Genomic DNA, 218,402 nt, shown 5'->3' with positions numbered 1-218,402 from the left:
CGAACCCGGAAGTTAAGCTCTTCAGCGCCGATGGTACTGCACTCGGGAGGGTGTGGGAGAGTAGGTCGCCGCCGCGCAATCTTTGTTGGAAGGCCCTGCCGGGTTTCGCCTGGCGGGGCCTTTCGGCATTTCCGGAGACTTCTGCAGTATTCGAGCGCCCGGCCCGTGTTGAGCGTCGAGAAACACTCGCCTGCCCACGGGTCGCGGTAGGTTTCGTCCATCTTGGTCTCGGTGGCCGACAGCGGCGTCTCGCACCGCCAGCAGTAGGCCAGCACCCGGTGACCCTCGTAGACCAGGCCCTTGTCGTGCAGCGTCTTGAACGCCCACAGGACGCTCTCCATGTAGTCGACGTCGAGCGTCTTGTAGTCGCCAGCGAAGTCCACCCAGCGGGCCTGCCGGGTGACGTACCGCTCCCACTCGCGGGTGTAGCGCAGTACCGATTCCCTGGTCGCCGCGTTGAACGCGCCGATGCCCAGCCGCAGGATGTCGGCCTTGCCGGTGATGCCGAGCTGCTTCTCGGCGGCGACCTCGGCGGGCAGCCCGTGGCAGTCCCACCCGAACCGCCGCTCGACCCGCTTGCCACGCATCGTCTGGTAGCGGGGGACGGCGTCCTTGATGTACCCGGTCAGCAGGTGGCCGTAGTGGGGCAGGCCGTTGGCGAACGGCGGGCCGTCGTAGAAGACGAACGCCTCGTCCCCGCTGACGGACGCCTCGAACGTACGGTCCTGCGCCCAGAAGACGAGAATGCGCTGCTCGACCTGGGGGAACACTGGTTCGGACACTGCGCACTCCTCACATCCATCGGTCGGATGCGAGGACGGAGACTCCTCCGCGGTACCACCCCGCTTGGCGTCGAGACGCCCACTCGTTCTTCGGCTGTGACGGGCCGGCCCCGTCCGGTTCTACTGAGCCCTCGCGGGCCGTTCTTCCGGAGGCTTCCCGGTGATGGCCGGATCAACGCCTGTGCCCGGAAGCATAGCGGGACAACCCCGATCTTTCGCCAGTCGTTATCGCCCGTGCGGTGGTGGCATTCGGCTGGGACGAAGCCCGTGCCTGGTCGCCACGCTGGGCCCGCCGATCGCCGCTATTCGTTGGCCAGTGTGATCTCGGAGAAGTGTCGAACACGGTCGTGGCCTGCCCCTTGAGGTGCAGGTTGAAGAACGCCGAGACGTAGGCACGCCACCGCCAAACCGGCTTGGCCGAGCGCGACGCCACTCGGCAAGGCAGACGAGGACGAAGGACCCGAGGAGAACGCGATGCTCGACGGTGGCGCGTAGAACCGCCACAGGGAGTAACGGATCTACTGACAACTCATGTCGTCTCGACTGTCATCCGGTGTCGTCTCCCACTGACCTCTCGTGGCGCTCAACAGCCCGTCCACGGGCCGTGGCGCCTTCACACCAGGCCTCCGCATCAGGCCTCCGCACCAGGCCTGCCGCAGGACCACACACCCCCGAGGTGAGGAGTCACGGGCGGCTGGTCCGGGGAGGTGCTGGGGCGGTGGGACTGTCGGAGGGGGCGACTACGGTGCCGGGCATGGATCTTCTCCTTCACCTCCGACGCGAACTGGACGCCTTCCGCGTGTGCCTCGATGGCGATCTGTCGGCGCCGATCGAGCATTGCGGCGACTGGACGTTGCGCGAGCTTGCCGAGCACCTCGGCGGCTCGAACCTGTGGGCGGCCAAGGCCGTAACCGAGAAGCGAGGCGACTACGTGCCTCCCGCGGCCCCGAAGGACCGTGCGGGGTTGGCGCAGTGGTTCGATGCGGCGTCGAAGATGTTGCTCGAAGCGTTGGACACCGATCCGTCGGCGGAGGCCTGGACGTTCCATCCGCCGGAGACGGTCGGATTCTGGCAGCGGCGTCGGTGCGTGGAGGCTTTGCTGCATCGGTGGGATGCCGAGCGGGCGACTGGTACGGCTCGCCCCCTCGACCCGGTGCTGGCGGGGGAGGGCGTGGCGGAGGTGTTCGAGGTGATGGCGCCGCGACAGGTTGTGCGGGGCCGGGCGCCGGTGCCCGATCAGGCGCTCCGACTCGATGCCATTGATATTGGTCGATCGTGGACCTATGGGCCGGGTGCTCCCGTCGCCAAGGTGTCGGGCACGGCGGAGGGGCTGTTGCTGATGTTGTGGGGACGGCTGTCGAGTGATGATGAGGTGTTCGTCTGGCAGGGTGATCGGGAGGCGGGGGAGCATCTGCTGTCCGGGCCCTTGACGGCCTAACAGGCGCTTGCCCCCCGATGCCTCTCTGCCTTGGGAGGCCGGCCCGTCGAGGCGTCGCTCCTCCGCGCGGGAAGGCGTTGTCCCTCTGCCTGGAAGGCGCTGCCCGGGGAAGCGTTGGCCCTTCGAGGGCGTTGCCCCTCCGCTCTGGAAAGTGCTGACTCTCCGAGATGGTGGGCCTCCGTCCGAGGCGCTGACTCTCGAGGCACCCCCTCCGCGGCACCAACCCTTGCGATGGCGCTTTCCCGTGATGGTCGCCGTCCGGCGCCTCCCCCCGACACACTGGCCGACGCCGGGAAAGCCCTACACGCAGGCGCTGCGCCCGGCGCAGGTGGCGGCCAGAGTGCAGGGGCTCAGCTCTCAGGCTGACCTCGGAAGTGCCGAGCTAGCGTGTCGGTCCGCGGGTGTCGGTCCTGAGGCGGCGGGCCACAGAGGTGGTCGGTCGCCTTTCGTGGTGGCGATTCTGAAGGGGCTGAGAGGGTGGGAGCCGGGGTCCGGGGTGGGCGGTGGTTATCGGCTTGTCTGCGGGTGGGTCGAGCGGCTACGGGTTGATGTGGAAGGTGCCGGAGAGGATGGTGACGGCTCGGCCGGCCAGGTCCACGCGGTCGCCACGGGCGGTGGTGCGGATGAGGCCGCCGCGTGCCGACAGTTGGGCGCCGACGAGCGAAGCCCGGCCGAGGCGTGCCGACCAGAACGGGGCGAGGGCGCAGTGGGCCGAGCCGGTGACCGGGTCCTCGGGCACGCCGACGCGTGGGGCGAAGAATCGGGACACGTAGTCATACGCGATGGCGGACGTGGATCCAGCGTGAGGGGCGGCGGAGGCTGGGTCCGCGACGGGGGAAGCGGTTGAGCGTGGGGCGGAAGCAGCCGTGGTTCCCGTCGCGAGAGGAGTGGTGGAACCCGGGGTGGTGGAAAAGGTGATGTTCGGCGTGCGCGGGGCAGTGGTTCCCGGCATGGGACGAGCGGTGGTTCCCGAGGCGGAGGGAGCGGTGGTGTCCGGCGCGTGTGGAGCGGTGGTTTCTGGAGGAGTGGGATGGGCCCCGGTTCCCGGGACAGGAGGGGTGGTTGCCCGCGGGGAGGCGGCGAGGGCGGTGACGATGATGCCGCGGGCGTCGACCTTTTCCAGGGCGGTGATGTCGGGGTCGAGGGAGCGGACCGCCTCCTCGGATTCGAGCTCCACCACCAGATCAAGTTGGCTGCGTCCGACGCCTACCACCGCAGCTCCGAGGGCCTTTTCCAGTCCGTCGGGAACTGTGGCGGGCGTCACTTCTTTGGCGGGGAAATCCATCGAGATGAGTCCGTCGTCGGAGCGATTGATGGGGAGGATTCCACCCTTCGTCGCGAATTGGATCTCACCCGTGGCCGCTCCTGTGGAATAGAGCACATGGGCGGTGGCCAGCGTCGCGTGTCCGCACAGTGATACTTCGACCGCCGGAGTGAACCAGCGCAACGAATTACCGAGCAGGAACGCCGTCTCCGAGAGCCGCATCTCGGCGGCTACAGACTGCATCCATCTATCGGAAGCGCCTGACTCCAGGAGGCAGACAGCGGCAGGATTACCCTGGAATGCTGTGTCAGTGAAGGCATCGACGATGAACAGACGCATGACGTCGATGCTATAGGCGGCGGATATCCAGTCGAAACCGGGACGCTTGCCGTACAAAATGGAATAAGTGTTGGGCGTGTCGCATGGCGAACGTCGAATCGTCGGTTACCGTCCAATGTGTAGGGACGTGCCGATTACGGTGAGTTCCTGAGGAAAGGACAAGCCGATGGGGGCAGTGCGCAAGGTGGTGAGCTACCTTGGCCTGGGCGGGATCGATCAATACGACGACGGATACGATGACGAGCAGTACGAAGACGAGTACATGCCGGCGTCGGAGCGTGCCGCGAAGCGGTGGCGGGCCACCGTCGAGTCGTCACGGATCGTGATGGTCCAGCCGCTGAAGTACAACGATGCACCGATGATCGGGCAGCATTTCCGCGAGGGCCAGACGGTCATCATGGATGTCACCGGCATGCCCATGCCGGAGGCCACCAGGATGGTCGACTTCGCGGCCGGCCTGGCTTACGGGTGTGAGGGTCGGATCGAGCGCATCGCGGACCGGGTGTTCCTCCTGGCGCCCGCGCATGTGGAGATCGAGAACACCTGACGTGTGACTGCGCGCCGGGCCGGCCTGGGGGAGGCTGGTCTGGCGCTTATGTCGGGTTCGGGCCAGGCGTGCGACGTGGTGTGCCGAGAGACGCGGCGGCTATGCGGCGCGGGGTCCGCGGCGGAGGAGCCGGGTGAGTTCGGTTGTGTCCTCGGTGGCCTGTTTGGCGCGAGCTTCCGCCTCGCGCGCGTAGGCGTGCAGCGCCCAGACCGCGCCCTCGGCGAGGTCCTTGAGTTCGGTCAGTCGCCGTTCGACATAGGCGGCGTCGGAGAGCCTGGCCTGACGCAGCTGCCAGAGCCGCCATCCGCCCAGCCCCGCGAGGGCGACGCCGAGCAGCGCGAGCGGCCACCAGTAGACGACGGCGGCGACGAAGAGCGCGACGGCCAGTCCCAGCGACAGGTAGGCGAGCCAGGGGAGCCCCCGGTCCTGCACGCCGTCGGCGATGATCTCGCGTTCGGCGGCGGCCATGGACGCCTCGTCGGGTCCTTCGGGGTGGAGCACCAGCGGGTGGCCGAGCACCGGCACGGTGACCGCGTCGGGTGGCGTCAGCTTGGTGTCGGCGGCCAGTTCCTCGGCGACGCCGCGCAGGATGGGCGCGGCCACGTGCAGGGCGATGGCGGCCAGGTAGGGGTCGGAGCCGGGGCGCAGGTCGTCGAGCAGGTGGCTGACGAGCGAGCCCATCGGGCCGGGAGGGCCGCTGAGCTCCGCCATCGTGCGGAGTACGGCCAGCGGCTCCTCTTCCTGCCACGCCGTGGCGGGGGCGGCGGCCGCGTTGGTGAGCGGGGTGCGCGACTCGGAGTCGGCCTGCCTGGTCGAGGTGATCTCGGTGCAGCGGGCGCGCAGCCTGGCGAGCCTGGCCGCGGCCTGGACGGGCTTGGCCAGCTCGGGGATCTCGGCCAGTTCGGGGAAGTCGACGAGCGCGGCGGGAACGACGACGGCGGGCTCGCCAGGAGCGAGCGCCTGCAGCCATTCATCGACCTCGGCGTGCTCGGGAATGGCGAGCGCGTCGAGTTTGCGCAGCACGAAGATCTTGCCGGCCGGGCCGTACGCGCCCCTGGCGGCGGCGAGCCACAGCGCACGCTGGCCGTGGGTGACGGGCCGTTCGAGGGACATCGCGCCGAAGGCGGTGCCGAGCCATGAGGCGTGGATGCGGTCGCCGTGGCCGGCGACGGCGAGGGCGAGGCAGAGGAAGAGCGCGGTGTTCTGCTGGTCGCGTCCTGCGGCCTTGGTCAGCGGTTCGAGCGGGTCGCCGCCGGCAAGGATCGTGACGAGCGCCTGTACGGCGGGCGGCAGCCAGGACGACGGGTCGTCAGGGAAGCTGGGGGCGGGCAGCGGCGTGGAGCTGTCGGCGGCGAGGTTGGCCAGCAGCGCCTCGACGTATCGGTGGAGCTCCGTGGCCGGGGGGCTCGCGGTCAGATCCGTTGCCAAGGCAGAGAACTCCCCCAATATCGGCCTCACTTCGTGACCGCGCAAAGCCTAGCCGGGGGGCGCGCCAACCTTGCGGAGGCGCGCCCATGGCTCACATGCGGTCGGGAACAGGGACTCCCAGGAGGTCGAGGCCGGTTTCGAGCACCCGCAGGGTCAGCGCGCACAGGGCGAGCCTGGAGGCGCGGGTGTCGGCGTCGACCTCGTCCTTGAGGACGGGGCACTCCTCGTAGAAGGTGCTGAGGAGGCTGGCCGTCTCGAACAGGAAGGCGCTGAGCCGGTGCGGCTCGACCAGGTCGGCGACCTGGTCGACGGCCGCGCCGAAGCCGAGCAGGTGCAGGGCGAGCGCGCGCTCGGCGGGCACGCCGAGGACGAGCGGGCCGTGCGCGTCCTCGGGCTCGACGGAGGCCTTACGGAAGATGGAGCGGATCCTGGCCGTGGCGTACTGCATGTAGGGGCCGGTGTTGCCGGAGAAGCCGAGCATGCGGTCGAAGTCGAAGACGTACTCGCTGTCGTGGCTGATCGACAGGTCGGCGTACTTGACGGCGCCCATGCCCACCGCGTGGGCGATCTCGGCCTTGGTCGCCTCGTCGTAGCCGCGGTCGGCGATGGCCGCGGACGCGCGGTCGACGGCCTCCTGGAGCAGGTCCATGAGCTTGACCGACTCGCCGGAGCGGGTCTTGAAGCGGCGGCCGTCCTTGCCGAGCATCATGCCGATCTGGACGTGCTCGGCGGAGACCGTGTCGGGCAGCCAGCCGGCCTGCCTGGCGGCGGCGAAGACCATGCGGAAGTGGAGCGCCTGGTCGGCGCCGACGACATAGAGGATGCGGTCGGCCTTGAGGTCCTCGACCCGGTAGCGGATCGCGGCCATGTCGGTGGAGGCGTAGCCGTAGCCGCCGTCGCTCTTGCGGATGATCAGCGGGAGCGGCTTGTCGTCGGAGCCGGTGAACCCGGGCGGGAACAGGCAGAGCGCGCCCTCGCTCACGGTCGCGACGCCCATGGCCTGGAGGTCATCGCAGGTCTTCTCGAGCATCGGGTTGTACATGCTCTCGCCCGCGATGTCGGCGTCGGTGAGCGTGACGCCGAGCATCTCGTAGATCTTGTCGAAGTAGCGGATGGTGGCGTCCATGAACAGGTGCCACAGCCGCATGGTCTCGGGGTCGCCCGACTGCAGCGTGGTGACCCGCTGCCGGGAGCGGGTCTTGAACGACTCGTCGCTGTCGAACTTGACGCGCGCCGCCTGGTAGTACTCGGTGCCCTGGCCGGCTTCGAGCTGGGCGACGGCGGTGTCCTCGCCGATGTCGAGCAGGTGCTCGATGAGCATGCCGAACGGCGTGCCCCAGTCGCCGAGGTGGTTCTGGCGCACGACGGTGCTGCCGAGGTGCTCGTAGACGCGGGCCATGGCGTCGCCCACGATCGTGGTGCGCAGGTGGCCGACGTGCATCTCCTTGGCCGCGTTGGGCGCGGAGTAGTCGATCACGACGCGCTGCGGCGGCGTGGCGGTGCCGACGCCGGTGCGCGGGTCCGCGAGCATCTCGACGGCCTGCTCGGTGACCCACGCGTCGGAGAGGGTGATGTTGAGGAAGCCGGGGCCGCTGACCTCGACCGTGCCGGGGAAGTCGGAGAGCTGGTCGGCGATCTCCTGGGCGACCTCCCGCGGGGCTCGTCGCAGGCGCTTGGCCAGGCTCATCGCGACGTTCGCCTGGAAGTCGGCGAACTGGGAGGGCCGGATCAGCGGGTCTGCGTCGGCGTACTCGGGACCGAACGCGTGGGCCAGCGCCTGCTGGACGCGCTCGGTGAGCACTATCTGCGGGTCGGTCATGTTCTAAGGGTACCGGTGAGCTTGACCGCCGCGCTGATGCCTGCGGAGGCCGCCACGGCGATGGCGACGGCCGCCCATCCGCCTGTCCCGAGTTCGAAGAACGCGCGGGTGGAGGGGATGGCGAGGGCGAGGGCGAAGAGCGCGGCCATCGCGCCGATCAGCGCGATCTTCCACGTGTTGAGCGGCCTGGCGATGAGCACGAGCACCCACCAGGTGACGAGGAAGAGCGTGACGACCGCGGCGGTGCGCTCGCCGCCCGCGGCGGAGAAGGAGAGGATCACCCCTGCCCCGGCGATCAGCCCCGCCGGTACGGCGAAGCGGAGCACGCACGGCACGAACCCGGGCAGCGACCGTTCGGCCGTGGGCGCGAGTGCGAGGAAGAAGGCGGGGACGCCGATGGTCAGCGCGTTGACGCGAACGGGAACACCATGCCGAGCAGGCCGACCACGAGCGACAGCGGCGAGCGCGTAGAAGAATCTGCTGGCCTGCTTGGTGAGCCTGGCGGCGTAGGCGTCCTCGCCCACCTTCGTCGCGGTGAACGCGCCCGAGCCGGCGACGACGAAACTGCCCGACAGCACCTGGTCGCCCGGCTGCTTGTGGACGGGGTCGGCCTCGCCGGTGAGCAGCGACTCGTCGATCTCCAGCCATTCGGCGGCGACGACCTCGCCGTCGACCAGCAGCCTGTCGCCGGGGCCGAGCAGGATCAGGTCGCCCAGCACGATCTGGCCGGGCCGGATTCGCTGGTCTCTGCCGTCCCTGCGGACGGTGACGGGCACCTCGTTCACCACGGCGAGCTGGTCGAGCGTGCGTTTGGCGCGCAGCTCCTGGACGATGCCGATCATCGCGTTGGCCACGATCACCAGGCCGAACAGGCTGTCCTGCCACTCGCCGAAGATGAGGATGAGCGCCCACAGGACACCGATGACCAGGTTGAAGAGGGTGAGGACGTTGGCTCTGATGATCGCCGGCAGCGATCGGCTCGTCCTGCGCGGAACGGTGTTCCTCTTGGCGACCGCCACCTGGGCAGATGTCAGGCCTTCCACGCGATCCCCCGAATATCGTGGTAACGATCACCATAGCCGGTGGGGGCGGTAGCCCGTGGCCAGGCGTTCGCCGATGCGGGCGGCGATGCCCCTGCGGGAGAGCGTCGCGGCGAGCTGGCATGCGGCGCTGATGGCGGGGGCCTTGGCGGCGCCGTGGGCGATGACGACCGTGCCGTTCAGGCCGAGGAGGGCGGCGCCGCCGTACGCCTCGGAGTCGAGCCTGTTCGACAGGTCCCGGAGGCGGGCGCGCTGCATGAGCGCTCCCATCTTGGCGATCGTGCTGCCGCTGATGGACTCGCGCAGCTCGGTGAAGGCGTAGCGGACCGCGCCCTCCATGGTCTTGAGCGCGATGTTGCCGGTGAAGCCGTCGGTCACGATGACGTCGGCCGCGCCGGTCAGCAGGTCGTGGCCCTCGACATTGCCGAGGAACGTGATGCCGGGGACGGCGCGCAGCAGCTCGTGCGCGCGCTTGACGAGCTTGGTGCCCTTCTCGGGTTCGGAGCCGATCGTGAGCAGGCCGACGCGGGGGTCGCGGAGGTCGAAGGCGGTTTCGGCATAGGCCGAGCCCAGATGCGCGAACTGCACCAGCATTTCCGGCTTGACCTCGGCGTTGGCGCCGGCGTCGAGCAGGATCGTGGGCCTCGGCCTGGTCGGGAGGGCGACGGCGAGGGCGGGCCTGAGCACCGACTGCTGGGCCTTCAGCCGCAGCTTGCCGGTGGCGACGACGCCGCCCGTCGAGCCGGCGGACACCACGGCGGAGGCGTCGCCACGCCTGAGCAGGTGGCAGGCGACGGCGATGCTGGAGCGGGGACGGCGCAGGCTGGCGAGCGCGCCCTCGTCCATGGCGAGTGCCTCCTCGGCCCGCACGATCGGGATCTCGGAGGTGGCGTCGTGGTCGGCCAGCGACTCGTAGAGCACGCGCGGCGAGCCGACCAGGACGATCGGCAGGCCGCGCTCCCTGACCGCGTGCACGGCGCCGGCCACGATCTCGTGCGGCGCGTGGTCGCCGCCCATGGCGTCGAGCGCTATCGGCGGTTCGGACTCTGGCACAGTTCGAATCGTATGGTTGTCATGCCAGGTTCCAGTCAGTGACCCCTCTGGCCACGATGACCTTGGCGAACATGGATCGTCCCGTGACGCGGATCAGCGGCCCGTCGCCGCCGGATCCGCCCGAGACGTTGCGCTTGCCGAACATCGACGCGCCCTCGTCGATGACGTGTGCGTTCTCGGGGACACGGATGATCATCTTGCTGAAGCGGGCGTCGGCTTCGATCGTGATCTCCCTGCCGGGCAGGACGGCGTCGGACAGGTCCATGATGAGGGCGCCGAAGGTGGCGTTCAGCTTGGTGTGCCGGGAGGCCACCCAGCGACCCTTGCGGATGACCTTGCTGAAGACGGCGTTCACGGTCTGCTGGTCGACCAGCGCGGGCCTGGCATCGGCCGCGATGTCGGGCAGGTCGTGGGTGATGGGGACGAGTTCGCCGACGGTCTTGGCCGTGTAGGCGGCCTCGAGCCGGTCGGCGTGCTCGACGCTGGTGAGTCTGCCGGTCGCGAGGGCCTCTCCGAGGACGGCCGCGACGCGGTCGCGGTCGGAGTCGGAGGCTCGCATTACTGCGTCGTCGGTCACAGTCCGCCAGTGTATGTCCATTCGCGATATGTCGCGAGTGGCCGAAACTCGACAGAAACTTGGGTTTCAGTGGAACCAGAAGGTGTCCCGGCCGCGTCCGGGTATAAGAGCCCCTAGACGCGCGACAGGGTTCACAGGTTTACATCCGATCGAACAAAAAAGATGGGAAAGGCCTAGTGATCTTGAACCAAGCGGGAACGCGACGCTTCAAGGCCTACACCTCCAAGCATCTGGACGAGCTCCTTCTCCGGGCGGGGCTCGACGAGACCCAACGGCTGAAGGTGAGGGCGGTGGCGACAGTCCTGCCCTTTCGGACCAACGCCTACGTCGTGGATGAACTCATCGACTGGTCGGCCGCGCCCGACGACCCTGTCTACCGCCTGGTCTTCCCACAGGCGGACATGCTGCCGAGTCCCGATGTGGACAGGCTCGCCGATCTGCTGAAGGCCGAGGCGCCGAACGCGGAGATCCAGGCGGAGGCCAACAGGGTGCGGATGAAGCTGAACCCGCATCCGGCAGGACAGCTCTCACTCAACGTGCCGCGCATCGGCAAGGAGCCCGTGCCTGGCATGCAGCACAAATATCCAGAAACCGTGCTCTTCTTCCCTAAACAGGGACAGACGTGTCATGCCTACTGCACCTACTGCTTCAGATGGGCGCAGTTCGTGGGTGACGCGGACCTCAAGTTCGCCTCCGACGACGTCGAACAGCTCGTGGCCTACCTGGGCGAGCACCCCGAGGTCACCAGCGTGCTGCTGACCGGCGGCGACCCCATGATCATGGGCGAGCCGGTGCTCAGGCGCTACGTCGAGCCGCTGCTGGAGGTCGAGCAGCTGGAGTCGATCCGCATCGGCACCAAGTCCCTGGCGTACTGGCCGCAGCGCTTCACCACCGACCCCGACGCCGACGACACGCTGCGCCTGTTCGAGCGGGTCGTCGCGGCGGGCAAGAACCTCGCGTTCATGTCCCACTTCTCGCACCCGCGGGAGCTGGAGTCGCCGCTGGTGTCGCAGGCGGTCTCGCGCATCCTCGCCTCGGGGGCGACGATCCGCACGCAGGCGCCGTTGATCAGGTCCATCAACGACGACCCCGAGGTGTGGTCGTCGATGTGGCGGCAGCAGCTCGGGATGGGCATGATCCCCTACTACATGTTCGTCGAGCGGGACACGGGTCCTCAGGACTACTTCGCCGTGCCGCTCGCGCGGGCGTACGAGGTCTTCAGGGACGCGTACGCGTCGGTGTCGGGGCTCTGCCGTACGGTGCGGGGGCCCTCGATGTCCGCGACGCCGGGCAAGGTCTGTGTCGACGGCGTCACAGAGATCGCGGGGCAGAAGGTCTTCGTGCTCCACCTCATCCAGTCGCGGGACCCCTCGTTGGTCGGCAGGCCGTTCTTCGCCCGCTATGACCCGCAGGCCGCATGGTTGTCCGATCTGCGCCCGGCCTTCGCTGACCGCTTCCCGTGGGAGGCCGCCGCGCAGGAGGCTCTGCTCTCGGCCTGAGCGGTCAAGCGGTTATCCCGCAACGGAAAAATCTGAACCCCCGGCCCGGGACATTTGTTTTCCGAGCCGTTGTACCGGGCCGGTGGGACTCCATGGATCGACTGGTTGGGCGTCGGGGGAATATCCGAAATCCACCCTCCCTATGTCCGGACTTGTCGGCCGCCCGCTTGATCTCATGCTGGAGCTCCAGTCACGGTGGCCTCCGGGTTTTACGGCGATCCCGGCCGCTCGCGGTGGTGATAGAACTGCGTCGGTAGCTCAGCCGGACGGTGCGCGCTCCACGGGGCGCCCCTAGCGCGCACGCCGGCTTTCGGGGGACTTCGATTCGCTATTCGGATAACGAACAAGGCGAATCGGAATAAGAGCCGGGAAGGCAATCATGAACCGTATTATCAAGGCGGCGGTAGCCGTCGCCATGTGCGGGCTCGCCGCGGCCGTGGCCGTGCCAGTGCAGGCCCAGAACTCCTTCGTCGACCGGGGGGAGGCTGCACTCCTCCCCAACATCCCGCAGGTCAACGAACTGGGTTCGGTGATCGGGAAGGGCCAGCTCGACGCCAAGCGGCTGGGCGCGGTGGGCGGCACCCTGCTCAACGGTCAGGACGCCGCGTCGGCGTCGCGCGCCGGCCTGACCGACGGCCCGTTCGAGCAGGTTCAGAGCCTGGTCCAGCCGGTGCTGGGCGCCTCCCCGTCCAAGGTGGCGGACGGCTCGTCGCAGAAGGAGGGCCTCGCGGCCGAAACGCTCAACGGCGCCTGGCGCCTGGCGGGCAGCGCCACCGAGGGCCTCAATGGCCTGAAGGACAAGGAGGCGGCCGCGGGCGGCGTCACCGAGAAGGTCGACCACGCGGTTCCAAGGAAGGGCCGGCCCGAGCTGGCGCCCCTGGTCCGCGACCTGACGCCGGTCGAGGCCTCGCCGGTCGTCAACGCGCTGCCCGGCGCCGCGGGCGCCGCCACCATCGACGAGATCGCCCCGCTCGTCGATGACGCCGCCCGCGCCGTCGACGGCAACGTCAACAGGGGAATCGGCTCGACCAGCGAGATGCACGGCGCGGTCGTCGAGTCGGTCGCCCAGGCGACCGACCTCGCCGCTCAGAACTGACAGCGGAGGACGCCTCGCGACGGGCGGGTCATACGGTGCCCATGGCTCGCCGCGCGACGGCTCCCCTGCGAGGGGTCGCATCCAGCACACCTGGCCGCGGGCACGGTCCTCCACGATGCCGGTGGGATCGCAACCGCGCGTCACAGCCGGTGCCGGTGGGTGTGACCCCGTACGGCAAGCCCGGCCGAGCGCCTCCCCAGGCGCGTGGCCAGTGCCCGCCGAAGGGACGCTCCCCGGGAGCGCCCCTGACGCGCCGCGACGGCGCCCGTGACCCACGAACCGTTCGATGACGATGGGGACGTCTCGTCGAACGGGCGGTGATCGGGGTGAGAGAGAAGCAGCGGCCTCAGGTCGATTCGGCCGGCGGGCGTGGGCCACGGGCTCACGGACGGACCGCCTGCCGATCGGCTCGCTGGGTGGGCCTCGCCTTCCTCCTTTGGCGACGTGCCTGTTGTGGTGACGTGGTCGTCGCGGCCGGATCCACGAAACCGGTGGCCTGGAATCAGGCCACCGGTTTCGCCATGTGCGGGCCTTCACCGGCCTTCGGCGGTGATGGAGCGGGTGTCTGTCAGGTGATGCGGACGCCCGTGCGACGGGCGATCTGGGCCTGGAGCCTGGCCATCTGCCAGTGCAGCTCGATCAGTTGCTCGGCGAGCTCGGCCCTGGGGATCTCGGACGGATCCTCGATGGCCAGGTGGTCAATCGCGGTCGACAGCTCTCGCATCGCGCGCCCCCACTCCATCATGTTCCTCAGCTCGAAACAGCGTTCGAATCATATCGGAACGTCGAGGGTGGTGTCAGGCCTTTGTCCCCTGAGTCGCTCAGGTTTCGTACACAGGTGCGATAAAGCCTCTGGCCAGCGTGTTCGCGGTGATGTTGAAGCCGACCACCGCGGCGGGACCGCCGGGATCGACGTCCAGCGACTCGACGCTCAGCGCGTGCACGGCGAACAGGTACCTGTGGGGATGACCGGGAGGCGGTGCGGCGCCGCCGTACGCCTTGATGTCGAAGTCGTTGCGCGCCTGGGTGCCGATCTTGGCGTCGGCGGCGCCGGCGCCCGTGGGCAGTTCGGTGACGCCGGCGGGGATGTCGAACATCAGCCAGTGCCAGAAGCCGCTGCCCGTGGGGGCGTCGGGGTCGAAGCAGGTGACCGCGAAGCTCCTGGTGCCCTCAGGAGCGCCCGACCAGCGCAGGTGGGGGGAGAGGTTCTGGCCTGTCATGCCCCAGCCGTCGAACACGTGGGCCTCGGGGAGGCGCTCTCCATCGCGGACGTCGTCGCTCTCGACGGTCAGGGAGGGGACTTCCGGCAGGAAGTCATACGGGACGGGTGGCTGTGCGGGCAAGATGCACCTCCGGTGAGTTCGGGCTTACCGTCTCCATCTTCCACCCGGCGGTGGTGGAAGACGGAGATCGGCGTCCCGGCCTTCGGCGGATCAGCCCTTGTTGTACGCGGCGATGACCTCTTTGGGGTCGCCGTCCATCCGGATCTTGCCCTTGTGCAGCCAGATGACCCTGTTGCAGGTCTCCTCGATCACCTTGAGATCGTGGGCGACCAGGAACACGGTGCCGGCGGACTCGCGGATCTGCTTGATCCGCTTCTCGCTCTTCTTGCGGAAGTCCCTGTCGCCGGTGGCCAGCGCCTCGTCGATCAGGAGCACGTCGTGCGTCTTGGCCGAGGAGATGGCGAAGCGCAGGCGGGCGCCCATGCCGGAGGAGTAGGTGGACATGGGCAGCTGCACGAACTCCCCGATGCCGGAGAAGTCGACGATCTCGTCGTACGCCTCCTTGACTTGCGCGGGGGTCATGCCCATGGCGTAGCAGCCGAGCACGATGTTGCGCTCGCCGGTCAGCTCGCGCATGAGGGCGGCGTTGACGCCGAGCAGCGACGGCTGGCCGTCGGTGTAGACGGCGCCTTCGTGGGGTGGCAGCAGGCCCGCGATGGCTCGCAGGAGCGTCGACTTGCCCGAGCCGTTACGGCCCACGATGCCGATGGCGTCGCCGTGGTAGGCCACGAAGGTCACACCCTTGACGGCGTGGACCTCCTTCATCTGCGGCCGCCCCTGGCGCTTCACCATGCGCATGAGGGCGTTGACCGCGTTGCCCTTCTCGTGGTCCGAGGCGGCACCGAAGACGCGGTAGACGATATGGAGGTCGTCGACGATGACGGTCGGCGTACCCGTCGTGGGAGCGGGAGGCTCCGGGTTGGGGTGGACCCTGACGTCCTGGTTGGGGACGCCGGGCTCCTCAGCCTTCACTTGGGACAGCTCCTCCGTCAGCTCAGCCACGGCCGTACCTCTCCTCGGCGCGCCAGAAGTACCAGAAGCCGAAGGCGAGTGCGAACACCGCCCAGAATACGCAGCTCATCCAAGCCCACGTCGGGACAGGGTGCTTGGGAAGCAGGATGTCTCGCATGAACTCGATGTAGGACGCCGCCGGGTTCGCGTACATGACGTTCGCGACCCACTGGGGCATGTGAGCCGTGCCGACCACCTTCTCCTGGATGGAGAAGAAGACGCCGGAGGCGTAGAGCCAGGTGCGCATGATGAAGGGCAGCAGCTGGTTCATGTCGCGCATCGAGGAGCCGACGCGGGCCATGACGAGGCTGGCCCCGATGTTGAACATCGTCTGCAGCAGGAGCACGACGGGGATCATCAGCCAGAACAACGTGGGCAGTGTCCCTGTGGAGACCACGACGAGCACCATGAGGATGCCCATGGAGATGGCCAGCTGCTGCAGTTCCTGGATCGCGTACGCCAGCGGCAGCGCCGCGCGGGGGAAGTGGAGCGCCCTGATCAGCGAGAGGTTGCCCGAGATCGATTTGGCGCCCGCCGTCACCGACCGCTGCGTGTAGGTGAAGACGAACATGCCCGTCAGCAGGAACGCGGGGTAGTGCTCGATCTTGCCCTGCCCGCCCAGGATGAGGCCGAACATGACGTAGTAGATGGCGGCGTTCAGCAGCGGCGTCAGCACCTGCCACAGCTGACCGAGCGCCGAGCTGCTGTACTTCGAGACGTTGCGCGAGGTCGCGTACGTCATGATGAAGTGCCGCCGCTCCCACAACTGGCGCAGGTAGGCGTGGAACCTCGGCCGTGCGATGGCACGACGAAGTCCGTATCGCTTGGCGAGCTTGCTCAGCGGCTCCCCGCTGCGGCCGCCCGCCTGGGCGTCCGCGACAGCGGATTCCGGCTGGCTCATGGCATGGACTCTATTGGATCCAGGTAGGTGAGGTGCTTCGGGCGGCGGTTTGCCACAGAGACTTGGACGTCGCCTTGGGCGGGTCGGGTTCCAGGTGCCCACCAAGACTTGGTCAACGGTAGCCCAGGCGGGCTCGCGGTGTGGGCGCGGCCGAAGCACTGTCCGATGAGGTGTAATTTGACTCGGCGGCGCAGGCGCCCTACTCATCCCCGAATGACCGATTAGTCCTAATAAAGGATTCTTCGCGGCCGGCAGGCGGATGGGTGTGACGCCGTGCTCGCAGACGTGTGACCGAACTGCAATGCGCCAGAGACTCGCGGGTGGCAAGTAGTGAGGGATAGTCGCGATCGACTGGCAGGGCGTCAGCTGGTTTGACCATGTCAGCCAAACCCGGGGGATTGACAAGGACCCTCCGTCAGGCTGCCTAGGACTTCGCAGCTCAGCGCTTACGCCCACCTGTAGAGGGAGGAAAATCTACTAATGCGTGTTACTAAGGGCGCACAGATCGTCGCCGGTACCGCGCTGCTGGCCGTCGCGGTCGCCGCTTGTGGTAGCGGCGGTGGTGGGACGGCCGGCAACGACAAGGGCAGCGGATCCTCAGCCAAGCCGGTCACGGTTGACATCGCCAAGCCCCAGCACGAGCTGAGCCCCATCAACACCAATGACACCAGTGGTGCCGAGGTGCTGAACGCGCTGTTCGTCGGCCTTGTCAACTATGACAAGGACAAGAACGTGATCCTTCGCGGCGCGGAGTCCATCGAGCCTGACGCCGAGTCCAAGGTCTGGACGATCAAGCTGAAGGACGGCTACAAGTTCCACAACGGCGAGGCCGTCTCCGCCAAGAGCTACGTCGACGCGTGGAACGCCGCCGCCTACGGCCCCAACGTCCAGGAAGGCGGCCACTTCTTCTCCGCCGTCCAGGGCTACGAGGACGTCGCCCCCGCCGACCCCGACGGCGAGGAGGGCCCGCAGAAGGCCCCCGAGCCCAAGGCCAAGACCCTCACGGGCCTCAAGGTCGTCGACGACAAGACCTTCACCGTCACGCTGGCGCACTCCTACTCCGGCTTCAAGACGATGCTCGGCTACACCACCTTCATGCCGATGCCCTCCGTCGCCTTCGACGGCAACGGTGGCATCAAGAAGGAGTTCGGCGAGAGCCCCGTTGGCAACGGCCCCTTCAAGATGGCCAAGCCGTTCAAGCCCGCGACGGACACCACCATCTCCGTCGTGCGCTACGACGACTTCGTCGAGGGCAAGGCGAAGATCGACGCGGTCGACTTCAAGATCTCCAGCGACAAGGGCACCTCGTGGAACGAGCTGCGCGCCGGCAACCTGGACATCATGGACCAGCTGCCGCCCGAGGCCATCGCCACCGCCAAGCAGGAGCTGGGTGACCGCTACATCGAGCAGCCGTCCTCCGGTGTGGGCTACTTCGGCTTCAACACCAAGAACGGCGAGGCGTGGGCCAAGAACGTCGAGCTGCGCAAGGCCGTCTCGATGGCCATCGACAGGAAGACCATCACGGAGCAGGTCTTCTCCGGCACCCGCGTGCCGGCCGACGACTTCGTGAGCCCCGTGGTGGCCGGCTACCGCAAGGGCGCCTGCGTCGAGTGCGTCTACGACCCCTCCAAGGCCAAGGAGCTGTGGGAGAAGAACTCCGGCGGCAAGGGCCCCATCACCCTCTCCTACAACGGTGACGGCGGACACAAGGAGTGGATCGAGGCCGCCGCCAACAACCTGCGCCAGAACCTGGGCGTCGAGGTGAAGGCGGAGCCCTACGAGTCCTTCGCCTCCATCCTGGACGAGCTGGACAAGGGCAAGGTCACCGGCGCCTTCCGCATGGCCTGGATCATGGACTACCCGTCCATCGAGAACTACCTCCGCCCGATCTTCGGCACCGGTGGTAGCTCCAACCACGGTCGCTACTCGAACAAGGACTTCGACGACCTGCTCGTCCAGGGCGACTCCGCCAAGAGCGACGACGAAGGCGTCAAGCTCTACCAGCAGGCCGCTGACATGCTGGTGAAGGACATGCCGTACGTGCCGGTGTACTTCTACCAGACCAACGGTGGTTACTCGCAGAACGTCAAGAACGTGACCATCGACCCGTTCGAGCGGATCGACCTCGCCAAGGTCGAGCGGGCTTCCTGACCATGACCCGCGCTCTCCGGCAGGCGTCCACCAGATGCCTGCTGGAGGGGCCCTGACAACTGAGGGCAGCCCGGGAGGTTGCCGGGCTGCCCTTCGCGATGATCGGGAGACATCATGGGCCGCTATGCGATCAGGCGCCTGCTCCAGGCGATCCCTGTTCTGCTGGGTTCCACATTTCTCATCTTCTGCACCGTCTATGCCCTGCCCGGCGATCCCGTGGCCATCCTGGGCGGTGAACGACGCATCGACCCCGTGCTCGCGGCGCAGCTGCGTGAGCAGTACGGGCTCAACGATCCGCTGATCGTGCAGTACTGGCACTACATCACCGGCGTCTTCGTCGGCGACTTCGGCGAAACCTTCCAGGGCGTCCAGGTCAATGAGCTGTTCGCGGGCAAGTTCGGGGTCACCATCCAGCTCGCGGTGACGGCTCTCATCATCGAGGCGATCGTCGGCCTCGGTCTTGGTCTGCTCGCGGCTCTGCGCCGGGGCCGCTGGGAGGACTACGGCATCCTCGCCCTGACGCTGCTGCTGGTGTCGGTGCCCACCCTGGTGAGCGGCTTCGTCCTGCAGCTCGTTCTCGGCGTCAAGCTCAAGACGTCCCTTGGCATCGACTTCTTCCCCATCTCGGGCACCGACGCGGGGTGGCGAAGCTTCCTCGTGCCTGGCTTCGTGCTCGCGGGCACGTCGATCGCCTACCTGGTCCGGCTCACCAGGACCAGCCTCATGGAGACCCTGAGGGCCGACTACATCCGCACGGCGGTCGCCAAGGGCATGCCGCGCAGGAGGGTCCTCGGCAGGCACGCGTTGCGCAACTCGCTGATCCCCCTGATCACCTATCTGGGCGCCGACCTCGGCTCACTGATGGGCGGCGCGGTGATCACCGAGGCGATCTTCAACCTGAACGGGATCGGCCAGCAGCTCTTCCAGTCGGTCGCACGGCGTGAGAACGCCGTCGTCGTCGGCATCGTCACGGTTCTCGTCCTGGTCTACCTGCTCGCGAACCTTATCGTCGACCTGCTGTACGCCGTCCTAGACCCCAGGATCCGCTATGAGTGACCTGAACACCGTCACGGCGCCCAAGGCGCCCTCGCGCAGGAAGCCGAAGGAGAAGAAGCCGGCCAGCCTCTGGTCGGACGCCTGGTACGACCTGCGCAGGAACAAGGTCTTCGTGGTCGGCTCGCTCATCGCGATCGTGCTGGTCCTCATGGCGCTCATGCCCGGGGTGTTCGCACCGCAGAACCCCACGGCCTGCAACCTGGCCGACGCCCGCCAGGGCATCAGCTCGGCGCACTGGTTCGGCCTGGACAACCAGGGCTGCGACACCTACGCGCGCGTCATCCACGGCGCCAGGGTCTCGATCCTCGTGGGCGTGCTGACCTCGCTGGTGACCGGCCTGGTCGGCGGAACGCTCGGGCTGATCGCCGGGTTCTACGGACGCTGGGTCGACGTGATCCTCTCCCGCGTGGCCGAGATCTTCTTCGCCATCCCCTCGATCCTCGGCGCGCTGCTGCTGCTGTCGGTCGTCGGCAGGGACAACGCGGGCGTCTGGATCGTCGTGCTCGCGCTGGCGATCCTGGCCTGGCCGATGGTGCTGCGCATCATGCGCGCGGCCGTCATCAGCGCCAAGAACCAGGACTACGTCACCGCGGCGCGGGCGCTGGGCGCGAGCTCGTGGCGCATCTCGGTGCGGCACATCCTGCCCAACGCGATGGCGCCCGTCATCGTGGTCTGCACCATGAACCTGGGCGTGTTCATCGCGGGCGAGGCGGCGCTGTCGTTCCTCGGCGTCGGCATCCAGTCGCCCAGCATCTCCTGGGGTCTCATGATCGCTGATGCGCGCAACAGGTTCCTCATGGCTCCGGAGCCGCTGATCTTCCCCGCGGTCTTCCTGAGCATCACGGTCCTGAGCTTCGTCATGATCGGCGACGCCGTACGAGACGCACTCGACCCGAAGCTGCGATAGAGAGGGGGGAATCGCGATGATGAAGAAGAAGTCGGCACTCGACGTGTTGCCAGCCGAGGGAGGGCTGGGCAACGAGCCGCTGCTGGCTGTGGACAACCTGCACGTGGAGTTCCACACCAGGGCGGGCGTCGTCAGAGCGGTCAACGGCGTCAGCTACTCGCTGAACGCCGGCGAGACGCTCGCCGTCCTCGGAGAGTCGGGTTCGGGCAAGTCCGTGACCGCACAGGCGATCATGGGCATCCTCGACATGCCGCCCGCGAAGATCCCCGCGGGGCAGATCCGGTTCCACGGAACCGACCTGCTGAAGCTGTCGGAGGAGGCCAGGACCCAGGTCCGCGGCGAGCGGATCGCGATGATCTTCCAGGACGCGCTCTCCTCGCTCAACCCGGTCTTCACCGTGGGCTGGCAGATCAGCGAGATGTTCCGCGTGCACCGCGGGATGAGCAAGCGCGACGGCATGAAGAAGGCCGTCGAGCTGATGGACAAGGTGCGCATCCCCGCCGCCAGGCAGCGGGTGAACGACTACCCGCACCAGTTCTCCGGCGGCATGCGCCAGCGCATCATGATCGCGATGTCCATCGCGCTCGACCCCGAGGTGCTGATCGCCGACGAGCCGACCACCGCGCTCGACGTGACCGTACAGGCCCAGATCATGGAGCTCCTCGCGGAGCTCCAGCGCGAGAGCAACATGGGCCTGATCCTGATCACCCACGACCTCGGCGTGGTCGCCGACGTCGCGGACAAGATCTCGGTCATGTACGGCGGGCGGATCGTCGAGAACGCCCCGGTGTACGACATCTACAAGGCCCCCGCGCACCCCTACTCCAAGGGCCTGCTCGACTCGATCCCCAGGGTCGACATGAAGGGCCAGGAGCTGTACGCGATCAAGGGCCTGCCGCCCAACCTGCTGGAGATGCCGTCAGGTTGCGCGTTCCACCCCCGGTGCCCCTACCGGCAGGACAACTGCGTGACCGACGTCCCCCCGCTCTACGAGATCAGCGGCGTGCGCGGCAGCGCCTGCTACTACTGGAGGGAGGTCCTCGATGGCAGCCGTGGGTGAGCCGATCCTCGAGGTCCGCGACCTGGTCAAGCACTTCCCCCTGACCCAGGGCATCGTCCTCAAGCGGCAGATCGGCGCGATCAAGGCCGTCGACGGCGTCTCGTTCGACCTGAACAAGGGTGAGACCCTCGGCATCGTCGGCGAGTCGGGCTGCGGCAAGTCGACGCTGGCCAAGCTGCTGATGGCGCTGGAGCGGCCGACCTCCGGCTCGGTCAAGGTGAACGGCCGCGAGATCGCCAACGCCAGGGGCGCCGAGCTCAAGCGGATGCGCCGCAACATCCAGATGGTGATGCAGGACCCTTACACCTCGCTGAACCCCCGGATGACCGTCGGCGACATCATCGGTGAGCCGTTCGACATCCACACCGAGGTCGCGCCGAAGGGCGACCGTCGCAAGAAGGTGCAGGAGCTGCTGGAGGTGGTCGGCCTCAACCCCGACCACGTCAACCGCTACCCGCACCAGTTCTCCGGCGGTCAGCGTCAGCGCATCGGCATCGCGCGAGGCCTGGCGCTCCAGCCGGAGGTCATCGTCTGCGACGAGCCGGTGTCGGCGCTGGACGTGTCGATCCAGGCGCAGGTCATCAACCTGCTGGAGCGGCTGCAGAACGAGTTCGACCTGGCCTACATCTTCATCGCCCATGACCTGTCGGTGGTGCGCCACATCTCCGACCGGGTCGGGGTGATGTACCTGGGCAAGTTCGTCGAGCTCGGCAAGGACACCGAGATCTACGACAAGCCCGCGCATCCCTACACGCAGGCGCTGCTGTCGGCGGTGCCGGTACCCGACCCTGAGGGGAGGGAGCAGCGCGAGCGGATCATCCTGCAGGGCGACCCGCCCTCGCCCGCCAACCCCCCGTCGGGCTGCCGCTTCCGCACCCGCTGCTGGAAGGCGCAGGAGATCTGCGCCGAACAGGAGCCGTTGCTGCAGATCAGGCCGGGCACGAGCCACGAGAGCGCGTGCCACTTCGCCGAGACGCACGACGTGGTGCACGCGGGCTGAGCCGCGCGAAGAAGCCCCCCACACGCCTTTGGGTGGGGGGCTTCTCCCTTTCCGGCCCTACCTCCCGATGGGACGCCCGCGGAAGGGGCCGTCGGTTGCCACCGCGTTGGTGACGGGTGTGTCGGCTTCGTCGGTTGCCACCGCGTTGGTGACCGGTGTGTCGGCTTCATCCGTTGCCACTGCGTTGGTGACGGGGGTGTCGGCTCCGGTGGCGGGCGCCGCGGCCTTGGTGCCGGGAGCAGCCGCCCCCGTGACAGGTGCGGACGCGCCGGTGACGCCGCCGGGCCGGCCCGTGACAGGAGGTGCCGCTTCTGTCACCGGGGCCGCGGCGGCCGTGACCGGAGCGACAGCGTCTGTCGCGGGAGCCACCGCGGCGGTAGCAGGGGCCTCGGCACCCTTGGGAGCCGCCGCCTTGGAAACGGGAGCGGCGGCTCCGGCGGCGGGAGCGACTGCGCCTGTGGCGGGAGCGACTGTGCCTGTGGCGGGGGCTGCTGCGCCTGTGGCGGGAGCGACTGTGCCTGTGGCGGGGGCTGCTGCGCCTGTGGCCGGAGCGGCGGCGCCTGTGGTGGGAGCTGTGGCGGCAGCGGCGGTGCCAGTGGCGGGAGCTGTCGCGCCGGCGAGGTCGCCGGCGGGGTCGGGGCCATGGAGCGCCTCGGCTGAAGCGGCGTAGACAGGGCCGGCCACCGAGAGTCCGAGTACGGCGGCGCCGACGAGAATATAACGGATCATTTGAATTTCCCCCTGAAAGTAACGTGCCAGAACGCGAGATCCAACGCGCTCCGTATCTGAACAGTTACTGTCCGTGTTCATCAGTAGAACATGTCAGGGGCTAAGGGTTCAATCCGGGTCACCTCATCGCGATAACCGCCGAACCATGCCCAAACAGGCCTTGGTTGACGGCAATGCCCACCTGGGCGTGCTCGACCTGCCGCCCGCCCGCCGTACGGCGCAGCTGCCAGGTCAGCTCGCAGACCTGTGCGATGGCCTGGGCTGGGATGGCCTCGCCGAAGGAGGCCAGGCCGCCTGAGGGGTTCACGGGGACTCGGCCGCCGAGCACGGTGTCGCCCGCGCGCAGCAGCTTGTCGGCCTCGCCCCTCGCGCACAGGCCCAGGTCCTCCATCCAGTCCAGTTCGAGCGCGGTGGACAGGTCGTAGACCTCGGCGAAGGACAGGTCGCGCGGCCCGAGGCCGGCCTCCTCGTAGGCCGCGTGGGCGAGGGCGGCGCGGAAGGGGACGCTCTCGCGCACGGGCGGGTCGGTGGCGAAGTCCGGCAGATCGAGAACGGTCTTGGGGAAGGTGGGCGTGACGGTCGCGACCGCGGCCAGTTTCACGGGGGTGGCCGCGCCGATCCTGCGCGCGTAGGCGGCGGAGGCGAGGACGAGCGCCGCGCCGCCGTCGGAGGTCGCGCAGATGTCCATCAGCCGCAGCGGGTCGGCGACCATGGGGGAGGCGAGGACCTCCTCCGCTGTGACGGGCTTGCGGTAGCGGGCGTTGGGGTTCAGCGATCCGGCGAGGGCGTTCTTGACCTTCACGGCGGCGAAGTCCTCGGGCGTGGAGCCGTACAGGGCCATCCGCCTGCGGGCGTAGAGCGCGAAGTAGGCGGGGTTGGTGGCGCCGAGCAGCCGGAAGCGCAGCCAGTCGGGATCGTCGGGCCGGTCGCCGCCGACGGGGGTGAAGAAGCCCTTGGGGGTGGCGTCGGCGCCGATGACCATGGCGACGTCGCAGAGGCCTGCCATGATCCTGGTGCGGGCGAGGTCGACGGCCTGGGCGCCGGAGGCGCAGGCGGCGTAGCAGGAGGCGATGCGCGCGCCAGACCAGCCGAGCGCGCGGGCGTAGGTGGCGCCGGCGACGAAGCCCGGGTAGCCGTTCCTGATCGTGTCGGCGCCCACCACGAACTGCACGTCGTTCCAGGCGATCCCGGCGTCGGCCAGGGCGGCTCTGGCGGCGGCCACGCCGTACTCGTGGAAGGGCCTGCCCTGCTTGCCCCACGGGTGCATGCCCGCGCCGATCACGACCACGCTCATCGCGGCAGCCCCCACATCCAGACGGACGGGCCGTCGGCGAGCGTGCCGGCGGTCAGCTCCAGTTCCATGCCGACGCTGAGGTCGTCGATCGTCAGGTCCTTCACCTGGCCGAGCACGACGATGCGCTCCTGGTCGAGTTCCACCGCCGCGAGCGTCACCGGCTCGTACGGCTCGGCCGCCACGAACGGCGCGGGCGGCGGGTAGCAGGCGTTGGTGTAGGACCACACGGTGCCGCGCCTGGACAGCCGGTGCTCCACGAGCTCCTCGCCCTCGCACAGCGGGTCGCGGCAGAAGCCGTGATGCGGGGGGAAGAAGACGGCCTGGCAGGTCGTGCAGCGGGTGCCGAGCAGGTCGATACCGTCGAACCACGTCATGAGGAGCAGTATCACACAAGCGCTTGCTCGGTACTAGCGCCGCTCCCGCCTGCTGAGCGCCACCAGCCTGGCCGCCATCGCGACCGCGAGCACCAGCAGCGCGGCGATCACCAGCAGCCTGGTGCCCGTGCCCGTGCCCGTGCCGGAGGGGCCGCCGCCGAAGTACGGCAGGCCCTCGGGCGCGGTGACAGGGGCCCGCTCGGCCAGGCGGCGCGCCTCGGCCAGCGCGTGCGCCGCGTTCACCACGCCGTGGCCGTAGGCCTTGCTGTGCCCCTCCCTGTCGGCGCCGCTCTCGATCGCCCGCCGTACCTGCAAGGGGGTGAGGCGGGGGTAGGCGGACCTGACCAGCGCCGCGATGCCCGCCACCATCGCGGCGGCCGAGCTGGTGCCGTCGCCGATCACGTAGGAGCGGGGGCCGTCGGCGCTGACGATCTGCTTGCCCGGCGCGACCACGGACAGGTAGGTCTGGCGGTTGGAGAAGGCCGCGACCTTCAGCTTCCTGTCGACCGCGCCGACGGCGATCACCCCGGGGTAGGCGGCGGGGAAGTTCTTCCTGTTCGGTCCTTCGCCGTCGTTGCCCGCGGAGGCGACGAGCACCGCGCCGCGCGCCAGGGCGTACTGCACGGCCTCCTCCTCGGCCGCCGAACCCTCCCACGTGCCGCTGCCGCCGCCGAGCGACATGCTGATCACCTGCGCGCCGTGGTCGACCGCGTAGCGGATGCCCCTGGCCAGCGAGTCGTGGCCGCGGGACCTGGTGCGCTGCAGCTCGCGGCGCGGATCGTCGTTCTCCAGCGTGACCCGCACCGACAGCACGGTCGACTCGGGCGCGATGCCGATGACCCCGCCGGCCCTGTTCTTGCCGTGGCCGCGGCCTGCGATCAGGCTGGCCATCGCGGTGCCGTGGTGACCCCAGCGGTCGCCACCGGGATTCTGCCCCGTGAGGTCGGGGCCCTTGACGACCGCGCCCCGCAGGTCGGGGTGGCGGGCGTCGACGCCGGTGTCCAGCACCGCCACCGTGACGCCCGCGCCCCTGGTGAGGCGCCAGGCCTCCGCCATGCGCAGCGTCCCGAGCTGCCACTGCCGTTCGCGCGCCGTGGTCGCCACCTCGTCGGCGACCGTGGGCGTGCTGACGGTCAGCAGAGCGGCCGCCAGGAGGGCGGCGAACATCCGCCTCATCCGGTGAGCCGCCGGTGGATCGCCGCCGCCAGCTCGCGCGCCATCCGACGCAGGCGCGGGGTCGCGCTCTCGCCCCTGCTGTACGGCCTGCCGTCGGTGTAGCCGGCGGCTGTCATGACGACGTAGCGGGCGTCGGAACTCGCCCGCGCGCCGGTGATGTACTGGCGAGGGCCGAACAGCTCGGCGGGCCCGCCGGGGACGGTGTAGGGCCTGACGGTGGCGGGCCTGGTGCTTCGCGGCTCGTCCTGGCGCGCGTGAGGGCCGGTGAGTACGGCGATGCCGGCGGTGGCGGCGAAGGTCTGAGTGGTGTCGACGTAGGTGGCGCGCAGGGCGGTGCGGCAGCCGCGCAGGCCGGTGTCGCGCTGGAAGGCGCGGACGCACGGGGTCTCGGGCGCGATGCCCGCCAGGACGTAGGCGGTGCGGGCGCCCGAGGGGGTGGTGCCGGGGAGCCTCGCGGGGAAGACCTCGGAGGCCGGCCATGCCCGCCATCGCTCGGCCACCGGAGGCTCCGCGCTCGGCCAGATCATGGTCATGATGGGGATCAGGGCAAGGGAAAGTCGGATCACGTCGGCCTCGGAAGGGGGAGAGGGACGCTTCGATGCGGTGCATTCTGGCACGCGCGTGATGGGTCAATCCGACGGTTCGGTAAACAGACCGATACGCGGTGTAACTACCACTTCTTGCGCTTCACCCACATCCACCCCGTTTTGTCACACCCATCCCCTCACCCCCGAAGAACGGGTCAGGGCAGCGCGGAGAGGCGGACGTGGGCGCCGGGTGGGAGGCCGAGGCGCTGGGCCGCGTCCCCCGAGTTGACGGCCAGCGCGATCAACCCGGCCGAGTCCGTGAAAGCCACCAGTTCCCCTGGCGGCACCGCGGAGAACGACTCGCGGAAGGGCAACGAGACCTGTCGCCGTCCCAGCCACACCCCTAGCGTGTCCCCGACGCGCACCCCGACCGAGGCCAGGTCGCCCGCCGCGATCGACAGCTGGGTGTTGCCGAACCTGTCCACAGAGACCACCTCGCCCTCCACCGCCCCCTCCCGGACGTGCGAGATGGGCGAAGGTAGCGAGACGAGCCTGTCCAGCGGGATCTCGGACCCGACGTCCGACAGCTTGTTCCCCGTGCACAGGTGCGCCGCCACGGGCGAATAGACGTCCCGGCCGTGGAAGGTGGGCGAGACGGGGCTGAGGAGCAGGTCCGTGTTGGTGATCTCGTGGGCGGCCGTGGCGCCCCCGCTGGTGGCGATCGCCCAGGACAGCAGGCCGTTGTCGGGGCCGATGAAGATCCGCTCGCCCGCCTCGACGGCGACCGCGCGGCGCGCGCCGCCGGCGCACGGATCGACGATCCCGATGTGGATGCCCGCGGGGAGGTAGGGGATGGTCTGGGCGAGGATCGCCGCACCCCTGCGGACGTCACCCGAAGGCACGAGGTGGCACACGTCGATCACGCGGACCTGCGGAGCGATCCCCGCGATCACTCCGTGACAGGCGGCCACATACCCGTCTTCGAGTCCGTAGTCGGTGAGAAGCGTGATGACTGGGCTCACACTTCGTGACTGTACGTCTCCGCAACCGCCGTGAACAGCCGCACTCCGCACATTACGATGGGCCACGGGCCGCGCCGACCAAGGAGGAGAGACCATGGACACTGCACCGGTCAGCGGTGACAGTGCTGCCCAGGAACCACCACGACCCCTGTCCGAGCGCGACCTGAAGATCCTCGCCTTCGAGCGCCAATGGTGGCGTCACGCGGGCGCCAAGGAGCACGCGATCCGCGACGCCTTCGGGTTCTCCGCCACCCGCTACTACCAATTGCTGGGCGATCTCATCGACAGGCCGGAGGCGATGGAGCACGACCCGATGCTGGTCAAGCGCTTGCGAAGGCTGAGGGCGGCCCGCCAGAGGGAGCGCGCGGCCCGCAGGCTGGGAATGCGCCCCTGACTGCCTGGGTACGGCCAGCCGCGTGATGAGCATTCCAGGAATCCAAGCCATTGTGCGCGATCCGGGCGGCGCGGTGATCGGGCTCGACTTCGACGGCACGCTCGCGCCGATCGTGCCCGACCCCCATGACGCCAGGATCCATCCCGCCGCCTCTGCCGTCCTGGCCGAACTGGGCAGCAGGGTCAAGGCGGTGGTCATCGTGACGGGCAGGCCTGCCGCCACCGCCATCGAGTACGGCCAAGGGCTGGAGAAGGTCCCTGGATTGGTCGTGCTCGGTCACTACGGGTTCGAGCGCTGGGAGGGCGGCAGGGTGAGCGCCCCGCCGCCGCCTCCCGGCGTCATGCGGGCGAAGGCCGAACTGCCCAGGCTCGTCGAGGGCATCGAGGGCGTGACGATCGAGGACAAGCAACGGGCGGTGGCCGTCCACACCAGGCGCGCCCCCGACCCGGCGAAGGCACTGGAGCTGCTGCGCGATCCGCTCGAGAAGCTGGCGGCGGCGCACTCCCTCGTCGTCGAGCCTGGCCGGATGGTGCTGGAGTTGCGACCTCCCGGCATGGACAAGGGGCACGCGCTCGACCTGTTCCTGGCCGAGCGGGCGGCGCGTTCGGTGCTGTTCGCGGGCGACGACCTGGGAGATCTGGCCGCCTTCGACGCGGTGCGGGCCTCGGGCCTGCCTGGGGTGACCGTGTGCAGCGGCTCGGCCGAGGTCACCGAGCTCGCCGAGCGCGCCGACCTGGTCGTCGACGGGCCCGAGGGCATCATCGCGCTGCTCGCCGATCTGGCGGCAGCCATCCGCGATTCATCTGCAACCGGGGCAGACTAGCTTCGCGCTCATGTTGATGACATTGGCCGTGACGGCCTCGCTCGTCCTGACCGGAGCCCACGCCGACACGCAGGCGCTGTCCTTCAGAGGAACAACGATCAAGGTGCCCGCCGCGTGGAAGGTCAAGAAGTCCGAGTTCGGCGCCGTCCACGTGATCACCGGACCGTGCGGCAAGCGGGCCACCGAGTGCCAGGGGTTCTGGCTGCTGGGCCCGCAGAGCATCAGGTACGCCTCGGAGGGCAACCCGTTCAGGGTCGACCAGCCCTACCACCCGAGCAGCGGCGTGATGGAGTGCGTCCACGACAAGCGCTACTACTCCTCGCCGCTGCCGGAGAAGCCGAGCGTCTCGGGACTCAGGCCGGTCGGCAGCGGGCACAAGGCGTACCACAGGGAGTGGAAGATCACCTGCCACACCCAAGGCTTCAAGCCGACCAAGGTGACCTACCCGCAGCGGATCTGGTACCTGCCGACGTCGAAGATCCTCATCGTGGACCAGTGGTCGACGCCGGGACTCGGGGCCGCGCTCAAGCGGGCTGTCTGGCGCTGAGCACACCGCCCGCGGCCAGGCCCGCCAGCACGGGCACCATGAGGAACGCGGTGTGCGTGCCGTAGCCGTCGGCGAGGGCGCCGAGGGCGAACGGGCCCACGCCCATGGCGAGCCCGGCCCAGACCGGGGAGGCGGCCGAGGCCAGGTCGGGGCGGTCGCCTGAGGCGGCGATCACCCCGGCCATTGCCAGCGGGAAGTGCATGGAGGCGCCGAGGCCGCTGATCACCAGACCCGTGTAGGCCACGAGCGGCTCGGTGCCGAGCCAGAACAGCAGCCAGCCGGCCCCTGTCACCGCCAGTGCGCTCACCAGAAGCGCCGCGGGCGGCAGCAGCAGCGCCAGCCGGGCGCCGACGAACCTGCCGACGGCGAGGCCGCCGATGAAGGCCGTCAGCCCCGTGGCCGCGGTCGCCGTGCTCAGTCCTGTACGGCCTGCCAGCAGCTCCGCGCCGAACAGGTTGAAGCTGAACTCGATCGCCACGCAGCAGAACAGCACCGCGCAGGCGGCGTGGAAGCGCCAGCCGGGCCGCCCCGTGACCCTGGCGGAGCGCTCCTGCGCCCCTGCGAGCCTGATTCCGCCCATGGTGAGCGCCAGCAGCGCGGACAGCACAGGGGTGAGGAGCAGCGCGGCCCGCCAGCCGAACGCCGACTGGGCGGCCAGGCTGACCAGGAAGGTGGCAGCCATGCCCACGACGACGGCGATCGCGTTCGCCTCGCTGATGGCGGCCGGGCCGGCGGATCCGTGGTGGTCGCTCAGCGCGGCCATCGCGGTGTAGAGCATGACCGAGCCGAAGCCGCCCGCGATCGCGAAACCGGTGAGGGTGGCGGGTAGGACGGGGAGCAGCATGACGATGACGATGCCGACGTTGATGCCCGCCAGGCCGATCCAGACGGCGGCGCGCCTGCCGTACCTGCGGGTGAGGAACGGGATCGCGAGGCCCGCCGCGATGGTGGCTGCGGCCATGGCGGTTCCGTGCAGGGCGCCGACCGCGGCCGAGACGCCGAGGTCTGCGCGGAGCAGGGGGAGCGCGGCGCTGAGGCCGTAGATGAAGGTCGCGAAGACAGCGAGTTGGAGGTAGACGAGCCAGGTGATTCTGTCTCTGGTCAGCCGGTCAGAGGCTGGCAAGTTGCTCGCCGAGCCATCGTCGCGGAGGCAGGGCGGTGGCGGCGGCCTTGAGCCTCGCGCATCGCCGTACCCGCTCCTCCTCCGCCATCTCCAGCCCCGCGCGCAGGGCCTCGGCCGTCTCGCCGACGTCGAAGGGGTTGATCACGAGAGCGTCGGCGCCCAGCTCGGCCGCCGCGCCCGCCTCGCGCGAGAGCACGAGTGCGCAGCGCGGGGACAGGATCGGGCCCTCCTTGGCGACCAGGTTCATGCCGTCGCGGATGGGGTTGACCAGCAGCACGTCGGCCAGGCGGTAGGCGGCGAGAGAGCGCGGGTAGTCGTCGTTGACGTTGAGGATCAGCGGATCCCAGTCCTCGGTGGCGTACTCGTCTTCGATCTCTTTGGCACAGCGTTGCACGGCGGCAGTGTATTCGCGGTATTCGGGCAGGTCGTGGCGGGATGGGTAGGCGAAGGCGAGATGCACCACCCGGCCGTGCCACTCGGGATGGGCGGCGAGGAACTCCCTGTAGGCCAGCAGGCCGCGGACGATGTTCTTCGACAGCTCGGTGCGGTCGATGCGCACGATCAGCCTGCGGTCGCCGACCTGCTCGCGCAGCGCGGCCATGTTCGACTCGACGTCGGGCTCGCAGGCGCGCTTCCACAGCGAATCGCCGTCGACGCCGAGGCCGTGCACGCCGATGCGGGTGGTGCGGCCCTCGTGGCTGACCGACCTGTCGACGACCTTGGCGCCCAGCAGGCTCTGGCAGCAGTCCATGAACGCGTTGGCCCACCGCTCGGTCAGGAACCCCGCGTGGTCGGCGCCCAGGATGCCTTCGAGCACCTCGCGCGCGACCTCGTCGGGCAGCAGCGAGAAGTACTCGGGCGGTGCCCAGGGCGTGTGGCTGAAGTGGCTGATCCGCAGGTCGGGGCGCTCGGCCCGGAGCATCGCAGGGGTGAGCGTCAGGTGGTAGTCCTGCACCATCACCTTGGCGCCGTGGCTGGCCTCCTCGGCCAGCGCCAGCGCGAAGGCGCCGTTGTAGTCGCGGTAGGACTCCCACTCCTTGGTGAACCTTGTGCCGAAATAGGGGGCGTTAGGCGTGTCGTACAGCAGGTGGTTGACGAACCAGAGGGTCGAGTTGGCCACCGCGTTGTACGCGCGGTGGAAGGTCGCAGGCGGGATGTCCAGCATGCGCAACTTGCCGGTGTCATAGCCCGCCTGGTCGAGCCGACCACCGGGGGCCAGCCGTACGGCGCTGCGGTCGCCGTCGGACAGCGCGGCGCACACCCAGAGCACGCCCTCGTCCCTGACCACTCCCGAGAGCCCGGAAACCAGGCCCCCGCCGCCGCGTTTCATGGTCAGGTCGCCGTCGTCGGACACGGTGAAGGAGACAGGGCCACGGTTCGAAGCCACAAGAACGCTGTTCACAACATCCACCATGACCCCGAACATAGGATCTCGCTATGGCCCTAGATGAGCTAACCGAGGAACTGGCCCGCTCCGCCGCGGGCGGCGATCACCGCGCGCTTGGCGAGCTCCTGAAGCGGATCGAGCCCGACGTACTGCGCCACTGCGCCCGTATCCTGCCATATCACCAGGACGCCGAGGAGGCGTGCCAGGACACTTTGCTCGCGGTCGCCCGCAACATCGCCCGTTTCGAGGGCAGGGCGAGGTTCAGCACGTGGCTGCACATCGTGACGGCCAACTGCGCGCGCACCACCTACAGGTCGTTGAAGCGCAGGGCCGCCGAGCAGACCTCGGAGGAGTTGCCCGTGCAGAAGCCCGACGTGCGCAGGGTGAGCGTCATCGCGGGGTCACGGCTCGACCTGCTCGAGGCCATGGAGGCGCTGGAGGCCGACAAGCCCGACCTGGCCCAGGCGCTGGTGCTGCGCGACATCGTCCAGCTCGACTACAACGAGGTGGCCGAGCAACTGGGCATCCCGCTCGGCACCGCCAAGTCGCGGATCCACCAGGCGCGCAAGTACGTTCAGGCCGCGCTCGGTGATACTTATCGTCTCAGCTAGTGAGACGACAGGTCGTGTCACGAGCACGGCCGGGTATGGTGATGCCCATAACTTCATATTGCTCATCCAGAGGGGTGGAGGGACCGGCCCTGCGAAGCCCCGGCAACCCTCCCGGACTGAACTCGTGAAGTGACGAGGCCGGCCGGGACAGGTGCCAATTCCGGTCTGTGGCCAGGGTGGTCGCAGACGAAGATGAGGGAAGGCCTCGCTTCATGTCGCTTGACTTCGGTCCTGCTGTCGCTCTGTCCTGCCGCGAGTGCGGCGCGCGCTACGACCTCGGCCCCAGCTTCGCGTGTCTGGAGTGTTTCGGGCCGCTCGAGGTGGCCTACTCCTTCGGGTCCGTGTCCCGCGCCGACATCGAGGCAGGACCCGCCAACATCTGGCGTTACCGCTCGCTGCTGCCGGTGCCCGTCGACGTGGCGAGCAAGCAGAACATGAACCCTGGCTGGACGAAGCTCGTCAAGGCCGACAATCTGGGCAAGGCGCTCGGCATTCGCGACCTCCACGTGAAGGACGACTCGGGCAACCCCACCCACTCCTTCAAGGACCGCGTGGTCGCCATCGCCGTCGAGGCGGCGCGCAACTTCGGCTTCCACACGCTGTCGTGCTCGTCCACCGGCAACCTGGCCGGCGCGGTGACCGCGGCCGCGGCCCGCGCGGGACTCGACGCCTGCGTGTTCATCCCGGCCGACCTGGAGCAGGCCAAGATCGCCATGGCGCGGGTCTTCGGCGGCAAGCTGGTCGGCATCCAGGGCACCTACGACGAGGTCAACCGCTTCTGCTCCGAGCTCATCGGCGACCCGCTGGGCGACAAGTGGGGCTTCGTCAACGTCAACCTGCGGCCCTACTACGCCGAGGGCTCCAAGACGCTGGCCTACGAGATCGCCGAGCAGCTCGGCTGGAAGCTGCCGGACCAGATCGTCATTCCGGTGGCCTCGGGGTCACAGCTCACGAAGATCGACAAGGGCTTCAAGGAGCTGATCGCGCTCGGGCTGGTCGAGGACGCCCCCTACAAGATCTTCGGCGCGCAGGCGCTCGGCTGCTCGCCGGTCTCCACGGCCTTCAAGGCAGGGCACGACGTGGTGCAGCCGGTCAAGCCCGACACCATCGCCAAGTCGCTGGCCATCGGCAACCCCGCCGACGGGCCCTACGTGCTCGACATCGCCCGCCGTACGGGTGGGGCGGTCGAGGACGTGACGGACGCCGAGGTGGTGTCCGCGATCAAGCTGCTGGCGTCCACGGAGGGCGTCTTCGCCGAGACCGCGGGCGGGGTGACCGTCGGCGTGCTGAAGAAGCTCGTCGACACGGGTCAGCTCGACCCCTCGCTGACCACCGTGGTGCTCAACACCGGTGACGGGCTCAAGACGCTCGACGCGATCGCGGACGACGCCACACCCACGGCCGTGATCAGGCCGTCCCTTGACGCGTTCCGCGCGGCTGTCTGAAAGGAAAGGTAGAAGTCATGAGCGTTTCGGTGCGGATTCCCACCATCCTGCGCACGTACACGGGCGGCAGCGCGGAGGTGAGTGGCGAGGGTGCCACGCTTCGCGAGGTGCTGCAGAAGCTCGACGCCGACTACCCGGGTATCGGCGCGCGAATTTTGGATGAATCGGGCAAGCTTCGCCGTTTTGTCAACGTTTATGTCGGGGAAGAGGACGTCCGTTTCGTGGGCGGACTCGACAGCGCCACTCCTGAGGGCGCGCAGATCTCCATCATCCCCGCCGTGGCCGGCGGCTGACCCTTTTCGGTCTTCACGGACGCCCGCGAGGTTTTCTCGCGGGCGTTTTTGTATCTTATGCCCGTTTTTAACGGCGCACCTTCCTGGTCCTGCCTGGCTGGGCGGCATGGGCGTGTGGGCAGGGACTCCTGGGGCGTCCGCGGCTAAAGGCCGCAGCTCGCGTACGGCCGGCCTTTTCGCAAGAAAGTGGAATATTTAACTAACCTTTCCGCGACTACAAGAATGCCTCCGCGAACGCCAAGAAGTAGTTTGGCGATTGACTCTGTTGTTCTACGGCATGCCACAGGTATGGTCGAGGGCGATCGTGCGGCTGATTTCCCCATAAGTCGCGCCGATCGCGGATCTCGCGAGTGAATGGGCGGGGTCCAGAGCCAAGTAAGAGGAGTCGGAAGTGGCGCAGGGCACCGTCAAGTGGTTCAACGCGGACAAGGGCTACGGCTTCATCGCGGTAGACGGTGGTAAGGATGTTTTTGTCCATTACTCAGCGATCATGATGGATGGCTATCGGTCACTCGAACAGGGCCAGCGGGTCGAGTTCGAGATCACCCAGGGCCAGAAGGGTCCCCAGGCGGAATCCGTCAGGACGGTCTGAACCATCAAGAACCGGCAGCTCACACGGAGCGCAGTCCGTGAGGATCTGTCATGTCCTTTTTCGTCGACTCGGCAGGCCTGATCCGCGTGAGCCGATCGGGCCTGCCCGCCGTACTCTGGGGCCGTGGGACGTCGGTCGGACCCGCCCGCGCGGGTGCTGCCTGAGGGCGAGACCGAATCTCCGCGTGATGACGTGGTAGGCGCGGGGCCAACCAGGGAACAGGTCTTGATGATGACCAACATGCTGGGCTGACCTGCGCGGAAAGCCGTCTGGCTTGCACTCGGCAGGGTAGAGTGCTAAACAGTTCGTTGGCACTCTCGTTATGAGAGTGCCAGACACTGGGATCGAGACGATGGGGTCCGCCGAATGGAGTCGGGCCCATGCCGTCGCGGGCGTCGGCTCGGTCCGCTGAAAGCCACCCTGCATCTGGGAGGTCTAGCCTTATGGCAGCCAAGATGATCGCGTTTGACGAGGACGCCCGGCGCGGTCTCGAGCGCGGTATGAACCAGCTCGCCGACGCCGTCAAGGTGACCCTCGGCCCCAAGGGCCGAAACGTCGTGCTGGAGAAGAAGTGGGGCGCTCCCACGATCACCAACGATGGTGTATCCATCGCCAAGGAGATCGAGCTCGAGGACCCGTGGGAGAAGATCGGCGCTGAGCTGGTCAAGGAAGTCGCCAAGAAGACGGACGACGTCGCGGGTGACGGCACCACCACCGCCACCGTGCTCGCCCAGGCGCTGGTTCGTGAGGGCCTTCGCAACGTCGCCGCCGGCGCCAACCCGATGTCCCTGAAGAAGGGCATCGAGGCCGCCGTCGAGCGCGTCAGCGAGGAGCTCTCCAAGCTCGCCAAGGACGTGGAGACCAAGGAGCAGATCGCTTCGACCGCCTCCATCTCCGCCGGTGACGTCGAGATCGGCAACCTCATCGCCGAGGCGATGGACAAGGTTGGCAAGGAAGGCGTCATCACCGTCGAGGAGAGCAACACCTTCGGCCTCGAGCTCGAGCTCACCGAGGGCATGCGCTTCGACAAGGGCTACGTCTCCGGTTACTTCGTGACCGACCCCGAGCGCATGGAGGCGGTCCTCGAGGACCCCTACATCCTCATCGTCAACTCGAAGGTCTCGGCGAACAAGGACCTGCTGCCCCTGCTCGACAAGGTCGTGCAGTCCGGCAAGCCGCTGCTGATCATCGCCGAGGACATCGAGGGCGAGGCCCTGGCCACCCTGGTCGTCAACAAGATCCGCGGCCTGTTCCGCTCCGTGGCCGTCAAGGCCCCGGGCTTCGGTGACCGTCGCAAGGCCATGCTGGGCGACATCGCGACCCTGACCGGCGGTCAGGTCGTCTCCGAGGAGGTCGGCCTCAAGCTCGAGTCCGCCACCCTCGACCTGCTGGGCCGCGCCCGCAAGATCGTCGTCACCAAGGACGAGACCACCATCGTCGACGGTGCCGGTGACGCCGAGCAGATCGCCGGCCGGGTCAACGAGATCCGCGCCGAGATCGAGCGCACCGACTCCGACTACGACCGCGAGAAGCTCCAGGAGCGCCTGGCCAAGCTCGCCGGTGGCGTCGCCGTCATCAAGGCGGGTGCCGCGACCGAGGTCGAGCTCAAGGAGCGCAAGCACCGCATCGAGGACGCCGTTCGCAACGCGAAGGCGGCCGTCGAGGAGGGCATCGTCCCCGGCGGTGGCGTGGCGCTGCTGCAGGCCGGCACCAAGGCGTTCGACAAGCTCGAGCTGTCGGGCGACGAGGCCACCGGTGCGGCGATCGTGCGCAAGGCTCTTGAGGAGCCGCTGAAGCAGATCGCGATCAACGCCGGCCTCGAGGGCGGCGTCGTGGTGGAGAAGGTCCGCAACCTGACCCCAGGTGAGGGCCTCAACGCCGCGACCGGCGAGTACGTCAACATGTTCGAGGCGGGCATTCTCGACCCGGCCAAGGTGACGCGCTCCGCGCTGCAGAACGCCGCCTCCATCGCGGCGCTGTTCCTCACCACCGAGGCTGTCATCGCCGAGAAGCCGGAGAAGAACCCGGCTGCTCCGGCGGGCATGCCCGGCGGCGGGGACATGGACTTCTAAGTCCTGCCCAAGCCAGAAGGGGCGGCACCCGTTCGCGGGCGGCCGTCCCTTTTTGCATGGGAGTAGCTGCATACTGCAGTATGCTGAACGGGTGGCCGACACGACGCGTATCACCGTCACCCTGCCCTCCGAACAAGTGGCGGAATTGAAGAAGCTCACCGACAATGTCTCCGGCTATGTGGCCGAAGCGGTGGCCCGCCAGATCAGGCACCAACTCCTCGGCGCCGACCTGCGGCGCTATCAGGACGAGCATGGCGAGTTCAGCGAGGAGGAGCTGGCTGCGGCCTACGCGAGGATCTTCGGCGGCTCCGGGGAATCGTCGGCGTGATCGGGCACATCGAGACCGTCGTCTTCGACTCCGAAGGGTTGTCCGCCTGGATCGCTCAGGATCGGAAACACCTCGCCGTCCTGCAGGCCTTCCATGGGATGGGAAGTGATTTCGTGATCAGCGCCAACACCATCGTGGAGGTCGCTCATTCCCAGGTGAACCTGTCACGGCTGCAATGGGTGCTGTCCAGAGTTCGGGTGGAGCCGGTCACCGAGCGGACGGCCAAGAAGTCGGCGAGCCTCCTCAAGGCGGCGGGTCTGCACGGGCACAAATACGCCATCGACGCGACCGTCGCGGAGATGGCTCTTCGCCAGCGTGGTCCCGTGGCGATGCTGACCTCGGATCTTGAGGACATGGCCCGTCTGTGCGGTGACAGGGTGCGGCTCATAGCCTGCTGACTCTGTACGGCAAGCCGGCTCGGTGCCTGACGAGGTGCGACTTCTCGGGGGCAGCGGACCGGTGCCCCTACCCCCGAGAAGGTCACGCGAGCTGGGCGGGAAGCGGCTTGGCGTGCAGGACGGTCAGTGAGGTGACCGCACGGGTGAGCACCACGTAGAGCCTGGCCAGGCCGCGCGGCTCGGCCTCGACGATGTCCGCGGGCTCCACGACGATGACGTGGTCGTACTCCAGACCCTTGGCCAGCGTGGCGGGGATCACCAGCAGCCGGTGCTCCTCGGTCGAGTCCGGCCCGAGGACGGCGTGCGGGATGCCGTCGAGTGACCGCGAGACCGAGTCGGCCATGGCGTCAGGGACGATGACGCCGATCGAGCCCTCCCTGGCGAGCGCGTCGCGGACCGCGTCGACGACCTCGCCGCCCGGCCGTACCGTCAGCGAGCCCTGCCCGGGGCGAAGGGAGCGCGGGGCGGCCAGGTCGGGGGCGATGGAGGGCAGCAGCTGGGCGGCGTAGTCGAGCACCTCGCGGGGCACGCGGAAGCCGAGCGTGAGCTCGGTGACCTCGCCGGAGTCCTGGCCCAGGTGTTCGAGCACGGTCGCCCACGAACGGGTCGACCACGGCGTGGTGCCCTGGGCGAGGTCGCCGAGTACGGTGGCCGACCCCGTGCGGCAACGCCGGCCGAGCGCCCGCAGCTGCATCTCCGACAGGTCCTGAGCCTCGTCGACGACCAGGTGGCCGAGAGAGGTCGTCCGCTCGATGAGGTCGCCGAGCTCGTCCAGCAGCGCGGCATCGGCGGCCGACCACTTGGCCGACTTCCACGACCGGTACGGCTTGCGCCACAGCAGGGTCTCCTGCTCGTCGGCCGACAGTTCGGACCTCGCGGCCGAGGCGAGGAACTCGGCGTCCGACAGCAGGCGGAAGAGCACCTGGGCGGGCGTCAGCTTCGGCCACACCGAGTCGACCAGTTGCTTGACCGGCTTCGATCTGGCCACCGCGTCCTGGACCCTGTCGTCTGGCGAGTCGCCGCGCTGCTCCATGCGGACCAGCACCTGGTGGGCCAGCCGCTGGGCGAGGGCGGCGCGGCCGGGGCCGTACCGCGTGGTGCCGCGCAGGGAGGCCACCATCTCGCGCACCTCGTAGTCGGCGACCCTGAAGCGGTGGACGCCCCTGGTGTAGACCAGGCCCTCGGCGGGTTTGACGATGTGCAGCCAGAGCGCGCGCTCCAGCACCTTTGCCATGCGGGCGTCGCCCTTGACGGCGGCCACGAGCGGGTCCTCGACGGCGTCGTGCTCGCCGAGCAGCTCGGCGACCGTGGTCTGGTCGACCTTGACCTCGCCGAGGGCGGGCAGCACGGAGGAGATGTAGGACAGGAACGCCTTGTTCGGGCCGACGATCATGACGCCCGCGCGGGCGAGCTTCTCGCGGTGGGTGAAGAGCAGGTAGGCGGCGCGGTGCAGGCCGACGGCGGTCTTCCCGGTGCCGGGAGCGCCCTGGACGCAGACAGTCTGGGTCAGCGCGGCGCGGACGATCTCGTCCTGGTCGGGCTGGATGGTGGCCACGATGTCGCGCATGGGGCCGGTGCGGGGGCGCTCGATCTCCTCGGTGAGGATCTTCGAGGGGCCGAAGTCGGCGCCCTCGTCGAGGGGCTCGTCCTCGAAGGCGGTCAGGTCGCCGCCGTGGTAGCCGAAGCGGCGCCGCCGTACGACGCCCATGGGGTCGGTGGGGCTGGCCTGGTAGAAGGCGCGCGAGACGGGCGCGCGCCAGTCGATGACCAGCGGGCGGCTGGCGCCGTCGTGGACGTGGCGGCGGCCGACGTAGATGACGCCGGGAAGGTCGTCATGATCTCCCCTGTCGAGCCTGCCGAAGAACAGGGGCGTGTCGGGATGGTCGGCGAGCGCCGCGACACGCTGATCGAGCAACGACTGCAGGATCTGCTGCGAGACCCAGTCACCGGCCGCGTCGGCCGACAGCGACTGGGCGTGCTCGCGCATCGCCTTCAGCGCCGAGCGGGATTCGGCCAGATGGGCTCGCTCGGCGGCGAGCACATCGGTGGGTATGTCAGGGGCCAACTGGTTTCCGGGCACGCGAAAGCGCCTCCCCATTCGTCAACGGAGGTGGTAGACAAGGCAGCGAACCGTTGAGCTTACCCCCGGGCTCGGGAGCTTCCAATCGATTAACCAGGAGGCAGCGTGAGGATCTCCCCAGTCATCCCGACGGTCGCCAGCCTCCTGCTGGCGGCCCTGTGGGGGCTGTCGGTCTTCGCCGGCTGGGGGCTCGAGGCGTTCTGCACCGACGGCGAGACCTCCGCGGCGTGCGCGGAGCGGCTCGACGGCGCCTCCACCCTGTCAGGATGGTTCGCGATGCTGGCGGCCCTGCTCACGGTTGGCGCGTGGGTGTTCCCCGCCAGGTTCGCCGTGCTGATCGGCGGCGCGGTGGTCGCGTGGCTGGTCGCCGAGGGCGTGCTCTTCGTCGGCGGGATGCTGTCCCGGTAATCGATCCCCAAAAACCGAAAAATCCGGGCATGTCCGGTGGATTCGACGGATCATGGGGGTATGTCGCATCGCGACAGCTTTCGCCGGTGAGGGGGTGGTCCGATTGTTCAAGGCCCGCGGGGTTTCGTGGACCTAACTGTACGGCTCGCGCGAGGGCTTTCGCGCGAGCCTTTTCACTGGTGGACGTCGTCGGCGTCGATGATCTGATAGGCGTAGCCCTGCTCGGCCAGGAACCGCTGCCGGTGCGCGGCGAACTCCTGGTCGACCGTGTCCCGGCTGACCACGGTGTAGAAGCGCGCGCCCCCGCCGTCGGCCTTGGGCCGCAGCACCCTGCCGAGCCGCTGCGCCTCCTCCTGCCGTGACCCGAACGTCCCCGACACCTGGATGGCGACGGCCGCCTCCGGCAGGTCGATGGAGAAGTTGGCCACCTTGGAGACGACGAGCACCTGCAGCTCCTTGTCGCGGAAGGCCTGGAACAGCCGCTCCCGCTCCTTGATCCGCGTCTCGCCCTTGATGACCGGCGCGTTGAGGTGCTCGGCCAGCTCGTCGAGCTGGTCGATGTACTGGCCGATGACCAGCACCTGTTCGCCGAGGTGCCTTCTGACCAGGGCCTCGGTCACCCGCGTCTTGGACGGCGTGGTCGCGGCGAACCTGTAGCGCTCCTCCGACTCGGCCATCGCGTAGGCCAGGCGCTCCTCGTCGGACAGCGTGACCCGCACCTCGACGCAGTCGGCGGGCGCGATCCAGCCCTGGTTCTCCATCTCCTTCCACGGCGCGTCGTAGCGCTTGGGACCGATGAGGGAGAACACGTCACCCTCGCGGCCGTCCTCGCGCACGAGCGTCGCGGTGAGCCCGACCCGGCGGCGAGCCTGCAGATCGGCGGTCATCCTGAAGATCGGCGCGGGGAGCAGGTGCACCTCGTCGTAGACGATGAGGCCCCAGTCGCGGGCGTCGAACAGCTCCAGGTGGGCGTAGACACCCTTCCGCTTGGTCGTCATCACCTGGTAGGTGGCGATGGTGACGGGGCGGATCTCCTTCTTACTGCCGGAGTACTCGCCGATCTCGTCCTCGGTGAGCGAGGTGCGCTTGAGCAGCTCCTGCTTCCACTGGTGGGCGGAGACCGTGTTGGTGACCAGGATCAGCGTCGTGGCCTCGGCGTGGGCCATCGCGGCCGCGCCGACGATCGTCTTGCCCGCGCCACATGGCAGCACGACCACGCCCGAGCCGCCGTGCCAGAAGGCGTCGGCAGCCTCCTGCTGATAGGGGCGCAGCGTCCAGCCGTCCTGCAGCAGCTTGATCGAGTGGCTCTCGCCGTCGACGTAGCCCGCCAGGTCCTCGGCCGGCCAGCCGAGCTTGAGCAGCGCCTGCTTGATGTTGCCGCGCTCGCTCGGGTGCACGGCGACCGAGTCGCCGCCGATGCGCTCGCCCAGCATCGGCTGGATCTTCTTCGAGCGCAGCACCTCCTCGAGCACCGCGCGGTCGGTGGAGGTCAGGACCAGGCCGTTGGCCGGGTCCTTCTCCAGCCGCAGCCTGCCGTAGCGGGCCATCGTCTCGGCCACGTCGACGAGCAGCGCGTGGGGGACCGGATAGCGGCTGAATCCGATCAACGCGTCGATGACCTGCTCGGCGTCATGACCGGCCGCTCGCGCGTTCCACAGGGCCAGCGGCGTGACGCGGTAGGTGTGGACGTGCTCGGGAGCGCGCTCCAGCTCGGCGAAGGGCGCGATCGCCTTGCGACACTCGTCGGCCCGTTCGTGGTCGACCTCGAGCAGCAAGGTCTTGTCGGATTGGACGATCAATGGGCCGTCGTTCACAGGCTTCTCTCCGGGGTCGGTACGGCTACCGCATATCCAACACCCGGAGACCGACGGTTAGTCCAGATTCCCGGATACTCCGAGGGCGATGACCACCGCGACACCCAGAATGATCAGCACCACGTTGATGCCGATGCTGATCCATGTCCATTTGAGCAGGTTGCGCGCCTTGTCGGGCATGGTGTCGACCTGTCCGAGCGCGATGCCCGCCAGGATCGCGCCGGCGATGCCGCCGGGGGTGACGTAGCAGCTGAGCGCGAGCACGATGCTGATGACGAGCGCCACGATGGCGTGCGTGCGCGGGCCCTGCTGGGGTGGAGGGTAACCGTAGCCGTAACCGGGCTGCTGCTGGCCGTACGGCGGGCCGTAGGGGGTCTGGCCACCGCTCTGGTTGTACGGCGAGCCGTACGGCTGCTGCTGGCCGTAGGGGCTCTGCTCGCCTGAACTGTCGTAACCGCTGCTCACTGTGTCACCTTTTCGCTCACTGACCGTGTCAACAGATATCATGAAATGAGGCGACTTTTAGGCCAGACGGGCACGCAGGGCCTTGCGATCGAGCTTGAGCACGCTGGTCACGGGGATGTGGTCGGTGAAATGAATCTCTCGCGGGTACTTCACCCTGCCGACGCGCTCCCTCGCCCACACGATGAGCTCGTCGGCGGTGGCCGTGCCTCCGGGGGCCAGCTGGACGAAGGCCACGACCTCCTCGCCGTGCACAGGGTCGGGACGGCCCACCACGCCCGACATCGCGACCGATGGATGGGCGTTCAGCGCGTCCTCGACGTCGCGGGGGAAGACGTTGAAGCCGCCCCTGATGATCAGGTCCTTCTTCCTGTCGACGACGTACAGGTAGCCGTCGTCGTCGAGACAGCCGATGTCGCCCGTGCGCAGCTCGCCGTCCACGATGGGGGAGCCGAGGCCGCCCCAGTAGCCGAGCATCAGCGACTCGCCGGCGACGCAGATCTCGCCGATGTCGCCCGCCTCCACGTCCTCGCCTCCGTCGTCCCTGATCGTGATCGTGTAGCCGGGGAGCGGGAGGCCGACGCTGCCCGGCTTGCGCCTGCCCGGCGGGTTGAAGGTGGTGACGGCGCTGGTCTCGGTCAGGCCGTAGCCCTCCAGGATCTGCACGCCCGGCATCCGCCGTTCGAACTCCTCCAGCACCGCGCGGCTCAGCGGGGCCGCGCCGCAGGTCAGATGGCGCAGGTCGGGCAGCGGGGTGTCCTCGAGCGGCTCGGCGAGCAGCATCTGCAGCATGGAGGGGACGACGGTGCCGTACTGCACGCGCTGCTCGGCGGCCAGCTGCAGGAACGCCTTGGGGTCGAACCAGCGCATGAGCACGGCCTGCTGCGGCTCCTCGGCGTGCAGTCCCGCGATCGACACGATCAGGCCGTAGGCGTGGGATAGAGGGACGGGGACGATCGCCCTGGTGACGCCCGGCTGGTAGGCCAGGTCGAAGGCGTCCTTCGCGACCTGCCACAGGCCGGCGTGGCTGAGCATGACACCCTTGGCCCTGCCGGTGGTGCCGCCCGTGTACATGACGGCGGCCAGGTCGCCGGGATCCCTGGGCACGGGTCCGTGCTCGGCGGCCTCGGCCAGCTCCCCCGTATCCACAAATATCGGGATCCGCGGTTCGGCGGCGTGGACGGTGTCGAGCAGCTCGGCGGAGGTCACGATCGCGGTGGCACCGCTGTCGGTGACGATGTGGCGCAGCTCTTCCACGCCGACCAGGAACACCACGGGGGTCACGACCGCGCCCGCCGCCCAGACGGCCTGGTAGACGATGGGGACGTCGGGGCCGGTCACCATCATCACGACCACACGGTCGCCTGGACGTACGCCTGCCCGGATCAGGCCGCCCGTGACGCGCCTGGCGCGTTCGGCGAGGGCGTGACTGCGGTGCCAGACGCCTTCGTAGAAGACCGCGTCATGGTCGTCGAAGCGGGCCCACGACTCCTCTGCCAGGCGTCCCAGCGTGTGGTTCGTCACGCCTTCACGTTGATCGGCACACGGGGGTGGAGTCAACCGGAGACGGGCGATTGGCGCTGACCCGAGACCGTCGGACCCTTCCACGGAAGCCTGCCCTCACGAGGGTTCAGCTGACGGTGGCGACTCCGGTGATGCGGTGGAGGGCGAAGCGGTGGACCGCCGCGCGTGTCTCGTCGTAGGCGGTCAGGTAGCCGCCCTCCATCCGCGCGGGCTCCAGGATGCGGCTGGTGGCGTTGCCCTGGGAGTCGAGGTACCCGATCCACACCCGCACCCCCTGACGGATCGCGTCCTGCAGGGCCGAGATCGTGGCGGTCGCGGGACCGCGGGGCACCGATCCGTCGGGCGCGTCCAGCGGGGTGCGGCGCGCGTCGCCGGCCCGCATGGCCCGTACGGCGGCCGCCACCACGTCCGGGTCGAGCCCGTTGAACGACGACAGCGTCCTGGCGACGGGCAGGCCCTCGGTGCGCCTGGCGTCGAGCTGGGTGACGATGACGTCCCCCTCGAGCGACTCGGCGACGGGCGCGAACCCCATCGCCCGCAGCGAGTCGACCAGCGCCGCCCTGGAGGTGCGGGAGGCGATGACCGTGGGGGCGAGCCGCCGCAGCCGCAGCGGCGTCGAACGCCGGTCGGCGATGAGCTGGTCGAGCATGGAAGGGTCGTCACTGCGGATGTAGGCGGAGGCCGTACCGACGCGCATCCTGCCGTGCCTGCGCGCCACGTCGGCCACCAGGTAGGACAGCGGCTGCGGCACGGGGGTGGCGGAGTGGCGGGTGAGCATGGACAGCAGCTCGTCGGCGCCCTGTCCCGCGTCGAGCGCCCGCCTGATGGAGGCTTCGCCGAACCGGTAGACGGTCGCCCCTCCCGTGGACTCCACGTCGGCGGCGAGCGTCAGCCAGCGTGCCAGCTCGCTGGTGAGCGGTCCCGGCGCGACGGCGGTGAGGTCGGCCTGGAGCAGCACGTGGTCGACGGGTTCGGGAAGCAGCGGGGCGAGGGTGGCCGCGGCCTCACCCGAGCCCGTCAGTACGGCACGGCCGTGCGCGGACAGCAGGCCGAGCCCGGTGAATCCGAGCTGCTCGGCTTCGCGCAGCGTGAAGTCGGTCAGTTGCTCGCGCAGCGGGCCGCGCCGCCTGGGCTGCTCCCACGCAAGGCGGCGCAGGACCGAATCGCGGGTGGGCGCGAGGCCGGGGGCGGCGGACAGCACGCGGAGTGTCGCCTGCCGTACCTCTGGTGCGGAGGCGCGGCGCAGGTCGGGGTGGAGCGCGTTGAGCAGGCGGTCGCGCTCGTCACGCTCGCCCACGATGCCGGGCACGCGGTCGGTGTGCAGCCAGGTGCCGGCCAGCGTGACCCAGCGGTCCTCGGTCGGCCTGACGCGCCAGGTGTCGTAGGCAGGGGTGGGCAGCCACTCGCCGTCGACGTTCCCGCCCGCGCCGATCAGTCCGGCGGCGGAGGCCACCTCGATGACCAGCGCGGCGGCCCACTCGGGCAGGTCGAGCTGCGTGGCGGTCCGCTTGAGGTCGCGTACGCCGAGGCCGCCGGTGCGCAGCACGCCAGGGGGGTCGAGGCTCCAGCGCTCGCACAGCTCCTCGACGGCCCGGACGAACGCGAACGCCTGGCCCGCGGCGGTCCTGTCGGCGAGCTGCCGGGAGCGTTCGGCGCCCTCCAGCGGCGGCGGCACGGGGGACAGGTCGCGGTGCACACGCCCTTCGCGCAGGTACAGGCCGACCTCGCGGGGCAGCGACACGCTCTCCTCGCCGGTGGCCGCGAGCAGTCCTCTGGCCAGCAGCTCCTCGATCGGCGAGCGGGCGGTGCCGACGCGGACGGCGCGGCGGGCGTTGGGCACCCTGCCGCTCGGCGGACCCCACGCCAGCTCCTCCAATGCCTGCCTGGCAGGGGGTGAGACCTCCTCGACCAGTTTGCCCGGCTCGGCCATGGCGGCGGCGAGGCGTTCCTTCCCCGTTCCCTGGGTGCCGGGGGCGATGTCGTCGGCGATCTCCTCCAGTTGCTCGGGCGGGTGGTGCCGGAACACCTCCGCGACGGGAGGGCCGAGCCCCGCGGGGTCGTCCAGCACCTTGCGGACGCCTGGGGCCAGCGCCGGCGCGTCGTCGGGCCCGTAGACCAAGGCGAGCGTGCGGAGGCGGTCGAGCGCGTCGTCGAGCGGGACCTCGCCGTCCACGGCCCTTTCGAGCAGGCGGCGGAGCGCGGGCTTGTCCACGGAGTCGGCCACGGCCAGCGTCTCCACCACGGCCAGCGCGAACCTGTCGAGCCTGTCGAGCGCGCGGCCGATGGCCGAAGGGCTGCCCGCGCGCGTGGCGAGCCCTTCCAGGTGAGCGGGGACCGGCGTGATCAGCTCGGGGCGCGCCGAAACGAGCGCACCCAGCTGCTCGTCGGTGCGCTCCCTGATCCACTGGGTGAACTCCATCAATGCAATGGTATGTTCCGGCGGATTCGGGCAGCATGGCTTGCGTGATCGAGCGAGCCGACCAGCTCGTCCTGGACTTCGTCAGCAAGGCGGCGGACGCCGCCCATGGCGTGTTGCGCCAGGACCACCGGCTCGACTTCGTCAAGCGGCTGAGGGCTCGCATCGAGTCCGAGCGCGCGGGCAGCGAGGACCCGAAGGCCGTGGCCAAGGTGCTGGCCAGGTTCGGCGACCCCGCCGAGCTCGTCGAGAGGGAGGCGCGCAGGCTCAGCGGCGCGCCCGAGGTGCCCAAGGTCAGGGCCGAGCCCGAGGTACGGCCGGCCGGCAGGGACACGGCGGTCTTCCCGCGCGTCGTGGACGACGTGCCGCCCGGCGTGGCGAGGAGCAGGCGGGCGGCACTGGCCAAGGCGGCCTCGAGGACGGAGCGCGGCCTGCCGTTCGCGGGGCTGCGCAGGGCGGCGATGGCCAGGGCCAACCCCATGGCGAGCGGCGGCAGGGACGCCAGGACCCTCGTCAAGGGCTATCCGCGCGAGGTCCTCGCGCTGGGGCTGCTCGTGCTCGCGGCGCTGCTCGTGCCGTTCGGCCTGCCCGCCGTCGCGATCTTCCAGCTGCCCGCGATCGTGTGGGCGGCCGGCGCGGTGACCGCCCTGACGAGCGACAGCTGGTCCTTCAGGGACCGGATGATCGGGTGCGGCGCTCCGCTCTTCGGCTATGCCGTGGGCGGGGTGGTGATCGGCGCCCTGCGGGCCGAGAGCGCAGGCGGGTTCAACGCCTTCGTCGAGCAGTTCTTCGCGGTCAGCGGGATCATGTTCATGATCTTCACAGGACTTGGCGTGGTCTGGCTCGCCTACCGGCTGTGGGATGTCAACTGACCGGTGCGGGTGCGGGCAGCAGGCCGACGGCCAGCCGTACCCAGGCGGCCACGAACTGGTCCTTCTCCGCATGGCCCGGTGACTCTCCCACCGTCTCCTGGAACAGCCGGTAGTGGACGACGGCGCCGCCGAGGACCGCGCCGATGCCGGTCCAGTCGACCTGGACCTCGGCGTACTCGGGCTGGGCGCGGAACCACGAGGTGATCGCGTCGAACATCGGCTGCAGCAGCCCCTCGCGCACGACCGCGACCAGCTCGGGGAACTGGCTCAGGTCGCGGAAGAACACCCTGGTCAGCTCGCTCTCCTCGCGCACCTTCGCCAGGCCCGCCCTGCACAGGTGCGACAGGCGTTCCTCCAGGTCGGCCGAGGACTCCATGCTGCTGAGCTGGGCGAGGCTGTCGGCCACTTGGGTGCTGGTGCGCGCGGCGTGCTCGTGCATCGCGGCGGCGAGCACCTCGTACTTCGACTTGAAGTGGCGGTATAGGCCCCCCGCGCCTGGGGACAGCCCGGCGGCGGCCTCGATCTCGGCCACCGAGGTGGCGGAGTAGCCCCGCTCGGCGAACAGCCGAAGGGCTTCGTCGACGATCCGCTCGCGCGTCGATCTGGTCATGTCGTTCTTAGTACCTCCGAATGGACCATAGTGGCTACGGCGTGGCGCGCCGGATCAGGCTCGCCACGGCCGACCCCATGATCAGCCACACCAGGGCGGCCAGGCCGTAGTTGACCAGGACCTGCCAGCGCGCGTCCGCCAGCCTGAACAGGTCGTACAGGCCGAGCGACAGCGAGGTGGCGAAGGACTCGACGAACTGGACCAGTGAGTTGGCGGGATTCGTGGGAAAGATCCTGAAAGCGATGTAGAGAACGAGAATGAGCGCGGCCACCCGCGAGACGACCTTGACGGCCCACACGGCGAAGTCGGCCACGCGCCGCCACCCGCTCACCGCTTTCTGGGCGGCCGGTCGTGCCGGGCGATGGGGTCTCGTCTCCTGACTTTCCGCCATGGCCGCTCCCTTGGATAAGTAATTCCTTTCTTCCCACTTCAACGGTCCCATACCAGTGACCGTTACTCTGCACGGGTGGGGAAATCAGTGGGATTCGACCTTGATATGACATTGGCGGACACCAGGTCGGGGATCGCGGCCGTGTACGACCAGCTCGCCGTACGGCTGGGCGTCGCCATCGACAGCGCGGCGGTGATCACTCGCCTCGGCCCTCCGCTGGAGCACGAGCTGGCGAACTGGCTGCCGCACGAGGAGGTGCCCGCGGCGGCCACGCTGTTCAGGCAGATCTACCCGGACGTCGCCGTTCCCGTCCACACCGCCATGTCCGGCGCCCACGACGCGGTACGGGCGGTCAGGGAAGCCGGAGGGCGGGTGATCGTGGTGACGGGAAAGAACGTGCGCGACGCCACGAGCACGGTCGAGCTGCTCGGCTTCGAGGTGGACGAGATCGTCGGATCGGTGTTCGGCGCCGACAAGGGATCGGCACTCGCGCGCTTCGGCGCCGCCGCCTATGTTGGAGATCACGTCGCGGACATCGAGGCGGCGCGAGCGGGAGGCGCCGTCAGCGTGACGGTCGCCACGGGCCCTTACACAGTGGGAGAGCTACGTGATCACGGAGCCGATGTGGCGCTGACGGATCTGACGGAGTTCGCCGACTGGTTCGGCGCCTGGAACTAATGAGAAACGTCCAACATGGACCGCCACCAGGAACCTCGGCGCCCGAAGGCGTGGGGTGGCGGGCCGAGGGGCACGTTTCTCATTAGAGATGCCGATTTACCCGGTCGCTCTCCGGGCCAGCTGGGCATAACCTACTTCCATTCATCTTTCCCGACAGCATGAACGAGGTCCCCCCTGTGCCGAGTGGCAAGGTCAAGTGGTACGACGCCGACAAGGGTTTCGGCTTCCTCACCCGCGACGACGGCGGTGAGGTCTTCGTGCATTCCTCCGCGCTTCCCACTGGGGCGGAGCCGCTCAAGCCCGGCCAGAAGGTCGAGTTCGGCGTGGCCGAGGGGCGCAGGGGACAGCAGGCGCTGTCGGTGCGGATCCTCGAGCAGCCGCCGACGCTGGCCAAGACCAAGCCGAAGGGCAAGCGGAAGAAGCCCGACGAGATGGTCGTGATCGTCGAAGACCTCATCAAGCTGCTCGACGTCATCTCCGAGTCCTACCAGCGGGGTAAGCAGCCCGATCCCGCCCACTCCAAGAAGGTCGCCTCGGTGCTGCGCGCGGTCGCCGACGACCTCGACTGATCACCCGTGCGGGTTGGTCAGCGGCTTGGTGGTGTCCGGGGCGGGCGGCGGGTCCTTGACCTCGACCGCCGCGGCGTCGTTCACCTTGGCGTCGTTGACCTTGGCGTCGCGCGCCCTGACCCTCGCCCTCCGGAGCACGAGTAGCGATCCGAGGGCGAGGGCGAGCAGCACGGCCATCGTCGTGAGGCCGCCAGGTCCCGCCGACCAGTCCGAGACCAGCAGCCCGATCAGCCCGCCGAACACCCAGGCGACCTGGAGCAGCGCCTCGACCACGCCGAAGGTGGACGAGCGCACCTCCTCGCCGATCTCGCGCTGCACGATCGCGTCGAGGGCCAGCTTGCCGAGCTCCTGTGCGAAGGCGGCGACCAGGGCCACCGCGACCGCGGCCCACAGGCCGAAGAGGAACGCGGTGACGCCCGCCGTCACCAGCGTCACGGCCAGCGTGAGCAGCACGATGAGCTGGGGCGAGTTGTTGCGCGCCCAGTTGGCGACGGCCGCGCCCGCCAGGCCGCCGAGGCCCGCCGCCGCGGCCAGCAGCGCGATCGTGGTGGTCGTGGGCAGGTCCTTCAGATGCCCGTCCTGCACCAGGAAGAGCAGGTAGAACAGCAGGAAGCCGGAGAAGAAGCGGATGGCGGCGTTGGCCCGCATGGCCTCGGTCACGGCGGGGCCGACGTTGAGCAGGGTCCTCCATCGCGTCCGCCGGCCGCGTTCGTCCTCCTCTTCCTCCAGGTCGGGGGAGTCGACGTGGCGCGGCAGCCGTACGGCGAAGACGCCGAGCAGCAGGAAGACCACCATCGCGAGGCGCAGTACCCACGCGGCGCCGAGCCACGCGGTGAGGCCCGCCGCGACCGGCACCGCGATGCCCGCGGCCACCAGCGAGAACAACGCGACCCTCGCGTTGGCGCTGACCAGCGTGATGTCCGCGGGCAGCACGCTCGGCATGATGGCCGCGCGGGAGACGTTGTACGCCTTGGACAGGACGAGCACCCCGAGCGCGCCCGCGAACAGCGTCAGCACGTCGCCGGGCCCGACCGCGGCTGCCATGGCGAAACAGAGCAGACCGCGGGCGAACAGCGTGCCCGCCATCACGTAGCGGCGGCCCGACCTGAACCTGTCGAGCACGGGCCCGACGAAGGGCGCGACCACCGCGAACGGGATCATCGTGATGACCAGGTAGAGCGCCACCTGGCCGCGCGCCTCGTTCACGGGCAGGCCGAAGAAGATGGTGCCGGCCAGCGCCAGCGTGATGAGCGAGTCGCCCGCGCTGTTGGCCGCCGTCAGCTCGATGAGGCGGCCGAGACCCGTGCGGTCGGCGCCCTGGGCGTGCGTCAGCCGTCGCGTCGCGTGGCCGACCCGCTGCGCGCCGCTCGCCGTGGCGAGCCCGACCCGCTTGGTGCCTCGCGCCGTGGCCAGCCCGGCCCGCTTGGTGCCGCTCGCGGTCGAACGGCTGGCCCGCCCAAGCGCGAGAGTCACCCGTTTCACCAACGACAGCACACGATCCACGCTTACCAGTCTTACCCGACGCGGGTGCTCGCACGTCCATCCATGGGTGAGAATGGAGTGTGAGCGAACAGCACCTTGCGGCGGGAGCGGGCCTTTGACCAGGACCAGGACCCGCGTCTCCCCGCCTGATCAGGCCTGTGTCGCCGCCGTCGAGCTCGCGCTGGAGGCCGCGCGAGGGCTCGCCAGACCAGGCGAGCCCGGTGAGCACCTCGGGTTCGAGGGCGAGGGCGACCGTATCGTTACACATTATTTCGCCTGCCTCGACCGGGCCTACAGGGGCTGGCGATGGGCGGTGACCGTGACGCGCGCCTCCCGCGCCAAGAACGTCACGGTCAGCGAGGCCGTCCTGCTGCCCGGAACCGGGGCGATGCTCGCGCCGCCGTGGCTGCCGTGGAGCGAGCGGCTGCTGCCGGGCGACCTGGGCGTCGGTGATCTGCTGCCCACCTCCGAGGACGACGACAGGCTCGTCCCTGGCTTCACCGGCGGGGCAGACGAAGAGATCGACCATCAGATGATCTTCGAGTACGGCCTCGGCAGGGCCAGGGTGCTGTCGGCCATCGGCAGGGACCGCGCCGCCAAGCGCTGGCACTCCGGCGACCACGGGCCGCACACGCCGATCGCCCACGCCGCGCCCGCGCAGTGCTCCACCTGCGGCTTCTTCTGGCCGCTCGCGGGCGGCCTGCGGGGCGAGTTCGGGGTGTGCGCCAACGAGTACGCGCCCGACGACGGCAAGGTCGTCGCCGCCGACCACGGCTGCGGCGCCCACTCCGAGGCCGCGGTCATGCCGCCGTCGGTCGAGCAGGCCTCGCCGATCCTCGACGACCTGGGTTACGACCTGATCGAGGACGAGTCGGGGTCGGTCGACGAATCGGCCTCCGAGGAGCTCGGCCACTCCTGATCAGGATTGTCGGCACGGACCGCTAGCCTTCGGTGGCCCCTCTCTCGTTTTAGGAGTTAGCCCCGTGGACACCTTTGGCACTGACCGGATGCGCGCCGCCGTACTCACGGCTTGGCAGGCCTCGCCCGCGCGCTTCCGGGAGGACGCCAACGCCGAAGAGGACTTCGCCCTCGGCGGCTACCGCGACCGTCTGATCGTCGAGCTGGCGCAGAACGCGGCCGACGCCGCCCTGCGCGCGGGCGTGCCGGGCGTGCTGCGCCTGGAGCTGCGCGACGGCGTGCTCACGGCCGCCAACACGGGCGCGCCGCTCGACGCGGCGGGGGTCGAGGGCCTGTCGACGCTGCGGGTGTCGGCCAAACGCGACCAGGTGGGCGCGGCCGGGCGCTTCGGCGTCGGGTTCGCGGCGATCGTGTCCGTCTGCGACGAGCCCTCGATCGGCTCGCGTTCGACGGGAGCGGTCCGCTGGTCGCGCGAGGAGACGACGGAGCTGGTGGCCGCCGAGCCCGTGCTCGCCGCCGAGCTGGTCTCCCGCGAGGGCCACGTGCCGCTGCTGCGGCTGCCGTTCCCCGCCTCGATCGAGGTGCCCGACGGTTTCGAGACGTCCGTACGGCTGCCGCTGCGCCCCTCGGCCGTGGCGGCGGTGCGGCGGATGCTCGAGGAGACGAGCCCCGCGCTGCTGCTCGGCATGCCCGCGCTGACCTCGATCGAGATCACGGTCGACGGGGTCACCCGCACGGTCGAGCCCTCGGGCTGGCACGTCGTCTCCGCCTCGGGCGAGTTCTCCGCCGAGGAGGTCGCGGCCTACTTCGCCGACCGGCCGACCGAGGAACGCGCCAGGCCCTACTGGTCGGTGCGCTGGGCCGTGCCGCTGGAGGCGGGTCCGCTGCCCGTGCCGCAGGTCGTCCACGCGCCGACGCCCTCCGACGAGCCGCTCGACCTGCCCGCGCTGCTCATCGCCTCCTTCCCGATGGCCACCGACAGGCGCCACGTCGCCAAGGGGAAGCTGACCGACTTCCTCATCGCGCGCGTCGCCGAGACCTACGTCAGGCTGCTCGAGGAGCTGCCGCGCACTCCCCGGCTGCTCGACCTGGTGCCCGCGCTCATGGGCAAGGGCGAGCTCGACGCCCGCATCCGCCGCGCGATCCTGCGCCTGCTGCCCGACGTGCCGCTGCTGCCCGCGCTGTCGGCGCCCGCCCCCGTGGTGAGCTCGCCCTCGTTCGACGACGCCGCGCTCTACGACCCCGACGCCGCGTGGCAGGTCGAGCACCCGGTGCGCGAGCCGTCCGCCGACGGGTGGGTGGTCTCGGGCAGGGAGGCGTCCGCCGTCCACGGCTCGGGCGAGCTGCTCGCGGTGCTGGCCGAGATCGTCCCCGGCCTGCTGCCCGCCGGATGGCCGTCGCGTCATCCCGCGCTGTCCGCGCTCGGCGTGCGCAGGGTGGAGCTGGCCGAGGTGGTCGACCAGCTGTCCGGCGAGGCGATCGAGGGGCGTGACGCCTCGTGGTGGCGCTCCCTCTACGAGGTGCTGCCGGGCGACGACCCCGAGGCGCTCGGCGCGCTGCCCGTGCCGCTGGCCGACGGGCGGCTCGTGCGGGGGCCGCGTGGCACGCTCGTCCTCAGCGCGCAGCTCGACCTCGCGCCGCTCGGCCTGCGCATCGTCCACCCCGACGCGGCGCATCCGCTGCTGCTGCGCCTCGGGGCCTTCGAGGCCACGCCGCGCACCGTCCTCGACGACCCGCTGACCAAGACGGCGGTGTCGCAGTCGTTCGAGAGCGACGACCCCGACGCCGTGGCGCGGGCCGTCCTGTCCCTGGTCGACGCGGCGGGGCTGACGGCGGGCGAGGAGCCGTGGCTGTCGGAGCTGGCGCTGCGCGGCGACGACGGCTCGCTCTACCCGGCGGGTGAGCTGCTGCTGCCCTCGGGCGCGCTGGCGGGGCTGCTCGTCGACGACGCGGGCTTCGGCACGGCAGCCGACACCTACGACGCGCGCGTGCTCACCGCGGTCGGCGTGCTCGACGGGTTCGCCGTCGTCAACGACTCCGACGTGCTGCTCGACGTCGACTCGTGCGACCACGACCTCGACGAGGAGGACGCCTGGCTCGACTTCGTGCTCGACCTGCTGCCCTCGCTGGACGTGCCGCCCGTGGTGCCCGAGTTCACCGCGATCCGCGACCTGGAGCTGGTCGCCGACTGGCCGGCCGCGCTCGCGCTGATCACCAGGCCGCCGCTGCGGGGCGCACTGCTCCCGCTGCGCGTCGAGGGCGTCGAGGTGCCCTCCTACACCGCCTGGTGGCTGTCCACCCACCGGGTCCTCGACGGGCGGCGGCCCGTGGAGCTGCGCCTTCCCGGAGCCGACCCGCTGCTGACCGGGCTGTACGAGGAGGCGCCCTCAGCGCTCGACGCCGGCGCGCTGGCGATGCTGGGGGTACGCACGACGCTGTCCGACCTCCTGTCCTCTCACGGTGGGCCTGAGGAGCTCCTGGAGCTCCTGGCGGACCCGTCGGTCACCGTCGACAGAGCCCAGCTGCGGGCGCTGTGGATGGCGCTGGCGGCCGTCGAGCCCTCGCGGGTGGCGCCGCCGTCCGCCGTGCGGGCCGTCCTCGGCGGTGACATCGTCATCGCCTCGGCCGACGACGCGGTGGTCGTCGAGGCCCCCGACCTGCTGCAGCTGGTGACCGACCGGCCGCTGGTGCTGGCGCCCTTCGACCTGGCCGAGGCGCTGTCGGAGCTGGTCGACCTGCCGCTGGCGGGCGAGCTGGTGACGGGGCAGGTCACTTCGTCGGGCGTGGAGCGGCCGGTGCCGGCTGAGGTGAAGTCGCTGCTGCCGTCGACTCCCGAGGTGTACGTGGAGCACGAGAAGCTGCTGGTCGACGGCATGCCGTGCGCCTGGCGCTACTTCGACGGGATGGTCCACTGCGACGGGGTCGACGGGCTGGCGCGCGGGCTGGCGTGGGCGACGGGGCAGTGGAACGACCGGCTCGCCGTGGCCGCCCTGCTGCGCGACCCCTCGGCGGTGCCGCTCCTGCTCGCGGAGTCCGACCTGTCCTGACGTACGGCCTGGGCCGCCTTCGCCACCTCGGGCGATCCCGGCTGGCCGCGATTCGAGCCGGAGCGCCGCCGGACCAGGATCTGGGACGTCACGCCCCACGACGCGGACTACCCGCTGGCCGACTCCCACCGCATCTGGGGGAGGAGAGGCTGAGGCGCGGCCGCCGTCAGGTCAGCACCGCGCCGACGATGACGATGAGCAGCAGCAAGCCCAGCACGGTCGGCAGAAGCCAGAAACGAGGACGGTCCACGCGGTGCAGCCTAACCCCGCTCATCGGGTGCGAGCGCCCAATGTCCGAGTGACTCGTACCTCACCGACGACCCCAGATGGCTGCGGACGAGATGGACCGAATCGGCCGACCAGCTCGACCCCTCGAACGACGACAGCGCCTCCACCAGCGGTCGCAGGTCTGTGGGGTGCTTGGCGCGGGCGATCGTGAGATGGGGGCGGAAGGGCTTGTCATCGACCTGTACGGCTCCCGCCCGCCTCCCCGCGGCGCTCGCGGAGGCGGCGAGCCGTACGAGAGGGTCGCCGGTGAGGCCCAGCCAGAGCACGCGTTTGGAGAACGCGCCGGCGCCGGTGAAGGCCAGGTGTTTGGCGGGGTGGCGGGCGGCGGCGCGGGCCAGCCGTACCTGGAGATCGGGAAGGACGCGCTCGGGCACCTCCCCGTAGAAGGCGAGCGTGAGGTGCCAGGTGGCGCGGTCGGGCCAGCGGACCCCCTCTACCAGCCCCGTGACGGGCCTCAGCGCGGCCGCCACCTCGTCGAGGATCTCGGGCGGAGGGATGATCGCGGCGAACAGTCTCACATGACCGATTGTCCCGCCCGCGGTCCTAGACCGGCGGGCGGGGCTGAGGTCATGCGTCGCCGGCGATCACGCGGTGGCGAGCACCGGACGGGTACGGCGGGCGCCGATCAGGCGGGTGAGCATGATGGCGAGGCCGGTGCCCGCGAGCGTGAGCACTCCGCCGATCATGACGCCGACGCGCGGTCCTCCGAGGTCGGCGATCCAGCCGATCAGCGGGGCGCCGACCGGGGCGCCGCCGGTGAAGACCAGCACGTAGATGCCCATGACCCGGCCGCGCATGTCGGGCGAGGTGGACATCTGGACCAGCGAGTTGGCCGCGGTGTTGACGGTGATCAGCGCGATGCCGGTGGGGGCCAGCAGCAGGAGGTAGACCGGGTAGAACGGGGCCAGGCCCACCACCACCTGGAACAGGCCGAACCCGACGGCGCCCGCGACGAGCAGCTTGCGGGTCGGGCGGGCGCGACGGGCCGCCAGCAGGGCGCCGGCGAGCGCGCCGATCGCGAAGGCGCTGGAGGCCACGCCGAACGACGAGGCTCCCTGGCCGAAGACCTGGCGGGCCATGAGCGCGATCGACATCGAGAACGACTGCGTGAACATCGCCATGAACGCGATCACCAGGATCGGCAGCAGCAGCTCCGAGCGCTCCACGACGTAGCGCAGGCCCTCGCGCAGCTGGCCCTTCGCCTTCGGGACGAGCTCGGCGGGGTTCAGCTCCGCCTTGCGCATGAGCAGCAGGCTCGAGATGACGCCGCCGAAGGTCAGCGCGTTCAGCAGGAAGATCGGGCCGGTGCCGATGGCGTACATGAGCACGCCCGCGAGCGCGGGGCCGACCACCCGGGCCAGGTTGAAGATCGAGGCGTTCAGCGCGATCGCGTTGGGCAGGTCCTCACGGCCGACCATCTCGACCACGAACGCCTGCCGGGTCGGCACCTCCACGCAGGAGATGATGCCGAGCAGGAAGGCCATCGTGTAGACATGCCAGACCTGGGCCGAGCCCGTGACGGTCAGGACGCCCATCGTCAGCGCCAGCATCGCCATCAGCGACTGGGCGACCAGCAGGACGGGGCGCTTGGGGTAGCGGTCGGCGAGCACGCCGCCGAACAGCCCGAACATCAGCTGCGGGAGGAACTGCAGCGCGGTCGTGGTGCCGAGGGCCGCCGCGCTGCCGTGAGTGAGGTCGAGCACCAGCCAGTCCTGGGCGGTGCGTTGCATCCAGGTGCCGACGTTGGAGACGACGCCACCGGCTGCGAACAGCCGGTAGTTGTGAACCTTGAGAGACCGGAACATCCCGGTCCTGGGTTCGTCAGGCTCTATATCTTGCTGAGCTTCTCCAGAATCGGCGCCGCCTGCCGGAGCACTGCCCGCTCCTCGGGTGTCAGCTCCTTCAAGCGCTGCGTCAGCCACGCTTCCTTCAGCCGGCGCTCCTCCTTCAGCAGCGCCTTGGCGGAGTCGGTCACCGCCACGGTCACCTGCCGCCGGTCGGTCGGGTGCGGTGATCGCGCGACCAATCCGCGATCCTCGAGCGCGGCGATCACCCGAGTCATCGAGGGCGGTTGCACCTTCTCGAGCTCGGCCAATTCGCCGGGGGTTATCCCTGAATGCCGTTCCACGGCGGCGAGCGTCGCGAACTGCGTGGGTGTCAGGCTGTGCGCCGCCGCCTGTCGTCGGAGTCGCCTGGTCAGCCGCGCCAGGGATACGCGCAGGGCTGAAGCCAGGCCTGCGTCGCTGCGCAGGTCGATCTTGTGAGGGGGATTCATTAGCACGTCTCATTACCCTTGCTAACTATATGCGGTCCCACGCTATTCCCTCCGGCCGTCTCGTCTCACCCATTGATACAGCTCGCCGTGCACTACCTATTCTGGGTCGCGGCGGGCCTGGTTCGGCCTGGGGGCGGCCGTCGACGCGCTCTCGGCGGAGAGGGAGCGCCGGGCCGGCTCGGCCTGTCCTCCGGGGTGGAGGTGGCCGAGCCGGCCAGGAACGTCACACGCCCAGCAGGCTCCTGATCGGGCCGAGCGCGAAGTACACCACGAACAGTCCCGCGACCACCCACAGCAGCGGGTGGACGTCGCGGCTCCTGCCCCTGACCGCCTGGATCAGCACGTAGCTGACGAAGCCCGCGCCGATGCCGTTCGAGATCGAGTAGGTGAACGGCATGAGCACGATCGTCAGGAACGCCGGGATCGCGATGTCGAAGTCGAGCCAGTCGATCTCCCTGACCGCCGTCATCATCATGAAGCCGACCACGACGAGCGCGGGCGCGGCGGCCTCGTAAGGAACGACGACGACCAGCGGTGCGACCAGCATCGACAGCAGGAACAGCGCGCCGGTGACCACGCTGGCCAGACCGGTCCTCGCGCCCTCGGCCACGCCGGAGGCCGACTCGATGTAGGTCGTGTTCGACGAGACCGAGCCCGCGCCGCCCGCCGCCGCGCCGATGGAGTCGACCAGCAGGATCTCGCGGGTGCGCGGCAGCTGGCCGTTCTCGTCGACCAGGTCCGCCTGGCGGCCGACGCCCACGATGGTGCCCATGGTGTCGAAGAAGTCGGTGACGAGCAGGGTGAAGACGAACAGGATCGCCAGGATCACCGAAACCTGGCTGAACGCGCCGAACGGGTCGAACTCGGTGAACAGGGTGAGCGGGTTGTGGAAGCCGAAGACGTCCTTGGGCAGGGCCGGCACGTTCAGCTGCCAGCCTGAGGGGTTCGTCTTGGACGCCTGGCCCGACTTGGTCAGCGCTTCGACGATCACCGCCAGCACGGTGGTGCCGACGATGCCGATGAGGATGGCGCCCTTCACCTTGCGCGCCACGAGCACGGCCGTGGCCAGCAGACCGAGGATGAAGACGAACAGCGGCCACGAGGACAGCGCGCCCGAGATGCCCATCTCCAGCGGAGGTCCCGCGGCGACGCGGCGGACGAAACCGGCGTCCACGAAGCCGATCAGCGCGATGAACAGGCCGATGCCGACGCTGATCGCGGTCTTCAACTGGACGGGGATGGCGTTGAACACCGCCACGCGGAACCCGGTCAGCACGAGGATGCCGATGATGACGCCCTCCAGGAAGACCAGGCCCATCGCCGCTTCCCACGACATCTGGGAGGCGATGCCGTACGTCACGAACGCGTTGAGGCCGAGGCCCGCCGCCATCGCGAACGGCACCCTGCCGACCACGCCCATGAGGATCGACAGCAGGCCCGCCACGAACGCGGTGCCCGAGGCGACCAGCGGGACGTTAGCGACCAGGCCGTCGCCGATGAACTGGCCGTCGGCGTCCTTGACGGTCGCGATGATGATCGGGTTGAGCACGACGATGTAGGCCATCGTGAAGAACGTGGCCAAGCCGCCGCGCACCTCGCGGGACACGGTCGAGCCCCGCGCGGTGATGGAGAAGAATCGGTCAAGCCCTGATGCGGGAGGGATAAGGGTGTCTTTCACGCGCGAAGAGTGGCAGGGCATGCCACCTGCGGAAAGACTTCGCGACCTTATCGAGACGGATTTGCCGCCATATCGCGCGAAACGGCACGTCGACTAGGCTGGCTGACGTGAAGCAGGCATGGCGTCCGGATCCGGAGCCGCTCGAGACCAACGACAGGGCGGCGGTGCTCGGCGGGACCGCGCTGTGGGCGGTCGGGCTGGTCGTGCTGCTGATCGTACGGCCAGGGCCTGACCACGCGTGGTGGATCTGGACCTGCGTGACGGGCATCGTGTTCGGCGGTTTCGGGTACTGGTTCGTCGGCCGGAGGAGCCGCAGGCGGATTCCGGCCGACGAGGCGCCACTCGAACCCCCGATCTAGCGCGTCACCAGGCGTAGTCCTCGGGCGCGGTCTTGTGGCCAGGGAAGATCTCGTCGAGACGGGCGAGGGCCTTGTCGTCGAGCGTGATCTCCAGCGTCCGCATGGTGCCTTCGAGCTGCTCCATCGTGCGCGGGCCGATGATCGGCGCGACCACTGCGGGCCTGGTCAGCAGCCAGGCGAGGCCGACGTGCGCGGGGTCCTCGCCGAGCTCGTCGCAGAACGCCTCGTACTGCTCGATCTTGTCGCGGTGCTTGTCCAGCTCCTTGACCATGTGCTCGGCGGCCGAGCGACCCTTGTCGATCTTACGGAGCACGCCGCCGAGCAGACCGCCCGCCAGCGGGCTCCACGGGATGACGCCGAGGCCGTAGTCCTCGCACGCGGGCAGCACCTCCAGCTCGACCGCGCGGGTGAGCAGGTTGTAGTGGCTCTGCTCACTGACGAGGCCGAACGTGTTGCGCCTCGCGGCCGTCTCCTGCGCCTTGGCGATGTGCCAGCCCGCGTAGTTCGACGAGCCGGCGTAGATGATCTTGCCTTGCTGGCGGAGGACCTCGATCGCCTCCCAGAACTCGTCGAACGGGGTCTCCCTGCCGATGTGGTGCGCCTGGAGGATGTCGATGTAGTCGGTCTGGAGCCGCTTGAGCGAGGCATCGCAGGCCCTGCGGATGTGCAGGGCGGACTGCATGCTCTCGTTCGGCCACTCGCCCATCTTGCCGTGGAACTTCGTGGCGATGACCGTCCGCTCCCTGCGGCCGCCGCCCTGGGCGAACCAGCGGCCGACGATGCTCTCGGTGACGCCTTCGCCGATCTTCCAGCCGTACACGTCGGCGGTGTCGAAGAAGTTGAGACCCAGCTCGTGGGCCCTGTCCATGATCGCGAAGGAGTCTTCCTCCGTGGTTTGCGGACCGAAGTTCATCGTGCCGAGACAGAGCGGGCTGACCTTGAGGCCACTGCGTCCAAGGTTCACGTATTCCATGAGACCCACCCTAAGAACCTGGAGCCCACTCCAGGCCAGCCCCGCACCCGTTTTCCTTGCCGGGGTCGGCAGGGAGACCCTACGGGTATGATGATCATCAGTCCCGAGGTGCTGATCGCCTCGGGATTGTGCGTTTCATGCATCGCACCATCGCGACCGCCGCGCTTCCGCTCCTCCTGTCCTCCGTCACCGGGCTGGCCGGCTCCCTCGTCGTCACCTCCGTGCTGGGCCGCCACGACACGTCCGCCCTGGCCGCGTTCGCCCTGACCATGGCCGTCCACCACCCCGCCTCCATGGCCGTCATCGGCGGTCTGCGCGGGCTCGCGCCCTTCGTCGCCCCGCACCGCGACGACCCCACCGCCGCGCTCCCCGTCCTGCGCGACGCCCGCTGGCTGGCCCTCCTCATCGGTACGGCAGGCGCGATCGTCGTTGCCTCCGCTCCCCTCATCGCCGTCGTGAGCGGGGCCAGGGTGGAGGGGTTCGGCGTCCTGCCGTACGCACTGGCCTGCTCCCTGCTCGTCACCGCCGCCAACGGCGGCGTGAACACCGTGCTCGTCGCGCTCGGCCACAGCGGGAAGGTGCTGTGGGCGAGCATCGCGGCCACGTCGGTGATCGTGGTCCTGGTGCCGCTGCTGGTGCCGTGGTGGGGGTTGACCGGTGCCGGGCTGGCCTTCCTGTGCTCCTCAGTCACCGGCGCGGCCGTGGCGAACCGCGCCCTGCGCCGGGCGCTCGGACGGGCGGTCGGCAGAGGACGTCCGCGCTTCAGGGAGATCAGGACGATCGCCAGGGTCAGTCTGCCGCTGTCGGGGACGATGCTGATCAAGTTCGGCGGGCTGGGCGTGATGGCCTACGCGGCGGCCAGAACCGGGGTCACGGGGTCGGCGGCGCACGCGATCCTCTACTCGCTGACCGGGTTCCTGATGGTGCCCGCACTCGCCGTGGCCCAGGCGGCGGTGCCGGAGATCGCCCGTGCAGGAGGAGGCCCCGGCAGACGGCACGCCGCCCGCGTGGCCCTCACCCTGGCCGTCTGCGGGGGGCTGGGCGGCGCGCTCCTGGTGCTGGCCTTCGACGGCCCGCTCATCCGCTCCTTCACGGGCGACGCGGCGGTACGCGCGCAGGTGTCGGCCGTGATGGTGATCACGCTCGCGTCGACGCTGGCGGAGGGGGCGTCGGCGGTGATGGGCTTCGCCCTGACCGCGATGAAGAGGTCGAGCCTGAGCCTGTGCTTCCTCGCCATCGGCTGGGGTCTGCTGGCCGTGGCGGCGGGGCCGGTCGTGGAGGCTTGGGGCCTGGCGGGACTGTGGACGGCCATGCTGGCCAACAACGTCCTCCTGGCGATCCTGCAGGGCGGCGGTTTCTTCCGGCACAGCGCTCGGGTAGGGATGGTCATCGCTGGGGCATGATGGGCGAATGGGGGAAGTCCTGGTTCGCACGTTTGCTGGGCTCGTGGTGGCGATCGTGCCGCCGGTGGCTCCTGTCTTCGCCGTCTCGACGCACGCTGATTCGACGCGCGTTGATTCGACATCCGCTGGTTCGGCGCCCGCTGCTCCCGCGTCCGTCGCCTCGGTTCGGGCGGGTGCCGCGCTCGCGGAGGTGGGCTCGTTGGCGCGTGCCGGTGTCGGGCCCGCGCGGGGTGGGCCCTCGTCGACGCCCGCTCGGGGTGAGCGGGAGAAGGTCGCGTTCAAGATCTCCGACCCGAGGATCACCGAGTCGAGCGGGCTGGCGCTCTCGCCGACCAAGGACGGTGTCGTCTACACCCACAACGACAGCAACGCCGGGCCGATCCTCTACGCGCTGGGCGACGACGGGAAGACCAAGGCGACCTTCACCCTGCGGGGCGCGGAGGCGCGGGACTGGGAGGCGATGGCCGCCGTCAAGGACCCCGTGACGGGGCGAGGGGTGTTGTGGCTCGCCGACATCGGCGACAACTTCGACGGCGCGTGGCCCGACATCTCGATCTACAAGGTGCCGGAGCCCTCCACCCTGCGCGACGCCACCCTGCCTGCGGTGCGTTACCGCTTCAAGTACGAGGACGGCGGGCACAACGCCGAAGGCATCATGGTCAACCCGAAGACCGGTCAGCTGTTCGTGGTGACCAAGCAGTTCGCCGGGGGGATCTACGAGGCGCCCAGGCGGTTGCGGACGAACAAGACGAACATCCTGCGTAGGGTGGGCTCCGCGCCGATCATGGCGACGGACGCGGCCTACGCGCCCGACGGGTCGAGCTTCGTCATCCGTACCTACTTCTCCGCGACGGTGTTCAGCGCACTCGACGAGCAGGTGGCGAAGGTGTCGATGCCCGCGCTGGACCAGGCGGAGTCGATCGCGTACACCAGGGACGGCAAGGCGTTGCTGACGGGGAGCGAGGGGGCCAACAGCCCGGTCTACCGCGTGCCGCTGCCCGCCAAGGCGCTGCCCTCCTCGTCGGCACGGCCCAAGGAGAGGGTCGCGTCAGGGAAGAAGGCGTCGTCGGAGGAGGAGGTCACGCCCGCAGCGGGTGCGGAGAAGGCGAACCCTCGTGGTGGGATCACTGGGCGGGACATCCTGGTGTGGCTGGCGGTGGCGCTGGGGGCCACGGGGGTGATCACGGTCATCGCGAAGAAGACGCGCTGAGTCGGGATGCTCAGCTCCATCTGAGTATCCGCACGCAAGCGATCATCAAGTGGTTGCGGCATTGTTCTCGGCATGCACGTGAACTGTCCCGATTGTGGGCTTCTCATCACCGGGCCCGTGGCCGCCTGTCCTCGGTGCGCGTTGCCGCTGGCGGGGCCTGTGGCGGTGGAGCTCTGGCAGGTCGACGGGGCGCTGGCGGGGCTCAGGGCGCGCGAGGTGGAGCTGAAGGGGCGTCGGGAGCATCTGCTCTCGCTCCTGCGCGCCGACCGCGCCCGCTTCCTGGGTCAGGCGGTACGGCAGGGCGTGCCATCGGCTCCCGACGAGGGGGCCGCCGCGCCTGGCGCTGTCGAAGGACCAGCAGGTGCACGGTCTGAGACGAGCGTCCCGCCCGGTGCGGGCCCAGCAGGGGGTCCCCCGGGGGCGGCGGACGGTGGATCCGTGCCCTCGGGTGTCCAGGCACCGCCCAGGTCCGATGTCGGGCCCGATGGGACGCCTGTGGGCGTCGGGACTGCTGGTGGGCCCGGCGAGGCCGGGCGGGGGGAGGTGTCGAAGAGGACGGCGCAGAACGTGCTGCTCATCCTCGGCGGCCTGATGCTGGCCGTGGCCGCGATCGTGTTCACGGTCGTGAGCTGGGGGCACCTCGGCATCGGTGGCAGGGCCGCGATCCTGGCGGGACTGACGGGGGTGACGCTGGCCGTACCGGCGCTGCTGCTCAAACGCGGGCTCAACGCGACCGCGGAGACCATCGGCGTGCTCGGGCTGGCGTTGATGCTGCTCGACGGGTACGCGGCGCGCAGGGTCGGGCTGGTCGACGGCCTGGACGGATGGGACTACGCGGCGGCCACGCTCGTGGTGGTGGCCGTGACCGCCGCCGTCTACGGCAGGGTGTTGCCGCTGAAGGTGCCGCTGCCGCTCGCGGTCGTGCTGATGCAGATGCCCCTGCCGTTGCTGTCCGTCGGCGAGGGCTACGGCTGGTCGAGTGCCGCGCTGGCCGCAACAGTGGTGCTGGACGCCGCCATCTGGACCTTCGCCTCGCGCGACCGGGGTCTTCGGGTGACGGCGACCGTCTGCCTCGCCTTCACGGGGACGATCGCGCTGCTGTGGGCGGGGCTCGCCTCGTTCGGCTTCCACGGGGCGTGGCACGCGGCGGCGCTGGTCGTCCTGGCCGCGGTCGGCGGGTATGTCGCGTTCAGGTCGACGGATGAGGCGGGCGCCGCGTCTCTCGGGTCCGGGGGGTTCGTGGACGGCGGCGGTGCGCGGTCTGTCGGGTCGGGCGTCGTGGGCGGGAGTGCGGGGTCTGTCGGGTCGGGGGGTGTGGTCGGCAGGGCTGCTGCGTCTCTTGGGTCGGCGACGGCGCTGGTCGTGGCGGCGGGCGGGTTCGTGTTCGGGTTGCTGCCCGACGAATGGCGGGTGGTGCCGTACATCGTGGCCGCGTTGGCGGTGACGGCGGTGGCCAGGCTGCTTCCCGTACGGCTCCGCACGTCGTACACCTACGCGGGGGCGGGTCTCGCGCTGGTCAGCGGGTTCCCAGTGCTGCCGCAAACGCTGATCGCCATGCTGGACGCGCCCGTGATGGCCGACGAGTTCTGGGACGGGACGCCCCTCATGCTGCGCGCGGCCCCCGTCGTTTCCGCCCTGCTGGCGACTCTGCCGTTGATCGTGGGCAGGGCGCGGTGGGCGGCATCGGTGTTCGCGGTAGCGGCGGTGTTGGTGGCGCCGGTGGCGTACGGCTTGCCGTACACCGTAGCGGTTGGCGTACAGCTGATCGTGGCGCTGGGATGCACGTTCGCCGTGGTGCGGTTCGGGTCCGCGCCTTGGGCGTGGCTGGCAGGGGTCTCGGGCGGGCTCGCGGTGCTGTGGTCGGTGGGTCAGCGGCCGATGGTGTACGCGGTGCTGGGGGCGTTGCTGGTGGCGTGGGGTGCGCTGTACCGGAGGCCTGCGGCGCTGGTGGGGGCGTCCTTCGCGGGGACGGGGCTGGTGTGGGCGGCGCTGGACGGGCTCGGCGCCCTTCCCCGGGACGCGGCGGCGACCGGGCTCGCGGTGGGCGCGGCGCTGGCACTGCTCGGCTGGTACGGCACGCGCGCCGTCTCGCCGACTCCCGCGCCGACGGGCCCGGCATCTTCTGTGGGATCCGGAAGCGTCCGGCCGGGTGACTCGTGGGCGGGGCTGGTCGGGCGGGTGACGGCGGTTGTGATGGCGGCGGTGGCGCTGCTGGTCGTCGGGGACGTGCTGGTGGGGACGCTGGGGGCGTACCTGCGGGTGTTCGAGGCGTGGAGCGGCGCGCCGGCGTTCACGGGGGGCAGGCCGTTGGCGCTGGTCGTGGTGGGTGTGGCGGGGGCGGTGCTCGCGTTGGCGACCCGGCCCGCGTTCGGGGTGCTGGTGGGTGCGGTCGTGGTCGCTGCGGTACCGGTGGCGGTGCGGGTGCCGTACCTGGCGCTGCTGGTCGTGCTGGTCGTGGCGGCGGCGCTCGCGGCGGGGCTGGCGGCCGGGGGGCGTGGGGGAGCGGCGACCCGGTGGGCGAGCACGGGGGCCGCGCTGTGGCTCGGGTCGTTGGCGCTCGGGTGGGCGCTGGCGGTGGAGACGGCGACGTTGGTCGTGCTGCCCGCGCTGGCCGCCATCGCGGCGCTCGCGGGACTTTTCTGGACCGCACGACCCGGGGCTGCGGGTGGTGCGACGCTCACGGGCCTCCCCTGGACGGTGCGACCCGGGGCTGCCGGTGGTCCGGCGGGCGGGTTGACCGGGAGTGCGGGGGCGGGGGAGGTGCGGTTCTGGTGGATGGTGTTGGCGGGAGTGCTCGTGGCGGGCGAAGCGGTCGCGGTGGCGGCGTCGTTCGGCGTGCGGGTCGTGGAGGCGTACACGCTGCCGTTCGCGCTGCTCCTGCTGGTCGTCGGGTGGTGGCGGGCGAGGGGGAGGGATCTGTCCTCGTGGCCGGTGTACGCGCCCGGTCTGGCGTTGGCGTTCGGGCCGAGCCTGGTGCAGGAGGCCACGCCGCTCCGGGCGCTGCTCCTGGGGGCGGCTGCGCTGGTCGTGACGCTGGCGGGGGCCAGGTGGCGGTTGCAGGCGCCGACCGTCATGGGCGGGATCACGGTGGCGGTGGTGGCGGTGCGGGAGCTGGCGCCGTGGATCGCCGACCTGTTCGGCGTCGTGCCGAGGTGGGTGCCGATGGCGCTCGGCGGCCTACTGCTCGTCGTGGTGGGCGCGACCTACGAGGCGCGCAAGCGTGACGTGCGCAGGCTCAGGGACGCCGTCGCAAGGTTGCGGTGAATCCTTCGCCGCGCAGGGCCCGCTCGACGACCTCGATCGAGCGGCCCAGCGCGACGAGCCTGGGGCCCTCTCGGCGGTAGGTGTCGAGCACGGCCTCGATCGCGTGCGGCGGGAGCTGACCCTTCAGCTCGACGGCCGCCGTCCGGTATCCGGCGCGGGCGGCCTCGACGGCCGAGCGGACGTGGTGGATCGCCATCCTGGCCAGCGCGAGCGGATGGCGGCGGAGCACCTCGTAGGCGCGGTAGTCGGGCGGGACGGCGTCGAGCAGCCACGCCACCGCGGACGTCTCCCAGTCGGGAACGTCGGGTGTGCGGACCTCGGACGGCCATTCCGGAGGCACGTACACGATCTCATCGTACACGTGTTCGATTGAGGTGGGAAACATCCAAGCGCTAGCTTCCTGGCCATGCGCGTGTTGGTGACGGGTGCGTCGGGCTTCATCGGTTCCCACGCGGTCGCCGCGTTGCGGGAGGCGGGCCATGAATGCCTCCTTCTGGTGAGAAACCCGGAAAAGGCGAGGAAGGTGTTCAAGGTCCCTGGCGTCCTCTACGAGGCGGACATCAGGGACGCGGAAGCCGTACGCAAGGCTCTGGAGCAGTGTGACGCCGTCCTGCACGCGGCCGCGGACATGGGTCTGACGGGACACGACGTCGACCTGCACGGCGCGAACGTCCGCGGCCTGAAGAACGTGCTCGCGCAGGCCGTGGACCTGGGTCTCGACCCGGTCGTGCACCTGTCCACCGTCGCGGTGTTCGTACCGCCGAGTGAGCCGGTCATCACCGTGGACAGCCCGCTGGCCAAGCCGCGCAACGCGTACGGCATGACCAAGCTGTACGGCGAGCGCTACGCCAGAGACCTCGAAGGCGTGACGATCGTCTACCCCGGCGGCGTCGCAGGCCCGGGTCAGCCCACGCTCGACGCGCTCAACGAGGGCTTCAGAGCGGGGCTGCGGCAGGGCTGGCCGATCGTGCCCGGCGGGGTGAGCGTGCTCGACGTGCGCGACCTGGCCCTCGCTCTCGCCCGGTGTTTCACCCCGGGCAAGGGCGCTCGCCGCTATCTTCTAGGCGGACACTTCCTGACTTGGGAGCAGGTGGCGGCGGTCTGCGAGGACGTCACGGGACGGCGGGCGCGGCGGTTCAGGGTGCCAGGCGCACTGCTGAGGACGCTGGGCTCCACGCTCGACGTGCTGAAACGCGTCGTCCCCATCGACTACCCGCTGACCCGCGACGCCGCCGACTTCATGCTGACGCTCGTCCCCACCGACGACGTCCCGACGCTGCGCGAGCTGGGGATCACACTGAGACCTGTGGAGAACACCATCGAGGACACCGTGAGGTGGCTCATCGCCGAAGGACACTTGACCTCATGACAGAGCGGATCGGCGTCATCGGGGCGGGCATCGTCGGCTTGGCCGTCGCCCGGGAGCTCGCGCGCACCAGGGGCGCCGAGGTGACCGTCCTGGAGGGGGAGAACAGGGTCGGAGCCCACCAGACGGGCCACAACAGCGGGGTCGTGCACGCGGGCATCTATTACCCGCCGGGCTCGCTCAAGGCGACCCTGTGCAGGGAGGGTGTGGCGCTGCTGCGGGAGTACTGCGCCGAGCACGGCCTGCCGTACGAGGAGGTGGGCAAGCTGGTGGTCGCCTCCACCGCGGCCGAGCGGCCCGCGCTGCGCGCCCTCGCCGAGCGGGCGAGGGCCAACGGGGTGCCGGGGATCGCCGAGCTCGACGCGCTCGGCCTGCGCGAGGTCGAGCCGCACGCGGTCGGCGTCGCCGCCGTCCACTCGCCGCACACCGCGATCGCCGACTTCCCCGCCGTCGCGCGCAGGCTCGCGCGTGACGTGGCCGAGCTGGGCGGTTCGGTACGGCTGGCCCACCCGGTGAGGGCGATCCGCGAGAGCGCGAGCAAGGTGGAGGTGCTGGCGGGCCGCAGGAGGTTCGCCTTCGACAGCGTCGTGGCCTGCGCCGGCCTCGGCACCGACGCCGTCGCCAGGATGGCGGGTGAGCGGGGCGAGGTGCGGATCGTGCCGTTCAAGGGCGAGTACTACGCGCTGGCCGGATCGGCGAAGGACCTCGTGCGCGGCCTGATCTACCCGGTGCCCGACCCGCGCTACCCCTTCCTCGGCGTTCACCTGACCAGGCGGATCGACGGCGAGGTGCTGGTCGGGCCCAACGCGGTGCTCGGCGACGTGCGCGCGCTGCTGACCTGGGAGGGCACCCGCAGGCTGGCGCGCAGGCACTGGCGCACCGGCCTCAGGGAGCTGTACGGTTCGGCCGTCAAGGGCGCGTTCGTCAGGGCCGCCAGGCGCTACGTCCCCTCGATCACCGCCGCCGACCTCGAACCGACCGAGGGAGGCGTGCGGGCCCAGGCGGTGGCCCGGGACGGCGGCATGGTCGACGACTTCGTGATCGACCTCCACGGGCGGATCGCTTTGGTGCGCAACGCGCCCTCTCCGGCCGCCACCTCCAGCCTCGCGATAGCAAGGCATATCGCGGGGATTGTCCCAGCACTCGCCCGTTAAGGGCATTCTTAGATGTGATGGCCACTATGGACGCCGTGGAAGCACGCCTGCTGATCGTCGAGGACGAGCCGAACATCCTCGAACTACTCGCCGCGAGCCTGAGGTTCGCGGGTTTCGACGTGTCCACCGCGAAGAACGGACTCGACGCGGTGACCGCCGTGCAGCGGCACCGCCCCGACCTCGTCGTGCTCGACGTGATGCTGCCTGACCTGGACGGGTTCGAGGTCGTGCGGCGGCTGCGCAGCAGCGGGCAGGGCACGCCGGTGGTGTTCCTCACGGCTCGTGACGAGACGGAGGACAAGATCCGCGGGCTCACGATCGGCGGCGACGACTACGTCACCAAGCCGTTCAGCCTGGAGGAGGTGGTGGCCAGGATCCGCGCGGTGCTCCGCCGTACCTCGGGAGATCCGCAGGCGCCGCCGCCTCGGCTGACGTTCGCCGACATCGAGCTGGACGAGGAGAGCCACGAGGTGTGGAGGGGCGGCAGAGCCGTGTCGCTGTCGCCGACGGAGTTCAAGCTCCTGCGCTACCTCATGGCAAACGCGGGCAGGGTGCTGTCCAAGCCGCAGATCCTCGACCACGTCTGGGACTACGACTTCAGGGGCGAGGTGGGCATCGTCGAGTCGTACGTGTCCGTGCTCCGCCGCAAGATCGACAACAAGGAGCCGCGGCTCATCCACACGCTGCGCGGCGTGGGTTACGTGCTGCGCAGCCCTCCCGAGCCATGACCCTCAGGATCAGGCTCATCGCCGCGACCCTCCTGTTGCTGGCGTTCGGGCTCACCTTCATCGGCGTGCTGAGCGTCTCGGTCCTGCACAACTACCTCATCGACAGGGTCGACACGCAGATCTCCGTGGTGGCGGCCAGGGCGCTCATCCGGGTCCAGCACAAGGGCGCTCCAGGGCTGAAGAACCTCGTCCTGGAGCCCGACGCGATCGTCAACGCGGGCGGTACGTGGGTCAGCGGCCTCGACGCCGACCACCGGCCGCCGCCGGTCGTGCCCATGCCGCCGCCTGTCGTGCCCACGACCGTCCCCGCCGTCTCGGGCGACGGGGAGTGGCGGTTGCAGCAGGCGCGCGGGCCGGAGAACGTCACCGTGCTGATCGCCATGGACCTGGACGAGGTCACGCAGATCACCCGCAGGCTCGCGCTCATCGAGCTGCTCGGCGGCGGCGGCATCATGCTGATCCTGACCGTCGTGGGCATCACGACCGTGCGCAAGAGCATGCGCCCGCTGGCCGAGATCGAGCGTACGGCGGAGGCCATCGCGGGCGGCGAGCTCGGCAGAAGGGTGCCGGACGGCGACCCGCGCACCGAGGTGGGACGGCTCGCCCGCGCGCTCAACGGCATGCTCGCCCAGATCGAGGCGGCGTTCGCGGCGCGGACCGCGTCGGAGAAGGCGGCCAGCAGGTCCGAGGAGCGGATGCGGCGCTTCGTCGCCGACGCCGCGCACGAGCTGCGCACGCCGCTGACCACGATCCGCGGCTTCGCCGAGTACGCCAGGCAGAACCCCGAGGCCGACCCCGCCGAGATGCTCGGCCGCGTCGAGCGCGCGGCGGGCAGGATGAGCCTGCTGGTCGACGACCTGCTGCTGCTGGCCAGAGTGGACCAGCAGCGCCCGCTGCAGACGCGGCCCGTCGACATGCTCGCGCTGGCCGCCGACGCCGTCCACGACGCCCGCTTCCTGGCCCCCGACCGCGGCATCTCGCTGGAGGTCGTCGGCGGCGCCGCCCTCATCGTCTCCGGCGACGAGGTACGGCTGCGCCAGGTCGTCGGCAACCTCATGTCCAACGCGCTCACCCACACACCCCAGGACACGCCCGTCACGATCAGGGTCGGCGCCACCGGCGCCACGGTGTTCCTCGAAGTGGTCGACAAGGGGCCAGGGCTCACCCCGGAGCAGGCCGAAAGGGTCTTCGAGCGCTTCTACCGCGCCGACTCGGCCCGCGCCCGCAGGTCGGAGGACGACAGGGGCAGCGGCCTCGGCCTGGCGATCGTCGAGGCGCTCATGGAGGCGCACGGCGGCAGCGTGGTCGTCCGCAGCGTGCCGGGCGAGGGCGCGACGTTCAGGGTAGAACTCCCACTCGCTCCTGAGTAACCCTTCAGCTTTTCCTCAGCCTGCTGCGGCACCCTGGCGGATGTGAACACACCTGAGGCGTTGATCCTGGTGGTGGACGACGAGCCGAGCATCCGCGACCTGCTCTCCGCCAGCCTGCGCTTCTCCGGCTTCGAGGTGCTGACCGCCGCCGACGGCCTGGAGGCCGTGGAGATCGCCGAGCGGGCCAGGCCCCATCTCGTGGTGCTCGACGTGATGTTGCCCGACCTGGACGGGTTCGAGGTGGCCAAGCGGCTGGACGCGCCCGTGCTCTTCCTGACCGCGCGGGACGCGGTCGACGACAAGCTGACCGGGCTCGGGCTCGGCTCCGACTACGTGACCAAGCCGTTCAGCCTGGAGGAGGTGCTGGCCAGGGTGCAGGCGGTGCTCCGCCGTACCAGGGGGGAAGTGGGCGGCGCCCGCCTGCAGGTGGCCGATCTGGTGCTGGACGAGACCGAGCGCGAGGTGTGGCGTGGCGGGCGGCAGGTGCACCTGTCGCCGACGGAGTACAAGCTGCTGCACTACTTCATGGCCAACGCGGGCAGGGTGCTGTCCAAGGCGCAGATCCTCGATCACGTGTGGAACTACGACTTCGGCGGCGACGCGGGAGTGGTCGAGTCGTACGTGTCGTACCTGCGGCGCAAGGTCGACGACGTGCAGCCACGGCTCATCCACACGCTGCGGAGCGTCGGGTATGTGCTCAGGGAGCCACCGCCGGACTCGTGAGGAAGATGTGCCACAAATATCCGCCGTGGCGGTCCGACACGGGCGATTCCAATGACTAGCGTGGTTGCATGGACCTCCTCGAGGCGTTGCGTTCTCTGCGGCGCCTGCTCTCCGCCGACCTGTTCCCCCTGGCCATCGGCGAGGTGGAGGCCGACAGGCGGGCGCTGCGCGAGCTGAGGGGACAGCTGGACGACTACCTGCTGCCCAGGCTGCTGGCGATCGACGCGCCGCTGCTGGCCGTGGTCGGGGGGTCCACGGGCGCCGGCAAGTCGACGCTGGTCAACTCGCTGGTGGGGGCCGACGTCTCCGAGCCTGGCGTGCTGCGGCCCACCACGCTGGCGCCGACGCTGGCCGTCAGCGCCGCCGACACGCCCTGGTTCATGTCCCTGGAGGTCCTGCCGGGGCTGCCGCGGGTGACGGGGTCCTCGGGTGATCCGGGAACGCTGCGGGTGGTGACGGTGCCCTCGCTGCCGCAGGGCCTGGCGCTGCTCGACGCGCCCGACATCGACTCGGTGGTGACCGCGAACAGGGAGCTGGCGTCGCAGCTGCTCGCGGCGGCCGACCTGTGGCTGTTCGTCACCACCGCGGCCCGCTACGCCGACGAGGTTCCGTGGAGCTTCCTGCGCTCGGCGCGCGAACGGAGCACCGCCCTCGCGATCATCCTCGACAGGGTGCCGCCCGACGCGGTCGAGCCCGTCTCCGCCGACCTGGCCCGCCTGCTGGAGGTCAACGGCCTCGCGGGCACGCCGCTGTTCACCGTGCAGGAGGCGGTGCTGCTGAGCGAGAAGGGGCGCCTGCACCCCGACGCCGTGCGGCCGATCACTGAATGGCTGTCCGGGCTCGCCGCCTCCTCGGCCGCACGGGCGCGGGTGGTGCGGCAGACGCTCGCGGGGGCGCTGGACAGCCTCACGAACAGGGTGCCCGCGCTGGCGTCCGCCGTCGCCCAGCAGCGCAAGGGCGCCGAACGGCTGGCCGAGATCGTCTCCGCCGCCTACTCGGGCGGGATGGCCGACTTCGACGAGGGCATGAGGGACGGCTCGCTGCTGCGCGGGGAGGTGATGGCGAGATGGCAGGACTTCATCGGGACCGGCGACCTCATGCGCTCGCTCGAATCCCGCATCGGCTGGCTGCGTGACCGGCTGTCGGCCTTCTTCACCGGCGGGCAGGCGCCGCAGGTCAGGCTGCGGGTGGCGCTGGAGAGCGGGGTCGCCTCGCTGATCAGGGGCGCGGCGGACGGCGCGGCCGAGCGGGCGCTCGACGGCTGGACGGCGGCGCCCGGCGGCATGGACCTCCTGAACAAGGCGGGGGCGGTCGCGGCGGCCAGGCTGGGGCGCGCCTCGTCGGGCATCGACTACGACGACGTGGTGCGCGGATGGCAGAACTACGTCCTCGACCTCGTCAGGGCGGAAGGTGAGGAGAAGCGCACCACCGCGAGGGTGGCCTCCTTCGGCATCAACGGGGCGGGGCTGCTGCTGATGCTCGCCGTCTTCGCCTCCACCGGCGGGCTGACGGGCGTGGAGATCGGCATCGCGGGCGGCACGTCGGTGCTGTCGCAGAAGGTTCTGGAGGCGATCTTCGGAGACCAGGCGGTGCGCACGCTGACGGCCAAGGCGAGGGAGGACCTGCGAGCCAGGGTGCAGAAGCTGCTGGACGCGGAGGCGGCCAGGTTCACGGCGCTGCTGGAGGAGGTCGCGGTGCCGGAGGACATGGCGGCCGAGCTGGTCAAGGCGGCGGAGGCGGTCCGCGACCACAAGGCCGAGCTGCCCTCGGGCGAGACAGGCGAGCGGAACCGGCCGGAACCCGGTGCGGGGGAGGAGGCGTGAAGCTGTTGCGGCGCAAGGAGGGCCCCTCGCTGGACGACCGGCTGGCCGGCCTGCTGGAGGCGGCCGAGCTGGCGGAGGGCAGGCTCCCTCCCGAGCCGGTCGCGGCGGCCCTGGAGGTGGCCGAGCGGGCAGGGGCACGGCGCAGCCTCTCGGTCGACCACACGGTGGCCGCGCTCGCGGGCGCGACGGGCAGCGGCAAGTCGTCGCTGTTCAACGCGCTGGCCGGAGGCGAGCTGGCCAGGGTCGGCGTCACCAGGCCGACCACCTCCACCGCCCAGGCAGCGCTGTGGGACGGCACGGGCGCCGGCCCGCTGCTCGACTGGCTGGAGGTGCCCCATCGCCACGAGGTCACCGGCGATCCCCAAGGGTTGGTCCTGCTCGACCTGCCCGACCACGACTCCATCGAGCTGAGCCACCGGCTGGAGGTGGACCGGCTCGTCGAGCTGGTCGACCTGCTGGTGTGGGTGGTCGACCCGCAGAAGTACGCCGACGCCGCCCTCCACGAGCGTTACCTGCGCCCGCTGTCCGAGCACGGCGAGGTGATGGTGGTCGTGCTCAACCAGATCGACAGGCTGCCGTCGGGCTCGGTCGAACGCTGCCTGGCCGACCTGCGCCGCCTGCTCGACGAGGACGGCCTGCACGGCGTGCCCGTGGTGGGCGCCTCGGCGCGGACCGGCGAGGGACTGGCCGCGCTGCGCGGGCTGCTGGAGGAGCGCGTCGCCGAACGGGCGTCGTGGGCTGCCCGTCTGTCGGCCGACGTGTCCACCGCCGCCGCGCGGCTGGCCGCCTGCGGCGGGGCGGGGGCGGTGGGCTGCGCCGTACCGGATGAGAGGCGGCTCACGACGGCGCTCGCCGAGGCGGCGGGTGTGCCGCTGGTGGTGGAGGCGGTCGCCAGGGCCCACACGCACCGGGCGGTGGCCGCGACCGGCTGGCCGATGACCAGGTGGATGCGCAGGTTCAGGCCCGACCCGCTGCGCAGGCTCGGCCTCGGGAGCGGCGCGAAGGGCGAGCTGGTCGGCAGGAGCTCGCTGCCCGAGGCGTCGGCCGTGCAGCGGGCGCGCATGGAGACGGCCATCAGGGACGTGGGCGAGGCGTCCGCGCGCGACCTGCCCGCCCCGTGGGCCGCCGCCGTACGGCGGGCGGCCAGGTCCCGCGAAGCGGACCTGGCGGCGGCGCTCGACAAGGTGGTGGCCACCGTCTCGCTCGGCGCGGCCCGCAGGCCGCGCTGGTGGGCGGCCGTCGGAGGGCTGCAGTGGCTGGTGTTCGCGGCGACGGTGCTGGGCGCGGTCTGGCTCGGCGTGCTGTTCGCGCTGACCTACCTGAGGCTGCCCGAGCCCAGGCTGCCGACGGTCGGCGAGCTGCCGTGGCCGACCGTCCTGCTGATCGGCGGGGCGATCGCGGGCCTGTTGATCGCGCTGCTCTCCAGACTGGCCGCGAAGCTGGGCGGCAGGCGCAGGGCCAGGCGCGTGGCCAAGGCGCTGCGGTCGGGCGTGGCGCACGTGGGGGAGGACCTGGTGCTGGAGCCGGTGAAGGAGGAGCTCGGCCGGTACAGCCGCTTCACCGAGGCGCTCGGGACCGCCAGGGCCTGAGCCCGGCGATCTCGCGCGCCACCCTTCGAGGACCGGCGGCGCGATGCCGCCGGTCCTTTCTGGGACTAGCCGGTCACCGTGGTGGCGTAGTGGGCGAGCGTGGCGTCACGGCTCAGCAGCCGCAGCCCCGCCTTCTCCAGCACGCGCGCCGAGCCGGGGTTCGACAGCTCCACGCCGGCGCGCACGGTGCGCACGCCTGGCGCGGTGAAGGCGAACTCCACCAGGGCGCGGGTGGCCTCGGTGGCGTAGCCGCGCCCCCGCCTGGAGGGCACGACGCCGTAGCCGATCTCGAGAGCGCCGTCGCTCGGCGGCCAGAACAGGCCGATCGCGCCGACCACGAGGCCGGTCTCCCGCTCGACGATCTGGCGCTGGCCGTACTCGCCGGAGGCGTCCGGGTGCTCGGCGACGAAGCCGGCGATGACGCGGTCGCCCTCGGCGGGGAAGTCCTCGGCCCAGTGCGCGGGCCGGGGGCCTTCCAGGACGGCGGTGATCTCGGCGGGCGACCACGGCCGCAGGACGAGGCGGTCGGTGATCAGGTCGAGGCCGGACGGGTGAAATGAGGACACGCGAAGACTCCTGGTCTTGGGAAGGACCCGGGCCGCTCGCTCATCGGATGGCGGCCCGGACAAGGGCATGACGAAGAGGCTCGTGGGCAGCCATATTCATCAACCTCCCTCGTCTCGCGCGTGCCGCAGCAGACTAGCAGGGCGCCGGCCCCCGACGATCACGAGGCCGACGTCGGCCGCGCGGGTGGGGCCTGTGGCCAGGCAGGCGAGGTCGGGGGCGGGGCGGCGGGTGTTGGGAGCATCGTTGAGCGCTCCTGCACGATCTTTCGCCTGTCTGCATTGATCATCCAGGCGGCGCGGGAGAGGGTGAGATGGTGATTATCGATGTCTGGGCGCAACCCACCATGGGTGGACGGCCCGGCAGGCTGCCCATGCCGGAGATCAGGCGGCTGTTCGAGAAGTCGGGGAGCGCCGACCTGATCGACAAGCCCGTCACCCCCGGCGAGCTCGTCGCACTCATGGACGCGGCCGGGGTCGACGTGCTCCTGCTGTCGGCGTGGCACCGGCCGGGCGGGTGGGTGATCAGCAACGACGACGTCGCCACCTTCACCGCGGCCTATCCCAGCCGGTTCGCCGGGCTCGCGGCGGTGAACCTGGCCCATCCCGTCGCGGCCGTGGCGGAGCTGCGCCGCGCGGTGGAGGAACTGGGGTTCGTCGGGCTGCGGATGGTGCCGTGGCTGTGGGAGCTCCCGCCTGACCACCGGCTCTACTACCCGCTCTACACCACCTGCGTCGAGCTCGGCGTCCCCTTCTGCACCCAGGTGGGGCACACGGGGCCGCTGAAGCCGTCGGAGACGGGCCGGCCGGTGCCGTACCTGGACAGGATCGCGCTGGACCTGCCCGAGCTGGTGATCGTCGGCGGTCACATCGGGCACCCGTGGACCGACGAGATGATCGGCGTCGCGTGGAAGCACGACAACGTCTTCATCGACACCTCGGCCTACCTGCCGCGCTACTACCCGCCGCAGCTGGTGCACTTCATGAACACCTACGGCAGGGGCAAGGTGATGTTCGGGACGAACTGGCCGCAGCTCTCCCACGACCGCGCCCTCGCCCAGGTCGATGAGCTCGGCCTGACCGCCGAGGCCCGCGACGACTTCCTCGGCGGTACGGCCCGCCGGGTCTTCAGGCTCGGGGGTGAGGGCTGAGTCCAGGGCCTGAGGCCTCCGGCTCAGATCAGGCGGCCGACGCCGCCGTCGACGCGCAGGTGCGGCGTGCCGTCCAGCAGGCTGATCTGTTCCTCGTCGCCGATCTGCCAGTCCTGCACGGGAACGAGACCTGGACCGATCAGCTCGAACCCGTCGAACAGCCTCATGAGCTGGGTGCGATCGCGGAAGACGGACTGCGCGGGAGAGTTCGCGGTCGCCATCTTCAGCTGCGCGATCGCCTCGGGCGTGCTTTCTGCCATCGTGTGGGAGATCACCAGGTGGCTGCCGGGCGCCATGCGCTCCTTGAAGGCCGCCACGATCCCGGCGGGATCCTCCTCGTCCATGACGAAGTGCAGCACGCCGACCATCAGCACCGCGACGGGCTGGTCGAAGTCGATGAGACCGGTGACGTGCGGGTCGCCGAGGATGTCCTTGGGGCGGCGCACGTCGGCCTGGATGCTCGCGACGCCCGGCATGTCGGCCAGCAGCACCTCGGCGTGCAGCCGCACCACCGGGTCGTAGTCCACGTAGATCACCCGGCACGCGGGGCTCACACCGCGGGCCACCTCGTGGACGCTGGGCGAGGTCGGGATGCCGGTGCCCAGGTCGATGAACTGCCGCACGCCCTGCTCGGCCAGGTAGCGCACCGCCCCGGCCAGGAACAGCCTGTTGGCGCGGGCCACCAGCCGCGTGTCCGGAGCGACCGAGAGGAGCGTCTCGGCCACGGCGCGGTCGATCGCGAGATGGTCCTTGCCGCCGAGCAGATAGTCGTAGACGCGCGCTGAACTCGGCACCGTCGGGTCGACACCCGGAGGAACGCGCTCTAACCCAGCCACAGCGTCTCCTTCACCTCAAAACTTCGGATCGCCATGCTACTCGGCCATCCGCGACAGATCATTGATATTTCTCTTGACAGTCAAGTAGTTCGAATGCCAAGATAAAAATGTCTCGGAAATCAAGAGAAATCGAAGGAGTCGATCATGGAGATCACCACCACCGAACGCGTCGAGGCCTTTCACACCGCCACCAAGAAGCTCGGCCGCTGGACCGAGGCCAACAGGTTCGAGGTCCGCGCCAGGCGCGGCTACGCCGTCCTCGACCTGCGGGCCGTGCCCGAGGGAGACGTCGAGGTCCGCATCGACGCCGAGCGGTCCTCGCTCAGGCTGCTGCTGCCGGACAACGCGGTGGTCGACCAGTGGGATCTGCGCGTCGTCGGTCGCGGAGGGGTCAAGGACAGGGAGCGGACCATCGCCACCGGCGGGTTCACCGTCAAGCTGGTCGGCGAGATCAGACACGGCGAGGTCAAGGTCACCAGGGGCGGCGTGGCCACGCTGGCCGCGATGTTCTCCAGCGAGTTCGTCGAGGACGTCCGCCGCGCGCACCGCGAGGGCGGGGTCCCGACCGTGCACGACCCCCGTCCGGCGCTCTGAGCCGGGCGGAGCCGGCGTCAGTCCAGCGGGCGGCCGGCGGTGAGAGTGGTGAGGAGCGGGCGCAGGAGCGGGTGGAGATCGGCGCCGCGGCGGACGGCCGCGAAGACGCGGCGCTCGGGGCCGGGGATCCGGCGGACGATCACGCTGGACAGGTCGAGGTCGCGCAACGCCGTGCGGGGCACGAGCGCGACCCCCGCACCCGCGCCCACCAGCGCGACGACGGCGCGGAAGTCGTCGGAGGAGTGCGCGAACCCCGGCGTGAAACCCTCCCGCTCGCAGGCGAACGTGATCACGTCGTGGACCGGATTGCCGGGATAGGGGCCGATCCACGGCTCGTCCGCCACCTCGGACAGCGAGGAGGCGGGGGCGTGGTCCACGGGAAGCAGCAGATCGAAGGGCTCGGCGTAGAGAGGCAGGCGGGTCAGGCGCTGGTCGTCGGGCGCGCCGCGATACTCCACCGCGATCGCCAGGTCCGCCTCGTCGTCGAGCAGCATGGTGAGGCCGCGATCGCCCTCGGCGTCCAGGACGCGGATCTTCAACGCGGGAGCCGTCGCGCGCAGGGCTCTGATGGCGGGGGCCAGCACGACGCTGATCGCGGTCGCGAACGAGGCGACCGTCACCTCGCCCGCCGACCCCGTCGTGTAGGCGGCGACCTCCGCCTCCGCGCGTTCGAGCTGGGCGAGGACCTCGTCGGCGTGAGCGAGCATGATGCGGCCCACGGCGGTGAGCCTGATGCCGCGGCCGTCGCGGGCGAACAGGCGGTGGCCCACCTCGTGTTCGAGCGCGCCGAGCTGCTGGGAGACGGCGGAGGGCGTCAGGTGCAGCGCGGCGGCCGCCGCGGTCACCGTGCCGTGATCCGCCACCGCGCGCAACGTCCGCAGCCGGCGAGTGTCAATCACCAACCCATTGTGCCGCCGTACGGCAGGCGGCCCCGCCACTCCAGCGGGCCCGGCGTGACGGTGGCCGGCCGCAGTCCTGCTGGAGTGGCGTGATGGACGGGCGGTCAGCGGTGACCACGGGGGCCTCGGCCGCGCTTGCCGTAGTGGAGGATCAGTTGTCGCGGGCCGCGATGAACGCCGCTACCGCGCGGTCGACGTCGTCGGAGGAGTGGGCCGCCGACAACTGCACCCGGATGCGGGCCTGCCCGTGCGGGACCACGGGGTAGGAGAAGCCGATCACGTAGATGCCCTGGTCGAGCAGGCGGTCGGCCATCGAGGCCGCCTCGGCGGCGTCGCCGATCATCACGGGCGCGATCGGGTGGTCGCCCGGCAGCACGTCGAAGCCCGCCTCGGTCATCTTCGTCCGGAACCGCCGCGTGTTGTCGCGCAGCCGCTCGCGCGCCTCGCTGGAGCTCTCCAGCAGGTCGAGGATGCGCAGCGACGCCGACGCGATGACCGGCGCGAGCGAGTTGGAGAACAGGTAGGGGCGCGAGCGCTGCCGCAGCAGCTCGCAGATCTCCTTGCGCGCCGACACGTAGCCGCCGCTGGCCCCGCCCAGGGCCTTGCCGAGCGTGCCGGTGATGATGTCGACCCTGTCGGTGACCTCGTGCAGCTCGGGCGTGCCGCGCCCGGTCGGGCCGACGAAGCCGACCGCGTGGGAGTCGTCGACCATGACCATCGCGCCGTACTGGTCGGCGAGGTCGCAGATCTCCCGCAGCGGGGCGAGGTAGCCGTCCATGGAGAACACGCCGTCGGTCACGATCAGCTTGCGCCGCGCGTCGGACGCCTCCTTGAGCCTGGCCTCGAGCTCGGCCATGTCGCGGTTGGCGTACCGATAGCGGCGGGCCTTGGACAGCCTGATGCCGTCGATGATGCTGGCGTGGTTGAGCGCGTCGGAGATCACCGCGTCCTGGGCGTCGAGCAGCGTCTCGAACACGCCGCCGTTGGCGTCGAAGCAGGAGCTGTAGAGGACGGTGTCCTCCATGCCGAGAAAGTCGGAAAGGCGTGACTCGAGCTCCTTGTGCACCTCCTGCGTGCCGCAGATGAAGCGCACGGAGGCCATGCCGAAGCCCCACCTGTCGAGCGCCTCCTTGGCGGCCTCGATCACCTCGGGGTTGTCGGCCAGGCCGAGATAGTTGTTGGCGCAGAAGTTCAGGACTTCGCGGCCCGCGACGCCGACCGTGGCGTTCTGCGGGGTGGTGATGACGCGTTCGGGCTTGAGCAGCCCTGCCGAGGTGATCTCGTCCAGCGTGGCACGCAGGTCATCCCGCGTCGTTCCGAACATCACACGCTCCAATCCTTCGTGGTCTGGTGAGGGGGACGCCTTCGGGGGTCATGCGCGGGGTGAGGCGTCACTCCAGTCGAGGATGACCTTCCCGGTCCTGCCGCTCGCCGCGGTGTCGAAGGCGGCGTCGAAGTCGCGGTAGGAGAACCTGTCGGTGATCACGGGGGAGAGGTCGAGCCCCTTCTCCAGCAGGACCGACATGTTGTACCAGGTCTCGTACATCTCGCGGCCGTAGATGCCCTTGATGGTGATCATCGAGGTGACGACCGTGGCCCAGTCGATCGCGAACTCCTCGGCGGGCAGGCCCAGCATGGCGATCCTGCCGCCGTGGGTCATGTTCGCGATCATGTCGCGCATCGCCTGCGGGTGTCCGGACATCTCCAGGCCGACGTCGAAGCCCTCGCGCATGCCGAGCCGCTTCACGCCGTCGGCGATGGAGCTCTGCCTGATGTCGAGCGCGAGGCTGACGCCCAGCTTGCCGGCCAGGTCGAGGCGCTCGGGGCTGACGTCGGTGATCATGACGTTGCGGGCGCCCACGTGGGTGGCGACGGCGGCGGCCATCAGCCCGATCGGGCCCGCGCCCGTCACCAGCACGTCCTCCCCGACCAGCGGGAAGGAGAGCGCGGTGTGGACGGCGTTGCCGAACGGGTCGAAGATCGCCGCGATGTCGGGGTCGACGGGGATGCGGTGGACCCAGACGTTCGACGCCGGCAGCGTCACGTACTCGGCGAACGCTCCGTCGCGGTTGACGCCGAGTCCGACGGTGTTGATGCACAGGTGGCGGCGGCCCGCCATGCAGTTGCGGCACTTGCCGCACACGATGTGGCCCTCGCCGCTGACCAGGTCGCCGACCTTGATGTCCTCGATGCCCTGCGCGACCTCGACGACCTCGCCTGAGAACTCGTGCCCGACGACGAGGGGGAGCTTCAGCGTGCTCTTCGCCCAGTCGTCATATTTGCGGATGTGGAGGTCGGTGCCGCAGATCCCGGTGCGCAACACCCTGATCTTGACCTCGCCCGGTCCCACGACGGGCTCGGGCACGTCCATCAGCCACAGGCCCGGCTCGGCCTTCTGCTTGACCAGCGCTTTCATGACGGTCGTTTCCCCCTCCTGACAACCTTACGCACTGTGCCGGTGATCACCTCTCGTGTCCATCGAGGTTTTCTTAACGCCTCTGTCAGCGTCGCTACATGTTTTATCGAAAGAACCTTGTCAAAGTAGAATGACCGCCATGAGACAGGTCAGCGGTGACGCGTCCCTTCTGCGGAAGCTGAACTCCGCCGCGATCCTGCGCGTCATGCGCGGGTCGGGAGACGCGACGCTGACGGAGCTGGCCAGGGCCGCCAGGGTGTCGCGGCCGACGGCCGAGGTCATCGTCGAGGACCTGCTGGCCGAGGGCTGGGCGGAGGAGTGCGAGGAGGAGCAGGGCGACAGGCAGCGCGGCCGCCCTGCCCGCCGCTACAGGTTCCGCGCGTCGGCCGGCCACGTGGTCGGCGTCGGCATCGGCTCGTCCAGCGTGCGCACGATGGCCGCCGACCTCGGCGGCACCATCCTGGCCTCCTGCAGGGAGCCGCTGCCGCGTGACGCCTCGGCGGCCGAGCGGCTGACCATGGTCGGCGACCTGGTCACCAGGGCCGCCACGGCGGCGGGACGCGAGGTGTCCGAGCTGGTGGCGGTGGGCGTCGGCACCACCGGCGTGGTCGACGGCGAGGGCAGGGTCGTCAAGAGCGTCGTGCTGCCCGGATGGACGGGGGTGGCGCTGCGGGCCGAGCTGGAGAAGCGCATCCCGTCGCCGATCCTCGTCGAGAACGACATGCGGCTGGCGGTGCTGGCCGAGCACTGGCGCGGCGTGGCCCAGGGCCGCAGCGACGTGGTCTACCTGTTCACCGGCGACAGGCTCGGGCTGGGCTTCCTCATCGGCGGCGTGCCGTACAGGGGGGCGAACGCGGCCTCGGGCGAGATCGGCGTGCAGGCGGGCGAGCACTGGTCCGCGTTCAGGCACGTGCTCGACTACGCGATGGCCGTGGAGCCGGGTGAGCTGAGGTCGACGAGGGAGAGCGCGGAGTTCGCCATCGCCAGGGCGCGCGCGGGCGACGCGCAGGCCGCGGAGGCGGTGTCGAGGTTCGCCCGCCATCTGGCGGGCGGGCTGATCAGCATCGTCAACCCGCTCGACCCCGAGATCGTGGTGATCGGCGGCAGCCTGTCCACCGCGGGTGACCTGCTGGTCGGGCCGATCCAGAGTTACCTGGACGAGGCCTGCCTCTACCCGCCCAGGGTCGTGGCGTCGGAGCTGAGCAGCGAGTCGATCACGCTCGGCGCGGTGCGGATGGCGCTCAACCACGCCGACACAGTGCTGTTTTCATAGGCACTCTGTATAAATCAGTCACGAACCGGTCACGAAGCGATAGATACCGCGCATCTTCTGCTGCTTTCTGCTCGATTAACCCTAGTTGTTTGCATAAATGCGAGCTAGCCTCCAGTCACTCGTTGAGACCCGACGGATGGGGACGACATGACACGCAGGATCTGGGCGCTCGCGTGCGCGGGAGCGCTGGTGGCGGGGCTGGCCGCCTGTTCCTCCTCTGGTGAGAGCGCCGATGGCACGGTCACGCTGACCTGGGGTTACTGGGACAATCAGAACCAGGCGCCCGCCGTCAACAAGATCATTGAGGTCTTCCAGCAGAAGCATCCCAAGATCAAGGTCAAGAGCCAGTTCACGCCCAACAAGGAGTACTGGACCAAGCTCCAGACCGCCGCGGCAGGCGGCGGCGCTCCCGACGTGTTCTGGATGAACGGCCCCCGCATCGGCATCTACGCCTCGCAGGGCGCGCTCATGCCGCTGTCGGACCTGATCGCCAAGGACAAGCTGGACCTGTCGAAGTTCCCCAAGTCGCTCAACGAGCTCTACACGCTCGAAGGCAAGCAGTACGGGATCCCGAAGGACTACGACACCATCGGGCTCTTCTACAACAAGGACCTTTTCGACAAGGCGGGAGTGAAGTACCCGACCGCCGACTGGACGTGGGACGACGTGCGCGCCGCCGCGGCCAAGCTGACCGACGCGAGCAAGGGCGTGTACGGCATCGGCGCCCCCGCGTGGAACCAGACGCACTACTACGACACGATGTACCAGGCCGGCGGCTACGTGATCTCGCCCGACAAGAAGAAGTCGGGCTTCGACGACCCCGCCTCCATCGAGGGCCTGAAGTTCTGGAAGGACTTCCTGGTCAAGAAGCAGTCGCCGACGGTCCAGCAGATGACCGACACCGACCCGACCGTCATGTTCCAGAACGGCAAACTGGCCATGTTCTACGACGGCTCCTACGACTCGATCTTCTACCACAAGTCGCAGGGCCTGAACTGGGACGTCGCACCGCTGCCCAAGGGGCCGAAGAACAACTCCAGCATCATCCACGGCCTGGCCAACGTCGTCTACGCCAAGACCAAGCACCCCGAGGAGGCATGGGAGTTCATGAAGTTCCTCGCCTCGGAGGAGGCCAACCGCATCCAGGCGGAGACCGGGGCCGTCATCCCTGCCTACGAGGGCATGGCCGATGAGTGGATCAAGTCGATGCCGGGCCACGACCTGCAGGTCTTCGTGGACCAGCTCGCCAACGCCGTGCCATACCCGATCTCGAAGAACACCGCCGCGTGGGCGCGGCCCGAGGTCGACGCGATGACCAAGGCCTTCACTGACGGACAGGACCTCGAGGCGGTCTCCAAGGAGTTCGCCGCCACCATGAACGCGGCCCTGTCCCAAGAGAAGTGAGCACGATCGAGAGGGCGGCCACCGTCAAGGCGGCCGCCCGGCCCGTCCACCGCCGCAGGATGCGCGACCGCGAGTGGGTGTGGGGCTACCTGATGATCGCGCCGCTGGTCCTCGGCCTCGGGACCTTCTACCTGTGGCCCATGGTCCAGTCGGTCTACTACAGCTTCACCGAGTGGACGCTGTTCGGCGACGCGAGCTGGGTGGGGCTGGACAACTACACCAAGCTGCTGTCGGACCCCAGCATCGGCAAGGCGCTGAGGAACACCTTCGTCTACTCGGCGCTGAGCCTGCTCGGCATCCCGATCGCGGTCGTGGTGGCGGCGCTGCTCAACGCCAGAGGACTGAAGCTGGTCGGCCTCTACCGGACGCTGTACTTCCTTCCCGTGGTCACGATGCCGACGGCAGTGGCGATGGTGTGGTCGTGGCTCTACAACGGCGACTACGGGCTGATCAACTATCTGCTGTCGCTGGTCGGCATCCAGGGCAAGGCCTGGCTGTCCGAGCCGTCGACCGCGCTCTACGCGGTGATCGTCGTGGGCGTCTGGTCGGCGATCGGCTACAACGCGGTCATCTTCATGGCGGGCCTGCAGGGCATCCCCCAGCACCTGTACGAAGCCGCCTCGATCGACGGGGCGGGCAGGATCAGGCAGTTCTTCAAGATCACGCTCCCGCTGCTGTCGCCCAGCATCTTCTTCGTCTCGGTGCTGACGGTGATCAACGGCCTGCAGGTGTTCGACATGTTCTTCCTGATCTTCCGTAAGGGGAGCCCGGCCCGCGAGGACAACCAGAGCGTGGTGTCGCTGTTCTTCTCCTACGCCTTCGAGGACGGAGCGAAGGGCTACGCGGCCGCGCTGGCGGTCGTCCTGCTCGCCATCACCCTTGTCCTCACCGTGATCCAGTTCAGGCTGCAGAAGAAGTGGGTCCACTATGCGAGCTAACCGTCTGTGGCCCGTCCACGTCGTGCTGGCCGTCGGCGCCGCGGCCATGGTGATGCCCTTCGTCTGGGAGGTGCTCACCTCGCTCAAGACCTTCACCGAGTCGACCAAGGTGCCGCCGGTCTGGGTGCCGTCGTGGCAGTGGTCGAACTTCGCGACGGTCTTCGAGAGCAGCCCGTTCCTCGCCCAGTTCTGGAACACGGTGCTGATGACGGTCATCAGGACCCTCGGGCAGCTGCTGTTCTGCTCGATGGCCGCCTACGCCTTCGCCAGGCTGCGCTTCCCCGGCAGGGACGTCATCTTCATCGTGCTGCTGTCGGTGCTGATGATCCCCGGGCAGCTGTTCCTCATCCCGCAGTACCAGATCATCGAGAGCCTCGGCTGGCTCAACAGCCTGCCAGGGCTGGTCGCGCCAGGGCTGTTCAGCGCGTTCGGCACCTTCATGCTCAGGCAGTTCTTCCTCGGCCTGCCGCTGGAGGTGGAGGAGGCGGCGCGGATCGACGGCGCCCATCCGCTGCGGATCTTCTGGAGCGTGATGCTGCCCCTGGCCAGACCGGGTTTGATGGCGCTGGGCGTGCTGACGGTCATGTGGTCGTGGAACGACCTGATGTGGCCGCTCATCGTCAACACCGATCCCGAGCAGATGCCGCTGTCGGCCGGGTTGTCCTCGCTCCAGCAGGATCACCTGAACGACTTCCCCGTGCTGATGGCGGGCTCGCTGATGGCCAGCCTGCCGATGATCGTCCTGTTCATCGTGATGCAGCGGCAGATCATCCAGGGCATCGCCTTCACCGGCTCCAAGTAGGCCCTTTTACGCTGCCGGGTTGCGTATGTAGCGCTGCATTCCGGGCCATAGGCAGGCCTCCAGGTGACTCTGTGCCCCTTTGCGTGCGATTTACCCTAGAAAGTTTCATAAATGGGCGCTAGCCTCACGGCGAACCCGTACTGACTTGGAGGTGAGACGTGGTCGCATCCACGGCAACCCCCGTAGTGGATGTCCAGCCGGACGTCCGCCCTCAACGGCGGACCATCCGCGACCGGCTGAGACGCGACTGGACCCTGCTCGCGCTGTGCGTGCCCGGCGTCCTGTACTTCGTCGTCTTCTTCTACGTCCCCCTGCTGGGCAACGTGATCGCGTTCAAGGACTACGCGCCGTTCCTCGGCATCTCGGGCAGCCCGTGGGTGGGCCTGGAGAACTTCACGATGCTCCTGGCGGAGCCGGAGTTCTGGTCCGCGGTCGGCAACACGCTGCAGATCACCGCGCTGCAGCTCCTGCTGTACTTCCCCGCCCCGATCGCGCTCGCCCTGCTGCTGAACTCCCTGGTCGGCCACCGGATCAAGCGCTTCGTCCAGTCGGTCGTCTACCTGCCCCACTTCCTGTCGTGGGTCGTCGTGGTCGCGATGTTCCAGCAGGTCATCGGCGGCGCCGGCACCGTGAGCGGCTTCCTGAACTCCCACGGCGTCACCATCGGCAACCTGATGTCCAACCCCGACACCTTCAAGCTGCTCGTCACGGCCCAGGTGATCTGGAAGGACTGCGGCTGGGGCACGATCATCTTCCTCGCGGCGATCACCGCCATCGACATGAACCAGTACGAGGCCGCCGCCATCGACGGCGCCGACTGGAAGCGCCGCCTGTGGCACGTGACGCTGCCGGGCATCCGCTCGGTCATCCTCATGATGCTGATCCTCCGCCTCGGCGACATCCTCTCCGTCGGCTTCGAGCAGATGGTCCTGCAGCGGGACGCGGTCGGCGCGGGCGCCTCCGAGGTCATCGACACCTACGTCTACTACCACGGCATCCGCGACGGCGACTGGGGCATGAGCACCGCGGCGGGCCTGATGAAGGGCCTCATCGGCGCGGCGCTGATCTACGCGGCCAACAAACTCGCACACCGCTTCGGAGAGCAGGGGATCTACCGATGAGGCCGCCATGGATGGAGCGCCCGACGATCGTGGGGCGCGCGCTGAAGTCCGTGATCCTCACGGCCATCGTGCTGGCCGTGCTGTATCCGTTCGGGCTCGCGCTCGGCACCAGCCTGACGGGGCGTGCGGAGAGCATCGCCAACGGCGGCAGCTACGTGCTCTTCCCCTCCAAGCCGACGTTCGAGGCCTACAGCCTCATCCTGTCGGGCGGGGCGGTCACCAGGTCGGTGCTGATCAGCATCGGCATCACGCTCACCGGCACCGCGCTCAGCCTGCTCTGCACGGTCTTCCTCGGGTACGCGCTCTCGCGCAGGGGCATGCTCGGCGGCAAGCCGATCCTGCTGATGGTGCTGGCCACGTTCCTGTTCACCCCCGGCATGATCCCGAGCTACCTGATGGTCAAGGAGCTCGGCATGATCGACACCTACCAGTCGCTGATCGTGCCGGTGCTGGTCAACGCGTTCAACGTGGTCGTGGTCAGGTCCTTCTTCCAGAACCTGCCCGAGGAGCTGTTCGAGGCGGCCCGCATGGACGGCTGCACCGAGTGGCGCATGCTGTGGCGGATCGCGATCCCGCTGTCCAAGGCGGTGATCGCCGTGGTCGGCCTCTTCTACGCGGTCTCCTACTGGAACACCTTCTTCAACGCGATCCTCTACATCAACGACCAGTCCATGCACCCGATCCAGGTCGTGCTGCGGCAGTTCATCTTCCGCGGCACCTCGGCCACGGGCTCCGACGTCGCGATCGTGCGGGACCTGCCCGCCTCCTCCGTGCAGATGGCCGTGCTGGTCATCGCGCTGGTGCCGATCCTGCTCGTCTACCCCTTCCTCCAGAAGTACTTCACCAAGGGCGTCCTCACGGGCGCCATCAAGGGCTGAACCGCACCCTTTCCAGGAGAAACCATGACCTCAACCATGTCCCGTCGCGGCTTCCTCGGGCTCGCGCTCGCCGGCGTCACCGTCGCAGGGCTCGCCGCCTGCGGGGGCGAGGGTGGCGGCGCGGCCGGCGTCAAGAAGGGCGGCGCCGAGCTGTCGAAGAAGCTCGCGCTCCCCACCTTCACCGCCGCGAAGATCCCCACCCCCGACCTGCCCATCGACGCCGGCCAGGACCCCGCCTACCTGAAGTACCCCACCGAGCTGGTCAAGTCGGTCGCCGCCCCGCCCGGCGACGGCAAGAAGATCACCTCGCTCACCCAGACCTGGGACGTGGCGCCGCCCGCCGCGGGCCAGAGCGCCTACCTGCAGGAGCTCAACAAGGCGCTGGGCTCCGAGTGGGCCATGAACATCGTGGTCGGCGACGGCTACCCCGACAAGTTCAACGCGATCATCGCCAGCGACGACCTGCCCGACCTCGTCTGGTTCCCGCCGAACCAGGGCCTGCAGCGGGTGCCCGAGCTGCTGGCGGCCAAGTTCCACGACCTGACGGCCTACCTGAGCGGCGACGCGATCAAGAAGTACCCGAACCTGGCCAACCTCGGCGACGTGGCGTGGAAGTCGGCCGTCACCGACGGCAAGCTGTACGGCGTGGCCGTGGCGTACAGCAAGTTCGGTCAGGTCTTCCTCGTCAACCAGGACTACTGGCAGCCGGTCGGCGGCGCCACCTTCACCAGCGCCGACGACTTCTTCGACAAGACCAAGCAGCTGCTCGACGTCAAGAAGAACAAGTACCCGCTCGAGCCGTCCTACGTGAACCACGTCCACATGTTCAGCCACTGGTACGGCGCGCCGAACACGTGGAAGCTCGAAGGCGGCAAGCTGACCCACCAGTACGAGACGCAGGAGTACCTCGCCGCGCTGGAGTTCGCGGTCAAGTGCTTCAAGGCCAACCTGTTCTGGCCCGACCCCGCCCTCGCCACCATCAAGGACAAGGTGGCCAACGGCCAGATCGGCGCCTACGTCGAGTCCTTCCCCGGCTTCCTCAACGACGCCAAGACCCAGAAGTACAACCTCGGCGCGATCGTGCCCTTCGCCGCGACCCCGACCTCCAAGCCCGTCTACAACGCGGGCCTCGGCTCGGTCGGCTTCACCGCGATCAGCAACAAGGTCGACAAGGCGCGCATCGAGACCCTGCTGGGCGTGCTGAACTACCTGTCCGCGCCGTTCGGCACCGAGGAGTACCAGCTCGTCAACTTCGGCGTCGAGGGCACGCACTTCACCAAGAAGGACGGCGACCTCGCCTTCACCGACAAGGGCACGGCGGAGGTGCCCACGACCGTGCAGCCGCTGCAGTTCGTGATCGGCTCGCCCTCCGCGCTGTTCCTGCCGGGGCAGCCCGAGCGCACCAAGCTGATCCACGACTTCGAGACCAAGGTCGCGCCCCTGCTCCAGCCCAGGGTCACCACCGGTCACTTCTCCGACACCTACACGCAGAAGAACGGCGAGCTGAGCACGATGGCGTCGGACACGATCGTGGACTTCGTCACCGGCCGCAAGCCGCTGTCGGACTGGCAGAGCTTCGTCAAGAAGTGGATGGACAAGGGCGGCGCCGCGATGAAGGCCGAGTACGAAGCCTCCATCGCCAAGGGCTGAGCCCCGCCGTACGTCAAGGAAAGGACAGAAGTGGAAGACCTGCGCATCGGAGTCATCGGCCTCGGGCTGCGAACCAGCCTGGCCCTGTCGGCGCACCGACCTGGCAAGGGGTCGGTCGTGGCAGCGCTGTGCGACTCCGACCCGGCAGTGCTCAAGCGCCAGGCGGGGCGCTTCGAGGCGGAGATCCTCACCGAGGACTACCGCGAGCTGCTGGACAGGAAAGACCTCGACGCCGTCATCGTGATGACGCCCGACGACACCCACGAGCGCATCGCGGTGGAGGCCCTGGAGGCGGGCAAGGCCGTCTACCTGGAGAAGCCGCTGCACATCACGGTCGAGGGCTGTGACAACATCCTGCGCACCGCGAAGCGGACGGGGACCAGGCTGTACGTGGGGCACAACATGCGCCACATGGGCGTGGTCCGCCTGATGCGCGACATCATCCAGAAGGGCGTCATCGGCGAGCCGAAGACCATCTGGGTGCGTCACTTCGTGTCCTACGGCGGCGACTACTACTTCAAGGACTGGCACGCCGACCGCACCCGCACGACCGGTCTGCTGCTGCAGAAGGCCGCGCACGACCTGGACGTCATCCACTGGCTCGCCGACGGCTACACCACCAGGGTCAACGCGTTCGGCGACCTGATGCTCTACGGCGACCTGCCGCGGCGCGAGCCAGGCACCCCTCGGCCCGACGCCTGGCTGAAGGAGTTCGAGTGGCCGCCCACCGAGCGGAGGGACCTCCACCACGTCGTCGACGTGGAGGACGTGTCGGTGATGAACATGCGGCTCGACAACGGGATCATCGCCGCCTACCAGCAGTGCCACTTCAGCCCCGACTACGTGCGCAACTACACGGTCATCGGGACCGAGGGCAGGCTGGAGAACTTCGGCGACGGCCCTGGCGACACCGTGAAGGTGTGGAACACGGGTCCCTCGGCCTACCGCGACGACTGCGACATCGCCTACCAGGTGCCTGACGCCAAGGGCTCGCACGGCGGCGCGGACACCGGGATCATCGGCGAGTTCAACAGGTTCGTGCGGGAGGGCGGCGTCACCGACACCTCGCCGGTGGCCGCCCGCATGAGCGTCGCCGCGGGCTACATGGCCACCATGTCGCTGCGCGATGGCGGCATGCCGTACGACGTGCCGCCGCTCGACCCCGAGCTGATCGCCTACTTCGACCGGGGGCAGGTCTGACCTTCACCCGCCGGCCACCTCCTCCTCGGAGGTGACCCGCGCCAGGTGTCCTCAAAGTGTTCGTCGGCATGAGCGGTCGGCTGACTCGCGTCCAGTGAAGTGGGCATGTAGGTGACGGGGAACAGCTAGGGGGCATGTCCATGAACGCGTGGACCTTCGAGGGGCAGCCGGGGGCGTTGGGGGACACCGTCACGCTGGTGGAGGGCAGTTCGTTCTGCGTCTGCCAGCATGGCGGTGACATCGTCGCCGGCGGGGCGCAGGGCGTCTACCATTCCGACACCCGGCTGCTGTCGCGCTGGACGGTGCGGGTGGACGACCATCCGGTGGAGCCTCTGCTGATGATTCCGGCCGAGCCGTATCACGCCACGTTCCTGGGCAAGGCGCGACCGCGGCCGGGGTGGGCGGAGAGCACCTTGCTGGTGGTCAGAGACCGCTACGTCGGTGGCGGGATGCGCGAGGACCTGGTGCTGCGCAACCTGTCGGAGGAGCCGGCGGGGTGCGTGGTCGTCGTCCAGGTGGGCACGGACGTGGCCGATCTGTTCGAGGTGAAGGCCGAGCGGGTCAGGCCGGTGGCCGACGTGGAGATGAAGGCGGGCGCCTCGGGGCTGGAGGTGTTCTCCGTCAGCCGGGCACGTGGCGCCCGGATCGTGGTCGAACCGCCCAGCACGCAGGTGGTCGCCACGCCGGGTCTGCTCACCTTCCATCTCGTGGTTCCCGCCCGCGGCGAATGGCGCACGACGCTCGTGGTGAATCCGATCATCGAGGGCCAGGAGTACTCCGCGTGGTTCCCTGCGGACCACTCCACCGAGCACGCCGAGCCTGCCCGCCGCCTCGCCGCGTGGACGCGTAACAGCCCCGTGCTGAAGAGCACGAACACCGGCCTCGTGCAGGTCATGCGCCGCTCGCGCGAGGATCTGGGCAGCCTGCGGCTGTTCGACCCCGGCCATCCGGAGGAGCCGCCGGCGATCGCCGCAGGGGCGCCGTGGTTCATGACGCTGTTCGGCCGCGACTCGCTGCTGACCTCCTGGATGACGCTGCCGCTGGACCAGTCGCTGGCCCTCGGCACGCTGCGCAGGCTCGCCCGGTTGCAGGGCGTCAAGGTCGATCCCCTCTCCGAGGAGGAGCCGGGAAAGATCATGCACGAGCTGCGCTTCGGCGTGCAGAGCGCCGTCTCGCCGTACGCCGGTCACGCCTACTACGGCTCGGTGGACGCCACCCCACTGTTCGTCATGCTGCTCGGCGAGCTGCGCCGATGGGGCCTGCACGCCGAAGCCCTCGAGGAGCTGCTGCCGCACGCCGACGCCGCGCTCGCCTGGATCGAGGACTACGGCGAGTCCGACGGGCTCCTCTGGTACCAGCGCAAGACCGACCGCGGACTGATCAACCAGGGGTGGAAGGACTCCTTCGACGGCGTCAACTTCGCCGACGGAACCATCGCCCGCCCGCCCATCGCCCTGGCCGAGGTGCAGGGCTACGTCTTCGCCGCCTACCTCGCGCGCGCCCACTTCGCACACGAGTGGGGCGACGAGGCGACCGAGCAGCGCTGCCTGCAGCGGGCGCAGGCGATCAGGCAGGCCTTCAACGAGCGCTTCTGGCTGCCAGGACCCGGCTACTACGCGATGGGCCTGGACGGCAGGGGCGAGCCCATCGACGGCCTCGGCTCGAACATGGGCCACTGCCTGTGGACCGGCATCGTGGACGAGGACAAGGCCGAGCAGGTGGCGGCACACCTGCTGTCGCCCGAGATGTTCACCGGCTACGGCGTGCGCACCTTGGCTTCGTCCATGGTGGCCTACAACCCGATGAGCTACCACAACGGCTCGGTGTGGCCGCACGACAACGCGATCGTCGCGGCCGGGCTGATGCGCTACGGATTCGTCGAGGAGGCCCAGCGCATCGCGGTCGGGTTGCTGGGGGCCGCGCAGGCGTTCGGCGGGCGGCTGCCTGAGCTGTTCTGCGGCTTCGACAGGGGCGAATATCCGCTGCCTGTGCCGTACCCGACCTCCTGCTCGCCGCAGGCGTGGGCCGCCGCGGCGCCCATCCACCTGCTGCGCACGCTGCTCCGGCTCGATCCATGGGTGCCGTACGGGAAGGTCTGGCTCGCCCCGGCGCTGCCGGAGGGGTTCGGCGAGCTGGAGATCAGAGACCTGCCCGTGGCGGGCGCCAGGATCACCGTCGGCGTCAAGGCCGACGGCAGGACGCCCGTGGTGTCGGGCCTGCCGGAGGGCATCGACGTGCTCACCGAGCCGCGCCCGCCGATCAGCGGCGCCTGCCGTCCAGGTCCCGCCATCCGCGCCCACGGCCTGCAGGCGCTATGACCTCCACCGACGGACGAGGGCAGGCGGCGATCATGGCGGAGCCGACGCGACGGTGGGACGGCGCGCTGCACATCGTGATAGTCGCCCCGCCATGGGAGGACGTGCCGCCCCAGGGCTACGGCGGCATCGAGCAGATGCTCGCCTACCTGATCACCGGGCTGGCCCTGCGCGGCCACGAGGTGACGCTCATCGGCGCCGGCCACTCCACGGCCCCGGCCAGGTTCCTCGCCACCTACCCGCAGGCGCCCTCGGAGCGCATCGGCGAGCCGATGCCGGAGGTGCTGCACGCCGCTCGCGCCCGGCGCATGCTCGCCGGGCTGGACGCCGACATCGTGCACGACCACACGCTGGCCGGGCCGCTGACCGCGACCAGCCGCGCCACGCCGACCGTCGTCACCTGCCACGGCCCCGCGGACGGCGAGCTGGGCGACTGCTATCGCGCCCTGGGCGCGGACATCTCCCTGGTGGCCATCTCCGAAGCGCAGCGGCTGCGCGCGCCCGACCTCAACTGGATCGCCACGGTCCACAACGCGCTCGACGTCACCGCCTTCCCCTTCAGGGAAAGCAAGGAGGACTGGGTGTTGTGGCTCGGCAGGCTCAGCGCCGACAAGGGAGCCCACCTGGCCATCGACGCCGCTCGCGCCGCGGGCCGCCGCATCGTGCTCGCCGGCAAGCTCACCGAACGCGCCGAACACGCCTACTTCGACGAGCACGTCCGGCCCCGGCTCGGCCCCGATGCCACCTACATCGGTGAGGCCGACGCCGACCACAAACGCCACCTGCTGGCGACCGCCCGCTGCCTGCTCTTCCCCATCCAATGGGAGGAGCCGTTCGGCATGGTCCTCATCGAGGCGATGGCGTGCGGCACGCCTGTCGTCGCACTCGGCAGGGGCGCCGTGCCAGAGGTCGTGGTCGACGGCCGCACGGGTTTCGTCCTCCAGGCGGTCGAGGAACTGCCCGCGGCGATCGAGGCCGTCGGGCGGCTCGACCCGCTCGCGTGCAGGCGGCACGTGGAGCGGCACTTCGGCCTCGGCGCCATGGCGGCGGCGTACGAGGACGCGTACCGCCGGGTGCTGACGGCGCCGCGCCCGGACATGGGCCAGCCGGCGGCGCTCCGCTGACGGATGTTTTCGGAACCCGGAGCTCGCTGCGGACAGTCTTCGGTGTCTCCAGCGGGCCCGTCGCCGAGTGCGCGCTGGTCGACGACCCGAACGGCCACATAGGCGACCCCGACGGGCCGGACTTCTTCCTGCTGCAGGGGAAAGAAGGCACGAGCTAGCGAAAGGGCCGCGGGAGTCCTTCCCTCGGCCCCTTCGCTTTCCGCGTCATGCCTCCTGGTGGTTCTTCTCCAGGTCGGGGAACGGGGCGGGTTCGGGGACTGCAGCGGACAGCTGGCGCGGCCCCGACGTCGTCTCCGCCTCGCGGGCGTCGGCGACGGCCTCCGCGGCCGCCTCGGCCGCGCGGGCGATCTCCTCCTGGGCCTCGGAGGTGTCGGAAGAGGTGGCGCGCGTGGCCGCGGAGGGCGGCAGGGCCTCGGTGAACGCCCTGGAGACGCCCTGCAGGGCCGAGGTCACCTCGCTGGGAATGACCCAGAACGTGTTGCCCTGACCCTGGGCGAGCTGCGGCAGCACCTGGAGGTACTGGTAGGCGAGCAGCTTGGGGTCGGGGTCGTTGCGGTGGACGGCCTGGAACACCTGGTCGATGGCGCGCGACTGGCCCTCGGCCTTGAGGATGGCGGCGGTGCGCTCGCCCTCGGCGCGCAGGATCGCGCCCTGCTTGTCGCCCTCGGCGGTCAGGATCTGCGACTGGCGCTGCCCCTCGGCGCTCAGGATGGCGGCGCGCTTGTCCCGCTCGGCGCGCATCTGCTTCTCCATCGCGTCCTTGATCGTCTTGGGCGGGTCGATGGCCTTGATCTCGACGCGGTTGACGCGCAGTCCCCACTTGCCCGTCGCCTCGTCGAGGACGCCGCGCAGCTGGCTGTTGATGGTGTCTCGGGAGGTGAGCGTCTTCTCCAGGTCCATGGAGCCGACGACGTTGCGCAGCGTGGTGACCGTGAGCTGCTCGACCGCCTGGATGTAGTTGGCGATCTCGTAGGCGGCCGCGCGCGGATCGGTGACCTGGAAGTAGAGGACGGTGTCGATCTCGACGACCAGGTTGTCCTCGGTGATGACGGGCTGCGGCCTGAAGGAGACGACCTGCTCACGCAGGTCGATCATCGGGTAGACGCGGTCGATGTAGGGGATCACGAAGTTCAGGCCCGGCTTCAGCGTGCGATGGTAGCGGCCGAGGCGCTCCACGTTGCGCGCGCGTGCCTGAGGCACGATCCGTACGGCACGCAGAACCGTGAACACCGCGAACAACGCGACGAGCAGTCCCACGATGAGTAGCGCCATATGATCACTCCCGAGGGTAGACGAGGGCGGTTGCCCCTTCGATCTCGATGACGTCGACGGTCGCTCCGGCCGGGATCACCACGGTGTCGTCGTACGCCCGTGCCGTCCACTCCTCGCCGCCGATGCGGACCAGGCCGGAGCGGCCCGTGACCTCGCTGACGACGTAGGCGGACTTGCCGACGAGCGCCTCGATGCCGAAGCGCTGGTGCGGGGGCAGGCGGATGCTTCGCATGGCGATCGGCCTGACGACCAGCAGGCCGGCGGCCGAGGCGATGGTGAACACCAGGAGTTGTAGGGGAACTGGCAGCCCGATTGCCGCCACCATCGCAGTGAGCAGGGCGGAGGCGGCAAGCAGGCCGAGCGCGGCGGTGAGGGAGAAGATCTCGGCAACGCCGAGCACGACGGCAAGGACTATCCAGATGACCCAATCATCCATACTCCGGCCCTCCTGAAAGGAAAACGGGCCCGCGTCCCAATGGGTTCCCTCTCTACGGTAATCCTCTGGTTACCGGCATGGCAGCCTCCGAAGGTACCGAGATGAGGACATGTCCAGAGAGAAGGGTCGAGGGGGCTCGGGTCAGGGGAGGGGGTCGCGCGGCGGCGCGGTGGCGACCCAGCCGCCGGACGGTCGAGGGTCGTAGAGGGCGCTGCCCATGACCCACCGCTCCCAGGGCAGTTGCCAGTAGCCCCACCCGTTGTGCCACTCCAGCTCGCGAGAGGTCCCGATGATCGTGACAGGGTCGCCGCGCAGCGACGTCTCGTAGAACCACGCGGCCTGGTCGGGCCGGGCGTTGACGCACCCGTGGCTGACGTTCAGCCGCCCCTGGGCCCAGACGTTGTTCTTGGCGTGGACGTACTCACCGCTGTTGGAGATCCGCACCGCGTGGTCGATCAGCAGGTCGTAGAAGCCTGGGTCGCCCTTCTTCCTGCCCGGCGAGACCATCCTGACCGGGTTGCCCTTGTCCATGGTCAGGTGAACGCCGCTGGTCGTGGTGTACTCGCGGGTGGTGGCCACGCCCGCGCTGATCGCCATCCGCTGCACGACCCTGCCGTCGCGCCGCACGACCATCTGGTGGCTGACGGTGTCGACGGTGCTCGACTGCTTGCGCCCGACGGTGAAGGCGAGCGCGTGGTCGGCGGTGCCGTACACGCCGGGGGCTGATCTGACTCCCGCGAGATGGGCGGTGACCGCGATCTCCTGCCTGGCCGGCCAGTAGTGCTTGGTGCGGTAGACGACCTCGGTGTCGCTCAGCCACCGCCACGCTCCCTGGACCGGTTTGGCGGCGCGCACCTCGAGGGCGCGCTCGACGGCGGCCTTGTTCCTGATGGGGGTGTCGAAGGTGACGACGATCGGCGTGCCGACGCCGACGGTCTCGCCGGGCAGCGGCGACACCGAGAGCACCTTGAACGTGCGCTCGGCCGGACGGGTGCGGAAGCGCCCCATGGCCAGCGTGGCGGGACCGGCGGGCCCCGCCGCGGTGGCCGTCACGACGTGCTCGACGCCGGGCGGGAGCGTCCAGGTCGAGCGCCACACCGTGCCCGTCGGGTCGAGCGTGCCGGGCACGGCCGTGGTGCCCGCGTAGACCGAGACGTTGCCGAGCCTGCCGCCGTGGGCCTTGACGACCAGGCCCTTGTCGGGCCTGGCGTCGAAGTCGTCGAACGCGGGTGAGGCGGCGATCACCGGCCTGGCCGGCTCGGGCGCCTCCGCCGTCACCGACGTGCAGCCGCTGACCAGCAGTGACAGGCCGCTGAGCAGCAGGAGGGCGTGCCGCATCTCACTCCTTCACTCCGGGGGAAGCCCCCAGAGCTTAGCGAGGAGTGAGTGGTCAAGCACGTTGAGTGACAATACCTGACACTTCGCCCAAACTGATGTCTCCCGCCGTGGCGCGAATCGTGACGGTGTCGCCGTCCTCCAGGAACGTCCTGATCTGTCCATCGCCCAGCTTGAGCGGTTCCGTCCCGTTCCATGTGAGCTCGATGAGCGAGCCACGCGTGTCAGGGCTCTCGCCGGAGATTGTGCCGCTGGCGAACAGGTCTCCCGTCCTGAGCGTCGCGCCGTTCACCGTCATGTGCGCCAGCATCTGGTCGGGCGTCCAGTACATGTCCCGGTACGGCGGCCGCGAGACGATCTCGCCGTTCAGCTCGACCTCCAGCACGATGTCGAGCCCCCAGTCGCCCTCACGCGACAGGTACGTCAGGGGCGCGGGCTCCTGCACCCGCCCCTCGATCCTGGGCAGCGCCTCCAGCGGGGTCACCCACGGCGAGATCGAGGTCGCGAACGACTTGCCCAGGAAGGGGCCGAGGGGCACGTACTCCCACGCCTGGATGTCGCGCGCGCTCCAGTCGTTGACCAGCGTCACCCCGAAGACCCGCTCCTCGAAGGAGCCACCGTCGGGCGAGCCCACGACGAAGCCCAGCTCGGCCTCGATGTCCAGCTTCGCGGTCGGCCCGAACCTGCCGGCCCCGAGCTGCCCCTTGGGGCGCGTGACAGGGGTGCCCGACACGACGACGGTGCCCGCGCGGCCGTGGTAGCCGACGGGCAGGTGCCGCCAGTTCGGCTTCAGCGGCTCCTCGTCGGGGCGGAACATCCTGCCCAGGTTCGACGCGTGCTCGATCGAGCAGTAGAAGTCGACGTAGTCGGCCACCTCGAAGGGCAGATGGAGCGTCACCTGGTCGAGCGGGACCAGGTGGGGCTGGACGAGCGATCTGTCGGTCGACAGCTTGTTGACGATCAGCGCGCGGGTGTCACGCCACGCCCGGTGGCCGCGGGCCATGAAGGCGTTCAGCGAGCCGGTGGCGAACACCTCGTCGTGCAGGGCGGCGGCCAGGTCGAGGACGGCGTCGCCGTATCGCACGCCGACGCGGGGGGCCTGGCCCGCCCGCGAGAAGACCCCGTAGGGCAGGTTGTCGAGTCCCCAGCTCATCAAGCATCCAATCCGAGGGTCTTCAGGTCGTCGATGGGCGCGGCCGTGCTGCACGAGCCGTAGCTGACCAGGAGCCTCCTGGCCCGCTCGGCGGTCTCATCGGGTACCTCCCGCGCCTGCCGTGCGAGCTCGCCCACGTCGGTGGAGGCGAGCACCCGCATGGGGTCGCGCTTCTCGACGGCCGCGCAGACGGCGAGGACGAGGTTGAGGAAGCCGTGCCTGTCGACGCCGAGCGAGGGGTCGAAGTGGCGCACGGCGTGGTGGAGACCCGCGGTGGCCTTGAACGGCTGGTCGTGCTCGGCGCAGTAGGTGATGAACTCGGCGAGCTCGGCGACCGAGGGGAAGGCGTCGGCGGTCATGCCGCCGCAGCGCACCTTGAGCCCCACCCCGTGCGGCACGTGGACGATCTTCCTGGGGTGGACCTCGACGAACAGCCTGACGTTCTCCGGTACCGGCCGTATCTCACGGCTCTCGACGAAGTCCACTGCCAGGTCGGAGAAGTCGGGAAGGGTCTCGGTGTCGACGATCAGCCCGATCAGCCGCGGCTGCTGCGCCTGCCTGCGCAGGCCGTCGAGGCGGCTGGTCGGGCACAGGAAGCGGTGTGTCAGCACGGGGTGGCCCGCGTCCAGGTCGCGCTGGTGGCGGGCCAGCGCCTCGTCCATGTGCATGGAGGTCGGAGGGAACAGTCCCGCGTCGTCGACCAGCGCGGAGAAGAGCGTCGTCTTCAGCGGCGGGGTGCCGCACTCGTAGGCGCTCATCGGGCCCAGGTCCATGCGTAGCCGGGGTCCTCGCAGGCCAGCGCGCCGTCGCCGAGGTCGAGCGGGCGGAAGGTGTCGACCATGACGGCCATCTCGCTGGTGTGGGTGGCGCCCGAGGCGATCACCGCCTCGACCGCGCCCGGCTGCGGGCCGTGGGTGAAGCCCGCGGGATGCAGGGAGATCGAGCCGACGTCGATGCCCGAGCCCGCCCTCGCGGAGTAGTCGCCGCCCACGTAGAACATGAACTCGTCGGAGTCGACGTTGTGGTGGTTGTAGGGGATCGGCACCGCCTCGGGGTGGAAGTCGAGCGGGCGCGGCATGAACGAGCAGACCACGAAGCCCGGCCCCTCGAAGGTCTGGTGAACCGGCGGCGGCGCGTGCGTCTTCTTCACCACGGGCTCGAAGTCCTCGATGTTGAAGGCGTAGGGATAGAGGTAGCCGTCCCATCCGACGACGTCGAAGGGGTGGTTGCGGTAGGTCAGCCTGGTGAGCCCGCCGCGCGTGCGCACCAGGACGGGGACCTCCTCGCCCTCCTCGATCAGCGGCTCCTGCGGCGTCCTGAGGTCACGCTCGCAGTAGGGGGCGTGCTCGAGGAACTGGCCGTACTGCGACAGGTAGCGCTTCGGCGGCCTGATGTGCCCGGAGGCCTCGATGACCAGCGCGTTGACCTGGCCCGACGGCACCCAGCGGTGGATCGTGCCGGTGGGGATCACCACGTAGTCGCCTTCGCCGGCCTCGATGGCGCCGTACGTCGACTCGAAGCGGACGTTGCCGCGCTGGATGTAGACGCACTCGTCGCCCTTGGAGTTGCGGTAGAGCTCGCTGGGCCGATCGGTCGTGGCGTACGACAATCGGACGTCGTTGTTGGCCGACAACAGGATCCGCCCGTTGACCAGGTCGCCCGCGCTCGTCAGGTCCTGGGTTCGGAAGTGGCGCGGGGAGAGCGGCAGGTTCGGCGAGGTGATCGAGGGAAGCGGCGACTCGGCCGCCTCGGCCTTGATGATCGCGGTCGGCAGGTAACGGTGATACAGCAGGGACGAGTCGGAGGAGAAACCCTCCTCGCCCATCAGTTCCTCCGCGTACAGCCCGCCGTCAGGGCGCTTGAACTGCACGTGGCGCTTGCGCGGGACCTCGCCCACCTGGCGGTAGTACGGCATCGCAACTCCGTCCGTTTATCGGACAATTGTGTCCTCTATCCGTATTTACGGTCCTTTATCAGGGGCGGGATGTCAACCGAGCGCGACGGCGAGCTCCTGGGCGGCCTCGACCACCCGGGGGCCGACCTCCTCGCTCAGCGGCCCGAACGTCACGACGCCCACCGACGCCTCCAGCCACGGCAGCCCCGTGACAGGCGCGGCGACGCCACGCGCCCCCTCCTGCAACTGCCCCTCCGTGACGAGATAACCGGAGTCGCCCGCACGCATCGCCAGGATCGCCTGCCCCGCCGCGCCCCTGCTGAGCGGATGCCGGGCGCCCTCCCTGTAGGCGACGTGCATGTTCGTCCACGAGGGCTCGACCACGGCCACGGCCAGTCCGTCGTCGCCCTCGGCCACGGTGAGGTGCGCGGTCGCGCCGACCTGCTCGGCCAGCCTGCGCAGCGTCGGCAGCGCCGCCGCCCTCAGCAGGGGCTGCACGGCCTGGGCCAGCACCAGCACGCCGTACCCGAGGTGCGCTCTTCCCTCGCCGTCGCGGCGGACGAATCCCTCGTTCTGCAGCGAGGTCAGCAACCGGTAGACCACGGGGCGGCTCAGCGAGAGCTGGGCCGCGAGCTCGGTCGGCGTGCGCCCACCGTGGCCGTCGGCGAGCAGCCTGAGCAGATGGAGCCCGCGTTCAAGCGTCTGGGCGGATTCAGCCATGCCCTGATTATGTCCGCGTGCGCCGAGTGTGACGCTGAGCTGCGAAAGGGTAGGTAAACCGTCATGCAGCTGAAGTGGCTAGCCCTCGCGGCCATCACGGCCGTGTGCGCGGTCATACCGCTGCTTCCCTCCATGGGCACGCAGCCCGTCTCCATGGTTCGCGACACCCCCGTGATCCAGGACCACACTCACCCGAACCTGCTCGTCGAGAACGTCTTCCACCTCACCGAGGGGGTCGAGGTCGACGAGCGGCTGCTGACGACCGACAACGTGTACTACTTCGAGCGCGGCGAGGTCGCCCCCGGCGTCGGGGTCTCCGAGCTCGGCTTCCTGTACGGCACGCCGAAGCGGTCAGGGGTCTACAACGCCACGGTCACGATGTGCAAGGGCGAGGCCTGCACGCGAGAGCCGATCACGGTCATCGTCCACAAGAGGGTCTCGTGGTCGCCCAACCAGCTCACCTTCCCCGGCAGGATCGGCGTGCTGCTCGACGGCGAGATCGGGATCGACGGCGCCCCCGGAGGAGTGCTGCCCACCTTCACCGTCATCGACCCGCGCCAGCTTCCGCCGGGCGTCACGATCGGCCCCGACGGGCACGTGGGCGGGGTGCCGACCAAACCGGGCATGTACGCCGTCCCCGTGCAGGTCTGCGTGGCGAGCGACTGCTCGGGCGTGGTCGTGCGCCTCATCATCGCCTGACGCGGCCGCTGGTTGTCACACCGGTAACAAGACCGGAAGCGGAATGTGCAGGCGTTTGGCAAGAATCGCACGCCTTTCTGCCGTAATTTGCTAGGTCCCTGTCAGCGGCGAGGGGACTTTCGGCATGGACGTTCTGATCGGCCGGGTCGCGCGATGGGCGCGGGAGATCCCCGACGCGCCCGCCTACACCTTCGTCGACTACCTGGGGGACGGGCGCGAGCACACGCTGACGTGGCGTCAGGCCGACCTCAAGGCGCGAGCGCTGGCCGTACGGCTGCGCGAGGTCTGCGCGCCAGGCGACAGGGCGGCCATCCTCGCGCCGCAGAGCCTGGAGTACGTGGTGGCGATGCTCGGCGCGATGTACGCCCGCGTGGTGGCGGTGCCGCTGTTCTCGCCAGAGCTGCCGGGCCACGCCGAACGGCTCGCCCTCGCCTACGCCGACGCCGATCCCGTGGTCGTGCTGACGACCAGCGCCGCCATGGCGAACCTCCCGCCCGCCAAGGCCGTCATCGCCGTGGACACCGTCTCCGACCTGCTCGCCGAGGAATGGGAGGACGAGCCGATCGGCCCCGGCGACCTCGCCTACCTGCAGTACACCTCGGGCTCGACCAGGACGCCCGCCGGGGTGGAGATCTCGCACGGCAACTTCGGCGCCAACGCGGCCCAGCTGTGGGAGGCCTTCGACGCCAGGCCGCGCACGTCGGTCGCCGCGCTGTGGCTGCCGCTCTTCCACGACATGGGGCTGATCGCGATCATCGCCTGCCCGATCGTCGGCGGGAACCGGGCGGTGTTCATGGACCCCGTGGCGTTCGTCATGAAGCCGACGCGGTGGCTGCGGCTGCTGTCCGGGCACGACGACGTCTACACCGGCGGGCCGAACTTCGCCTTCGAGTACACGGCCGCCAGAGCCGCCGACCCCGCCGACCTCGAAGGGCTCGACCTGTCGGGGGTGCGGGTCATGCTCAACGGGGCCGAGCCCGTACGGCCGTCGACCATCTCCCGCTTCGCCTCGGTCTTCGGCCCGTACGGCCTGCGCCCCGAGGCGCACACCCCCGGCTACGGCCTCGCCGAGGCGACGGTCTTCGTCGCGGCGGGCTCGATCGACGCGCCGCCCCTGGTCACCGACTTCGACAGGAGCGCTTTGGCGGAGGGGCGGGCCGTGCCGTACGGCGGCGAGGGGTTCGCCAGCACGCTCGTCTCCTGCGGGCGGCCCACCGGGCAGCGGGTGCGCGTCGACTCCCCAGGCGACGGGCACGTGGGGGAGATCCGGGTGAAAGGGCCGAACGTGGCCCGAGCCTACTGGCGCGACCCCTCGCGCACCGCGGAGGTCTTCGCCGACGGATGGCTGCGCACGGGCGACCTCGGCGTGATCCACGAGGGCGAGCTCTACATCACCGGGCGGATCAAGGACCTGGTGATCGTGGACGGGCGCAACCACTATCCGCAGGACATCGAGGCGACCGCGCAGGAGGCCTCCGACGGGGTGCGCAAGGGGCACGTGGCCGCGTTCGCCGTGGCGGGCGCGGAGACCGAGCGGCTCGTCGTCGTGGCGGAGCGGTCACGGCTGTCCCGCGACGAGGAGAGCGTGATCAGCGAGGTCCGTGCCGCGATCTCGCGCGACCACGAGGTGGCGGCGGAGGTCGTGCTGGTGGCGGCGGGGGCGGTGCCGCGCACGTCCAGCGGGAAGATCGCCCGGCGGGCCTGCCGGCAGGCCTATCTGGAGGGCGTGCTTGTTTGAGTCGCTGGGCCGGTTCGTCCACCGCGGCCGCTGGACGCTCCTCGTCCTGAGCGTGGCCGTCGCGGTGCTCGTCGCGCCCTTCGGCCTGGAGCTGTTCGGGCGGATGGCCGACGGCGGATTCGAGAACCCCGCGGCCGAGTCGACCACCTCGGCGACCTGGAACGACGACTGGTACAGCGGGAACTCGCCCGACGTGGTGGTGCTCTACACCCATCCCACGGTCTCGGCCCGCGACCAGAGGTACAAGAAGGCCGTCCACGACTCGCTGCGCCGCCTGTCGTCCACCCACGTGCGGCGGATGGCGACGTACTGGACCACCCACTCGGCCAAGATGATCTCGCGGGACTCGCGCTCCAGCTACGCGCTGATCACGCTCAAGGGCGACAAGCAGCGGGCCTACGCCGCCATCGAGCAGCGGCTGCGAACCGTCGAAGGGCTCTCCGTCAAGATCGGTGGCGCCGTGCCGCTGCTCGCCGACCTCAACACGCAGACGGGCGCGGACCTGGCCAGGGCCGAGGCGATCTCCATGCCGGTCCTGCTCGTGCTGCTCGTGCTGGTCTTCGGCAGCCTGGTCGCCGCAGGCCTGCCGCTGCTGGTCGGACTGCTGGCGGTGCTCGGGGCGCTGGTGCTGCTGCGGCTGCTGACCGAGGTCACCGACGTGTCGGTCTTCTCGCTGAACGTCGTCACCATGCTCGGGCTCGGCCTGGCGATCGACTACTCCCTGTTCGTGCTCAGCGCGTTCCGCGAGGAGATCAGGCGAGGGGTGTCCACCGAGGCGGCCGTGGTGGCGACCATGGCCACCGCGGGAAGGACCGTGGCCTTCTCGGGGCTGACGGTGGCGACCGCGCTGCTCGGGCTGCTGCTGTTCCCGCAGATGTTCCTGCGCTCGATCGGGCTCGGCGCCGCCGCCGTCGTGCTCGTCGCGATGGTGGCCGCGCTCGTCGTGCTGCCCGCCGTCCTCGGGATCCTCGGGCCGCGGGTGGACGCGCTGCGCCTCACCCCGTCCTTCGGCGGGCCGCGGAACGGCGGCGCGTGGCACGCCGTCGCCTCCAGCGTGATGCGCACACCGCTGCTGTACCTCGTCGGGGTCACCGCGGTGCTGATCTCGCTCGCGCTGCCGTTCGTCGACGTGAAGTTCGGCAACGTCGACCACAGGGTGCTGCCCACGCGGGTCGAGAGCCGCCAGGTCGCTGAGGCGATCGACACCTCCTTCGCCAAGAACTCCATGGCCGCCATCGACGTGCATGTGCTGGTCGAACGCGACTTCCAGGAGGCCGATCCGCTGCTGCCAGGACCGCTCGGCCAGGGCCACACGGTCGTCAGCCCCCTCACCCCTGTGCTGCCCACGGACGTCAAACCCTTCACCGACCGCCTGCGCCGCCTTCCGGGCGTCACGGGCGTCGACGTCACCGGCTTCTCGGAGACCAACGGCGCCGTACGGCTGGCCGTCCGCTACGAGGGCGACCCGATGTCGTCCTCCGCGCGGTCGCTGGTCACGCTCATCAGAGCGATGACGCCCGAGCCCAACGTCAGGTCGGTGGTCGTCGGCGGGCCCACGGCAGCGCAGATGGACCTGATCGCCAGCCTCACCGCGACCCTGCCGTGGATGGCGCTCGTGGTGTGCGGGGCCACCTTCGTCCTGCTGTTCGCGGCGTTCGGGTCGCTGCTGCTGCCGCTGAAGGCGCTGCTGATGAACGTCCTGTCGATCGGCGCCTCCTTCGGGGTGATCGTGTGGGCCTTCCAGTACGGGAACCTGGCCTCCCTCCTCGGGTTCACGCCCACGGGCACCATCGAGGCGACGGTCACGGTGCTGATCCTCGCGGTGGTGTTCGGGCTGTCGATGGACTACGAGCTGTTCCTGCTGTCCAGGGTGCGGGCCGAGTGGCTGCGGACGGGCGACAACACGGCCGCTGTCGCGGTCGGGCTGCAGAAGACCGGCGGGATCATCACCAGCGCCGCGCTGCTGCTGCTGGTGGTCATCGGGGCGTTCTCGACGGCCGGGATCACGATCGTGAAGCTGCTCGGCGTGGGGATGTTCGTGGCGATCGTGGTGGACGCCACGCTGGTGCGGGCGCTGCTGGTGCCCGCGACGATGCGGCTGATGGGAGCGGCGAACTGGTGGCTGCCCGGCCCGTTACGCGGCCTCCACCGCCGGATCGAGCTCCGCGAGCACGTCGCCGGCGATCCCGCCCCTGCTCCTCGTGCCCCCGTTCCAGCGCCTGCCGCCCGGCCCGCGCCCCTGTCCGCGCCCACGCCGCCCACGCCGCCCGCGATGTCGGGGCCGCGACCCGCCGTCGCCCTCCCGGCCTCCGCTCCCGCTCCCACTCCCGCTCCCACTCCCGCTCCCGCTCCCACTCCCGCTCCCACCCCCGTCCCCGCTGTCGCGCCTGAGGAGCGGGTGGCGGCGGTGGGCACCCGGCGGGTCGTCAGGCCGAACCTCGACGGGCCGGGCTGGCAGTGGGCCGATGAGGACGAGCGCCGGCCCGCGCCCGCCGTCCTGCCCCCGACCGGCCCCGCGCCGGTCACCGCCCGCCCCCTCGACACCGACCCGGGCCCCGTGCTCGACCGCGGCCTCCTCTTCGGGACGGACACCGACCCCATCCCGCCGCCCTTCCCCGTCGAGCCGGTCAACGGGAAGAGCGTGCGGCGCAAGCGGGGACTCAACCCGTACCCCGGCACCACCGCTCCGCGGAGGCCCCGTCCCGAGCCGGCGAAGGAACAGGACGAGACCGCCCACGAGCCGCCCGAACCCCGGCTGACCTGGGTGAAGGTCAAACCGCGTACCAGGGTCGTCAAGGCGAGTCCCGAAGGCCCCGGCTGGAGCTGGCAGGAGGTGGACGGATGACGCAGCTCGCCCTCCACGGCGGCAGGAGCGCCAGGGCATGGCCGCTCTTCCTGGTCGTGGCCCTCGCCGGGTTCGTGACGACGCTGGACAACACGGTCGTCACCGTCGCGCTCCCCACCATCAGGGCGGACCTCGGCGCCGGGCTCGCCTCGCTGGAGTGGGTGGCGACCGGCTACATCATGACCTTCGCGGGGCTCATGCTCGCGGGCGGCCGCCTCGCCGACGTGTACGGGCGCAGGAAGGCGCTCGTGGCGGGCCTGGTGACGTTCACGGGAGCATCGCTGGCCGCCGGCCTGGCGACCACGATCCAGTCGCTGGTCATCGCGAGGCTCGTCCAGGGAGCGGGCGCGGCGCTGATCCTGCCCGCGACGCTCGCCGTACTCGCGGGAAGGGACGAGCGGCAGCGGTCGACGGGCGTGGCGGTGTGGATGGCGTCGGGAGCCGGCGCGCTGGCGCTCGGGCCGGTGGTCGGCGGCTACCTGAGCCAGCACGCGCACTGGACGTGGGTGTTCCTGATCAACGTGCCCATCGGGGCGGCGGTGGTCGCGCTGGCGCTCGCGGTCGTGCCCGAGGGCAGGGAGCAGGGCGCGGCGCGGGTGGACCTGCCGGGCGTGGCGACCTCCGCGGTGGTGCTGTCGGCCGGCACGTTCGCGCTGATCCACGGCTCCGATTACGGCTGGACGTCGCCGGTGATCGTCGCGGCGGCGGTGGCGTGCGCGGTCGGGGCCGTGACGTTCGTCGTGGTCGAACGGCGGGCGGCCGAGCCGATGGTGGACCTGGTGCTGTTCACGGCGCGCTCCTTCACCGGCGGTGTGGTGGCGCAGGTGCTGTGGGGCCTCGGCGTGAACGGCGTCTTCTTCTACACCGCGATCTTCCTGCAGGGAGTGCTGGGCTTCTCGCCGACCGCCTCAGGGGTGGCGTTCGTGCCGCTCGCCGTCCTGGTGGTGGCGGTGACGCCGCTGGTTCCGCTGGTCGAGCGGCGGATGGGGGCGGGCAGGACCGTCGCGGCCGGACTGGTGCTCGTGGCCGCGGGGATGGGGTCGGTCGCGTTCCTCGGACCCGGCGACGGGTGGGGCGAGCTGCTGCCCGCCGTGAGCGCGATCGGGATCGGGTCCGCGCTGACGATGCCGCTCGGGTCGGCCGTCCTGGGTGCGGTCCCCGAGGCTCGGGCGGGGGTCGCGGGAGGCGTCTTCACCGTCGGCAGGGAGATCTCGGGACTGTTCGGGATCGCGGCGATCGGGGTGATCGTGCGGAGCGGGGGGACGTTCGCCTCGGGGTACTCGGCGGGGTTGCTGGTGGCGGCGGCGCTGGTCCTGGTGGGCGCCGCGGTGAGCGTGGTGGCGCTGCGGTGAGGGTCGCGATCCTGGCGTTCGGGTCGAGGGGCGACACCCAGCCGTGCGTCGCGCTCGGCCACGAGGTGCGGGCACGCGGCCACGACGTCACGGTCGTCGCGGCCGCGCGCTACGCGCCGCTGATGGACGGGCTCACGCTCGCGCCGCTCAGCGTGGATCCCGTCGCCGTTCTCGACTCGGACGAGGGCCAGGCGTGGCTGCGCAGCGGCCCTCTCGGCTTCGTCTCCGGCTTCAAACGGGTCGTCGAGCCGCTCGCGGAGAAGCTGGTCGTCGAGGTCGACGCCGCCGCTCGCGACGCCGACCTCGTCCTCGCGCCCGCGCTCGGCGGCATGGGCGCGCACCTCTCGGAGCGGTACGGCATGCCGTATCGGCTCATGCACTTCCAGCCGAGCCATCCCACGGCCGCCTTCCCCAACCCGCTCGTCCCTGTGCGCACCCTCGGCGGATGGGGCAACAGGGCCAGCTACGCGGTGATCGAGAAACTGAGCTCGCTCGTCCTGGGCAGGATGATCGACAGGTTGCGGCGCTCGGTGCTCGGGCTCGGGCCCGCACGCGGCGAGCGTGAGGTGCCCGTGCTCTGCGCGGTGAGCCCGCTGGTGGTGCCGAGGCCGAGGGACTGGCCCGCCAGGGTCCACCTCACCGGTTACTGGCGACTGCCGCCCGGACCGCTGCCGGAGGAGGTCGCGGCCTTCGTGCACGAGGGGTCGCGGCCGGTGTTCGTCGGGTTCGGCAGCATGAGCCCGCCCAAGGGCCTGGCCACCCGGGTGCTCCAGGCGCTCAGGCTGGCGGGCGTGCGGGCCGTGGTCCAGGGGCTGGACGTGGAGCGTTCGGCGACGGTCCTGCCGGTCGAGGAGGTCGACCATGCCGCGCTCTTCCCGCTCGTGTCCGCCGTCGTCCATCACGGAGGGGCGGGCACCACGGCCACCGGCCTCACGGCGGGCGTGCCGAACATCGTCTGCCCGTTCTTCGCCGACCAGCACTTCTGGGGCGCGCGCGTCGCCGCGCTCCGGGCGGGCCCCGCGCCGCTGCCGGTCAGGCGCCTCACGGCCAAGGCGCTGGCGGCCAGGTTGCTGCGTGCCGTACCGAACCCTCGACTGGCGGCCCGACTGCGAGTGGAAGATGGAGTACGGCAAGCGGTGGATCTCTTACAACTGTCCGGATAGTGTGCTACTTGCCCACCTTTGATCACCCCCCGAAGTAGGCGACATGCGTTTCCGGAAGATCTTCGTCATCGGCCTGGCGCTTTCGCTGCTGGGTATCGGCGTCCCTGCCTGGTCGGACAACGACCCCAGGAGCTGCAACGACCTGATGTCGAGCGACACCCCCGCGTACGTCGTCTGCAAGTGGATGGCGACGCCTGAGGAGGCCGCCGACATCGCCAGGTTCTGGCTGGACAACGACGGCGAGAACATGCGGAACACCGTGCCGGTCGACAGCCCGACCATCGACTGCACCGAGGCGGGCAACACCTGCCCCGAGGTGCCCGACGACAGCATCACCGGTGACGTGGGCGACCCCGACCCCGCGGGGGAGAACGACGGAGGCGGCACGCCCGAGTGCGAGGGCGGCACCAAGGACTGCTACGTCGACCCTTCCGAGCTGTCGACGGCCGAGGTGAAGACCGCGGCCGAGACCGCCGAGCTGTCGGCGGCCGAGGTGAAGACCGCGGCCGAGACCGCCGAAGGGCAGGCGGTCAAGGCGGCGACCGAGGCGGGGCTGCGGGTCTGGATCGACACCGACCTGGCCGACGACTGGAAGGCGGGCAAGCTCGCCGAGGCAGTGAAGCGGGTCGGCGCGCTGGCGATGCAGCAGGGCGTCACGGGCATCAGGTTCAGCTCCCAGCTCGGCTACAACCAGACGTTCACCTCCGCCGACGAGATCGACAAGTTCGTGACCGAGGCCGCGGCCGCGCTGCGTGACGCGGTTCCCGGCAGGAAGCTGGCCGTGCACACGGTCGTGCCGGTGCTGGGCTGCGGGGCGAACGAGGCGTGCAAGACCGAGCTCGGCAAGAAGTACCCGCTGCTCGACCCCGAGCGCGTCGGCGCGTGGCTGTCCAAGGGCCTGGTCGACCAGCTCTCCCTCGACAACGGCCACCTGGCCACCGAGTACGCCACCTGGAAGATCGACGCCGCCACCGCCCAGCGCAACCAGTGGATCCAGGTCAGGGCCCGCGCGTGGGACGCCTACGCCACGATCGGCGCCGAGGACGCGGTCTTCACCGCCCCCGGCTCCTCGAAGCTGACCGCCGAGCAGGCGCTGAAGACGATCACCGAGCGGGTGGCGACGCCGCTGCAGTCCGACGCGGCCGAGACCGTGACCCTGTGGACGCGCTGGCAGGACCCGAAGGGCGCGGTCAACAGGGTGCTCGGGGAGAAGCTGGCCGGCAACGCCACCTGGGAGCAGCTCACCAGGCTGAGCGAGGTCAAGCCGCGCCTGGCCACCCTCTACAACCCCGCGACGCCCGAGGTGGACGTGGCCACCGACCTGAAGAAGTACGCCGAGGCGTTCGGTCAGGTGTACCTGGCCGCCGCCTAGATTTTTGTAGTCGACTCCAAGTTTGGCGTAGACTCCATTTCGATATGGACACCTACCGAGTGATCATCAGGGCCAGGTTCGACGGGCTCACGGACGCGCAGCGCGAGACGCTGCGCTCGCAGGCCGACACCTGCGAGGTCGGCTTCAGCGAGCGCGGCTCGCTCGCCTACGACCAGTCCGTGAGCTGGTTCACCTTCCGCTTCCAGACCGTCGCCGACGACGACGCCGAGGCCCAGATCGCCGCCCTCGACGCGCTCTCCTACCCGTTCAAGAACGAGACCATCGGCGTCACGAACATGACGGAGATCAGTAGCCGCGCCCTGCGGCGCCGTGGCTGAGCAGGTCGAAGGCGTTGTCGGCGGCCTCAGCCGCCTCGGGGAAGACCTCGTCGGCCGTACGGCCGGCCGAGAGGGCCGAGGCGTTGTCGAGCGCGAGCACCTGGACGACCGCGATCACCTGGGCGGCCACCAGACGCGGGGCGGGCCCGCCCAGCGCGTCGGCCAGCAAGGCCGCGTCGGTCGTGCCGTACTCCACCACGCGGGCGGCAAGGCTCGGCGTGCCGAACACCAGCCGATGGAAGGCCAGCACCGCGGGCAGGTCACAGAGCCCGGTGACGGGGTCGCGCGCCTCCAGGCCCTCGCGGAAATGCCGGTGCAGGGCGCGTAGCGGCGTCTCCCGCGGGTCCCTGGCGGCGACCACCCTGGCGTGCTCGCCCTGATGGTCGGCGATGCGGTGCAGGACCAGGTCCTCCTTCGCCGGGAAGTACCTGAACAGCGTCGGCTTCGACACCTCCGCCGCCGCCGCGATGTCCGCGACCGCCACCTGGTCGAAACCCTCGGCGAGGAACATCGCGATCGCGGTGTCGGACAGCAACTGCCGCGTTCGTTCCTTCTTGCGGTCACGCAGGCTCATGGAACAAGTGTCACTGCTGCAGCGTCCAGTTCACGACGCCGAGCGGGAGCGGGCCCGGCTGCACGGCGTCAGGCGGCGTGATCGGCGGCAGCGGGGTGTCGTACTCCCACTCGCGCTCGTCTCTCATCGTCGCCACCTTCGGGTCGCCGCCGCCTCTCAGTCCCAGCGCCCGCAGGGCCATCGGGAAGGAGTTCTTGAACTCCCTGTTCCAGTAGGGCCAGGTGTGGGTGCCGTTGCCGTACAGGTTCATGGTGTGCTTGATGCCGAGCGCGTCCAGCCGCTTGCTCAGCGCCTTGGCCGTGTAGGCCGAGATGGGCTCGCCCAGGTGGGCGGGGTGCCACGGCGAGCCGGGCGGGTCCAGCGGGCCCGCGAAGCTGTTGGTGCCGCTCGACATGTAGATCGCCGTGCCCTTGAGGTTCGGGGCGAGCACGACGGGGTCGTTGGCGGCCCAGACGTCCTTGTTCCTTGACGGGTCGCCCCACAGCGCGTTCGGGTCCTGGCCCTCACTGAGCTGGGCGTTCTGGATGATCTGCGGGATGCCGGGCAGCTCCGTCGCCATGATGCCGCTGAACGCGCCGACGAACCCGAACATGCCGGGATTCTGCGCGGCGTACTTCACCGCTCCGTAGGCGCCCATCGACAGGCCCGCGATCGCCCTGCGCGTGCCCGCGCGGTAGCCGATCTCCAGGAGCTGCCGTACCTCCTGGGTATGGAACGTCGCCCAGGCAGGGCTGCCGCCGCGGCCGCCGTTGTACCAGTCGGAGTAGTTGCCGGCCCTGCCTGCTTCGGGCATGACGATGATCGCGTCGACGTTCTCCGTGAAGGAGACGACGTCGGTCATGCGGGTCCACGCGGTGTAGTTGTCGGCGCCGCCATGCAGGAGGTAGAGGACGGGCCAGGTGCGCTTGGCGGACTTGGACCAGTCGCGGGGAAGGAGCAGGCGAACGGGCGTCATCCGGCCGATGGACGGCGAGGAGATGAGGACGTCCATCATGCGCGGGCCGAGCCTGCGCTCCCTGACCACCCTCGCCGGGCCCTTCAACGCTCTCTGCCCGGGGGAGTAGCGGGGGTCGCCGGCGTTCTGGGGCTCGGCCTGCTGTTGCGGCGGCTGCTGGGGTTGCTGCTCGGGTTGTCGCTTCGGGATCGGGGGCGGCTGGCCGTTCGGGTCGTTGAGGAAGGGGTTGTCGCCGGTATCCCCCTGCGGCGGGACCTCTCCCGGCTGACCGGGCACGTCGGGCTCATTGGGTGCGGCCGGTCGCCTGGGATCCGACTTCTCCTGTCCCGACTTCTCCTGCACGGACTTCTCCGGCTCGGTCTTTCCCTCGGGCACCAGCGACCACTTCGGATCGGCCTGCGCGGGGCCGGTTGCCGAGCCCACGACCAGCACCGACGCCAGCGCCACCGCCAGCAAGTCCTTGGATCGCATGATGCCCATCACCGTCCTCAGCCGTCCTCAGCGTGCAGGTGAGGCTAGGTCCTGTGGGCGGGCTGCAGCTATCACCGGAGGCAACGAAAAGGCGCTGCGGCTTGCGCTCTCCGGACAATTATCACGGGCGTGACAAAACGAACCGGAGGAATGTTCCGCTACGGGCTGCTCCTGAACGGTTCGCATCGGTAAGTTGACCGATCACCCCCGGCAGCATGGGAGCGCCCATGGACGTACTCGGTGAAGGCGACATCCGACGCTTCCTCGTGGAGCGGATCTCCTCCCGGTGTGCCGCGGCCGACGTGGACCCTGACCGGCCGCTGGAGGAGTTCGGACTGTCCTCCAGGGACGCCATGGGGATCGCGGGGGAGCTGGCCGAGCTCGTCGGACGGGAGTTACCGCCGACCCTGGTCTGGGAACACCCGACGATCAACCGCCTCGCCGCCGCCCTCTTCCCGCCTCACCCGCTCCCGGACGACCGTTCACCCGACCCGCGCCTCCCGCTGAGCGAGGGGGACTCGCCAGACCCGGGCCCCCCGCTGAGCGAGGGATGTTCATCCGCCCCGCGCCTCCCCTCTGTCGAGGGGCGCTCGCCCGACCCGTGCCGCCCCTCGATCGAGGGGCGCTCGCCCGAGCCGATAGCGGTGGTCGGGGTCGGGTGCCGCCTGCCGGGCGCCGAAGGGCCCGAGGCGTTCTGGGACCTCCTCGTTCATGGCCGCGACGCCGTACGGACGGTGCCCGAAGGCAGATGGGAACGGTTCGACGACGGCACGGCCCGCACCGCCGAAGCCCTCCGCCGCACCACCAGGCACGGCGGCTTCCTCGATGACATCGAGGGATTCGACGCGGAGTTCTTCGGCATCCCGCCGGGTGAGGCCGCCACGATGGACCCCCAGCAACGCCTCCTGCTCGAAACGGCATGGGACGCGCTCGAGCACGGCGGCATCGCCCCGCGTTCGTTACGCGGCAGCCGTACCGCCGCGTTCGTCGGCATCTCGGGCAACGAGTACGCCCACCTCACCACCGCCGACCCCGCCTCCGTGGACGCCTGGACGGCCACCGGCGCCGCCTTCAGCATCGCCGCGAACCGGCTGTCCTACCTGCTCGACCTGCACGGGCCCTCCATGGCCGTCGACACGGCGTGCTCGTCCTCCCTCGTCGCCATCCACCTGGCGGTGAACACCCTCCGCGCGGGCGAGAGCGACCTCGCCCTCGCCGCCGGCGTGAACCTGCTGCTCTCCCCAGCCGTCACCATGGCCTTCGACCAGGCGGGCGGCACCGCGCCCGACGGCAGGTGCAAGGCGTTCGACGTGTCGGCCGACGGGATGGTGAGGGCCGAGGGGTGCGGCGTCGTCGTGCTCAAACGCCTGTCCGACGCCCTGCGCGACCACGACAGGGTCCTGGCGGTGGTCACCGTGTCCGCGGTCAACCAGGACGGCCGCTCGAACGGCCTCGTCGCCCCCAACCCCGACGCCCAGCAGAACCTGCTCCGCACCGTCTACGCGGGCCTCGACAGGGGCCCGGACTACATCGAGGCCCACGGCACCGGCACCTTCCTCGGCGACCCCATCGAGGCCCGCGCCATCGCGGCCGCCCTCCCCGGCCCCATCCTGCTCGGCTCGGTGAAGACCAACCTCGGCCACCTGGAGGCCGCGGCTGGGGTCACGGGCTTCATCAAGACGGTGCTGTCACTCCACCACGGCCTCATCCCGCCCAGCCTGCACTTCGACACGCCGAACCCCCACGTGCCCTGGGACTCCCTCACCCTGGTCACCGAACCGACCCCATGGCCCCGCCCCGGCGCCCGAGCGGGGGTGTCATCGTTCGGCTTCGGTGGCACCAACGCCCACATCGTCCTCGACGCCCTCCACCCATCCGCACCCACTCCACCCGCATCCCTTCCACCCGCATCCCTTCCACCCGCGTCCCTGCCAGATATGGCCTTTCCGCCCGCGGTTCTTTCACCCGCAACACCCGCGGCCCCTATGCCTGCAGCCCTTTCGCCTGCAGCCCTTCCACCGGCGATCTCTGAGACGCGGCCGCAAACGATCGGCACGCTTCCGGCGCGGGTGCTCGTGCTGAGCGACACCACGGCCGACCGGGTCAGGGCGCAGGCCGCCGACCTGGCCGCGTGGCTCACCACCCACCCGGGTCCGCGACCCGACAACGAAGGGAACGGCGCATCAGCGAGCGGCGCTCCTCCGGAGAGTGGCGCCTGGCTGGGGGATGTCGCGTACACCCTGGCGAGGCGGGCGGGCAGAGGCAGAGTGGGCGCGGCTGTCGTGGGGAGGACCGCCGACGAGCTGGCCCATGCGCTCAGAACCATCGAACCCGCGCCCACCGGAGGCAAGGGGCCGGTGTGGGTCTTCAGCGGGTACGGCGCGCAGTGGCCGGGCATGGGGCGTGATCTCTACGCCGCCGAGCCCGCCTTCAGGGAGGCCGTCGACGAACTGGCGCCCCTGCTGAAGGCGGAGGGCGGCATCGAGCTGCACGATTGGGAGGCGCGCGGCGTCGCACACCTTCAGCCGATGATCTTCGCTGTGCAGATCGCTCTCAGTAGGCTGTGGACTGCATACGGGATACGGCCTACTGCTGTCATCGGACACTCCATGGGAGAGGTCGCGGCGGCCGTCGTCGCCGGTGGGCTCGGGCTGCATGACGGAGTTCGGGTGATCTGCAGGCGGGCGCGGTTGCTCGGCTCGCTGGGCGGGGGCGGGGCGATGGCCGTGCTGGAGGTCGCCGCGGAGGAAGTGCCGGCCGGCCTTCACATCGCCGTGTACTCCTCGCCGACGCAGACCGTCGTCACGGGTGATGAGGAGGGCGTGGCGCGGTTCGCGGCGGAGGTGGAGGCGGGCGGGGGGTACGCGAGGGTGCTGACGGCGGAGGGCGCCGGGCATTCGCCGCAGGTCAAACCGCTGCAGCCCCGGCTGAGGGCTGAGCTGGAGGCGATCTCGCCGGGCAAGCCCTTGGTGCCGTTCTACTCGACGGTGCTCGACGACCCGCGGGAGACACCGACGTTCGAGCCTGCCTATTGGGCGGCGGGGATCAGGCGTCCTGTACGGCTCATGCAGGCGGTGCGGGCCGCGGCGGAGGATGGATACACGGTATTCACCGAGGTCGGGCCCCATCCCGTGCTCGCCGCCGCGCTTCGGGACAGCCTTCCTCGGGGTGTGCTGGTGACCCATTCGCTCACCAGACCGCGCTCCTCCGACACGGGACCCGCCCCCGAAGGGCGGAGGGTCGACTGGTCCGATGGTCAGGGTCGTGTGGTGCGGGGGTTTGAGGCGCAGGTGGCCAGGGTGGCGGCTGCCGTACCTCCGCGTCTGGACGGTCGGGTGGTGGACGTGCCGCGGCCGCGGTGGCGGCGGGAGCGGCACTGGGTGGTGGAGCGTCCGCGGGCGGCGGGTGGGCATCCGGTGCTGGGCGTGCATGTGGAGACGCCCACGGGTCAGAGCTGGTCCACCGTGCTCGACGACCTCTCGGAGGCGCCGTGGCACATGGAGTACGCGACATGGCACAGGAGCGGGCATGCCGTGCTGCCGGTGGAGGTGGTCGCGCGGCTGGCGTCGGCGGCGTTGGGAGGGGAGGACGTCGAGGACGTCGCCTTGTACGGGCTGTTGCCGCTGCCTGCGCGGGTCACCGTCACCCTGGTGGGCGGGCGCGTGGAGGTGCATGCGAAGGACGCGGCCGACGTGTGGAAGCTGTACGGCTCGGCGGGCGAGGGGTCCTCGGACAACGCGTGGGAAAGAATCCGGCGTTTCCGTGTAGATGGGACTTTCGAGGGAATCGAGACGCGAGAGATCCATGAGACCGGCGTCCCGGTACGGCTGGCCGACAAGCTCGTCGAACGGATCTGGGCCCCGGCCCCGCTGGCGGACGACCAGGCGGCGCCGGCCCGCGAGTGGCTCATCCTGGCCGATGAGGGGGATCCGCGGGCCGGCCGCCTGGCCGCGTCGCTGCCCGCGGGGCCAGACGGCGATCCGCTCCTACTCGTGCCGGTGAGCCCTGATCCGGTGCGTGTTCTGCTGGATCTGGCTCGGATGGCGGGCGACGGCAGGCGGCTGAGGATCGTCACCGAGCGGGCGCAGGCCGTCGTGGAGGGGGAGCCGGGCGAGCCGTCGGCCGCGTCGCTGCGTGGCGTGATCAGGGTGCTGGCACTGGAACGTCCCGAACTCAGAGCGACCCTGATCGACGTCGATGACCTTTCGGTGCTGGCGCGGGAGCTGGCCTGCGACTCCGATGACGACGAGGTGGCGTGGCGCCGTGGCGTCCGTTATGCCGCTCGCGTCCGTCGCGCCGGGCTCCCCGAGCCTCCCCGGTATCGCGGTGTCCTGCCTGTGGTGCGGGAGGGGGGCGGATACCTGATCAGCGGCGGGTACGGCACGCTCGGTCTCCTGGTCGCCCGCCGGCTGGTCGAGAGAGGCGCGGGACGGGTCGTGGTGAACGGCCGTTCGGGGCCGTCGGCCGAGGCCGCCGCCCAGCTCGCCGGGCTCAGGGCCGTCGAGGTGGTCACGGGAGATCTCGCCGCGGAGGGTACGGCGGAGCGGCTGGTCGCGGCGGTGACCGAGGGCGGGGTACGGCTGTGCGGGGTCGTCCACGCGGCGGGCGTGCTGGACGATCGACTGATCGCGGACCTGACGGAGGCCTCGGTCGAACGGGTGTGGTCGGCCAAGGCGACGGGCGGGTGGCGGCTGCACGAGGCGACCAGGGGCCAGGACCTCCGCCTCGACTGGTGGGTGGCGTTCTCGTCGGCCGCGTCGCTGCTGGGCTCGCCTGGACAGGCCGCCTATGCCCTGGCGAACGCCTACCTGGACGCGTTGTGCGATCTCCGTAGGGCGGAGGGGCTGCCGGCGGTGTCCATCAGCTGGGGGACGTGGGCGGGGGCGAACCCGTTGCCCGCCATCGCGCCCCTTACTCCGGGGGAGGGGATCGAGGCGCTGGAGGCGCTTCTGCAAAGGGAGCTGTCGGCGGGGGTGGTCAGGCTCGACCCGGCGATGGCGGTGGCGGTCTTCCCTGGGGTGGGGCGCATGCCGTACTTCTCCATGGTGGTGGAGGGGGTCGGGGAGCGGCGGCTCGACCTGGAGGAGCTGGCGCCCGAGGAGGCGCTGCGGGTGATCGGCACGCGGGTGCGGGAGCGGGTGGCGGGGGTGCTCGGGCTCGATGCCGGGTGGTCGGCGGAGGAGCCCGGGGGTTCCGGGTGGTTGGGCGAAGGCACGGTGCTGACGGATCTGGGGCTGGACTCGCTGGCGGCGACGCGGTTGCGGGGGACGTTCGAGCACGACTTCGGGGTGGCGTTGCCCGCCGGACCGCTGCTCAGGGGCGGCACTCTCGGAGAGGTCGTGCGGGCACTGGCGGCCGAGCTGGGGGTCGTGGGGGCTCGGGCGGTGGAGGTGGGGCCGAGGGACGCGGCCGAACGGCTGGTCGTCAGGGTGGCGGGGGAGGTGGTGGGGCGGGTTCTCGGGGTGAACGAGGCGATCCCTGCCGAGGTCCTGTCCGCCCTGGAACGCGAGGTGGGGCGTCGGATGGACGGCGTGACAGTGGCCGAGGTGGCCGAACGGGTGCGGGCGCTGGACGAGAGGGAGGCCGAGCGGGGGATCGTCAGGCTGCTGACACCCGGACTGAGCCCGCCCACCGCGAACGCCAGGCCGTTGTTCCTCGCACACCCGGCGGGCGGGACGACGGGCGTCTACCTCAGACTCGCGTCCCTTCTCGGCACCCCCGTGTTCGGGCTGGAACGGGTGGAGGGCGGGGGCGGCATCCCCGAGCGGGCCGCCGCCTACGCCGAAGCCATCACCGGCACCTGCCCCGCCCCCTATCGGCTCGGGGGCTGGTCGTTCGGCGGGATCATGGCCTTCGAGATCGCCAGGCGGCTCGGCGACGCCGTCGAGCTGGTCGCGATGATCGACTCAGGGCTTCCCGACCGGCTCGACCCCGCCACGCTCGGCGACGTCCACGCCCGGAGGTACGCCGACTTCTGCCGGTACCTCCGCGATACCTACGGCGCCGCCATCGCCCTCACCTACGACGACCTGAAGGACCTCGACGAGCGCGAGCAACTGGCGCTCACCGAGGCGCGCATCGAGGAGTCGGGCGTCCTGGCGAATCTGAGCCCCGCCATCCTGCGCCACCAGCGGACCTCCCACGAGGACACCCTGGCGATCGAGCGCTACGACTGCGGGCCGTACCAGGGAAAGGTCGTCCTCTATCGCTCGACCGAGCCGACCCCGTGGTCCGTGGAGGACGTTCGTTACGCGCACACGGACGACCCCGCCAGAGGCTTCGCGCCGTTTGCGAAGGACCTGGAGATCGTCCCCGTTCATGGATCACACCATCTGAACCTCCTCGACCCCCCACATGTAGAGATCGTCGCCGCACACTTGAGAGGTCTCCTATGACGCTGGCACAGGCAGTGATCGAGGGCGCGGATCCCGAAGAGCTCGAGCGCGCGCAGGTCCCCTCGACCTACACCGCCGCCTACATCCGCAAGGACGAGGTCGGCATGTTCGGCAGGACGCCGCACGGCGTGAACGGGGTGGACAAGGATGTGCGCAGGTCGCTGCACGTGGGCGAGGTGCCCATGCCCCGGCTGGGCCCGGACGAGGTGCTGGTCGCGGTCATGGCCAGCGCGATCAACTTCAACACCGTCTGGTCGGCGATGTTCGAGCCGATCCCGACGTTCGCCTTCCTCGAGCGGTTCGGCAGGACCGATCCGCGCCACGACCTCGACACGCACGTGCTCGGCTCGGACGCGTCCGGCGTGATCGTCAGGAAGGGCGCGGCCGTACGGCACTGGCGGATCGGCGACAAGGTGGTGACGAGCCCCGCGTACGTGGACAGCGAGGACCCCGTCACCCACCACGACTCCATGCTGGGCGGCGACCTGCGGGCGTGGGGGTTCGAGACGAACTTCGGCGGACTCGCGGAGTTCGCGGTGGTGAAGGCGACGCAGCTGCTGCCCAAGCCGGCCCACCTGAGCTGGGAGGAGGCCGCCTGCAACATGCTGTGCGCGTCCACCGCCTACCGCATGCTGGTCGGCGAGCACGGCTCGCGGATGAAGCAGGGCGACGTGGTGCTGCTGTGGGGCGCGACCGGTGGCCTCGGCGCTTACGGCGTGCAGCTTGTCAAGAACGGCGGCGGCATCCCCGTTGGCGTGGTCAGTTCGCAGGAGAAGGCCGAGCTGCTGCGCAGGATGGGCTGCGAGCACATCCTGGACCGCACCCAGTTCGAGCACCTGGACGACGAGAAGTCGTGGCGCAGGCTCGGGGCCGAGGTGCGCAGGCTGGTCGGCGAGGATCCCGCGATCGTGTTCGAGCACACGGGCAAGGAGACGTTCGGCGCGTCGGTCTACGTCGCGAGGAAGGGCGGCTCGGTGGTGACCTGCGGGTCGTCCAGCGGGTTCGAGCACGCCTACGACAACAGGCACCTGTGGATGAAGCTCAAGCGGATCATCGGCTCCCACGGTGCGAACTACCTGGAATGCGCTGAGATCAACCGCCTCATCTCGCTCGGGATGATCCATCCGACGCTGTCGCGGGTCTATCCGCTGGAGCGGGCGGGTGACGCGGCGCGTGCCGTACAGACGAACGAGCACGTCGGCAAGGTCGGGGTGCTCTGCCTGGCGCCGGAGGAGGACCTGGGCGTCGAGGACCGCGAGCTGCGCGAGCGCGTCGGCGAGCGGAGCCTCAGGCTGTTCCGCTCCTGGCCTGTCGCGCCCTGAGGACGATCTCCAGCTCGAAGCGGATGTCGGGGTCGCCGAGCTGCTCGCCGTACAGCTCCTCGAGCTGGCGCAGCCGGTAGCGGACGGTCTGCGGGTGGACGTGCAGCCTGGCGGCCACCTCGCCTGCGCCCCTGCCGTACCGCAGCCAGGCCAGCAACGTCTCGGCGAGCCGGTCCTGCTGCGACTTGCGCAGGTGCGCGAGCGGCGCGAGCCTGGCCTGCGCCAGCGCGCCGACCAGGTCCTCGTCCTTGAAGACGATCAGCGTCGCCATGTGGTCGGCGCAGCGCAGCGGCCCTCGGGCGCCGGGCAGCACCCCTCTGCGGGCCAGTTCCAGCGCCTCGCCCGCCCACCGCAGCGAGACGGCGGCTCTGTCCAGCGGTACGGCGGGGCCGACCGCGGCCCGCCATCCGCGCAGGCTCTTCTCCAGCATCTGGGGACGGCCAGGGCCGTTGGGGTCGGGGACGAGCAGGCACGGCTGCGGGCGTTCGAGGCCGAGGAGGACGTCAGGAGGAAGGGAGGGGGTGCCGTTCCTGTCGTCGAGCGCGACGCCCGCCACGGTCCTCGGCAGCCGCCAGCCCGCCGCCTTGGCCAGGTCGGCGATCGCCTCCGCGCCGGCGGAGGGCTGGGAGAGCAGCAGGTCGAGCAGGCGGTGGCGGCGGCGTTCCATCTCGCCCGCCGCGTGGGCCCTGGCCTCGTCGAAGCCCTCGGCGGCCGCGTCGGCGAGCTGGTCGAGGTAGACGAAGATCGCCTCGCCGAGGTCGTAGAGCGACTGGGGGGACAGGCCGAGCGGCTCGGCCAGCTCCGTCAGCCGCCGCCAGCCGACCCTGGCGCCCAGGCGCATGGCGGTCTGGAGCGGTTCGAGGTTGCGGCCCTCGGCGGCCTCGCCTCTGCCGATCACGCGGAACGGTTCGGGGTCCCACGGGGCGTCGGGGTCCTCGATGCGGTCGAGGAAGCGGCCGATGGCCTCCTCGACCGCCATCCGCACGACCTTGATGTAGATCTCGTCCGACGGCCTCGCGTACTCGGGGATCCGGGCCTGGATCTCCTCGATCACCTCGTCGGAGAGTCTGCCGATGCCCGGGCGCAGCCCGTGGACGATGCCGGGGGGAGCGGACTCCCAGAGGCGGCGCCCGTCGCCCCAGTCACCCTTGATGCCCATAACCCCTCCCGTCGCCTCTTGTTACTTAACTGACAGGGTTGGATTGAGCAAGTGCTTGTTTTTATAACTATTGGATGAAGGAGCCGAACTCCTCAAGCGAGATGAGGCCGTCGCCGTCACGGTCCAGCCTGGCGACGCCGGCCTGCGCGGCCTCGAGCGTGATGGGCTGGCCGAGCACCTCCATCAGGCGGACCAGCTCCTCGGCGGAGATCAAACCGTCGTTGTTGGCGTCGACGAGGTCAAATGTGATCGCGTAGTCACTCATGGGCGAGAGGTTAGTCTCATTTATCGCTTATTGCCGTTCACTCGGTCAAAGGAAGCGGTCAGTGTCGACCACACGGCGATCCGCCCGCTGTCCTGAAGGACCGACCCTGCGGATATCGTCGCGTTTCATGGAGTTCATCGCTTCCGCGCCGAACCTGCGTGACATCGGCGGTCATGTCGCCGCCGACGGCAGGAAGGTCCGAACAGGACTCGCCTTCCGCTCGGGCGCGCTCGACCGGCTCACCCCCGCCGACCAGGAGGCGCTGGCCGCACGCGGGGTGCGCCTGGTGTGCGATCTCCGTACGGCGAGCGAGCGCGCCGCCCAGCCCGACCGGATCCCGGACGGCGTCGAGTACCTGGTGCTCGACGTGCAGGGACAGGGCGGCCACGGCGCCGACATCGCCGCCCTGTTCGATGACCCCTCGCTCGTGGCGTCGCTGACCTCGCCCGAGATCGCCGAGGGCTTCCTCGTCGAGGTCTACCGAGGCATGGTGACCACGCCGGACGCGCACGCCGCCTTCGGCGACCTGCTGCGCGCGCTGTCCAGGCCTGGCACGCTCATGCACTGTACGGCGGGCAAGGACCGCACAGGCTGGGGCGTCGCGCTCCTGCTCACCGTGCTGGGCGTCGACCGGCGGACGGTCATGGCCGACTACCTGGCCAGCAACGATCACCTGGCGGAGGCGGCCGGCAGGATCTACGCGATGCTCGAAGGCACGGGGGTCGCCACCGAGGTCGTGCGGCCGCTGCTGGAGGTGCGCGAGCCGTACCTGGACACCGCCTTCGACACCATCGCGGACCTCTACGGTGACGTGGACGGGTACGTCCGCGAGGCCCTCGGCCTCACGGACGACGACCTAGCCGCCCTCAGAGACCTGTACCTGGACTGACCCGCCCGTCGGGGTACACGATCTCGTAGGGGACCGGCGAGTCCACCGTGATCGCGTCGCCGGTCACCTCGACCGAGGAACAGCAGGTGAGGCACCGCCTGACGTCGGCGTTGATGAGCGGCGAGCCCGCCGAGGGTTTGGCGCCCCGCTACCTGGTGATGAGCCTGGCGATGGAGGAGAGCACAGCCGTCGCCACGCGGCGCAGGGTGCACCGGTTGCTGCGCGAGCTGGACGCGTTCGGTGAGGGGCCCGCGCTGCCGCTGCTCGACGGGTCGGGCGGCAGCGTGCTCGTTCCCTGGTCCGGTCCGTGGGAGCGAGTGGAGGAGCTGGTCGTATGGCTCGCCCGGCTGCGCAAGGTGGCAGCCCTGACCGGCCTCGATTCCGCCGATGACGCGGACGTCCAGCGGGTCGGCGCCGCCCTGGCGGCCAGGCGCGTTCAGGGCTGAAGGAGAATGAGCCCCATGCCGTCAATCCGGGTGCTGCTGGTGGAGGACCATGACATGGTCGCCGAGGCGCTCGGCATGGCGCTCGACCTCGCGTCGGGCATCGAGGTGGTGGGCAGGGCGGTCTCGCTGGAGGAGGCGGCCGCCGAGACGGGACGGTGGCAGCCCGACGTGGTGCTCCTCGACCGCCGGCTGCCCGACGGCGACGGGATCGAGGCGATCGGCAGGCTCACGACCGCGGCCCATGGGGCGCGCGTGCTGATCCTCACGGGAGAGGCGAGCGCGTCGGTCGCCACCAAGGTCGCGGAGGCCGGCGGCGCGGGGCTGGTGACCAAGTCGTCGGGGCTGAAGGAGCTGGAGGCGGCGGTCCGCGAGGTCGCCGCGGGCGGGGTGGTGTTCGCGCCCGACCTGCTGGCCGAGGTGCTCGACCGGCTGACGGGAAGGACGGCGCAGCCCCGCGGCGAGCTGACCGCGAGGGAACGCGAGACGCTGACGCTGCTGGGCGAAGGGGCCAGCACCGCCGAGATCAGCCAGCAGCTCGGCGTGGCCCGCAACACCGCCCGCAATCACGTCCAGCGGGTGCTGGAGAAGCTGGGCGCGCGCTCCAAGCTGGAGGCCGTGGTCATCGCGCGCAGGGACGGCCTGCTCGACTGATGCGTTTGCACTAGACGGATTTGACGTAGCTGCGTCTCGTGAGCACACCCTGCCATGTGGAAAGTGGGTGCATGGGTCACCAGATCGAGGAGCGGCTGAAACAGGAACTGCCGAGCATCACGGCCGCCCGTGAGCTCGCCGAACGGTTCCTGACCGAGACCGCTTACCGCGGCGTGCGCGAGGACGTGCTGCTCGTCGTCTCCGAGCTGGTGACCAACGCGCTGCTGCACGGCGACGGCCCGCCGCTGCTGCGCCTGTCGGGAGGCGCGTCGAGGATCCGCGTCGAGGTCGGCGACTCCGCCGCCGAGCTGCCCACGCCGCGTGAGCCGGGGCCGCGTGACGGCTGGGGGCTCCAGGTGGTCGAGCGGCTGTCCGCCCGCTGGGGCACCTCGCCGCTGGACGACGGCAAGGTGGTGTGGTGCGAACTGGTGGCGGCCGTCGGTTCCGCCGTCTGAACGCCTGGCATACCGCGGACAGGGGTCCACGTGCGAAGCTGCGGTATGGCAGTTGACGACAAAGACCTCCAACTTTTGGTGCAGAGCGTCGTCGACTACGCGATCTTCATGCTCGATCCGAGCGGCCGGATCATCAGCTGGAACGCGGGCGCGCGGCGGATCAAGGGGTACACGGCCGAGGAGGTCATCGGTAGTCACTTCTCGATCTTCTATCCGCCGGAGGACGTCGCCTCCGGCAAGCCCGATCGCGAACTGGAGACCGCGATCGCGGAGGGGCGGCTGGAGGACGAGGGGTGGCGGGTCCGCAAGGACGGCAGCCGGTTCTGGGCGAACGTCGTCATCACCGCGCTGTTCGACGCGTCGGGGCGGCTGCGCGGGTTCGGCAAGGTCACCCGTGACATGACCGAGCGCCGAGTCGTCGACCAGGCGCTCAGGGAGAGCGAGGAACGCTTCCGCCTCCTGGTGCAGAGCGTCGTCGACTACGCGATCTTCATGCTCGATCCGAGCGGCCGGATCATCAGCTGGAACGCGGGCGCGCGGCGGATCAAGGGGTACACGGCCGAGGAGGTCATCGGTAGTCACTTCTCGATCTTCTATCCGCCGGAGGACGTCGCCTCCGGCAAGCCCGATCGCGAACTGGAGACCGCGATCGCGGAGGGGCGGCTGGAGGACGAGGGGTGGCGGGTCCGCAAGGACGGCAGCCGGTTCTGGGCGAACGTCGTCATCACCGCGCTGTTCGACGCGTCGGGGCGGCTGCGCGGGTTCGGCAAGGTCACCCGTGACATGACCGAGCGCCGTACGGCCGAGCGCACGCTCGACGAACGCGGACGCCTGCTCGCCCACCTGGTCCAGGCGCAGGAGCTCGAACGGCGGCGCATCTCGTGGGACGTTCATGACGACACCATCCAGTCGATGGTCGCCGTCGGGATGCGGCTGCAACTCCTGGCCAACCGGTTGCCGCCCGAGCACGCCGCCTCCGTCGCACGGCTCGACGAGGCCGTCGGCACCGCCATCCACCGCCTGCGCGGCCTCACCTTCCGGCTGACCCCGCCTGGACTGGACGGCGAGGGCCTGATCGACGCGATCGGCGGTTACCTCGACCAGGTGGCGTCGGGAGCCGGGCTCACCTTCACCGTCACCCACGACCTCGTCCGCGAGCCGCCGCCCGAAGCCGGCATCACGATCTTCCGCATCCTGCAGGAGGCGCTCACGAACGTCCGCAAGCACGCGAGGGCCAAGAGCGTGGCGCTGTCGCTGGTCTCCGTCGACCACGGCGTGCTCGTCAGGGTGGCCGACGACGGCGTCGGCCTGGCCAGGCCGGTGGACCTCCTGACCAGACGCGACCACTTCGGGCTGCTGGAGATGCGCGAACGCGCGGAGACCGCCGGGGGCTGGTGGAGCATCAGGGGGACGCAGGGCCAGGGCGTGACGGTGGAGTTCTGGGTGCCGGCGCTTCCGTACGGGGAGAGCGAGTGATGACCCCGCTGACCGTGCTCATCGGCGACGACGAGCCGATGATCAGGGAGGCGCTGTCGGAGGTGCTCCGCGCCGAGCCCGATCTGGACGTGGTCGCCGTGGCAGGGGACGCGGAGGAGGCGATCGTGCTGGCCGAACGGCACCTGCCCGCGGTGGCGATCCTCGACGTGCGGATGCCGGGAGGCGGCGCGCACGCGGCCCGCGGGATCAGGAGCAGGTCGCCGCGGACTGCGATCATGGCGTTCTCGGCCTACGGGGATGCCCGGTCGGTGGAGGAGATGTGGCGGGCGGGGGTGACGGAGTACCTCCTGAAGGGGGTCCCGAACGCCGACATCGTCGCCGCCGTCCGCCGTACCGCCTCCCGCCCCTAGCCTCCCCACGCCGCCGTCCTCCCGGGGTGTCCGTTCCCCCGGGAGACCCCGGCCCCGCGACCGCCTGAGCGGCCGCGCGGGTGGTCACGGGGCTGGGGTCCGGTGGCAGGGACGGGCCTGTCAGACCACCGCGCCCGAGCCCTCGCGAGGACGAGGGGTACGGCGGACGGGCGGCGAGGGCGGCGGCTGCTTGCTGTGCCGTTCGAACACGATCGCCAGCGGCCCCGCCACCAGCGACGACGACAGCGTCCCCACCACGATCCCGATCAGCAACGCGATCGCGAAGTCCCGTAGCGAGTCGCCCCCGAACACCGCCAGCGCCGCAAGGATGAACAGCGCGCCGAGCCCGGTGTTCACCGTCCGCGGCACGGTCTGCAGGATCGCCTGGTTGACCACCTCGGCGAACGGCGCCTTCCGCTGGGCCGCCCACAGCTCGCGCACCCTGTCGAAGACCACCACCTTGTCGTTCACCGAGTACCCCACGATCGTCAGCATCGCCGCGAGGAACACCCCGTCGATCGGCTTGCCGGACCACGCGAAGGCCCCCACGACGGCCGCCGTGTCCACGATCAGCGCCAGCACCGCCGCCGCGCCGAAAGTCCACCTGAACCGGACCGCCAGGTAGACCAGCTGCGCCGCCAACGCGACACCCAGCGCGATCAGCGCGTTGCGCCGCAGTTCCGCACCGATCGAGGGCCCGATGAGCTCGTCGCGCACCTTGGTGACCTGGCCGCCGAGCGCCCGCTGGATCCGGTCGACGTCGTCGGCCCCGATCTGGCCCGTCCGCACCGAGATCGCCTCGTTCGAACTCTGCACGACCGCCTGAGGGAACCCGGCCCCCGAGACCGCCGCCCTGGCCGCGTCCGTTTTCATCGGCGTGGCCGTCGCGAACTCGACGAGCCGTCCCCCTGTGAACTCGACACCGAAGTTCAGCCCGCGCGAGACGAGCCCCGCGACCGCGATCACCACCAGGACGGCCGCGCCGGCCAGCCAGCGCCTGGCGTGCCGCATGACGAAGGGGTTGCGGGCGGTCAGCCAGGTGCGCACCCTGCCGATCGAGTCGACACCCGAGGCGCGCGGCGGGACCCTGCCGATGATCCACTGGGTGAGCGCCCTGGTGATGAGCAGGGCCGACACCAGCGAGGCGAGCACCCCGATGGACAGCGTCACGCCGAACCCCTTCACCGGGCCCGACGCCAGCCAGAACAGCAGGCCCGCGGCGAGCAGCGTGGTGATGTTCGAGTCGGCGATCGCGCTCCACGCCTTCCTGAACCCCTGGTCGAGCGCGCTCTTCAGGCCCGCTCCGCCGTACTCCTCCCTGGCCCGCTCGAAGACGAGCACGTTGGCGTCGACGGCCATGCCGATCGCCAGCACGAAGCCGGCCAGGCCTGGAAGGGTGAGCGTCGCGCCGAGGGCGACCAGCGCGGCGTAGGAGATGAGCCCGTAGCTCACCAGCGCGATCGCGGCGAGCAGGCCGACCACCCGGTACACGAGGATGATGAACGCGCCCGTCAGGATCACGCCGACGACGGCGGCCTGGGCGCTGGCGGTGATGGCGTCGGCGCCGAGCGTCGGGCCGACCGTCCGCTGCTCGACGATCTGCAGCGGCACAGGGAGCGAGCCGCCCTTGATCAGCACCGCGAGGTTCTGCGCCTCCTCGGGGGTGAAGGAGCCGGTGATGTCGGTCGATCCGCCCGGCATGCCGGTACGGCAAGGCGTCCCCTCGTTCACCTGCGGCGAGGAGATGATCTTGTTGTCGAGCACGATGGCGACCCTGCGCTTGGGATCGCCGACGGGCTCGCAGGCTGCCGCCCCGGTCAGCTTCTGCCACGGCCCCGTCTCACGGAAGTCGACGGAGACGAACCAGGAGGCGCCGCGTTGCGGATCGGTGCGCGCCGCAGCGTCGGTGACGCCGTCGCCGCTGATCACGGCGGGCCCGAGGCGGAGCGGTCTGCCGTACTCGTCGCGGGACTGGCCGTCGTCGCCGAGGACGGCGTGGAAGGAGAGCTGCGCGGTCCTGCCGATCACCTCGGCGGCCCTGCGCGGATCGAGCACGCCGGGCAGCTCGACGATGATGCGCTTGTCACCCGAGCGGACGAGGGTCGGGTCGACGACGCCCAGCGCGTCCGCCCTGCGGTGCAGCACCTCCAGCGTTCGGTCGGTGGCCGAGGCGTCGGCCTTCACGGTGGGCGAGTCTCTGGTCTCGAAGACGAGCTGGGTGCCGCCGCGCAGGTCGAGGCCGAGGCGCGGCGGCATGGTCAAGGCTAGGAACAACGAAGTCGCGATGACGGCAAGCGCCGCCACCGCGCGCCACAACGGCGCACGGGACATGAGTCCTCCACAGGGCTCTCTGGTTGGGATCAGGTGAGCGAGGTGGAGGACGGAGGCGCGCGGGCGGGCGCTCTCCTGAGATGCTCGCCGCCGAGCGCCCGCGGACGGACGTCGACGGCAGTGGCGAGGTGGGCGTGCCTGCCGTAGGGAGGCCTGGCCGTGAGTACGGCGAGGCCGCCGCCCCCCACGGCGTGAACGCCCTTGCCGGCGTGGGCATGGGGCCTGGCGGGGTGGGGCAGGATCTGCTGGTGATCGGCCGCCCTGGCGATCTGCGCGTGGACGGCGGCCGTGACCGAGGCAGGCGGCGTCGTCCCGCCGGCCACGAAGAGCGCGGACAGCAGGAGCAGCAGCGCAGCAGGCAACCTGGTCCGCACGCGTTCACCTTACGCCTGAACGGGTAGCGGAGGCGGATGCGGCTGACCTATACCAGCGATCTCTGGTGGAAGAACGCGGTGATCTACTGTCTCGACGTCGAGACGTACAAGGACGGCGACGGCGACGGCATCGGCGACTTCCGCGGTCTCACCCAGCAGATCGACTACCTGAACAGCCTGGGTGTCACCTGCCTGTGGCTCATGCCTTTCTTCCCGACCCCCAACAAGGACGACGGGTACGACATCACCGACTTCTACAGCGTCGACCCCCGCCTCGGCACGCTCGGCGACTTCGTGGAGTTCATGCGCACCGCGAAGGACAGGGGGATGCGGGTGATCGCCGACCTGGTGGTCAACCACACCTCCGACCAGCACCCGTGGTTCAAGGCGTCGCGGTCGAGCAAGGACTCGCCGTACCGCGACTGGTACGTCTGGAGCGACACGCCGGAGCCCGACGACCCCAAGGCGATCGTCTTCCCCGACAAGGAGGACTCACTCTGGGAGCTCGACGAGAAGACGGGGCAGTACTACTTTCACAGCTTCTACCGGTTCCAGCCCGACCTCAACGTCGCCAATCCCGAGGTGCGCGACGAGATCGCCCGCATCCTCGGCTTCTGGATGGAGCTGGGCCTGTCGGGGTTCAGGGTGGACGCGGTGCCGTTCCTCATCGAGAACGTGGGCGACAAGCTGCCCGACCCGCACGCCTTCCTGGCCGACCTGCGCGCCTTCATGAGCAGGCGCGAGGGGGGATCGATCCTGCTGGGCGAGGTCAACCTGCCCTACAAGGATCTCGTCGCCTACTTCGGCGACGGCAACGGCGACCAGCTCACGATGTGCTTCGACTTCATCCTCATGCAGCGCACCTGGCTGGCGCTGGCCAGGAACGAGGCGGGGCCGATCGTCGAGGCGTTGAGCGCCCGCTCCAAGCCGCCCAAGGACAGCCAGTGGGGGACCTTCCTCCGCAACCATGACGAGCTGACCCTCGACAAGCTCAGCGACGAGGAGCGGCAGGAGGTCTTCGACGCCTTCGGTCCCGAGAAGGACATGCAGATCTACGGCAGGGGCCTGCGCCGAAGGCTGCCCTCGATGCTCGGCGGCGACCTGCGCCGTATCAAGATGGCCTACAGCTTGCTGCTCTCCATGCCCGGCACCCCGGTGATCTTCTACGGGGAGGAGATCGGCATGGGGGAGAACCTCGACGAAGAGGGCAGGATGGCGGTCAGGATCCCGATGCAGTGGTCGCGGAGCGGCGGTTTCAGCGACGCCACGCCCGTGCGTAAGACGCCCAAGGGCACCTTCGGGCCGGAACGGGTCAACGTCGCCGACCAGAAGCGCGATCCCGACTCGCTGCTGCGCTGGTTCCAGCTGCTCATCGAGCGCTACAGGGAGTGCCCCGAGCTGGCCTGGGGCGAGAACACGGTGCTGAAGACCGGCCACCCCGCGGTCGTCGCGCACCGCTGCGACGCCGACGGCTCGACCGTGGTGGCCGTCCACAACCTGTCCGACACCGCGGCCGAGGTCGAACTGGTGCTGAAGGACCTGGGCGACCGCATGCTCACCGACCTCCTGGCCGACGAGACGATGGAGATCATCGACGGCAAGGTGCGGCTGCCGATGTCGCCGCACGGCTGCCGCTGGCTGCGCGCGGCCCCGCGCGAGGACATGCCGCCTGAGGACGCCTCGATCACCGCGCAGTAGCGGGATAGGCCAGCATCGCCAGACGTGCCACCCGCTCCAGCTCCTCGCGGGTGGCACCGTCGCGGGCCTGGGTGGACATGCCCTGGATCACCGAGGCGTAGAAGACGGCGAGGGCGGGCGCGTCAGGGCCGCCGATCCTGGCCTCCAGCGCCTCCTTGGCCGCCTGCCTGAACCCGCGCAACCACTCCTCGACCTCGGCCGACTCGGGCCCGCAGTTCACCGCCGCCGAGATGATCAGGCAGCCGGGCGGGTGGGCGGGGTCGGTGTACTGCTCGGCCGCCTCCAGCAGCACCCGTTCGATCGCCTCGCGGCCCGTGGGCGCCTCGGCCAGTGCTCGCGTGGTGAACGCGCCGTGCGTCTCCTGATAGCGGGTGACCGCCTCCTCGAAGAGCCTGCGCTTGTCGCCGAAGGCGGCGTACAGGCTGGGCGGGCGGATGCCCATCGCCTGGGTGAGGCTCGCGACCGAGGTCGCCTCGTACCCGTGCCGCCAGAACTCCCGCAGCGCGCTCTCCAGCGCCTCGTCCCTGTCGAAGGATCGCTGTCTCGCCATGGATCCATTCTATAGCGATCGCTATGTTAGGGTTTCTGTATCGATCGCTAAAGAAAGGTGCGGGTGATGAGGACTGCCCTCGTGACAGGAGCGAGCAGGGGGATCGGCAGGGCCGCCGCCCTACGGCTGGCGCGCGACGGTTTCCACGTGGTGGTGAACTACGCCAGCGACACGTCGGCGGCCGGGGAGGTGGTGTCGTCGATCGAGAAGGAGGGCGGCAGCGCCGTCGCCGTCCGGGCGGCCCTGGGCTCGCCGGACGCGGTCTCAGTCCTGGCGGCCGAGGTGACCTCCCTCGACGTGCTGGTCAACAACGCCGGCGTGGGGTTGCCGAAGCCGCTGTCGGAGGTGACCAGGGAGGAGTACGAGCAGGTGTTCGCGGTGAACGTGCGCGACCTGTTCTTCCTCACCCAGCGGCTGCTCCCGCTGATCCCCTCGGGAGGCCGGATCATCAACGTGACTTCGGGGGCGGCCAGGATCGCCTACCCCGAGGGCATCGCCTACGCGATGACGAAGGGCGCGGTGCAGACCTTCACGCTCGCCCTCGCCAAGGAGCTGGGGCCGCGCGGGATCACCGTCAACAACGTGGCCCCCGGGATCATCGACACGGACGCGAACGCCGCGTGGCTGGACGAAGACGGCAGGGCCTACGCCGCCTCCCGCCACGCCGTCAACAGGGTCGGGGAGCCGGAGGAGATCGCCGACGCGATCGGGTTCCTGGCCTCGCCGCAGGCCTCGTTCATCACCGGCACCACGATCGAAGCGACCGGCGGAGCGAACCTGTGAACCTCGTCCTCGTCCACGGCACCGCCGGCGATCCCGCCACCAACTACGCCCACCTGGTGGACGGCTTCTCGGACGTGCGCCAGGTGATCACACCGGACTACTCCCGGCTGACCGGCGAGCTGAGCGTCGACCAGCTGGCCGCCCACGTGACCGCCGACCTGCCCGAGGAGCCGTACGACCTGGTCGGGTTCTCGCTCGGCGCGGTCGTGGCGGCGGCGGTCGCGGCCAAGAACCCATCGCTGGTGCGCAGGCTGGTGCTCGAACGCGCGGGCGCTGCACGAGGGGATCGCGGGCAGTTCCTACGCGGAGGTGGACAGCGGACACGTCGTCCTCCTCGAGCGCCCCGCGGAGATCACCACACTGATCCGCGACTTCCTCCTCACCTGAGCCCCCGGCCCCTTTCCCGGGCGGCTCGGGTCACAGGTACGACGGGCCCGTCACTCGCCCGCGGAAGGTCCACCAGACAAAGCCCTGCGCCACCACCAGCAGCGGCATCAGGACCAGCACCGCCGGAACCAGCAGCGCGAGCGTCGCCGCGTCCGCCGCCGATGCCGCAGGCTCCAGGTACGCCCCCGCCAGCAGCACGATCCCGGTCAGCGCCGCCGCCGTCAGCGCGTAGGTGCGTCCCTCGCCCGACCTCCCGGTCAGCCGTACGGCCCGCTCCCGCAGCTCTCCCGTCAGCCGCAGTCCCGCGAACGCCAGCCCGTGCGTCGCGAACAGCGGCGCCACCACGAGGGCGGCCACGATCGGCACCGGCAGGATCTGCGTGAAGATCACCCCCCAGGCCAGCGCGAGCCCCCACGAGCCGGCCACGATCGCCCCGTCCCAGCCGGCCTGCCACCGCGCCCCCTGCACCCTGCCGCGCAGCCACAGCCCCATGTCGCGGACGATCCAGCTGACCAGCAGCGCCACCAGAGCCAGGTAGTTGCCGGTCAGCAGCTCACCCTCCAGCTCGGGGAACAGCCCGGCGAGCACTCCCGCCAACGCGACCAGCCACACCTCGTTGCCCAGGAAGAAGGGAGCGATCGCGGCGATGACGGTCCTGCGCTCGGCGGCGGTCTTCCCGAGGTACGGCAGCAGCATGCCCACCCCGATGTCGGCGCCCGCGAGGAGGAAGTAGCCGAGGGCGAAGAAGGCCAGGATGAAGATCTCCATGGTGTTTCCTCAGAAGGTGAGAGCGGGGGCGGGGGTCTCGATCGGGCGGCCGCCCAGGGCGACGGCGTCGGGGCCTCGCTTGGCCGTCCTGGCCAGCAGCCAGTAGTTGACGAGGATCAGCACCCCGAACACCGCGCTGAAGGCGATCAGGGAGACGCGCACCTCCGTGGCGGTGAGCGGGGACATCGCGTCGGCCGTGGTCAGCAGGCCGTACACCGCCCATGGCTGGCGGCCCACCTCGCGGAAGACCCATCCGGCCAGCATGGTGACGAACGGGACCGGGATCATCGCGGTCAGCAGCCAGTGCCAGATCCGCAGGCCGCGGACGGCGGGCCGGAACAGCATGAGCAGGAAGCTGGCCGCCGAGAAGAAGAGCATGACCGCGAACAGCAGCATCATCGTGACACCCGCGGTCCGCACCAGGTCGACAGGGGGCAGGTAGTCGCCGGGGCCGAAGCGCGCCACCATGTCGGCCTGCACCTGGGCGAGGTCGGCCGCGCCGCCCGACCAGGCCGCGGCCTTGCCCGGCTGGAGGGTGTCGAAGCCCATGCCGCCGAAGGTCGCGGTGATCAGCGTGGCGGGCAGGGCCAGGCCGATGCCGATCCTGAGCGACTTGCGGAAGAACTCCTGCTCGTGGGTGCGCTTACGCAGGTGGTAGGCGCTCACGCCGGCCATGAAGAAGCCGCCGACGACCATCGCGCCGCCGAGGACGTGGCCGAAGGCGACCAGCGAGGCGGGGTTGGCGAGCAGCGCGCCGAAGTCGTCGAGCCGCAGGACGCCGTCCACGACCTTGTGGCCGACCGGGTTCTGCAGGAAGCCGTTGGCGATCAGGATCCAGAAGGCGCTGGCGTAGGCGGTCAGCGTCACGATCCAGATCAGCGCCAGGTGCGCCCACCTGTTGAGCCGGTCCCACCCGAAGATCCACAGGCCGAGGAACGTGGACTCGATGAAGAAGGCCACGAGCGTCTCCATGGCCAGGGCGGCGCCGAACACGTTGCCCGCGAAGTGCGTCAACCCGCTCCACGACATCCCGAACTGGAACTCCATCACCAGCCCTGTCACGATGCCCATGGCGTAGTTGATGATGTAGAGCTGGCCCCAGAACCGCACCATCCGCATGTGCAGAGGGCTGCGGGTCAGCGTCGCCCTGGTCTGCAGGACCGCCACCAGCGTGGCGAGGCCGAGCGTCAGCGCGACGAAGAGGAAGTGCGCTCCCGCGGTCAGCGCGAACTGCAGGCGGGCCAGGTCTACCGTTTCCATGCCACGACCGTCTCGGTACGGCATGCGTCACGGCGTCAGCCCGTGGTTGTGTGACGGGTACTCCCTAGGGTGTAAGCCATCCGGGGGTGACGAGACCGGCTTCGTAGGACATGACGACCAGCTGCGCCCTGTCGCGCACGTTCAGCTTGGTCATGATGCGGCTGACGTGCGTCTTGGCGGTCGCGGGGCTGAGCACGAGGCGGGCGGCGATCTCGTCGTTCGACAGGCCGTGCGCGACCAGTTCGAGCACCTCGCGTTCACGCTCGGTCAGCGAGTTGAGCTCGGGACCCGGCGCGGGCCGCTTGACCCGGCCGGCGAACTCGGCGATGAGCCTGCGCGTGATCGAGGGACTGATGAGCGCGTCCCCTCGTGCCACCACCCTGACCGCGTGGATGAGTTCGGCGGGCTCGGTGTCCTTCACCAGGAAGCCGCTGGCGCCGGCCTTGAGCGCGCCGTAGACGTAGTCGTCGAGGTCGAAGGTGGTCAGGATGATCACCTTGGTGCTCGCCAGTCGCGGGTCGGTGACGATCCGGCGGCCGGCCTCCAGGCCGTCGAGCTCGGGCATCCTGATGTCCATGAGCACCACGTCGGGGCGTAGCTCGCGGGTCTTGGCCACGGCCTCGACGCCGTTGGCGGCCTCGCCGACCACGTCCAAGTCGTCCTCGCCGGACAGGATCGAGCGGAACCCGGCCCGCACCAGCGTCTGGTCGTCGGCCAGCAGGACGCGGATCACAGCGGCAGCTCGGCGACGACGCGGTAGCCGCCCTCGGGGCGCGGTCCCGCCTCCAGCGTGCCGCCCAGGGCGGATGCCCGCTCCTTCATTCCCTGCACGCCGTACCCGCTTCCTCCCGTGAAGACGACGGAGGGACCGTCGTCTTCTACCGTGATGACCATTTTTCCGGATTTTTCGGTGATTGTGAGCCGTGCGCTTCCCGCGGACGAATGACGGGAGACGTTGGTCAGCGCCTCGGAGACGATCCGCGCGGCGGCGAGGTCCACCTCGACGGGCGGGTCACCGTACGACAGCTCAGTGGAGACGTCGAGGCCGGTGCGGCCCACCAGCTCGCCGAGCTGCCGCAGGCCGGCGGTGGGGGCGGTCGGCGCGTCCTCGTCGACCTGACGCAGCACGCCCAGCGTGGTGCGCAGCTCGCGCAGCGTCTCCTTGCTGGTCTCCTTGATCGCCCTGAGCGCCTCCTCGGCGCCCTCGGGCCGCTTCCTGATGCCGTGGAGCGCCGCCCCCGCCTGCACATTGATCAACGAGATGTTGTGGCCGAGCACGTCGTGCAGCTCGCGCGCGATGCGCAGCCGCTCCTCGGTCTCCCTGCGCTTGGCCTCCTCCTCCTTGCTGTGCTCGGCCTCGGCGGCCCGCTTCTCGGCCTCCTGGAGATAGGCGCGCCTGTTGCGGGTCACCCCACCCGCCGCCACCGCGGCGACCATCCAGCCCGTGATCATGAGGAACAGGCTGTCGTCGACGTGCCTGACGCCGCGGGTCTCGCCCACCCCCATCCCCAGCAGCGACACGGCGGCGACGGTGCAGGCGGCCACCAGATGGCCCAGGTCGGCGGCGGTGTAGAGGGCGAGCATGATGGCCAGCACCATGGGCCCGTCGAGGCGGGAGGACGGGTAGTAGACGGCGGTCGCGATCGTCACGACCAGCAGCACGGCGACGGGATGCCTCTGCCTGAGCAACAGCGCGCCGCACGCCACCAGCGGCAGGGCGATGTCGAGTGCGTCGGGGCTGACGCCCGACTTGAACAGCGCGGTCGCCACGGTGCCCAGCAGGATGACCGCGATCACGCCGATCGTCACTCTCATGCGCCCATTCTGTCGCGGCTTCCCCGGGCGACGGGCCGCCGCCGGCGCGCGCCGGCGGCTTGGGTCCACACATTGAAGGCATTCCGCTCGGGTAGGGGACCGGAATGAGCACACAGGATGAGCTTCGCCAGCTCGAAGAGGACCTGGCGAAGCTGAAAGCGGCGAACGTGGAACTGCGCAGCCAGATCAGTGACATGGGCGCGACCGACGCCATCGAAAGGGCGGCGATGCTGTCCATGGCCGATGAGCAGGACGCCCTGATCGCCGAGCTCGAGGCCAGGCGCGACGCGCTACGCTCCCGCCTTGGCTCTTCTTAGGGGCTCGCCGACCTCGTAGAGGTGGCGGAGTGCCTGGCCGTACGAGCTGACGAGGCCTGACTCCAGGTACTCCACCCCGAGCTGCGCGCAGTGCGCCCGCACGATCGGCTGCGCCTTGCGGAGGTTGGGGGTGGGCATGTTCGGGAACAGATGGTGCTCGATCTGGTAGTTGAGCCCGCCGAGAGCCACGTCCACCATCCAGCCGCCGCGCACGTTGCGCGAGGTCAGCACCTGCTTGCGCAGGAAGTCGAGCTCGTCCTCCGCGGTGATCATGGGCATGCCCTTGTGGTTGGGCGCGAACGTGCAGCCGAGGTAGACCCCGAAGACCGCCTGGTGCACCAGCGCGAACACGACGGCCTTGCCGACCGGCAGCACGCTGAAGAGCAGCCCGAAGTACCACACGAAGTGCAGCACCAACAGCGCCCCCTCCAGCCCGCGCCGCTTCATCGACCTGTTGCGCAGCGCCTTGAAACTGGCCACGTGCAGGTGCCAGCCCTCGAACGTGAGCAGTGGGAAGAACAGGAACGCCTGCCAGCGCGCCACGAACCTCGGCAGCCCGCGGGCGCGCTCCACCTGATCGGTCGACCAGACGATCACCGCGGGAGAGACGTCGGGATCGTGGTCCTCGTGGTTCGGGTTGGCGTGGTGGCGGGTGTGCTTGTCGGTCCACCAGCCGTAGCTCATACCGATGAGCAGGTTGCCGACGAGGCGGCCCGCGAACTCGCTCGGCTTGCGGTTGCGGAACACCTGCCGGTGAGCCAGGTCGTGCGCGGCCAGCGCGACCTGGGCGAAGGCGACGGCGATCACGAAGGCGACGAGCAGTTGCCACCAGGAGTCGCCCAGCAGGACGAAGGACACCCACCCGCCGGCGAAGGCGAGGCCTACCAGGCTGAGGCGAAGGGTGTAGTACACGGGCCGCCTGTCGAGCAGGCCGGCTTCATTGATCTTGCGTGCCAGTCGGGCGAAGTCACTGCCTCGGGCTTCGACGGTGACGGGTACCTCGGTCACGGGGCTCCTCATGAGCGTCGGACAATGGCCCCACCCTGACGTGCCATCCCATTCGGAGGCAATAGATCGTCAGTTCGGTGCCCTGCAATCTCTGTCCAAATTCCTTCCCGAGCCCGCCCCCGTGCCGTTCGCCGGGAGGACCGCCCTCAAGGACCCTAACTCCCCCCTCCCGATGCCCTGGCCGCGAAAGACGCCCGCCATCGGAAGGGCGGGTCGACCAGACTGGAAAGGTGATCTACGCCAGCACCCCGCTCACGGACACCATCCGCCGAGCCGTCAGCACCACCTGGGGCACACCCGACGACGAAGGACGGCGCCTGTACGGAGGCGAGGAGTCGGCCGCCTACCTCCTCGGCGACCACGTCGTCCGCGTGGGGCCAGAGTCGCGCGCCACCGCCGAATCCGAGTGGTGCCACGCCGTCGCCCGCCACGCCGCCGCCCGGCTGCCCGAGGCCGTCGCCCCCGTCCCCACTCCCACCGGCGACACCGTCATCAGGGTCGAAGGCCGCCCGATCTCGCTCTGGCCGTACATCGAGGGCGACTGGCCCGACTCCGACCTGCCCGAGCACCGTATCCAGGGCGCGCACCTGCTGGCCCACCTGCACACGGCGCTGGCCGGCGCCCGCCCCGGCCCGCGCCCGACGCCCGCCTTCCAGGAGTCAGGCCTGTACGGCGAGCCGCCCCACGACGCGGCCGGCCTCGACGACTCCGCGCTGGACCGATGGCTGGCCGGATTCCACCGGACCCACCAGGTCAGGCACCCTCTCCACGGCGACTACTACACCGGCAACACCCTCGCCAGGAACGGCGTGATCGTCGCCGTGCTCGACTGGGATGAGGTGTTCGTCGGCGCGCCCGAGGTCGAACTGGCCGCCGCCGCCCTGGAGTGGGGCGACGACGACCTGGGCCCGAGCAAGGAGTTCGTGGACGCGTACCTGGAGGCAGGCGGCACCGCGTCCCCTCTGACGGAGGAGGAACTGGCGCAGCTGATCAGGCACAAGCTGCGCCGCGAGTACGCCTACTTCCACAAGGCCGTCGCCGCCGGTGTCGTCCACGACGAGGACGACCTCGACTACCACCGCCGGCGTGTCGCCCTCTTCCACGACCTGACCCCCTGACGCGGCGGACGGCTCGCACCGCCGCCAGCGCGCGCAGGCGGTCACCCACCAGGTCTGCCGGCCGTCCCGCCAGGGTCGATGGTCATCTCTCCGGGCGGATGGCCGGCGTCATGCGGAAGAGGTAGGCCGCCGATCACCCGCCCGCGCTCCTGCCGCGCGGCGGCGCCAGACCACCACGACCCCGGCGATCGCGATGACCGCCACGGGCGCCGCCGCCCACCACCACCATGTCCACTCGTCAGGCGCATCGCGCGGCAGGCCGATGCCCACCAGCGCGTCCTTGAGGAAGGCCGGGGCCTGGCGCCAGCCCGTGCGGACGACGTGCTTCTGGGCAGGGGTGTGGACGACCGGTGCTCCAGCGGCGTAGGGATAGAGATCCTGAACGACTTCGGAGTCGTCCTCCGGCAGGTGCCAGGCCAGGCGGTAGCGCGGTCCGAGATCACCCGGCGGGGGATCGGGGCGGAAGTCGCCCGGCAGCTCGGCGATCAGCGCGACGTTGACACCGGAGCCCTCGCGGATCAGATCCAGGCTCGCCGACGTCCTCTCGTCGTCCGGGCCGATCCTGAGCGGGCCGGCGAGGCCTGGGCCGGTGACGATCCCCCTGTCGACCCCTTTCGCCCAGGCGGGCATTGCCGCCATGAGAAAGGCGAGAAGTAAGGCCAGAAAGAAGCTTGTACGGGTCATGATCCCATTACACGCCGAAGTCAGTGTGAATTTAATTGATACTTGCGCTATTTCCGGATTTCCCGAATTCCTTGACGATCGGCCGCCGAAGATCCAACACTATGAAGGATCTTGTGCTCTACTACCTAAGGGGATCCGTGGTCGCGACTCTCTCGCAAATTGTTCGGTTAGCTCCTGATGGGGCCCGCGTGGACATCACGCTCCCTCCCGAGGCTGACGCGCTGAGCTGGCACGGCCACACCCGCTTCGCGGGAGCCGCACTGGTCCAGAGCTTCGACCTGGCCCCGGCCGGCCAGCGGGACGTGATCCCGAGAAAGATCTTCCCTGGCGGCCGCATCGAGACCTTCCGCCGCTCGGGCTTCGACCTGGTGCTGTACGAAGCGGCCGACCGTACCAACAGCTGCCTGGTCTGGGCGGGCCCCCACAACGAGGCGACCACCTGGTTCGGCGGCCCCGCACCCCGCCGCGCCGTACTGAACCGCCTGGTGGCGAACCTGACCTTCGCCGACTCCCCCGAGGGCGCGCGGCTGGTCTCCGCCGACCCCGTGGCGAACCTCCAGCAGTCCACCACCGTGATCATCGGTTCCAGCGAGCGCCTGGTTGTGATGATCAAGGACGCTCGCGGCGCGAGAGAGGAACTCCCCACCTGGAAGGGCGCGACCCAGGGCGACGCCGAGGTGTGGAAGGAGCCGCTGGAGCTCGACCCCGAGCAGGCCGAGGCGGTGAAGGGCACCCCCTTCGAGTGGCGGTACATCATGGCCAACGCCACCTCCATCACCGAAGTCGTCTTCCACCGGCGGGCGGCGGAGTCCGCGCAGCTCAGGAACACCGAGGAGCACGACAAGGCCGCTGCCGTCCTGGCAGGCCTCAAGGCGGTGTGGGGCGGGTGAGCCTCGCCACCGCTCTGGCCCTGCTGGCCCTGCTCCTGTCGGTCTTCGCCATCCTCGCGGTGGGGGCGGTCTACGCCCGGCTCCGGATAATGGAGCAGACCGTGCTGAAGCCGGGCAACGCTCGCCTCGACGACGAGGTGCGCGAGGTGCCGCAGGCGCTCAGGCCCGCCAAGGGGCAGGACGGCACGCTCGTCCTGATGCTGGACGCCAACTGCTCCATCTGCCAGGGCGTCTGGAGCGCCGCCGCGGCCGCGCCGCCGGCCACGACCCGTGTCGTCGCCGTGTTCTCCCACGCGGACTCGGCCCAGAAGTTCGACGGACCCGTCGAGAAGCTGGCCGATCCCGAGCTGTGGACCGCGCTCTACGAGGGATACACCCCCTGCGTGTACGCGGTCGACGCCGCGGGACAGGTCACGGACCGGCGGTTCGTCTACGCCGACACCGACCTGCCCGCCCTGTTCGCCGAACTCTTCCCCTCCCTTTCGACCTCCGGGAGCAGCCATGCGTCTTGATCTCATTCCTTCGGCCGAGACCGCGCCCGAGGGCGCGTCCCCGAGCCTCGTCCGTAGTCTCATCCCCGACTCCCCGCTCTCCCGCCGGACCGTGATGCGGGGCCTCGTGGTCGGCGCGATCTCCGCCACGCTCGTGCCGTTCGAGTGGGTCCTGTCCAGGCGGGCCGCGCACGCCGCGGGACCCACCTCGGAGTGGACCGCCTCCAACTGCAGGGACGGCTACCCCAACGGGTACGGCGAGGGCGCCAACAACTGGTGGGTGGACAACAAGAGGGTCTGCTTCGGCGGCTGGCGGATGGGCAGCTACCCCTGCTCGTCCGGCACCAGGGGACGCCACTTCGAGGGGTGGCGCGGCTACCACGACGAGGGCTACACCTCCACCCGCGTCACCACCTGCGCCAGGCGCAACGCCTGGCGGTGGACCTCTTCCGGCACCACCTACCGTTGCTCCGACGCGAACACCTTCGTCCGCTGGAACGACGGCGACAGCTACACCGGCCTGACGATCGCCATGTGCCGCCTGTGATCGCACTGCGCCGGCTGGGTCTTCACCCCGCGGTGATCGCGGTGCCCATCGTGTTGGGCGCCGCCGTTCCATGGGTGTTGAAGGGCCCTGCCGTCCTCCTGTTCCTCTGGGCAGGACTCAACGCCGGGTACGCCAACTCCGGCAGCACTTGAAGCCACAACTCGGCTTTCCTGCTGAGCGCGTCGGTCTGGCGCGGTTCCGGTGCGTTGGCCTACTTCGGTGTGGGCCTGCTTCTCGGCGCTTCGAGCGTCGCCGTCGTCGCCGCGACGATCGGCGGCGTGTTCCAGGCGCTGCTGCCGCCGTCCCTCCGTCTGGGGCTGCTGGCCCTGCTGGCAGGGGTCGTGTTCCTGCGCGAGGCGGGCCTGATCACGCTGACGGTCCCGGAGAACAAGCGGCTCGTGCCCGAGCACGTGCTCGGCCGCGGGCGGGTGCTGGGCGGCGTCCAGTTCGGGTTCGAGATGGGGACGGGCATGCGCACGTACTCCCCCTCGGCTCTTCCCCACCTGGTGCTCGTGTCGCTGCTGCTCGCCGTGCCGTTCTCCGGCGCGCTGGCGGCCGCGGCGGGCTTCGCCATGGCTCGCTGGATCATGGCGGCGGCGAGCATCTTCCACAGCGAGGACGGGGAGTGGACCGAGCTCTGGTTCGACAACCAGCGACTGCTGGCCGTCGCGACCGCGGTCGGAACCATCCTCTCCCTGCTGCTCGGCCTGTGGACGGCCGGATGGTGAAAGCGCTCGTCGTCATCTATGACAGCGGGTGCGGCGGATGTTCGGCCATCGCGTCGGCTTTGTCCGGCGTGATGGCCCCGCCCGTACTCGTCCGCTCCTGCCGCGACCCGCACCTGACGCGGGAGTTCCCCTCGCTGCGGGGCGTGGTGCCGTGCGCCAGGCCGCTGGCGATCGCGCTCGGCCCGGACGGCGAGGCCGAGGTGCTGAGCGGACTCCGGCTGATGTGGCGGGGAGCGCTGCTGGTCGCTCCGGGGCGCCGTCTCGCCGCCGTACGGCTGGCCGGCCACATCGTGAAGACCTGGAGGTCCAAGCGCGGCTGACGGGTTCGCCGCCCCTTCTTTCCGTGCCCTTTCCGGCTTTCTTTCTTTTCCCTTTCGCCGTTCCATTCCCTTTCCACGGCCGCTTCTGTGTAAAACGACGGAGACGCCGCCCCCGCCTGACTGTTCTCATGACTCATGCACATGAACAGGGGGCCCGAACCCATCAGGGGAAGGGAAAGAAATGTCACGTGCACCATGGGTGAAGGCGCTGGTGGCAATCGCGGCGGTGGGCGGTTCCGCGCTGGCTTTCAGCGCTCCCGCGCAGGCCGCGTTCGCCCCCGTCAACGTCGAGAGGAGCGGCGCCACGATCTTCGTGCGGGCCGGCTCCGAGGCCAACGGCATCGACCTCAACGGGAGCGCCGGGTCGTCCATGACCGTCACCGACACGCTGGTGTCGGTGACGGCGGGGGCGGGATGTCAGCAGTTGGGCGCGCTCGTGCGCTGCTCGACGGCCGGCGTCACGCGCGTCGTCGTCACGGCCGGGCTCGGCAATGACGCGGTGCGCAACAACACCAACATCGCGAGCACGCTCGGCGGTGGTGGCGGCTTCGACCGGCTGTTCGGCGGCTCCGCGGCCGACGCGATCAACGGTGGCTCGGGGGACGACATCCTGAGCGGCGGGGCCGGCAGCGACACCCTCGACGGCGGCACCGGCATCGACCGGTGCACCGGCGAGTTCGAGAGCAACTGCGAGCTGTAGCTCTCAACACCACGAGCCCTGCCCGCCCGGTCCGGCGGGCAGGGCTCTTCACCGCGCTTTCGGGTTCGGTCCGCGCCCCGCTCACCACACGCCTGGATACTGCAGGACCAGCGGTCGGGCACTGGAGGGCGGCCGTGATGGTCGCGGCGGACGCCGACGGCGCGCCGTGACGGACGCGCACTGGGGCCGCCTCCACGGTGATCCCGCATGGGTGGTCCTGGCAACCGAGCACCTGGCCGACCTACTCACCTGACGCCAAGTCCGCTGCCTTCCCCGCGCGTGGCTCCAGCGGGACGACCAACGCGGAAGGCCCTTGCGGTCAGAAGGCGATCTCCTCGACCCGGGCGATCCGGGCGCCGGACGATGCCAGCTCCTTCTCCACCTCCGCCGAGATCTCGTGCGCGGGCCGTCCGTCGTCGTAGGTCGCGTGAGCCCCGCTGACGAGCGTCACCTGGTGGCCGAGGGCGAGCGCGGTGAGCGAGGTCTCGCGGACGCACCACTCGCTCTGCATGCCCGCCACGACCAGGTGGCTGGCAGGCAGCAGGAGGTCGCCCAGGTCGGTGTTGGCGAAGGAGTCGGGCAGCACCTTGTCGATGACGGGCTCGCCGTCGACCGGCTGGTGGACCAGCTCCCATCCGGGCGTGCCCGGCGCGTCAGGGTCGCGGGAGCCGCCGTTGTTGCGGACCCACGCCACGGGCTCGCCCGCCGTGCGGGCCCGGTCGAGCAGGGTGGCGATGGCCGCGGACACGCTTTCCCACGCGGGGACGGGGACGGGCGGCTCCAGCATGTTCCGCTGGACGTCGATGAGCAGAAGCATACGAACACCTTATCGAATCAGTTCATGACAGCGATATGGCAGCGGCGCGGTGCACCGTGATCGGCATGACACACGTTCTCATCGTCGGCTCGGGGCCGACAGGACTGACCCTCGCGATCGAGCTGGCCCGCCGCGGCGTCGACCTCCGCATCGTGGAGAAGTCGCCGGTCCACCCCGAGGGGGTGCGGGGCAAGGGCCTTCAGCCGCGCACGCTGGAGGTCTTCCACGACATGGGCGTCATCGACGAGATCATGGCGACGGGCGCGGCCTACCCGCCGCTGCGCTCCTACAAGGACGGGAGGTGATCTGGGAGGGCCGCATGCAGGAGCCGAAGGAGCCGAGCGAGCGCGTGCCGTACCCGGAGCTGGTCATGCAGCCGCAGTGGCGCACCGAGCGGATCCTCAGGGACCGGCTGGCGGAGCTCGGCCACGAGGTGGAGCTCGGGGTGGAGGTGACCGGGTTCGAGCAGGACGAGGAGGGGGTGACGGCCACGCCGGCCGGCGGCGAGCGTGTCAGGTGCGCCTACCTGGTCGGCGCGGACGGCGGGCGCAGCACCGTGCGCAAGGCGCTGGGCGTCGGGTTCGCGGGTGAGACGTTCGAGAGCGAGCGGATGCTGCTGGCCGACGTGAAGACGCCCGATCTCGACAGGGATCACTGGCACCTGTGGGGCGACATGGCCAGCCGCACGCTGCACGTGGCGTTGTGCCCGCTGCCCGGGACGGACGTCTTCCAGCTCACCGCGCACGTCCACTCACCCGCCGGTGGCCAGGGCCTGAACACCGGTGTGCAGGACGCCTACAACCTCGGCTGGAAGCTGTCGGTCGGCTCCGACGCGCTGCTCGACAGCTACGAGCAGGAGCGGATGCCGATCGCCGAGCAACGGCGGCGGCAGGTTCACGCTGCTCGCCGACACCTCCGAGCGGTACGGCGCGGCCGTGCGCGTGCTGCCCCCGCCGGAGGGCCAGGAGGGCGTGCTGCTCGTCAGGCCCGACGGCTACGTCGGCTACGACGGCGACGAGGCGGGCGTGCGTGACTACCTGTCACGGCTCGGTGTCGAGACCGCGTAGCCGCGTGGCCTCCGCCCTCATGGCCGCCGCCTCGGACGCGGACATCCACGCGGCCGCGCCTTCCAGCACGGTCGCCCTGACGGTCTTGTCGTCGCTCCCCGCCGTCAGCTCCAGCGCCGCGTCCGCGTGGTCGCGCGAGCCCGACGCCGTCGCCAGCTCCAGGTGGATGAGCGCGACCAGCTGCGGTGGCGCCCCTTCCACGAGCGTCAGCGCCTCGCGCAGCAGGTGGGCGGCGGCCTCGGGGTCGCCCTTGCGGCGCGCCAGCTCGCCCCTGACATGCAGGACGCGGGCGCGGGCCAGCGGGTCGGACTCGACTGCCTCCCGCGTCTGGTCGAGCGCCGCCTCGGCCTCGCCGAACCTGCCGAGCCTGGCGTGGAGCTGGGCCAGGCGCACCCTGAGCATCACGGGGCCGGGGATCGCCTCCATGCCGCCGGTCGCCGCGGCGTGCCGTACGGACTCGGTGGCGAAGGACAGCGCGCGGGCGGTGTCACCGCGGTTCTCCGCGGCGTGGGAGAGCCAGGTCAGGGTCATGGCCTTGCCCCAGCGGTCGCCGGTCCGCTCGAAGCCGTCGAGGGCGGCCGTCAGCAGGGAGTCGGCCGCGCCCGGCGTGCCGTACTCGAACTCGACGACGCCCGCCATCAGCCGCACGGTCGCCCTGGTCCACGGGTCGGGGTGGTCGCCGAGCCTGGCCAGGGACGCCCGCGCCCTCGCCATGACGTCGTCGGGCGCGGTGGCCGAGCCGGTCAGCCCCCACCACGCCAGCGCGGCGGGATGGTCCGACTCCAGCAGCGCGGGGCCCGGCTCGCCACCGGTGATCGCGACGCACAGCGCGTGGGCGAGACCGTCGGCCGCGGGCATCCTGGCCGCCCATGCCTGGGCCTCGCGCCGTCTGCCCCGCATGATCCACAGCCAGATCCTGGCGAGGAAGAGCCTGAGCGGATCGTCGGCGCGGTCGAGGGCGGCGTCGAGATTGGCCTGCTCGGCGTCGAGTACGGCGAGCCAGCCCAGTTGCTCGGCCGTCCTGAGGAAGGAGTCGGCCCGCTCGGCCAGCGCGGTGTAGTAGCGGGCGTGGGCCGCCACGACCGAAGGGTCGTCGAGCTTCTCCGCGGCGTAACGGCGTACGGTCTCCAGTACGGTGTAGCGCTCGCCCTCCACCGTGACCAGCGACTTGTCCACCAGCGACTCGACGCCGGGCCCGCACACCTCCTGCACCGCCTCGTACGTGGCCCCGCCGGAGAACACCGACATCCTGGCCAGCAGCCGCCGCTCGTCGGGGGACAGCAGCTCCCAGCTCCAGTCGATCACCGCGCGCAGCGTGCGGTGCCGTGGCTCCGCCGTACGGCTGCCGCGCAGCGACAACCGGTCGCCGAGCTGCGCGGCCAGCAGCGAGGGCGACAGGGTGCGCAGCCGCGCGGCGGCCAGCTCGATCGCCAGCGGGATGCCGTCGAGCTCGCGGCAGATGTCCGCCGCGGCCGACAGGTCGAGCCCCGCCCTGGCGGCCGATGCCCGGTCCCTGAACAACTCGACAGCGGCGGCCTCGTCCAGCGGCGGCACGGTGTGCAGGTGCTCGCCCGTGACGTCCAGCGGCTCCCTGCTGGTCGCGATGATCCGCAGCCCGGGAACCTCGGCCAGCAGCCGCGCCGCCACGTCGGCCGCCTGGTCGATCACGTGTTCGCAGTTGTCCAGCACGATCACCGGCGAGGTGCCGCGCAGCGCCAGCTCGGGATCGGCGGCCTTGATCGCGCTCGACAGCGCGGTCAGCACGTCGGACACGGGCGCGAGCGGGACCAGCCACACCCCGTCCGGCACCCTGAGCGTGGCCGCGGTCTCGATCGCCAGCCGCGTCTTCCCCGCGCCGCCGGGGCCCGTCAGCGTCACCAGCCTGGCGACGGCGAGCAGCTCCCGCACCCTGGCCACGTCCGCCGCCCGCCCGACGAAGGTGGTCAGCTGGGCGGGCAGCGACGAGCCAGGCGAATCGCGCAGCGCCGCCTCGTGGGCGTCGAGCAGCTCGCGTCCTGGGTCCATGCCGAGCTCGTCGGCCAGCCGCCGCCTGACCCGCTCGAACACCTCCAGCGCCTCCGCGCGCCTGCCCGCCGCCAGCAGCGCCCGCACCAGCAGCGCGTGGTACGGCTCCCGCAGCGGATGCGCGGCGACCAGCCCCTCCAGCTCGGCCGTCATGTCGAATCCCCGCGCCAGATCCCCCGCGATCCGCGTCGCGACCGTGGCCAGGCGCAGCTCCTCGAGGTGGGCGGCGGTCGCGACGGCGAAGGGCATGCCGGTGGCGTCCGCGAGCGCCGTACCGCGCCAGAGGGACAGCGCCTCCTCGGCCGCGCCCTCGCGGGCCAGCCGCTCGAACCGCCACGCGTCCACGTCGTCGGCACGCACGTCGAGCAGGTAGCCCGACGGATGGGTGACGATCAGGCCTGGCGCCTCCCTGCGGGCGCGCGAGACGAGCGACTGGAGCGCGCTCGTCGGGTGCGCGGGCGGATCGTCCTGCCACAGGTCGTCGACCAGGCGCTCGGCCGTCACCACCCGGCCCGGGTCGAGGGCCAGCCTGACCAGCAGCGCGCGCAGCATGGTGCCGGAGACGCCGGCCCCTGAGACCTGGAGCGGGCCGAGAATCCCGATGCGCATACGCACATCTAAACGTGCAGGCCGCCGTTCACCTCACTCGCCTCCCCATCCTGAACACCGCCACCGGACGCAGCAGCGCCGTCACGTCGGCCAGCGGATCGCCCTCGACGGCCAGGAGGTCCGCGTCGTACCCGGCCATGATCCTGCCCTTCCTGTCGGCCACCCGGCAGGCGCGAGCCGCCTGCGAGGTGATCGAGCGCAGCGTGTCGAGCGGCGCGTAGCCGAGGTCGACCAGCATCCCCGGCCCGTACGGCAGGACACCGTGCGGCTTGATCGGCCCGATCCCCGCGTCGCTCCCGATCACGAACGGCACTCCCGCCGCGTTCAGCGCCCTGAGCGACCTCATCACCCCGGGAATCCGTTTCGCGATGCCAGCCGGGGGCGGCGGGCCACCGGGCACCATGCCCGCGGTGAGCGAGACGATGACGTCGGAGGCGGCCAGTCGCGCGATGACCGCGAGGTCGGGCTCGGCGGAGTCCTCGGTGAGGAACGAGCAGTGCTCGATCGTGTCGAACCCGGCCGCGAGCGCGTCGGCGATGCCCTCGCCGGCGTGCGCGTGAGCGGCGATCGGCAGGCCGTGGGCGTGCGCCTCCTCCACGGCGGCGCGCAACTCGGCCAAGCCGTACTGGCGGACGTGGGAGTGGGTGCCGGGTGTCATCTCACCGCCGGTGACCATCATCTTCACCACGTGCGTGCCGCGTCGTGCCCGCTCTCTGACGGCCGCGCGCACTCCGTCGACGCCGTCGGCCTCGCCGCCGAGGAACCAGCAGTGGCCCTTCGTGGTCGTGATCGGCGGTCCCGCTGCGAGGATCTCGGGACCCTCGGTGACGCCCAGCTTCTGGGCGAGCCTGAGAGCCAGGAAGTTCCGGTCGCCCAGGTCCCTGACGGTCGTGACGCCCGCGGCGAGCGTGGCGGCCGCCGCGTCCCGCATCCTGTCGAGCAGCTCCTCGTCGCAGGCCCCGTCCAGGTGGGCGACGGGGTCGGCGCTGGCGTCGAACACCAGGTGGACGTGACAGTCGATGAGTCCTGGCAGGAGGGTGACATCGCCGAGGTCGAGCTCGGCCACGCCGTGGTCGGCGACGGCCGTGATCCTGCCGTCCTCGACGTGGACCACCCGCTCGCCCAGCAGTTCCCTGCCGTCGAAGAGACGGCGTGCGCGTATGGCTGGCATGGCGTCACTGTCGCAGCGCGTGGGGTCCTCGTCATGAGTAGCCCATACTCAACGCCCCGCGTGCGGGACGGCCCGCACCGGCCCCGGTGCGGCGTCACCGGGCTTCGAGGCGGACGTTCTCGCGGTGGAAGAGCCCCGAGAGCAGCCACCCCGCCAGCACCCGCGCCCGCTGCCCCATCGTCGGCACCACGAGCAGGTGGTAGCCGCGGTGCGCCAGCCACCCGAGCAGCCCCGTCAGCCGTACCCGGTGGATCTGCGCCACCCCCTGCCGGTGTCCGAGCCCTGCGACCGAGCCGAGGTACGCGTGCCGGTACGGCCTGAGCGGCTCCCCCCGCACGTCCGCCACCACGTTGCGCGCCAGCACCTTGGCCTGCCGCATCGCGTGCTGCGCGTTGGGCGCGGTGAACCGCCCCGGCCTGGTCAGGTCCGGCACCGCCGCGCCGTCACCGGCGGCGAAGGCGTGCCTGACGTCGCGCACGTTCAGGAACGCGGTCGCCTCGATCCTGCCGAGCCGGTCGACGGGCAGCCCGCTGGCCGCCGCGAGCGGGTTCGGCCTGCCGCCCGCCGCCCAGACCAGGGTGCCGGCGTCCAGCTCGGTGCCGTCGCTGAGCACGACGTGGCCGTCGACGGCCGAGTCGAGGGTGGTGCCGAGCCGTACCTCGACGCCGCGCCCCGCCAGCGTCTTCACCGTCCACTCGCCGAGGCGGCCGTCGAGCTCTGGCAGGATGCCGCCGGTCGCCTCCACCAGGATCCAGCGCAGCCCGGCAGGGTCGAGCCCGTGGTCCTTCGCCGCGTCCTCGGCCATGGCCTGCAGCTCGGCCAGCGCCTCCACCCCGGCGAACCCGCCGCCCACGACGACGAAGGCGAGGGCCGCCCGCCGTACGGCCTCGTCGTCGGTCGAGGCGGCGACGTCGAGCTGGGCGAGCACGTGGTCGCGCAGCTGGACGGCCTCGCCGAGCGTCTTGAATCCCATGCCGTGCTCGGCCAGCCCCGGCAGCGGCAGCGTCCGGGTGATCGAGCCGGTGGCCATGACCAGGATGTCGTAGCCGAGTGTGCGGGCCGGGCCCCTCGCGGGCTCGAAAACGGCCGTCTTCGCGTCGTGGTCGAGGCCGGTGACGCGGCCCGTCAGCACCCGCACGCCCTTCAACACCCTGTGCAGCGGGGCGACGACGTGTCGCGGCTCGATCGCGCCGCCCGCGGCCTCGGCGAGGAAAGGCTGGTAGGTCATGTAGTCCTTGGGGTCGACCACGGTGACCTCGGCCTCGCCCTTCCGCAGCGTCCTGCGCAGGTGCCGCGCGGTGTACATGCCGACGTAGCCGCCACCGATGATCAGGATCTTCTTCGCTCTCATACCAGTAGGACGGGACAGCCTTCGTGTTTGTGACAATTACGCGTGCGGTCCGACCGAGATCTTTCCGATCGTCAGGCGGGGAGTGGCCTCCAGGATCTCGCCGACCCTGCCGACCTGCTGGTCGAGCTCGGCCAGCTGCTTCGTGGTGAGCTCGTCGAGCGGTTCCACGGTGACGTCGAGCTTCTTGCCGGAGCGGCGCTGGTGCCACACGCCCGCCACGACGCCGTCGATCAGCAGCACCGGGTAGTTGCCCGCCTGTCCGCCCGCCAGCGCGCGGTCCCACGCCCTGCCGGGGAAGAGCTGCTCCCGCGGGTGCGAGCCGACCACGAACGCGTCGAAGTACGGCAGGAGCCGCACGCCCCTCGACGGCTCATCGGGCGCCTCGGTGTCGCCCTCGTTCACCCAGCCGCCCTCGACCTGGTCCAGGGCGGCTGCGTCGAACAGCTTGGCCGCCCAGGTGACGGGGGCGGACAGCCACCTGGCGAAGTGCTGGGGCGTGGACGGGCCGTAGGAGTGGAGGTAGGCCTTGAGCAGCTCGGCCTGCGCGGTCTCGGTGTCGGCGGGCCGTACGTCTGGGCTGGTGTAGGTGACCTTGCGGCCGCGGTTGGGCCCGAACGCGAGCACGCCCCTGTGCGCGGCCAGGTGCGTCGCCTGACGCCAGCGCGGCCACTTGGTCTGGAAGGCGTCCATGACACGGTCGCCCGCCCAAGGTCCGGCGATCGCGACGACGGCTTCGTCCAGTTCGTCGATCGTGAGCGCCTTGCCCTTGAGCGCGATGCCCACCGCCTCGACGACCTGCTCGATCTGGTCGGGGGTGAGCAGTGCGACGCGCCCCGCGGGGAGCGACGAGAGCGCGCCGGTCCACATGGCGAGGTCGGCGGTGGGGAGCAGGTGGACGGTGCCGCGCGGGCCGTACGTCTTGACCAGGCTGCGCTCGGTCCACAGCGCCTCGCGGACGTCCACCCTGGTGGTGCCGGGCAGGCGGAGGCTGACCGACAGCTCGGCCGCGGACAGGATCTGCGCGTGGGCGCCGCACATGGCGGCCACGACGTCGGCGGGGGTGCCCTGCTGGGGGAAGTGGCGTTCGAGGCGGCGGGCGTTCCAGTTCATGGCCTCAGCGTAGGAGCGATCGCGGCACATTTCGTTCCGCATTACATTGCGGAGCGAATCGCTCCGTATAGTGGCCGGTATGAGAGCGATCGTTATGGACGAGTTCGGCGGCCCCGAGGTGTTGCGGCCGCGCATGGTTGACGACCCGGTGCCCGGCGAGGGGCAGGTGTTGGTGGAGGTGGCGTTCGCGAGCATCACCTTCGTGGAGACGCAGGTGCGCGCGGGGACCGGGCCGTTCGCGCCGCCCGACCTGCCCCGCACGCCGGGCAACGGCGTCGGCGGCAGGATCGTGGCCGTGGGGGATGGCGTCGACGCGGGCCTGGTCGGGACGACGGTGGTGACGACGACCGGCGGCGTGGGCGGTTACGCCTCACTGGCCGTGGCCTCCGCCGCTGACGTCGTGCCCGTGCCGGAAGGGGTGGCGCTGAAGGACGCGGTGGCGTTGCTCGCCGACGGCCGCACCGCGGTGATGCTCCACGAGCAGGCGGAGATCGAACCGGGCGAGCGGGTGCTGGTCCTGGCGGCCGGCGGCGGTGTCGGCGGCCTGCTCCTGCAACTCGCCGCCGCCTCGGGCGCCGAGGTGATCGGGGCCGCGCGCGGCAAGCGCGCGCTCGTGGAGCGCCACGGCTCCTTCGTCGACTACTCGGCCGAGGGCTGGGCGCGCACGCTGGAGGTCGACGTGGTCTTCGACGGGGTCGGCGGTGGCGTGGGCACCGAGGCGCTGACCGCGCTCCGGCCCGGCGGCAGGGCCAGCGTGTACGGCATGGCGAGCGGGTCGTGGTCGCGGACGGACGGCCTTCCGATCACCGTCATCGAGCGCGGAGGACCGCCCAGCCCGCGGGAGCTGCGCAGGCTCGTGGCCAGGGCGCTTGAACTGGCCGCGGAGGGACGGCTGTCGCCGACGATCGGCCAGACCTACCCGCTGGAGGAGGCGGCCTCGGCGCACAGGGCGATCGAGGCCCGCCAGACCACGGGAAAGACCCTGCTGGTCATCTGACCGCGCCGAACGCGACCGCGGTGGTGGAGGCGATCACCGTGGTCAGCACGACCAGGAACAGCACCGAACGCATCGGGTCGCGCCGCTGCGGCTTCGGCTTCTCGGGCAGCGCGCGGACGCGCGGGACGGGCGTCCGCGCGGGCGTCGGCGTGACCTCGGGCGGCTTGACCGGTGGTCGCGCCCGCGCGGGCAGGATCGGCCGTGGCGCGGGCCTGGTCGGCTCGCTCCTCGGCCGGCTCGGCGTGGGCGTCGGCTCGGGGGTCGGCGTGGGCTTGGGTTCGGCGGGCGTGGGCGTGGGCGGCTCGGGGGCCGGCTCCGGCCGGGGCGGGTGGCACCGACCCTCGCCCACCTGGACCACCAGATCCACCAGATCCACCACGCGGACACAGACCGAGACCGACACGCTCACCTCGATCTCGCCGTCACCTGCGCCAGGCGCCTTCACGAGCACACGGTCGCTCGTGCTCACCTCCACCTCGGGGTCGGCGGGCCAAGCAACCGGCTCGGGGTCGGCCGACAGGGCAGCCACCTCGGGGTCGGCCGACAGGGCAGCCACCTCGGGGTCGGTGAGGAGAGCGGCCGCCTCGGGGTCGGCCGACAGGGCAGCCACCTCGGGGTCGGTGAGGAGAGCGGCCGCCTCGGGGTCGGCGGGCAGGGCAGCGCCGAGGCAGAGGAGCGCCCCCGCCAGCAGCGCCGCCGCCCTCACGCGCTCCCCGCGATCCGCTGGAACTCCTGCAGCACGGACTGCAACGCGTCGGGCCCCACCGCCAGCGCCCCCGCGAAGGCGTGCGAGATGTCCCAGGTCAGGTACACGCCGACGCCGAGCATCCCCGCCATCGCCATCAGCGGCACCAGTGTCAGGCCGCGCGGCCTGGCTCCCGCGAGGAACGGGAAGATGATGACGACGACGCCGGTCAGCACGGTCAGCTCGAGCAGGCCCTCCGGGGGAGTGGTGCCCGCGTCGGCGGCCCTGCGGCTGCGCGCCGCCGAAAGCTCCTCGACCTTGTCGAGCACCAGCGCCTTGGCGTCGGCGTCGAGCTTCGCCTCGTCGACCCTGGTCCGCAGCGCGTCGAGCCGCGCCCCGCCCTCGGGCGACATCCGGCCCTCCGCCATCAGCGGCCACTCGTCGCGCACGACGAACTGCACGTAGTCGCGCAGGCTCTGCCGTACCCACGCCTGGTCGGTCTCGGGCAGGTCACCTGCGGCCCAGTAGGTCTCCACCGCCGCCTGGCCCTCGGCGAAGGTGTTCTGGCGGGCGGCGTCGGCCGTGGTCCACGGCACGATGATGGCGATCGCGAAAACCAGGAGGAACAGCGCCGACAGCATCGCGCCCGCGTGGCCGGTCGACGGGCCACCCGGGTCACGGTCCTCGGTGCCGAGCTTCCTGAACAGAACTGCGGTGAGCGCGACCACGGCGACGGCGGCCGCCACGGCGGCAATCAGGGCGAGCATGAGGCCGACTCTAGTGACTACCGAGTGTCACGTCGCGAACACGCAAAGATTTGTCGGCGGCGTGTCGAGGATGTGGGCCCCCGCTCCGACCAAGGGGCATGAAATACCTACTGATGATCTACATGAATCCCGACACCTGGGACACGCTCACCGTGGAGCGGCGCGACGAACTCACCCAGCTGATCGACGAGACGGAGCGGGAGGCGCGGTCCGCGTGAACCCCGTCGAGAAGACCATAGACGCTCTGGTCGAGTCGGGCGTGGAGAGCGGCGTCCAGATCGCCGTCTACCGGCGCGGCGAGCTCGTCGTCGACGCCACGGCCGGCGGCCTCGCCCCCTCGGCCCCCGTCTACAGCGCCTCCACCGGCAAGGCCGTCACCTTGACCGTCGTCCACGTGCTCGTGCGCCTGCTGACGCCCGAGCAGCTGCGCGAGGTGACCTCGCCCGTAGCCGCCTTGACGACCCCCTCCTGACCGTCCAGGGGTCGCCGGCCGAGCGACCTGGGTTCGTGGACTCAGGCCAGGTGGCGCAGGGTGTAGGCGGGGCCGGCGTAGGCGCCGCCCTGGAGGTCGGGGCCGCGCTCGTGAGCGAGGCGGTCGGCGTGCGCCTCGGCGTCGTCCTGCGGCCGGTAGCCGTCGCTCAGCTCCCAGAACCTGCGGGTGTTGGCGGAGACCGCGTAGAGCGTGAGGAAGCCGACGTCCTTCCTGGTCAGCGCGTCGACGAAGAAGCCGGCGCAGTCTCGGGGGCTCAGCCAGGTCGACAGCTGGCGCGCGTCGGCGGGTTCGGGTTCGAGGCTGCCGATGCGCAGGCAGACGACCTCCAGGCCGAACTTGTCGGCGTAGAGCCTGCCGAGGGCCTCGACGGCGACCTTGCTCACGCCGTACAGGCCGTCGGGGCGGGGCGGCATTTCGGGGGAGACGGTCACGCTGGAGGGGTAGCACCCGGTCAGCCGGTTGCTGCTGGCCAGCACGACCCGTGGCACGCCGGCCCGTCTGGCGGCCTCGAGAACGTGGTGGGTGCCCAGCACGTTGCCCTCCAGCAGGTCGGGCAGCGGGGCCTCGTCGGGCACGCCCGCCAGGTGGACGATCGCGTCGGCGCCTTCGACGAGTCCGGTCACGGTCTCCACGCTGTCGAGGACGGCCTGCCGTACCTCCTCGCCTGGCGTCTCCTGGGTGAGCGGCCTGCGGTCGACCAGCACCAGCCTGGCCGCCACCTCCCGCAGCCCCTCGCGCACCGCCGTGCCCACCAGCCCTGCCGCCCCTGTCATTACCACGGTGTCCATGCGCGGAGTCTGCCATCAGGCCATTGACAAACATAGTTTTTACGTACAACACTGTTTTTGCGATGAGAGACGTCCTGTACCTTGAACAGATCGAGCAGGCCGAGGCTCTGCTCAAGCCGCAGCGCATCGAGGTGCTGCGGCGACTGGCCGAGCCGCGCACCTGCACCGAGGTCGCCGCCCAGCTCTCCCAGACCCCGCAACGCGTCTACTACCACGTCAAGAAGCTGGTGGAGGCGGGGCTGGTCGAGCAGGTGTCCGAGCGCAAGGTGCGCGGCATCAGCGAAGGCATCTATCAGGCCACTGCCCGCTCCTACTGGCTCTCACCCCGCCTGGTCGGACGCATCGGCCTGAGGAAGACGCAGGACGAGCTGTCGCTCGGCTACCTCCTCGACCTGATGGAGGAGGTGCAGGCCGACATCGCCGCGCTGGACCGCAACCGGCCCGAGCTGCCGTCCATCGGCGTCTCCGGCGAGATCAGGGTGCCGCAGGAGCGGCGCCAGGAGTTCATGAACGACCTGCGTGACACGCTGCAGGACCTCTTCACCCGATACGGCGGCGCCGAGGGCGACGCCTTCAAGCTGGCCGTGGCCTGCTATCCCAAGGGAGAGAACGATGACTGAGCCGATGATCCTCCGTGTCCGCGTCGCCGCCCCCGCCAAGCAGGTGTGGCACGCGCTGACCGACCCCGAGTCGCTGCGCACGTGGCTCGCCGAGCACGCCGAGGTCGACCTGCCGCATCGCTTCGAGTTCTGGGGCCGCCACACCCCCGAGGGCGACGCGCCGCACCAGCGCGTGCTCCACGCCGACGACCACAGCCTGCGACTGGAATGGACGCTCGACGGCGAGGCCACCACGACCGAGCTCTCCGTCGACGAGGAGAGCCCCGACTCGACGATCGTCACCCTGAAGCAGAGCCACTTCGACTTCCAGGACGTCATCACGGGGGCCAGCATCAGGGGCGCCCTGCAGACGTTCTGGTGCCTGTCCCTGGCCAACCTCGTCGACCACGTCGAGGGCCGCGAGCTCACGCCCAAGGTCGACTTCACCTCGGCCACCATGCGGGAGGAGATCCTCATCGACGCCCCCATGCCCGCCGTCTACCGTTCGCTGATCGACTCGGAGGAGGCCACCCGCTGGTTCGGCTACCGCATCGAGATCGAGCCCTTCGTCGGCGGTCGCTGGGCCATGGGCGGCTTCGACGCCAATCCGGAGCCTGCCAAGGTCATCGACCTGGTCGAGGGCCGCGCGATGACGGTCGACTGGGGCTCGGCCGGCATCTCCAGCTGGGAGCTGGCCGAGTCCGGGGGCAAGACGAGGCTCACGTTCGTCCAGTCGGGCTTCGACGAGGCTCGCCCGCCGCACGCGGCGTGGGGCGGCTGGCTGTCGGGTCTGGCGGAGCTGCGTCGCTTCCACGAACTGCCCGACTGGCGTCCGATCTGGGTCGAGGCCGCGTGATCGCAGCGTGCATGCGGCGCAACGGCCGGGGCGCCCACCAGTTGGCCGCCCCGGCCAGCCGCATGAACGCGGGCACCATGACGGCCCTGATGATCGTGGAGTCCACGAGGATCGCCACCGCCATCCCGACCCCGATCATCTGCACGAACACCACTCCCGCGGTCGCGTAGACGGCGAACGACAGCGCGAGGATGGCCCCCGCCGCGGTGATGAGGGGCGCGCCGCGCTGCAGTCCTGTCGCGACCGCGGCGATGGTGTCGCCGGTCCTGGCGTACTCCTCCCTGATCCTGGAGATCAGGAAGACCTCGTAGTCCATCGACAGCCCGTAGGCGATGCAGAACATCAGGATCGGGATGCTCGGGTCGATGCTTCCCGTCGGGGTGAACCCGAGCAGGCCCGACAGGTTGCCCTCCTGGTAGACCCAGACGATCGCGCCGAACATCACCGCCATGCTCAGCAGGTTCAGCACCGTCGCCTTCAGCGGGATCAGCACGCTGCCGGTCATCAGGAAGAGCACCACGAACGTGACCGCGAACATCAGCCCGATCAGCAGCGGCAGCCGGTCCACGATGGAGGCGCGGTAGTCGGCGAGCTCGGCCGGGTAGCCGCCCACCAGCACCTCGAACGGCGCGGGCGCGGCGCGCACCCGCGAGACCAGCTCGATCGGGTCGCCCTCCATCTGCTCGGCGGTGGGCACGACCGACAGCCAGGTCCCCTCGCCGCCGCGGAACCTGGCGGGGTCGCCGTCGCCCGCGCGCGACCCTCTGACGTAGGAGCCGGCCGCCGAGTCGACCTGCGCGACGCCTTCGAGGCGTGACAGCGCGGCCGCGTAGTCCGCGACGCCGGTGGCCGGGCCGGTGGACACCACCTGGAGGGCGTCGGTCTCCTCGGCGGGGAAGTCGGCTCTGATGATCTCCTGGGTCTGCCTGGCGGGAGCGCTCGGCGGCAGGATCCTGTCGTCGGCCACGCCGAAGTTCAGTCCGAGGAACGGCGAGCCGAGCAGGAGCAGCACGAGCGTGGCGGCGCTGCCGTACAGGACGGGCCTGCGCATCACCCTGCCCGCCACCGCGTGCCAGAAGCCGACGGCGCGCTCGCCCCTGTCGCGGCGCGGGATCACCCGCCCGCCCACAGCGGCCAGTACGGCGGGCAGCACCACCACCGCGCCGACCACCCCGCCGATGACCACCGCGATGCCCGCGTAGGCGAAGGAGCGCAGGAAGTCGAAGGGCAGCGCCAGCAGCACCGCCAGCGAGGCCGCCACCGTCATCCCGCTGAAGACCACCGTACGGCCCGCCCTGGCGACGCTCGCCACGACGGCGTCGTGGTGGGAGCGGCCCTGCCGTACCTCCTCGCGGAAGCGGGCCATCACGAACAGCGAGTAGTCGATGCCCAGCGCCAGCCCCATGGCCAGCGTGATGTTCAGCGCGAACGTCGAGACGTCGGCGAAGCGCAGCACGCCGCGCAGCAACGCGAGCGTCGTCACCATCGCGAAGAGGCCGACCATGATCGGCAGCAGCGCCCCGAGCACCCTGCGCGAGTAGGCCCACAGCAGCACGAAGACCAACGGAAAGATGATCAGCTCGGCTCGCACGAAGTCCTGCCTGGCCTGCGGGACCGTCTGCCTGAACACCTCCTCGCCACCGCCCGACCGCACCGAGATCACCTCGTCGCCCCTGGTGACCTCGGGCACCAGGGCGGGCAGGATCCGCGAGCGGACCACGTTCGCGTCGCCGGGGATGCGGGCCACGACCAGCGCCCGCCTGCCCTCCTCGTCGCGCAGTGTGGCGGGGTTGCCGCGGGTCCAGTAGGAGGCCGCCTCCGCCACCCCGTCGAACGCGGCCACCCGCCTGGTCAGCTCCCGTCCCGCGGCGGCCACGGCCGGGTCGTCGACCTTCCCGCTGACGGCCGTGACGAGCAGGATCAGGTCCACGCTTCCGGTGCCGAACCGCTCGGCCAGCTCCGCCCCCGCCCTGTCGGACTCCGAGCCCGGCGCCTCGAACCTGGCGAGCGACAGGGCGTTCACCGTCCCCGTCGCCAGCGCGCCCATGACCAGCGTGGTCAGCAGGGACAGCAGCATGACGAGGCGGCGGCGCCGTACGAGAAGAGCACCCACGACTCACTCCCAAAACACGATAGACTGCTCGTGTCTCGAGTAATACAAGTGTCTGCTCGTATTTGTCAACGCTCCGCGAGCGGTCTAACCGGCGCTGAAGCCGCTGAACAGCAGGACGGCGAGCCCCAGCGCGACCGCCACGTTCACCACGGTGGCCGCGGCGAACACGCCGACAGGACGCCAGCCCGCCTCCCGCAGCGAGGCCACGCGGAACTCCAGCCCGATGCTGACGAAGGCCAGGATGAGGAACCACACCCGCAGGTCGTTGGCGACGCCGATGACCGCCTTGCCCTCGGCGGCGGGGACGGAGGAGAGGTACCAGGTGGCGCCGGCGCGGGCCACACCCAGGTGGCGGTCGTGGGGGAGGTGCGGGTGGTGCTCATCACGGGATCAGTCCCGTCGGGATCACTCCTGCGATGACCAGCAGGAGGAGGGCGAGGCCTGCGATCGTGGCGGCCCAGTCCTCGTTGAGGGCGGCGCGGCTCTCGCCCTCGGTCGTCTCTCGCTCGCTCATGGGATGCGCCTTTCTGCGGGGGGTGAGCGGGCGGGGCGCGGGCCTGCGTCCCGCCCGTGCCGGGGGCGGGGCGCCTCCCAACGCCCCGCCCCGTGAGGAGTCGGCCCGTCAGGCGACGACGAGGGACTCGGCGGTGAACTCGCGGCCTGCGACGATCTCGGAGACGAACCCGTCGGGGCCGACGGGCCGGTCGCCGATCAGCGTGACGCGGTGCAGCGTGCGCTGGACGTCGAGGTGGTCCAGGTCGGAGGGCGCCAGGTGCGCGGTCGCCCTGTTGTCCCAGAAGGCCAGGCTGCCCGGCTGCCAGCGGAAGCGGACCGTGTACTCGGGCCTGGTGATCTGCTCGTACAACAGCTCCAGGATCCGGCGGCTCTCCTGGGCGGACAGGCCGACGATGTGGTCGGTGAAGCCGGGATTGACGAACAGCGCCCTCTCCCCGGTCTCGGGGTGCACCCTGACCACGGGGTGGATCGAGACGAGCAGGTTGTCGTTGATCCGCTTGACCAGTTTCCCGTCCTCGTCGGTGGGCCGGTAGCCTGCGAGGAAGCGGTGCTCGGCCCTGAGCCCGTCGACGAAGGCCCTGAGCGGCTCGGACAGCCCCTCGTAGGCGGCCACCAGGTTGGTCCACTGGGTGTCGCCGCCGAACGCGGGCACTGTCTCCGCGCGCAGGATCGAGGCGGCGGGCGGGTTGACGGCGGCGGTGACGTCGGTGTGCCAGCCCGAGTAGTACGAGTACTGGCGCCTGCGGTACAGCTCTCGGTAGTCGGGCCCGTAGCGCTCCTCGTAGCGGCGCGGGTCGATGGTGAGGATCTGGGGGAACTCCTCCGGTGGCGCGTCCTCGTGCGGGTGGGCGTGGGTGAGCGCGCCGAACTGGCGGGCGAAGTCGATCTGGGCGGCGTGGTCGAGGGTCTGTCCGCGGAAGAACACGACCTTGTGGGCGAGCAGGGCCTGCCTGATCTCCTCGACCGTGGACGGGTCGAGCTGATGGGACAGGTCGACTCCGGTGATCTCGGCGCCGATGTGTCCGGCGACGCGGCGGATGTCGAGGGTGGACGTGGTCGATGGCATGACGGGCCTCCATGGGCGTACGACGGTGTGTACCGGGGAGAAGGGGGGCGGGACCCGAGGTCACCGCCTGGCACAGAGGGCGCTCGCCTGCCGCATGAGATCGACGTGGAGGCGAGCGACCAGAAGCTCGCTGTGGATCACACCCTTGACACTCGGCTATATTCCCCATGAAGTCAATAGGAAATACATGAAACTCTGTGCCGCGAGCCAAGAGAAGGTGAAAGGCCATGCCGAGCCCCGTATCGAGGCCTAACGTCGAGCACATGTCGATCGACGAGGACGCACGCCGTATTGAGAAGCTGGTACCCGCTCCCGGCCGCGCTGCGGTCGCGGTGGCGCCCCCTGTCGCGGGAGAGGGGCACTGGGCGGGCGCGCCCAGCGCCGCCGCCTGCGACGGGGTGATCTATCTCGCCTACCGGCTCAGGCGCCCGGTGCGAGAGGGCCGCGGCTACGCGGTCGTCGTCGCCCGATCCGCGGACGGCGAGCGCTTCGAGACGCTCACCACGATCACCCGCGAGCAGATGGACGCCGAGTCGCTGGAACGGCCCGCCCTGGTGCGCCTGCCCGAGGGCGGTTGGCGGCTGTATCTGAGCTGCGCCACCCCCGGCACCAAGCACTGGAGGGTGGAGGTGCTCGAGGCCGCCGATCCGACGGGATTCGACCCGCGCTCCCGCACGACCGTCCTGCCCGGCGACCCCAAGACGGGGGTTAAGGACCCGGTGATCGTACGGCACGGCGGGACCTGGCACCTGTGGGCCTCGTGCCACCCGCTGGCCGATCCAGGCGAGGAGGACAGGATGGTCACCGACTACGCCACCAGCCACGACGGCCTGGAATGGACGTGGCACGGCACCGCGCTCAGCGGCCGTCCTGGCGCGTGGGACGGCCGCGGCGTCAGGATCAGCGCCGTCCGCTTCACCGGCGACGAGGTGCGGGCCTTCTACGACGGGCGCGCGAGCGCGGCGGAGAACTACGAGGAGCGGACGGGCATCGCCGAGGGAGGCGACCCTGCCGCGCTGACCCCCGTGGGCACCCTGCCGGTCGCCGCCTCACCGCACGCCGGCGGCGGCCTGCGCTACCTCGACCTGGTGGACCTGCCCGACGGACGCACCCGGATGTACTACGAGTTCACCAGGCCGGACGGCTCCCACGAGCTGCTCACCGAGCTGCGCTGATCACGTCGCCCTCCCGTTCCTGGCCTGACGCTGTCCGTCGGGCCGGGTGCCGACCAGGCCGCCCGAGCGTTCGCGCGGCCTGAGCCAGTCGCTGAAGTCGTCGCCCGTCACCCGCTGGAGCAGCGCGACGTCGTCGGCGAAGTAGGGGATGAGCTCGCGCCGCTGCTCCCACGTGAGCGGGCGGCGCGCCCTGCCACGCTGCTGGAGCCTGTGCTCCAGCGGCTCGGCCAGCGTCGCCGGCAGCAGCCGCCTGAACGCCGACAGCAGCGTGTGCCTGGAGCTCGCCTCAGGATGGGCGGTCACGTTCTCCCTGGGCACCTCCGTTAGCAGGCCGCGGCGGACCCCGAGGAAGCCGCAGATCAGGTCGAGTGTCTCGGCCGGTCTGTCGACGAGGTCCCGGTAACGGAAGGTCAGCACCTGGTCGCGGGGGAAGAGCGTGAACAGGTGCGAAAGCTGCTCGCCGTACCTGCCGAGGCCGATGTAATGCCAGAAGTGCGCCCAGCCCGCGGCGATCCGCCGCTCCTCCTCCACGCACGCGCGCACCACGTCGCCGACCGGTTCGAGGCCCGCCGACCACAGGTGCGTCCAGTTGGAGTGGGCCCGCTCGACGGGATCGCGCAGGATCACGATGAGCCTCGCGTGCGGGATGGCGGCGCGGATGCGCCGCTGGGCGTCCAGGTCGTACAGGTAGAAGGGCGTCGACTCGCCGCGCAGCGTGCCCGAGGGCGCCGCGGCGAACAGGGCCTCGTAGTCCTCGCGCCGCCAGACGTGCTCGCGGTAGGTCTCCGCGTCGCCGGGGCCGCCCCTGGCAGGCGGCGGCCCGTCCGTCAGGAAGTGCTTGGGCTCCTTCACCGTGGACAGGAAGAGGCCGGGATGGCCCTGCAGCGCGGTGTGCAGCGCGGTCGTCCCGGTCTTCGGGGCGCCGATGACGAGGAAGTCCGGCAGGCTCATGACGGATCCTCCCTATGCCTGCGCGAGAGTGAGCACGCCCGCGCCCACCAGCGCGACGGCCCAGATCTTGTCGGTGTCGAACCATGCCCTGCGCAGCACGGTCAGGCCCACGACCTCGAAGACGACCAGCGCGACCGCCCCCGCGACGAGGCTCCCGGAGACCGCGTGTCCCCCATGTCCCGCATGCCCCGTCTGGAGGCCGGTGAAAACGCGGCGGTCGAAGGTCGCGACGTAGGCCAGGCGCTCGGCCGGTGCGGAGGCGGCGTCTCGGGGCGAGGGGTGGAAGGTGGGATCGGGGGTCCAGAGTGCCATGGGTCCAGCATCCCCCAAATCCCTACAAGGTCAATGGGTAATTATTCATGTAAAACCAGTAGGAAATATTTACTTAGGGCGCTCGAGCGCGTAGGTTCACAGGTATGAGGCAGGGCCACTACCTGACCAGGCGCCCGCACGTGGACTACGGCCACGTCGCCAGCGCGCAGTGTCGCTGATCACAGAGCCGATCACTCGCCGTTCCCTCTCGCGTGGCCGAAGACGCCCGCGCGACCCACCGACGAACTCTCTTCCGGCGTGCCCGCCCTCCGGCGCGACGCCGTGCTCTCGTGAGGACACTCCCCATGACCACAATCAGACATGCCCTGCCGTACGCCCTGTTGGTGGCCGCCCTGGCCGCCTGCGCGTCGGCCCAAGGCGCGGCCACCAAGGACGGCGCCGAGACCACCGAGCTGCGCTACCAGGGCAACGCGGGCGCGGTCACCTTCCCCGAACTCGCGCAGGAGCTCGGCTACCTCGGTGACCTCAAGCTCAAGTGGGTCGGCAACACCACCAGCGGCCCCCAGGACATCCAGTCGGTCGCCACGGGCCAGACCGACATCGGCGGCGCCTTCAACGGCGCGATCATCAAGCTCAAGGCGGCCAAGGCGCCGATCAAGGCGGTCATCGGCTACTACGGCGCCGACGAGCAGAGCTTCAGCGGCTACTACGTGGCCGACAACAGCCCGATCAGGACCGCACGCGACCTGATCGGCAAGAAGATCGGCGTCAACACCCTCGGCGCGCACCACGAGGCGGTCATCAAGGAGTACCTCAAGCGCGAGGGGCTGACGCCCGAGGAGATCAAGCAGGTCGAGCTCGTCGTCATCCCGCCCGTCAACACCGAGCAGGCCATCCGCCAGGGCCAGCTCGACGTGGGCACGCTCGGCGGGATCCTCAAGGACAAGGCGCTGCAGCGCGGAGGACTGCGCCCGCTGTTCACCGACGTCGGCCTGTTCGGGCCGTTCACCGCCGGCTCCGTCGTCCTGCGCGACGACTTCATCGCCGCCAACCCCCACACCACCAAGACCTTCGTCGAGGCGTTCGCCAAGGCCGTGCACTGGACGCAGACCCACCCCAAGCAGGAGGTCGTCGCCACCTTCAAGGAGATCATCGCCAAGCGCAAGCGCAGCGAGGACGCCACGGCGGTGACGTTCTGGAAGAGCTCGGGGATCGCGGGCAAGGGCGGCGTGATCGCCGACAAGGAGTTCCAGACCTGGATCGACTGGCTGGAACGCGAGGGCGAACTCCAGTCGGGCCAGGTCAAGGTGTCCGACCTCTTCACCAACGCCTACAACCCCTACGCCGACGGGAGCGCCTCATGAAGATCGCCATCCAGAACGTGGGCAAGGTGTTCGAGATCAGGGACTCCGACCGGCCCTTCACCGCGCTGGAGGACATCGACCTCGACATCCGCGCGGGCGAGTTCCTCACGCTGGTGGGGCCGAGCGGCTGCGGCAAGTCCACGCTGCTCGACCTGATCGCGGGCCTGACCCGGCCGACCTCGGGACAGATCCTCATCGACGGCGTGCCCATCACGGGTCCCGGCCTCGACAGGGGGATCGTCTTCCAGCAGTACGCGCTCTTCCCCTGGCGGACGGCGACGGGCAACGTCGAGTTCGGCCTGGAGGCGAAGGCCGTACCCAAGAAGGAACGCGCCGAGCGGGCAAGGCACTACCTGGACCTGGTCGGGCTCGCCGGATTCGAGGACCGCTACCCGCACGAGCTGTCGGGCGGCATGCGCCAGCGCGTCGCCATCGCGCGCAGCCTGGCCTTCGACCCCGACGTGCTGCTGATGGACGAGCCGTTCGCCGCCCTTGACGCCCAGACCCGCGAGTCGCTCCAGGAAGAGCTGCTGCACATCTGGGAGAAGACCGGCAAGACGATCGTGTTCATCACGCACGGGATCGACGAGGCCGTCTATCTCGGCCAGCGGGTCGCGGTGATGACCTCGCGCCCCGGACGCATCAAGGAGACGCTCGCCATCGAGTTCGGCTCCCGCGAGGGCGATCTGCGGGCCGAGACGCGCTTCGGCGAGTACCGCCACCACATCTGGACCCTGCTGCGCGACGAGGTCGCCGCCGCCCGCCGCGAGGAGGCGAGCTCCGTTGGCTGAGCTGGAGACGAAGGCGCCGCCGATCGAGCGGGGGCACGAGCAGGGAACCGACGAGCCGTACTGGTACGACGTGCCCGACGAGGACGCCGAGGCCGAGGAGCCGCCGCCGCCACCGAAGCCCCTGCGCGCCCGCCGCCCTCGCCTGCCCAGACCGCTGACCACGGCCGTCGAACGTTCCGCCGCGATCATCCTGCTGCTCGCCCTCTGGGAGGCGCTGCCGCGAGCCGGCGTCGTCGACCGGGTGTTCGTGCCGCCGCTGTCGGAGAACCTGGCCGCCGGGTACGACCTGCTGGTCACGGGCCAGCTAGGCGAGCACCTCGGCGCCTCGCTGCTGCGCTCGTTCGCCGGATTCGCCCTGGCCATCGCGCTGGCCATCCCGCTCGGCCTGGCGATCGGCTGGTACCGGCCCGTGGCCGCCTTCCTCAACCCCGTGCTCGAACTGTTCCGCAACACCTCGGCGGTCGCGCTGCTGCCGGTGTTCACGCTGATCCTCGGCATCGGCGAGACCACCAAGATCACATTCGTCCTCTACGCCTGCTCGTGGCCCATCCTGCTCAACACCATCAGCGGCGTGAAGACCGTCGAACCCCTGCTGATCAAGTCGGCGCGATCGATGGGCCTCGGCCCGTTCCGGCTGTTCCAGAAGGTGATCCTGCCCGCCGCCGTTCCCACCATCTTCACCGGTGTACGGCTGGCGGGCGCTTACTCGATCCTCGTCCTGCTCTTCGCCGAGATGGTCGGCGCCAAGGCGGGCCTCGGCTACCTCATCCAGGCCTCGCAATCCAGCTTCCGCATCCACGACATGTACGCCGGCATCATCACGATCTCCGCCATCGGCCTGCTGTTCAACCAGCTCCTGGTCAGCGTGGAGCGCCGCTTCTCGACCTGGAGGACCACATGACGAGACAACTGCACCTCAACGCCTTCCTCATGGGCGTCGGCCACCACGAGGCCGCGTGGCGCCACCCGAGCGCGGAGCCGTCCAGGCTTACCGACGTCCGCCACTACCAGAACCTCGCCAGGATCGCCGAGCGCGGCACACTCGACTCGGTGTTCCTAGCCGACGGCCTCGCCCTGTGGGGCAACGTCAGGCACAACGCGCTCGGCGGACTCGAACCGCTGACGCTGCTGTCGGCGCTCGCCGTCGTCACCGAGCACATCGGCCTGATCGCCACCGTGTCCACGACGTACAACGAGCCCTTCCACGTGGCGCGCAAGTTCGCCTCGCTCGACCACATCAGCCGCGGCAGGGCGGGCTGGAACATCGTCACCTCCGCCGGTGAGGCCGAGGCGCACAACTTCGGCATCGAACGGCCGCCGCACGCCGAGCGCTACGCCAGGGCCACCGAGTTCCTCGACGTCGTCGGCAAACTGTGGGACAGCTGGGAGGACGACGCCGTCCTCTCCGACCGCGCCGGCGGCACCTACGCCGACCTCGGCAAGATCCATCCGATCGAGCACGCCGGAACGCACTTCAGCGTCCGCGGGCCGCTCAACACCTCCCGCACCCCGCAGGGCAGGCCGCTGCTGGTCCAGGCCGGCTCGTCCGAGGACGGCAAGGACTTCGCCGCCCGCTACGCCGAGGCCGTCTTCACCGCCCAGCAGACGCTGCGCGAGGCGCGCGACTTCTCCGCCGACCTCAGGAACCGCCTGCGCGGCTACGGCAGGCGCCAGGAGGAACTGCTCGTCCTGCCCGGCATCTCGCCGATCATCGGCTCCACCGAGGAAGAGGCCCGCCGCCTGGAGCAGGAGCTCGAAGACCTGATCATCCCCGCGTACGGGCTCAGCCAGCTGGCCACCCTCATCGGCATCGAGCTGAAGGAGGACGCCCTCGACAAGCCGCTTCCCGACGTCAGCGTCGAGACCGAGGGGGCGCAGAGCAGGCGCAGGCTCGTCGTCGAGCTGGCCAGGCGCGAACGGCTCACCGTGCGGCAGCTGCTGTCCCGCCTCGCGGGCGGACGCGGCCACAGGGTGGTGGCGGGCACGCCCGAGCAGATCGCCGACGAACTGCAGGAATGGTTCGAGTACGGCGCGGCGGACGGCTTCAACATCATGCCGCCGATCCTGCCCAGAGGGCTCGAGGACTTCGTCGACCACGTGGTGCCCGAACTGCGGGCCAGAGGCTTGTTCAGGACCGAGTACGAAGGCCGGACGCTGCGGGAGAACTACGGTCTGACCCGCCCCCCGTCGCGCTACGCGGCCGAACCCCTACGGGAACTCGACACGGTGGTGGCCTCATGACCGACACCATGTCGCGCTACGCGGCCGAACCCCAACGGGAACTCCACGCGGTGGTGGCCTCATGACCGACACGATGCCCGACCGCGCGGTGGGCGCCGACCGGTTCAGGCAGGCGCTGGCCGTCCACGCCGCCGGCGTCGTGGTGATCACCGCGCAGAACGGGGGAGTGCCCGTCGGGCTGACGGCCACCTCGTTCACGTCGGTGAGCCTGGACCCGCCCCTGGTGTCCTTCTACGTGGACAGGACCTCGACGACCTGGCCGTGGCTGGCGACGGCGGACCACTTCGCGGTCAACGTGCTGACCAGCGAGCAGTCGGAGCTGGCGGCGCGGTTCGCGCGCAAGGGCATCGACCGGTTCGCCGAGCCGACCAGATGGCGGGCGGGGGAGCTGGGGGCGCCGCTGCTCTCGGACGTGTCGGCGCACCTGATCTGCCTGCCGTACGAGAAGGTGGACGTGGGCGACCACATCCTGGTCGTGGGGCTGGTCGCCGAGGTGGACGTCCACCACCCCGGTCGCCCCTTGCTGTACCACCAGGGCGCCTTCGGCCGCTTCACCGCCCACCGCTGACGTCCCCGGGCCCGCCGCTCCGTGGCAGGAGCGCGGGCCCGCGTCAGCGCTGACCGGAGCGTCGACGGCCGCCGCCACCCGGGCGATCAGACTGAGGGCGAGGCCGGCTTCGAGCCGGTCGCCGTCGGCGGCCCCCAGGCTCCAGACCACCCCCGCGCACGGTCAGACTCTCCCGCCGCGCGTCGTCACCTTCGATCCGAGGGAGCACGGGCGCACGCTACGGGCCTGTCACACTCTCCCGCCGCGCGTCGTCATCCAGGTGACGATCCACAAGGAGAGGAACCCCATGAGCATCACCATCACCCCCCGAACCTCCATCCTGATCCGCACCGGCGTCTACTGGCTTGCCACGCTCCCCGTCGTCGTCGAGTCGGCGGTCGGGGCCGGGTGGGACCTCCTGCGGACGCCCTACGTCCTCGACACGTTCGATCATCTCGGCTACCCCGCCTACCTGCTCGCCATCCTGGGCGTCTGGAAGGTGCTCGGCGTGCTCACGCTGATCGTTCCCGGCTTTCCTGGGCTCAAGGAGTGGGCGTACGCAGGCATCTTCTTCGTCTACACCGGAGCGGCCGCCTCCCACCTCGCGGCCGGCGACCAATCCATGGCGGTGGCGACGCCGATCGCCTTCGCCGTGTTCACGTTGATCTCGCGGGGGCTGCGGTCGTCTGCGCGCTTCGAATTGACCTCGATCGTGGCCCTCGTGATCCCCGTACGTCGTCTTGCCGACAAGTGAGCCGGCGGCCCTACCTCCATCCAGGCGTCCGAGCTTCCCGGTGGACCGCAGGATCGGTGAAGATCCGAGGCGGCGTCGCGGGAACGGCGGGAAGCGAGTCGGTGCTGACGCACGCCAGCGTGACGATCGCGGGATCGCAGCCAGCGGCAACCGACCAGGGAGGGCATGATGTCACTGACAGAACACTGAGGATCGGGCTCAGCAAGCTGGATGGACGCGCACTTCCCATCTTTTGTACTTCTCCGCGGACGTGGAGGCCGACGGGCCGATCCCGGGCCCGTATTCGATGGTGAGCTTCGGACTGGCCGTTGCCGGCACCTTCGACGGCACCCTCTTCGAGGCGGCAGACCCGACCAAGGACACGTTCTACGCCGAGCTGAAGCCGATCAGCGACACCTTCGATCCCGAGGCCCACAGGGCTCTCCGTTGCGGCGCCTTCATTTCGCCCCCATGAGAGTCTCCGCGAAGAGGTACTCCGAACCGCTGGGCATGTGGATGTAAGGCATGGTCGTCCGTCAACGGCGATGACTCTGATGCTGGCCGAGCCCCTGGCCATCAGGCCGTTGCTCCGACGGGCGGCAGGCCGACGCCTGACCGGCTTTCGTCACATCCACGCGTCACCCGGCTGACGGGACCCGGACGGTGGTCATCACCGGCTGTCCCTTGGCGACCAGCGCATCAGCGGCGTGCGCGAGGTGCGGCTGCTGAAGGTCGTCTTCCAAGCCGCTTTGCTCGACGGCACGCAGGTCCACGGCAGTGAACGCGAACTCAGCTCTCCTAGCCGTTCTTGGTCACGGTGCCGGTCTTGGCGTCGACCTTGACCCCCTGCCAGGCGCCGTCCGGGGAGACGACATCGCCGTCCCAGACGAGCATGTCGTTGTTGTACCTGTCCAGGCTCAGGTGGGTGATCTTACCTTCCGGCATTGCGGAGGACACCTTCTCCACCGCGTCCTGGAAGGTGATCTTGGCGTCCTTGATGATGCCCATGACCCTGGCCTTCTCCCCCTCGCCAGTGTCCTTGACGCGGGGTTCCGAGACCACCTTTCCTGACGAGTCCACTTCCAGCACGCGCTCTGTGCCGGCGGGCTCGGCCAGCTGGACCTCCCAGAGTCGGCCGTCGTTCTCCGCCTGGACCGAGAGGATCGTGGAGCCCTCGACGGCGGCCATTGCCGCGGCGCCGGCCTTCTCGAGGTCCGCCATGCCGCCGGGTTCCTGGCTGGGGTCGGCCGGCATTCCGGATGGTGACATGAGCCCGGCGGGCGCTGCCTTGACGGCACTGGACTGGGTGTCGGCGCTCCCGCAGGCTGCGGCCGTGAGCAGGGCCGAGCAGGCGAAGACGGCACTGATGATGGTCTTTGTCCGCTTTCCACCATTCATACTGAGGACGCTGCCCGAAACTCCATAAAGGCACGCCCGGAAGTCGGACAAGTTGGTCCAGACCCCTGTCGGGTGGTCGGCCATCCCGCCTCACCCGCGGCCCGGCCGGGGCGGGTCGTGGCCTGGATCGAGCGTGGAGCTGCGGTCTTTCGTCCCGATCCGAGCCGCAGGCTCCAGGGAAGCTAATCTCGGTGTCTCGTACGTGAAGATCACCGGGTTGGCGCAGGCCGTGGTGCCGTTTCTGGAGATTCCGGTCAGCGCCGTGTCGGTCGGTTCGGTGGAGTGATTCCGAGGGGATCAGTCAGGCCGATCCCAGGACATGAAGACCGGCTCGGTCGGGATGTCTGCGTTGAGCAGGCGCTCCATCAGGTCGGGCAGGTGGAAGGGGAGGATCTGCTCGGTCGTGGCGCGCAACTCGTCCAGACCCCACCAACGGAAGGCGTCGAGCTGGGAGCGCTCGTAGTCCTCCATGCCGTAGGTGTTGATCTCCAGGTCGGGGACGCGGTGGAAGAAGAAGTGGTGCTCGGAGCGCATGAGGACACCGTCGTCGCGAACCCACAACCCGGCATTGAACGCCACGGCCGGGCCGAGCACGTCGGGGTCGACCCGGTGTCCGATCTCTTCGTGCAGTTCACGGGCGGCCGCAGCGGCGGGCGCCTCGCCAGGGTGGAGGCCGCCGCCGGGGGTGAACCAGGCATGGCCACCGTTCCTGGTGGCGCGCGGGGCCCGATAGAGCAGGACACGGTCCTTGGCGTCGGCGAGGATGACACGGGCGGCGACCCGAACGACCGGCGCGGGGCGGTGCCAGGCGATGACGATCGGCTCGTCAGGAAGCTCACCCTTGACCAGTGGTTCGAGCAGGGTCGGCAGGTTCATCGGGACGAGCCTGTCGGTGCTCGCCTTGAGCTCGTCCACGCTCCACCAGCGGTACGCGTTGAGCAGTGAGCGTTCGAGCTCCTCCATCTTCTCGATGTTGACGGTCAGTTCGGGGACGCGCAGGAGGAAGTAGCTGTCCGTGGCGTAGTAGATGGTGTCGTCATGTGCGGTCCAATGGCCTTCACTGGTCGCCACCACCTGGCCGAGAGACTCTGGGTTGACCTCGAGGCCGGTCTCTTCACGCAACTCGCGAGCCGCGGCCACCGCGAGGTCTTCGCCTTCCTGGACGCCGCCGCCGGGGGTGAACCAGGCAGAATCGGGGTTCTTGGTCGGCCCCTGCCCGTGGAACAGCAGGATCCGATGGTGGTCGTCGACGAGCAGGATGCGGGCGGTGGGACGAGCGATCACGTCAGGCACGGTGGGGACGATACGCGCCACGGCCGACAGGATTCACACGTCTGGCCGTCTCCACGGTGTGCGGGATCGACATTCCTATTCCTCCTCCGTGAACACGACCTCGCGGCGCTTGCGAATCGTCGGCAGGACGGCGACGACGAGCGCTGCCACGGCCAGGGCCAGGAGCACCGCGGAGATGGGCCGGGTCAGGAAGACCGACGCGTCGCCGCGGGAGATGATGAGCGCCCGCCGCAGGTTCTCCTCAAGCAGGGGTCCGAGGACGAAGCCGAGCAGCAGTGGCGCCGGCTCGCAGCCGCACTTGATCAGGATGTAGCCCAGGAGTCCGAAGAACACGATCGCGTAGACGTCGTACGCGTTGAACCCCAGGGAGTATGTGCCGATCGCGGCGAACAGGATGATCATCGGGAACAGCACCTGGTACGGGATGCGCAGCATGCGCACCCAGATGCCGATCAGCGGCAGGTTCAGCAGCACGAGCAGCACATTGCCGATCCACATCGACGCGATCAGGCCCCAGAACAGCGCCGGTTCGTCGGTGATGACGTTCGGGCCGGGGGTTATGCCGTGGACGATGAACGCGCCGACCATCAGTGCCATCACCGGGTGGGCGGGCAGACCCAGGGTAAGCAGCGGGATGAACGACGTCTGTGCGGCGGCGTTGTTGGCCGACTCGGGGCCGGCGACGCCCTCGATCGCGCCGCGCCCGAACTCCTGCTGCCGCTTCGAGATCCGCTTCTCGACGGCGTACGAGGTGAACGAGGCCAGCACGTGGCCACCGCCGGGCAAGACGCCGAGCGCGGCGCCGAGACCGGTACCCCGCAGGATCGGGCCGACGATCCGGCGGCGGTCCTCGCGGGTCGGCCAGAGGTTCTTCACCTTGCTGATGACCGCTATGCGGGTCTCCTCGTTCTCCAGGTTGCGCAGGATCTCGGCCACCCCGAACATGCCGACGGCGACCGACACGAAGTCGATGCCGCCGTACAGCTCGCGCTGGTCGAACACGAACCGGGGCGTGCCGGTGTAGATGTCCTGGCCTACAGTGCCGAGCAGGACGCCGAGCGCGATCATCGCCAGTGCCTTGAGCGCCGAGCCACGCGCCAGCGTGATCGACACGATCAGGCCGAGCAGCACCAGCGAGAAGTATTCGGCCGGGCCGAACTTCAACGCGACGCGGGCCAGCGGTGGGGCCGCGACAGCCAGCGCGACGGTGGCCACCGTACCCGCGATGAAGGACCCGACGGCAGCGGCTGCCAGCGCCGCGCCGGCCCGGCCCTGCCGGGCCATCTCGTGCCCGTCCAGCGCGGTGACCGCCGCCGACGACTCACCGGGCAGGTTGATCAGGATGGCGGTCGTCGATCCGCCGTACTGTGCGCCGTAATAGATGCCGGCCAGCATGATCAGCGCCGTCACCGGCTCGAAGCTGAACGTGATCGGCAGCAGCATCGCCACCGTCGCCGTCGGACCGATGCCAGGCAGCACACCGACCGCCGTCCCGAGCAGCACTCCCACGAAGCAGTAGAAGACGTTCTGGACCAGGAGGGCGGTCGAGAAGCCCAGCGCGAGGTTGTCGAGAAGGTCCATGCCTCAATCCGGATGCCGCGTCAGAACCCTAGCCACGGGCCCCATAGCGGGATCCGCAGCTGAAGTCCGACGACGAAGATGAGCGTGCCGGCCACGGTCAGCCCGGCGGCCACGGCCACGGCCGTGAGCGGCCGTACGCGCGAGCTGGCCAGCGTGGTGAACAGGGCGGTCACCGCCGACGTCGGTACGAATCCGAGGCCCCGGACGGTGAATCCGAAGAACAGGACCGCGAGCACGATGAAGACGACCGCGCGCCAGGGGATCGGCCCGAACGAGATCACCTCGCCGGCGATGAGTCCCTTGACGACGATCGCCAGGCCCAGGGCGGCCACGGTCGCGCCGACCAGCAGGGGGAAGGCGCCGGGGCCCATCCGCAGTGGGGTGCCCAGCTCGTAGCCGAGCGACCCCACCACGAACGCGCCACCGATCAGGACGAAGATTCCCCCGGCGAGGACGTCAGGGAAGGACCGGCGGCGCTCCACCTCAGGAGGCCTTGACGCCGGCGTCGGCGATGACCTTCGCCCAGGTGCCGAGCTGCTCTTGGAGCTTGGCCCGGTGCGCCTGCGGGGTCGCGTCCTCGGCCGGGACCGGCGCGGTGCCGAGCTTGGCCATCTGGTCGATGACCTTTTGGTCGGCCAGTGCCACCTTCAGCGCCTCGGACAGCTTCTGGACGACCTCCTGCGGCGTGCCGGCCGGGACGTAGAGACCGTGCCACACGCTGACCTGGAGCTTGGGAAGCCCGGCCTCGGCCGTGGTGGGCAGGTCGGGCAGGCTCTTCACCCGCTCCGGCGTGGTGACCGCATACGCCTTCACCTCACCCGCGGAGATCTGGCCGCTGGTGTTGGTCGTCTGGTCGCACATGAAGTCGACCTGGCCGCCGACGAGGTCGGTCAGCGCGGGGCCGGTGCCCTCGTACGGGACCTCCTGGAGCTTGACGCCGGCGGCGGTCTGGAACAGCAGGCCGCACAGGTGGGATGCGGCGCCGATGCCGGCGTTGGCCAGCGTGACCTTGCCGGCGTTCGCCTTCACGTAGGTCACGAGGTCCTGGAGCGTCGCGGGCGCGAAGTCCTTGCGGGCGACGACCGTCATCGGCACCTCGGTGACGAGCCCGACCATCTCGAAGCTCTCGAGCGGCTTGTAGCCCAGGTTCTTGTACAGGGCGGGTGCCGTCGACATGCCGATGTGGTGCATGAGCACGGTGTAGCCGTCGGGCTGGGCCCGCGCGACCTCGCCGGCGCCGACCGTGCCGCCCGCGCCCTCGACGTTCTGGACGACGAGCTTGGCGCCGAGCTTGGCGGCCATCGGCTCGGCGATCATACGGGTGACGGTGTCCGTCGGGCCGCCGGCGCTGAACGGCACGACGAACGTGATGTTCTGGTCCGGGTAGCCTCCGGCGCCGCTTCCGCCTGTGGTGCCTCCGCCGGTGGTGCCTCCGTTGCCGGAGCAGGCGGCGACGAGCGAAACGACGCCGATCGCGGCGATCATCCGCGCGGCGGCACGGTACCTGCTGGTCGTTCTCATATCGCGGCCTCCTCGTCAGCGCATGCGCGTGTCTCGGTGAGTGCTCGGCCTCAGTCTCGGCTGGAAAGGACGCGGATGGTGTCAGAGTAATCCCAAGGAATGCGCCGGATGTCAGGAGAATCCCAAGAACTGAAGGGCTGAGGCGAGCGTCGATCCGGGCCGTACAATCCGCCGGTATGCGGATCACCATCATCGAGGATGACGACCGCGTGGCGCGGGGTCTGGTGACCGTCCTGGCCCAGGCGGGCTTCGAGGTCCACCGCATCGCCACCGCCGCGGAGGCCGCGCGTGCCGCCCCAAACCGGGTCGGCGTGCACGCGCGTCAGGCGGTCCCTTCGCAAGGTCACTGGGTTCTCCAGCGGGCAGAACCCCCTGGCACACCTGGCACAAGACCGAGTCGGCCGTGACGCGTACACGACGGCTCGATCAGGACTCGACCATCGGACGTAGACCCAGATATCACCTTCAGACCGTCGCGGTGACGAACCCGGCCATCACCGGATCCTGGTTGAAGGACCGCTGCTCCTCCACGCGCAACCCGCACGATTCCAGGAACCCCGGCACATCCCCCTGGTCGATGCCGAACCTGAACGGCTCCTTGATCCGGTCGGCCGCCCAGCGCGCATAGGCGGAGTAGGGGTCGTTGCTGTGCAGGATCACGGTCGTGAAGTAGTCGAAGGCCACCACGCTGCCGGGGGCGGACATCCTGCGCAGCGTCTGCTCGACGGCCTTGCGATCCAGATACATCGTCACCGACTCCCACAGGAAGTAGGCTGGCCTGCCCGGATCGAAGCCCGCCTCGACCAGCCTGCCGAACCAGTCTTCCTCCTCGAAGTTCGCCGGCACGAACGTGACATGTCCCGCCTCCACCCCTGCCTTGGCCAGCGCCTCGCGCTTCACCCGCTGGGTCCCCGGGGTGTCGATCTCGAAGCACCGCACCACGGCGCCTGGAGGCAACCGGTAGGACCGCGTGTCGAACCCGGCGCCGAGCACCACCAACTGCTCCACCTCGGGCAGGTGCCGGGCGAGGGCCTGGTCGTGGAAGGTCGTGCGCGCCACCGGTTGATGGATCATGGGCGGCTGGCCCTGGTACGGATACCGATAGGGCTTGGGCACGTAGCCGGTCACGGCGTGGGCGACGATCGTCGGCATCGTCCCGTACCGCAGGCCGAGCCGGACCGGTGTGGGCAGCACCTTCATCATCCGCACGCATGGCGCGTCCCACCGCTGGCGCAGGTGGTGCAGGATCCACCTCGGATAGCACGACGCGAGCACCGTGGCCGAGGACCCGGTCCGCCGCGCCTGCCTGATCAGCGACAGACCCCAGACCGACGAACCGATGACCGCCAGGGGTGAGAGGACGACCTGGATCAGTCGGAAGACAATCATTCGCATGACGGGACCCCTACCCACGAGTCCGGCACTGGGACATTCCCGGAGCAACTGTCCCAGTGCTGGAATGTCTGGGGAACCAGGGCGATCTTCGCTCTAGTTTCGCGGGGTGTGGGTTGACTCGCGGGAACGGAAGGTCGGAGGCTGCAATCGAGTCTGAGCCGCTGTGTACCGGATGAACGGCTCAGTTCGGCTGGCGGGCAGATCATTCCGCTTATATTCCGTGGGTGATGGCGTAGGGCGGCCCACGGTGGCATACGGCTGCCTAGCAAGCAAAAGACCTAGGGCTGAGAAACCGCAGGTCAGGTGGCGAAACGCCTGATCAACTGTGCGCCCCCGGCAGGGCACGCATCAAATCTTCGGCGGCTCTACATGCGGTATCACGTGGTTGCCTCATCGTTGAGGCCCGCGCCGAGGTGACCAAAGGCGGTGGGAAGCAATGAGAGCCCGAATCCTCTCGTCCTCTTCTGCCGATGCGTTGATTCGATGGACGACCACCTTCTCGGTGGCGCCGGTGGCCGGTATCGCGGCTGTCGTGTCATATCGACACATGTATGAGCTGGCGCTGCGACGGATGAGAGTGCGCTAGCAATGCTGACACTCGCGCATCGCGGGCGTATGGACAGCCGCGCGGCTGGTGAACTCGAGGACGCTCAGCCAGATGTCATCTTGATGGAGGGACAGATCTGCGCTGGTCTTTGCAGGTCGGCGAGGAGTGGATCTGCGACGGCCTCTTCGTATACGGCTTTGCCATGTGCGCGCATGGCGTGAAAGAGTCCGGGATCCCATGGTGTGGGGAGTGGACGATCCGCGAGCTTGACGTGGTCGTCACCTGTAGTGAGACCGGCGAGGTAGTCGGTGGCGCACATACGCCAGGGGCGTGCCCCGTGGCGCTCGAATACATTGGTGGCGATGGCGATTCCGGGCCAGTCGAAGTCGCCGTGATATCGCAGTTCACCGCCGCCTGCGGCGATAGTTCGCACGAGCCGGTGGAATGCGGTTGAGGGCCGCCCTTCGGTACAGACAAGGGGCCCTGCTTTCGGGCCGAGTTCGCCGGCTGCTCGACGTAGCACAGCCGGGTTCTCACAGACATAGACGACTGGAGCGGCGATCGTGATGGGGTGGTTGATAATTTGGTGGAGGGTGACGTAGAACGGTGTGCCGAAGCGGGCGGCGCCCGTGAGCCACTCTCCTAGTCCGGTGCCGTCCGCCGGCAGATTGAGCACCAGGACCCGGCTGGCCAGGTCATCGAGCATGACATCGAAGCGGTCCCACAGATCACGACGCTCTTCCGCGGTCGTGGGCTTCGGGATGCCTGCGCGGGTCGCGAGCGCTCGGATGACGAGTGTGGACAGGCTGGTGCCGTGGTTGAGGGCCTTGGTGTTGTGGGTGACGGCAGCGGCCAGCCCAGGAAGCGTGATGGGAGCGCTCGACTCTGGGCGGTTCTCCATGAACTCCAGAACCCTGGTGGCCTGGGCAACGCTGTACACGGTTTCCCGCTGGGCGAGCAGCTTGGTCAAGGTGCCGTCTCGGCTGAGCTCGTTGAGCCAGGTCCGATACCAGTCAGCCGCTTCATAGAGTGAGCTCTGATAGGCGGGGCGAAGGGCTTCTTCCCGGGAGGCGGCGTCTTTGGCCGCCTCGGCGGGCCGGTCGGCCAGCTTGGGGCCGATCTGTGCGAGGAGCTCGGTAAGGCTGAGTCCGGTGGCGGTGCGTACGGCGGCGTCCAGCTCACTCAGCGTGATCTCGATGCGCTTGATGCCTGAGCGGTGGTATCGGCCGGTGACTCCGATGATCGCGTTGCGTTCGGCCTCGTCGGGATTGGTGACACCGATCGTTCCGCTCAGGTCCCAGCCGGTTCGTTCCAGGGAGCGCCTTGCCGCCGAGAAGAGGCGGCGGTATTCGGACCCTCGGTAGCGTGCGACGGCCTTCAGGTGCGTGGTCACTCGCTCTCCTCCTCGTCGGGGTCTTGGTCCTCGGCGAGCGACTCCAGGAGCGTGCCGTCGGTGGAGGCGGGGGTTCGGCGGCTGGGCCGGAAGCCGAGCAATTCCTCGGCCAGTCCGTCGTTGCCGGCGAACCCGGCGTCGGCGTCGATGGTCTGTTCCCCATCCCAGAGCATCAGCATGGCGGAGACGGCGTGGGCGCTCTTGTCGTGGTGCATGTCGTAGTGGGCGGCCATCGGGACTGAGTCGTAATGCACCCACAGGTCGTGGCCGGTCATGAACAGATCCAGGTCGAACTTGACGGTGAGCCCCAGTAGCTCGGGCTTGTAGCGGTCGTCGATGCCGGCGAACGCCTCGTCGAGGGCGATCATGCGTGGGCAGGCGGGTCTGGCGGAGGAGTAGAGGGCGTTGGCGGCGGCGAAGAGTGGCAGGTGGATGGCGGCCGACTTCTCGCCGCCGGACATCTGTTCGTGCTTGGCCTTGGTGAGCTTCACGTCGTTCTCACCGGGTACCGCGAGCATCAGCTCGAAGGTGTACCAGGTTCGGTAGTCGAGCACGTGGGCCAGCGCTTGTTGGTAGGTGACGCGGGGGTGCCCGGCCCGGTAGTCGCGGATCATCTCCCTGAGTAGGCCGCGAAGCTCGGCCAGGCCCGCGGGGCCCATTCCGTGTGCGTCGCGGTCGAGCAGCCGTGATACCGCAAGTTGTTTGCCGTCCAGATCGTCGGAGCGGATCCAGCGGATACCGATCTTGGTGCCGGAGGACATCGGCCTGGACCTGGTGTCGTCGTTCATGCCCTTGACCAGGTCGCGGGCGGTGCGGACGCGGTCGTGGATCTGCTGGGCGAGCCCGGTCAGCAGCTCGTCCTCCAGTACGGTGCGCTCCTTCTCCTCCAAGAGGATGCCCTGTTCCTCGACACGGTCGGCGATTCGGCGGGCGAAGACGGCAATCGGGTTGCGTCCGCCTTCGTCGCTGACGTAGACCATGACGACGCCGGTGGGGTCGTGATCTAGGCGGTAGTCCTCGGTGCAGGCATCGAGGGCATCCTGGAACGTGCGCAATGCAGTCGACATCTGGCCTGCAGCGTTCTTCAGGGCGTTTTCGCTGACGGCGCGGACCTCCGCCATTTGGGTGTCAAATGCCGTGAGGAGGTTGTTGATGTCGCTGGGCAGTGCTGCCCGGCGGACCAGGATGCCGAGATCCGGCTGTGTCTCGGGTGCCCCTGCACGCATGGCGTTCGCCACGGATTCGACCGCCTCGTGCGGGGTGGGCCAGACGGTGTCGGCCGGCCAGGGGGCGGTGGCGCTGACGCCCATCAGCCCTCGTAGGTCGCTTTGCGCGTACGGTGCGAACGACCTGGTGTGTTCGAAGAGGTGACCGAACGCCGTGGCGAGTGCGTCCCGCCCGTGTTTGAGATCGGCTTGCGCGCTGATCACCGCGTCGTGCTCTCGGGAGGCCGTGGATTCGTACTTGTCGTACGCGGTGCGAACAGTGCCGAGTCGCTGCTCGGTCTGGCTGATTTGTGCGAGCACTTTCTGAAGGGGCGCGTCGAGGGCCTCCTCTCGGGCTCTCAGTTCCTCGGTTTCGGCGGCGTGTTCCTCCTGTTTGGCCTGCAGGGCGGCGGTGTCCTCTGTGTGCTGGGCGCGTTGCCGGGCGATCGCCGCTTGGCGGGCGGCCAGGTCCTGCTCTGCGGTCTTGGCCTGGTCTCGGCCGCTCTGCAGGAGCTGCGCCGTTGTGACGAAGTCATCGACCGCGCGCTCGACGGCATCAACGTCCTCGGCCATCGCTGGCATGCTGCGTTCCGCGGCGACCTGACGCAGCCGCCGACGTTTGGCGTCGACGTCCGCCACAGCGGTGTCGAAGGTTTGCTGTCGCTCGGCCAGTTGGGTGCGTGCGAGGGCTAGCCGTGTGGATTCTTCGGCTACCCGCGCGGCGGCCTTGAGGACGGGCTTGGTGGGTGGCAGATCCACTCGAGCGCGTCCGAAGTTCTGCAGGAGGCCGTTGGTTCGCCGCAGTTCTCCCTGGATGGCCTCCAACTGCTGTTGGGCCTGGTTGATCAGCTGGTCGTAGTGGGCCAACCGGGCCTTGCGCCGGTTCGCCCGATTGGTGGCCCCGATGTACTCGGGCGACGGCTTGGGCCGAGCACCCAGGTGAATGCCGACGCTGAACTGTGCCTTCGTGGTCACCGCTGGAGCCTGTGCGGAGCTGAGAAGCTCCTCGCCCAGGGCGATGGAGCGCAGTATTTCGATGATGACGTCTGCCGCCACCAGGTCCTGCTCCTCGGGGGCGAGGACGTCGGACAGGGTCGGCCCCGCCGGGCGCCGCTCCATCGATAGCGGGATCAGATAGCCGTCTGCCTCAGCGGCGTTCACGGCGTTCCTGGTGAGCGCTGGATCAGGGTGTACCCAGGCGGTGAGGAGCCCGGCCCCGTACAACGCGCCCTCGATCCCGGCGGCTTCGCCAGAGATTACATTGTCGGTGAACCGTACAAGCCGCCACAGTGGTGCCCCGGGTCGTCCGTCACGGTCGGCAGTGCGCCGGTCATCGGCGGGCGGCGCGTCGTCCCGCTCAGCCGCTATCTCGTCCCGCTCATGACGCAGGCGCTCAAGCTCGGTGTCCAAGTCGCGGGCCTGGCTACTCAGGCGTTCGGCAGCTCGGACGGTCTGGGCGTGGCGTTCCGCGGTTCGCTCGTTGAAGATCTCTGCCAGCGTCGGTGCACCGACTTGGCCAAGGCTGCAGATTGCCTCACGCAGTGCTTCGACGTCGCCGTGTTCTGCCACCGTGTCGTCGGTCTGGGTCCAGCGGGCGGCCCAGTTGGTGAGGTGGTCGTGGGCCTCCCGTCGGGCACGTTCCAGCGCCGCGTCCGCATCGTGGCAGTCTCGTTCTCGTTGTGTGACGGTCTGTTCCGCCTTGCCGCGGTCGGTCTCGGCTCGTCGGCGTTCCTTCTCCGCGTCTTCGACCTGTGCGATGTGGCTGCGTATCTGCGAGATGTCCCCTCGCCGTGCGGTGCTGCGTGCGTGAGTCGTCGTGAGCAGATCCTCACCGGTGTCGACCGGGCCGTCGCCGTCGTGGGTGATGCCTGCCCGTTCTGCCGCTTCCACCAACTCCGTCGCGTGCCGTGTGATGGCTTGACGGATGCCTTCGAGCCGGTCGGCGAGGGCCCCCGCCTCCTGCTCAAGGTCCTCTAGATGCTGGGCACCTTGGGTCAGCCTCCGCTGTTCATTGGTGATCTCCTCAGCGGTCTTGGCGATCTGGCGGCGCTGGAGCTCGATCTCGCTCTGAGTCCGGTAGGTGTCGTCCTGTTTGAGGACGGTCAGGCGGCGCTCAAGACCGGTTTTCTCGGCACGTGCCCGCTCCTTGGCCTGGGTCGCCTGCCTGCGGGCTTTCGTGGCCCTGTTCAGTTCGGCCATAGCGCTCGCCACGGTACGGGCGTGCGCCACCGTGCCGTCGATCTCGCCCTGGACGCGAGTGAGCTTGGCCTTGGTGTGCGTACGTAGGTAGTGGGTGTAGTCAAGGAGGAAGGCGCGCACGGCGCTGTCCGCGGTGGTGAAGTCGTCGAACTGCTTCTGGACGGCCGCCAGGTTCTCAAAGTCGCGTGCCGCCTGCTTGACGAGGTCCTCATCCACTGGGCTGAGGCCTGAGGTCAGTGTGGCCGAGACTTTGCCTGGATCCAGGTCCTTGGCCAGCAGGGGGCGACGTAGCGCCAACAGCAGATCCAGCAACTGGGTGTAGCGTTCCCGCCCCAGTCCGAACAGCCGGGCGTCCACCTTGCCCCGGTAGGCCGTGGCGCTGTCACAGTAGGCTTTTCCCCCGAGAACCGCTTTGAGCTGCCTTTCGGTAAGCGGCCGCGAATCGGGAGCCAGTAGTCCGAAGTCGACGCCGAGGCGCTGGTGGGTGACGAAGAATGAGGTCCGCACACCATCCTTGTTCTTGTGGGCACGCATTCCGATGATCAAGGTGACGGTCTCGGCCGCCGGTAGATCGGCAACCGACCGGGCGAACTCCATCCACACATAGCCGTACTCGGCGTCCTGCCTGCGGTAGAGCAGATTGGACTTCATCGTACGGTTCTCCCCGCTAAACGGGTCGAGCCGTCGGGCATCGGCCACACCATCGAGGATGAAGGGGAAAAGCACCTCCAGGGCTTTGGTTTTGCCCGAGCCGTTGTGTCCCCGCAGAACCAGCCGACCATCCGCGAAGACGAATTCCTCATCCGCGTAGTCCCAGACATTGATCACACCGGCGCGGCTGGGCCGGAACCGGGCGCTCAGTGACGTCATCGGTTCTCCTCGTCATCGGCAGACGGATCGGCCAAATCGAGGGGCAGTTGCCCGCTTTGCTCCTGCACAGGCAGGGCCGCCCTGATGTTGCGGTACCGGAATGCCGCGGGCAGGACCAGCACGCCACCGGGAATAGGGCGCACCAGCATCAAATCTGCGAGAAACGCCACCGCCGCCCGCAGTAGTCCCTGGGGATCCTGCTGCCACGTCGCGGTGAACGAGGTGGCACCGAACTCCTCGTACAGCTCTTCGATCATCGCGTCGAGCAAGCTCTGTTCCACCAGCGGCACCTCGGCCTGATCGGCCTGGTGTCGACCATCCTCGGCGTGCGCCGTCGTGCCCGAAGCTGCGGTCCAGGCGAGCTCGGACACCACTCCTTCATCCGGAAGTCCTGTATCCACCCGACTCACCAGCTCAGCGTGATCATCGGCACGTGTGGGCGTGGGCAAGCGAGCCGGAATGTGCGTTCGATCCTCCAGGAGATCGGCGATCTTCGCCAACAGCAATCCCGCCGCGCGACTCACCGCATTGCCTCGCCCAGGAAATGGCCGATCGGTGAAGGACCCGCCGGAATCGACGAGCATGACGCCTTCAGCGCGCCGCTCCACGACAAGGCCGGTGAAACGGGCCAGATCGTCGGCGAGGCCAGCGGTCCGGAGCGCATCAGTAACTTCGGGCTCGACATCGGCGTAGTACACGACCGGGAACTCGACCAGTAGCCGACGGGCTCGGCGAACAACGTCATCTCGTCGTGAGACCGAACCAACGACCGATGGTTCATGGAGCAACCCGGCAGCGCTGGTGAGGTGCTGAAGCGGGCGGGCCGGCTTGAAGAGCGCCCCGCAGATGTCGTGGTCGACGTCGTACAGTGCGTCACCACGTTCGGTGTCGCGGGCCCATGACTCCAGAGAGCCATCCGACAAATGCAACGCTCCACGGTCCACCAGCCAGCCCAAGGCGTCGACAATCGCGGCCTTATGGGAACCAACGGTCGGATCGAATCCCAGGCCCTCGATCGAGTTGGCGAGCGGAGTAAAGATCCGGATCAGATCGGCCAGGCTGATCTCGACACGGGAACGCTGGAACGAGCTCAGCACCAGGCACAAGTAGGACAGCCGGCGACGGTCGAACGCCCGTCCCTTTCTGGAAAACACCGACCGCTGCGTGGCATCCAGCAGATCGAGCCGGCGGACCAGCCGGACATGGTGCGTCGTGGCGATCAGCGAATAGTCCAGCAGTTCCCGGAAGTCGCGGGCCATCTCATCGGCCCATCGCAGCACCTGCTCCAGCACTCCGGGCCGGGGTCGCTCCTCAGTGATCAGGTCGCAGGTCAGGACACGACGTACGGCATGCTGGTAAGAACCCAGATCACTGGGCTGGACATCGCGGGCCGGTTGCGGGCGCTCCATCAGGACTTCCCCCTGCCGACCCGAGGCCGCTCTTGGAGCTCGACCCGAAATCCCGGCAGGTGGAGCACTCCTTGTGACGTACAGATCGCGCTACCGCCCTCGGCCGGGACCAGGCGGATCATCATGACGTCGCTCGTGCCGGACGCCCTCTTCAACCGTCCGGCCACGACCGTACGTCCTTCCAGGGCCTTGGTCATCAGTTTGAGCAGCACCCTGGTCTCGGCATCGTCAAGGATCTTGCCGTAGACGCCCGCCACGGCCAGATGACCGACGGCCTCGCGTTCGGCCGCCCGCTCTGCGGCCTGCTTGCGACGTAGCTCACGCTGCGCACCGGCGTTACCTCGCAATGGGGCGGGCACACCCGTCGTCGGGGACTTCCCGCTGCGAAACAACGTCACCGACACCTCCACCCCTGGCGCATCCCACCAGGTCGCCCGAGGCGAGATCTGCTCGTCATCATCGTGGGCCGCGCCCAGATGGCGCGCCGAACGCACGTTGAACGCCGCTCCCATAAGCGCATGCGCCGCGCCCTCATCCGGTGCACCCCACACCCACTCCGCCAGATGCCGCAGTTGGGTAGCCCGGTTGACACCGCTACGCCGCACCTCGGTGATCTGCCGCAGCAGCGCAATCACTCCTGACACAGCGACCCGGGTGGCCGACCGCAACTCAGCCGCGCGTGACTCCTGCTGGCCGTCACGAGCGAACCAGGCCCGCAACGCGGCCCAACGCCGCCGCCATTCCTCCAGCCGTTCCTCGTGATCCATGAACGGCCGCTCGTCCGCCTCTGCGGCGCGATCGAACAGCGTGGCCAGCCCCGTCTCCTCAACCTCACGGACAGCCCGGTATAGACGCGGAAGGTAACGATCGAGTTCGGCCGTGAACTCCGTCATGTGCGTCAACAGAGCGTTCTTGTGACTTAGGAACGTCTCGGGTGAGTTGTCTGTCGACCGCATGATCTCACCCAGCATCACATGAAAACGCGCTGAACGACGCCCCATGTCCTCCATCACTGAGTCCAGACGCGACAACCGGCGATAGACCTGCTCTCCCTCACCGGCTAGGTTGGCCGCCGCAAGCGCCTTGAGATCCTCCAGGATGTCAGAGAACACCAGCCGCGACAGGTTGGCATCCTGGATCCGAGCCGCCAGCAGACTTTCGACCGACGTGTAGGCCCAGTACCCGAGTTCGCTGAACTGATAGACCGACTGGCGGTTCCGGTATCGGACCAGGCTTCCCGCCCGCGAAGCATCGTCGAACCGGTGAACCACCCCGTCGTCGTACAGGGCGTCCAGCCGATTCCGTAAATTCCCATCGATGGTGGGCACCTCATCATGAAGCCGTGCCAGTTCGGCCAGAGCGTTCGCCACCTCGTCGGCGTCTACCTGAACCTGATGCACCTCGCGCAGGCGATCCATCGCCCGCAGCACCCAAAGGTAGGCCACATGATCGTCACGCCTGGTGAAATTGAACAGCCTGAAGCGGTCGCTGACCGCCAGCGCGTCCAGGTCCAGAGCCTTACGCTCCGTCATTCAGCACTCCCGCCCACTAACCGGAGTATCCACCTGTGCACACAGCGGCTGTCACCGAGCACCGATACCGACGTTAAACGACGGCTCGGACATTTGCGTGCGACTCGCCGTAAATGCTGGAACTGGCCGGCTATGGCTTTCCCTCGGTCCAATTACAGACGGTCTGACCTTCTTATATGTGTCACACATAACATGTGTTGGCTATTGCACCCTACTCGCGACGCGCGCCCCTTGCCGTGGGTGCGCGGCATGTGTGACCAGGTGAGAAGACGGCAAATGGACGGTGACGTGAACCTTGATCCTTTGTTAGATACTCCCCAAGGCCGCACGGCCTTGCGGGAGTGCCGCCCGACATTGTGTTTATTCCAGACCGACCTGATCCGCGAGCTCACCACGGCAGGGCTGCGCTCACCCCTTCGCAGTGGCCGGACGGTTGGACCGGCTCGGGCTGCCGCGGGGCATCGTCCGGCTCCGCTCGTTCTCGTCACTGTGCTCTCCACGAGTGACGGCGATAACCCTGAACGCGAGGTTTACTTGGTCTCGACGCTACGCATGCCTTCGGTGATCCGACCGGTCAGGCGCAGCACGGCCCGCGCGACGGGTGGCCCGAACGCTGGGAGCAACCTACCCAGGGTGCGCCAGAACAGCGCCTCGTCGGAGCGCGGCGGACTGGGCAGGGCGGGAGCCGCGAACACCAGCCGCCCGACGCGATCAGTGGCCGGCTCTTCCGCTGATCAACTTTGAAGAGTTGGGCTCGCACTCCCTGCCGGTATCGAGTGCTGGGCTAAGCTCGTGCCGGTCAATTCGATCATGTGAGGCACGCGTGGACATAGGCCCCTATCGCATCATCCGCCAGCTCGGCCGAGGTGGGCAGGGCACCGTCTACCTGGGCCAGGACGAGAGCGGCGAACTCGCCGCCGTCAAAGTCATGAACGTGGGCATCGACCACGTCTTCGCGCGCGAGTTGGCAGCTGCCCGCCAGGTCGATGAGTTCTGCACGGCCCGCGTCCTGCGCGCCGACCTGGACCACGACCCACCCTACGTGGCCAGCGAGTTCATCGACGGGCCCGCGCTGGCCACGGTCGCCCCGATACGCGGCCCGGCACTGACTCGCCTGGCCATCGGCACCGCCACGGCGCTGGCCGCCATCCACCGGGCAGGGGTGGTCCACCGTGACTTCAAACCCGGCAACGTGCTGATGGGACCGGACGGGCCGCGAGTGATCGACTTCGGCATCGCACGACTGATCGGCGTCGACACCACGAAGCAGGGCTCCTCCGGCACGCCGCCGTACATGGCGCCCGAGCAGTTCTCCAGCGGGCCGGTGGGACCGGCCACGGACGTGTTCGCGTGGGGCTCGACTGTGGCATACGCGGCCAGCGGGCGGCCGCCGTTCGGCTCGGACACCTTCGCGGCCGTCGCGTACCGGATCCTGCACGCCGATCCGGATCTGAGCGAGGTGCCGGAGCCTCTGCGTGCGATCGTCTTCCGCTCCCTGACCAAGGATCCCGCCCACCGGCCGGCCGCCAGGGACCTGTTGCTCGAACTCCTGGGCGAGCACACTCCCGAACACGGGCATGCTCCCGAACGCCGGCACGCCAACGAGCGGGAGGAGGCAACCTTACGCCAGGGCGCTGCGGCGGCTCACACCCCCGGTGGACCCGGCGTCGCCGTACACCATGATGGGGTTAACCGGGATCATCAGATGCCGGGGCGGAGACCCGGCGGCGTCTCACGGCGGGCGCTGCTGGCGGCGGGCGGAGCGGTGGCCGCGACAGCCGCCACCGCTGGTGTGGTGTTGTGGCGCCGAGGCCAGGGGTCCGCCTCCCCCTCGAGCTCGCCCGCGCCCACCACGGAATCGTCACCGACCCCCGTCGCATCCGGCCCGACAGCCTCACCCGAGGCGAGCCCACCGGCGCCGGGCGATCTCGCCACCGCCGTCGAGAGCGCTGTCGGCGCGACGCCCATGGCCGACTTCTCCTACGAGGGCGGCCTCAGCCAAGGCGACTGGACGTTCAGCGCCAAAGGGATGCTCTCCTACCACCACAGCGCCGGATCGTCGCCGCTCGACACCCGCATGGACATGACCGTCACCACCGACCAGGGCAGGGTGCGCCAGCGGGTGCTGCTGTCCGGGATCGACCACTTCGTGGACGGCAAGCGGGTCGACGACCTGGAAGCCTTCCCGATCATGGAGTACGCCGGGTACGCACACGCGATGGCCGCCATCGGCATCATCGCCGACCTGGCGAGAGTCACGCCCCGGGTCAAGTCGTCCGGCTGGCGGTACTCGGGCGCGCTGACCACGACCAAGGCGCCGACCCAGCTCTGGGAGTGTTTCCTTCGCATGCCCACGGTCGCCGACACCAAGGAGGTCCTCGCCAAGACGACGCTCACCTGGCAGTTGGATCTGGATGAACAGGATCGGCCGACGCTCTTCGAGCTCGCCTGGCATCTGCTGTTGGACGACGGCACGCGGCTGACATCGCGCTTCACCACCGAATACGGTGGATGGCGGATGGGGGAAGTCAAGCCGGGACGTTGACGGCGCGGGCGGGTCCTGAGGCGCTCGGCACTGGTCAGGCATCGCACGCAGACGATCGAGCCAGGCCCGCAGCCGACCGGCGACCTCGATCGCCACGGGATGGCCTCCAGCGCCTGTCCGGGTCCTCGACAGCTTTTCCGCGGTGGAGCCGTACCTCCAAGCTCGTTCGGTGACCTTGGCGAAACCATAGAAGTTCGGGGTCTATGTCACCGTCGTTCGCGCACAGCTGGCGACCGGCGATCGAGAAGGGGCACGGGACTGCTCCGGCGAACAAGTTGATCGGCTGACCGCCTGAAAGCGGTCGCGGTGAAGTCCGCTGCTGATCCTCGGACGCGAGTTCGTTGGCGGGTGAGTGCCTGGTGTTCGATGTCGTTGAGCTCGGGGCTGCGGGGCGGGAGGTGGAACAGCTCCACCCCGATCTTCGCCAACTGGTCGCGGCGGCCCTTGAACGCCTTGTCCACGTGCGCGTAGGCGTTGTCCAGCACCACCGTGCACGGCCTCGGCCGCCGCCAGACGGGCAGGGCGGCACCGACACCGTCTGCCGCCAGGGACAGGGCGCCGGCCCCACCGGGCAGACCGGCCACCCGGGAGCAGACGAACTCCAGCAGCACGGCCGCGTCGATCTTGCCGGGGATGTGCTCCCACAGCAGGTCATGAGAGGTGCCCACGACCAGGGCGCCCAGCGCGTTGACCCCGCCGGCCACGGGTGTCCTCGCGCGGCACCACCGCGCGCTGCCGGATGCACGACCAGGTGTAGTGGGCGCGAAGCCCGACCTGCACTGCCGCGCGCACCGTAACCGGGTTGCATTCCAGCAGGTCGGCGACCTGCGACACGGTCAGCCCTCGGCCCAGCAGCTGGACGCACTCCAGCCGCCGCCGCTCGTTCAGTGAAAGATCACGCCCGGCCCGCTGCCGCACCCCGGCCTGCTGCTCGGGCGTCAACTCCACCGTCAGGTCTTCGGCATCACCATTTCCGCCAAAGCTCCTACTCCAACGGGGAGTTGACCTCACCAAGACCGTTAGCGCGACACAAGGAAGTGGACCTCGCGGGGCCTGACCTCCAGGTCACTCAGGCCGTCGGGCGTCGCGTCCATCTCCCGGGCGAGGTCAGCCGTCGCCAGGAAGGCCTCCTCGGACTCGAACGCGCCGGTGGTGACGACGGCGTCGCCGTCCGGGGTGACCCAGACCCCGACGGACTCGAAGCCCGCCTGCCGCCGCATCGCCTCGGCGACCTGGTGGCACTCGGCGAGGAACGCATCGACGTGCTCGGGGGCCGGGTAGTGGAAGGCAACGAAACCGAATGACATGACGTGTCCCCTCTCGGGTTATACGATACCGTACAACGTGAGGCTAGACCTGTTGTACGGCTTCGTACAACAGGTCTGAGAGGGTGAGGTGGGCCACAGATGGGCGCGTTGCGGACACCGCGGGAGCAGTGGATCGAGGAGGGGCTGCGGGCGCTGGCCGCAGGCGGTGTGGACGCGGTGCGGATCGAGGCGCTCGCCAAGGCGCTGGGGGTGACCAAGGGGGGCTTCTACGGCTACTTCGCCGACCGCGACGCACTGCTGACCGAGATGCTGGACACCTGGGAGCGCGAGAGCGTCGACGACGTAATCGACCGGGTCGAGCGGGAGTGCGGCAACCCGCGCGACAAGGTCCGCCTGGCCGGGCGGCTCACCTTCTCCAGCGACCGCCTGCTGCCCATCGACCTGGCCATCCGCGAATGGGCCCGCCGCGACCACACCGTCGCCGCCCGCCTGCGCCGCGTGGACAACAAGCGCATTCAGTTGGCGCGTGACGCGATCAGCACCTTCTGCGCCGACCCTGACGAGGTCGAGGCGCGCGCCCTGCTCGCATTCTGCACGGCCATCGGTAGCCACTTCCTCGCCGCCGACCACCCCGGCCGCACCCGCGCCCCGGTCATCGCCCGCGCCGCCGACATCATCCTCGACCTCCCACACGACAACCCCGGTGGATGACACCTTCCCAGACCCCTGGCCGCCGCCGGCAACGCCCGGGGTGCTCATGACGCGCCAGCCGGTCGCGTTCCTCGACGGCTCTCGTCTGCCATATTGAGGAACTGGCCAAGCTGGAGCGCCCGGAGCGAAGCGAGGACGTACGACCTTGAGCAGTGACGAGAGACGGCCATGATTCGGCCACGAGGATGGGCGGTCCGCCCCACATCGACACTCAGCGAGCAGCGGAAGCGCGCCTCAGGGAGACCTTCCATAGAGTCAGCACGATCGTTTAATTATGTGAGCGCCGCAAGGAATTGGCGGTAGGGAAAACCTCCTAAGTGACACGCACCCTCGATACCAATCGCCGAACTTGTCTGCCTGTGGATGACCGCCGACGGCGGCGCGGCGAACCCGCTGTCGGCTCAGCCTGCGGTGACCTTGGCGTAGTGGTACACCTCGGGCGGGAGGGGATGGTCCAGGCGCCAAACGAACCTGATAGGTCGTTCACCATCGTGGCTCACGTATCGCATGGGACCGGCGTAGGTGTACGGCGGAGCCCCCAGCCCTTCATCGCGCTTGGACTGCCGGATCAGGAGATGAACCGTGGACGCACCCGTCAGATAGCGGCGAGCAGTAGCGGTCGAGGACCGCAGGGTGCTCTGCGACTCCCACTGGAACAGCTGCTCGCTGATCGCCCGATCATGGTAGAGCGTGGTGGGAGAGTAGTGGTCCTCGGACTTGTCGATGGTGACGAAGAACAGGTCCGAGCCGTGCTCCTCGACGTACTTGACCCCTTCTCGCATATGCGCGGGCTTGTCGATGCCGAAGGCAGCCAGCACCTCGTTCTTGCTGTATTGCGCATGGACGTGCAATGGCACGACAGGATCCAGACGCGGGGCCACGTGACGGATTCCCGAGCGCAGGACGTCCGCCAACTCCTTGAGCTCCGCGGCGCGAGCACCCGTGAGCCGCGCGAGCCGGGCTTCCATCCCAGAGATTGGCTCGCTGCCACCCCACAACATCGCATCCAGCATGGCCATGAGGCGGAGCTCGCGCGGGGACTGCGGAATTCGGCCGGCCAGCACCTCGGTCAAGAAGGCGAGACGCTCGACGTCGTCAATATGCAGCATTCTGCCGAAAGCCCGTCCGAGCCCTTCGTCAGGGGATGCAGCTTCTATACCCGCGGTATGCCGCAGGGAGGCCCAGCCCTGACGGCGCCGATAAAGATCCTCCACGTCCAGCCCTGTCTCCTGGAGAAACTCGGGCATACTGACGTCCCCGAGGTCGCGGAGCTCGCGTGCCAGATCCCGCCAGTTCAGGCTGAGCGCTTGCCGGACGTTCTCGAGGACCAGCCGGCGCACATCACGGTCTAGGTCGATCACGCAGCCGGCGGGCAGGGTCGGGAACCCCTGCTCGATCTCTCGTGCGATTCCGGTACGGCTGGCGCCGGTGAGGGCGCGATAGCGCCGGTCGAAGCGGAATTGTTTGTGCTGATGGCCGACGAAGTCGAGTACGGTCAGGCACGGCTTATCGTCGGCCAGTCGCAGGCCTCGCCCGAGTTGCTGCAGGAAGATGGTGGCGCTGTCGGTGGGGCGCAGGAAGAGCACGGTGTCGATCTCCGGAATGTCGATGCCCTCGTTGAAGAGGTCAACGGTGAACACCGCGTTGATCCGCCGGTCTCTCAGGTCTCGTAGCGCCTGGGAACGTTCGCCCGCCGGACTCTGCGCGGTAACAGCCACCGAGGGGAGCCCGGCTCGGGTGAAGTGGTCGGCCATGAACCGGGCGTGGTCGATGCTTACGCAGAAGCCGATAGCCCGCATCCGCCCCACATCGCCAATCTTGCGCTGCAACGTCTCCAACACCACAGCGACGCGGCGGTCGTTACCGGTGTAGACGTTCGAGAGCTGGCCCGCGTCGTACCCTTGGCCCCGCCGCCAGCCAACCTGGCGCAGGTCAGTGCCGTCGTGGACGCCGAAATACTGGAACGGAGCCAAGAGCCCTCGCTCCAGTGCCTCCCACAAGCGCAGTTCGGTGGCGATCCGGCCACCGAACCAGTGCTTGATGTCCTGGCCGTCGGCGCGTTCCGGCGTCGCGGTCAGCCCCAAGAGCACCTTCGGCCGCACCGCCGACAGCAGGCGTCGGTACGTCGAGGCCTCGGCATGGTGGAACTCATCCACGATCACCATGTCGAACCTGTCCGGCTCCGGCAGCGGGTTGGCGTGCAACGACTGGACGGAGGCGAACACGTGCCGCCACCGCTCGGGGCGAGCGCCGTCAACGTACAGCTCGCCGAGCGTCTCATCCCGCATCACCTGCCGGAAGGTGAGCAGGCTCTGCCGCAGAATCTCGGCACGATGGGCGACGAATAGCAGCGAATCCGCCTGCCCGGCCGCACGCAGACGCCGATAGTCCAGCGCGGCGACCACAGTCTTGCCGGTACCCGTGGCCATGACGACCAAGTTTCGCCACCGACCGTGAATCTGCCGTTCGGCGTCGAGCTCGTCGAGGATCTCACGCTGATAGGAGTAAGGCCGGACGTCGACGTGCGCGAAATCGAGCACGGCCACCCGGCCGCCGGCCCGCTCGGCGGACAGGGCACGGTCAAGCCGCTCGGCATCCTGCGCCGGATCATAGGGCTCGAAAGACGGATCGCCCCAGTAGTCGTCGAACGTGGCGATGAACGTGTCGATCAGATGGGGCTGTTCGGCTTGAGCGAGTCGTACGTTCCACTCGAGTCCATGGCTGAGGGCAGTTCGCGACAGGTTGGAGGAGCCCACATAGGCAGTCGACAAGCCGCTGCCCCGATGGAACAGCCATGCCTTCGCATGCAGTCTCGTCATCCGGGTGTCATAGGAGACGCGGATCTCGGCGCCCATAGCCGCCAGCCGGTCCAGCGCGAGGCGGTCAGTGGCGCCGATGTACGTGGTGGTCACCACCCTTAGCCGGCCGCCACGCGCCAGAAATTCCTCGATCGCCTCCGCCAGTACCCGTACGCCGTTCCACTTCACAAACGCGCAGAGCAGGTCCACGTGATCGGCGGAGGCAAGCTCGCGCTTGAGCTCATGGCCGATCTCCGGCTGCCCCCTGCCGTTAACCAGCAATGCACTAGCGGTCAGAGGGATCACAGGACGCGCGGGAAACCGTACCTGGCGGGCCGCGTCTCTGCTCCTGGCGATGCCCAGCAGTTCCTCGGCGGCCTCCACGAGTTCCTCGGGGCAGGCGGCCTCGGGCACCAGGTCGCCGATGAGGTCGGCGATCCGGTTGACAATCTCTACCTGCCGGGCCAGCCGCACGGCATCGCTGTCACCCCGTACGGAACGCAGCGCACGACGGGTGAGCGCGGCAAGATGCCTGGCCAAGGTCTCGTGTGAGTCGGCGATGTCCAATGAACGCCGGTCGATCAGCTCGCGATCAGATACCGCTTGCAGGAGGGCGTCTACCTCACGGGTAATCAGATGTTGGTAGATGCCCGGCTGAAGATCGCTCACCTCGGCGACTATAGGGTGTGGCCGGCTACGGCATATGCGAAAGTCAGCGACCGTCTGTCCTGACGCGGCGGGAAGATCGTCCTACACTGCCGACCGTGGACTGGATCGAGCGGATCGCGGAGATCCGGCGCTGGACCAGAGGCGGCGAGCGAGCACCGCACAAGCCGCTCCTTCTCCTGTACGTCCTGGGCCATTTCCAGCGGCACGGTAACCGCCCCATCCCGTTCAGCGCCGCCGAGGCCGAGCTCAAGAAACTACTCAAGAGTACGGCCCGCCCCGCGACACCAGCCCTGGCTACCCGTTCCATCACTTGACGAGCGACGGCCTGTGGCTGGTCGACACCCGCCACGGCCCGGGCAGCCCAGGCCCAGAGTTGGGTCGGTTGCGCGACAGCCAGGCCAGCGGCCGCCTCCACCCCGATCTGGCCCGCGCGCTGTCGGAGGAGCCCGGGCTGCTGGGCCGGATCGCCCGCTACATCCTCGACGCCAACTTCGCCTCATCCCTGCATACGGACCTGTGCATGCTGGCCCGCCTGGACCTGGAGAGGCTCGAAACCGGCGGGGAGCTCAGAACATCGCTGGCCGTACGCCGTGACCCGGGCTTTCGTGACCGGGTACTCATGGCATACGAGTACTGCTGCGCGTTCTGCTCCTACGACGGCTGGCTGGACGGCGCGGCGGTCGGCCTAGACGCGGCGCACGTGCGCTGGTGGGCCTTTGACAGTCCCGATGAGTTGGCCAACGGGTTGCGCCTATGCGCGATCCACCACAAGCTGTTCGACAAGGGTATCCCGGGACTGACCACGGGCCGGACCATCGCCGTCTCGGCCAGTTCGTCGGCCGATCGGAAGCCTCCCGCGGTATGGTCCTCTCCCTGGCCGGTCGCCCGGCCCCGAGCCCCAGCCGGGCCTGGAGGCGGTCGATAAGGACCACATCGACTGGCACGGCCGCCAGGTCTTCCTTACGCCCGCCCGCGGCTGAGGTATCGGCCGTACCCGGATAGCCCCGAACCGGCGCTCACCTGAGAAAACGTCGGCAAGACCATCCCGCGAATATCCCGCGAGCACTGACTGGCGGCGGCATCGACCGCACACGACTGCCCTGAAAGCAATAGACCTGCGGCCGGGAAGCCGCAGGTCAGGTGCCGAAATGGCTGATCAACTGTGTGCCCCCGGCAGGGCACACAGCAAAACTACGGCACTTCCACCTGCGGTTTCGTGTGGCCGCCTCGTCGTCGAGGCTCGCGCTGAGGTGGTAAAGGGTGGTGCCGGGGACCGATGAGCTCGTCTTCATACGCGACGGCCGATCGTTGGATCCGTTGGACGACTACCTCGTCTGTGATACTGGTCGCGGGAATAGCCGCGGTGGTTTCGTACCGGCATATGCACAAGCTGGCGCTCCGCCACGGCGAGAGCGAGCTCGGGGCGATGCTGATCCCGCTTGCAGTGGATGGCATGATCGTGGCCTCGTCGATGTCCATCCTGCTGGCGAGCCGGTATGGCCGCCGGGGAGGGGTGTTGGCGTGGCTTCTGCTGATCGTCGGCAGCCTGGCCAGCCTTGGTGCCAACGTGGCTGTCGCCGATGCGACGCTGATCGCCCGGATCATCGCCGCGTGGCCGTCGTTTGCATTGATCGGCGCCTACGAGATGCTGATGGGTCAGGTCCGACAGCGCCATGCCATCCGGGAGATGGGTACCTGCGCGCCGCACGAGAGTAGCGGGATGGACGCTGACCTTCAAGATCTTCGCCGAACGGCCTGGCGGTGGGCGCTCGCCAATCGCAGCCAGGACGGAAGCCTTCCCTCGGGCGCCGTTATCGCTACCCAGTTCTCGCGCAGTGCGCGATGGGGCCGTTGGATAAAGCGCGCCGGGGCGGCGGGCGACCTGGGCTGAGGGCCACTCTGTCAGATTGTGATTTAACGTGCGCCACGAGCGCGGGAGGTGAGGTTGTTGTGTAGGCGACCTCGCTGGATGCGGTGCTGTGCAGGAGATGAAGGTGGGACCTTCGGCGTCGCCCTGCGGGGGGAGGCGTCAAACCGCACCAGAGCTGCGTTGGCTGAAGACCGTCGTGGTGAGCGTCTCGGGGAAAAGGCGCACGTTGATGCGTCAGGTGGGGACCGGGAAGGCGAGCGCGAGCGAACCGCTGTGGACGTGTCGTAACAAGCAGCTGACATCCAACCGGGCAGGTTAAGGCCTGGGATGAGCCTGGCGGTGCCCGTCTATTGGCCGTGGTGTCCGGCATGGAGGCGGCGCGAGTCCGGTCTGCGGCCTCTGCGGAGCCCTACCCCAGGTGGCGCAGGAGTTCGCGGATGTCCGCCAGGTCCAGGCCGTAGCTGCCGACGGGCTCTTCGACGAGGTCTGCAAGCTGGCGCACCTCTGGGTCGTCCAGGATGCTGCTCATGAACTCGAGCTTTGCCTCGAGACGCAGTTGGACCACTTCGTCGATGGTGCCTTCCGCGACGAGAACGGTGACCCTGGTCTCCGTTCCAGGGGCCAAGCCCAAGCGGTGGATGCGGTCAAGGCTCTGCAGGAACCGGCCGGCCATGAAGTCGCGATCGACGTAGATTGCGTCGTGGCAGACCTGGTGCAGGCTTATGCCCTCACCGAGGGTGGCGGGATTTGAGATCAGCACCATGCAGTCGGGATCTTCGCGAAACCGTCGGATCTCCTCGTCCCGGTCGGCCGTGCCGCCGTGGACGACGGCCGGGCAGTGGGGGGAGAGGAGCTCGGCCAGGGTGGTGATGTTGCGCACGAAGGTCGTCCACACGATCGTCTTGCGGCCGGCTGCTGCGTTGGTGGCGACGATCTGGACGGTCTCCTGGAACTTGGGGGAGAGTTCGTAGCTGGGTAGGTCGCGCAGAAGCGCATAGAGAGAGTCTCCGGGGGTGGCCTCCAGTGGCGATGGCCCGTAGGCGAGCGGCTCGTACGGGCTGCTGCCCTCGATCAGAAGCGCCGGGCTGGTTGCGGCCATGAGCAGGCGCAGCGCTGCCCGGCCGAGGGCTTCGATGTCGTCGCGGCATGCCTCAGCCCGTGCAGAGAAATTTCCCTTGAGTGCCTCGTACACCTCCCGATGGATCGGCGGCAGACTGACATAGCGAACTTTCGGCTCGAACGGCGGCAGGCCCAGTTCCCGCTTGGTGGTGCGGGTGAACAGCGGCCGCAGCACGGTGCTGGCGTAGGCGAGGTCGCCGCCGCGTACGGCGTCAGAGACAACGCGTTTGCCGCGGCCTGGCCAGACGAACGACAGCAGGTTCTCCAGGTCCCGAGCCCCGTTTGGGGCCGGAGTGCCGGTGAGGATGAGCCGCCGAGCGGCGGTGGGCCCGAGTGCGAGGCAGGCTGAGCCATAGGTTCCATTGGCGCCGAGCTTCATGCGGTGGGCCTCGTCGAGCACCAGCATCGATGGCGCGGCACCCAGCCAGGGTACGAGTCTGGGGACAGCCCGGGACAGACGCTCGTAGTTGACCAGCAGCACCTCGGCACCATAGTCGGGAGTGTGGGTCATGACAGCGGTGCGCGGCGGCGCTCGGAAGCAGAGCTGGCTTTCTGTCAGCCAAGCCTCGTAGGCGGACTTGGGTCCGACGACGAGGAGCCGCTTGGCCAGGCCCTGTTCGCGCATGGCGGCGTAGACAGCGAGTGAGACGCGGGTCTTGCCAGCGCCGGGGACGCTGAAATTCGCGCCGTGGCCGAGCGACAGCAGCCGTGCGGCGTCACGGAGCTGGAAAGGAGTGAGGTCACCGATCCAGCTTTCGCCGAGCAGCCCGAGCATGTCGTCTGGTGCTATCGCGCCTTGGCCGACGTCTGCGCCGCTGCGGAGTGTCTGCTCGGCCCGCTCGGCGTCGTCGAGGACGCCGTTAACGAGTTGGAGAAGCGCGTCTTCCCACTCGACGCCGTCGTGGCGCCAGGAGCCGAGCTCGATGAGGCGGTCGAGGAAGTCGTCAAGGTCGAACTCCCCCACCAGCGGCCCGCGCTGGCCGCCTGGGGCGATGCGTGCGGCGAGGTCCGCGAAATCCTGCTCGTGCCCGGGCATGGTGCGCAGGACCACGCGGGTTCGCGAGACGTCGAATGCGATCCGCAGCGACGGCTCCGTCTGTGCCGCCGTCACCGCTGCCTCCCCACGGCCCTATTGAGCCATGTCAGTCCCTCGCCTGGGAGCGGTACGCTCTTGCCGGCCTCGATGGCAACGCGCTCCATGATGATGCGCAGCTGCAGTAGGGCGTCGTCGAACGCGCCTTCATCCAGACTCCCGTTGCCGCGGGCGAGGACGAGGTCGGTAACACACTGCTCAAGGTCATTGCACGCGTCGGCGACCCGGTCGGGGGCGGCGAGGCGCTTCTTACGGAGCCGGAAGTCCTTGCCGGCGAACTCCAGCGCCTCGTCGAAGACCTTGTGTGCGCGGTCGAAGACCTCTGCTGCTGCCCTCTGCTCCTCGGTGGTCGCGGTGGAGCCTGCTGCCTTGACAGCTTTGGCCCGCAGGAGGGAGTCGGTGAGCGCCTTGGCTGCGGTGACCCTCGCGCTGGCAGCTTGGACAGTGCGGCCGAGGCCAGGGATGGCTACAGCTGTGGTCTCCTGTGCGGGTGCCAACCTGAGCTCTGCGGGCAGCCGCTGCTCCAGGAATCGCTCGTGGAAGTCGGGCTGGATGAACCGGACGTCCGTCTTGGCGAATTCGAGCACGATGGCCGCGAGACGGCCCTCCTTCATCAGGTCGGCACGCTCCCGGTTACGCGCGGATTCGGTGTTGTAGGTGCGATAGAGCTCAAGGAACCTCTCCTTTGCGTTCTCGAAATCCATGAGCCGTAGCGAGGCAGCGCTGGTAGCACTGCGGTTGAGGAGATCCCGCAACTGGGCCAGGATCCATAGGTCACGGTCACAGGCCGGTGTCGTGGTATGGAAGTTCCGGGCGATTTCCGGCAGAGGCTTGCCGAGCTTCACCTGCTCCTCCAGGGCGAGCAGGTGGTTGATGTAGGAGTAGTCCCGCCGGGTGTCCGGGCGCAGCTGGAGGGAGAGCTCAACAGCGTGGATGTCGTTCCATGTGCAGCTCTCAGGCAGGACGCCGACCCGCATGTTGGGTCGCCCAAGTTCCTTGAGGGCGGCGCGGCGAGTGTTGCCGTTAACGAGGATGCCGTCGCGGGTGATCAGCCCGGGTTCGTTCTGCTGGTACTCACGCAGGCTCTCCGTCAGGTCCTCGAAGGCCTTGTCGGTCGTGGAAGGGTCGGCCGGCAGTGCCTTCAGCAGGGAATGGAGGTAGTCCTGGCTCTCAGGGCTCCAGGGTTCCTCGTCCAGTGCCCGGTCCCGGGCCGGGTCGTAGGCGCGCTGGGCGCGGATGCGGTGCGTGCCGGGGTTGTAGCGCAGGACTTCGACCGGCATGTCGATGACCTCGACATGGGTGGGCTTTCCGCGCCATTCGACTGTCAGCGTCTCCGGGACTCCGCTCCCGTTGCGCAGCTCCTTCAGTCGCTGAGCCACGAGCTCGCGGTTGTCGGCAGCCTCGCGGGGCTGGCCAAAGTCGATCGACACGTGAGTGCTCCTTCGCGTGGGTGAAAGCGATCAAAAAGCTGCCAGGGAGGCACCGGCACACGGGTTGCGGCGCCGGACCCGCGGCCTCGGAGAAGGGGGCTACTGGAGCATGCTGCGGACCTCGGCGCGCGCCGACGCTGGCAGGGTTCGGTAGACGCCCCAAAGCTTCTCGACCTCGTTGAAGCTGCGGGCGTCCTGCTCCATCCAGGCGGACAGCATCTTGCGCTCGTACGCCGACAGCTGCGCCAGTGCCGCCGCGAGGGTGCCTAGATCACAGTCGGCGTCACGCCCGCCGACGCGGCATCGGTTGCATTCGGTGACCAACTGCACTTCGGTGCCACTACCGGGCAAAGTGACCTGGCGCCGCGCAATGTCCAGATGGGAGGTTGCTCCGTAGCCGTCGGCGTACGCTTCACCGTTTCCGATGCCGCAGGTCCGGCACAGATAGTTGTCCTCCATCAGCACGGCACGGCGCTGTACGGCTCCCATGGACTCGGTCGCCTTGCGGCTTGCCATGCCGGGCTCCCACACCGGCAGACCCTGCCGCACGAACCGGTGCTCTCTGGGATCGAGAGCCGGATCCTCCCGGTTGGTGTCGATCTGCCACTCGTGGTCTCGCAACTCCCTCATACGGCGGTCGACCTGACTGACCCCGTCGAACGCAGTCCGCAGCTGCTCCTTGGTAAACACGCTCCCGATTCCGACCTCCTGAACCAGCCACAGCGCCACGCGCTTCTTGGTGCCGAGTCCCTCGTCCGTCCAGGACGGTATTGTCACCATGCTCCTCGGATCCTCTCGTCTACAACGTGATGACGGCCCGGGGCTGTTAGCGGGCCGGTTCCGCCAGCTCCTCCAGCGAAGCGCAAGCATCTGCGTTACGGGAAGCCTTTTCTGTCCCTGCTATGTCCCGCCTTGCTGCTGTGTCCCGCAGTGTCTCTCTGGCGCGACAGGACCCTCAATTGTCATAGGCGTCCGCAAAGATGGAGCTGATATCCCAGAGGGACCCCAAGGAGTTGTCTGTGCCTCCACGCGGGCGAACGAAGCCCCTTCCAGCCTCCCTTTCACCGGCACGGCGCGAACTCGCCCAGGCGGTGCGCAATCTGTTGCACGATACGGGCGGGTCATTGCGCAGCGTCGAGCGTCAGATTCACCGCTCCCGCTCCGCCCTCAACCGGCTTGCGTCGGGGCAGGTACAGAATCCCGACACACAGACGGTCCTCGAACTCCGCCGACTCGCGGAGCGCAAGAAACCTGCCGAGACCGTGGCCGAGAAGGAGCTGCAACGCCTCCTGCAGCGAGTCTTGGACGAGGACAAGCACACCGCCGCAGGGCCGGCCGCGGATGCCGTTGCGCACGCGGATAGTGGGGCACCGGCGGCAACGGCGGCCGGGACCGGCGCTCCGTCCGTTGCGCCGGTCCCTGCCACAGATGGGGACCGGCGCAACAACTTGGCGGTGGACGTACTTTGGCCGGTCGACGAACTGGCGCTGTATCTGGACAGCGGCCGTTACGAGCACGCCGTCGGAATGTTGGACTATGCCGGCGGCAAGGCGCCTGCGGTAGAGGCCGCCGCCGCGATCCAGGCGTGCCGGGGCCGGGGTCTTACGGAGGCTACGAATACCCTCCTCCGGAAGGTCGGGAGCAGGCCCGAAAGGATCGTCATCGCAGTAGTCAGCCATCTGATAGACGTCGGCAATGTCACGGATGCCCAGGCACTGGCACGACTCCGCTGCAGCGTTCAGGATGCAGGAGCAACCCCGGTTTGAACCCCAGTGACACATCGCGATCATGGTTGGGATCTGCGCTGGTAGTGCCAGTGGCGGGCTGTTGCCTGATGGCGGCGGCGCCAGTCTGACCAGCGCAGAGATGTCCGTGATCGTGTGGGTCGTGGTGAGGTTGAGCGCGGCCAGCAGCCGGCGGATCTCAAGGCGTCGGCGCAGGTGTGGGCCACGTTGCTGGACGAGGGCCTCTACCTGTGCTCGATCTCCACCATGTACCGGCTGCTGCGCGAGCGCGGCGAGGTGCGCGAGCGCCGGCGCCAGACCACACACGCGGCCGGGGCGCGGCCGGGTCGCCCGCGCCCCGTCGGAGGTTTTCACCTGGGGCATCACCAAACTGAAGGGAGCGGTCAAGGGCGTCTACTACGACCTGTATGTCATGATCGACATCTACTCGCGCTACGTCGTGCACTGGGAGGTCCACGCCCGCGAGAACGCCGAGCTGGCCGAACAGTTCGTTGCCGCAGCCTCGGTCCATCTGGGCACCGCCGGCCAGATCCGGGCCGAGCGAGCCCGGACGCTCCAGGCCGCCTACGCCGCCAACCCCGGCCGGTTCCGCCGCAAGCCCACCCCGTTCAGCCTGTCCAAGGCGGTCTGGATCAACGAACCCGTCAAGGAGGAAACCAACTCCGATACAGAACAAGTCGCCTGAACAGCTACCGATGGGTGAATTAGATTGTGTGTGGACGGGCGGACGACCTTGAGAGACGCTGATGAAGTGACGGACGAGCGTTGCATCCATGAACTCATCCTGGGCCAATGCGCTGACTGTGCGCCAATCCCGCGCGGCCTCACCAAGATGGTCTATGTGACGAAGGGCGGCTCGGTCTTCCACCGCCATCCGGACTGTGCAGCCTTACTGGAAGGGCAAGGAAAGGCTTTACGATTCGGCCAGCAGATCCATAATCCCTTACCGGTCGCCCTGCGTGACGCCCAGTCTGTTGGGCGAGGCGCCTGCATCCCATGTTTCCCGGATTACTTGCCGTCAGGTGCCAAGCCCTGCAATGTTCGGCACGGAGCGCAGTGGCTACCGGGGATACTCCTCGAGTGGCACCACTCGGGGGAAGGACGATGGAGCGGCGTAGTCGGGTACATGGTGGAAGGCGAAGTCCGGACCGAACGGCGCGACCAAGACGACCTGCGCCCACGGTAATCACGGCGCGCCTCAAGACCTCGCCGGGCCGCAGGTCGGGCTTGGCCTCGCGAAGCGGTGTGGCGTCGGTGCTCACCAGCATCAAGAGCCACGCGAGCACATGCCCCGATCCCCGCTGTTCATTGCCTCCTGCCTCGAGCCCCACCGGGCAACTTCCTCCTGTACCCTGCAAGCTGGTCGAATTGTTCCCGACGTTCATCGGCCGGCAGGCTACCCAGGAAGCGCCTCTTACGGCCGACCTAGTCAGAGCTCGACATGGAATTCTGGATCGCCGCCGAGGCGAGTGCCGGTCTCCAGGGAATCGAGGGCATTCATGTCCTGATCAGACAGAGAGAAGCCGAAGACATCGAAGTTCTCCCTCATGCGCCGCGTCGGCCGATTTGGGGATGGGGGCCGCACCGAGCTGTAGATGCCACCGCAGTACGACCTGAGCGGGTGTACGCCCGTGATTCCCAGCTATCCGACGTACGGTCGATTCATCCAGCAGTCCCATGCCGGCCCCGATCGGACTCCACGACTGGGACACGACGTTGTGCTTGAGATGCCAGTCCCGCAGATCGCGCTGTGAGAAGTAGGGATGGATCTCGACCTGATTGACTACGGGCCAAACACCGGTCTCCGTCACGAGGCGTTCCATCTGGTGCGGAAGGAAGTTCGAAACGCCGATCGAGCGGACCAGGCCGTCCGCCTGCAGCCTGATGAACGCCCGCCACGTATCGAGATACAGATCACGAACCGGCAAGGGCCAATGAATGAGGAGGAGGTCGACGTAGTCGAGCCTCAGTCGTGCCAGGCTCGCCTCGAATCCGCGGAGGGCGGAGATCACAAAGCCTGGCTGTAGTGTTAGCAACAGCCGTTCGACGGTTAGCCTCCGTCATCCGGTGTATGCGGACCGCTACAGGGCTGCCCGCCCTGGGAACCGGAAGTCGCACTACAGAACACAGATCGTTGCCGTGCGGACGCTTCTCTCTGAGACTCTTGGATCCACGGCGCTTGCTTGATCATCCCGCAGCGGGCCCGCGCGAATCGTCACCATGCCCTGACCTGCCGCATCGTCTCGCGGAGCCTGAAGCGATCGGGCCACCTGGTAAGCGCAAAGGGATTGCGTAGAGGTCAAGATTGGTGCGGCCGTACAGCTACGGCGAGTTTTGTCAGTTGAGCGGCGCTCGCCGCAAGTAGCGGTTTCGCTGTGCCGGATCCGCGAGGGTATCGGCGATACGGTGTACGCGGGCATGGACCTCCGCGCGCAGCCGGTCGGCGGTCTCCTCGTCGCCAGCGGCTTCCAGTACCTCGGCAGCATGGTGGAGGACCTCCTCCGTGCGTAGCGCAGGGAGGTCTCCCACGTCCTTGAGCATGCTGATGGTCTCTCGGGCCAATTCCGTGGCGGCCTCATTCCGGCCACACAGATGAAGAATTCTGCTGGATAGGGATCGCGCCGCGATCTCGCTGCGGATCATGCCAGTTCGTCGGGTCTCCTCTATCGTGTCTCCAGCCAGTTGCAGTGCCTCTTCCAGTAGATCTGGGTCGGTGTCAGCCAGCAGGAGAAGTACTTCGGCATAGAGATTACGCACGATGGGAACCAGGTTGAGCAACCAGGTCTGCTCGGTCTCTCGCCATGCCTCGGTAAGCATCGGCCGGCAGGCGTGCCTGCGGGCTGGGTCGCGCGCCATTAACCGCGCTAGGAGGGCGCTGTTGTAGGCGTGCCAGCCACTAGGGCCGCCCCTGTCCTCTTCGAAGGCTAGGGCTTCTCGCAGGGCGTCTTCTGCTGCCTCCGAATCCCCCATGGCGGAGTGCAGCTGAGAAAGATAGTTGAGCGCGATGGGTAGTTCCGCGCGGAGCGGATCTTTGCGGAGTCGTTCGACGCATGTGCTGAGATGTTCCCAGGCCGAGCCGTAGTCTCCCGCGTCAAAGAGATTCACGCCGAGCTGCATTTCGGTGAGATTGCGGGCATGACGAAGAACCGGATCGGACAGATCGCGCAACCGCGGGTCGTTCTGGTACAGCCGATGTGCTTCCCAGAGAACCGCTAGGCCGTTGGTCAAATCCCGTTTGGGCAGTTGGCGTCCGTATTCGGCGAGAGCGACAAAGAGCGCCGTAGGATCATCGGTGTCTCGAGCGAGCTCCACCGCTTGTCTCAGCTTCTGCAGCGAAGGTACCAGTCCCTGGGTGTGCAGAAGGACCTTGCCGCGGAGCATGGCTGTGCGGGCGGTCAGTACTGGGTCGCCGCCCCGGCGGGCCGCTTCCTCTGCCTTTGCGGCTAGTCCTTCCAAGTCGTCATCCTGGGGATGTCGCCGTGCATGCCAGTGCACCTCGGTGAGGGTGAGCAGAAGCTCTATTGCCTTCGCCAGTAGACAGTCATGGCCAGCGGTCTGCTGCGGCAGGCGCTCAATCTCGTGGACAGCGAAGCGGCATAGTGTCTCTGCCTCGGCGAAGGAGAGTCCGTTGAATGCCACATCCAGGGCCAGTTGGAGGTGTTCAGCTCCAGAGGCTGGATGCGGGGCGCCTGCACGGAAGTGGCGGGCGCGGTCGAGCCGTGCCTCCAATGGAATGTCATCGCCGAATGCCAAGAGCGCTTCTGCGATCCGCGTATGGCGCTGCCGACAGCGGCCGGGGCTCTGCTCCCTATACAGCTCCATCTGGAGCAGCTGGTTGTCGAATCGGTAGCAGTCGGCATTGGGCGCCCAGTAAGGACTCGGCGCTGATGTGATGATCCCCCTCGCTCGCGAGAGCCAGTGCAGTTGATCCTGGACCTCCTCTTCCTCCAGATCAGTCGCACGCGCCACTATCGGCGCCAGGAAGGTTGCTCCCTGGGTAGCGGCCGCGACCAGCAATTCGCGACGAGAGCGGTCCAGCCGCGCCAGTGGTCGCCGAACCGCGCGGCGCAAGACATCTGGTAGCGGGCCGTCAAGGCTGCCGTCACTGTCGATCAGGGGTAGGAATTGAGCGACATAGGCGGGCCGCCCGCCGGTGAGCCGACTTAGCCGGGCAGCGATCGCCGGAGATACGGGACCGTCATGGTGAAGACGTACGAGTTCGGCCACGGCGATATCCGGTAGGCCGCCGAGCGCAGTCCGGTCGAGACGCCCCTGTAGATGCCACCGACCTAGCAGCTCCCGAACCGCTGCTCCCGTGATCGGCGGGTCAGTGTCCTGATCCGAGTCGCGGGCCAGGACGAGGCCCACTGGGCTGCCCCATATCTCCTCCATCAAATGATCGAGGACCAAGAGGCTACTGGGATCAATCCATTGCACATCGTCGATGAGCACCAACGTTGGGCCCGCTTCCACCAGGGCATTCAGCAACGCTGATGCAAGCCCATGGGCCGCGCTCTGTCGGTACGGCAGCAGACTGTCACCCTGTACAGAGCCGGAATCAATGGCCGATCGGGTGATTTGCATTGCGGCCGCAAGTGCCGGGCCCACTGCAGGCAGCGTCCCTACGAGCTCCGGCAGATACTGCACCGTCGCATGCTTGATCCGACGCTTGGCCGTCGGCGGCTGAAGGGCATCGAAGAGCGTCACTACAGGTCCGTAGGCATTGGCCTCCCCTACAAAAGCCTGACATCTGGCTCGAAGCACCCGGAGCGCCGGTTCCGTCGCGCGTTCCTTTGCTCGGCGGGCGACCTCATCGAGCAGAGCGGATTTACCAATCCCGAGTGGACCTTCGACCACCAAGACACGACTCTGCCCATGGCAGACGTCCTCAGCAAGCTCCATCAGCGCGCCCAAATGTTCCACTCGGTCGACGAAGGCGCTGCTTCTCACATGTCCCCCCACATATCGGCCGCAGTCCCCATAGCTGCCGAAGACTCAAGGAGATGGGTGCCGCAAGCTGATCTTAGGCGCCGTGCTGGTGGACGCCAAGGAGGGCGCTAGAGGCGAATGGCAGCGAATTGGGGCCTCGCTGGGCCACCTAGGCGTTACCAGCCACCCCAGGTCCCTAGTCTCCTGCTCAGTGAGGTGCCCCAGCCAGCCGGGGGTGACGAGCGTCCGCTGCAGTTGCGGGCATAGTCGAGAGCCAGGAACTTGCGTGAACATTTATGGGCTGCTCGACTAGTACTATTTCGGTCAGCAAAATGAGGCGTGCGTGGAAAACGACGGACATCTCACCGCAATGTGGGAAATAAGGGACGGATTTAAGAAATGCATGACGCTGCTTAATTTCTATCGTTACTCTTTGGTTCTTATTGGCGCCCGCGGGGAGCGAGGCTGACCGAATAGGAGCTTGTCATCAGCATCAATGTCGATCCTCTGCGTCTGTCCAAGCCCCACGACTCCAGCACCTACCTGGCCATCAAGACCGTCCAGGGAGGCCGTGCCGTCTACACCACCCGAGTCCCTCTCCTCGACCTTCCCACCATCCTGCCCGTCCCCGATCCCAACAACGTCGACAAAGACAACCGCAAGGTTGACCGCCTCCACGCCAAGCACTTTGGCGAGTACCTCGACAGCAAGCAGGACTGGGTCGCCCCGGCGCTCCTGGCTCGCGACAGCGGTGGGTGCCTCTTCGAAAAAGTCGACGAGCACGGCGCTGTCGGCTACCTCACCGTCCCGTGGGCGATCGGTGGCGTCGGTTCCTTGCGCACTATCGATGGTCAGCACCGCGTGCTTGGCGTCTCCATCGAGAAGCAGCGCATCACGGATGCTATCGCCGCCGTAGACCGCGAGATGTCGCGCAAGGTCAGCCCGGACAAAGCGGCCAAGCTCCAAACTGACCGTGACAAGCTCATCGGCCAGATGAGTCGGCTGAAAGCCGAGTACGTCGGCCTGGATATCTACGTAGAGCCGGACCCGATCAAGGCTCAGCAGATGTTCGTCGATGTCGCCGACAACGCCAAAGGCATCAGCAGCGCCGTCCGCGCCCGCTTCGACAGCTACAAGGTCGCTAACCGCACCCTGTCCGACATCATCGACCACCCTCTACTGAAGGGCCGCGTCGACGCTGAGCAGGACCGCATGACTCTGAAGAACCCCAACCTCATGGGCGCCAAACACGTCGCCGACATCACCCGCGCCGTCATCGCCGGCCCTGGTGGACGGATCAGCAAGAAGGCCGAGCAGACCTTGACGGACGGCGAGGTGATCGAGCAAGTCAAGGACTTTCTCGACATCATCTCCAACGCTTTCACCGGCCTCGCCGCCATCACCGAGGACGACCCCGAGACGGAACGCAAGGCCGACGAGCTGACCATGGCCCAGCAGCTGCGCCGTACCTCTCTGCTCGGCTCGGTAGGCATGTTGCGCGTCCTGGGTGGCGTGTTCCGCGAGCTACGCGCAGGCGATAACCCGGTGGAAATCGACGACATCACCGAGTTCTTCAAGGGCCTCGACCCGCACATGGCCGCGCCGGTCACCGAGACCAGCATCTGGCGCACCACCGATGCAGGCGTCGACTTCGAACCGAATGCCGCCGCCCCCATCATGCGAACGCAGAACATTGCCCACCTGGTGACAGTCATTACCAGCTGGTACAAGAAGGCTCCCGCCGCTCTGTAACCGACCGCACAACCATGAAGGGCACCGTTCCCCCCGGCGAGAACGGTTGCCCTTTGCGACTCTGACACAGCGCAATACGAGCCGAGGCGCCAAACCAGATGGTTCGCCAGCAGTTGCGTGCCAAGAGGATCGATGGAGCCGTCCCAGCAGGAGCACACCATCTGGTCCGAGTGGCAACCAGGCGGGGGCGCTGCTGGCAGGGTGACTTCTTCGAGGTCAGAACGCTAACCGAAATGTGACTCTACGTCATGGCGGTCATCGAGTATGCTGCTTGAGGCGTTCGAATGTCGGCGTCACTGCGCGCAAGGCAGTACGTCACCCAGCTCGGCTGCAATCACGTCATGGCGCGGGCACCACAGGTGCATTTCCCGCACGCCTTCCCCTTTTCGGTGCCTAGCTTATCTTTCGGTATATTCGTAACCATGCTTCGGTTGTGTCCGAAGAGATCACGGTCCCTTGCGGACGACCCGTGAAGGTGATGAGCTCCACCTCTTCCACTTCCTCCCACTCTCCCGACATGTCAGAGGGGCAGGAGGCCATAAGTTGTACAGTGACGTCGACGTTCCCGGTATGAATTCCAGTCATGGTCACCGCGGTGCACAGCCGGGCAGCGGTCAGGCCGTTCGTACCAATCGTCCTCGCATAATCAGCGCCGGGCTCTATCATCACCATCTGGTGGTAGCAGACGAACACGTTGGCGCGCTGTAGGCGGCGTATGATCCCAGCTCACCTAGCAAATGGCGGCTGCCGTACTAGTAAGTCTCATCAAGGAGCTTCGGCAGAGAGTTCACGAATAAATCAGCCTGTAGATACAGGTGATGAATTTCCTCGGAGGTCTTCTCAAGCGTAAATAGGGCATAGTTCTTATGTACTAGATGATTTCGGAGTCGACCCAGCTCGAGAAAAGCCTTGATGCTCTCAGAAAGAGTCGCGTCGGACTTGAGTAGCTGCTTCATTCGCGTTCTAAAGTCTTCGCCAAAAAATGCCCAAAATCCATTAGCGTTCAATTTATCCCACTCGAACCATGTGTGGTAACTTCGTTTGACTACCCTGCTATCTACCAGGGCAACGACCTTGCCGTTAGAGCTATTTGCACTAACAAAATCCAAGACGTGTTGGCAGATTCGCGTCTCAAAGTTGCTCGCAGCAGCCAATAGAAGTACCTTGGGAAATGTTGACTCGAGGGTCGCGTGAAAGGATGGCTCGTTGGCTTGCAGTAGGCTCAGAATAGCGGCTTGTTCCTCAAATAGGAGGCTAACCGGAGAGGGCATGACTACTACCGGCCGAGAGCTTCGGGTGACAAGCTTTTCAACGCCAGCTCGTACCGCCCCTTTACATTAACGGTCTTAGTCGAGCCTTGGTGCGTAAACTCTGCGAACTCCTTGCTCATGCCTAGCGATTGTATCGTTTCCGGCCGAACTTGCTCCAATGAACCCCCTCTTGATTTGAGCGATAGCGCAGCAGAAAAGACCGCCTCAAAAATGAGAGGGCTGAACTTGGGCGACGCGGTTCTAAACGTGTCAGCTGGCCAGTTCTGCGCAGCAGACAGGATCCAATCCCATTCCTCTTGCCTTTGGCGGACATCATCACTAGAGAATGACTGTGCCATCTTGCAGTACCTGTTCAGAAAGCTAGTCATGGATCCAGAATATGTTTCCATGGCATCGGGATAACTGAGCGCAAAGGCTCGAAGGATAATCTCGATATCCTTAAGGCGTGGATCTGCGTCTGGGAAGCCCAAAATCCTCCTCCAGCGTAGATCCTCATTGAGAGTGAATAGGAGTCCGAAGAAATCCGAATGATACAAGCTTGCCCGAATTTCTTGAGCGTTGAGGTTTACGCCACCAGTATTGAGCCTGTTGAAGAGCTCAAAGATCGAGCTGTCGTCATCGACAGGCCTGATCTGCTTTATGATCATGTTTCGGATTGTTCGCAGATCGAGTTGCCCTTGATAATCTTCCAGTGATGAGTATGTAAGATTCGTAAACTTATTCGTGTCGCCGTTCGGTCGCTTAGGAAGCTTGAGCGCGAACGGCTCAAATAGAGAGTCGTCTGATAGCACCTCAAGATTAGGTGCACCAGTTCCGACGTTGAAGAGCTTTCTGATGGACGCCCGCTTCTCCTTGCGCGGGAATCGTCCTTGAATGAAGAAGAAAACAGTAAGCAGCCGTTGTTGGCCATCGATTACCAAGAACTTGTTGCGAGATTCCTCGTACAGGAATACTTGCGGAACTGGCACACCAATAATTAGCGACTCGATCAGCTTCGATGCACGCTTAATGTCCCAGACATAGTTGCGCTGAAATCCTGGGACCTTAACTGCCCCTTTTTCGATGAAGTTGTTGATAGTCGTGACATTAAAATCGTTAGGCGAGGCAACGATGTCATACTCATCGATCTGGGTATCCTCGTCTACTTCGAGCTCGCCATCGCTGATCCATTGTGAAGGTGTCATTATCTGCTCAGAACCCTTTCCTGAAGATATCTGAGGTTAGATTCTCGCCCATCCTGGGGAGGTTTGCAATAGGGTCGAATGGGTCACGGTGTGTTGAGGAACTTTGCGGTCGAATATAGCGGTGTGAGCTAGATGTGCCGATTATCCATAATCTTGGCGCCTGCAGGCATACGTTAGCCATCTCCCGGAGCAGCAGGATCGTCCGCTGGAGATAGCTAGCCCATCCTCTGACTAGGCGATCGCCACCCGCAAAGCATCCAGCTCGGTCATATTTGCTCTTCGGAGGAGATCGTCATGGGATGTGGTCACCCTCGTCGGGACGGTTACCAGGCCCTTGGCGCATTCACGACGGGCTTTCCGGACATGCTCGTCGCCCTGTTTTGGCTGTGGATGGTGTGGCAGGGGCTTGTGCAGTTCAACCTGTTGGGTCTGCGGCTGGAGCACGAAGGGCTTCCCCTTGCGGTCTGATCGGGCGGTTCGCGAGTTGATATCCCTTTGATCGCATGCGCTGCATGAGGAGAGCTGGTCACGGGGTCGTTGCTGGGCGATGGACGCAGATGAGCGAACAATCCCGGCTCGATCTCCACGAGAATGCCCAGGCTGACCAGGCGCTTGAGCTTGGCGCGAGTGTTCTCGATGTTCTTACGCGCCGGGGGCAGGTCCAGGGCCAAGCAGAGGTCACGCGCTCGTGAGGGCTGGCCGGTGTCAGCCATAAGGGTGAGAATCTGCTGGTAGGCGGGATGGTCGGGCACTGCGGGAGCCGGTGGTGGCGGGGATGCCGGACCGGGTTCGCCAGCGAGGACGAGCAAGGTCTTGCGGGTGATCCGCAGATGATCGAGGTCCTGGTCGAGGTCCCGCAGGCGGGCGGTCAACTCCTCGATCTGAGCTTGGACCTGTCCGATGTGGCTGGTCAGCGCCTTCTCACGGGCGTCGATCCGGTCCAGCAGCCACGCGCCGGGGTCCGGGGTGCTCACGTGTTGCGCCAGGCGGGAGTGGAAGGGCCGGTCAGCCGGCGGGTCAGCACGTCGGTCATCACCCAGTACACCCGTGACTCGGAGCTGGCCGGATCGTGTTCGTAGTCCCGTACCAGGCGACGGTGCAGGGATATCGCGCCGGAGGGTCTACTCCACCACCCACCGCTTGGGCTAAGGGACGAACCCGGCCTCGGCGGGGTTCCGCTCGACGATCTTCACGGCGACGTCGTGGGTGACCACGCTGTTGTTGAACCCCTGGTCGACCAGGGCGGTCTGGACGCTGCCGGGCGCAGTGGCGGCGGCGACCCGGTCCAGCAGAGCGTTACCGGTGGCGTTGTCGTGGATCGAAGCTGCCGCGACCACCACCGCGATGACCAAGCCCAGCACGTCCACGGCCAGCCCACGCTTGCGACCCGGTACCTTCTTCTTGGCCGCATCCCGGCCGGTCGTGGCTTTCGGGACGGTCGGCCGCGGCGCGCACGCTCTGGGTGTCGAGCACCACCAGGCTGGGGTCGTCTAATCGTCCCTTCTTTTCCCGCACCTGGAAGCGCAGCAGGTCGTGGATGGCCTTGTCGGTACCCGCGTTCCGCAGTTCGTAGGCACATGGGCGTGATCGCTGGCGCGTAGTGGCTGGTCAGCGAGCCAGGGCTGTGTTCCACGAGCCTGTCGGGCTCGAAAGTGTAGTAACACGAGCGTTTGGGATTTCGCTGTGGAGCAGCGGAATTCATGGTTCCCTGTGGGCATGTACTTGCGGTTCACCCAGCGGACCAACGCCGACGGGACGGTCGTGCGATACGCGGCGTTGGCGCATAACCGCAGGGTGGACGGCCAGGTCAAGCCAGACGTGCTGATGAACCTGGGCCGGGTCGACCGGCTGGACGTGGACGGGCTGCGGCGGCTCGCGGCCTCGATCACCAAACACTTCGGCGGCGACGGCCTCGTCTTGGACGACGGCGCCGAGGCCGGTCTAGCGGCCGGAGTCTCTCCGATGGAGGTGATCGACTCACGGCCGATCGGGACGTCCTGGCTGCTTGACGCGCTCTGGAAGCGCCTGGAGATCGCCGGTGCGATCAAGAAGGCCACCGACGGGCGCCGGTTCACCACGAACGTGGAGCGGGTGCTGTCGCTCTGGTCGCCAACCGGGCGATCGACCCTATGAGCAAGCTGTCGGCCGCCGAATGGGCCAGCGAAGACGCGATCATCAGCGGGCTGGGACGCATGGATGAGGACCAGGCATATCGGGCGATGGACCTGCTGGCCGAGGCCGACACCACCGGCAAGGTGCAGGAAGCGGTGTTCTTCGCCGTCGCTCATCTGCTCAACCTGGAGGTGGATCTGCTCTTCTTCGACACCACCTCCACCTACTTCGAACGCGACGAAGAAGAGGACGACACCGCTGAGCAGCGGGGGTTCCGCCGATACGGCAAGTCCAAGGACCACCGCGACGACCTGCCGCAGATCGTGATCGGCCTGGCGGTGACCAAGGAGGGCATCCCCGTGCGGGTGTGGTGCTGGCCCGGCAGCACCAACGACCAGCAGATCCTGGCCGAGGTGAAGGACGACATGCGGGACTGGAAGCTCGGCCGCGTGATCACCGTGGTCGACCGCGGCTTCTCCAGCGCCGACAACCTCGCCTATCTGCGCCGGGCCGGCGGGCACTTCATCGCCGGGATGCGCATGCGCGACGGCAACGCACTGGTCGAGCAGGCTCTCTCGCGGCAGGGCCGCTACCAGAGCGTCCGCGACAACCTTCGCGTCAAGGAAGTCAAGGTCGACGGCTCCGGCGACGTCCGGTTCATCATCTGCCACAACCCTGAGCAGGCCGAGCGCGACAAGCACCAGCGAGAGCAGGCCATCGCCCGGATCGAGGCCGAGCTCGAGCGGATCGCCGCTCAGCGGGAACGCGACCGCTCCCGCGCGAAGAACGGGCAGGTGAGCGCGAAGGCCGCCGACCGGGCCGAGGAAGCGCACGTGCGGGCCGAGTGCGCACTGCGAGACCACCCCACGTTGAAGCGGTGGATCCGGCAGCAGAAGAACGGCCGACTGGTCATCGACCGCGCGAAGGTCAAGACCGAGGCGAACCTGGATGGCAAGTACCTGCTCGCCACCAGCGACCCCGACATCTCCACCGAGGACGCCGCCCTGGGCTACAAGAACCTTCTCGAGGCCGAGCGCGGGTTCCGGGATCTGAAGTCCGAGCTGCTGCTGCGGCCGGTGTTCCACCGGCTCGAGCACCGGATCCGCGCCCATGTCCTGATCTGCTGGCTCGCCCTGCTGCTGACCCGCGTCGCCGAGCGCTCCACCGGGCAAACATGGCGGCACATCCGGCGCGAGACCGCCCGGCTCAAGCAGGTCACCCTCGCGGGCAAGGCCGGGACGATCACCCAGACCACCCCACTCCGCCCCGACAGCAAGGCCATCTACCAGGCACTTTCCATCACCCCGCCGCCTCGCCTCACCGCCTTCGACGCCAGCTAGGCAAGATCGAAACAGGTCGGGAGGGCGTGGGCACACGACCCTGCCAGGCCGTCTCGGCCTTCCCGCAGCTCACGCCCGGAATTCGGCATCACGTGTGACCACCAACTGCGGAACCCGGGCGGTAGCGTCCATACGCCAAGCGGCGTAGTAGTACATGACCGCGCTGCGAGGTGGCAGCTCATGGGGCAGCAAGCTCCACTGGCAGGCGGTCCGGCTCTGATACAGGATCGCGTTAACGATCTCCCGCATCTCCTATTTGCCCTGGTGGCCGCTGACGGAGGGGCTGTGACGCCAGGGGCTCAGCTAGTGATCTTCCGAGCCGCCTTGCCGGGACTGAGCTGCAACTAGGTTAGCTGATCTTCGACCTGTTCTTGCTGAACAAGTCATGTCGTTGATGGTCCTCCTGGCCAACAAATGCCTTGAACTCGCCGAGCTTGTACGCGAGGTCGCCGTTAGACCGCTCGGTTGGCATCAGTTCGAAGTCGTGGCCGAGGTGGTTCAGGCGCCGCTCGACTTCGGGCTGCTCCATCGGCGCGTTCGCCTTGGCCAGTCGCTCAACGATTTGTTCAACTGTCAGTGGCCGCGCGCTTCCAAGCAGGACCTTGTAGACGGGGTCTAGCACAACGTCTGTATTCTCCACCAGGGTTCGGGGTTCGCCTTCTTTTCGCAGAGCCTTATTAATCGCCTCGCCAAGCGCCTTAGCGACCGGGGGAGGGAAGGCGTTGCCGACTTGCCGGTACCTCGAAGTCTTCCCGCCTAGGAACTCCCACTCATCGAAGTCCGTGCCATACCAGCCTTGGATGCGCGCGACCATCTCCACTGTCAGCATCGGATGCTCAGCACCCTTCACCCTTGGGTTGTTCGGTCCGGGCGGCCCGTCAGCCACGCCTTTGCCGTCAACCCCCATCGCCTCCCACGCCGCCTTTGCGCGGCTAGGACCGAGGTCGGCACCACCGTGCTTCTTGGAGCCGCCAACGATGGTCGGGGCCATCTTGTCCGCCCGCTGAACCCACTCCACCAACTTCTCTTTGGGCCAATCTCCCAGGGCCATCAGATCCTTGAGCAGCTCGCCAACTGTCGGTGGGTGTTCCGTATTTGGCTGGGGCCACTCGAAGTATTCTGCGTACTGGGGCTGCAGTGCGACCAGCACGAATCTGGGACGGAGCTGCGAAACTCCGAATCGATTCGCGTGCAGCAGCCTCCACTCCGCTATGTAGCCGTGCTCCCTCAGCCGGTCGAGTACTCGCTGCCGATACGCAGTAAAACGGGTGCCGCTTAGACCCTTGACGTTCTCAAGCAGGAGTGCCTTCGGCTTGATCCGGCCACATAGTTCCACGGCCCATGCGAATAGGTCACGCTCATCGGTGGCGCCCAATTGCTTGCCTGCGATGCTGAAAGGAGGGCAAGGCACTCCACCGGCTAGCAGATCGACGCCCTTGTATTCGTCTGGATCCCAGACCTCAGGGTCGGCAACGTCGCCGACTCTGACGGTGTCGGTGGCTTCCTTCTCGGCGTAGCCGAACACCTTGACCAGGTTGTGGCGCAGTGTCTGAGCGGCTTGCTCATCGAGCTCGACGGCCAGCCAATGCCGGAAGCCCGCACGTTCCAGCCCGAGCGACTGTCCCCCAGCGCCTGCGCAGATCTCGACCACCTTGAGCATGTCGTCGTCGCGCTCTGTCTTCGCTGACCCCGACTCCAGCCCGTTGGCCCCGGTGTCGCCCTCGACGACGCGAAGGTGCTTCTCGGTCACAGGGACCCCTTTCGTAGTCCAGATGAGGCATGAGACGAGTGGGCAGCTGTATCTTCGCGAAGGAGACCACTAGCCGTACACCCAATGGGACGAATGTGGGAGAGAGCAAGAGAGTTCAAGCCAGGAAGCAGGCCCATGAACGCGGGCTGTACCCGGCGCCGCTGAACGAGGGCCGATCGCGCAACATGCAGGCCAACCGGCGCTCGAACACCAAGCCGGAAGTGGCACTGCGAAGTGCGCTGCACCAGATGGGCCTCCGCTATCGCAAGGATTTCCGGCTGGATCTCGGTGAGGTGAAGGTTCGCCCCGACATCGTCTTCACCGCCAAGAAGATCGCCGTATTCGTCGACGGCTGTTTCTGGCACGTCTGCCCCGAGCACGGTCGGCAACCGACCAGCAACGAGTGGTACTGGGCGCCCAAGCTCCGCCGGAACATGGAACGCGACCAGCGCGTCAACTCCGCGCTTGAGGCCGCAGGATGGCGTGTGGTCCGGCTCTGGGAGCACGAAGGGCTGACCACGGCCGTTGCGGCGGTGGTTGCAGTGGTGAATCCCGATACCGAACATGCGAGCGAGAGTAGCGCGACCAGCTGACACTTCCGCAACCGGGAGCGAGCGTTTGGCGGCGCGCCGAAGGTAAAGAATTCTGGATCTCGATGCTCAGCGGTACGACTCATCCTGGAAAGTGCTGGTCATGTCAGGCTTGTACGGCTCGCGGACCGCCATCGCCGAGGCTCCGGGGAACCTCGGCGATGTTCATGTTAGTGCATAGGTCTGTGGGCGCTGGCCCAGGGGACTACTCGGCTACCGCTGAAGACTTCTTGGTTTCAGGAAGCACGGGAGCAAGCTCAATCGGATCGTCGGGCAGAGCAACTACCCAGTCCTTGTCACCGAGTTGGATGAATGGGAGGCCGATGTGCCGTGGGCGGCGCTCGGCCAGCCGAACACTGATCGACTCGCCGGGGCCAGCGAGTGGCAGTCCGAGTTGCTGTGCGAGGCCCCTGTGGCTGTCGTATTGCCCGAAGATGACGATCCCTTCAGGCCGGAGATCGGAGCGGGCACCTCCGTTCCCGCGGATGCGCTTCATGTAGTCCTCCTGCTGCGCAACTGTGGCGACAGCGGTCCGTCCTACCAGGCGGCCCTGTGCTCTACGGAAGAGCTCGTTCACGCGCTTGGTGCCGTGGCGGCACTTGTGGCCGGGCTTGCCGCAATCGAAGATTGCGGCAACATCCTCTGCCGGCATGCGGAGCAGGGTGTTTTCCGGTAGGGAAGCATTCTGGAACAGCCAGCGGACGGTCTGCTTACCCTCCTTGGTCAAGCGCCGTTTGAGGTCGCGATTGCCCTTACCGTTGGTCAGCACCTCTGGCCGCGCCCGTACCAGCCCCGCAGAGCATCGTCCGAGCTGATCATTAGCCCACACGCCGAGGAGGATCTGTCCTACCGCCTCTGGGGGGATCATCCACTCCCCGAGATCCTGTGAGTACTTGCAGTCGACCTCGGCATCCTCGATGGAGTAGTCAAGGGCCGTTCCGTCGGCAAAGCCGAACTCGCGCTGGAGATTGATCTCGACCAGAGTGCCGCAATGGGTCTTTTCGGTCTTATGGAGCTGCTCCCAGCGGAACCGGCCGGTGTGCTGACCATCGAGAAGCATGTCGAAAGTCCGCCTGATGGCCTTGGCCGTCCTCTCACCCTTCGGGTCAAGATCCATAAGCCGGGCGAAGACCTTTTCCATCTCCGAGTCGTACTCGGCGGGTGGGGTGATCACGGGCTGAACATAGCCGTCGCCACTGACAATCACCGGGCGCTCCCTGTGCCTGCCTCGAGCGCGAGACTGAGCTGTACGCGGAGGGTATCCCGGTGCACGGCCGGCAGCTGCCGGTACAAGGCCCAGGCGTGTTCGGTCGGTGATGTAGGCCGGCGATCAGCCGCCATCCAGTTCAGCAGTTTCTGCTTCTCCTTCTTTGGGAGCTCCTGGATGCGGTCCCACACCTGATCGGCGGAGTATTGGACGCCGGTCAGATGCTTGGCGGTCTCGTTGCAGCGGGCACATTCGGTCACGAGGTCTTCGAGCTGAGCGGTGGATCCGTGCTTGTGAGGGGTCACGTGCCCAAGCGTGAGCCGCGCGACGCTTTCGGGATCATCTGGGTACGCCTCGCCAGCGGCGACGCCGCAGCGGACGCATCGGTGGTTGTCCCGCTCCATCACCTGGCGGCGGGTCTTTCCGCTGATGGCGCGGAGCCCGGCAGAGCGTTGCCCTGGCTCCCAGATATGAGCCCCGATCTTCTCAAGGAACAGCTCGTCGGGGCTGAGACTGGCCATGTCCCGGTAGGTCTTGATGACCCACCCTGCGGGGCGGAGGTCCCGCATCCGCCGGTCCACTTGCTCTACGCCGGGGATTGCCTGGCGTAGCTCCTGCTTGTTGAAGCGCTTGCCCTCCCCGACTTCGCCGTGGAGCCAGAGGGCGACGCGGATGCGTGTGCCCAGCTTGTCGTTCTGCCAATCCGGCCAGACCGTGTCCACCAAGAGCCTCCTCGATCAAGATCTCTATCGGCAGGGTAGAGCTGACGGCAGGATTCGGCAAGTTGTGGCATAAATCGGCATCTGGCTAGCAGAGTCGGAAATGTCGGTGCGGATGGGTACCTTCGTGTGGACAGTGTCTCGATCCATGCAGGCTCTCAACCCCTCGGATGGCCATGATGATCCTCTGCACCACGGCTCAGGACGTCCTTGACCTGTTCAATGTCACCAACCAGGCCAATCGCGTACTCACAGATTGGCGGGGCGACCGGTCGAAGGCGCCCGCAGTGGTGCCCTTCGTGGAGGCGCATCAGACCGAGTTTCTCTACCAACTCACCCCAGCGGACGTGGAGCGCGTCTGCAGGTCGACCAATCACGCGCTTGGCGAGGTCAAGCGCAAGGTAGCGGAGAGCGTCAAGGACATCGTGGACTGGCATCCCGACTTCGCCTTCATGCACGTTCTCCACTACGCCGTAGAAGCCCTGCATGAGCTGCCGACGTGGCAGCGCTTCTTCGCGTTCATCCAGGAGGACGAGCAAGCGGTCAACATGTTGTGGCTGCCTTCCCAGGCGGAGATCCACCGTGCAGTAGCAAAGGGTGTGCCCGAATTTGACGCCAAGGCCTCGATGCGCTGGCGCGTCGGCAACGCCTACTACTCCTTCCTCCGCGAGATCTACGTCGTGGCCCACCTCCGGGCTGCCGGCCTGGACGTGCGCATGCATCCGCTCGCTGACGCGCTGTTCCGCGTGGACTTCTGGTGTGGCCGTAAGGTCTGCAGCCTGCTGGTCAAGAACGCTAAGTTCCACAAGGATGGCCAGGGCCGGAAGCGTCAGCCAAGCGAGATTCTGGCCGGGGCCACACCACCCTTCACCTTCCACAAGATCCAGTTAGAGAGGGCGTCCCGGTTCGGAGTGGTACATCTGCCGAGCCCTGATCACATCGAGGTTTCCGTGAGAGAACTCCGAGCCGCTATTCGCAGCTGACGCGCTGGATCAGCTGGACTCCTGCCTGCGTCCATACACGAGGTAGCTTCCGCAGCCTTCTCGAAGTGCCTGGAGAGCTGATCGAGTGCGGTCAAGCACGTATGGCCGCAGCAGGCGCTCTACTTCCTCAAGGGGAGAGAAGCGGTGGGCGGCAAGCTCGTCACTAACCACCTGGAGTCTGGCTGCCTGTTCCTTGCTCAGCACTCCACCATCGAAGATGAACATGAGGGAGTCGTCCCAAGGCCCGTGGGGGGGAACCCAGTCCACAACCAGCAGCCGCCTGATCTCCAAGTCGAACCCGAGTTCTTCCTTGATCTCCCGGCGTGCTGCCGCGGCGGGAGACTCGTTCGCCTCCGCCATACCCCCCGGAAGGTCCCAATCGGGCTTGTACTTGGGGTCGACCAGCAAGATCCGCTCCTGCTCGTCCCGGATCAGGACATCGGCACCTACCCGCTTCCTGGCCTGCTTCGCGTTGCCCTCCGCCAGGTACATGTTCCACGCCTCGGGATCACGCTCGTAGAGCGGGGCCTCCGGGTTCACGACGAGAACCTCCCCATTGGTACAACCACCGCCGCTCCCTCAATGTCTGATCCAGTACTGCAAGGAAGTCGACGACGATCTCCTCGCCACGGTACGCCTCCAGCCGCCCGCGCACCTCGGCCAGTTGCCGCGTGACGACCATCGAGCTCAATGCCTGAGTTTCCTCGATCACTTTGCGCATCACAACGCACGCCTCGTCCAGTTCGCCGGTTTCCAGCAGGATGTTCGCGAGTACGAGTTGCCCGAGGGCTCGGCTCCGGGTGGCGCGGTTAGTCGAGCGCAGCGCGATGGCCTGCTCCACCTGTCGGCGGGCAGCCGAAAGCTGCCTCAGTACGACCATCGACCGGGCGGCGTCTAGGGCTAGGGTGCCTTGGTCATACGGGCCAGCCCAGGGCGAGACAATGGCCGGTTCGCGCTGGAGCGTGTTCTCCGCTTTGGCCAGCAGACGAGAGCACTCGTCAGGTTCTCCGAGCTCCGCGAATCCTCGCGCAGCCATCCCCAGCAGCCGTGCCTCCATCGCCGGGGCCGCTCTGCGACTCTCGGCCAGCATCGTGCTCCCACGCCGCGCGAGCCGTACAGCATCACCGCCTTTCCCGAGGTGCCGGGAGAGGTAGCTCATGCTGCCGAGGATGTGGGCTTCGAGTTGCCGATCACCGCCGATGCCCGCGAGGTCGAGCGCGCGGGCGAAGTGATGTCCTGCGAGGTCGTCCTGGCCGGCGTCGTGTGCCATCCACCCGGCCATCTCGGTGAATGCGGCGGCAGCCACGAATGTGGCGGCGCCGTCCGAGCC

Annotated in this window: 198 protein-coding genes, 1 rRNA gene, 7 pseudogenes and 1 riboswitch (1 of these 207 only partly in view); of the genes and pseudogenes, 102 read left to right on the top strand and 104 right to left on the bottom strand. The window is 69.0% G+C overall.

The window, feature by feature from the left end:
* Nucleotides 1–77, top strand: a 5S ribosomal RNA gene (gene rrf / locus AB0B45_RS16495); the annotation flags it as partial.
* A 147-nt stretch (nt 78–224) separates the two neighbouring features.
* Here the strand turns inward: rrf and AB0B45_RS16490 are convergent.
* Nucleotides 225–770, bottom strand: a pseudogene (locus AB0B45_RS16490) (class I tRNA ligase family protein); the annotation flags it as partial.
* A gap of 766 nt (nt 771–1,536) precedes the next feature.
* Between AB0B45_RS16490 and AB0B45_RS16485 the strand changes: the two are divergent.
* Nucleotides 1,537–2,220: a maleylpyruvate isomerase family mycothiol-dependent enzyme gene (locus AB0B45_RS16485; RefSeq protein WP_358131077.1), complete on the top strand. Its 684-nt coding sequence runs from the start codon at nt 1,537–1,539 to the stop codon at nt 2,218–2,220.
* A 538-nt stretch (nt 2,221–2,758) separates the two neighbouring features.
* On the opposite strand, the gene AB0B45_RS16480 is transcribed toward AB0B45_RS16485, so the two are convergent.
* A complete protein-coding gene (locus tag AB0B45_RS16480) occupies nt 2,759–3,823 on the bottom strand; it encodes a PhzF family phenazine biosynthesis isomerase (RefSeq protein ID WP_358131074.1) in 1,065 nt (354 codons plus the stop codon).
* A 166-nt stretch (nt 3,824–3,989) separates the two neighbouring features.
* On the opposite strand from AB0B45_RS16480, the gene AB0B45_RS16475 reads away from it, so the two are divergent.
* On the top strand, nt 3,990–4,370 hold the full coding sequence (locus AB0B45_RS16475; protein WP_358131073.1) for a cell division protein SepF: 381 nt from the start codon (nt 3,990–3,992) through the stop codon (nt 4,368–4,370).
* A gap of 99 nt (nt 4,371–4,469) precedes the next feature.
* On the opposite strand, the gene AB0B45_RS16470 is transcribed toward AB0B45_RS16475, so the two are convergent.
* The 5 genes from AB0B45_RS16470 to AB0B45_RS16450 all read right to left on the bottom strand — a co-directional run bounded on the left by AB0B45_RS16470 (nt 4,470) and on the right by AB0B45_RS16450 (nt 10,287).
* Nucleotides 4,470–5,798, bottom strand: coding sequence for a hypothetical protein (locus tag AB0B45_RS16470; RefSeq protein ID WP_358131071.1), 1,329 nt, complete (start codon nt 5,796–5,798; stop codon nt 4,470–4,472).
* Nucleotides 5,799–5,889: 91 nt separating this feature from the next.
* Nucleotides 5,890–7,617: an arginine--tRNA ligase gene (gene argS, locus AB0B45_RS16465; RefSeq protein ID WP_358131068.1), complete on the bottom strand. Its 1,728-nt coding sequence runs from the start codon at nt 7,615–7,617 to the stop codon at nt 5,890–5,892.
* Nucleotides 7,614–8,660: a hypothetical protein gene (locus AB0B45_RS16460; RefSeq protein ID WP_358131066.1), complete on the bottom strand. Its 1,047-nt coding sequence runs from the start codon at nt 8,658–8,660 to the stop codon at nt 7,614–7,616. Before AB0B45_RS16460 ends, argS begins: the two co-directional genes overlap by 4 nt.
* 27 nt (nt 8,661–8,687) lie before the next feature.
* On the bottom strand, nt 8,688–9,710 hold the full coding sequence (gene plsX / locus AB0B45_RS16455) for a phosphate acyltransferase PlsX (RefSeq protein WP_358131063.1): 1,023 nt from the start codon (nt 9,708–9,710) through the stop codon (nt 8,688–8,690).
* 19 nt (nt 9,711–9,729) lie between these two features.
* The gene (locus AB0B45_RS16450; protein WP_358131061.1) at nt 9,730–10,287 is read right to left on the bottom strand and encodes a DUF1707 domain-containing protein; all 558 of its coding nucleotides are present in this window, start codon (nt 10,285–10,287) and stop codon (nt 9,730–9,732) included.
* Nucleotides 10,288–10,463: 176 nt separating this feature from the next.
* Here AB0B45_RS16450 and AB0B45_RS16445 point away from each other — a divergent pair, with 176 nt between their 5' ends.
* Nucleotides 10,464–11,786 (top strand): lysine 2,3-aminomutase, encoded by a 1,323-nt coding sequence (locus AB0B45_RS16445; protein ID WP_358131059.1) that lies wholly within the window; start codon nt 10,464–10,466, stop codon nt 11,784–11,786.
* Nucleotides 11,787–12,165: 379 nt separating this feature from the next.
* A complete protein-coding gene (locus AB0B45_RS16440) occupies nt 12,166–12,882 on the top strand; it encodes a hypothetical protein (RefSeq protein ID WP_358131056.1) in 717 nt (238 codons plus the stop codon).
* Nucleotides 12,883–13,450: 568 nt separating this feature from the next.
* Here AB0B45_RS16440 and AB0B45_RS16435 read toward each other — a convergent pair.
* The 4 genes from AB0B45_RS16435 to AB0B45_RS16420 all read right to left on the bottom strand — a co-directional run bounded on the left by AB0B45_RS16435 (nt 13,451) and on the right by AB0B45_RS16420 (nt 16,077).
* The gene (locus AB0B45_RS16435) at nt 13,451–13,606 is read right to left on the bottom strand and encodes a hypothetical protein (protein ID WP_192781480.1); all 156 of its coding nucleotides are present in this window, start codon (nt 13,604–13,606) and stop codon (nt 13,451–13,453) included.
* A 97-nt stretch (nt 13,607–13,703) separates the two neighbouring features.
* Nucleotides 13,704–14,225: a YbhB/YbcL family Raf kinase inhibitor-like protein gene (locus AB0B45_RS16430; protein ID WP_358131053.1), complete on the bottom strand. Its 522-nt coding sequence runs from the start codon at nt 14,223–14,225 to the stop codon at nt 13,704–13,706.
* 90 nt (nt 14,226–14,315) lie between these two features.
* Nucleotides 14,316–15,167 (bottom strand): ABC transporter ATP-binding protein, encoded by an 852-nt coding sequence (locus AB0B45_RS16425; protein ID WP_358131050.1) that lies wholly within the window; start codon nt 15,165–15,167, stop codon nt 14,316–14,318.
* Nucleotides 15,160–16,077: an ABC transporter permease gene (locus tag AB0B45_RS16420; protein WP_358131047.1), complete on the bottom strand. Its 918-nt coding sequence runs from the start codon at nt 16,075–16,077 to the stop codon at nt 15,160–15,162. The genes AB0B45_RS16425 and AB0B45_RS16420 overlap by 8 nt, the downstream gene beginning before the upstream one ends.
* Before the next feature lie 480 nt (nt 16,078–16,557).
* Between AB0B45_RS16420 and AB0B45_RS16415 the strand changes: the two genes are divergently transcribed.
* From AB0B45_RS16415 to AB0B45_RS16395, 5 genes are all read left to right on the top strand, one after another.
* Nucleotides 16,558–18,228: an ABC transporter substrate-binding protein gene (locus tag AB0B45_RS16415; RefSeq protein ID WP_358131044.1), complete on the top strand. Its 1,671-nt coding sequence runs from the start codon at nt 16,558–16,560 to the stop codon at nt 18,226–18,228.
* 114 nt (nt 18,229–18,342) lie between these two features.
* Nucleotides 18,343–19,284 (top strand): ABC transporter permease, encoded by a 942-nt coding sequence (locus AB0B45_RS16410; RefSeq protein ID WP_358131041.1) that lies wholly within the window; start codon nt 18,343–18,345, stop codon nt 19,282–19,284.
* Nucleotides 19,277–20,191, top strand: coding sequence for an ABC transporter permease (locus AB0B45_RS16405; RefSeq protein ID WP_358131039.1), 915 nt, complete (start codon nt 19,277–19,279; stop codon nt 20,189–20,191). The genes AB0B45_RS16410 and AB0B45_RS16405 overlap by 8 nt, the downstream gene beginning before the upstream one ends.
* A gap of 16 nt (nt 20,192–20,207) precedes the next feature.
* Nucleotides 20,208–21,251 (top strand): ABC transporter ATP-binding protein, encoded by a 1,044-nt coding sequence (locus AB0B45_RS16400; protein WP_358131036.1) that lies wholly within the window; start codon nt 20,208–20,210, stop codon nt 21,249–21,251.
* On the top strand, nt 21,235–22,251 hold the full coding sequence (locus AB0B45_RS16395; RefSeq protein WP_358131034.1) for a dipeptide ABC transporter ATP-binding protein: 1,017 nt from the start codon (nt 21,235–21,237) through the stop codon (nt 22,249–22,251). The genes AB0B45_RS16400 and AB0B45_RS16395 overlap by 17 nt, the downstream gene beginning before the upstream one ends.
* A gap of 847 nt (nt 22,252–23,098) precedes the next feature.
* Here the strand turns inward: AB0B45_RS16395 and AB0B45_RS16390 are convergent.
* From AB0B45_RS16390 to AB0B45_RS16370, 5 genes are all read right to left on the bottom strand, one after another.
* Complete coding sequence (locus tag AB0B45_RS16390; RefSeq protein ID WP_358131031.1) at nt 23,099–24,274, bottom strand: lipid-transfer protein; 1,176 nt, start codon at nt 24,272–24,274, stop codon at nt 23,099–23,101.
* Nucleotides 24,271–24,648, bottom strand: coding sequence for an OB-fold domain-containing protein (locus AB0B45_RS16385; RefSeq protein ID WP_358131030.1), 378 nt, complete (start codon nt 24,646–24,648; stop codon nt 24,271–24,273). The genes AB0B45_RS16390 and AB0B45_RS16385 overlap by 4 nt, the downstream gene beginning before the upstream one ends.
* A 33-nt stretch (nt 24,649–24,681) precedes the next feature.
* Entirely contained in the window at nt 24,682–25,815 is a 1,134-nt protein-coding gene (gene mycP, locus AB0B45_RS16380) for a type VII secretion-associated serine protease mycosin (RefSeq protein ID WP_358131027.1), read from the bottom strand.
* Between the two features lie 5 nt (nt 25,816–25,820).
* Complete coding sequence (locus AB0B45_RS16375) at nt 25,821–26,357, bottom strand: hypothetical protein (RefSeq protein ID WP_358131024.1); 537 nt, start codon at nt 26,355–26,357, stop codon at nt 25,821–25,823.
* A gap of 209 nt (nt 26,358–26,566) precedes the next feature.
* Nucleotides 26,567–27,373 (bottom strand): SAM-dependent chlorinase/fluorinase, encoded by an 807-nt coding sequence (locus tag AB0B45_RS16370; RefSeq protein ID WP_358131021.1) that lies wholly within the window; start codon nt 27,371–27,373, stop codon nt 26,567–26,569.
* Between the two features lie 94 nt (nt 27,374–27,467).
* Between AB0B45_RS16370 and AB0B45_RS16365 the strand changes: the two genes are divergently transcribed.
* Genes AB0B45_RS16365 through AB0B45_RS16355 form a run of 3 tightly spaced genes read left to right on the top strand, consistent with a single transcriptional unit; the run spans nt 27,468 to nt 29,137 of the window.
* Nucleotides 27,468–27,767: a DUF3263 domain-containing protein gene (locus AB0B45_RS16365; protein WP_358131019.1), complete on the top strand. Its 300-nt coding sequence runs from the start codon at nt 27,468–27,470 to the stop codon at nt 27,765–27,767.
* Nucleotides 27,768–27,792: 25 nt separating this feature from the next.
* Nucleotides 27,793–28,590 (top strand): trehalose-phosphatase, encoded by a 798-nt coding sequence (otsB, locus tag AB0B45_RS16360; protein ID WP_358131016.1) that lies wholly within the window; start codon nt 27,793–27,795, stop codon nt 28,588–28,590.
* Nucleotides 28,591–28,600: 10 nt separating this feature from the next.
* Nucleotides 28,601–29,137 (top strand): hypothetical protein, encoded by a 537-nt coding sequence (locus AB0B45_RS16355; protein WP_358131013.1) that lies wholly within the window; start codon nt 28,601–28,603, stop codon nt 29,135–29,137.
* Here AB0B45_RS16355 and AB0B45_RS16350 read toward each other — a convergent pair.
* Nucleotides 29,115–30,260 (bottom strand): hypothetical protein, encoded by a 1,146-nt coding sequence (locus AB0B45_RS16350; RefSeq protein ID WP_358131010.1) that lies wholly within the window; start codon nt 30,258–30,260, stop codon nt 29,115–29,117. The two genes, AB0B45_RS16355 and AB0B45_RS16350, sit on opposite strands and share 23 nt — an antisense overlap.
* Nucleotides 30,247–31,674 carry a trehalose-6-phosphate synthase gene (locus AB0B45_RS16345; protein WP_358131007.1) on the bottom strand — a complete coding sequence of 476 codons (1,428 nt, stop codon included), beginning with the start codon at nt 31,672–31,674 and terminating at the stop codon, nt 30,247–30,249. Before AB0B45_RS16345 ends, AB0B45_RS16350 begins: the two co-directional genes overlap by 14 nt.
* A gap of 23 nt (nt 31,675–31,697) precedes the next feature.
* Between AB0B45_RS16345 and AB0B45_RS16340 the strand changes: the two genes are divergently transcribed.
* From AB0B45_RS16340 to AB0B45_RS16310, 7 genes are all read left to right on the top strand, one after another.
* Nucleotides 31,698–32,258, top strand: a complete 561-nt coding sequence (locus AB0B45_RS16340; RefSeq protein ID WP_358131005.1) for an RNA polymerase sigma factor — start codon at nt 31,698–31,700, stop codon at nt 32,256–32,258.
* 59 nt (nt 32,259–32,317) lie between these two features.
* A riboswitch (SAM riboswitch) is annotated at nt 32,318–32,457 on the top strand.
* A 13-nt stretch (nt 32,458–32,470) separates the two neighbouring features.
* Nucleotides 32,471–33,703: a threonine synthase gene (thrC, locus tag AB0B45_RS16335; RefSeq protein ID WP_358131003.1), complete on the top strand. Its 1,233-nt coding sequence runs from the start codon at nt 32,471–32,473 to the stop codon at nt 33,701–33,703.
* Nucleotides 33,704–33,720: 17 nt separating this feature from the next.
* Nucleotides 33,721–33,996: a MoaD/ThiS family protein gene (locus AB0B45_RS16330; RefSeq protein ID WP_358131001.1), complete on the top strand. Its 276-nt coding sequence runs from the start codon at nt 33,721–33,723 to the stop codon at nt 33,994–33,996.
* Between the two features lie 391 nt (nt 33,997–34,387).
* Nucleotides 34,388–34,588 carry a cold-shock protein gene (locus AB0B45_RS16325; RefSeq protein WP_106250594.1) on the top strand — a complete coding sequence of 67 codons (201 nt, stop codon included), beginning with the start codon at nt 34,388–34,390 and terminating at the stop codon, nt 34,586–34,588.
* Between the two features lie 443 nt (nt 34,589–35,031).
* Entirely contained in the window at nt 35,032–36,660 is a 1,629-nt protein-coding gene (gene groL / locus AB0B45_RS16320; protein WP_358130998.1) for a chaperonin GroEL, read from the top strand.
* A gap of 91 nt (nt 36,661–36,751) precedes the next feature.
* Complete coding sequence (locus AB0B45_RS16315) at nt 36,752–36,988, top strand: type II toxin-antitoxin system CcdA family antitoxin (protein ID WP_358130995.1); 237 nt, start codon at nt 36,752–36,754, stop codon at nt 36,986–36,988.
* On the top strand, nt 36,985–37,386 hold the full coding sequence (locus tag AB0B45_RS16310; RefSeq protein ID WP_358130992.1) for a PIN domain-containing protein: 402 nt from the start codon (nt 36,985–36,987) through the stop codon (nt 37,384–37,386). The genes AB0B45_RS16315 and AB0B45_RS16310 overlap by 4 nt, the downstream gene beginning before the upstream one ends.
* Nucleotides 37,387–37,468: 82 nt before the next feature.
* On the opposite strand, the gene AB0B45_RS16305 is transcribed toward AB0B45_RS16310, so the two are convergent.
* Nucleotides 37,469–39,484, bottom strand: a complete 2,016-nt coding sequence (locus AB0B45_RS16305; protein ID WP_358130989.1) for an AAA family ATPase — start codon at nt 39,482–39,484, stop codon at nt 37,469–37,471.
* An 87-nt stretch (nt 39,485–39,571) separates the two neighbouring features.
* Between AB0B45_RS16305 and AB0B45_RS16300 the strand changes: the two genes are divergently transcribed.
* On the top strand, nt 39,572–39,874 hold the full coding sequence (locus AB0B45_RS16300) for a hypothetical protein (RefSeq protein WP_358130988.1): 303 nt from the start codon (nt 39,572–39,574) through the stop codon (nt 39,872–39,874).
* Nucleotides 39,875–40,047: 173 nt separating this feature from the next.
* Here the strand turns inward: AB0B45_RS16300 and AB0B45_RS16295 are convergent, their stop codons facing one another.
* From AB0B45_RS16295 to AB0B45_RS16280, 4 genes are all read right to left on the bottom strand, one after another.
* Nucleotides 40,048–41,688 carry a DNA repair helicase XPB gene (locus tag AB0B45_RS16295; protein WP_358130985.1) on the bottom strand — a complete coding sequence of 547 codons (1,641 nt, stop codon included), beginning with the start codon at nt 41,686–41,688 and terminating at the stop codon, nt 40,048–40,050.
* 57 nt (nt 41,689–41,745) lie between these two features.
* Nucleotides 41,746–42,153 (bottom strand): hypothetical protein, encoded by a 408-nt coding sequence (locus tag AB0B45_RS16290; RefSeq protein WP_358130982.1) that lies wholly within the window; start codon nt 42,151–42,153, stop codon nt 41,746–41,748.
* Nucleotides 42,154–42,210: 57 nt separating this feature from the next.
* A complete protein-coding gene (locus AB0B45_RS16285; protein ID WP_358130979.1) occupies nt 42,211–43,674 on the bottom strand; it encodes an AMP-binding protein in 1,464 nt (487 codons plus the stop codon).
* Nucleotides 43,675–43,780: 106 nt separating this feature from the next.
* On the bottom strand, nt 43,781–46,093 hold the full coding sequence (locus AB0B45_RS16280; protein WP_358130976.1) for a helicase C-terminal domain-containing protein: 2,313 nt from the start codon (nt 46,091–46,093) through the stop codon (nt 43,781–43,783).
* A 44-nt stretch (nt 46,094–46,137) separates the two neighbouring features.
* On the opposite strand from AB0B45_RS16280, the gene AB0B45_RS16275 reads away from it, so the two are divergent.
* Nucleotides 46,138–46,962: a hypothetical protein gene (locus AB0B45_RS16275; protein ID WP_358130973.1), complete on the top strand. Its 825-nt coding sequence runs from the start codon at nt 46,138–46,140 to the stop codon at nt 46,960–46,962.
* On the opposite strand, the gene AB0B45_RS16270 is transcribed toward AB0B45_RS16275, so the two are convergent.
* Both AB0B45_RS16270 and AB0B45_RS16265 read right to left on the bottom strand, forming a co-directional pair.
* The gene (locus AB0B45_RS16270) at nt 46,955–47,572 is read right to left on the bottom strand and encodes a helix-turn-helix domain-containing protein (protein ID WP_358130970.1); all 618 of its coding nucleotides are present in this window, start codon (nt 47,570–47,572) and stop codon (nt 46,955–46,957) included. The genes AB0B45_RS16275 and AB0B45_RS16270 overlap by 8 nt on opposite strands.
* Nucleotides 47,573–47,606: 34 nt before the next feature.
* Nucleotides 47,607–47,885 (bottom strand): hypothetical protein, encoded by a 279-nt coding sequence (locus AB0B45_RS16265; RefSeq protein WP_358130967.1) that lies wholly within the window; start codon nt 47,883–47,885, stop codon nt 47,607–47,609.
* 153 nt (nt 47,886–48,038) lie between these two features.
* Here AB0B45_RS16265 and AB0B45_RS16260 point away from each other — a divergent pair, with 153 nt between their 5' ends.
* Both AB0B45_RS16260 and AB0B45_RS16255 read left to right on the top strand, forming a co-directional pair.
* Entirely contained in the window at nt 48,039–48,641 is a 603-nt protein-coding gene (locus AB0B45_RS16260; RefSeq protein ID WP_358130964.1) for an HAD hydrolase-like protein, read from the top strand.
* A gap of 176 nt (nt 48,642–48,817) precedes the next feature.
* On the top strand, nt 48,818–49,210 hold the full coding sequence (locus tag AB0B45_RS16255) for a cold-shock protein (protein WP_358131093.1): 393 nt from the start codon (nt 48,818–48,820) through the stop codon (nt 49,208–49,210).
* On the opposite strand, the gene AB0B45_RS16250 is transcribed toward AB0B45_RS16255, so the two are convergent.
* Nucleotides 49,211–50,683 carry an MFS transporter gene (locus AB0B45_RS16250; protein WP_358130961.1) on the bottom strand — a complete coding sequence of 491 codons (1,473 nt, stop codon included), beginning with the start codon at nt 50,681–50,683 and terminating at the stop codon, nt 49,211–49,213.
* A gap of 124 nt (nt 50,684–50,807) precedes the next feature.
* Between AB0B45_RS16250 and AB0B45_RS16245 the strand changes: the two genes are divergently transcribed.
* Nucleotides 50,808–51,611, top strand: coding sequence for a DUF3027 domain-containing protein (locus AB0B45_RS16245; RefSeq protein WP_358130958.1), 804 nt, complete (start codon nt 50,808–50,810; stop codon nt 51,609–51,611).
* 88 nt (nt 51,612–51,699) lie between these two features.
* Nucleotides 51,700–54,657, top strand: coding sequence for a hypothetical protein (locus AB0B45_RS16240; RefSeq protein ID WP_358131090.1), 2,958 nt, complete (start codon nt 51,700–51,702; stop codon nt 54,655–54,657).
* Nucleotides 54,658–54,917: 260 nt separating this feature from the next.
* On the opposite strand, the gene thpR is transcribed toward AB0B45_RS16240, so the two are convergent.
* The 4 genes from thpR to AB0B45_RS16220 form a co-directional block, all read right to left on the bottom strand.
* A complete protein-coding gene (gene thpR / locus AB0B45_RS16235; protein WP_358130955.1) occupies nt 54,918–55,463 on the bottom strand; it encodes an RNA 2',3'-cyclic phosphodiesterase in 546 nt (181 codons plus the stop codon).
* 66 nt (nt 55,464–55,529) lie between these two features.
* Nucleotides 55,530–56,750, bottom strand: a complete 1,221-nt coding sequence (locus tag AB0B45_RS16230) for an MFS transporter (protein WP_358130953.1) — start codon at nt 56,748–56,750, stop codon at nt 55,530–55,532.
* 23 nt (nt 56,751–56,773) lie between these two features.
* Nucleotides 56,774–57,220, bottom strand: a complete 447-nt coding sequence (locus tag AB0B45_RS16225) for a MarR family transcriptional regulator (protein ID WP_358130950.1) — start codon at nt 57,218–57,220, stop codon at nt 56,774–56,776.
* 223 nt (nt 57,221–57,443) lie between these two features.
* On the bottom strand, nt 57,444–58,898 hold the full coding sequence (locus tag AB0B45_RS16220) for an NCS2 family permease (RefSeq protein WP_358130947.1): 1,455 nt from the start codon (nt 58,896–58,898) through the stop codon (nt 57,444–57,446).
* A 107-nt stretch (nt 58,899–59,005) separates the two neighbouring features.
* On the opposite strand from AB0B45_RS16220, the gene AB0B45_RS16215 reads away from it, so the two are divergent.
* Nucleotides 59,006–59,257, top strand: coding sequence for a DUF2530 domain-containing protein (locus tag AB0B45_RS16215; RefSeq protein WP_358130944.1), 252 nt, complete (start codon nt 59,006–59,008; stop codon nt 59,255–59,257).
* 4 nt (nt 59,258–59,261) lie between these two features.
* Here AB0B45_RS16215 and AB0B45_RS16210 read toward each other — a convergent pair whose 3' ends face one another.
* On the bottom strand, nt 59,262–60,230 hold the full coding sequence (locus AB0B45_RS16210) for an aldo/keto reductase (protein WP_358130941.1): 969 nt from the start codon (nt 60,228–60,230) through the stop codon (nt 59,262–59,264).
* A 137-nt stretch (nt 60,231–60,367) separates the two neighbouring features.
* Here AB0B45_RS16210 and AB0B45_RS16205 point away from each other — a divergent pair, with 137 nt between their 5' ends.
* The 3 genes from AB0B45_RS16205 to AB0B45_RS16195 all read left to right on the top strand — a co-directional run bounded on the left by AB0B45_RS16205 (nt 60,368) and on the right by AB0B45_RS16195 (nt 66,107).
* The gene (locus AB0B45_RS16205; RefSeq protein ID WP_358130938.1) at nt 60,368–61,633 is read left to right on the top strand and encodes an MATE family efflux transporter; all 1,266 of its coding nucleotides are present in this window, start codon (nt 60,368–60,370) and stop codon (nt 61,631–61,633) included.
* A 199-nt stretch (nt 61,634–61,832) separates the two neighbouring features.
* On the top strand, nt 61,833–62,843 hold the full coding sequence (locus AB0B45_RS16200; protein WP_358130935.1) for a hypothetical protein: 1,011 nt from the start codon (nt 61,833–61,835) through the stop codon (nt 62,841–62,843).
* Nucleotides 62,844–62,960: 117 nt separating this feature from the next.
* The gene (locus AB0B45_RS16195; protein ID WP_358130933.1) at nt 62,961–66,107 is read left to right on the top strand and encodes a hypothetical protein; all 3,147 of its coding nucleotides are present in this window, start codon (nt 62,961–62,963) and stop codon (nt 66,105–66,107) included.
* On the opposite strand, the gene AB0B45_RS16190 is transcribed toward AB0B45_RS16195, so the two are convergent.
* Entirely contained in the window at nt 66,079–66,453 is a 375-nt protein-coding gene (locus AB0B45_RS16190; protein ID WP_358130930.1) for a hypothetical protein, read from the bottom strand. The genes AB0B45_RS16195 and AB0B45_RS16190 overlap by 29 nt on opposite strands.
* A gap of 60 nt (nt 66,454–66,513) precedes the next feature.
* On the opposite strand from AB0B45_RS16190, the gene AB0B45_RS16185 reads away from it, so the two are divergent.
* From AB0B45_RS16185 to AB0B45_RS16155, 7 genes are all read left to right on the top strand, one after another.
* The gene (locus tag AB0B45_RS16185; protein WP_358130927.1) at nt 66,514–67,476 is read left to right on the top strand and encodes an NAD-dependent epimerase/dehydratase family protein; all 963 of its coding nucleotides are present in this window, start codon (nt 66,514–66,516) and stop codon (nt 67,474–67,476) included.
* The gene (gene lhgO, locus AB0B45_RS16180; RefSeq protein ID WP_358130925.1) at nt 67,473–68,627 is read left to right on the top strand and encodes an L-2-hydroxyglutarate oxidase; all 1,155 of its coding nucleotides are present in this window, start codon (nt 67,473–67,475) and stop codon (nt 68,625–68,627) included. Before AB0B45_RS16185 ends, lhgO begins: the two co-directional genes overlap by 4 nt.
* Before the next feature lie 17 nt (nt 68,628–68,644).
* Nucleotides 68,645–69,355 carry a response regulator transcription factor gene (locus AB0B45_RS16175; RefSeq protein WP_358130922.1) on the top strand — a complete coding sequence of 237 codons (711 nt, stop codon included), beginning with the start codon at nt 68,645–68,647 and terminating at the stop codon, nt 69,353–69,355.
* Nucleotides 69,352–70,725, top strand: coding sequence for a HAMP domain-containing sensor histidine kinase (locus AB0B45_RS16170; protein ID WP_358130920.1), 1,374 nt, complete (start codon nt 69,352–69,354; stop codon nt 70,723–70,725). The genes AB0B45_RS16175 and AB0B45_RS16170 overlap by 4 nt, the downstream gene beginning before the upstream one ends.
* Before the next feature lie 42 nt (nt 70,726–70,767).
* Nucleotides 70,768–71,448, top strand: coding sequence for a response regulator transcription factor (locus AB0B45_RS16165; RefSeq protein WP_358130918.1), 681 nt, complete (start codon nt 70,768–70,770; stop codon nt 71,446–71,448).
* A gap of 68 nt (nt 71,449–71,516) precedes the next feature.
* Nucleotides 71,517–73,271, top strand: coding sequence for an ABC transporter (locus tag AB0B45_RS16160; RefSeq protein WP_358130915.1), 1,755 nt, complete (start codon nt 71,517–71,519; stop codon nt 73,269–73,271).
* Nucleotides 73,268–74,860, top strand: a complete 1,593-nt coding sequence (locus AB0B45_RS16155) for a YfjP family GTPase (protein WP_358130912.1) — start codon at nt 73,268–73,270, stop codon at nt 74,858–74,860. Before AB0B45_RS16160 ends, AB0B45_RS16155 begins: the two co-directional genes overlap by 4 nt.
* A 65-nt stretch (nt 74,861–74,925) precedes the next feature.
* Here the strand turns inward: AB0B45_RS16155 and AB0B45_RS16150 are convergent, their stop codons facing one another.
* Nucleotides 74,926–75,426 (bottom strand): GNAT family N-acetyltransferase, encoded by a 501-nt coding sequence (locus tag AB0B45_RS16150; RefSeq protein ID WP_358130909.1) that lies wholly within the window; start codon nt 75,424–75,426, stop codon nt 74,926–74,928.
* A 311-nt stretch (nt 75,427–75,737) separates the two neighbouring features.
* Here AB0B45_RS16150 and AB0B45_RS16145 point away from each other — a divergent pair, with 311 nt between their 5' ends.
* Nucleotides 75,738–76,574: an amidohydrolase family protein gene (locus tag AB0B45_RS16145; protein WP_358130906.1), complete on the top strand. Its 837-nt coding sequence runs from the start codon at nt 75,738–75,740 to the stop codon at nt 76,572–76,574.
* A gap of 23 nt (nt 76,575–76,597) precedes the next feature.
* Here AB0B45_RS16145 and AB0B45_RS16140 read toward each other — a convergent pair whose 3' ends face one another.
* Nucleotides 76,598–77,410 (bottom strand): SAM-dependent methyltransferase, encoded by an 813-nt coding sequence (locus AB0B45_RS16140; protein WP_358130904.1) that lies wholly within the window; start codon nt 77,408–77,410, stop codon nt 76,598–76,600.
* Between the two features lie 144 nt (nt 77,411–77,554).
* On the opposite strand from AB0B45_RS16140, the gene AB0B45_RS16135 reads away from it, so the two are divergent.
* Complete coding sequence (locus tag AB0B45_RS16135) at nt 77,555–78,004, top strand: hypothetical protein (RefSeq protein ID WP_358130901.1); 450 nt, start codon at nt 77,555–77,557, stop codon at nt 78,002–78,004.
* Nucleotides 78,005–78,021: 17 nt separating this feature from the next.
* Here the strand turns inward: AB0B45_RS16135 and AB0B45_RS16130 are convergent, their stop codons facing one another.
* The 3 genes from AB0B45_RS16130 to tdh form a co-directional block, all read right to left on the bottom strand.
* Nucleotides 78,022–78,903 carry a LysR family transcriptional regulator gene (locus tag AB0B45_RS16130; RefSeq protein ID WP_358130898.1) on the bottom strand — a complete coding sequence of 294 codons (882 nt, stop codon included), beginning with the start codon at nt 78,901–78,903 and terminating at the stop codon, nt 78,022–78,024.
* Nucleotides 78,904–79,054: 151 nt separating this feature from the next.
* Nucleotides 79,055–80,227, bottom strand: a complete 1,173-nt coding sequence (locus AB0B45_RS16125; RefSeq protein ID WP_358130895.1) for a glycine C-acetyltransferase — start codon at nt 80,225–80,227, stop codon at nt 79,055–79,057.
* A gap of 48 nt (nt 80,228–80,275) precedes the next feature.
* Nucleotides 80,276–81,319, bottom strand: coding sequence for an L-threonine 3-dehydrogenase (gene tdh / locus AB0B45_RS16120; protein WP_358130894.1), 1,044 nt, complete (start codon nt 81,317–81,319; stop codon nt 80,276–80,278).
* Between the two features lie 139 nt (nt 81,320–81,458).
* Here tdh and AB0B45_RS16115 point away from each other — a divergent pair, with 139 nt between their 5' ends.
* The 10 genes from AB0B45_RS16115 to AB0B45_RS16070 all read left to right on the top strand — a co-directional run bounded on the left by AB0B45_RS16115 (nt 81,459) and on the right by AB0B45_RS16070 (nt 94,024).
* Entirely contained in the window at nt 81,459–82,592 is a 1,134-nt protein-coding gene (locus AB0B45_RS16115; protein WP_358130891.1) for an ROK family protein, read from the top strand.
* A 147-nt stretch (nt 82,593–82,739) separates the two neighbouring features.
* On the top strand, nt 82,740–83,996 hold the full coding sequence (locus tag AB0B45_RS16110) for a sugar ABC transporter substrate-binding protein (RefSeq protein ID WP_358130888.1): 1,257 nt from the start codon (nt 82,740–82,742) through the stop codon (nt 83,994–83,996).
* Nucleotides 83,993–84,934: a sugar ABC transporter permease gene (locus tag AB0B45_RS16105; protein WP_358130885.1), complete on the top strand. Its 942-nt coding sequence runs from the start codon at nt 83,993–83,995 to the stop codon at nt 84,932–84,934. The genes AB0B45_RS16110 and AB0B45_RS16105 overlap by 4 nt, the downstream gene beginning before the upstream one ends.
* Nucleotides 84,924–85,736, top strand: a complete 813-nt coding sequence (locus AB0B45_RS16100) for a carbohydrate ABC transporter permease (RefSeq protein WP_358130882.1) — start codon at nt 84,924–84,926, stop codon at nt 85,734–85,736. Before AB0B45_RS16105 ends, AB0B45_RS16100 begins: the two co-directional genes overlap by 11 nt.
* Before the next feature lie 158 nt (nt 85,737–85,894).
* Complete coding sequence (locus tag AB0B45_RS16095; RefSeq protein ID WP_358130880.1) at nt 85,895–86,857, top strand: ABC transporter permease subunit; 963 nt, start codon at nt 85,895–85,897, stop codon at nt 86,855–86,857.
* Entirely contained in the window at nt 86,854–87,735 is an 882-nt protein-coding gene (locus AB0B45_RS16090) for a carbohydrate ABC transporter permease (RefSeq protein ID WP_358130877.1), read from the top strand. The genes AB0B45_RS16095 and AB0B45_RS16090 overlap by 4 nt, the downstream gene beginning before the upstream one ends.
* 24 nt (nt 87,736–87,759) lie before the next feature.
* Nucleotides 87,760–89,385, top strand: a complete 1,626-nt coding sequence (locus AB0B45_RS16085; protein ID WP_358130874.1) for a hypothetical protein — start codon at nt 87,760–87,762, stop codon at nt 89,383–89,385.
* A 30-nt stretch (nt 89,386–89,415) separates the two neighbouring features.
* The gene (locus AB0B45_RS16080; RefSeq protein ID WP_358130871.1) at nt 89,416–90,585 is read left to right on the top strand and encodes a Gfo/Idh/MocA family oxidoreductase; all 1,170 of its coding nucleotides are present in this window, start codon (nt 89,416–89,418) and stop codon (nt 90,583–90,585) included.
* Nucleotides 90,586–90,725: 140 nt separating this feature from the next.
* Nucleotides 90,726–92,903, top strand: a complete 2,178-nt coding sequence (locus tag AB0B45_RS16075; protein ID WP_358130869.1) for a glycogen debranching N-terminal domain-containing protein — start codon at nt 90,726–90,728, stop codon at nt 92,901–92,903.
* Nucleotides 92,900–94,024 (top strand): glycosyltransferase family 4 protein, encoded by a 1,125-nt coding sequence (locus AB0B45_RS16070; RefSeq protein ID WP_358130866.1) that lies wholly within the window; start codon nt 92,900–92,902, stop codon nt 94,022–94,024. The genes AB0B45_RS16075 and AB0B45_RS16070 overlap by 4 nt, the downstream gene beginning before the upstream one ends.
* A gap of 204 nt (nt 94,025–94,228) precedes the next feature.
* Here the strand turns inward: AB0B45_RS16070 and AB0B45_RS16065 are convergent, their stop codons facing one another.
* The 7 genes from AB0B45_RS16065 to AB0B45_RS16035 form a co-directional block, all read right to left on the bottom strand.
* Nucleotides 94,229–95,296, bottom strand: a complete 1,068-nt coding sequence (locus AB0B45_RS16065; RefSeq protein ID WP_358130863.1) for an SPFH domain-containing protein — start codon at nt 95,294–95,296, stop codon at nt 94,229–94,231.
* 4 nt (nt 95,297–95,300) lie between these two features.
* Complete coding sequence (locus AB0B45_RS16060; protein ID WP_358130861.1) at nt 95,301–95,732, bottom strand: NfeD family protein; 432 nt, start codon at nt 95,730–95,732, stop codon at nt 95,301–95,303.
* A 141-nt stretch (nt 95,733–95,873) separates the two neighbouring features.
* Nucleotides 95,874–97,070, bottom strand: a complete 1,197-nt coding sequence (locus AB0B45_RS16055; RefSeq protein ID WP_358130859.1) for an Ig-like domain-containing protein — start codon at nt 97,068–97,070, stop codon at nt 95,874–95,876.
* A gap of 52 nt (nt 97,071–97,122) precedes the next feature.
* Entirely contained in the window at nt 97,123–98,220 is a 1,098-nt protein-coding gene (fahA, locus tag AB0B45_RS16050; RefSeq protein ID WP_358130856.1) for a fumarylacetoacetase, read from the bottom strand.
* Nucleotides 98,220–98,978: a hypothetical protein gene (locus tag AB0B45_RS16045; protein ID WP_358130853.1), complete on the bottom strand. Its 759-nt coding sequence runs from the start codon at nt 98,976–98,978 to the stop codon at nt 98,220–98,222. Before AB0B45_RS16045 ends, fahA begins: the two co-directional genes overlap by 1 nt.
* Nucleotides 98,975–100,135 (bottom strand): homogentisate 1,2-dioxygenase, encoded by a 1,161-nt coding sequence (locus AB0B45_RS16040; RefSeq protein ID WP_358130850.1) that lies wholly within the window; start codon nt 100,133–100,135, stop codon nt 98,975–98,977. Before AB0B45_RS16040 ends, AB0B45_RS16045 begins: the two co-directional genes overlap by 4 nt.
* A 72-nt stretch (nt 100,136–100,207) precedes the next feature.
* On the bottom strand, nt 100,208–100,834 hold the full coding sequence (locus AB0B45_RS16035) for a helix-turn-helix domain-containing protein (RefSeq protein WP_358130847.1): 627 nt from the start codon (nt 100,832–100,834) through the stop codon (nt 100,208–100,210).
* A 63-nt stretch (nt 100,835–100,897) separates the two neighbouring features.
* Between AB0B45_RS16035 and AB0B45_RS16030 the strand changes: the two genes are divergently transcribed.
* The 7 genes from AB0B45_RS16030 to AB0B45_RS16000 all read left to right on the top strand — a co-directional run bounded on the left by AB0B45_RS16030 (nt 100,898) and on the right by AB0B45_RS16000 (nt 110,341).
* Nucleotides 100,898–101,533, top strand: coding sequence for a hypothetical protein (locus AB0B45_RS16030; protein WP_358130845.1), 636 nt, complete (start codon nt 100,898–100,900; stop codon nt 101,531–101,533).
* A gap of 124 nt (nt 101,534–101,657) precedes the next feature.
* Nucleotides 101,658–103,271, top strand: a complete 1,614-nt coding sequence (locus AB0B45_RS16025; RefSeq protein ID WP_358130843.1) for a fatty acyl-AMP ligase — start codon at nt 101,658–101,660, stop codon at nt 103,269–103,271.
* Entirely contained in the window at nt 103,264–106,116 is a 2,853-nt protein-coding gene (locus AB0B45_RS16020; RefSeq protein WP_358130840.1) for an MMPL family transporter, read from the top strand. The genes AB0B45_RS16025 and AB0B45_RS16020 overlap by 8 nt, the downstream gene beginning before the upstream one ends.
* Nucleotides 106,113–107,468 carry an MFS transporter gene (locus tag AB0B45_RS16015; protein WP_358130838.1) on the top strand — a complete coding sequence of 452 codons (1,356 nt, stop codon included), beginning with the start codon at nt 106,113–106,115 and terminating at the stop codon, nt 107,466–107,468. The genes AB0B45_RS16020 and AB0B45_RS16015 overlap by 4 nt, the downstream gene beginning before the upstream one ends.
* Nucleotides 107,465–108,631 (top strand): glycosyltransferase, encoded by a 1,167-nt coding sequence (locus AB0B45_RS16010; RefSeq protein ID WP_358130835.1) that lies wholly within the window; start codon nt 107,465–107,467, stop codon nt 108,629–108,631. Before AB0B45_RS16015 ends, AB0B45_RS16010 begins: the two co-directional genes overlap by 4 nt.
* Before the next feature lie 43 nt (nt 108,632–108,674).
* Complete coding sequence (locus AB0B45_RS16005; protein WP_358130832.1) at nt 108,675–110,003, top strand: hypothetical protein; 1,329 nt, start codon at nt 108,675–108,677, stop codon at nt 110,001–110,003.
* A 44-nt stretch (nt 110,004–110,047) separates the two neighbouring features.
* Nucleotides 110,048–110,341 carry a DUF6204 family protein gene (locus AB0B45_RS16000; RefSeq protein ID WP_358130830.1) on the top strand — a complete coding sequence of 98 codons (294 nt, stop codon included), beginning with the start codon at nt 110,048–110,050 and terminating at the stop codon, nt 110,339–110,341.
* On the opposite strand, the gene AB0B45_RS15995 is transcribed toward AB0B45_RS16000, so the two are convergent.
* Together AB0B45_RS15995 and AB0B45_RS15990 are read right to left on the bottom strand one after the other, a co-directional pair.
* A complete protein-coding gene (locus AB0B45_RS15995) occupies nt 110,310–110,915 on the bottom strand; it encodes a TetR/AcrR family transcriptional regulator (RefSeq protein WP_358130828.1) in 606 nt (201 codons plus the stop codon). The genes AB0B45_RS16000 and AB0B45_RS15995 overlap by 32 nt on opposite strands.
* A 10-nt stretch (nt 110,916–110,925) precedes the next feature.
* A complete protein-coding gene (locus tag AB0B45_RS15990) occupies nt 110,926–112,341 on the bottom strand; it encodes an alpha/beta hydrolase family protein (protein ID WP_358130825.1) in 1,416 nt (471 codons plus the stop codon).
* A 227-nt stretch (nt 112,342–112,568) separates the two neighbouring features.
* Between AB0B45_RS15990 and AB0B45_RS15985 the strand changes: the two genes are divergently transcribed.
* Both AB0B45_RS15985 and ccrA read left to right on the top strand, forming a co-directional pair.
* Complete coding sequence (locus AB0B45_RS15985; protein WP_358130822.1) at nt 112,569–118,736, top strand: SDR family oxidoreductase; 6,168 nt, start codon at nt 112,569–112,571, stop codon at nt 118,734–118,736.
* Nucleotides 118,733–120,058, top strand: coding sequence for a crotonyl-CoA carboxylase/reductase (gene ccrA, locus AB0B45_RS15980; RefSeq protein WP_358130819.1), 1,326 nt, complete (start codon nt 118,733–118,735; stop codon nt 120,056–120,058). The genes AB0B45_RS15985 and ccrA overlap by 4 nt, the downstream gene beginning before the upstream one ends.
* Here ccrA and AB0B45_RS15975 read toward each other — a convergent pair.
* Both AB0B45_RS15975 and AB0B45_RS15970 read right to left on the bottom strand, forming a co-directional pair.
* Nucleotides 120,024–121,217 (bottom strand): helix-turn-helix domain-containing protein, encoded by a 1,194-nt coding sequence (locus AB0B45_RS15975; protein WP_358130816.1) that lies wholly within the window; start codon nt 121,215–121,217, stop codon nt 120,024–120,026. The two genes, ccrA and AB0B45_RS15975, sit on opposite strands and share 35 nt — an antisense overlap.
* Nucleotides 121,218–121,284: 67 nt before the next feature.
* A complete protein-coding gene (locus AB0B45_RS15970; protein ID WP_358130813.1) occupies nt 121,285–121,482 on the bottom strand; it encodes an EF-hand domain-containing protein in 198 nt (65 codons plus the stop codon).
* A gap of 127 nt (nt 121,483–121,609) precedes the next feature.
* Here AB0B45_RS15970 and AB0B45_RS15965 point away from each other — a divergent pair, with 127 nt between their 5' ends.
* From AB0B45_RS15965 to AB0B45_RS15940, 6 genes are all read left to right on the top strand, one after another.
* Nucleotides 121,610–122,371 carry a tyrosine-protein phosphatase gene (locus AB0B45_RS15965; RefSeq protein WP_358130810.1) on the top strand — a complete coding sequence of 254 codons (762 nt, stop codon included), beginning with the start codon at nt 121,610–121,612 and terminating at the stop codon, nt 122,369–122,371.
* A 47-nt stretch (nt 122,372–122,418) separates the two neighbouring features.
* Entirely contained in the window at nt 122,419–122,817 is a 399-nt protein-coding gene (locus AB0B45_RS15960; protein WP_358130808.1) for a hypothetical protein, read from the top strand.
* 15 nt (nt 122,818–122,832) lie between these two features.
* Complete coding sequence (locus tag AB0B45_RS15955; RefSeq protein ID WP_358130805.1) at nt 122,833–123,468, top strand: response regulator transcription factor; 636 nt, start codon at nt 122,833–122,835, stop codon at nt 123,466–123,468.
* Between the two features lie 71 nt (nt 123,469–123,539).
* Entirely contained in the window at nt 123,540–123,923 is a 384-nt protein-coding gene (locus tag AB0B45_RS15950; RefSeq protein WP_358130802.1) for an ATP-binding protein, read from the top strand.
* Between the two features lie 45 nt (nt 123,924–123,968).
* Nucleotides 123,969–125,399, top strand: coding sequence for a PAS domain S-box protein (locus tag AB0B45_RS15945; RefSeq protein ID WP_358130800.1), 1,431 nt, complete (start codon nt 123,969–123,971; stop codon nt 125,397–125,399).
* Complete coding sequence (locus tag AB0B45_RS15940; RefSeq protein ID WP_358130797.1) at nt 125,399–125,770, top strand: response regulator transcription factor; 372 nt, start codon at nt 125,399–125,401, stop codon at nt 125,768–125,770. Before AB0B45_RS15945 ends, AB0B45_RS15940 begins: the two co-directional genes overlap by 1 nt.
* Before the next feature lie 120 nt (nt 125,771–125,890).
* On the opposite strand, the gene secD is transcribed toward AB0B45_RS15940, so the two are convergent.
* Entirely contained in the window at nt 125,891–128,101 is a 2,211-nt protein-coding gene (gene secD, locus AB0B45_RS15935) for a protein translocase subunit SecD (RefSeq protein ID WP_358130794.1), read from the bottom strand.
* Between the two features lie 29 nt (nt 128,102–128,130).
* Nucleotides 128,131–128,475 carry a hypothetical protein gene (locus AB0B45_RS15930; RefSeq protein ID WP_358130791.1) on the bottom strand — a complete coding sequence of 115 codons (345 nt, stop codon included), beginning with the start codon at nt 128,473–128,475 and terminating at the stop codon, nt 128,131–128,133.
* 36 nt (nt 128,476–128,511) lie between these two features.
* On the opposite strand from AB0B45_RS15930, the gene AB0B45_RS15925 reads away from it, so the two are divergent.
* Nucleotides 128,512–130,173 (top strand): alpha-amylase family protein, encoded by a 1,662-nt coding sequence (locus AB0B45_RS15925; RefSeq protein WP_358130788.1) that lies wholly within the window; start codon nt 128,512–128,514, stop codon nt 130,171–130,173.
* Here the strand turns inward: AB0B45_RS15925 and AB0B45_RS15920 are convergent.
* Nucleotides 130,160–130,723, bottom strand: a complete 564-nt coding sequence (locus tag AB0B45_RS15920) for a TetR/AcrR family transcriptional regulator (RefSeq protein WP_358130786.1) — start codon at nt 130,721–130,723, stop codon at nt 130,160–130,162. The two genes, AB0B45_RS15925 and AB0B45_RS15920, sit on opposite strands and share 14 nt — an antisense overlap.
* Nucleotides 130,724–130,789: 66 nt before the next feature.
* On the opposite strand from AB0B45_RS15920, the gene AB0B45_RS15915 reads away from it, so the two are divergent.
* Nucleotides 130,790–131,506 (top strand): SDR family oxidoreductase, encoded by a 717-nt coding sequence (locus tag AB0B45_RS15915; RefSeq protein ID WP_358130783.1) that lies wholly within the window; start codon nt 130,790–130,792, stop codon nt 131,504–131,506.
* A gap of 97 nt (nt 131,507–131,603) precedes the next feature.
* On the opposite strand, the gene AB0B45_RS15910 is transcribed toward AB0B45_RS15915, so the two are convergent.
* The 5 genes from AB0B45_RS15910 to AB0B45_RS15890 form a co-directional block, all read right to left on the bottom strand.
* Nucleotides 131,604–131,735, bottom strand: coding sequence for a hypothetical protein (locus tag AB0B45_RS15910; protein ID WP_358130780.1), 132 nt, complete (start codon nt 131,733–131,735; stop codon nt 131,604–131,606).
* A 188-nt stretch (nt 131,736–131,923) separates the two neighbouring features.
* Nucleotides 131,924–132,661: a cytochrome d ubiquinol oxidase subunit II gene (locus AB0B45_RS15905; protein WP_358130777.1), complete on the bottom strand. Its 738-nt coding sequence runs from the start codon at nt 132,659–132,661 to the stop codon at nt 131,924–131,926.
* 9 nt (nt 132,662–132,670) lie between these two features.
* Complete coding sequence (locus AB0B45_RS15900) at nt 132,671–133,921, bottom strand: cytochrome ubiquinol oxidase subunit I (RefSeq protein WP_358130775.1); 1,251 nt, start codon at nt 133,919–133,921, stop codon at nt 132,671–132,673.
* A 64-nt stretch (nt 133,922–133,985) separates the two neighbouring features.
* The gene (locus AB0B45_RS15895) at nt 133,986–134,654 is read right to left on the bottom strand and encodes a response regulator transcription factor (protein WP_358130773.1); all 669 of its coding nucleotides are present in this window, start codon (nt 134,652–134,654) and stop codon (nt 133,986–133,988) included.
* Complete coding sequence (locus tag AB0B45_RS15890; protein ID WP_358130770.1) at nt 134,651–135,736, bottom strand: sensor histidine kinase; 1,086 nt, start codon at nt 135,734–135,736, stop codon at nt 134,651–134,653. The genes AB0B45_RS15895 and AB0B45_RS15890 overlap by 4 nt, the downstream gene beginning before the upstream one ends.
* 104 nt (nt 135,737–135,840) lie before the next feature.
* On the opposite strand from AB0B45_RS15890, the gene AB0B45_RS15885 reads away from it, so the two are divergent.
* A complete protein-coding gene (locus tag AB0B45_RS15885) occupies nt 135,841–136,053 on the top strand; it encodes a hypothetical protein (protein ID WP_358130767.1) in 213 nt (70 codons plus the stop codon).
* Here the strand turns inward: AB0B45_RS15885 and AB0B45_RS15880 are convergent.
* On the bottom strand, nt 136,027–137,061 hold the full coding sequence (locus AB0B45_RS15880; protein ID WP_358130765.1) for an acyl-CoA desaturase: 1,035 nt from the start codon (nt 137,059–137,061) through the stop codon (nt 136,027–136,029). The two genes, AB0B45_RS15885 and AB0B45_RS15880, sit on opposite strands and share 27 nt — an antisense overlap.
* 230 nt (nt 137,062–137,291) lie before the next feature.
* Between AB0B45_RS15880 and AB0B45_RS15875 the strand changes: the two genes are divergently transcribed.
* A complete protein-coding gene (locus AB0B45_RS15875; RefSeq protein ID WP_358130762.1) occupies nt 137,292–138,179 on the top strand; it encodes a phosphotransferase in 888 nt (295 codons plus the stop codon).
* Between the two features lie 108 nt (nt 138,180–138,287).
* Here AB0B45_RS15875 and AB0B45_RS15870 read toward each other — a convergent pair whose 3' ends face one another.
* Nucleotides 138,288–138,863, bottom strand: a complete 576-nt coding sequence (locus AB0B45_RS15870; RefSeq protein WP_358130759.1) for a hypothetical protein — start codon at nt 138,861–138,863, stop codon at nt 138,288–138,290.
* A gap of 188 nt (nt 138,864–139,051) precedes the next feature.
* Between AB0B45_RS15870 and AB0B45_RS15865 the strand changes: the two genes are divergently transcribed.
* The 7 genes from AB0B45_RS15865 (at nt 139,052) to AB0B45_RS15835 (ending at nt 142,539) form a co-directional block, all read left to right on the top strand.
* Nucleotides 139,052–139,753 carry a hypothetical protein gene (locus AB0B45_RS15865; protein ID WP_358130756.1) on the top strand — a complete coding sequence of 234 codons (702 nt, stop codon included), beginning with the start codon at nt 139,052–139,054 and terminating at the stop codon, nt 139,751–139,753.
* Complete coding sequence (locus AB0B45_RS15860; RefSeq protein WP_358130753.1) at nt 139,750–140,265, top strand: hypothetical protein; 516 nt, start codon at nt 139,750–139,752, stop codon at nt 140,263–140,265. The genes AB0B45_RS15865 and AB0B45_RS15860 overlap by 4 nt, the downstream gene beginning before the upstream one ends.
* Nucleotides 140,255–140,791: a hypothetical protein gene (locus AB0B45_RS15855; protein ID WP_358130750.1), complete on the top strand. Its 537-nt coding sequence runs from the start codon at nt 140,255–140,257 to the stop codon at nt 140,789–140,791. The genes AB0B45_RS15860 and AB0B45_RS15855 overlap by 11 nt, the downstream gene beginning before the upstream one ends.
* The gene (locus AB0B45_RS15850; RefSeq protein ID WP_358130747.1) at nt 140,779–140,943 is read left to right on the top strand and encodes a hypothetical protein; all 165 of its coding nucleotides are present in this window, start codon (nt 140,779–140,781) and stop codon (nt 140,941–140,943) included. The genes AB0B45_RS15855 and AB0B45_RS15850 overlap by 13 nt, the downstream gene beginning before the upstream one ends.
* 69 nt (nt 140,944–141,012) lie before the next feature.
* On the top strand, nt 141,013–141,519 hold the full coding sequence (locus AB0B45_RS15845) for a hypothetical protein (protein ID WP_358130744.1): 507 nt from the start codon (nt 141,013–141,015) through the stop codon (nt 141,517–141,519).
* Nucleotides 141,513–141,839, top strand: coding sequence for a hypothetical protein (locus AB0B45_RS15840; RefSeq protein WP_358130740.1), 327 nt, complete (start codon nt 141,513–141,515; stop codon nt 141,837–141,839). Before AB0B45_RS15845 ends, AB0B45_RS15840 begins: the two co-directional genes overlap by 7 nt.
* 181 nt (nt 141,840–142,020) lie before the next feature.
* A complete protein-coding gene (locus tag AB0B45_RS15835; RefSeq protein WP_358130737.1) occupies nt 142,021–142,539 on the top strand; it encodes a hypothetical protein in 519 nt (172 codons plus the stop codon).
* Nucleotides 142,540–142,858: 319 nt separating this feature from the next.
* Here the strand turns inward: AB0B45_RS15835 and AB0B45_RS15830 are convergent, their stop codons facing one another.
* Nucleotides 142,859–143,356, bottom strand: coding sequence for an isochorismatase family protein (locus AB0B45_RS15830; RefSeq protein WP_358130734.1), 498 nt, complete (start codon nt 143,354–143,356; stop codon nt 142,859–142,861).
* Between the two features lie 65 nt (nt 143,357–143,421).
* On the opposite strand from AB0B45_RS15830, the gene AB0B45_RS15825 reads away from it, so the two are divergent.
* The 3 genes and pseudogenes from AB0B45_RS15825 to AB0B45_RS15815 all read left to right on the top strand — a co-directional run.
* Complete coding sequence (locus AB0B45_RS15825; protein WP_358130731.1) at nt 143,422–143,661, top strand: FAD-dependent monooxygenase; 240 nt, start codon at nt 143,422–143,424, stop codon at nt 143,659–143,661.
* Nucleotides 143,662–143,675: 14 nt separating this feature from the next.
* A pseudogene (locus AB0B45_RS15820) lies at nt 143,676–143,990 on the top strand (FAD-dependent monooxygenase); the annotation flags it as partial.
* Between the two features lie 105 nt (nt 143,991–144,095).
* A pseudogene (locus AB0B45_RS15815) lies at nt 144,096–144,233 on the top strand (FAD-dependent monooxygenase); the annotation flags it as partial.
* A gap of 163 nt (nt 144,234–144,396) precedes the next feature.
* Here AB0B45_RS15815 and AB0B45_RS15810 read toward each other — a convergent pair.
* From AB0B45_RS15810 to AB0B45_RS15795, 4 genes are all read right to left on the bottom strand, one after another.
* On the bottom strand, nt 144,397–147,057 hold the full coding sequence (locus AB0B45_RS15810) for a BTAD domain-containing putative transcriptional regulator (protein ID WP_358130729.1): 2,661 nt from the start codon (nt 147,055–147,057) through the stop codon (nt 144,397–144,399).
* A gap of 28 nt (nt 147,058–147,085) precedes the next feature.
* Nucleotides 147,086–148,228, bottom strand: coding sequence for an amidohydrolase family protein (locus AB0B45_RS15805; RefSeq protein WP_358130727.1), 1,143 nt, complete (start codon nt 148,226–148,228; stop codon nt 147,086–147,088).
* 94 nt (nt 148,229–148,322) lie between these two features.
* Nucleotides 148,323–149,579 carry an FAD-dependent oxidoreductase gene (locus tag AB0B45_RS15800; protein ID WP_358130724.1) on the bottom strand — a complete coding sequence of 419 codons (1,257 nt, stop codon included), beginning with the start codon at nt 149,577–149,579 and terminating at the stop codon, nt 148,323–148,325.
* A 36-nt stretch (nt 149,580–149,615) separates the two neighbouring features.
* Complete coding sequence (locus AB0B45_RS15795; RefSeq protein ID WP_358130723.1) at nt 149,616–150,689, bottom strand: winged helix DNA-binding domain-containing protein; 1,074 nt, start codon at nt 150,687–150,689, stop codon at nt 149,616–149,618.
* Nucleotides 150,690–150,768: 79 nt separating this feature from the next.
* On the opposite strand from AB0B45_RS15795, the gene AB0B45_RS15790 reads away from it, so the two are divergent.
* Nucleotides 150,769–151,686 carry a zinc-binding dehydrogenase gene (locus AB0B45_RS15790; protein WP_358130720.1) on the top strand — a complete coding sequence of 306 codons (918 nt, stop codon included), beginning with the start codon at nt 150,769–150,771 and terminating at the stop codon, nt 151,684–151,686.
* On the opposite strand, the gene AB0B45_RS15785 is transcribed toward AB0B45_RS15790, so the two are convergent.
* Nucleotides 151,679–152,392, bottom strand: a complete 714-nt coding sequence (locus tag AB0B45_RS15785) for a hypothetical protein (RefSeq protein WP_358130718.1) — start codon at nt 152,390–152,392, stop codon at nt 151,679–151,681. The two genes, AB0B45_RS15790 and AB0B45_RS15785, sit on opposite strands and share 8 nt — an antisense overlap.
* The gene (locus tag AB0B45_RS15780; protein WP_358130715.1) at nt 152,389–153,138 is read right to left on the bottom strand and encodes a hypothetical protein; all 750 of its coding nucleotides are present in this window, start codon (nt 153,136–153,138) and stop codon (nt 152,389–152,391) included. Before AB0B45_RS15780 ends, AB0B45_RS15785 begins: the two co-directional genes overlap by 4 nt.
* Nucleotides 153,139–153,352: 214 nt before the next feature.
* Here AB0B45_RS15780 and AB0B45_RS15775 point away from each other — a divergent pair, with 214 nt between their 5' ends.
* Complete coding sequence (locus AB0B45_RS15775) at nt 153,353–153,610, top strand: serine hydrolase (protein ID WP_358130712.1); 258 nt, start codon at nt 153,353–153,355, stop codon at nt 153,608–153,610.
* 41 nt (nt 153,611–153,651) lie between these two features.
* Here the strand turns inward: AB0B45_RS15775 and AB0B45_RS15770 are convergent, their stop codons facing one another.
* Nucleotides 153,652–154,419, bottom strand: a complete 768-nt coding sequence (locus tag AB0B45_RS15770; protein WP_358130710.1) for an NAD(P)-dependent oxidoreductase — start codon at nt 154,417–154,419, stop codon at nt 153,652–153,654.
* A 62-nt stretch (nt 154,420–154,481) separates the two neighbouring features.
* On the opposite strand from AB0B45_RS15770, the gene AB0B45_RS15765 reads away from it, so the two are divergent.
* Complete coding sequence (locus AB0B45_RS15765) at nt 154,482–155,039, top strand: helix-turn-helix domain-containing protein (RefSeq protein WP_358130708.1); 558 nt, start codon at nt 154,482–154,484, stop codon at nt 155,037–155,039.
* Nucleotides 155,032–155,766, top strand: a pseudogene (locus AB0B45_RS15760) (SRPBCC family protein); the annotation flags it as partial. The gene AB0B45_RS15765 and the pseudogene AB0B45_RS15760, both read left to right, overlap by 8 nt.
* Here AB0B45_RS15760 and AB0B45_RS15755 read toward each other — a convergent pair.
* From AB0B45_RS15755 to AB0B45_RS15735, 5 genes are all read right to left on the bottom strand, one after another.
* Entirely contained in the window at nt 155,738–157,987 is a 2,250-nt protein-coding gene (locus AB0B45_RS15755) for an MMPL family transporter (protein ID WP_358130706.1), read from the bottom strand. The pseudogene AB0B45_RS15760 and the gene AB0B45_RS15755 sit on opposite strands and share 29 nt — an antisense overlap.
* 84 nt (nt 157,988–158,071) lie before the next feature.
* Complete coding sequence (locus AB0B45_RS15750; protein WP_358130703.1) at nt 158,072–158,329, bottom strand: hypothetical protein; 258 nt, start codon at nt 158,327–158,329, stop codon at nt 158,072–158,074.
* 40 nt (nt 158,330–158,369) lie between these two features.
* Nucleotides 158,370–158,501, bottom strand: coding sequence for a hypothetical protein (locus tag AB0B45_RS15745; protein ID WP_358130701.1), 132 nt, complete (start codon nt 158,499–158,501; stop codon nt 158,370–158,372).
* Between the two features lie 108 nt (nt 158,502–158,609).
* Nucleotides 158,610–159,569 carry a TauD/TfdA family dioxygenase gene (locus tag AB0B45_RS15740; RefSeq protein ID WP_358130699.1) on the bottom strand — a complete coding sequence of 320 codons (960 nt, stop codon included), beginning with the start codon at nt 159,567–159,569 and terminating at the stop codon, nt 158,610–158,612.
* Nucleotides 159,570–159,629: 60 nt separating this feature from the next.
* A complete protein-coding gene (locus tag AB0B45_RS15735) occupies nt 159,630–159,710 on the bottom strand; it encodes a putative leader peptide (protein ID WP_358131088.1) in 81 nt (26 codons plus the stop codon).
* Nucleotides 159,711–159,832: 122 nt separating this feature from the next.
* On the opposite strand from AB0B45_RS15735, the gene AB0B45_RS15730 reads away from it, so the two are divergent.
* Complete coding sequence (locus AB0B45_RS15730; RefSeq protein ID WP_358130697.1) at nt 159,833–160,744, top strand: hypothetical protein; 912 nt, start codon at nt 159,833–159,835, stop codon at nt 160,742–160,744.
* Here the strand turns inward: AB0B45_RS15730 and AB0B45_RS15725 are convergent, their stop codons facing one another.
* A complete protein-coding gene (locus tag AB0B45_RS15725) occupies nt 160,745–161,695 on the bottom strand; it encodes a sulfotransferase (RefSeq protein ID WP_358130694.1) in 951 nt (316 codons plus the stop codon). It abuts the gene before it with no gap.
* 12 nt (nt 161,696–161,707) lie between these two features.
* Nucleotides 161,708–162,007, bottom strand: coding sequence for a hypothetical protein (locus AB0B45_RS15720; protein ID WP_358130691.1), 300 nt, complete (start codon nt 162,005–162,007; stop codon nt 161,708–161,710).
* A gap of 305 nt (nt 162,008–162,312) precedes the next feature.
* On the opposite strand from AB0B45_RS15720, the gene AB0B45_RS15715 reads away from it, so the two are divergent.
* The 7 genes from AB0B45_RS15715 to AB0B45_RS15685 all read left to right on the top strand — a co-directional run bounded on the left by AB0B45_RS15715 (nt 162,313) and on the right by AB0B45_RS15685 (nt 168,119).
* The gene (locus tag AB0B45_RS15715) at nt 162,313–163,332 is read left to right on the top strand and encodes an ABC transporter substrate-binding protein (RefSeq protein ID WP_358130688.1); all 1,020 of its coding nucleotides are present in this window, start codon (nt 162,313–162,315) and stop codon (nt 163,330–163,332) included.
* On the top strand, nt 163,329–164,123 hold the full coding sequence (locus AB0B45_RS15710; protein WP_358130686.1) for an ABC transporter ATP-binding protein: 795 nt from the start codon (nt 163,329–163,331) through the stop codon (nt 164,121–164,123). Before AB0B45_RS15715 ends, AB0B45_RS15710 begins: the two co-directional genes overlap by 4 nt.
* Nucleotides 164,116–165,024, top strand: coding sequence for an ABC transporter permease (locus AB0B45_RS15705; RefSeq protein WP_358130683.1), 909 nt, complete (start codon nt 164,116–164,118; stop codon nt 165,022–165,024). Before AB0B45_RS15710 ends, AB0B45_RS15705 begins: the two co-directional genes overlap by 8 nt.
* A complete protein-coding gene (locus AB0B45_RS15700) occupies nt 165,021–166,364 on the top strand; it encodes an LLM class flavin-dependent oxidoreductase (RefSeq protein WP_358130680.1) in 1,344 nt (447 codons plus the stop codon). Before AB0B45_RS15705 ends, AB0B45_RS15700 begins: the two co-directional genes overlap by 4 nt.
* Before the next feature lie 61 nt (nt 166,365–166,425).
* Nucleotides 166,426–166,932 (top strand): flavin reductase family protein, encoded by a 507-nt coding sequence (locus AB0B45_RS15695; protein WP_358130677.1) that lies wholly within the window; start codon nt 166,426–166,428, stop codon nt 166,930–166,932.
* Nucleotides 166,933–167,218: 286 nt separating this feature from the next.
* On the top strand, nt 167,219–167,665 hold the full coding sequence (locus AB0B45_RS15690) for a DoxX family protein (protein ID WP_358130674.1): 447 nt from the start codon (nt 167,219–167,221) through the stop codon (nt 167,663–167,665).
* A 250-nt stretch (nt 167,666–167,915) separates the two neighbouring features.
* On the top strand, nt 167,916–168,119 hold the full coding sequence (locus AB0B45_RS15685) for a hypothetical protein (protein WP_358130671.1): 204 nt from the start codon (nt 167,916–167,918) through the stop codon (nt 168,117–168,119).
* A 163-nt stretch (nt 168,120–168,282) separates the two neighbouring features.
* Here AB0B45_RS15685 and AB0B45_RS15680 read toward each other — a convergent pair whose 3' ends face one another.
* Nucleotides 168,283–168,417 (bottom strand): hypothetical protein, encoded by a 135-nt coding sequence (locus tag AB0B45_RS15680; RefSeq protein WP_358130669.1) that lies wholly within the window; start codon nt 168,415–168,417, stop codon nt 168,283–168,285.
* 25 nt (nt 168,418–168,442) lie between these two features.
* Nucleotides 168,443–169,042 (bottom strand): PepSY domain-containing protein, encoded by a 600-nt coding sequence (locus tag AB0B45_RS15675; RefSeq protein ID WP_358130666.1) that lies wholly within the window; start codon nt 169,040–169,042, stop codon nt 168,443–168,445.
* A gap of 133 nt (nt 169,043–169,175) precedes the next feature.
* On the opposite strand from AB0B45_RS15675, the gene AB0B45_RS15670 reads away from it, so the two are divergent.
* Nucleotides 169,176–169,328: a hypothetical protein gene (locus AB0B45_RS15670; protein ID WP_358130664.1), complete on the top strand. Its 153-nt coding sequence runs from the start codon at nt 169,176–169,178 to the stop codon at nt 169,326–169,328.
* Between the two features lie 11 nt (nt 169,329–169,339).
* Here the strand turns inward: AB0B45_RS15670 and AB0B45_RS15665 are convergent, their stop codons facing one another.
* The 4 genes from AB0B45_RS15665 to AB0B45_RS15650 form a co-directional block, all read right to left on the bottom strand.
* Nucleotides 169,340–170,335 carry an NUDIX domain-containing protein gene (locus AB0B45_RS15665; protein ID WP_358130661.1) on the bottom strand — a complete coding sequence of 332 codons (996 nt, stop codon included), beginning with the start codon at nt 170,333–170,335 and terminating at the stop codon, nt 169,340–169,342.
* Between the two features lie 75 nt (nt 170,336–170,410).
* Nucleotides 170,411–171,916 carry a tripartite tricarboxylate transporter permease gene (locus tag AB0B45_RS15660; RefSeq protein ID WP_358130658.1) on the bottom strand — a complete coding sequence of 502 codons (1,506 nt, stop codon included), beginning with the start codon at nt 171,914–171,916 and terminating at the stop codon, nt 170,411–170,413.
* Nucleotides 171,917–171,936: 20 nt separating this feature from the next.
* On the bottom strand, nt 171,937–172,398 hold the full coding sequence (locus AB0B45_RS15655) for a tripartite tricarboxylate transporter TctB family protein (RefSeq protein WP_358130655.1): 462 nt from the start codon (nt 172,396–172,398) through the stop codon (nt 171,937–171,939).
* Between the two features lies 1 nt (nt 172,399).
* Nucleotides 172,400–173,437: a tripartite tricarboxylate transporter substrate-binding protein gene (locus tag AB0B45_RS15650; protein WP_358130652.1), complete on the bottom strand. Its 1,038-nt coding sequence runs from the start codon at nt 173,435–173,437 to the stop codon at nt 172,400–172,402.
* A 176-nt stretch (nt 173,438–173,613) separates the two neighbouring features.
* On the opposite strand from AB0B45_RS15650, the pseudogene AB0B45_RS15645 reads away from it, so the two are divergent.
* Nucleotides 173,614–173,712: pseudogene (locus tag AB0B45_RS15645) on the top strand (DNA-binding response regulator); the annotation flags it as partial.
* A 190-nt stretch (nt 173,713–173,902) separates the two neighbouring features.
* Here the strand turns inward: AB0B45_RS15645 and AB0B45_RS15640 are convergent.
* The 5 genes from AB0B45_RS15640 to AB0B45_RS15620 all read right to left on the bottom strand — a co-directional run bounded on the left by AB0B45_RS15640 (nt 173,903) and on the right by AB0B45_RS15620 (nt 183,987).
* Entirely contained in the window at nt 173,903–174,826 is a 924-nt protein-coding gene (locus AB0B45_RS15640) for an SAM-dependent methyltransferase (protein ID WP_358130649.1), read from the bottom strand.
* A gap of 656 nt (nt 174,827–175,482) precedes the next feature.
* Nucleotides 175,483–176,772 (bottom strand): TIGR02679 family protein, encoded by a 1,290-nt coding sequence (locus AB0B45_RS15635; RefSeq protein ID WP_358130646.1) that lies wholly within the window; start codon nt 176,770–176,772, stop codon nt 175,483–175,485.
* The gene (locus tag AB0B45_RS15630; protein ID WP_358130643.1) at nt 176,769–181,046 is read right to left on the bottom strand and encodes a TIGR02680 family protein; all 4,278 of its coding nucleotides are present in this window, start codon (nt 181,044–181,046) and stop codon (nt 176,769–176,771) included. Before AB0B45_RS15630 ends, AB0B45_RS15635 begins: the two co-directional genes overlap by 4 nt.
* Nucleotides 181,043–182,455: a DUF2398 family protein gene (locus tag AB0B45_RS15625; protein ID WP_358130640.1), complete on the bottom strand. Its 1,413-nt coding sequence runs from the start codon at nt 182,453–182,455 to the stop codon at nt 181,043–181,045. The genes AB0B45_RS15630 and AB0B45_RS15625 overlap by 4 nt, the downstream gene beginning before the upstream one ends.
* Nucleotides 182,455–183,987, bottom strand: a complete 1,533-nt coding sequence (locus AB0B45_RS15620) for a TIGR02677 family protein (RefSeq protein WP_358130639.1) — start codon at nt 183,985–183,987, stop codon at nt 182,455–182,457. The genes AB0B45_RS15625 and AB0B45_RS15620 overlap by 1 nt, the downstream gene beginning before the upstream one ends.
* A gap of 823 nt (nt 183,988–184,810) precedes the next feature.
* Between AB0B45_RS15620 and AB0B45_RS15615 the strand changes: the two genes are divergently transcribed.
* Nucleotides 184,811–186,532, top strand: coding sequence for a serine/threonine-protein kinase (locus tag AB0B45_RS15615; RefSeq protein ID WP_358130636.1), 1,722 nt, complete (start codon nt 184,811–184,813; stop codon nt 186,530–186,532).
* 206 nt (nt 186,533–186,738) lie between these two features.
* On the opposite strand, the gene AB0B45_RS15610 is transcribed toward AB0B45_RS15615, so the two are convergent.
* The 3 genes from AB0B45_RS15610 to AB0B45_RS15600 all read right to left on the bottom strand — a co-directional run bounded on the left by AB0B45_RS15610 (nt 186,739) and on the right by AB0B45_RS15600 (nt 187,839).
* Nucleotides 186,739–187,236, bottom strand: coding sequence for a hypothetical protein (locus tag AB0B45_RS15610; protein WP_358130635.1), 498 nt, complete (start codon nt 187,234–187,236; stop codon nt 186,739–186,741).
* The gene (locus AB0B45_RS15605; RefSeq protein WP_358131085.1) at nt 187,184–187,450 is read right to left on the bottom strand and encodes a helix-turn-helix domain-containing protein; all 267 of its coding nucleotides are present in this window, start codon (nt 187,448–187,450) and stop codon (nt 187,184–187,186) included. Before AB0B45_RS15605 ends, AB0B45_RS15610 begins: the two co-directional genes overlap by 53 nt.
* Nucleotides 187,451–187,551: 101 nt before the next feature.
* Nucleotides 187,552–187,839, bottom strand: coding sequence for an antibiotic biosynthesis monooxygenase (locus AB0B45_RS15600; protein WP_358130633.1), 288 nt, complete (start codon nt 187,837–187,839; stop codon nt 187,552–187,554).
* 99 nt (nt 187,840–187,938) lie between these two features.
* On the opposite strand from AB0B45_RS15600, the gene AB0B45_RS15595 reads away from it, so the two are divergent.
* Nucleotides 187,939–188,511 (top strand): TetR/AcrR family transcriptional regulator, encoded by a 573-nt coding sequence (locus tag AB0B45_RS15595; RefSeq protein ID WP_358130631.1) that lies wholly within the window; start codon nt 187,939–187,941, stop codon nt 188,509–188,511.
* A gap of 401 nt (nt 188,512–188,912) precedes the next feature.
* Here the strand turns inward: AB0B45_RS15595 and AB0B45_RS15590 are convergent, their stop codons facing one another.
* On the bottom strand, nt 188,913–191,978 hold the full coding sequence (locus AB0B45_RS15590; RefSeq protein WP_358130629.1) for a DUF3427 domain-containing protein: 3,066 nt from the start codon (nt 191,976–191,978) through the stop codon (nt 188,913–188,915).
* 95 nt (nt 191,979–192,073) lie between these two features.
* On the opposite strand from AB0B45_RS15590, the pseudogene AB0B45_RS15585 reads away from it, so the two are divergent.
* Together AB0B45_RS15585 and AB0B45_RS15580 are read left to right on the top strand one after the other, a co-directional pair.
* Nucleotides 192,074–192,958 (top strand): annotated as a pseudogene (locus AB0B45_RS15585) (phosphorothioated DNA-binding restriction endonuclease).
* 296 nt (nt 192,959–193,254) lie between these two features.
* The gene (locus AB0B45_RS15580; protein ID WP_358130627.1) at nt 193,255–193,869 is read left to right on the top strand and encodes a DUF2637 domain-containing protein; all 615 of its coding nucleotides are present in this window, start codon (nt 193,255–193,257) and stop codon (nt 193,867–193,869) included.
* Nucleotides 193,870–194,257: 388 nt separating this feature from the next.
* Here AB0B45_RS15580 and AB0B45_RS15575 read toward each other — a convergent pair whose 3' ends face one another.
* From AB0B45_RS15575 to AB0B45_RS15560, 4 genes are all read right to left on the bottom strand, one after another.
* Nucleotides 194,258–196,078: a DEAD/DEAH box helicase gene (locus AB0B45_RS15575; protein ID WP_358130624.1), complete on the bottom strand. Its 1,821-nt coding sequence runs from the start codon at nt 196,076–196,078 to the stop codon at nt 194,258–194,260.
* Nucleotides 196,075–197,490 carry a transcriptional regulator gene (locus AB0B45_RS15570; protein WP_358130621.1) on the bottom strand — a complete coding sequence of 472 codons (1,416 nt, stop codon included), beginning with the start codon at nt 197,488–197,490 and terminating at the stop codon, nt 196,075–196,077. The genes AB0B45_RS15575 and AB0B45_RS15570 overlap by 4 nt, the downstream gene beginning before the upstream one ends.
* A gap of 99 nt (nt 197,491–197,589) precedes the next feature.
* Nucleotides 197,590–198,270: a hypothetical protein gene (locus AB0B45_RS15565; RefSeq protein ID WP_358130618.1), complete on the bottom strand. Its 681-nt coding sequence runs from the start codon at nt 198,268–198,270 to the stop codon at nt 197,590–197,592.
* Between the two features lie 341 nt (nt 198,271–198,611).
* Nucleotides 198,612–199,622 (bottom strand): hypothetical protein, encoded by a 1,011-nt coding sequence (locus AB0B45_RS15560; protein WP_358130615.1) that lies wholly within the window; start codon nt 199,620–199,622, stop codon nt 198,612–198,614.
* A gap of 25 nt (nt 199,623–199,647) precedes the next feature.
* Here AB0B45_RS15560 and AB0B45_RS15555 point away from each other — a divergent pair, with 25 nt between their 5' ends.
* Nucleotides 199,648–199,920, top strand: a complete 273-nt coding sequence (locus AB0B45_RS15555) for a hypothetical protein (RefSeq protein WP_358130612.1) — start codon at nt 199,648–199,650, stop codon at nt 199,918–199,920.
* An 823-nt stretch (nt 199,921–200,743) separates the two neighbouring features.
* On the opposite strand, the gene AB0B45_RS15550 is transcribed toward AB0B45_RS15555, so the two are convergent.
* Nucleotides 200,744–201,247 (bottom strand): aldo/keto reductase, encoded by a 504-nt coding sequence (locus AB0B45_RS15550; protein ID WP_358130609.1) that lies wholly within the window; start codon nt 201,245–201,247, stop codon nt 200,744–200,746.
* Between the two features lie 325 nt (nt 201,248–201,572).
* Nucleotides 201,573–204,185: an AAA family ATPase gene (locus AB0B45_RS15545; protein WP_358130606.1), complete on the bottom strand. Its 2,613-nt coding sequence runs from the start codon at nt 204,183–204,185 to the stop codon at nt 201,573–201,575.
* A gap of 465 nt (nt 204,186–204,650) precedes the next feature.
* Between AB0B45_RS15545 and AB0B45_RS15540 the strand changes: the two genes are divergently transcribed.
* Entirely contained in the window at nt 204,651–205,916 is a 1,266-nt protein-coding gene (locus tag AB0B45_RS15540; protein ID WP_358131082.1) for a DNA sulfur modification protein DndB, read from the top strand.
* A 752-nt stretch (nt 205,917–206,668) separates the two neighbouring features.
* Here AB0B45_RS15540 and AB0B45_RS15535 read toward each other — a convergent pair.
* From AB0B45_RS15535 to AB0B45_RS15520, 4 genes and pseudogenes are all read right to left on the bottom strand, one after another.
* Nucleotides 206,669–207,187 (bottom strand): HEPN domain-containing protein, encoded by a 519-nt coding sequence (locus AB0B45_RS15535; RefSeq protein ID WP_358130604.1) that lies wholly within the window; start codon nt 207,185–207,187, stop codon nt 206,669–206,671.
* 5 nt (nt 207,188–207,192) lie between these two features.
* Nucleotides 207,193–208,371, bottom strand: coding sequence for a DUF262 domain-containing protein (locus AB0B45_RS15530; RefSeq protein WP_358130601.1), 1,179 nt, complete (start codon nt 208,369–208,371; stop codon nt 207,193–207,195).
* 323 nt (nt 208,372–208,694) lie between these two features.
* Nucleotides 208,695–209,345: a hypothetical protein gene (locus tag AB0B45_RS15525; protein WP_358130598.1), complete on the bottom strand. Its 651-nt coding sequence runs from the start codon at nt 209,343–209,345 to the stop codon at nt 208,695–208,697.
* A gap of 171 nt (nt 209,346–209,516) precedes the next feature.
* Nucleotides 209,517–209,789 (bottom strand): annotated as a pseudogene (locus AB0B45_RS15520) (transposase); the annotation flags it as partial.
* 376 nt (nt 209,790–210,165) lie between these two features.
* Between AB0B45_RS15520 and AB0B45_RS15515 the strand changes: the two are divergent.
* Both AB0B45_RS15515 and AB0B45_RS15510 read left to right on the top strand, forming a co-directional pair.
* Nucleotides 210,166–210,504, top strand: a complete 339-nt coding sequence (locus tag AB0B45_RS15515) for a hypothetical protein (RefSeq protein ID WP_358130595.1) — start codon at nt 210,166–210,168, stop codon at nt 210,502–210,504.
* Nucleotides 210,501–211,823 (top strand): IS1634 family transposase, encoded by a 1,323-nt coding sequence (locus AB0B45_RS15510; protein ID WP_358130592.1) that lies wholly within the window; start codon nt 210,501–210,503, stop codon nt 211,821–211,823. The genes AB0B45_RS15515 and AB0B45_RS15510 overlap by 4 nt, the downstream gene beginning before the upstream one ends.
* A 69-nt stretch (nt 211,824–211,892) precedes the next feature.
* On the opposite strand, the gene AB0B45_RS15505 is transcribed toward AB0B45_RS15510, so the two are convergent.
* Entirely contained in the window at nt 211,893–212,072 is a 180-nt protein-coding gene (locus AB0B45_RS15505) for a transposase (protein ID WP_358130589.1), read from the bottom strand.
* Between the two features lie 100 nt (nt 212,073–212,172).
* Nucleotides 212,173–213,573 (bottom strand): DNA (cytosine-5-)-methyltransferase, encoded by a 1,401-nt coding sequence (gene dcm / locus AB0B45_RS15500; protein ID WP_358130587.1) that lies wholly within the window; start codon nt 213,571–213,573, stop codon nt 212,173–212,175.
* 95 nt (nt 213,574–213,668) lie between these two features.
* Here dcm and AB0B45_RS15495 point away from each other — a divergent pair, with 95 nt between their 5' ends.
* Nucleotides 213,669–214,166, top strand: coding sequence for a very short patch repair endonuclease (locus AB0B45_RS15495; RefSeq protein WP_358130584.1), 498 nt, complete (start codon nt 213,669–213,671; stop codon nt 214,164–214,166).
* Between the two features lie 202 nt (nt 214,167–214,368).
* Here the strand turns inward: AB0B45_RS15495 and AB0B45_RS15490 are convergent, their stop codons facing one another.
* Together AB0B45_RS15490 and AB0B45_RS15485 are read right to left on the bottom strand one after the other, a co-directional pair.
* Nucleotides 214,369–215,370: a NaeI family type II restriction endonuclease gene (locus AB0B45_RS15490; protein WP_358130581.1), complete on the bottom strand. Its 1,002-nt coding sequence runs from the start codon at nt 215,368–215,370 to the stop codon at nt 214,369–214,371.
* Nucleotides 215,367–216,092 (bottom strand): HNH endonuclease, encoded by a 726-nt coding sequence (locus AB0B45_RS15485; protein ID WP_358130578.1) that lies wholly within the window; start codon nt 216,090–216,092, stop codon nt 215,367–215,369. Before AB0B45_RS15485 ends, AB0B45_RS15490 begins: the two co-directional genes overlap by 4 nt.
* Nucleotides 216,093–216,259: 167 nt before the next feature.
* Here AB0B45_RS15485 and AB0B45_RS15480 point away from each other — a divergent pair, with 167 nt between their 5' ends.
* Nucleotides 216,260–217,072 (top strand): hypothetical protein, encoded by an 813-nt coding sequence (locus AB0B45_RS15480; protein WP_358130575.1) that lies wholly within the window; start codon nt 216,260–216,262, stop codon nt 217,070–217,072.
* 9 nt (nt 217,073–217,081) lie between these two features.
* Here the strand turns inward: AB0B45_RS15480 and AB0B45_RS15475 are convergent, their stop codons facing one another.
* Nucleotides 217,082–217,612, bottom strand: coding sequence for an NUDIX hydrolase (locus AB0B45_RS15475; protein WP_358130573.1), 531 nt, complete (start codon nt 217,610–217,612; stop codon nt 217,082–217,084).
* Nucleotides 217,581–218,402 carry the 3' portion of a hypothetical protein gene (locus AB0B45_RS15470; protein ID WP_358130571.1) on the bottom strand. 354 nt of this gene lie beyond the right edge of the window, so 822 of the gene's 1,176 nt are visible here — the last part of the coding sequence; its start codon lies off the right edge, out of view; it ends in the stop codon at nt 217,581–217,583. The genes AB0B45_RS15475 and AB0B45_RS15470 overlap by 32 nt, the downstream gene beginning before the upstream one ends.

The organism is Nonomuraea sp. NPDC049152, assembly GCF_040648355.1.
GTDB lineage: Bacteria > Actinomycetota > Actinomycetes > Streptosporangiales > Streptosporangiaceae > Nonomuraea.
The sequence above is the reverse complement of the archived record's forward strand: the minus strand, read 5'-3'. Positions and strand labels throughout refer to the sequence as shown.

Bases quoted from the DNA above. Each gene is read 5' to 3' on its own strand.
- AB0B45_RS16230 (WP_358130953.1), bottom strand. From the start codon at position 56,750: ATGTTCCGGTCTCTCAAGGTTCACAACTACCGGCTGTTCGCAGCCGGT.
- AB0B45_RS15995 (WP_358130828.1), bottom strand. From the start codon at position 110,915: ATGAGCCTGCGTGACCGCAAGAAGGAACGAACGCGGCAGTTGCTGTCC.
- AB0B45_RS15780 (WP_358130715.1), bottom strand. From the start codon at position 153,138: ATGCTCGCCCTGATTGCCGCCGTGGCGGCCGCCGTCGCCGTGGTCGCG.
- AB0B45_RS15890 (WP_358130770.1), bottom strand. From the start codon at position 135,736: ATGAGAGTGACGATCGGCGTGATCGCGGTCATCCTGCTGGGCACCGTG.
- AB0B45_RS15990 (WP_358130825.1), bottom strand. From the start codon at position 112,341: ATGCGATCCAAGGACTTGCTGGCGGTGGCGCTGGCGTCGGTGCTGGTC.
- AB0B45_RS16345 (WP_358131007.1), bottom strand. From the start codon at position 31,674: ATGGTGGATGTTGTGAACAGCGTTCTTGTGGCTTCGAACCGTGGCCCT.
- AB0B45_RS15915 (WP_358130783.1), top strand. From the start codon at position 130,790: ATGAGGACTGCCCTCGTGACAGGAGCGAGCAGGGGGATCGGCAGGGCC.
- AB0B45_RS15830 (WP_358130734.1), bottom strand. From the start codon at position 143,356: ATGCTTCTGCTCATCGACGTCCAGCGGAACATGCTGGAGCCGCCCGTC.
- AB0B45_RS15885 (WP_358130767.1), top strand. From the start codon at position 135,841: ATGAGCACACAGGATGAGCTTCGCCAGCTCGAAGAGGACCTGGCGAAG.
- AB0B45_RS16065 (WP_358130863.1), bottom strand. From the start codon at position 95,296: ATGGCGCTACTCATCGTGGGACTGCTCGTCGCGTTGTTCGCGGTGTTC.
- AB0B45_RS15985 (WP_358130822.1), top strand. From the start codon at position 112,569: ATGGACGTACTCGGTGAAGGCGACATCCGACGCTTCCTCGTGGAGCGG.
- groL (WP_358130998.1), top strand. From the start codon at position 35,032: ATGGCAGCCAAGATGATCGCGTTTGACGAGGACGCCCGGCGCGGTCTC.
- AB0B45_RS15745 (WP_358130701.1), bottom strand. From the start codon at position 158,501: ATGAGCGAGCGAGAGACGACCGAGGGCGAGAGCCGCGCCGCCCTCAAC.
- AB0B45_RS16440 (WP_358131056.1), top strand. From the start codon at position 12,166: ATGAACCGTATTATCAAGGCGGCGGTAGCCGTCGCCATGTGCGGGCTC.
- thrC (WP_358131003.1), top strand. From the start codon at position 32,471: ATGTCGCTTGACTTCGGTCCTGCTGTCGCTCTGTCCTGCCGCGAGTGC.
- AB0B45_RS16160 (WP_358130915.1), top strand. From the start codon at position 71,517: ATGGACCTCCTCGAGGCGTTGCGTTCTCTGCGGCGCCTGCTCTCCGCC.
- AB0B45_RS16305 (WP_358130989.1), bottom strand. From the start codon at position 39,484: ATGGGGAGGCGCTTTCGCGTGCCCGGAAACCAGTTGGCCCCTGACATA.
- AB0B45_RS16240 (WP_358131090.1), top strand. From the start codon at position 51,700: ATGCGCGCCGCCGTACTCACGGCTTGGCAGGCCTCGCCCGCGCGCTTC.
- fahA (WP_358130856.1), bottom strand. From the start codon at position 98,220: ATGAGCTGGGGACTCGACAACCTGCCCTACGGGGTCTTCTCGCGGGCG.
- AB0B45_RS15675 (WP_358130666.1), bottom strand. From the start codon at position 169,042: ATGAATGGTGGAAAGCGGACAAAGACCATCATCAGTGCCGTCTTCGCC.
- AB0B45_RS16125 (WP_358130895.1), bottom strand. From the start codon at position 80,227: ATGTTCGGAACGACGCGGGATGACCTGCGTGCCACGCTGGACGAGATC.
- AB0B45_RS16085 (WP_358130874.1), top strand. From the start codon at position 87,760: ATGACCTCAACCATGTCCCGTCGCGGCTTCCTCGGGCTCGCGCTCGCC.
- otsB (WP_358131016.1), top strand. From the start codon at position 27,793: ATGAGCATTCCAGGAATCCAAGCCATTGTGCGCGATCCGGGCGGCGCG.
- AB0B45_RS16060 (WP_358130861.1), bottom strand. From the start codon at position 95,732: ATGGATGATTGGGTCATCTGGATAGTCCTTGCCGTCGTGCTCGGCGTT.
- AB0B45_RS15870 (WP_358130759.1), bottom strand. From the start codon at position 138,863: ATGACCCGTACAAGCTTCTTTCTGGCCTTACTTCTCGCCTTTCTCATG.
- AB0B45_RS15965 (WP_358130810.1), top strand. From the start codon at position 121,610: ATGGAGTTCATCGCTTCCGCGCCGAACCTGCGTGACATCGGCGGTCAT.
- AB0B45_RS15730 (WP_358130697.1), top strand. From the start codon at position 159,833: ATGTCGATCGACGAGGACGCACGCCGTATTGAGAAGCTGGTACCCGCT.
- AB0B45_RS16070 (WP_358130866.1), top strand. From the start codon at position 92,900: ATGACCTCCACCGACGGACGAGGGCAGGCGGCGATCATGGCGGAGCCG.
- AB0B45_RS16110 (WP_358130888.1), top strand. From the start codon at position 82,740: ATGACACGCAGGATCTGGGCGCTCGCGTGCGCGGGAGCGCTGGTGGCG.
- AB0B45_RS16410 (WP_358131041.1), top strand. From the start codon at position 18,343: ATGGGCCGCTATGCGATCAGGCGCCTGCTCCAGGCGATCCCTGTTCTG.
- AB0B45_RS15595 (WP_358130631.1), top strand. From the start codon at position 187,939: ATGGGCGCGTTGCGGACACCGCGGGAGCAGTGGATCGAGGAGGGGCTG.
- AB0B45_RS15700 (WP_358130680.1), top strand. From the start codon at position 165,021: ATGACGAGACAACTGCACCTCAACGCCTTCCTCATGGGCGTCGGCCAC.
- AB0B45_RS16090 (WP_358130877.1), top strand. From the start codon at position 86,854: ATGAGGCCGCCATGGATGGAGCGCCCGACGATCGTGGGGCGCGCGCTG.
- AB0B45_RS16185 (WP_358130927.1), top strand. From the start codon at position 66,514: ATGCGCGTGTTGGTGACGGGTGCGTCGGGCTTCATCGGTTCCCACGCG.
- AB0B45_RS15565 (WP_358130618.1), bottom strand. From the start codon at position 198,270: ATGGTGACAATACCGTCCTGGACGGACGAGGGACTCGGCACCAAGAAG.
- lhgO (WP_358130925.1), top strand. From the start codon at position 67,473: ATGACAGAGCGGATCGGCGTCATCGGGGCGGGCATCGTCGGCTTGGCC.
- AB0B45_RS15795 (WP_358130723.1), bottom strand. From the start codon at position 150,689: ATGAACTGGAACGCCCGCCGCCTCGAACGCCACTTCCCCCAGCAGGGC.
- AB0B45_RS15625 (WP_358130640.1), bottom strand. From the start codon at position 182,455: ATGGAGCGCCCGCAACCGGCCCGCGATGTCCAGCCCAGTGATCTGGGT.
- AB0B45_RS15840 (WP_358130740.1), top strand. From the start codon at position 141,513: ATGGTGAAAGCGCTCGTCGTCATCTATGACAGCGGGTGCGGCGGATGT.
- AB0B45_RS16210 (WP_358130941.1), bottom strand. From the start codon at position 60,230: ATGGAATACGTGAACCTTGGACGCAGTGGCCTCAAGGTCAGCCCGCTC.
- AB0B45_RS16005 (WP_358130832.1), top strand. From the start codon at position 108,675: ATGCGTTTCCGGAAGATCTTCGTCATCGGCCTGGCGCTTTCGCTGCTG.
- AB0B45_RS15955 (WP_358130805.1), top strand. From the start codon at position 122,833: ATGCCGTCAATCCGGGTGCTGCTGGTGGAGGACCATGACATGGTCGCC.
- AB0B45_RS16330 (WP_358131001.1), top strand. From the start codon at position 33,721: ATGAGCGTTTCGGTGCGGATTCCCACCATCCTGCGCACGTACACGGGC.
- AB0B45_RS16435 (WP_192781480.1), bottom strand. From the start codon at position 13,606: ATGCGAGAGCTGTCGACCGCGATTGACCACCTGGCCATCGAGGATCCG.
- AB0B45_RS15790 (WP_358130720.1), top strand. From the start codon at position 150,769: ATGAGAGCGATCGTTATGGACGAGTTCGGCGGCCCCGAGGTGTTGCGG.
- AB0B45_RS16205 (WP_358130938.1), top strand. From the start codon at position 60,368: ATGCATCGCACCATCGCGACCGCCGCGCTTCCGCTCCTCCTGTCCTCC.
- AB0B45_RS16400 (WP_358131036.1), top strand. From the start codon at position 20,208: ATGATGAAGAAGAAGTCGGCACTCGACGTGTTGCCAGCCGAGGGAGGG.
- AB0B45_RS16135 (WP_358130901.1), top strand. From the start codon at position 77,555: ATGGAGATCACCACCACCGAACGCGTCGAGGCCTTTCACACCGCCACC.
- AB0B45_RS15900 (WP_358130775.1), bottom strand. From the start codon at position 133,921: ATGGAAACGGTAGACCTGGCCCGCCTGCAGTTCGCGCTGACCGCGGGA.
- AB0B45_RS16145 (WP_358130906.1), top strand. From the start codon at position 75,738: ATGGTGATTATCGATGTCTGGGCGCAACCCACCATGGGTGGACGGCCC.
- AB0B45_RS15945 (WP_358130800.1), top strand. From the start codon at position 123,969: ATGGCAGTTGACGACAAAGACCTCCAACTTTTGGTGCAGAGCGTCGTC.
- AB0B45_RS15510 (WP_358130592.1), top strand. From the start codon at position 210,501: ATGAGCAAGCTGTCGGCCGCCGAATGGGCCAGCGAAGACGCGATCATC.
- AB0B45_RS16170 (WP_358130920.1), top strand. From the start codon at position 69,352: ATGACCCTCAGGATCAGGCTCATCGCCGCGACCCTCCTGTTGCTGGCG.
- AB0B45_RS15715 (WP_358130688.1), top strand. From the start codon at position 162,313: ATGACCACAATCAGACATGCCCTGCCGTACGCCCTGTTGGTGGCCGCC.
- AB0B45_RS15940 (WP_358130797.1), top strand. From the start codon at position 125,399: ATGACCCCGCTGACCGTGCTCATCGGCGACGACGAGCCGATGATCAGG.
- AB0B45_RS15835 (WP_358130737.1), top strand. From the start codon at position 142,021: ATGTCACGTGCACCATGGGTGAAGGCGCTGGTGGCAATCGCGGCGGTG.
- AB0B45_RS15725 (WP_358130694.1), bottom strand. From the start codon at position 161,695: ATGAGCCTGCCGGACTTCCTCGTCATCGGCGCCCCGAAGACCGGGACG.
- AB0B45_RS15740 (WP_358130699.1), bottom strand. From the start codon at position 159,569: ATGCCATCGACCACGTCCACCCTCGACATCCGCCGCGTCGCCGGACAC.
- AB0B45_RS15720 (WP_358130691.1), bottom strand. From the start codon at position 162,007: ATGGCACTCTGGACCCCCGATCCCACCTTCCACCCCTCGCCCCGAGAC.
- AB0B45_RS16015 (WP_358130838.1), top strand. From the start codon at position 106,113: ATGACGCAGCTCGCCCTCCACGGCGGCAGGAGCGCCAGGGCATGGCCG.
- AB0B45_RS15825 (WP_358130731.1), top strand. From the start codon at position 143,422: ATGACACACGTTCTCATCGTCGGCTCGGGGCCGACAGGACTGACCCTC.
- AB0B45_RS16025 (WP_358130843.1), top strand. From the start codon at position 101,658: ATGGACGTTCTGATCGGCCGGGTCGCGCGATGGGCGCGGGAGATCCCC.
- AB0B45_RS16365 (WP_358131019.1), top strand. From the start codon at position 27,468: ATGGACACTGCACCGGTCAGCGGTGACAGTGCTGCCCAGGAACCACCA.
- AB0B45_RS15580 (WP_358130627.1), top strand. From the start codon at position 193,255: ATGAGCTCGTCTTCATACGCGACGGCCGATCGTTGGATCCGTTGGACG.
- AB0B45_RS15620 (WP_358130639.1), bottom strand. From the start codon at position 183,987: ATGACGGAGCGTAAGGCTCTGGACCTGGACGCGCTGGCGGTCAGCGAC.
- AB0B45_RS16475 (WP_358131073.1), top strand. From the start codon at position 3,990: ATGGGGGCAGTGCGCAAGGTGGTGAGCTACCTTGGCCTGGGCGGGATC.
- AB0B45_RS16225 (WP_358130950.1), bottom strand. From the start codon at position 57,220: ATGAATCCCCCTCACAAGATCGACCTGCGCAGCGACGCAGGCCTGGCT.
- AB0B45_RS15975 (WP_358130816.1), bottom strand. From the start codon at position 121,217: ATGGGCATCAAGGGTGACTGGGGCGACGGGCGCCGCCTCTGGGAGTCC.
- AB0B45_RS15650 (WP_358130652.1), bottom strand. From the start codon at position 173,437: ATGAGAACGACCAGCAGGTACCGTGCCGCCGCGCGGATGATCGCCGCG.
- AB0B45_RS15950 (WP_358130802.1), top strand. From the start codon at position 123,540: ATGGGTCACCAGATCGAGGAGCGGCTGAAACAGGAACTGCCGAGCATC.
- AB0B45_RS15630 (WP_358130643.1), bottom strand. From the start codon at position 181,046: ATGACGTCACTGAGCGCCCGGTTCCGGCCCAGCCGCGCCGGTGTGATC.
- AB0B45_RS16040 (WP_358130850.1), bottom strand. From the start codon at position 100,135: ATGCCGTACTACCGCCAGGTGGGCGAGGTCCCGCGCAAGCGCCACGTG.
- AB0B45_RS16175 (WP_358130922.1), top strand. From the start codon at position 68,645: ATGGCCACTATGGACGCCGTGGAAGCACGCCTGCTGATCGTCGAGGAC.
- AB0B45_RS16000 (WP_358130830.1), top strand. From the start codon at position 110,048: ATGGACACCTACCGAGTGATCATCAGGGCCAGGTTCGACGGGCTCACG.
- AB0B45_RS15660 (WP_358130658.1), bottom strand. From the start codon at position 171,916: ATGGACCTTCTCGACAACCTCGCGCTGGGCTTCTCGACCGCCCTCCTG.
- AB0B45_RS15765 (WP_358130708.1), top strand. From the start codon at position 154,482: ATGAGAGACGTCCTGTACCTTGAACAGATCGAGCAGGCCGAGGCTCTG.
- AB0B45_RS16280 (WP_358130976.1), bottom strand. From the start codon at position 46,093: ATGGAGTTCACCCAGTGGATCAGGGAGCGCACCGACGAGCAGCTGGGT.
- AB0B45_RS16270 (WP_358130970.1), bottom strand. From the start codon at position 47,572: ATGACCAGATCGACGCGCGAGCGGATCGTCGACGAAGCCCTTCGGCTG.
- AB0B45_RS16390 (WP_358131031.1), bottom strand. From the start codon at position 24,274: ATGAGCGTGGTCGTGATCGGCGCGGGCATGCACCCGTGGGGCAAGCAG.
- ccrA (WP_358130819.1), top strand. From the start codon at position 118,733: ATGACGCTGGCACAGGCAGTGATCGAGGGCGCGGATCCCGAAGAGCTC.
- AB0B45_RS16405 (WP_358131039.1), top strand. From the start codon at position 19,277: ATGAGTGACCTGAACACCGTCACGGCGCCCAAGGCGCCCTCGCGCAGG.
- AB0B45_RS16395 (WP_358131034.1), top strand. From the start codon at position 21,235: ATGGCAGCCGTGGGTGAGCCGATCCTCGAGGTCCGCGACCTGGTCAAG.
- AB0B45_RS16055 (WP_358130859.1), bottom strand. From the start codon at position 97,070: ATGCGGCACGCCCTCCTGCTGCTCAGCGGCCTGTCACTGCTGGTCAGC.
- AB0B45_RS15925 (WP_358130788.1), top strand. From the start codon at position 128,512: ATGCGGCTGACCTATACCAGCGATCTCTGGTGGAAGAACGCGGTGATC.
- AB0B45_RS16415 (WP_358131044.1), top strand. From the start codon at position 16,558: ATGCGTGTTACTAAGGGCGCACAGATCGTCGCCGGTACCGCGCTGCTG.
- AB0B45_RS16045 (WP_358130853.1), bottom strand. From the start codon at position 98,978: ATGAGCGCCTACGAGTGCGGCACCCCGCCGCTGAAGACGACGCTCTTC.
- AB0B45_RS15970 (WP_358130813.1), bottom strand. From the start codon at position 121,482: ATGAGTGACTACGCGATCACATTTGACCTCGTCGACGCCAACAACGAC.
- AB0B45_RS16420 (WP_358131047.1), bottom strand. From the start codon at position 16,077: ATGAGCCAGCCGGAATCCGCTGTCGCGGACGCCCAGGCGGGCGGCCGC.
- AB0B45_RS15555 (WP_358130612.1), top strand. From the start codon at position 199,648: ATGATCGACATCTACTCGCGCTACGTCGTGCACTGGGAGGTCCACGCC.
- AB0B45_RS15530 (WP_358130601.1), bottom strand. From the start codon at position 208,371: ATGACACCTTCACAATGGATCAGCGATGGCGAGCTCGAAGTAGACGAG.
- AB0B45_RS16100 (WP_358130882.1), top strand. From the start codon at position 84,924: ATGCGAGCTAACCGTCTGTGGCCCGTCCACGTCGTGCTGGCCGTCGGC.
- AB0B45_RS16385 (WP_358131030.1), bottom strand. From the start codon at position 24,648: ATGACGTGGTTCGACGGTATCGACCTGCTCGGCACCCGCTGCACGACC.
- AB0B45_RS15640 (WP_358130649.1), bottom strand. From the start codon at position 174,826: ATGATTGTCTTCCGACTGATCCAGGTCGTCCTCTCACCCCTGGCGGTC.
- AB0B45_RS15690 (WP_358130674.1), top strand. From the start codon at position 167,219: ATGAGCATCACCATCACCCCCCGAACCTCCATCCTGATCCGCACCGGC.
- secD (WP_358130794.1), bottom strand. From the start codon at position 128,101: ATGTCCCGTGCGCCGTTGTGGCGCGCGGTGGCGGCGCTTGCCGTCATC.
- AB0B45_RS16075 (WP_358130869.1), top strand. From the start codon at position 90,726: ATGAACGCGTGGACCTTCGAGGGGCAGCCGGGGGCGTTGGGGGACACC.
- AB0B45_RS15695 (WP_358130677.1), top strand. From the start codon at position 166,426: ATGACCGACACGATGCCCGACCGCGCGGTGGGCGCCGACCGGTTCAGG.
- AB0B45_RS15905 (WP_358130777.1), bottom strand. From the start codon at position 132,661: ATGGAGATCTTCATCCTGGCCTTCTTCGCCCTCGGCTACTTCCTCCTC.
- AB0B45_RS16340 (WP_358131005.1), top strand. From the start codon at position 31,698: ATGGCCCTAGATGAGCTAACCGAGGAACTGGCCCGCTCCGCCGCGGGC.
- AB0B45_RS15480 (WP_358130575.1), top strand. From the start codon at position 216,260: ATGGCCATGATGATCCTCTGCACCACGGCTCAGGACGTCCTTGACCTG.
- AB0B45_RS16375 (WP_358131024.1), bottom strand. From the start codon at position 26,357: ATGACCATGATCTGGCCGAGCGCGGAGCCTCCGGTGGCCGAGCGATGG.
- AB0B45_RS15920 (WP_358130786.1), bottom strand. From the start codon at position 130,723: ATGGCGAGACAGCGATCCTTCGACAGGGACGAGGCGCTGGAGAGCGCG.
- AB0B45_RS15535 (WP_358130604.1), bottom strand. From the start codon at position 207,187: ATGCCCTCTCCGGTTAGCCTCCTATTTGAGGAACAAGCCGCTATTCTG.
- AB0B45_RS16485 (WP_358131077.1), top strand. From the start codon at position 1,537: ATGGATCTTCTCCTTCACCTCCGACGCGAACTGGACGCCTTCCGCGTG.
- mycP (WP_358131027.1), bottom strand. From the start codon at position 25,815: ATGTTCGCCGCCCTCCTGGCGGCCGCTCTGCTGACCGTCAGCACGCCC.
- AB0B45_RS16355 (WP_358131013.1), top strand. From the start codon at position 28,601: ATGTTGATGACATTGGCCGTGACGGCCTCGCTCGTCCTGACCGGAGCC.
- tdh (WP_358130894.1), bottom strand. From the start codon at position 81,319: ATGAAAGCGCTGGTCAAGCAGAAGGCCGAGCCGGGCCTGTGGCTGATG.
- AB0B45_RS16030 (WP_358130845.1), top strand. From the start codon at position 100,898: ATGCAGCTGAAGTGGCTAGCCCTCGCGGCCATCACGGCCGTGTGCGCG.
- AB0B45_RS15855 (WP_358130750.1), top strand. From the start codon at position 140,255: ATGCGTCTTGATCTCATTCCTTCGGCCGAGACCGCGCCCGAGGGCGCG.
- AB0B45_RS16115 (WP_358130891.1), top strand. From the start codon at position 81,459: ATGAGACAGGTCAGCGGTGACGCGTCCCTTCTGCGGAAGCTGAACTCC.
- AB0B45_RS15505 (WP_358130589.1), bottom strand. From the start codon at position 212,072: ATGCGGGAGATCGTTAACGCGATCCTGTATCAGAGCCGGACCGCCTGC.
- AB0B45_RS15810 (WP_358130729.1), bottom strand. From the start codon at position 147,057: ATGCGCATCGGGATTCTCGGCCCGCTCCAGGTCTCAGGGGCCGGCGTC.
- AB0B45_RS16480 (WP_358131074.1), bottom strand. From the start codon at position 3,823: ATGCGTCTGTTCATCGTCGATGCCTTCACTGACACAGCATTCCAGGGT.
- AB0B45_RS15710 (WP_358130686.1), top strand. From the start codon at position 163,329: ATGAAGATCGCCATCCAGAACGTGGGCAAGGTGTTCGAGATCAGGGAC.
- AB0B45_RS15800 (WP_358130724.1), bottom strand. From the start codon at position 149,579: ATGAGAGCGAAGAAGATCCTGATCATCGGTGGCGGCTACGTCGGCATG.
- AB0B45_RS15805 (WP_358130727.1), bottom strand. From the start codon at position 148,228: ATGCCAGCCATACGCGCACGCCGTCTCTTCGACGGCAGGGAACTGCTG.
- AB0B45_RS15600 (WP_358130633.1), bottom strand. From the start codon at position 187,839: ATGTCATTCGGTTTCGTTGCCTTCCACTACCCGGCCCCCGAGCACGTC.
- argS (WP_358131068.1), bottom strand. From the start codon at position 7,617: ATGACCGACCCGCAGATAGTGCTCACCGAGCGCGTCCAGCAGGCGCTG.
- AB0B45_RS15770 (WP_358130710.1), bottom strand. From the start codon at position 154,419: ATGGACACCGTGGTAATGACAGGGGCGGCAGGGCTGGTGGGCACGGCG.
- AB0B45_RS16035 (WP_358130847.1), bottom strand. From the start codon at position 100,834: ATGGCTGAATCCGCCCAGACGCTTGAACGCGGGCTCCATCTGCTCAGG.